This window comes from Thermoleptolyngbya sp. C42_A2020_037, assembly GCF_015272455.1.
GTDB lineage: Bacteria > Cyanobacteriota > Cyanobacteriia > Elainellales > Elainellaceae > Thermoleptolyngbya.
Genome location: NZ_JACYLP010000057.1, coordinates 57,672 through 288,357, shown reverse-complemented (window position 1 = coordinate 288,357; position 230,686 = coordinate 57,672). Strand labels below are relative to the sequence as shown.

Below are 230,686 nucleotides of genomic sequence, written 5' to 3'. Positions count from 1 at the left end.
GTGCCGCCCGCTGCCACTGCGCCAATGTCGATGCGGCCGCCAAAGGCGCTCAACCGTCCCCCTTCGACCTGCACGTCACCGCCTAGCAGCGTCAGGCTTTGCCCATTGGGAACCCGCAGCCCCACCAAAAACGAGTTGCCTGGAACAACAGGCGTGACGGAGCGGTTGACGATGGTTCCTGCGGCCACCTGGTTGAAGAACAGCGCCGAGGGATTGATCGTCAGCAACGCCGACGGAACTTCGGGGGCAGTGGCGCTGAAGCGTCCCAAATCGCCAAACTGGAAGCCGCTGGCGGTGGTGGCCAGGAAAGACCCCTGGAGATCGAGGCTGGCGGCTGGGCCAAACAGGATGCCGTTGGGGTTGAGGAAATACAGGTCGGCGCTGCCCAACACGCCCAGCCGTCCCAAAATGTTGGACGGGTCGCCCCCAGTGACGCGGCTAAAGATGGCTTCCACCCCGGCAGGATTGGCGAAATACGCACCCCGCCCCGCGTCGATATTGAATTGCTCAAAACTGTGGAACAGGTTTGCGCCGCGCCGCGCCCCGCCATCGATGCGATCGCTCAAAATGCCTCGAATCAGCACGTCCCGCGTCACTACCGAGCTTTCTGCTCCCAGCGTGCCATCTTCAAGAATTGCCTGCGCCTGGGCAGCGGATGGTAAAGCGGTCAGCAGTCCCAGGGCCGCCGTGAGCGCAATGGCTGTGACAGTTGCCTGGGGTGGCCCAGACCAATCAGAGCTTTGGGGCAGGGTGCAGGTTTGGGGACGCATAGACGCTTTCCAGAGAGCAAAAGTTGCCTGTAGTCTACCATCCTGCTTTTGGGTGAAACGCACCTAAAAAGTTCATTAAATTCAGCAGTTTTAGCGATTCCCTCCTTGAGCCATTGCAGAAAAGTGCAAGCAAGTTTTCAGGTTTCAGCAAATCCTTTGAGCAAAAACTTCAGCCCTGGGGCTGGGTCGCTCCGATATAGTTCGAGTGTGGTGCAGTTCCAGTTTGGGAAGTGTCCCACCCCAGCCCAACTTGAGCGGTTCAGTTCTTAAACCACTATTTCGCGTTTGCGATTCCGGGTTCCTTTGTGATTTCTGTGCTGTTGATCGGTGTCCTGGTTTGGCTGGCAGTGTTTCATTGGCAAACGCAGCGAGCCTTGCGGTGGTGGTTTGAGCAGCAGCACCACTGGCTTTGTCGCGAGGCGGAGCAGGTTCGCAACGGCCCTTTGCAAAGTACCTTCGTCATGCGGCGACAGTTGGAAATGAACTCGGATACGCTGAGCAAACCCCTCACCGAGCAGCCCGCCTGGATGGCACAGGTGACGCTACTCAACGGGCAACTGGTGCGGCTGAGTGATGACCTGTCGCCGCCGTATCTGGAAACTAGCCTGCCGCTGGCGCTTCAGGCGTGGGCGCAGGAGGCAGAGTTGTCAGGCTGTCCGAGGCTGCTGCTGTGTTTGCCCCCAAGCTGGCCCGTAGAGCCGACGCTGCGGGTGTCGCTGTTGCTGTCGATGTTGACGCATCTGCTGCGGGGAACCCAGTCGGCGAGTGACGGGCCAACGGCCATTGCCCTGGAACTGGCAGAGCGATCGCCCCTTGGCATCGGTCACATTGGCGTACTGACCATTCGGCTAGAGTATCCAACGGTGGCAGCGGCAGAGGCGGCAGGGCGATCGCCCCAGTGGGATTTGCTCAGTCGTGCGTTTGCGGTGCTGGCTCCGGGCCGCTGCACCCGACGGCGACAGGCGCAGCGCATCGTTTGGCAGTTTCGCTGGCGGCTCTCGCCAGACCCATCGGCCCCCCGATGTTAGCAGGGAGCTGAGCCTGGGCTGAAATGCTGATGAGTTTTGCGACCCTCGGTTTCTCTCGGATTCGCCCCCTATCCACAATATGCAAGAGCAAGGATGACGCATTATGACCAGAGCATTAGCCTTTAACCCAGGTGTCGCAGCGGACAGGAGCCAGAAGCGGCGATCGCAAATGACCGCAGCGCTTGCGCTTAAGCTAGAAAGGGAGAGACGACGGGAGGCGCAAATGGCGGAAACCGCTGCACTCAAGAAAATTGTTGTCGTGGATGACCACGAACTCGTGCTGAACAGCACCGTCGAAGCGCTGAAGCAGCGGTATGCCGATGCCCAGATCACCACCGCCCAAACCGCAGCCAGCGCCCTCGCCCAGATTGCCCAAACCCAGCCCGATCTGGCAGTAGTAGACCTGGCGCTGCCCGAACAGCCGGGCCAGCCCTCGCGCCCAGAAGTGGGGCTAAAGCTGTTGCGGACGCTGATGCAGCAATATCCCACGCTCAACATTGTGGTGCAAAGTGCCAATGCCAAGTCGCTGGTGCGGCTGAAGCCTGCGATCAATGCCCACGAGGGCGGTTTCATTATTGCCGACAAGAGCCTGTCGCTGAAGGAAATGTTAACCAAAGTGGAGTGGGCAATGCAGGGGCTGGTGTTTACGCCGAAGGAAATGCGAACTGGGCTGGAAATCAAACCAGAGTGGCTGGAGGTGCTGCGGCTGGCGTTTCACGAAGGCTTGCAGGATAAGGCGATCGCCGAACGGATGAGCGTCGCCGAGCGCACCGTCCGCCACTATTGGACGCAGGTGCAAGACGCGCTGGGTGTATACCCCGACAGCGGCAAAAATCAGCGCATCCAGACCGAAATCCGCGCCCGCGAAGAAGGACTGATTGACTAAATGAGCAAGCAGCACCCGCTCTGGGCCGCGCTGCGGCGCGAGTGGCGCATCTGGAAAGCAGGGGCGCTGCCGGGACTGGCGGTAATTGCGCTGGTGGCGCTGCTGCGGCTAACGGGCAGCCTGCAAGTGCTGGAGTTGCTGGCGCTAGATCTGCTGCTGCGGATTCGGCCGGCCGAACCCACCGACCCGCATCTCCTGATCGTCGGCATCGATGAAGACGACATTGAGGCGATCGGGCAATACCCCATTCCTGATGGACAATTGGCGGCGCTGATCCAGACCTTGCAACAATCGCAACCGACGGCGATCGCCCTTGACCTGTACCGCGATCTGCCCCAAGAGCCAGGCAGCGCCGAACTGCAAGCGCTATTTCGCAGCCAGCCCAACCTGTTTGGCATTGAAAAAGTGATTGGACGGGCGATCGCCCCACCCCCCGCCCTGCCCGATGAGCGAGTCGGTTTCGCAGACCTGCCCACTGACCTAGACGGCAAACTGCGCCGCAGCGCCCTCGGCAGCTACAACGCAGAAAAGACCGAGTTTCGCTTCTCTCTGGCGCAACGCCTGGCCGAACGGTTCCTGTCGGAGCGCGGCGTGTCGCTTGCAGGCGGCATTCGCGATCCTTACGCCATGCGGTTTGGCCCGGCAGAACTGCCCCGCACCCAACCCAACACAGGCAGCTATCACCAGATACCGCTCATGGAAGTGGAAACGCTGCTGTTTTTCCGCAGCGGTTCTCGATCGTTTGACTTGGTAACCCTGCGCGAGGTGCTGGCGGGGCAGGTGTCAGCAGACAAAGTGCGCGATCGCATCGTCCTCATCGGTGTCGTTGCGCCCAGCGTCAAAGATACCTTTAACGCTATGGCCGCCGTCACAGGGGTTCCAGAAATCCCAGCGGGAACCATCGCCGGAGTCGAAGCCCACGCCCACGCCACCAGCCAGATTATTCAAGCCGCGCTCTACGGGCGGCCGCTGCTGCGCGACTGGGCAGACCCCTGGGAATATGGCTGGCTGATTCTTTGGGGCATTTTGGGTATCGGGCTAGGGCGGTTTCTGATCAGTCCCCTGCGGATTCTGGCGGGGCTGGGGCTGGGGTTAATGATTTTGCTGGGGCTGTGCTTTGCGCTGCTGCTGGCGGGCTGGTGGGTGCCGCTGGTGCCCCCGCTGCTGGCGTTTTTCCTAAATGGCGTGGGGCTGACGGCGGCGCTGTTCTATCGCCATCAGCAAGATTTGAAGCTGCAACTGCGCGATCGCCAATACGTCATCGACCACACCTTCAACGCCATCCACAGCGGCCCGCTGCAAACCCTGTCGCGCTTGCTCAGCAAAACGCGATCTGGACACCTGCCCGAAAGCCAGTGGGAAACCGAGCTAGAGCATCTCAACCGGGAACTGCGCGTGGTCTACGATTCGGTTCGCAAAGAGATCCTGACGGAAGACGGCAGCCTCTACCTCTCCGAAGACCAGCCGCTCGATCTCAACGGCCCCTTCGAGGAAGCGCTGTATGAAGTCTATGACCACACGCTACGACGTGATTTTGACTGCTTTAAGACGCTGAAATTGCGCCTGACCACGTTTGAGCCGCTAGAAACTGCTGGGCTGACGCTAGAACACAAGCGAGAACTCTGTCGCTTCTTGGAAGAGACGCTTTGTAACGTGGGGAAATACGCGGTCGGAGTCACCCAGTTGAACGTCGTGTGCAAGCAGGAAAACGGCCAGAACCTCATCCGCGTGATTGATAATGGCAAAGGAATAGACTCCGAAAAATCCATCAAGCCGTCTGCCCTGGGAGGACGCGGCACACAGATCGCGGAAAGCATTGCGAATCAGCTTGGCGGCAAGTTTCGACGAGAACCGATCACGCCCCACGGAACGCTGTGTGAATTGATGTGGAACCCCAGCAAGATTCGATTTTGGATGTGAAGTTGAACCCTATTCTGATGTCATGTTGTTTTCTGCAAGGGGGATGACGGTTTTGGGCGATCGCCCCCTCCCAAACTCGCCAGGGATCTTTCCGAACTCTTCATAGGCAAAAGAAATTTTCTCCAGTAGCCTAATGCATAGGTGAATTAGCTCATTGAATAGAGTCTTATCGAAGGGATCGGGATCAGGGCAGATATCCAAAATCCAAAATCCCAAATCCAAATCCCTCCCCTTCCACCGCATTGACCTTTAACCTAGCCCTGAACGAGGAGGTTCCCCCATGACCCGGCGTTCGCGTTTTCATCGACTATCCAGGCGGCGTGTTCTGCCCCCGGCGATCGCCACTGGATGCGTGCTGGGGCTTACCCTCCTGGGTGTCTTATTCCCGGCAACCGTCGGGCAGGCAAAACCCTCGCAGCCCCCCGCTACGCTCAAGTCCTACATGCCGCCGCCGCCAAATTCGGACTATCAAGCACCCGCCCCCGGCGGCGGGGTCAGAACCTTTGTCGGTGCTGAGCAGCAGAGCAGTTGCACCAGCCGCACCAACCTACCACTGCTCGCCCTTGCGCCCCAGTTTCACCAGGGGCAGACCAGCACCCGCCGACCGACCCTCGCCTGGTATGTGCCTGGAGATGTGCCGGGAAGCCTGGCGATTCAGGTATTTCGGGGAACCCTGCGGGATTTTGAACGAGAAACTGAGCCGCCGCTGCTGGACGAAACCCTCACCAGCCGCGCGGGCATCATGACCTGGACGGTGCCGCAGGATCTCGCGGTGGGTGAAACCTACGTGTGGCGCGTGGTGCTGGTGTGCGATAGCAATCGTCCGTCGCTGAACCTGCGCGATGTGGCGGAGTTTGTGGTGGTTGCGCCGACTGCGGCGCGTTCGGCAGACCCCGTGCGCGATGCCCAGCAGATGGCCGAAAGCGGCATCTGGTACGATGCTCTGGCGCTGACGCTCAGTTCGCCAGCATCGCCCCAACTGCGATCGCTCCGCATTGGGATGCTACAAACCCTGGCAGACCTGGAATCCCGAAACGATAGCGTACAGGCTGCTATCCGCGTCCAGGCGCTACGCCGGATTGTGGAGGCAGAGCAATAGGATAGGACTTACGCAGTTGGACAATTTCTCGCGGGCTGCGTCCGCGAAAAGTTGTCCAAAATCCAAAGAGCTTATCGCAAGTGCGTAAGTCCTGTAGGATTTGGGATTTGGGATTTTGGGGCTGAATTTTAGGAGTGGGCGATCGCCCTTGTTCTCTGGACTTTATAAAAGCGCTAAGTTAAGAGCGCTAGTACACCATCGGGCGGGTGGGGTCACTGGCGAAGGCAATCCACAGCGGGAATTGCAGCAGCGACAGGTTGACCACGTCTTCCGACTCGTCCATGATGATCAGCGGTAGCTGCTTTTGCTTGAGCAGGCGATCGGCCCGCTGGGCCAGAGGCTCCGGCGCTTCAAACAGCACCACGCCCTGGTCTGCCCCAAAATCGGCGCGGGAAATGCCGAGGCAATCTTGCAGACCGCGCCGCCACTCGCCCAGCCGTTCTGGCGTGTCTGCCAGAATCAGCGTCCGCACCTTGGGGCCATACAGCTTCCGCAGGATGGAGATAATCGCCGAGGCCACCAGGATGTTTTGTAGGCGAGACCCCATCGTTCGGGTTGCGCCGCGGCCGCCCTGAGTAAAGAACCAGTTAGCAACGCGCTCGGCGTGGACAGGCTCGAAGGTGCGGCGCAGTTGCCAGGCGGGGCCATAATAGTCGGGCGAGGTGCGATATTGCTCCAGCAGTTTGCGGATCTGCCGGGTTTCTTCCTGAAACGCGGGTTCGCCGAACTTAGGCTTGGGGGCGGGTTCTTCGCGCTCTTTTTCCCGCTCTCGATCGCGCTCCCGCTCTCGCGGCTGCGGTGCAGAAAGTTTCAGGTCATCCGCCAGCGTCACCAAATCTTGCAGGCTGCCCACCAGGTAATCTTTGAAGCCCTGGATGCGGATGGCGATATCTTGCGAACTGCCCGCAAAGGTACTCCGCATTTCGGCGCGAATGCGCTCCTGGCGACGCTCTAACTGTTCTACAGACACTTGCAGAGCTTGTTTCCGCTGTTCCAACTCGCCCAGGCTTTCGCGGGCCAGGCGACCCAGCATTCGCTCGGTGGCGGCAAAATCGGCCTGGAGTTGGGCGATCGCCCGCTTCAGGTCTTGCTCTTGCGCTCTGAGGGCAGCAACCCGTGCGGCGATCGCCGCTGGAGAGTCATTATCGGAATCCATTGACCCATCCGCTTGAGCGGCCGTCGGCTCCGCACTGGGCTGCGATGCTGCGATCCAGTCGCCGGTCTCTCCCTCAGACAGGTCTAAGGGCGCAGGGTCAGACGCACCTTCTGGCGAAAACTCCGAATGGCTCGTCTCGTCTGAACTGGCGATCGCCCCGACGCTGCTCTCGTCATTACCGGGCTGCGGGGTTGGAGCCGCAAGGCTGAGCGGCGCAACGGCACCGTCGGGCATTTCGCTGGAGGAGGGGGTGAAATTCGCATCGGCGGACTGAGAAGGCTTCTCCTCGTCCGAGTCAAAAAAATCTTCGTTGGATTCGTCTGGGTTCATGAGGCAACTTACTCGGAAACGGTCGGACAGCGCTGCTCCAGGCAGGCTTGCAGGGCTTTGGGGTCAAATAGAATTGGCAAAAAATGGATACTGTTCACCTCTTTGAAATAGAAGAGAATCGGCACGGGCGTCCAGAAAATCGCCCAGTTTTGCCAGTCCTGATAGGGAAAACGGCGGATGAGCGTTTCGCCACGAAAGATGTCGAGGGCGGTGGCGGTAAAGTGGAGCCGCAGCGTTGCGGCTTGCACCAGCAGGAACACGCCAAACAGCCCAACCGCCGCACCGACCCAAACCTGGAGCCACACCAGCGGCAGCGCCAGCAGCAAGAGTCCGATGGGCAATCGATAGCTGGGCGCAAGCGTCACGGTATCCGTAGGGGCGATCGCAGAGGGTGAGTTCACGTTGGATTTTCGAGTTGATCTTTGACAGCGACGTTAAGAGATTCCCCTCTATTCTAAGTCGTGTTGCCGACAGCCCTCTCAGAATGCGGTTTGAGAACACCGAGTTGAATTGCCCGCCGTGGTCACCCGTGGAACCCGCTAAGCCGCCAGCATCAGAACGAAGCGCCAGTGTCGATGCTTCTGAACATGAGCCAAGACATGAAAAAGTTGCTGACAAAGATCGCTAGCAGCGCTGTCACCACGGCGGCAGTGGTGGATTGACCAACCCCTTTTGCGCCGCCCGTGGTGGTGAGTCCCCAGCTACAGCCGATGATGGCAATCAGCGCCCCAAACACCACCGACTTGATCAAGGCGCTGATCAAATCCCACTCTCGCAAGAGGTTTTGGGCAGAGTCGAGAAAAACCTGCGTCGAGATATTGTAAAGCGACTCCGCCAGAATTGCGCCGCCTGCCATTCCCGTGACGAAGGACAACACCGTCAGCAGCGGCAGCATGAGGCAGCAGGCAATGACGCGGGGAATAACCAGGTAGTCGATGGGGTCGGTTTTCAGCATGTAGAGCGCGTCGATTTGCTCCGTCACTTGCATGGTGCCGATTTCCGCCGCAAAGGCAGACCCGATGCGCCCTGTGACCACGATCGCCGTGACTAGAGGGGCCAGTTCCCGCGAGAGGGCGATCGCCAAAACGCCCCCCACCGCCGTTCCTGCCCCAAAGGCGATGAATTCTCGCGCCACGCCGATGGTAAACACCATCCCTACGGTCAGCGCAGTCAGCAGGTTGATGGGCAACGACTCTGGCCCAACGACGGCCATTTGCTCCGACGTATTGCGGACGTGAACCTTGCCCGTCAGCAGGTGGACCAGCACCTGCCCGCCCAGAAACACTGCTGCCACGAGCCGTCGCCACCAGCGCCCCAAACTCGAATTTCCCAACTCCGTACTCAAAGATGTTTCCGCCGACTCTCTAGGGTGTGCAATAGATTGATACTATGCGAACTTCGCCCCTCTAACATGACTCGATCGCGCTAGAAACTGAATCGGGTTGCTCTAGAAAGCAGGGGCTTGCTTCCGGGTGCCTTTCTTAACTCGGCGTTACAGAATTCAGAAAGGGCAGGACGGGCAATCGCCCCGACCCCGGTTTCTCGGCCGCGCTTTGGGGTTGGAGTGTGCTAGAAGCCGCGAATACTCATCGGTTTCAGGTTGTCTCAGTGATTTCTCTGGGGCGATCGCTCGCAGATTGCGTTTTCTGAGAGCGATTTAAGATTTCTGTCATATTCTGCGGGTCGCCCCAGATTCCGCCTATCTTGGATGCAACAGGCTGACTGGGGCGATCGCCAAAACGGGGTCGAGCTTGCGCTGGTTCAGTCTGCATCGTGAGCGATTGCACCGAATATAGGGCTTATCCATTGCACCTGTATTTTGCTGCACTTGCCTATCGCACTTTGCGTCCTAAACTCTGCCACCGTTCGTTTCCCTGGTTTTGTCACACGTTATGCGTATGTTTCCTAACCTGATGCGATCGCTCCTGATTACAGCCATTTTCAGCTTTTTGCTGCCTGTGGTGCTGGTGGGCTGTTTGCTAGTGCCGCTGCGGTTGCTGCAAGAAATTCCCAGCCTGGAAGTTATGAGTCAGGCCGGCATTGCTCCAGTGGTCGAGTTTTTGCGAGTCTTTGGCAGTGGCAACCCGCTGCATGGAATGCTGGTGATTGCGTCCGTGTCTAGCCTGGTGGGTATTTTGTTCGATTCCTACACGCTCTATCGCCACGAAAAGATCGGCTAGTCCGGGCTTTAGATTTTGGATTGGGGATTTTGGATTGGGGATTGGGGGTGAACGGTTTCCAGCTTTCAATTCCCCAATCTCCCTGTCATTCACCCCTAATCTCCTAGCCAGCGCACCAGGTTGCTGACATAGCAGTGAATATCGGCGATCGCCTGGGGGTTATCTTTCATCCCGGTTCCCGGTGGTTCTGCCACAAAGCTGGGGCAGCCTGTGCCCACATCCCAGTTGTAATCCGCCAGATGATGAAACGTGGACTGGGCCACGATGCGCCCGGTGAGGTGTCCATCCTGCTCAATGCCTTCTGCTGCAACCACCAGGTTAAACTCTCGCCCGGTGATTTTGCTGGTTCCGGTAGCGATGACGTGGGCATGAGTTGCGCCGTCGGGTACGCCAACGCCGCCTTCGTGGGGATGGGCAGGAAACAGGGCGATTGCGCTGCCGTCGGGTCGGCGCAGCAGGTCGTGCAGTGGCTCTAGCGGCGTGATGTGCTGATAGTCGCCATTGCTGCCGGAGTGATAGTTGGGAAAAGAGATCGTCTTCGTTTCACAGTCGTCGTTGCAGCAGCGCGACTCGTCGGGGTCGAGGTTCTGCGTATGAAAATAGTGGAACCCGCCCAGCGGTGGAATCGCTACCATCGACAGCCCCATGTCTTGGTGGTCGCGGGTGCTAAAGATGCCACCGCCTTGCTGATGGAAGCGCAAGATTCCGGCCTGATCATTGGGGCTGAGGCCGTCGCCGGTATCCAGCGCCAGCAGCCAGAGTTGGTCAAAGTCAGTGCGGCTGAGCTGGCTGAGAACGGGGTCGTCGCCGCTAGCATCGGGCTGGCGATCGCGGGCAGTTACTTCACACAAGGGCTTGCCGTTCTCATCGATCAGCGATTTGAGATAGGCCTCCAGCATTGAAAATCGATCAATCGTCCAGTCGTCGCCGCCCAATAGCAGCGTCGTTTGCAGCAAGATGCGAGTAGGCATTTGGGGTTTGGGGATTGGAGGTTAGAAGAAGCCTGGGCCAATGTCAATTATTGCTTATTCGCCTTCAAAGCTGAGGATGCCGCGATCGCCATCCAGCCAGACGGGTACGCCGACGGGCAGCGCTGCATTGCTGCCGTCGTGGCCAAAGGGCAGATCAGACACGACCGGAACGCCCAAATCACTGAGGCGATCGCTCAACACCCCCTCCACCGAAAAGCTGGGGATGTGCTGCGGCGCGTCGCACTGGCTAAAGCGGCCCAGCGCAACGCCGCGCACCTGCGACAGCAAGCCGCTCATGCGCCACTGGGTCAGCATTCGGTCGATGCGGTAGGGCGCTTCCATCACATCCTCCAGCGCCAGGATTACGCCATTCAGATCAGGCTGGAGCGGCGTGTGCAGCAAATGCGTCGCCACGGTCAGGTTTGCAGGCAGCAGCAGCCCCTTAGCCGTGCCGCCGCCCCAGCCATCGCCCTTGAGCGGGGCAAGGGGCTTGCCTTCTACGTAATGGATCAGCCGTTCCACCGACCAGTCTGGCTCGACGCACAGCGTCGTTAGCACGGGGCCATGCACGCCGGAGATGCCCCGCTGTGCCAGCCCCCAGAGCAGGCTAGTAATGTCCGAAAAGCCGATCAGCCACTTGGGTTCCGCTGTACCCCAGTCCCATTCCTCCAGCAGGCGAGTGCCGCCATAGCCGCCCCGCGCACAGAGAATGCCGCGACACTTTGGGTCATTCCAGGCATCGGCAAACTGCTCGCGCCGCTCCAGATCGGTTCCTGCCAGATAGCCCCAGCGCTTGTCGATGTGGGGCGGCACCTCGACTCGATAGCCGTGCGATCGCCAAATTTCCACGCCCAGATGAAAGGCCTCCATCTCTCGCAGGGCCCCACTGGGAGTAATCACACGCAGCAAATCGCCAGGTTTGAGCGGAGCAGGAGGGAGGCAGGGACGCATTGGGCTGACAGGAAGGCATCTCAACTATTCTTCCCTCCTATCATCGCATCATCTTCGGCTCTCCTGCCTACCCCCTTTACCCTACGGTTTGCTTTACAAACTGCACCACTGCTAGGGCGATCGCCTTTCCAAGCCGCTGGCGATAGTCGGGGTTGGTCAGATTGGCAACGTCTGTTTCGCCAGTTAAATAGCCCAACTCCAGATGCACGGCGGGAATGGGCGGCCGCAGGAGGGCAAAGGAGGCGGTGCGAATGCCGCGATCGCCCATTTCCAGGGTTTGCACGAGATTGGCGTGAATGCTCTGGGCCAGGCGGCGGCTCTCGGCTGCGTCGGGCGCGTGGTAGGTCTCCAGCCCGTTGATGGCGGGGCGCGGCGGACGGGTGGCATTGAGGTGCAGGCTGATCAGGGCGCTGGGTGCAGGTTGGGTTTGTTGCAGAATTGCAAGGCGATCGCCCAGCGACACCGTGCGGTCGTCCGTGCGGGTGAGGCGGGTTCGCACGCCATAGTCTTGGAGCAGTTTGGCCATGTCTAGGGCGATCGCCAGCGTCAGGTCTTTTTCCTGGACTTCGCCCACAACGACACCCGGATCAGCGCCGCCGTGCCCCGGATCGAGGATCACCATTGGCAGATCCTCCAATCGGCCGGCGGGATAGCTGCCCGGCGGAGACGATTGCCCCACCGACGGGGCCGCTGGAGCCATTGCAGACTGCGCCGCCACCTCTGGCTCAACGATGTAGGGAGAGAAAATCGCGGGCGATCGCCCAGCCCGCACCAACGCCTGGTAGACCATCGCGGTCACTTCGGCACGGGTGGCTTCGCGCACAGGTTCTAGGCGATTGAGGTCGGGATAGTTGACCACGAGGCGCTGGCCCGTGGCGCTAGCCACAGCGGGCTGGGCAAAGCTGGGCAGCGTGTCGCGGTCGGCATAGCGGTTCAGCAGCAGCGGATTTCCAGGCGGCAGTCCCAGCCCGTTCACCAGCGACAGCAGCACCTCGATGCGCCGCACGTTTTGGTCGGGGCGGAACTGGCTTTCGCCCACGCCCGACAGCAACTTGCCGCGATAGGCCTGCTGAATGGCGCGATAGGCCCAGTGCGTCGTGGGCACATCGGTAAACTCCAGGGCAGGCCGCCGGGGCAGCGGATTAAAGGTATTGACCAAAAGCGCAGCATACTGGGCGCGGCTCATGCCGGCCTCTGGCCGAAACGTGCCGTCAGAAAACCCGCTGACTGCGCCCTGGCTGACCAGGCCCTGAATAAAGTCTGCTGCCCAGTGGCGGGTGGTGTCTGAAAAGGCGACAGCGACTGTATCGGGAACCACGATGTAGGGCGAGGGAATGGCGCGAGCCTGGGCAGTAATCACGAGTACCTGGTACAGAATGGCCGACACCTCAGCGCGGGTGATGTCGTTCATCGGGCGCAGCAGATCCACCTGGGGATGGTTCACCACCAAGCGCTTTTGGGTGGCGGTGGCGATGGGAATCGTGGCGTAGGTGGGAATTTGGGCGCGATCGCGGTATACGCCCAGATGCCCTGGGTGCCCACCTGTCAGCCCTAGTCCATTAACCAGGGCTAAAATTGCCTGCACCCGCGTCAGGTTGACGTTCGGGCGAAAGGTGCCATCGGGAAAGCCTGCCAAAAAGCCCATCTCTACAGCGCGGGCGATCGCCGCTGTGGCCCAAAAGTCTGGCGCAACATCGACAAAACTGGAGGGTGAGCGCACGGCGGGCAGGTCGAAGGTGCGCGTCAAAATTGTGGCAAACTGGGCCCGCGTCAGCGGCAAATCGGGCTTGAAGGTGCGGTCGGGAAAACCGCCAATAATGCTGCGTTCTACCAGTGCCGCGATAAACGCCTCTGCCCAATGTCCCGATATGTCGGTCAGTCCGGTTTCGGGAATCGGGACGGGCGGCAGTGGGGGAGTTGGCGCTGGCGGTGGCTGCGGCTGTGGCTGCGAGATAGGCCGAATCTGCTCTGCCACCGTACTAGCAATGAACTCCAACCCTTTAGCCGATGGCAATGCGCCCAGGTTGACGCGGGTTGGATTAATCTGGTTGCCCACGGATGCCAGAAGAGCGCTGGTGCTATTTCGCACATCGGCCGCGCCGTTGTTTTGAAACACGTTGCCGCCGGGGTCCTGGGGCTTGCCGAGATCGGGTGCAGCGTTGCCCACGGTCACCAGACCGTCTTCGCCGTTGCGCTCCACTACATTATTCCGCAGCACTGGCCGGGCATTGCCCGAAATCACAATGCCCACCCGGTTTTGCACCAGCCGATTGCCCACCAGCAGGGGCGCGGTGTTGTCGCTGAGGGTGATGCCCGTTGCGGTCTGCTGGCAGAGGTTTTGCAACAGTTCGCCTTTGGCGTTGCGGCTGAGGGAAATGCCGCTGACGGTGTTTTGCTGAAACAGGCAGTCAACAATCTCCGGCAGGGCGCTGCCCGTGGCCACGATGCCCTGACCGCAGCGGGTGAAGGTGCATTGTGCCACGCGAGCGGCTGGGTTGGCCCCAGTCGCTCCTTCCAGCCAAACGCCTGTGCCCTGGGGTTGGGGATTGATCACCGTCACGCCGCGCAGTTCGGCCTTGTCCTCCAGCCGCAGCGTCACGTTCTGTCGGGCAAAGGTGGGGCTGAGGTAGTCGCCGCCGCCTTCGATAATCAGGCGATCGCCCTTCGAGGCCGGATCACCTACCACGGTAATCCCCGCACCAATCACCAGCGGAAAGGTTTCGCCCGTCTTGGTGCTGTAGGTTCCTGCCGCAAGCTGGATCACCGTGCCTGAGGTCGCCCGTCGCAGCGCCCGCGTGATGGTGCGATAGGGGGCTGACTGGCTGCCGCTAGCGTCGTCGCGACCCGTAGCAGGGTTGACATAGAGGACTGGGAGGGAAGAAGAGGAGGCCATGTTCCAAAAATCCCCCTTTGCGCGGGGGGCATGATTCAGGATGGAGTCGAGGGACGGTCGAGTTTGGGCATGATTTCAGCCTAAATCCGGCCAGTTGTGATTAGAATTTAGGGGTCGGGTGCGTCGGAGGGGGCTTGATGGGAGGTCTAAATCCAGCAAGCGTCTGGCGTGTAGCGGCGGCTTGTAGGCGACTCGTTTATGAGCGGCTTTATGAAGGAGACGCGGATTTGAGTGAGGGAAGCCCAAAACCATGCTGATGGCGGTGGTGGTGCTTAATTTTAGCCTGGCCCTGTTTGGGTTGTATGCAGCTTGGTGGGTGTGGCAACTGGGGCAGGGGCTGCGACAGGTAGCCGATACGCTGACCCATGCCGAGCGCCAAACCTCTCGAACGTTGCAAGGCGCACCCGTGGCGATCGCCCAGGGGCAGACCAATATTGAGCAACTGCGGCGGCAACTGCGGCAGGTTGGTCCCCAGGTGCAGCGGCTGCGACAGGCGATCGCCCTGGTCAGCTTAGCGCAATCCCTCTGGTTTGGCGGCAGGGGGTTTGGGTTCCGGAGACGCGCCAAAGCAAAGGCAACGCCTAAACAAGCGCGACAACTCCAAGCCTATCGCGGGCACAGCAAATCCAGGGATTGATGGGCGTTACCTGTTGCGCGTTTGGGTTGGATACAACTCTGGATTGCGAGGTCAGATCTAGAGTAGAGTAGCGAACTGAACCTCTCAAGCTAGAAACGATAAAGCTTGGGGAAAGGCAGGGCTTTAGCAGATTTTTAGGAGAACAGGCAGGAGGAGAGGGACATGGCAGACAATCGGTCGGGTTCGGCAGGAACCTTCTTGGCAGGGGCAATCGTGGGGGTGGCAATTGGCGCAGTGACGGGGCTGCTGCTGGCTCCGCGCACTGGGCGCGAGACGCGCCGCCTGCTGAAAAAATCCGCCGATGCGCTGCCCGAAATTGCCGAAGATATTTCCAGCAGCGTGCAAATTCAGGCCGACCGCCTGTCGGGGTCGGCGCTGAAAAACTGGGATGGCACGCTGTCTCGCCTGAAGGAGGCGATCGCCGTCGGCATCGAGGCCAGCCAGCGCGATCGCCAGGCTACCGCGCAACAAGAGACTCGTCCCGCCCCCGACCTGCGTCCCCCGGCCCGCGATTCTAGCTTGACGTGAGCAGAGGTTAATACAAGTCTGCCGTGTCTGATCCCCTGTTTTGGCTGGCATTGTCGCTGCTCCTGGTGGCCGTCTCGCTGACGGCTGTGCTAGTGGCGCTCCTGCCTGCGGTTCGAGAACTGTCGCGGGCCGCCCGCAGTGCCGAAAAACTATTTGACACGCTCAACCGAGATCTGCCGCCTACGCTGGACGCGATTCGCCGGACGGGGCTGGAGCTAACTGATCTGACCGATGACGTGAGCGAAGGCGTGCAGAGTGCGGGTCGCATGGTCAAGCAGGTCGATCAGAGCCTTTTGGGGGTGCAGCAGCAGGCAAAAAAAGCCCAGCGCGTGACGCGCAGCCTAGTAGTCGGGTTTCATGCGGCCTGGCAAACCCTGTTGAAGCCTGCGCCACCAGACAGACCAAGCCACAGCCGCCGCGCCGTGCCGCCGGACTGGGAGGGCGATCGCCCCGATCGATACCCCCACGCATCGCCGAAGCGGTACGATGCCCAAGACGATTGGGAGGATTCGGACGGCCCGCCTCGCGCCTATGGGGCTGAGAAGTACACTGAGAAGTATGCTGCCCACGGCCCAGAGACCCACAGCCCAGAGACCCACGGCCCAGAGACCGACTTTGACAGCGCCCACGATCCCGATAGCTATGCGCCCAAGGTCTATAGCTCGGAGCAGTATGACGAGCCGAACCGTTGGGAGGATGCCCCTGCATCTGAGCCTGCTAGACCCGATGCAGCAGCGCCATTGCTGAGTCGGCGATCGCCCACGTCCACTCGACCTCTGGAAGGCGAAGCCCGCGACGGTTTTGAACAGGATCTTTGGGAAGAAGACCCCCCACCGCTGGAAAATTGACCCTAAAGCCCCCCTCTCATCCTTCTCATAAACGCCACAGCGCTCGTTGACAGGCGTTCACCCCCTGCCTTGTGCTTGCTTACGATTCCCGCAATCGTCCGCGCCACTTCTCGACCGTTGGCGCGGCTGTTTCCGTGTCTACACTTGTTTACGCCACTTGTTTACACCTGCGGAATGCAGCGCTTCACGAAAAGCTGACGACAATCAGGAAGCCTGTCCGTGGGGTTGAGCGAACGTTCAGTCCTCACTCCTGCTATATTAGACTAAAGTAAAGAATCGTAAACAATTGCGGCTATCGCTTAAGCTTTGCCACAGGTTAGGATTCTAGTCATCTCTACACGCTGATGAAGCTGATAAGTTTGCCCATGCTGCGGTCATTGTTTTCTCGGTTGAGTCTTGGTTTGTTCGTAACGCTGCTGGTGGTTTCGAGTTGGGCGATCGCCCCGGCCGCCTATGCCTACGACAACCCAGACCTGCTGCCCGATCGGCCGACCAACATCATCGATCTGGCAAACGCCCTCACCGACACCCAGCAAGACCAGCTGGATCAGCATTTGCAAGATTTTGAAGCCGAAACGGGCTGGAAACTGCGCGTCCTCACCCAGTTCGATCGCACGCCCGGCCGCGCCGTCAAAGACTTTTGGGGACTCGACGACAAGAGCGTTATGCTCGTCGCTGACCCGCGCGGCGGCAACCTGCTGAACTTCAGCGTCGGCGACGCGCTGTACGATCTTCTCCCCCGTACCTTCTGGATCGAGCTACAAACCCGCTATGGAAACCAGTTCTTCGTCCGCGACAACGGTGAAGATAGTTCGATCATCCAGGCGCTTCAGTCGATTGAAACCTGCTTGCGCCAGGGCGGCTGTAACGTTGTGCCTGGTCTGCCCCGCGAACAGTGGATTTTGACGTTAATTACCTCAGTGCTCGGGGGCATCATTTGCGGTTTTGCGGCCCATCCGCGAAAGCCCGGTCAGGTGATTGCATGGCAGTGGGCGCTAATCTTCTCGCCGCTCTGGGGCATTTTGTTCATCGCGTTTGGCATTGCCCCAGTGATTACCCGCACTGCCGACTGGCTGCCCCTGCTGCGGAACGTGGCAGGCTTTGCAATGGGCGCTCTGGTGGCGTTTTTGTCGCCCATGTTCAACGGCTCCACACCGTCTGAAACTTAAGGTTCGGTCGGCTGGGGGCACTTCTGCGGGCGGCGGAATGAGCCTTCCCGACGCGAACCGACTCTGGTCAGAACCTTCCCTCTTTATCTCCTGGAAATCTCCCTGAAATGGCGAGGCGGCTTCGTGAAGGCGGCTTTTTCCCACAAGTTCTGCGAAGTGCAGGGCAATGGCGGGATGGAAATGTGCCACTATTGAATGTCAGTTAGCACCCTGGGGAATTGGGCGCATGGAGTGGCATATTACCGATGCTCAAAGCCTGAGAATCATTGATCGAGAAATAGGCAATCACGCCTTTTCGCCTGCGGAATATGAAATTGTGCGGCGAGTTATTTATGCAACTGCCGACTTTGAGTATCGGGATCTGCTCCGCTTTTCGGAGCAGGCGTTGCAAGCAGGAGCCGCAGCCCTCGCAGCCCGCAGCACGATTATTGTAGATGTGCCAATGGTGCAGGTCGGCATTGTGCCCATTATTCAGGCGACATTTGCCAATCCAGTTTATTGCAGCATGGACGCGCTGACTCGCCCGCAGCGCGAGAAAACCCGCGTGGCCTGGGGTATCGAAACGCTGGCTCGTCGCTATCCAGAGGGCATTTTTGTCGTTGGGCAAGCCCAAACCGCCCTCTCTGGATTAGTCGATCTGATTGAAAAAGAAGAAATTAAGCCTGCGCTGGTGATTGGCACGCCAGCCGGATTCATCGGCATGGAGTCGGCGGTGGAGCGACTAAAAGATTCTCTTGTCCCCCATATCCGCATTGAAGGGCGCAAGGGCAATGCGGTGGTTGCAGCGGCAATTGTCAGCGGGCTGGTGGATTTGTCGTGGCAGGCCTACGGCAAGGAAAACGAGTGAAGCTAGAGAGCCACAGAGCTATCCGGTCGAGCGGCGGCAGACTGATCCAAATCGCATCCGAAAAGAGTCTTAACAATCCGTTACGAGATTTTCGTTGATCTTTTTCTCCATCATTGATTCAACCCAAATCAAAAAAGAAAACTACATCCCAGATGGTTCAATCATTTGAATGCCATGCTTTTCAAGAATTGTAGGCATTTTGGCTAAATCGTCGGGTAAATCCCTAATTTTTTCTGACAGTTCAATGAAAAATTCGTCAATTCTACCTCCTACCGCCCATGCAAGAAACTTGACAGAGCGAGCGGAATTATTCTTATAGCCATGTGTTGTCCCAGCAGGAACGTGTACAAAGTCGCCAGGCTCGACCCTAAACTCTTTACTATCCAAGTACATAATCATTGAGCCTTCTAGCACATAGTAGCTTTCCTCTTCTTTCGTATGAGTATGTGGAGGAACGAAACCATTTGGAGGAACATCGACAGTCACAACAGTCATACTACTAAGAGAGTCTGCGGACTTTAATTTAATGCACAGCCTGTCGCTCAAAACTTTTAGGCTTTGACCTTCCTCGCGCTTCAATACCATCATATTTTTGTACCTCATTAGAGCTAACACACAGAGATACGTATAAACATTGCAATTGGATTTGGGTTTAAAGGCCGGCACTGGCTCCTAACTGGTTCCTAAAAGGAAGATAGACACCTGAAGCGTATACCATGCAAAGACTCCAGGCGATTCTGCCTCCGGACTACGAAATGTCTGTCTACAAGGACTTTGCGAGGATTGTTCTCCACTGGCAGTTCAGCACCTAAAAGTTAACCTAGCTGTATAACTGCGGGATAGGTGGCAGGGAACTTGCAGCGAACCGTGAGAGACTGGTTTACTCAGGTTGACCAGCTTTGGGATGGTTCCAACCGAGGCTTCCCTGACTGGATCGAGCGCCCGATCGGTTACTATCGGGGTTGCAAGGTTTCGGATTTTGCGCGGTTTCTCAATCTCTTCTAAGGCCTATGCTACAAAAGTCCTTTATCAGCCGTCTCCGCTGGAAGTCGCTGATTTATCCCTGGCAGGACGTGGATTGGATGCTGCTGCTGCTGACGGTGGCGCTGACTGTGTTGGGGGGGCTGGCGATCCGGAGTGCAGAGCTAACGCTGCAACTGACGGACTGGATTCAGCATTGGATTACAGGCGGGGTGGGACTGGTGCTGGCGCTGGCGATCGCCCGCTGGCGTTACGATAAGCTGGTGAACTGGCACTGGCTGATTTATGCCATTACCAACGTGTCGCTGGTGATTGTGATTCTGATTGGCACAACGGCAAACGGGGCCCAGAGTTGGGTAACGATTGGCAACTTCAACGTGCAGCCGTCAGAATTTGCCAAGGTCGGCGTGATTATTTCCCTGGCGGCGATTTTGCACGAGCGGACGGCTTCGACGATTCCAGCTATGCTTCAGGCGATCGCCATTACAGGGCTGCCCTGGCTGCTGATTATGCTGCAACCCGACCTAGGCACGGGTCTGGTGTTTGGGGCAATTACCCTGGGGATGCTGTACTGGGCGAACGCCAATCCTGGCTGGCTGCTGCTGCTGCTGTCGCCGCTGGTGTCGGCTATTTTGTTTAGCGTCTATTTGCCGGCCTGGTTAGCCTGGACGGCGCTGATGATTTTTTTGGGATGGCGCACCCTGCCTTGGCCGCTGCCGGGGGCGATTGGCGCAGCAACCATCAACTTGGTGGCCGGCGGCATGGGCAAAATTCTTTGGGGAATGCTGAAGCAATATCAGCGCGATCGCCTGACGCTGTTCCTTGATCCTGATAAAGACCCCCTCAACGGTGGCTATCACCTGATTCAGTCGCGTATTGCCATTGGCGCAGGGGGGCTGTTTGGTCGGGGGCTGAATCAGGGCACTCAGACGCAGTTGAATTTCATTCCTGAGCAGCACACCGATTTTATTTTTTCTGCGATTGGCGAAGAATTGGGCTTTGTTGGCTGTGTGGCAGTGCTAATTTGCTTTTGGCTGATTTGCTTTCGCCTGGTGATCATCGCGCAAAACGCCAAAGATAACTTTGGGTCGCTGCTGGCGATCGGCGTGCTGTCGATGATTGTGTTTCAGGTGTTGGTCAATATTGGTATGACAATCGGACTGGCCCCGATCACCGGGATTCCGTTGCCCTGGCTAAGCTATGGGCGGTCGGCCCTGATCACCAATTTCGTTGCCATTGGGCTGGTAGAGTCTGTCCACAACTTCCGGCAGCGATTGCGCTTTTAGACTGGGGTCGTTTCTGAGTTCTGCGGTCAAACGCACGTTCAAGCAGGCTGATGGCAAACTGCCTCAATGCGATACCCATCGGGATCTCGCACAAAGGCGGCGTAGTAGTTGGGGTGATAGTGGGGGCGGAGGCCAGGCGGGCCGTCGTCTGTGGCCCCGTGAGCGATCGCCGCTTTGTAGAACTCATCTACGGCCTGACGGCTCTCGGCCTGGAACGCGAGATGAAAACCAGGCGCAGGCTGAATCGGGTTGGGAAATTCTGCTTTGTGGGCAATCCAAAACATCGGGCGCGAACCAGGGCCGTAGGCCGCAATGTGGGGAAGGGCAAAGCAGCGCGTAACACTTAGTGGGGCAAGGATGGCATCGTAGAAAGCAAGGCTGCGAGCCAGGTCTGCAACGCCCAGCGAGAGATGATCGAACATGTATTTGTGAGTTGGGCGTGAATATCCAGCCCTAAAGTATCACAGACAGTTCATCCACAATCTGGACATGACCGCGGCACACCGCGCGAAGAACCCGGTTGATGGCGTGGCGTTCCTCTTCGCTCAATGAATCTTCTAGAATTGCGGCGAGAAGACCGTAGCGATCTGCCAGCGTCAACACGCCCGTTACACTAGCTTGGGCAAAGAGTTCAGCGATCGCACCGGGAAGCAGGCTCATAGACGGAAACATGGTTAGTGAGAGGCTCTAAGGAAAAGTGACGTTTTCAGGAACGTAAAGCGATTCAGGATGTCTTAAATATCGGGGATTTCTCGGATTTGGGAAGTGATAGAGCGGGGGGCGATCGCGTGATTCTACCCGTAAGATAAAGTGACCCATCCGGTTGTCAGACGTGACCAAACTGAGGCGATCGCGTGATAGAGATCACAGGAGGAACGGCAAGATGACCCGCATCCTTGCCCAAAAACTTGCCGGCGTGAAAACAGACATTACCCGCGACGTGGGCTGGGACGCAGTGACCTAGGCAGGGCTAAAAGGGGTTGCCCAGGTTGCCATTGACGAAACCTGGTCGGCGCTGCGGTTTCGCCCGGTGGAAGAGGTGGGGACTTGAGGAGAGAGTGACGGCGTAAAGGGGAGTAGAGTTTACGAGATTTCCTTAATTGCCCCAAGTTCTGGCCTGCTGAAACCGAATTGGTCCTTTGGCAGTCTGGGGGTCAACGGGCACGCCCTTTTGCGTTACCACGATCGCCCCAGATTTCGCCAGGTCTGCCCCCACCTCGCGCACCAGCGGCATCAGCGATCGCCAGGTTTCGCCACCGAGCGATCGCGCCACTTCCGACGGGCAAATGCTCTTGTCGGGCCCGCGCTGTTGCACTTGTTTCAGGATGCATTCGCGAATCATGTCAGAATTCATGCCATCCCCTGTAATTTCTAAACTAACCCTCTATGGAAATTGATCCAGAGTTGCTGGAACCGTCGCTGCGCTACAAGCTGCTGATCGGCAGCGTGGTGCCCCGTCCGATCGCCTTCGTCTCCAGCCTATCGCCCCAGGGCGTGGCCAATCTTGCGCCGTTTTCCTATTTCAACGCAGTGGGGCATATTCCCCTGGCGCTGATGTTTAGCGTCAGCCTGAAGCCCGACGGCAGCGAAAAAGACACGCTGCGGAACGTGCGCCCGCCTAGCGAAGGCGGCACCGGAGAATATGTCATCAACCTGGCGATCGAATCCTACGCGCATCAGGTGGCGGAGTGCGCCGAGCCGCTGCCCTACGGCGAGTCCGAGTTTGACTATGTGAACCTGTCGCCTGCGCCCAGCAAGGTCGTGAAGCCGCCCCGCGTGGCGGAGTCGCCCGTGGCGTTTGAATGCCGCACGCTGCAAATTGTCCCGGTGGGCCAGTTTCATGTGGTGATTGGGCAGGTGGTGCATCTGTTTGTGCGAGACGAGGTGCTGGGCGATCGCAACCGGATTGATTCTGACAAACTGGGCGCGATCGGCCGGATGGCAGGCTATGAATATTGCCGCACGGGCGATCGCTTCGAGATTCCCAACGGCTTTCCCAAACCACCCACAGGACAAAGCCAGACACCAGCGCAAGGGTGAAGTCGTGGGGTGAGATGATGAGGGACGTATCGATTGCGGTGTGACCGAGGAGTGACCGAAATGCAGAATGAAATGCAGAATATAAGTGAACAGGATCTAGTCATGTTGCGGCGGGCGATCGCCCTGTCTCATAGCGCCCGCGAGTCAGGCAACCGACCCTTTGGCGCGGTGCTGGCGAACCCGTCGGGGCAAATCCTGGCAGAAGCCGAAAACACCCAAATCACCGACCACGACTGCACCGGGCACGCCGAAACCAACCTGCTGCGGCAAATGGACAAAAGCCTCAGCCTGGAGGCGCTGGAGCAATGTACCCTCTACGCCAGCACCGAACCCTGCCCCATGTGCGCCGGAGCCGTGTTTTGGAGCGGCGTGGGGCGGCTGATGTATGCCCTCAGCAGCGATCGCCTCTACAAAACTCAGGGCGAGTCGCCCTACCAACTGCCGCTTAGCGCCGAAGAAGTGCTAAAACACGGTAAGCGCCCGGTCGAAGTCATCGGCCCCGTGCTAGAAGAAGAGGCACTGGAAGCGTTCTCGGATTTTTTCTAGCGGGCAAATCGGCTCAGGGCTAAATGCGAGTCATGGGCTTCAGGCGCTCGACGGCCTTTGCTCGATGCGTTATTTGTCAAGGGTCGCCAAAAGTCAAAGGTCGCCAAAGTATTCGGTCGCAAAGCTGCCGTGCAGCCCATAGGGAACGTGATGCCGCAACCGCAGCGTGGCGATCGCCCCCTTTGCTAAATCCTGCCCATCCAAAATCACCAGTTCCGACTTTTGCCGCTCGGCGTTGTAGATCAGCACCAGCACCCAGCCATCATCCTCAGCGGTGGCCCCAGGCCGCGGCACAAAGATGGGTTCGCTGCCATAGCCGTAGGGCGCAGCGCTCCAAAGCTGGCGATCGCCCGTCTGCAAATCCACCTTCAGCACGCCTTGCAGCGGCGCGTTGCCCGTCGGCTCATGGGCTGCGCCGACAAACAGATAGCGATAGTTGCGTCCCACCCGGTCGGGATGCACCACCGGAAACTCGACGCAGCGCTCGTCGAGCTTTTGCTGAGCCACAGAACCCGCCGCCAGGTCGAAGCGAAAGCGCCAGAGTTGTCCTGGAGCCAGCGCCTCAAAATCTACCTCACGATAGTCCTGCCCTGGTTCCAGCGTCGGCAACGAATCGTAGCTGATGGAGTCCACCACCAGCGTTTTGCCGTCCTCAAAGGCATTCACATGGTGAAACACGAAGCCTGAGTTGACCGAAATCACCTGCTTTTCATGGCTGCCCTGGCGAGAAATGATCACCGCCTGCGTGGGCTTTTCGGGATGAAACTCAACGCACTCGCCCGCGCCCTTTTGCCCCAACACAAACGGCAGCGGGTTAAACGACACCGCATTCTGGAAAAAGATGCAGTAGTGCGGCGTAATCACAAAATCGTGAATAAACGCGAAACCGGGCACCGAATGGCTGTAGCGGCGCACCACGTTGCCTGCCAGATTTAGCTCATAGACTGTAATTCGCGTCGAAAGTCCGGGGCTAATGGAAAAATTCACCAAGCAGGGTGCGCCGCCGTCGAGTTCGCTAGCGGGGTCAACCCAGGGATGCGCCGCGAACGCTTCACCCGGCTTCAGGCCGCCATTCAGGTCATCAGTGCCCAGCGTTTCCAGGGTGTGCGGGTCGAGGCGATAGGGTTCGGCCGCTTCCCACAATGCCAACAGCTTGCCGCCCCAATAAATCACGTTGGTATTGGCAATATTTTTGCGGCGCAGGTCAAAGGCGTTTGCCAGCACGCCACCCGGCTTTTGCGTGCCAAATACGCCGCGATAGAGAATTTTCTGCGCCTGCTGCTCTGCGACAAATCCCTCGGTGCGGACAAAGCGATTGCGAAAATGGGCGCGACCGTTGCGGAGGGCGATCGCACACACCATGCCATCTCCATCAAACGGATGCCGATAGCGCTGCCCGCCCAATTCCAGCCGCCCCGGCCCATTGCGAAACAGCGTTCCCTCCAGTGCTAGAGGAATTTCACCCTCTACGTCCGTAATGGCATAGTCAAACTCTTGCTCTAATGAGCGATAGCCTGTCTGCCAGTCTTTTCGATTGTACGGGCGAGGGATGGGTAGAGGCTGGGTTTGCATAAGTAGTTTTGGAAGTGGGAAGACGCTGGAGATCGGGGAGGGCTAGAGCAGGTGGATCAAGAAAAATTCAATCGTTGGGCCGCTGCTAAATCTCTATCGCCGCGTTGACCTGTCACTGGGGCAATCCATTACTCTGCCACTCCAACGCCTTCATTAACCTCTACAACGGGCTGCGTCACTCGCGGCGTGGGGGTGTGGATTTCCAGCGTTTCATCCTCTTGGCCGGGAAGCCAGCCCAGGAAGGGCAGCGGCAGCAGAGTGCTGAGGTTGGTGATGATGACCAGCAGCCACAGGTTCGAGAAGTTGTCTTCGGTGACACCGAGCCAGTGCATCAGCCCTGCGCCCAGTTCGTAAGACACCAGTGCAGCCAGGTTGGTGACGGACATCAGCAGGGCGAAGAGTGTTGCTTCTACACCGGGCGGGCAGAGGCGGGCGGCCAAAATTAGCACAGGCATATAGGCAATTTGTCCCATCACCGTCAGGATGAGGCTGTCGCCCAGGCTAAACCAGTGGTCGTCGATGCCGATCGCCCGGTTGGTGTGGGTTACGAGGATGAGCATTGTCATGCCCAGCAGCGTCGAGACGACAATCGTCCAGCCGAAAAAGGTGCGGAAAGGCACGGTGCGAAAGAACCGCTGAAACATCCAGATGCCCAGCAGCGAGGCGAGGCTGGTGACCAGGCGGACGCGACCGAGAAACTCTGGCGTAAAGCCGAGGTCGTTGGTGGTGAAAAAGAAAAAGGCGGATTCGGCGGTGGGTGTGGCCTGCCAGAGGAAGAGGAACGCCGTGGGCAGCCAGATGGACTTTTGCGAAATGGCAGCCCGCAAATCCTTGACCTGCGATCGCATCACTGACCAGTCGGTGGGCTGGGTGATGGGCGATTCAGCAATTAGCCCTGCCACCAGCGACACGATCAGCGGGAAGGTGGCAGTAATGGCAAACACGGTCTGCACCGAAAACCGCTCCAGCAAAAAGCCGCTGAGATAGGCCGTAATCAGCCCGCCCAGGGCCGACGCGCCCCAGCAAATCGATTGCAGCGAACCAGACGCTTTACTGGATTCCAGGCGGGCCCGCTCAACGACTAGCGAGTCCACAATCACATCGCTGACGGCGATCGCCAACGAACTGAGCGCGATCGCCAGTGTGGCCGCCCAGGCACTATGGACGACTGTAGACATAGCCACCCAGGCGATCGCCCCCAGCACGCCTGACAAGATCAGGTACGGACGGCGACGATAGCCAAAAATCGGCAGCCCGTCAGACATAAAGCCAAACAGCGGCTTAATCATCCAGGGGATGGCGGCCACGCCCAGCAGCGCCGACACCTGTGCCGGACTCAGCGCCAGGTCATCCTTCAGGAAAAAGCTGACCGCCAGCCGTGCCAGACCCAAAATGCCCTGCACAAAGTAGACCAGCAGAATCGCAACCAGTTCAGGCGTTGGGCGATTGCCAAATAGCACCTTCTCGGTGATGAATTCCGTGAGGTTTGCCTTGGCCTGCCCCAAGCCAGCGGAGGACTCAACCATCCAGTGTTAAGAAATATCAACAATGCCTTCTATGATAACCCCAATCTCTAGGCAGAGGTTGTCAGCCGGAGGGTAGATAGCAGACCAGGAGGGTTTAATCGGCAGGTCTAAACAATCAGGAAGCTGAGGGCACTGAGGTTAGTGTTGCTGCTAAACGTGATAAACGCACCGCTGCTGCTGGAGGAGCCAAAGCCGCTGCTGCTGCCGTTGGCGTTGAGAAACAGCGTGCGCGACCCGGTGCTGTAGACGATGCGGGCGCTGCTGCTGGCGGCCAGACGATTATTCGCCACTACGGCAAATTCGCTGTCTTGGCTAAACCCAAAGCCGCGACTGCTGCGGAGTCCGAAGGTGCGCCGCGATAGGACAATGCTGTCTGTGCCGCGAAAATCGGTAATGGTATCGCGCCCAAAGTCGCTGGTTCTAAAGCTGCGATCGCTCCGGTAGTAGAACAAATCGCGCCCTTCTCCCCCGGTTAGCGTGTCGTTGCCCCGGCCGCCCGTGAGGTCGTCGTCGCCCTGGCCGCCGCTGAGGGTGTCGTTGCCGTCGTTGCCCAGCAGCGTATCTGCGCCAGCGCCACCGACGAGGGTGTTGTCGTTGCGGTTGCCCGTCAGCGCGTTGTTGAGCCGATTGCCGACGCAGATCCGCGCATCGCCCCGCAGATTGCAGTTCTCCAGCCCCCGCACCAGCGCATAGTCTACTGAGGACTCAACCGTGTCAATACCGCGTCCTGCGCCCAAAATGCGATCGCCCGGACTGTCGATCACGAAGGTGTTGTTGCCTGCGTTGCCGACCAAAATATCGTTGCCCGCGCCGCCATCCAGCAGGTCGTTCCCGCCTGGCCCGCCAGAGATGCGGTCGTCTCCTGCCAGGCCCCGCAGCACGTTGCTGCCACGATTGCCTACCAGTACGTTGTCTCCATTGTTGCCAGTGCCGTTGATGTCGGCATTGCCCAACAGAACCAGGTTTTGAAAACCCGCCGACAGCCCTAGAGAACTGAGGTTAAAGGTGATGAACGATCGGACGGTGGTCACGGTTTGGTTGTTGCTCTGAACGATGCGATCGCCCGGTGCATCAATTACGTAAGTGTTGTTCCCGGCTCCCCCGGTGAGCGTGTCGTTCCCTGCACCGCCGTCCAGCGTATCGTCGCCCGCGCCGCCGTCTAGTTGATCGTTTCCTTCGCCGCCACTGAGGAAATCACTGCCAATTCCACCTTCTAATCGATCGTCTCCCGCTTCGCCAAACAGCCGATCATCGCCGCCCAAGCCCAACAAGGTATCGTTTCCCGCGCCGCCAAAAATGATGTCGTTACCAGAAGTGCCTTCTAAACGGTTGTTTTGAGAATCGCCTGTAATTGGTGTTGCCATTCAAACATCCTTGGGGTGCGTGAAAAATGGGCAGGAGCGCCCTTAAAAGTGCTGACCTGAGCAGCAGGGTAGAGGCTGATTAAAAGTCCATTGATTGTCAAAAAATGAGGCTGAAAGTCGCTTGAGAGCGTTTTCGCCTATTGACTATAGCGCCATTTTTCCAGGGCGGATCAACTTTTGCTCAGCCTGTCCTATCTGCATTTGGATAGCACTTTTTCTAGTAGTTTGAAGCGGGGCGATCGCCCTTTCCAAAACCTTTGGACTTTTGGCAACTGGGTACTGAGAAATTCTGGCGCTGAGAAATCCTAGTGCTAAAAAATTGATTAGAGCTATGGCTGTGACTTTGCGAAAAGTGTCTAGGGCTGGGATTTCCCCACTGCTGGGAGCGAACAAAATTAAAATATTGAAAGCGATAGCAACCGCTTGTATAAATTCCTGGATAGAACGCGCTATGACCCAATCTCTGCGATCGCCCTTCCCGCACAACCGTTCTGCAAGCCGCCCCTGGCAGCGTGTGGCGCTCCTGCTGGCCAGCCTGCCCATTCTGGCAATTAGCGGCTGCGAAACGCCTATCTCTACCCAGTATCAGGCTACCGCCACGACGACCTACACCTGGCTGGTGGAATACGAGGGCGCGAACCGACCGGGCGAACGGCCGCCCCGAATTGAAGAATTTGCCTCCACCTCGCTAGAAAATCGCAACGGTCAGAAACCAGAGGGCGCAGTCACCGGCCCCGACGACAAGGGACTCTGGTGGCCCGCCCTGCCCCCCAAGCCGACGATTGATGACATTGAAGCCCGCCAGCAGCGCCAAGAGCGTCCTGGCACACCGCGACTCAACAAAACCGTTAACTACACCATTACCTTCCGTCGTCCCGGCGAAGACAACCGCACGCTGCCCACGCGCTACGAGGTCTATCGCCAGGTTGTCAAAGCCTACGAAGACCGCATTCCGCTGGAATTCACCCTTGACCCTGCCGAGCGCACGGTGCTGAAGGCAACGCCTTAGTCAATTTTGGGTTTTAGATTGGCGATTTTGGATTAGCGATTTTGGGTAGCCAGGCCGGGAGTGCGTAGGGAGTCTAGCAGTTTCCTCTGCGGCTCTATTTCTGTTTCTGTAGCGCCCTTTAAGAGGGCAGATTAAGAGAGCAGACGGGACAGATATTAGGGCACAAACATTACAAAATCTCGATGCCGTCTAGTCGGCGCAGGTCGCGGTCAACCTCGAACCAGAGGGCGCGATTGCGCGGGTCGGTGCGGAGGGCCTTGTTGAGGTAGGTGCGGGCTTTTTCGGGCTGCTTCAGGTCTACCAAGTGGCGACCCCAGCGCTGATAGGCGATCGCCAGCCATTGGCGCACCTCTAGGTCGTTGGGCAACCGCTGGGCAAGCCCTTCGACCAGCGCGACAGCGCGGGGATAGCGCTGCTGCCGCAGCAACTGCTGGAGGCGGCTATAGACATGCTCTTTGAGCTGATGATCCGTCGGCGAGGCATCCGGGCTGCGCTGAATCGGCGGGCGCTTGCGAATGCCAGAGCCGGACTGTGCGGTGGGACTCCGCTGGGTCTGGGCTTTTTGGGCGGAGGAGGGCGATGTGGCTTTTGGCGAGGCTGTGGATGGGGAAGCATCGGCTGCGCTTGGTGCGGGTCGCGGCGGGGCAGGGGAAGGCAGAGGGCGATCGCCCATGCCCGCTGGTCGCACCAACTCCATCAGCCGCCGATAGGCCGCATTCACCTGGATAAACTGCTCTGCCTGCTGAGCGCTGCCCGGATTTAGGTCGGGATGATATCGCCGCGCCAGCCGCCGATAGGAAGATTTGATCTCCTCGTAGGTGGCGCTGCTTCTCAGTCCCAAAATCCGATAGCACTCAGCAAGGTTCATCAACAAGGCTCATCAACCGGGCGATCGCCTCAAGCGTTCCACGTTAGCGTTCCACACTCAGCGTTTCACACTTAGGGTTTCACACTAGGCGTTTCACACTAGGCGTTTCACACTTAGCGTTCCAAGTGTAATCGTTCGCTCCTAGAAATTTCAATTTGAATGATTCAAATCTCAACTTTGAGCGCTCGCATCCGTAATCACTCGGTCAATTAAGCCGTATTCCACCGCCTCTTGCGCCGACATAAAGTAGTCGCGATCGGTGTCTTTTTCAATCTGTTCCACCGTCTTGCCCGTGTGCAGCGCCATCATCTCATTGAGTTCCTGGCGCACCCGCAAAATCTGCCGCGCTTCGATGTCGATATCGGTGGCCTGACGACGACCCGTTCCGCCCAAGGGCTGGTGAATCATGATCCGCGCATGGGGCAGCGCCAGTCGCTTGCCTTTTGCGCCCGCCGTCAGCAAAAACGCGCCCATCGAGGCCGCCAGCCCCACGCAAATCGTCACCACTTCCGACTTGATGTGCTGCATGGTGTCGTAGATCGCCATGCCTGCTGTCACCGAGCCGCCCGGTGAATTGATATAAAGATAAATGGGCTTCGTGTTGTCGTCCGAATCGAGATAAAGCATATAGGCGACAATCGCATTTGCAATGCCGTCGTCTACCTCTTCTGCTAGAAAAATAATCCGCTCCCGAAACAGCCGCTCGTAGATGCTGATCCACTGCTCAAAAGAACTGCCAGGGAGGCGATAGGGGACGCTAGGAATTCCAATCGGCATAGGTCTTTGAAGGGATGAAAGGTGAGTAATAAGAACTTGGAGGATAAGGGCTTGGAGTGCCGGAGTGGGGAGTTCGAGGATTAGAGAGAATACTGTCTAACTCCCCTAACCCCTAGCGCCTACCTCTGCCAACTTCGGGCTTTCTAGTACGAGGTCGATTAGTCCGTACTCTTTCGCTTGAGTCGGCGTTAGATAAAACGTCCGATCCATGTCCTCATGAATGCGCTCAAAAGGCTGTCCGGTGGTTTCCGAGAGCAGTTCTACGACGATACGCTGCTTGTTCAGCACTTCCTTTGCATTAATCTCGATGTCGGTTGCCTGGCCACGAGAGCCGCTTTGGGGATGAGCGAGGGCAATCATAGTATGCGGCAGGCTGGCGCGTTTGCCCTTCGTGCCCGCCGACAGCAGCACCGTCGCCATGCCAAAACACTGACCCATACAAATGGTGAGAATGGGTGCCTTGATGTGCTGCATCGTGTCGTAGATGGCAAGTCCAGCATTAATCGACATCATGCCAATTGCCATCGACCCCATGCCTGCCATCAGCGGATCGCCCAGCGAGTTGATGTAGAAGTAAATCGGTTTGCTCTGATCCTGCGAGTCTAGATACAGCAGCGCTGAAATAATCGAGTTGGCAAACCCGTCGGTAATGGGCTGGTTGAGAAAGATAATCCGCTCCTGGCTCATGCGGGTGTAGATGTTGATCCACTGCCAGTAGGGACTACCAGGGATGTTGTAGGGAACGCGGAGGACGGGATCTACAGACATGGGAAAGACTGTGAGTTGGAGGGATGCAAGGATGTGTTAGACGGGGCGATGGGAGCAGGGAAGTCCTGGAATACCAGCGATTCCCATTCTCACCGCACGTCTCATCATCTTGCTTAATGCGACTTGTTGATACGGCTATGTCAGCGCCGGAATTTGCTTTGGCAATTCCTTGGCACTTTCGAGGACGCGATCAATTAGCCCGTATTCCTTGGCTTCGTAGGGGTTTAGGTAAAAGATGCGGTCGGTGTCCTTGGCAATTTTCTCGATGGGCTGACCCGTGTTGCGGGAAAGAATTTCCAGAGTGGCCTGCTTGTTGATTAGCACTTCGCGGGCGCGGATCTGGATGTCGGTTGCCTGGGCCTGGCCCATGCCCGTGCGGGGCTGATTTAGCACGATGGTGGCGTGGGGCAGGCTAGCGCGGAAGCCCTTCGTGCCTGCTGAGAGAATCATGGCAGCCGTGCCCATTGCCTGGCCAATGCAGATGGTGTGGACGGGGGGTTTGACGTAGGAAATGGTGTCGCAGATGGCAAAGGCTTCGGTTTCGTAGCCGATCGCATCGTTGGTATACCAGGAGGTGCCTGTCGAGTTGATGTAAAAGTAAATGGGCTTTTCGGGGTCGTCGAACTGGAGGTAGAGGAGTTGCGCGATGATCAGCTTGGTCACATCGACCCCTAACTGGCGCTTGAGGTCGTCTGACGAGACCAGCGGCAGCCCCAGGTAAATGATGCGCTCTTTGAGCAGCAGCGAGGGCAGATCGGGCGGGGGTGTGCGATAGGCAGCATCCCCGTAGTAATAGTTGGACTGAACGGCCTTAATCGATGAACTCATAGGATCAAACTCGCCTGGACGCTTGCCGAAACAGTTGGCGTGTGAACTTGCGGGAGGACTTACGCCTGAATTAGCGTATGAACTGCGCTGTTTCTACGAACGCCGCTAATACCATAGTAGCGTGAGGGGCATCGCAGCGGTCGAGATGACTGGCCCATCAGGGATTTGGAAAAAGCGTGAGAAGATTGGGGCAGTTTACGGAATTGGGAACTGGGGCCTTGGAGTATTGAAGAGGCAGAAAATAGAAATACAGCATTTTGGAACCGTGTCTTGGAAGCGAGTGAGGTTTGCAGGAGGGAGGTTCCAAGACCGTTGTCTGTTTAGGGCAGCGTGTCCTTCACCCCGTTAGAAAATGCCGCCTGTTTTTAATACATTCTCTACATTCTTTTTAGACTGGAGCCTAGGGCTATGAAAGTGGGTCTGCAAGCGTCGCTGAGTGATGCCAATCTGGATGTAGCGCAGGTGAGCAGCCAGCGGCAGTTGGCGATTTCGATGTCGGCGATCGCCGCTTCGGCAGGTCGCACGGCACCGCTGAACCTTTGCTTGATTTTGGATCACAGCGGCTCGATGAACGGTCGCCCAATGGAAACCGTCAAGCAGGCGGCGCTGAAAATCGTGGATAGCCTGTCGCCGGGCGATCGCCTTTCGGTGGTCGTGTTTGACCACAAGGCCAAGGTGCTGGTGCCCAACCAGGTGATCGAAAACCCAGTGGGCATCAAGAGCGAAATTAGCAAACTCAAAACCAGCGGCGGCACCTGCATCGACGAAGGAATGCGGCTGGGCATTGAGGAACTGGCCAAGGCGAAAAAAGACACGATTTCTCAGGCGTTTTTGCTGACGGATGGCGAAAACGAGCATGGCGACAACGATCGATGTCTGAAGCTGGCGCACCTGGCAGCGGAATATAACCTGACGCTGAATACGCTGGGCTTTGGCGACCACTGGAACCAGGACATTTTGGAACAGATTGCCGATGCAGGCGGCGGTGCGTTGACCTATATCCAGACTCCAGAAGACGCGCTGCTGGAGTTTACGCGCCTGTTTAGCCGGGTGCAGTCTGTTGGGCTGACGAACGCCTATCTGCTGCTGAGAATGATGCCCGGTGTGCGGCTGGCAGAGCTAAAGCCTGTGGCACAGGTAGTGCCCGAAACGGTAGAATTGCAGCCGATTCAGGAAGCAGGGCAGGTGTCGGTGCGCTTGGGCGACCTGATGGTAGACTCGCCGCGTGTGGTGCTGGCAAACCTGTATGCTTCGCAGCTTCCCGTGGGGCGGCATCCGCTGGTTCAGGTGCAGGTGCGCTACGACGACCCGGCGCAGAATCTGGAGAGCGTGCTGAGCGATCCGGTGATCGTTGAAGCGAACGTGGTGACCACATTCCAGCCAGCGCCCGACCCGCAGGTACAGCAGCATGTGCTGGCACTGGGCAAATATCGCCAGACTCAAATTGCCGAGCAGAAACTGCAACAGGGCGATCGCGCTGGGGCGGCTACCATGCTGCAATCTGCTGCCAAGACTGCGCTGCAAATGGGCGACCAGACGGCTGCCACCGTGCTGCAAGAAAACGCCACCCGCCTGCAAGAGGGCGAGGAACTGTCGGAGAGCGATCGCAAAAAGACTCGGATCGTCTCCAAAACGACGTTGCAGTAGCGATAATGGAGAGCAAGCTGGGCTAGGCCGAGAGGCTACTCCTGGCAAGTTTCAAGTGTTTCTACATGATGGAAAACCTGGAGGGCGATCGCCCTACGGCTGAACCCAACCCCGCTGCTGGCGCGACAGCAATCATGGCACCCTCGCCGAGCGCCACGGTTCAGATTCGCAACCTCAACTATTTTTTTGGCCAGGGTGAACTCCAGAAGCAGGTCCTCTACGACATCAACCTCGACCTGCTGCCGGGGCAAATTGTCATCATGACCGGCCCATCCGGCTCCGGCAAAACCACGCTGCTGACGCTGATCGGCGCACTGCGAACCGTGCAAGATGGCAGCCTCAAGGTGCTGGGGCGTGAGCTGGTGGGCATGGGTCGGGGGCAACTGGTGGAGGTGCGGCGCAACATCGGCTTTATCTTTCAGGCACACAACCTGTTTGATTCGCTCACTGCGTCTCAGAATGTAGAGATGGCAGTGGAACTAATGCCCAACTGGCGTACCAAGCGAGAGCAAGCCGTTGCCATGCTGACCCGGTTGGGTCTGGGAGAACGGGTCGATTACAAACCCCGCGCCCTCTCTGGTGGGCAAAAGCAGCGAGTGGCGATCGCCCGTGCCCTAGTCAACCGGCCAACCCTGATCCTGGCAGACGAACCCACCGCCGCCCTCGACAAGAAAAGCGGGCGGGAAGTTGTAGAACTGATGCAGCAGTTGGCTAAGGAACAAAACTGCACGATTTTGATGGTGACCCACGACAATCGCATCCTTGACATTGCCGATCGCATCGTCAGTTTGGTCGATGGGCGACTCGAAAGCGACGAAGACCTGACACACTTCATGGAAAGCCATGATCCTCGGTCGCTCGATCGGCGAATGTTCATGACGCTTTAGCGACTGGGATTCAGGAGTCTGGGGTAGAAATCGTCCAACTGCATAAGCCCTAACCATAGGCCCTAACCAACGATTTGGGCACGAAAAAGCCCCCCGATAGGAGGGCGCAGGTAATCTGGCTCAAAGCGTGCGTTGCAACGAAACTTGGAAGCTCGGAGCGTCTGGTCAAAGAGCGATCGCCCCATTCGACCTTAGCAGCACAGTGAGGAGAGACACTGCGACCAGCACAAAAGTCTGCTCCACCTTTCCAATCCTTATCTAACCTCTGATCCCCAAGTAACCGGGAACTCGCGTGTTGTAGTCTACTTCCGTCGCCGTGATAGAGGCGGCAAGCTGCTCAAAAGACTCAGAATTCCAGTTTCGTTCGTGGATTGGCTTGGACTGTTCGCCCCGGAAATAAGCTTGGGTTCCAATGACTGAAGCGGCGACCCAGGCGATCACAAATAGTGCAATTAGAAGCGTCATAACAGCCTCCCGTGTTGGCTTGTTTCAATCTGTAAATAAATATAACAAAATATTTCAAGGTATTGCAATTTCTCCGCGAGTGTGGATAGCCGTACTCGTGGGTTCGTCCTCGGAACCTGGCCCTAGCGGGCAAACCCAAAAACTTTCGGGTGTAAACCCGATTGGTATACCGCTTTGCAGTAAAATGACCTTCGGTCTGTGGAAAACTCTCTTCTGCTCCGGCGCACTGCGAACCGGCCCGGCGTTTTCCCGTCCAAAGATTCTGGGGTCCTTGGGGCGATCGCCCATGACGGGTTCAAAACCAGAGCAACTCGCCCGTTGAGGAGAGTAAACCTGCGTCTAAACTGCATCTGAACGCCTCATTCGGTTGCCTTCACCCCTCAGCGCTTCACAACCTTGTACGGGTTTCGGTTTCGCGTTTGCTTTTGGCTCGTCTTTCAAAGTGTCTACACTGTTCTCTCAACACTGTTCTCTCAACCTGTCAGCCCATCATCATGTCTAAGGTTCTTGTTTCCGACCCAATTGATCAAATCGGAATTGACATCCTCTCGCAGGTTGCTCAGGTCGATGTGAAAACTGGGCTGTCTCCTGACCAACTGGTACAGATCATTCCCGACTACGACGCGCTGATGATTCGTTCCGGCACGCGCGTCACTCAGGAAATCATCGAAGCAGGCACTCAGCTCAAAATCATTGGCCGTGCAGGCGTGGGTGTGGATAATGTCGATGTGCCTGCGGCGACCCGTCGCGGCATCCTCGTGGTCAACTCGCCCGAAGGCAACACCATCGCCGCAGCAGAACACGCCCTAGCGATGATGCTGGCCCTGTCGCGTCATATCCCCGCTGCTAATCAATCGGTGAAGGCGGGCGAGTGGGATCGCAAGAGCTTCACAGGGGTCGAGGTCTACAAAAAAACGCTGGGGATCGTTGGGCTGGGCAAGATCGGCTCCCATGTGGCGAAAGTGGCGCGGGCAATGGAGATGCGCCTGCTGGCCTACGACCCATTCCTCTCTAGCGAACGCGCCGAGCAGATGGGCTGCCACTTGGTGGATCTGGATCTGCTGCTGCGCGAGTCGGACTATGTTACGCTGCACCTGCCCAAAACGCCAGAAACCCAGCACATGATCAACGCTGAGTCGCTGGCCAAGATGAAGCCTACGGCTCGTATTATCAACTGCGCGCGGGGTGGGATCATTGATGAAGAGGCCTTGGCGATCGCCCTCAAGGAAGGCAAAATCGCCGGAGCCGCCCTGGATGTCTACGAATCAGAACCACTGGGCGAGTCAGCATTGCGATCCCTCGGCAAAGAAGTTATTCTCACGCCTCACCTCGGTGCGTCTACTGAAGAAGCCCAGGTCAACGTGGCGATTGACGTAGCCGAGCAAATCCGCGATGTGCTGCTGGGGCTGCCTGCCCGCTCGGCAGTCAATATTCCGGGTTTGCGGCCCGACCTGCTGGAAAAACTGCGCCCTTACCTGCAACTGGCGGAAATCTTGGGCAATCTGATCAGCCAGCTCACGGGCGGCCGCGTCGAGTCGCTAAATGTGCGGCTCCAAGGCGAACTCGCCAGCAACGAGAGCCAGCCCGTTGTGGTGGCCGCGCTGAAAGGGCTGCTGTCCACTGCCTTGCAAGAGCGGGTCAACTACGTCAACGCCAGCATCGAAGCCAAGGAGCGAGGCATTCGCGTGGTGGAAACCCGCGATGCAGCAGTGATTGACTACACGGGTTCTCTGCGTCTGTCGGCCAGCGGCCCCAACGGCGAGCACACCGTCACGGGTGCGCTCCTAGGCGACAACGAAATTCGCATCACCAATATTGACGACTTCCCAATCAACGTACCGCCCAGTCGCCATATGCTGTTCACGCTGCACCGCGACATGCCGGGGATCATTGGTAAGCTAGGTTCTCTCTTGGGAAGCCTGAACGTCAATATTGCCAGTATGCAGGTCGGCCGCAAGATTGTGCGGGGCGATGCGGTGATGGTGCTAAGCCTGGACGACCCCTTGCCAGACGGCATTCTCGACGAAATTACTCAGGTTCCCGGCATCCGCGATGCCTATACGGTGACGCTGCCTACGTCTTAGCGCTGGTTTGAGGCGTTAGTTTTGGCTGATTCTTCGGGCGCAATGGGCGCAATAAATCAGCCTTTCGGCCAGCTTCCACACCCTGACCCCTTATGTCCACCTGGTGGGAAATTCAAGCGCTGTGCGATCCGGCAGCCGAAGACCTGGTGTCTTGGCGGCTGGAGGAGTTTGGCTGCAAAGGCACGGCGAGTGAACGCAAGGAGTTTGGTGTGCTGGTGCGCGGCTACCTGCCGCAGACTCAAGCTGAGTTGCTGGATCTGTCGGCGCTGGCGCTGCGGCTGAAGCAGGATGCCCTCTGTGCTGGGGTGGCGGTGCCTGTAGTACAGTGGCAGATGATTGATGAAGAAGACTGGTCGAGTAGCTGGAAGCAGTATTGGCATCCGCAGGAAGTGGGCGATCGCCTCTTGATCAACCCTGCCTGGCTGCCTGTCCCCGCGCAGGGCGATCGCATTGTGCTGCAACTCGACCCTGGGGTTGCCTTTGGCACGGGGGCCCACGCCACAACGCAGCTTTGCCTAGAGGCTCTGGAAATGCGGATCGAGGGGCCATCGGATATCACCCTTGCCGACATTGGCTGCGGCTCTGGCATTCTCTCTATCGCAGCGCTGCTGCTGGGGGCAAAGCAAGCCTACGCGGTAGACACTGACCCGCTGACGATTGACTCCACCAACGCCAGCCGAGAGCTAAACGGCATTGCGCCAGAGCGCCTGATCGTCGAACTGGGCAGTCTGGATCACCTAACCCAAATGCTGCCCGCCCCCGTCGATGGGTTTGTGTGTAATATTCTGGCAGAGGTGATTCTTGACTTGATCCCTGGCTTTGGGGCGATCGCCAAACCTAGCACCTGGGGCGTTCTCAGCGGCATCTTGCTGGATCAGGTGAAGCCCATTGCCGACTCGCTCGAGGCCAACGGCTGGATCGTTGCCACGCTCTGGCGCAGGCAGGACTGGTGCTGCTTAAATATTCGGCGATCGTGAGGGCTGCGTGCGTTGCATGATGCAAGCAAGATAACGCGGCTGATATCAGTCCGCCTGTGGCACCACAGGGGAGATGGCTGGAAGCCCTGCGGACACCTTGCTGACCCAAAATCGCAAATCCAAAATCGCAAATCGACATGAGCCAGAATGGCTGAGCGGATTCAGAAAATTTTGTCTCAATATGGCATTGCTTCGCGCCGCCAGGCAGAGCAAATGATCCTGGCGGGGCGGGTGCGGCTGAATGGGCAGGTGGCGACATTGGGTCAGGTGGCGGATCTGACGGGCGATCGCCTCGAAGTAGACGGCAAGCTGCTAAACGCCCAAGCCCGTCCAGACCTGCTTTATCTGCTGCTGCATAAGCCGATGGGAGTAGTCTCCACTTGCCACGATCCGCAGCAACGGCGCACGGTGCTAGACCTGTTGCCAGTGCATCTGCGCCAGAGCCACGGGCTACATCCGGTTGGCCGCCTGGATACTAACTCTACTGGGGCGCTGCTGCTGACCAACGACGGTTCCCTGACCTTTCCCCTCACCCATCCGTCTCACCACATTCCCAAGGTGTACGAAGTGTGGGTTGCTGGCCGCCCCAGCGCGGAGACTTTGCAGCGATGGCGAGGCGGCGTGCTGCTAGACGATCGCCCAACCCTACCCGCCGAAATCACGCCCCTCGATGCTCGACCGAACAAAACCCTGCTGAACATCGTCTTGCATGAAGGGCGGAATCGACAGATTCGCCGTGTCGCTGAGCAGTTGGGGCATCCCGTAATCTCGCTCCACCGAGTGGCGATTGGGCCGATTGCGCTAGGAGATTTACCTCCTGGACGCTATCGAAGCCTGACTTCAGCGGAGCTAGATTTTCTCCGAGCGCAGGCTGGTAACTTCCCCAACCCCCCTTCAGCCCCGTAGGATTTTGAAGTAAGATGCTCTTATCCGTGTGGCCCTCTTTTGGGGGTTTAGAGTCTGGCTTTTTGAGGATGATGCTGAGCTTGTGCGGCCGACCAATCATCAAAATCATGTCTCATCAGGTCATGTCGTCTCAACAGGTCACGTCACAGTGAGGAGCGTAAGGTGCTGGATGCTATGAGCAAGGGTCTTTCTCCACTAGAGCAAGAGCAAATCCTGAAGCTAGAAGAGTTGGGCTATGAGTTGCACCAGCTTCGGGAGCAGCAGATGCTCTCGATCGACCAGATTTCTGCCCGGACGATGATTCAGCCGCGAGTGATTCGCGCGATCGAATCTGGCAATTTTAAGGAGCTTCCTGAAGGGGTCTATATCCGAGGCTTTTTGCGGCGTTATGCGGATGCGCTGGGGCTAGACGGGCACGCCCTGGCAAACGAGTTCCCGTTGGAGCCGCAAAATGCTGAAATTCAACCCTCCTGGCAAGAAACGCCGGAGGCACAATTGCGCCCGCTGCACCTGTATGTTGCTTATGTGGGGCTGATTGCAGCGGCGATCGCCGGCCTGTCCTACGTCTGGAGCCGCTCTACTACACCGATTACGGCGAATCAGCCCTCTCCTGTCCCCTCGCTCATCGCTTCGCCCTCGCCGACAGCTGCCAGTCCCGCTGCCCAGCCCGGACAGTCTCCTGCGGCTCAGGCGATCGCCGCCAGCCCTTCTCCCAGCCCGTCGCCTGCCGTACCCGCCAAGCCTGTTCGCGTAGAAATTACGCTGCGGGAGCAATCCTGGCTGCGGGTGATGGTGGACGGACGCACCGATTTTGAAGGCATGATGCAGGCAGGCACGCAGCGCAGTTGGGCAGCCGACCGCGAAGTTCGGATTCGCGCTGGCAACGCAGGTGGCGTGCTGGTGTCCTACAACGAGCAGGAAGCAAAGCCCATCGGTCAACCTGGAGCCGTGCAGTCTGTCGTCTTTCCGCCCCCACCAGGACAAGATAGTGCCCAAGCCTCTGCGAATGCACAGACCAACTAGCTCGGCCCAACCCTGATGCCTACATTGCGGGCGTACGTTGCGGGCGCGTGTTGCAGACGCTGCGGCTATGGCTTATTCGGCGCTAGAAATTTTGAACTTTGGTGGGCGATTTTAGTTGATAAGGTAGTTGATGAGGGTCATCGATTAGATTCGTGATGACCAGACTCCATATCGTGCGGGGCTTCTCGCTCCTGCTTTGAGGGAGGCTTGGGGGCGCGTCCATAGAGTTCGACCAGGGCCAAGAGGCGATCGCCCAGTTCTTCAGTCAAAACCTCGGCTCTGTAGCGCCAGTCCCAGTTGCCATCGGGCTTGCCAGGATAGTTCATGCGAGATTCGGTGCCCAGGCCCAGCAGGTCTTGCAGCGGAAAAATCGCCTGGTTGGCCACCGATGCCATGCCCAGACGAATCAGATCCCAGTGGATGCCCTCTTCCGACACACAGCCCAGATAGCGAATCAGGCGATCGCGCTCGTATTCGGGCAGTTCGCTGAACCAGCCCTGGGTGGTGTCGTTGTCATGAGTGCCTGTGTAAACGACGCAGTTGCGCTCAAAATTGAACGGCAGAAACGGATTATCTGCGCCGCCGCCAAAGGCAAATTGCAGGATTTTCATACCGGGAAACTCGAAGCGATCGCGCAGTTCTTCTACATCCGGCGTAATCACGCCCAGGTCTTCTGCCAAAATCGGCAAATGCCCCAGTTCCGTTTCCAGGGTTTCAAAGAATGCGGTGCCCGGTGCATCAATCCATTCCCCATTCATCGCAGTTTCTTCGCCCTGGGGCACGGCCCAGTAAGCGCAAAAGCCCCGAAAATGGTCGATGCGGACGATATCTACATAGTCCAGCGTGGCGCGAAACCGCTGGAGCCACCAGCCAAAGCCTGCTTTTTCTAGCGCTTCCCAGTGATAAATCGGGTTACCCCAGAGTTGCCCTGTTTCACTGAAATAATCGGGCGGCACGCCGGCCATCAGCGCGGGTTCGCCTGTTTCTGGGTCGAGATGGAAGAATTCGGGAAATGCCCACACGTCTACGCTATCGTGTGCCACGTAGATGGGGATGTCACCAATGATGCGGATGCCCAAATCATTGGCGTAGTCGCGCAGCGTAGACCACTGGCGGAAAAACTCGAACTGCAAATACTTGTGCTGAAAGATTTCTTCGCTGAGCTTGAGCCGCCACTCGGCCAGCGCTGCTGAATCGCGACGGGCGATCGCCTCATCCCACTGGTGCCAGCTCATGCCGCCCTGGGCTTGCTTCAGCGCAATGAACAGCGCATAGTCATTTAGCCAGAAGGCGCGGCTGGCGCAAAACGCATCGAACTCCATGCGCTGCTCCACCGTGGCGTGTTCCTTAAAGCGCTGGGCTGCCTTCAGCAACAGCGGCATCTTGGTTTCAATCACCCGGTCATACTCGACTCGCTCGGCGGAAAAATTGGGCAAATTTGCCAGGTCTTCATCCGTCAGCCAGCCCTCGTGATAGAGGCGATCGGGGCTGATCAGCAGCGGATTGCCCGCCATCGACGAAAAGCACATATAGGGCGAGTTGCCATGCCCCGTCGGCCCCAGCGGCAACACTTGCCAAAACTGCTGCCCGCTGCGCTGCAAAAACTCGACAAACCGATAGGCGCTGTCTCCAAGATCCCCAATTCCATAGCGGCTGGGAAACGACGTGGGGTGCAGCAAAATACCACTAGAACGGGGAAACGGCATGGTTGACCAAAAGCTCCCAAACCCAAGGGTTTCAAACCGCGCATCGTCAGCGCTTGTAATGCTTAGACTGTAGCACGGGCGATCGCCCAGAACTGTTCTCAATGCTCTGTCTCAGGGCTAAATTTTGGCGCTTTGCAAGACGGATTGAGGCCAGAGACTATATCAATTCTCGGTTTTGGATTGCCCGTCAATCAAGTCGTTAAATCAAGTCGTTAAATCAAGCTAAAAATCCGTCACCAGGGCTAGCGTTTTACTCCAATCCGATTTAGTATATTTGTACTAAATTTGGTGAGGCGACATGGCACGACGACCCCAATACCCGCCCGATTTTGCTCAGATGGACTTGCTGTGGAATTTAACGGCTGATTCAGAACGGGCTGACTCGAACCAATGGATCGAAACAGAAATCGACATGCCCGAAGACCCAGCACTGCTACAAAACCTGGAGCTAGAAGCGATGAAACTGGAAGAGATGGAACTAGACCTGATGGAAGAATGGACGACCGAAACGGCCGATGCTTGGGTCGAAGAAACGCGCCAGTTGTTTGAGCATGAAGGGTCTGATGAGGCGCTGTACGAGCGCGTGGTGCAGGCGATTTACGTGCTGTGCGATCGCATTCGGAGAGAAGATGCTGATCTTTAGCTGATCTTTAGTAGACCTCTTGCACAAATGCTTTTCTAAGAGCGTGAATCGTTGGGCAGCACCGCCGCCCAACGATTCACACAAGGGAATCGGCAAAGTTGCACATTGTGTTAATCAGGAAGTGTTAATCAGGAAACGCAAAGCCCTGTCTGGGGTCGCGGATAAACAACCCCAGCGTCAGCGTATTCATGACCACATCCCAAACGGGTGTGAGCCGCTTGGCATCGTCTACCCAATAGTCGAAGGTGATTAGGCACTGCACCCCTGACCCCAGCCCGATGCAGGTGCGCGAGTAGGCTTCGCGATTTTCCTGCGAATCGAGAAACTTGAACTCTGTCCAGACGACGCGGGCGGTTTGCCGCTTCAGGCTGACGATTTCGCCTTTTTCTAAAATATTACGCTCGTCTTTTTCGACTAGCTCTTTCAGCACGCTGACCAGCGGGAACAGCGTCCAGTCGCCCTCTGGGAGCAGGTTATAGGACACCTCCAGGCGGCAGTTGTCGTTGGGCGGCTTGCCGTCAAAAAACTTGAAGGATTTTTCATCTGGCTCGAAGATCCAATCTTCGGGAACGTCGAACCGCACGGCACCGCGTCCAGCTACGAAAATGTTGTAGCCATCTTGCGATTTCCAGTTGTGGTTTTCGGGCAGGCTGAGGGTTTCTTTCACCCATTTCAGATCGTGCTTTGGTTTCTTTGCCATGAAGACCTTTGGGAGCGTTTTTCTGAAGAGCGATATTTTCTAGGCATTTTCCAGGCTACTTCTTAGGCTGCGTTTGCAAGACGCGCCAGCACACCAGCAGCGCCAGGGAGATATAGCCAAGGACAGCGAGCCAATCTAGCCAGGTCGAGTCAAGCGAGGTCAAGCGAGGTCGAGGGGATCGAAAACGTGAGAATTTGGGGCGATCGCAGGATAGCGCAAAAAGCTCGAAAATATCACTAAAAAATATCACTAAGTTTTGCAATAGGTTTTGCTACTTAGGGCGATTGGGTTGAGGATGGAGGGCGATCGCCCGATTCGTGGCTTGCTCTGCGCCCAGCCGAACCCCTTGCACCCTAGCCCCCAAGCCCTTTTACACCCCGCACGGTCATATAGACTGCCAGGGCAATCAGGAAGGATTTGAACAGCCGATTCACAGTTTGATCGGACAGCTTAGGCAGAAGGCGCGTGCCGACCTGAGCGCCGACGATGCCGCCCAGCCCTAGACAGAACCCTGCAATCCACAGCACGTTGCCGTTATAGGCATGTTGCGCTAGTCCTGAAATGGCAATCGGTACGATCGCCCCCAGGCTGGTTCGCACCGCAGACTTGATTGTTTCGCCCAAAAACAGCGTTTGCAGCGGTACCATGACCACACCACCCCCCACCCCGAAGAGGCCAGAGAGAATTCCAGCGAGGAGGCCGATTCCAGCGATGGGCGGGAGAGCATTGGCAGAGGTCGAAACGGGTGCTGAAACTGTTTCGGGGGCTGGAATTTTTAGATGGCGCTCTTTTTGGGCGAGCTTGCGGCGGAGATCCATGAGGTAGATCGTGACCAGCAGCAGCACGGCGAAGGCAAGCGATAGGGAGGCATCAGGCAGGCGATCGCCCAGCCACGCCCCAACCTGCGCCGTCACCATGCCAAACACCGCCAGCAGCAGAGAAACGCGCCAGTTCAGCGTACCCGTCCGCAGGTTTTGGTAGCTCCCTGACAAAGCACTCAGCAGCACACCAACCAGACTCGTCGCTGTTGCTTGCACCAGCGGCAGCCCAAAAAACGTGAGAATCGGCACCATAATCAGCCCGCCGCCAATGCCCAGCAGCCCCGACAGGGTGCCCGTCATTGTGCCCACTAAAAACAAAACCAACCAGCCGACGGGAGTATCTAACATAGCGCTCGATGGATTGCAGCGGCGAATCAGCCCCAAGTAGCCGCAAATCGACAACTGATTCTGCGCCATTCTCCTATTTCGCGCGGCTAGACGCAAACGTTTTGGTTCAATCTTGGTTCAGTCTTGGTTCAATCGCCCCCTTGATTCTGCTAAACAAAAACGGCGACACTTGATGCCGCCGTCTTTCTTAAGCGATGCAAGGTAGGTTCACTTCAGCGTTCAGAGAAGGGCGATCGCCAATTTCATGCTGCCTATCTCTAATTCCCGGACTAAGCGCTGATGGTTGCCGCAGGCTTATAGGACATCTCCTCGCGCACCGCCACCATTGCAGCCACTAGGCGATCCATTTCCTCGCGGGTGTGCAGCGCGTTGGCCGTGATCCGCAGACGAGGCTTGGCAATGTACCAGATGGGCGAAACCCAGATACCGTGGTTGGTCACAAGCGATCGCGCAAAATCTTTCGGATTCAGATCCGGCGGCAGCAGCACAGGCAGCACATTGGTTTCACCAATCGCCAGAAAATCGTTTTCTGCCAGACGGTTCCGCAGATAGCGCGTGTTGTCATGCAGACGTTGCACCAGTTCGGGATGCTGGCGCACCTGGCGCACCGCTTCCAGAGCAGCCGCAGTCAGTGGGGGTGCCAGAGAGCAGGTGCCAATCGAAGAAGGCGACACATTCAGCAGCGGCTTTAGCTCTGCCACCGGGCTGCTGATGGCGGCACCCACTGACGCGCCAAACTTCGAGAAGGTGGTCATGATCAGCGGCGTTACGCCCTTATCCAGCGCATCTTGCGGCAAAATTCCAAAGTGTTCGTAGATGCCGCGACCCGTTGCGCCGATCGACCCGCTGGCGTGGGCTTCGTCCATCACCAGGGTCGTGTCCTCATAGTTCGACAGGATATCGATCATGTCGGGCAGGGGCGCGATGTCGCCATCCATCGAGAACACCGCGTCGGAGACGACCAGAATGCGATCGCCCGGCTTAGCATAGCGCTTCAGCTTGCGGGCAAAGTCTTCCATGTCGCAGTGGCGATAGGCTCGCACGCGCACCGCAGGGCTGTGGCCAAACAGCTTGCCTGACCGAGTGCCCGCATTGGCGATCGCCGACACGATGCAGCCGTGATTCAGCACATCGGTCATGATCAGCGTCTCGCGGGTGTTCTGGAACCCTGGCACCGGAATCGCCTGATGGCAAAACGCATCCATTAGCGCTTGCATGGCCATCCACGCATTCAAAAACAGTTGCGTATGACCCAGATGCTTAAAGGCAGAGATTTCATCTTCAAGCTGGCGGTGCAGATCGATTCGTCCGCTCAGCACCGAGGTCGAACTGTTCGACGTGCCAAATTGCAGAATCGCGTCGATGGCTGCCTGCTTGACCGCAGGGCTTTGCACCAGACCCAGCACATCGTTTGTGCAGAAGGTCAGCACCATGCGGCGACGGCCCGTATCGGCCTCTTCAATTTCTACCAGGTTGCCCTGTTTGCGATGGCAGATATATTCATCCGGGTCTAGCCCGCTCTCATACCAGCGCTGAACGTATTCCTTGATAACTTGCACAGTAAACTCCCCTCACCTAACTGAATTGAGTAGCGTATCTCTTCTAGCCCCTCGGATGATTAGACTTGGCTTAACTCATTGCTGCTGAATCCATGCTGCTAAGTTCATGCTGCTAAGTCCATTGGCGCTATATCGACACTCGTGAAACCTGGTTGAGCTTTTGGGTGAATTCTCGACCTCTGGCGCTGCTCCGGCGGCGCTTTTTGATAATTACAATAAGAGTTTTCCTTTACTCTGCCAGAAGGAGATTAATCCATGTCTTGAGATTGTTACAGTTCACCCCTCCCATTGGAAGTGTCCACCGAACGCCTTGCCGAGTCTGCCAAAACAGGCTCAGGCTGCGGCATTTCTCCTTCACTACTGGCTGCTACATCTGCTGGGGCGATCGCTCCAGAAAGTGCCTCAGAGAATCCCTGAGACCGTTGCAGAAACTGCTCATACTGCCGCAAAAAGACACGCTGGAGCGCAATGATCGCTGGATTGATTTCCACGTAGCGCCGCTTGGGATCTGACGTGAAAACCCGCTGCTCGCTCTCCATCATCTCCACATCTTGCAGGAGAAATTTCATAAACACAAACCGCCGCACAAACAGCATCAGCGGCTTGCGGATGGGACGCACCAACCACTGCGGCAGGGGCAGCTTGAGGAACAGGATCGAGAAGGAGCGAGTTTCCTTGGGCCCCACGGGCAACCGATTAAGGTAGAGCGAGGACACGCCCTCCAGCGAACTGGTGTAGTGCGGATATTGGTAATGAACCGAGACGATGCGAGTGGTTTTGCCGCCGTCTTCGCTCAGCCCCAGCACCTTCGTCATCCAGCCTTCGTAGTTCACCTCATACTCTGCCAAAACGGAATTGGGCGACTCCTTTAGCTTGAGCAATTTCGGGTCGTACCAGCCCTGGAGGTTTTCGTGCAGATAGCCGTGAAACACATCCATCGTGTTCTCGTTGCAAATCGAGAAATGGGCGTGGAAATGTCCCGGAATGGGGATTTGAAAATAGGCAGGGTCGTCGTATTCCGGCATATGGGGCATGGCGACCTGTTCCGCTAGGGACGGATCACCCGGAAACACCCAGAGAATGCCATAGCGCTCTCGCGTTGGGTAGCTGCGGGCTTGGGCGCAGGGCAGTTTTTGATTGGGTGGCAGATAGGGAATGTGGGCGCATTGTCCGTCTGAGTTGAATTCCCAGCCGTGATAGGGGCACACCAGGCGATCGCCCTTGACTTTGCCCTTGTGTAGCTCTACCCCTTTGTGCGGGCAGGCATCCTCCATCGCGTAGACCTGGCCATCGGGGGTGCGGTAGAGGGCGATCGCCTGCTGCCAGACCACCACCTGCGCCACCTGACCCGGCTGCAAATCTTCAGCCCAGTAAACGGGATACCAGTAGTTGGGGTTGATGCCGACCTCACGCACCGCGTTGTGGACGGTATGCCCCCTCAGTGTTGTTGCTAATTCCATCGAGCTTTCTGATACGTGAATCGAACTCGAACGCGCTTCCAAAGAGGTTGTTGTTTCTAGTAATCCAGCCATTGCTGCTGGAATTTCGGAAAGCCTCAGAACCCGGCGCCAGACTCTACGCACCGGAACTGTGAAACCCGCCACGCTGCCCAAAAAGATCTGAGCAGATCGTGGAATGTAAACATACTTACCTAAATGTAAACATACTTATTTATCCTTGGTTGGAATGTGTAAGTCAATCCATTTGGACAAGATTGACCCAACCGGGTGAACCGTTGACCAAGAAACTGCCCTAAAACTTGACCCAGACACACTGAGCGACGCTGAGCCGGGATGTAGAAGGTGAAGATAAAGCCCATGACGCGATCGCCCCAAATCAGGTTCCATCCAGCCTCCACTTAAGTCCCTCGCTGCTCTGCAAAAAACGAACCGCAAAAGCATACCTAAACGGCTCGAAACCTTTGTCTCGAGCCGCAGAAATGAATAAAACTGGCGGAAACTCAGCACAAACTGCACCAGCCGTGTAGCCTGCTGTGCAATACGCTCTACTCAGTTCGCTATCGATCCACCGAACCCATAATCACGTCAATGCTGCCCAAAATTGCCACAATGTCCGCCACCTTCACGCCCTTCAGCAAATGAGGCAGAATCTGCAAATTGTTGAAGTCGGCGGCGCGAATCTTGAAGCGCCAGGGAAACACGTTGTCATCGCCGATCACGTAGATGCCAATTTCGCCCTTGCCGCTTTCAATGCGGACGTAGTTTTCACCCTTGGGAATCTTAAAGGTCGGCGCAACTTTCTTGCCAATGAACTGATAGTCGAAGCTGTTCCACTCAGACTTCGGGCCGGCATTCATCCGCTGGGCTTCTAGGCTTTCGTAGGAACCACCCGGCAAGCCTGCAAGGGCCTGGCGAATGATCTTGACCGACTCGCGCATTTCGCGAATTCGTACTAGGTAACGCGCCAGACAGTCTCCCGCGGTTTCCCAATGAATTTCCCAGTCAAAGTCGTCGTAGGACTCGTAGTGATCGACCTTGCGGAGATCCCACTTGACCCCCGAAGCCCGCAGCATTGGGCCAGACAGCCCCCAGTTAATCGCATCTTCGCGGGTGATGGTGCCAACGCCCTCGACGCGGCGGCGGAAGATGGGGTTGTTGGTAATCAGCTTTTCGTATTCATCGACCTTGGGCAGGAAGTAGTCGCAGAAGTCCGCGCACTTATCAACCCAGCCATAGGGCAGGTCAGCCGCAACGCCGCCAATCCGCCAGTAGTTGTTGTTCACCATGCGGTAGCCCGTCGCAGCTTCCCACAGGTCGTAAATCATTTCCCGCTCACGGAAGATGTAGAAGAAGGGCGTTTGGGCCCCCACGTCTGCCAGGAAGGGGCCAAGCCACAGCAGATGGTTGGCAATGCGGTTTAGCTCCAGCATGATGACGCGGATATAGCTGGCGCGTTTGGGAACGGGCACGTCTGCCAGCTTTTCGATGGCATTGACGACGACCGCCTCGTTGAACATGCCTGCTGCATAGTCCCATCGGCTGACGTAGGGCACGTACATGACAGGCGTGCGGCTTTCTGCAATTTTTTCCATGCCGCGATGCAGATAGCCAATCACAGGTTCACAGTCCACCACGTCCTCCCCGTCCAGAGTGACGATGAGCCGCAACACCCCGTGCATCGAGGGGTGATGGGGACCCATGTTCAGCACCATGGGTTCGGTCTTGGTTTCGATCATGGCCATAGGTGAACCGTCTCCTGAACTCGGTATAGGGGCTGTTTGCGGCGATCGCAGCTGGGGATGCGAACACCATACTGTTGCGTTCTCTTAAGATTATGCGGGATTTTCTCAATTTCGGCGATACGGGTTTTTGATAGAAGGGCAAGCCGTAAGTAATCAAAACCCGTGCAGCCGTGAATTGGATGACCAGAACTTAATTGTCGCGCCTCGAAGCAATGTGGCATTGTTTGAGAGGAGCTTTGCGAGATACAAGATCTCCTTGCGTGGTAAGAGGCGCAACGGTCTGAAAAGATGAGGGTTTTGTGGCTATCTGCGTCCCTCATTCGCTTCAGAAACGCTGTGTGCGGAGTTATTGACGTTATCAATACAAGTTATCTATACAACAGTTGGGTAGAGGACTGGCTGATATACCTGGGGCTTGCTGGAGCTTGATTGTGCGATCGCGCTGTTCTGGGCATTGAAGCTGGCCCGAGCCTGGAAACTAGGGAAACGGGTGCAGATCGAAAACTTGGCGTGTTCCAAGCCGTTCTCAAATCCTTCCTGTGCTTGAGTTCGTACTTTTAAGGAGGGGCGGCGTACTGCTTGACACCTAGCTTGGCAAAGCTTGTGACGCGGTGGTACGTCAAGGTGCTGGATTGGAAGCAGCGATTTTGCTTGATTGCCGATGTCAGATTGAGGACTCATCTTTTATGACTACTTCTGAAATTCGTCGTCAGCAGGTGTCCCGATCCACACCTGCGCCGATGCGTCCGCAGTTGACGACGCTGATTTTGCTGAGCGTGGTGGCGATCGCCTTTGTGATTGTGGCGCTCTGGTTTGCAGGGCAGGGCACGATTAGCAAAATCTTCGCCCAGATCAACGCGATTCAGCAAAACCCGCCGCTCTGGCTAGAAGTGCCGATGGTGACGGGGCAATACCTGCTGGTGCCCACCGTGGCGCTGTTTCTGCTGGTGATGGGGGTGATGGCGCTGTCGCCCCGTCCGCGTCCCTGGTCGCGAACCGTGGTGGTGACGATTTTGCTGGTGCTGACGGTGCGCTATGTGCTGTGGCGAGTGGCCAGCACGCTAAACCTGAATACGCCGCTAAATGGGGTGTTTAGCCTGGGGCTGCTGTTTTTGGAACTATTAATGCTGAGCAGCGCGATTATCCAACTGGCGCTGATGCTGAAGGTGCGCGATCGCCGTTCCGAAGCCGATGCCCTCTCTCAGGACGTGCAAACCGGGCAATATGTACCAACCGTCGATATCTTCATCCCCACTTACAACGAACCCGCCTTTATCCTCAAGCGCACGGTCATTGGCTGTCAGGCGATTGACTATCCGGCTAAAACGGTTTATTTGCTGGACGACACACGCCGTCCCGAAATTCAGGCATTGGCAGCAGAACTGGGCTGCGAATACATCACCCGCCCCGACAATCGCCACGCCAAAGCAGGCAACCTCAACAACGCCCTGCCCCGCACCAATGGGGAACTGATTGTGGTCTTTGATGCGGACTTTGTGCCCACCCGCAATTTCCTGATCCGCACGGTCGGCTTTTTTCAAGACCCCCAGGTGGCGCTGGTGCAAACGCCGCAGACTTTTTACAACACCGACCCAATTGCCTACAACCTAGGACTGGAGGATGTCTTAACGCCAGAAGAAGAGGTATTTTATCGCCAGATCCAGCCGATTCGGGATGGGGCAGGCAGCGTCATCTGTTCCGGCACGTCCTTTGTGGTGCGGCGCAGCGTGCTGGATGAAATCGGCGGCTTTGTCACGGATTCCCTCAGCGAAGATTACTTCACGGGCATTCGCATTTCGGCTCAGGGCTATCGCCTGGTGTATCTGGACGAAAAGCTGAGCGCCGGGCTGGCGGCAGAGAACATCGCCTCCCACGCGCTCCAGCGGCTGCGCTGGGCCCAAGGCACGCTGCAAGCCTTTTTCATCCAGGCGAATCCGCTGACGATTCGGGGGTTGCGGCCGTTGCAGCGGCTGGCCCACCTGGAGGGATTGCTGCATTGGTTTACCAGCATTTCCCGCGTCGGTTATTTGCTAATGCCGCTGGCGTATTCGTTTTTGGGCGTGATTCCGCTGCGGGCGACGGCGGCGGAGCTGATGTATTTCTTTTTGCCCTATTATTTGGTGCAGCTTGCGGTGTTTTCCTGGCTGAACTATCGATCGCGCTCCGCCGTGCTGTCAGACATTTACTCGCTGGCACTGGCGGTGCCGTTAGCGATCACGGTGGTGAAGGTAATGCTGAATCCGTTTTCTAAAGGGTTCAAAGTTACTCCTAAGGGCACTGCGAGCGATCGCTTTATGTTTAACTGGAACCTGGCCGCACCCATCCTAATTTTCTTCGTGCTAACGGCCATTAGCCTATGGGTGAACCTGGGCATGTGCATGATCAAGGGCGCATGGCAGCAGACCGTCACGCCCGAAGAGGCGATGGTGGTGAAGGGCATCGGGCTGGGCTGGCTGTGGAGCCTGTATAACCTGATGATGCTGGGGATTGCGCTGCTGATTTTGCTGGATGCGCCGCGCCCCAGTCCCTATGAATGGTTTGACCTGCGCCGGACGGTGCGCCTGCAAGTGGGCGATCGCACGTTTTACGGCATCACCACTATGATTTCTGAAGTGGGCGTAGAGGTCGCCCTGACGCAGGCGGGCTTTCCGCCGCTGTCGGAAGACTTGCCGCCTGTGCAAATCGAGCTCCTGGAAGAAAATCTGTCGCTTCAGGGATTGGTCGAGCGGACAGGCATGAGCGACGAGTTTCCCACTGTGCGGATTCTGTTTGAAGAGATGAGCCTGGAACAACAGCGCCGCCTGGTGGAAGTCTTGTTTTGCCGTCCGGGGCAGTGGAAAACGCGGCAGTCTCCTGGCGAGTTTCAGTCGCTCTGGCTGCTGCTTCGTGCGTTGCTGAAGCCGAGGGTATTGTTTGGGCGAAATGTAGACGTGAGTCCGGTGCCTGTGGCGAAAGTCTGATGGATTTTGGATTGGGGATTTTGGATTGGGCGACCACTGGCTAAGGCCAACTAAAATCCACCAAAATCAAAAATCTACAGTTGCTTCTATAAGTTCCAAAATCGCTATGCTGCGGCCAGCACAAACCCTGCACACAGCAGCAGGCTACTCCAGAAATGCAGCGACACGGCGATGAATTTGCAGTTGCTGACGCGGGCGGGTTTGTCGTGGTTGGCGAGGACGTGGCGGCAAAGCTTGAGCGCGGGCGGCAGGCTGGCAAATAGGAGCAGCGTCCAGAGGGGAAATAGCCCGGTGACGACGAACAGCGCTGTCAGCCCGTAGAGGCTGCCGCAGAGCCAGGGGAGCAACTCTGCTGAACGGCGGGTGCCCAGACGGACAATGGGCGATCGCTTTCCGGCGGCGGCATCATCTGCCACCTGATGAAAGTGGGAGCAGAACAGGATCAGGCTAGTGCTGATGCCCAAAATGATGGATGCAGCCAGATTCGCCCATGACCCCGACTGGCTCTGGCTATAGTAGGCAGCCGATACACCCAGCGGCCCAAAGGCGAAGAAGCAGAGAATTTCGCCCAACCCTTGATAGCCCAGGCGGAAGGGCGGCCCTTGATACACGTAGCCCAATCCGCAGCAGAGCAAGACGAGAACCAGAACTGTAGGATCTTGCTGAATCCAGGAAATAGAAATGATGCCTGAAATTCCCAGAATTAAACAAACATTGGCGATCGCAAAAATCAGGGATTTGTTTCTCGTTAAATTCACCAAAGAATGATGTTTATTTTGATCGATTCCGGTTTCCGAATCAAACACGTCATTGCTCAGATTTTCCCAGATCAAAATCAAGATTGCGGCTGCCAAAAACGTACCCAAAATATCCCATCGAAGCGATCGCTTTTCAAAATAGGCGATCGCCGTTCCTAGCGCAATCGGCATAATCGCAACGCTATACATGGGTGGCTTCAGAGCTGCCATCCAGAGCTTTTTGGCAGGCGGCTTGGCGGGCTGCTCTGGGTGGGGGCCGACCACAGACCCAGCGCTGAGTGTCGGTTCCAGGGAGTGAAGGTTTGTGGAGGGAGTTTGTCGGGTCGGTTTGGTCGTCATTGCGGGCGGGTAACTGCTGGAAGCCTCATTATTCTACGATTTTCCGCCTCTCCGATTGGTCGTGGCGACCTGTTGGAACTGTAAAGAGTTGTGACTGATATTGCGGGCGATCGACCCTCGTCCAAACGCTTGATGGGCCTTGGCTTTGTCGGAGACAATCGTCAGCTTCATCAGATCTGATGGGCCGGTGGCTAGACTTTGCCCAAGTATGTTACCTGTAGTAGACAGGCTGCGCCCGCCATTGCTGTTTTACTGCTCACCTTTATCGAACCGTTTTACCATTGACTCATGCCAGTCGCACCCCGACCGATTGAACCTGTTCAAGATTGCAAAAGTTTATATAAACTCCTTTCCCAATGCCAGAAGCATATCAAACAAGTCCTAGATTCTGAGCATCAATCTGGTTGCAATTGGGTCAGCATTTCTCAGGAGATTGAGGCGGTTGATCCACTGCTGGCTCTACATCAATTTAATCTCTCTGATCAGCCCCATTTCTACTTTGAAAAACCCTACGAAGGCGAGGCTGTAGCGGCTTTTGGGAAAACTTTGTCGCTCAGCACAGGGGGCGATAGCCGCTTTTTAAGAACTCAGCAATTTCTCAAGCACAGCTTAATTGGGATGCCTCGTTTCATGGCAACTCATGGGGTGGAAACTGTGCCAACGGGCATCACCTCTCCGGCGGATCTTCGCTGTTTTTGTAGCTACACCTTTTTTGATGAACCTAGATCACTTCATTCACCATTTGCCTCTGCCATGATCTTGCTGCCAGAGTGGCAGATTTTGCGCCAGCCAGATCGCTGTTTGGCAACTGCAAATATAGCGCTGGGTGCTGATACTAATGTGACAATGCTAACCGATGCACTCTGGCGCAAGTTTCAAAAAATTCAGCAGGCAAACTATTCCTTATTAAACTTTGCGGGCAGTGAGGTGATCGCCCCCCAATCCTGGGAATTTTTAGAAATTAATGATTTCCAAAAAACGGTTGAAAAAGCACTCCGCTCGATTCATCAAAATCGTCTGCAAAAACTGGTGCTGTCTCATGCGGTTGACGTGATTTCTCGCCGTCCATTCGACTGGCTTTTTTCTTTGCATCATCTGCGGCAGCTTTATCCCGATTGCTATATCTTTTCGGTGAACCAGGGCGGCAGCAAGACTTTTATCGGAGCCAGCCCCGAACGACTGGTCAGCGTGCGGAATCAGCGCCTCACGACCGATGCGCTGGCGGGGTCTGCGCCGCGAGGCCGCACAGCAGACGAAGATGCGAAGCTGGGCTACACCCTGCTGAACACGCCCAAAGAGCGGCACGAACATCAGGTAGTGGTGGACTTTTTGCGCGATCGCCTGCTCTGTCTTGGGCTATCCCCCCAGATGCCCGCCGCCCCCGACCTGCTGCGCTTGTCGAATATTCAGCATTTGCACACGCCCATTCATGCCCACCTGCCCGCCCGACTGCACCCGCTGGAACTGGTGGACGCGCTGCACCCCACGCCCGCCGTGGCTGGACTGCCCCGCGATATCGCCTGCGAGGAAATTCGCCGCTCTGAGGGCTTTGGGCGATCGCTCTACGCTGCGCCCCTGGGCTGGGTCGATGCGGCGGGCAATGCAGAATTTATCGTCGGCATTCGCTCGGCTATGCTAGAGGGCGATCGCGCTCGGCTGTATGCAGGCGCGGGCATCGTCGCCGGATCAGACCCTGCCCGCGAACTGGCTGAAGTCAAGCTAAAGCTGCAAGCGCTGCTCAAGGCACTGGTTTAGGTTTTCTGGTTTGGAGTCGAAGATAAAAGTTCCTAAGTTCCTGCTGCAAGCCCCCAACCCGCCCTGAGAGAGTTCTTTAAATAACGAGAAGGCATCGCTGGGGTTGAGCCGGACACCTGTTTTTACACTCAGCACGCGCCGCAAATGCGGGGTCGGCGGCGGCTGCAACCGGGCGATCTGCCGCCCGATTTGGCAATTGAAACAGATGTAACTTCCGTGACGACGCTAACGGCTTATGAGGCGATCGCCGTTCCAGAACTGTGGGTTTATGCCAATGGAAACCTGACGTTTTACATCCTGCATGATGGGCATTATGTGGAATCTGACTATAGCCCAACGTTTCCTGAGCTTCCAGTCAAGCAGCTAATTCTAGAGGCTGTGGCGTAGGTGTGGACAGTCGGCACGCCTGCGGCACTCCAGGCGTTTCAGATGACGCTGGATCGCGAGCAGGGGTTGGATCAGGGATGATGAGGAGACGAGACTTCAGAAGTCTAGCTCTTCAAACAGTTCTGAGACAGCGAGGGAAAACCCAGGCACAACCGATTCGCCCTCCAGCGCATCCTGGAGCCGCAGCAGGCGATCGGGGCTGGGGCTGTGGTAGACCAGCACGTACTGCTCATCGGGGTGAATCACCCATACTAGGCGAGTTCCGTTTTCAGAATATTCGACGATTTTTTCGTGAATTTCTTCGACCGTGTTGCTGGGTGACAAGACTTCCACCGCCAAATCCGGCGCACCCTGAAAGAAGCCCTTGGGCAGCCGCCGCAGCCCTTGCAGCCGCTCTTTGGCCACGAAGGACACATCGGGCGATCGCCGATTGCCGTTTTTCATAGAAAAGGCGATGCTAGAGTCGCACATGACACCGAGCTTATGGGTTCGCACAAAGCCACCCAATACAATCATTAAGTTGCTGGCTATCCAGCCATGTTCCATTCCTGAGTTGCCCATATCAATGAGTTCTCCGTTCACCAGTTCGTAGCGGTGACCGTCCTGCGGCAGCGCCATAAATTCTGCATCTGTCCAGACTTTGGGTTCAGAGGCGGGCTGGGTCGATAGACCGGATTCTGCTTTGGGTTCGTTGGATGCGAGGGGCATCGGGGAATCCTCCATTCACGGTTGGGGTGGCGCTAGACTTCCTGGGGCGTTTCGCTCCAAAGCTGCGTGGTTTGGCGCAGGCTGATGAAGTCGCCATTGCCTAAGATTAGATGATCCAGCAGCGGGATGCCCAAGACCTGTGCGCCTTGCAGCAGTTGGCGGGTGAGGGCGATGTCTTCTGGGCTGGGTTCCAGGTTTCCCGATGGATGGTTGTGGGCGATGATGGCGCGGGTTGCGCCCCGGCGGATTACTTCGCGGAAGATTTCGCGGGGATGGGCAAGGGTTTCGGTGGCTGTGCCAATGCTGATCAGTTGGGTTCCCAGCAGGCGATGCTTGATATCTAGCAGCACGACGGCAAAGCGCTCCTGGGGTTGCCACATGAGGTCTTGGCTGAGGACGGCGGCGGCCACGGCAGGGTCGTCTACGATGGTGCGATCGCCCGGTCGAGACTGAAACACCCGCTTGCCCAATTCAATCGCTGCCAAAATGGTCGTCGCTTTTGCTTCGCCGACTCCATTAATCTGCATCAACTCCTGAGGCGCAACGTGCTGCAAGGCTGCCAGTCCGTTGCCGTGGCTCTCTTCCAGGGTTTTTAGAATCAGATTGCCTAGGCCCACGGCCGACAATTTGCCCGGCCCCTGCCCGGTTCCCAGCAGGATGGCGATTAGCTCTGGGGTGGAAAGTTGCTTTGCCCCGTAGGTCAGCAGCCGCTCGCGGGGACGTTCGCTTTGCGGCAGGTCGGCGATCCGTAGGCTGTAGGTCATGCAGGTGGGCGCGGGTAGATGCGGAGAGCGGAGGGGCGATCGCCTGCGGCAGGAGCGAACCCTCTCCGCAGGCGACCGATTTTCCTGATTCTCCTAGTCTTCCCTTAATTTCTTCGTCCTAGTCAAAGGGACGATGGCGTTAATTCAGGGGGCGATCGCGCTGGAGATAGCGCAACACATCCCCCGCATCGGGACGCAGGACGATGCCGCCGTCGGGAATCTGCACCACGCGGCTCCATTCAAAGCGCTCGGCATAGTGCAGCAGATGCAGGCGGTCGATCTCGTGCTGGGTGTCGGCGGGGGAACCGACCAGGTAGAGGCGCAGACGGCGGCGGCTCGGCCGTTGCGGCAGCAGCGGCGGCAGAAAAGCAGGCAGCGAAACCGAGGCCGCCTCCGGGTTGGAAGCCGCCGAAAAGTATTGAATTTGAAGCATTTGGGGTTTCCTCTTGAAATGGGAATGAAGGAAACCCCGAAAAACCGCCGCCCGAAAGACATAGAGCGAATTTCAAGGCGGCTAAAATAAGCAAAGCCCTGAGACAGCCTATTCTGTCAACGGGTCAGGTGCTGGTTGGTGCGGCTAACACCTGCCAGCGCCGTAAACGACTCGCGGCGAATTTTTCGGGGACGCTGCGTCGATAGGGTATCTTTCACAGCTTGATGGACGATTGTAGTGGATGCGATCTCCAATGGCAAGAAAATTTTAGATTTTGAGCTTGACGTTTGGCCTGCGATTTTGAAGCGGCAAAGGTTCAAATCTAAAATCCAAAACCCAAAATCCAAAACCTCACACTAGCTCCAGCTCATCTGCACGGAAGGCATAAATGGCCTGTAGCCCAGCCGAATCGACGTAAATTTGCCGTGTATCGAGATCGTATAGGTAAAGCACAATTTCTACGGGGGGCGACGGGGGCGATGCATCCTCCGACCAGACAATCCCGGCAATGATTCCATAGCTGTATGTGCGATCGCTGTCTGGTTCGGGCTGAAACGGCTGCTTCAGGCGCACGAGGTCGCCTATATCCATCGCTAATCTGTGAAAATCGGGCTTAAATGATCATTAACCTTACCTTAACCTGAACCGGCCCCCAATAACCTCGACTTTTCTGAGGGGCGATCGCCCTGATCCGGTTAAACGTTAAGATGAGGATTATTAAGAAATGTAATGAAGGTGTCACAGGGCTGGCGATCGCCAGTTGGAGTAGGGCGCATGGCTCCTCGTGTGGAATCTCCTCGTGTGGTGGTAATCGGGGCAGGCATTGGCGGGCTGACGGCGGCGGCGCTGCTGGCGCGGCGGGGCTATGGGGTGCGCGTGTTTGAGCAGGCGATCGCGCCGGGGGGCTGTGCGTCTACGTTTCGGCGGCGCGGCTTTACCTTCGACGTGGGCGCGACCCAGGTAGCGGGACTGGAACCGGGCGGCATTCACCACCGAATTTTTGCTGAATTGGGCATCGAACCACCCGCCGCCACCCCCTGCGACCCCGCCTGTGCCGTCTATCTGCCAGGGGAAACGGAGCCAATCCGCGTGTGGCGCGATCCGCAACGCTGGCAGCAGGAGCGACAGCGCCAGTTTCCCGGCAGCGAACCGTTTTGGCAATTGCTCAAGGACTTGTTTCAGGCAAGTTGGGCGTTTCAGGGGCGCGACCCGGTGCTGCCGCCGCGCAATGGGTGGGATGTTTGGCAACTGTTGCAGGCGGTGCGGCCGGGAACGCTGACTACGCTGCCGCATACGTTTTCTACGGTGGGGCAGGTGTTGCGCTGGTATGGGCTGGGGCAAGATCATCGACTGCGGCGGTTTCTAGACTTGCAACTGAAGCTCTATTCCCAGGTGGATGCGGAGGAAACGGCGCTGCTCTACGCGGCCACAGCGCTAGCGGTGTCGCAGTCGCCCCAGGGTTTGTTTCACCTCCAGGGCAGTATGCAGGCTTTGAGCGATCGCCTGGTGGAAGCCCTGGAACGCGACGGCGGTACGCTGCACCTTCGCCATTCGGTAGACAGCATCCTCACGGAACAGGGTCGCGCCGTCGGCGTGCGCGTCCGCAACCTCAAAACGGGCGAAACCTGGACAGAACCCGCCGATCACGTCGTCGCCAACGTAACGGTGCAAAATCTGGTGAAACTTCTGGGCGAGGCCGCGCCCACGGGTTATCGCCAGCGCGTAGACAAGCTGCCCGACGGCTCCGGCGCGTTTGTGGTGTATCTAGGGGTCAAGCAGGACGCGATTCCGGCTGACTGCCCGCCGCACCTGCAATTTCTCTACGACTTTGACGGGCCCATCGCCGAGAATAACTCCTTGTTTGTTTCCGTTAGCCATCCGGGCGATGGCCGCGCCCCAGACGGCTGCGCCACGGTGATTGCGTCGTCTTTTACTGACCCACGCATCTGGCAAGGCGACGACGACCGCTACGCCGCACTGAAGCAGCACTACACCGAAACGGCGATCGCCCGCTTAGGTCAATTTTTCCACCTAACTGCCGAAACGCTCCTGCATACCGAAGCCGCCACACCCCGCACCTTTGCGTACTACACCGCGCGCGATCGCGGCATGGTCGGCGGCATTGGGCAGCGTGTCTCCACCTTCGGCCCCTTCGGCTTTGCCAACCGCACGCCGATTCCTCGCCTGTGGCTGGTGGGCGACTCGACCCATCCCGGCGAGGGCACAGCGGGCGTGAGCTACAGCGCGTGGACGGTGGCGCGGCAGATCGAGGCAGTCGGGGAGGGACGGAAGAAATGAAGAACGAAAAATGAAGAACGAAGAACGAAAAACGGAACCTCTTTGTTCTTCGCTCTTCGTTCTTCGCTCTTCGTTCTTCCCTTTTCCTCCTTCCCTACGAGGTCAAGTATGTATACCGACTGAGCGATCGCTCGTAGTTTTGCAATAGCAGTTGCGCTTCTTGCAAGGTAATGCGTCGCTCTTGTAGGGCGGCTTCGCTCTGGCGGCGGATGCTCTCGATCAGGTCTTCCGAGTCGTATTGCACATAGCCCAGCACTTCGGTCATGGTGTCGCCTTTCACCACATGCTCGATTTGGTAGCCCTTGGGCGTGAGCTGGATATGTACTGTGTTCGTGTCGCCAAACAGGTTGTGCAGGTTGCCCATGATTTCCTGATACGCGCCCCCTAGAAATAGCCCCAGGTAATACGGCTCTGTGGTCTGGAGTTCAGAATTCGCGTCTGATCCCTGCCCCCTGACCAGGGGATGCAGTTCCAGCACCGACTTGACATCGCGCAGGTCGATGAATTGGTCAATCTTGCCGTCGCTGTCGCAGGTGAGGTCGGCCAGGGTGCCCCGGCAGGTGGGTTCCTCGTCCAGTCGATGGATCGGCATGATGGGGAACAACTGGTCGATGGCCCAGCTATCGGGGGCAGATTGGAAGACGGACAGGTTGACGTAGTAGATCGATGCCATGATCTTTTCCAGGTCTTCCAGATCGTCGGGCACATAGTCCTGCTGGCGGGCGATTTCTAGAATCTTGGCGCAGCAGGCCCAGTAGAGCCGCTCGGCCCGCGCCCGCTCTACCAGGCTGAGATAGCCAAACCCAAACAGGCTGATGGCCTCTTCTTTAAACTGCGTTGCGTCGTGATAAGCCTCTTGATAGGTGTCTGGCGTGATGGATTGCCAGGTTTCGTAGAGGTTTCGCAGAATCAGATGGTCGTCGTCGGTGGTGGGTTCGGGTTCTTCGGCAATGACATCGCTGGTGCCCAGCACATCGAACACGAGAACGGACTGATGGGAGGCGATCGCCCGGCCGCTTTCGCTAATCAGCGTGGGCATGGGCACGTCGCGTTCTTCGCAGGCTTCTTTTACCTCTGCCACCACGTCGTAGGCGTAGTTCTGCATGTTGTAGTTTTTGGAGGCGTAGAAGTTGGTCTTGGAGCCGTCGTAGTCTACGCCCAGTCCGCCGCCCACGTCCAGATAGCGCATATTCGCGCCCAGTTGCGCCAGTTCTACAAAAATCTGGCTGGCTTCTCGAATTGCGTCTTTGATCACATTGATGGCGGGAATTTGGGAGCCAATGTGATAGTGCAATAGCTGCAAACAGCTCAGCATGTCGGCGGCGCGGAGCTTTTCGACGGCCTGGATGATTTCAGGCACGGTGAGGCCGAATTTAGCGCGATCGCCCGCCGAGCCACCCCAGCGCCCGATGCCCTTGGCGCTCAGCTTGGCCCGCACACCCACGATCGGCATGATTCCCAGCTTGCGACTCTCGGCAATCACCAGATCTACTTCTTCCACCTGCTCTAGCACGACGATCACCGTCTTGCCCAACTGCTTTGCCAGGATTGCCGTTTCAATATATTCCTGATCTTTATAGCCGTTGCAGATCAGCAGCGACCCAGGCGTGTCTAGCAGCGCCAGGGCAATCATCAGTTCTGGCTTTGACCCCGCCTCTAGCCCAAACTGATAGGGCTTGCCGAAACGCACCAGGTCTTCGATCAGATGCCGCTGTTGGTTGCATTTCACCGGAAACACGCCGCGATAAACGCCTTGGTAGTTGTAGCGGGCGATCGCCTTGGCAAAGGCAGCATTGAGCCGCTGAATCCGGTCTTCCAAAATATCTGAAAAGCGAATCAGCAGCGGCAGTCCCAAATTTCGCTGCTTCAGCGCTCGCACTAATTCGTATAGATCTAGCGAACCGCCGCGATCGCCCTGCGGAGAGACGGTAACGTGTCCTGCCGCGTTGATCGAAAAATACGGATCGCCCCAGCCCTTGATGCGGTACAGTTCCTCGCTGTCTTCAATCGTCCAGCCCGACTTCACACGCCCCGTCTCTGGAGTGGGCAGCTTGGTGATGCGTCGGTCTCGCGGCGTTTCTGCGAGCTTTCCCCCTCCGGGTTCTTCCACATCGCTGGCAAAGAGTTTGGGTTTTACTTCCATCAAGTTTTTCCTCTAAAACATGGATGATGAGCCGCCGAGTAGACTTTAGAATTCCTCTCAACAGTTTGGGGTGTCGCACGACGCACGACACCCCCTCAGGTCTGCATTGCTTAAGCTCAGCTTAAGTCTAGCGTATTTCCTCAAAAAATCTCTGTATCCGTTGTCGCGCAAGGCTTTGATTAAGTTTCGATTAAGCTCTGACATGAAGCCCCGATGACCATCGCCGCTTACCCTTTACAAAGGGCCATCTTTTTCTGAGCATAGAGAAGGCTTGCAAGGGTTCCGCCTGGAGTCCCCCGGTTGGACTGTCCGGATCGGAACCCACCGCTCGGAATCCAGTTAGGAGTTATTTGGAGTATTTGGAGTAACTATTGTGGAACGCACCTTTATCGCAATCAAACCCGACGGCGTGCAGCGCGGGCTGGCGGGCGAAATTATCCGCCGCTTTGAGACGAAAGGCTTTACCTTGGTGGGGCTGAAGTTTTTGCAGCCCAGCCGCGAGCTGGCGGAGCAGCACTACGCGGTTCACAAGGAGCGCCCCTTTTTCGCAGGTCTGGTGGACTTTATCACCTCTGGCCCGGTGGTGGCGATGGTGTGGGAAGGTGACGGCGTGATTGCCTCGGCCCGCAAGCTGATCGGCGCGACCAACCCGCTGAATGCCGAACCGGGCACAATCCGCGGCGACCTGGGCGCAAACATTGGCCGCAATATCATCCACGGTTCCGACGCGCCAGAGACGGCGGAGTATGAAATCGGCCTGTGGTTTAAGCCGGAAGAACTGGTGAACTGGACGCCGACGATTATGCCCTGGGTGCATGAGTAGGGCGATCGCCCGTTTTTGCCCGTTTGGTTGATTGCCCGTTTGGTTGATTGCCCGTTTGGTTGATTGCCCGGTTGGTTGATTGTTGGATGGGTTGAAACGACTGGCGAACCAGCAATCCTTGGGGGAAGCCTTCCCCCAAACCCCCTGCTTGGGGGACGAAGCGCGTCCCCCAAACCCCCTCCGACCTCGGTATCGGCGGTGTCCGTCAACATTCTGTCCGTCTGCAATTCGGTCGGCATATTGCCAGACATCTCTGGGCGGAGTTGTTCTGGAAAAGCCTGCGGAAAGAACGCTGCGTGATTCTCCCAGGAGACACTGCGTGATTCTCTCAGGAAGACGCTGCGCGATCGCCCTTATTACCTCTGCAATGCGAAGCGACCTCTCACTCTCACCGACAAACCCTTAGGAGGGGGTGTGGGGGACGCTTCGTCCCCTGCAAAAGGGGGTGTGGGGGATAATCCCCCAAGGCTGTTTGGCTCGCCAGTCGCCTCAATCACACACCCGCGTCCAAAGGATCGCAGATCCTAACGTCGCCAGAGCTTAATCGTGCGATCGCGGCTTCCCGAAATCAAAATCTGACTATCGGTCGTAAAGGCGATCGCATTCACTTCGCGGGTATGCCCCGCCAGCGTGTGGCAGAGTTTGCCATCGGGCAAGCTCCACAGCTTTACGGTGTGGTCGCTGCTGCCGCTGGCGAGGAGGGTTCCGTCGGGGCTGAGGGCGATCGCCTTTACCCAGTCGTGGTGTCCATTGAGTACCTGCACCTTGCGCGTCTCAAAGTTCCAAAGGCGCACACTATGGTCGCTGCTGGCGCTCACCAGAATCGACCCATCTGCACTAAAGGCGATCGCATTCACATCGCGGCTGTGCCCTTCCAGCGTTTTCAAGAGTTCCCCCGTATAAAGGTTCCACAGGCGAATCGTATTGCCGCTGCTGCCGCTGGCCAGCAGGCGACCGTCGGGGCTAATGGCGACGCAGGTGACGGCGCGGGGTTCTTCCAGCGTGCGAACGAGCCGCCCTGTCGCCAAGTGCCACAGCCGAATCGTGTGCTGATCGCTGCCGCTGACCACCGTCTGCCCGTCGGGACTGACCGCCACCGCCAGCGACACGATCGAATCCGACGGATCGTTTAACGCTCGCAGCAGTTCGCCGTTCTCCGGATTCCACACCCGCAGCGTATCATCCAGGCTGCCGCTGATGAGCCGCTGCCCGTCGGGGCTAAACACCAGCGATACGACGGGTTCCGTATGTCCCAGCAGAATCCCTGTGGACTGGTCGGTTTTTACGTCCCACAGCCGAATCGAGCCGTCGAAGCTGGCGCTGGCAAACTGCTGATTGCGCGGGTTGAGGGCGATCGCCGCCACAGCCTGTTTATGCTCACACAGCGTCCGCATACAGCGCCAGGGCGATCGCTGGGGCGGAACCGTAGCGGCGGGAATCATCGGCGCAGACGGACGATAGGGCAGGGCGAAAGACACCTGCGCGGGTTCCAGATCGTGCAAGACGGCGCTAGCGGCGGCGTATCGGCGGCTGATGGCCGGCTCGATCATCCGGTCGATGACTAGGGCCAGGTCATCGCTGACGGATTGCATCAGGTGGTCGCGCCATAGCCAGCGCCCTTCGACAAAGCAATACAGGTCAATGGGCGGCACCTCGGTCATCAGATGGATGCAGGTAACCCCCAGGCTGTAGAGGTCGCTGGCGAAGGTGGCCTTGCCTGCCACTTGTTCCGGTGCAGAATAGCCCGCACTACCGATGACCGTGCCCGTTTTGCTGAGGCTGGAAGCCGTTGTCATCTTCGATGCGCCAAAGTCCACCAGGGTCAGCGTTTCCGTGTGGCGATCGCGAATAATATTGTCGGGCTTGATATCTCGGTGAATCACCTGATGGTCGTGGACAAACTGCACCACAGGCAGCAGACCCCGCAGCAGATGCCGGATTTGGTCTTCGTCAAACGCGCCCGCTTGCAGCAGTTCTCGCGTCAGGGGATGCCCGTCTACATAGGTCTGGATTAGGTATGGATAGCCGTTTTGAATAAAATGCGCCAGCAGTTTGGGAATCTGCGGATGCTGCCCCAGTTCGTCCAGCCGCTCGGCCTCCCGCTGAAACAATTCCTCTGCTTTGGCGGCGTGGCGGGTTCCCGGCTTCGGCGGAAACAGTTGCTTGATGACGCAGCGCGGCCGCGAGGGCAGGTATTCATCCACCGCCAAAAACGTCCGCCCAAACCCGCCCGCCCCCAGCGGCTCCAGCGCCCGATAGCGATCGCCCAGCACCAACTCCATCCCGCAACTCTGGCAAAAGCGGCGATCGCCCACATTGCGGGGATTGGCACAGTTGGGATTGAGACAATAGCTCACGGAGGGTTGCAGGGAGAGGTGAATGGAGTTGGGGAGGGGGTTTGGATTTTGGGTTTTGGGTTTTGGATTTGGGATGTTGGGGTGGGGTGGAGAGGCTGCGGGGGCCTTGCCCAGGATGAGCTAATGAGACTAGAAGGGGGACTGGAAAGTAATCAGCTAATCAACAAATTGTGAATGGCCTACGACAATTCTCCATCGGGTGGGATTAGAATCGCCACATCTCGCCATTGAATGTCACGTCACGTCTGCCCTACCCCACCCCAACCCGCTGCCGATGCTGGAATTCACCGACTGCGTTGTGCTGTATGGCCCAGAGCTAGGGCCGCACTGGTGCGATCGCCTCTCTGTCACCGCCGACACCATCACCCGCCTCGACCTAGGCGCACCCTGCCTCAGCCTGGAGCGGGGAACGCAGGTCATCGTGCCCGCTTTTTACAATAGCCACACCCACATGGGCGACGCTTGCCTGCCCGACGGCGCAACGGGTATGACGCTGGAGCAGGGCTTCTTTCGTCCCCACGGCTACAAATATCGAGAACTCGCGAAACAATCCGAAGCCGAACACCTCCGCCACATCACCGCCCACCTCCACTACATGGCCCGCACGGGCACCGTGGGACATATCGACTTTCGGGAGCAGGGCACGTATGGCAGCGAGCTACTGCGCCGCGCTTCCGCAGAAACGGGCGTGCGCTCGGTGGTGCTGGGCCAGTTCAACGAGTTGCCCTTTAGCGATGCCCAGCTTCGGGAAAACCAGGCTCCGCTATCGGATGCGGCGCTGGCGGAACTGGCGGCCGTGCTAGCAGTTGCCGATGGCTTTTCGGAAAGCACCATGAACGACCTCACCGACGCCGCCTGGGTGCAAATTCGCGAGATGACCGAGGCACAGGGAAAGCTGCGGGCAATCCACTGTCTGGAAAATGAAGGCTACCGGGACGTGAGTCTCGCCGTCACTGGGCGGGGCGACCTGGAGCGAGCGCTGGATCTGTATCAGCCGCATCTGGTGATTCATGCCACCGTCGCCAACGATGCCGAAATCGCCCTGATGAGCCAGCACCGCACCAACATTGCCCTCAATCCCCGCGCCAATGCCAACCTCGGGCTGCCGCTACCCCCCATCGCCAAATTACTGGAAAGCAATGCCAATCTGCTCCTAGGCACCGACAACGGCCTGCTCAACAGCCCCAACCTGTTTGCCGAACTGGATTTCACCTATAAAGTCGCTAAGAGCCAGTATGGCGACGCGATTCGCCCCGATCCCAGAGCGATTCTGAAAATGGTGACGACCAACGTGCGATCGCTCCTCGGCGGCGACACCTACGGCTATCTAGAACAGGGGCTTCCTGCGGATTTTGTCGTGCTGGACTTTACCCAACCGCATCTCCGCGCTAGTCGCCACATTCCTGCCAGTATCGTTACTCGCGTCACGCCGGCCGACGTGTTGGCTACGGTTCGTCAGGGTAAGGTGTTGTTTGGAGAACGGAGAACGAAGAACGAAGAACGAAGAACGAAGAACGAGGGAAGAGGGAAGAGGGGTTGGATTCTGGAGAAGTTTGCATGATGGGAGATGGGTATGGCGGAGTTTCCAGCGAAAGCTACGCTCTATGACCAAGATTTTTGCCTCTGGATAGACGAAACTGTGGCTAAGCTGCGGGCAGGCGAGTTTGGCACTGTGGACTGGGCGCATTTGATTGAGGAGGTTGAGGCCCTGGCCAAGCGCGATCGCCGCGAGCTAGAAAGCCGCCTGCGAGTGCTGTTGAGTCATTTGCTGAGGCGGGTTTATGTTAAATCTCCAGAGGATTATCGGGGTTGGGAAAACCCGATCAAAGAACAGCGCAGCGAAATCCAGCTACTGCTCAAAGATTCGCCCAGCCTCAAGGGGTATCTCGCCGAGATTTTTGAAGCGTCCTGGCGCTATGCTGCTGGACAGGTGAAGGACGACTATCCTGATGTTGCCCTGCCTGCCCATTGTCCGTTTCCCCCAGAGCTTGAACCCCTTCTGACGCAAAAGTTCTGGCTGGCTAATCCGCCTAGGCAAAACGCGGGAAACTAAAGATAAACCCTAGATAAACCCTGCATCTATCCTTGCAAAATGCTTTCTCCCGACCTGCTGCATGTTTTTGTCTACGGTACGCTGAAACCCGGCGAATATTTCTATCCGCGCTACTGTGAGGGCAAAGTGGTGGCCAGCGTAGAGGCGATCGCCCTGGGCACGCTCTATGACTTGCCGATGGGGTATCCGGCGCTCACGCCTGGGGAAGACCCCGTTTATGGCTATGTGCTGTCCTTTGCGGATTTTGGCGTGCTGGCGGCGCTGGATGAACTGGAGGGCTATGATCCCGACAGCTCGCCGCTGTTAAACGAATACGAGCGATCGCTGGCAACGGTGTATGACCTGAACCGGGAAGCGCTGGGCCAGGCCTGGCTCTATTGGATGGCGACGAAACAGGCAGAACAGCTTGGCGGCACGCGCCTAGCCCACGGCCGCTGGACGGGGCGGAATCTGCCGCAGGAAGTTTCGCAATAGCTGCTTACCCTGGTCGGTCAAAATGCTTTCGGGGTGAAATTGCACGCCCTGGAGGTGCGGAAATTCTCGATGGCGCACGCCCATAATCGTGCCGTCTTCTATCCAGGCGGTAATTTCTAGCACGTCGGGGCAGGTTTCCCGATCCACCACCAGGCTGTGGTAGCGCGTCGCCGTCATGGGGCTGGGGATGCCCTCAAACACGCCCACGCCCGTATGCTCGATGGCGGATGTTTTGCCGTGCATTAGCTCCGCCGCCGAAGTCACCCGACCGCCAAACACCTGCCCAATCCCCTGATGCCCCAGGCACACGCCCAGCAGCGGCAATTCTGGACCCAGTTCTGCAATCACCTGCGGCGAGATGCCTGCATCCTCCGGCCGTCCTGGGCCGGGCGAGATTACAATGCCGTCTGGCTGCAATTGCCGAATTTCTTCGACCGTAATCTCGTCGTTGCGATAGACCCGGATATCGGTCGCGACGGGCAGTTCTTCCCCCAGTTCCCCTAGATATTGCACCAGGTTATAAGTAAAGCTGTCGTAGTTGTCGATGACCAGGATCATGAGGAATGAAGGGTTGGAAAGTGGGGATCGTGTGGAGTTAGACTAGCCCTAGCACCGCCAGCAGCGGGGGCAGCAGCAGAGAACCCGCTACCAGCAGGGCGGCGATCGCCGAAATCAGCACGGCCCCAGCGGCGCAGTCTTTGGCGGTTTTGGCGAGTTCGTGATACGTCTGCTTGACGGTGAGATCAACGACGGACTCTAACGCGGTGTTCAGCAGTTCCATCGTCAGCACCAGTCCGCTCGTAAGACCGATAATCGCAATTTCGACCCGGCTCAGTTGGAGCCAGAGGCTCAGACCAATGGCAATCGTGCCCACCAAGAGATGAATCCGAAAATTTCGCTGCGTAAAAAAGGCATAGGTCAGCCCCGCCCAGGCGTATCGAAAGCTAACAAACAGGCTGGATGCAACCTTCCAGGACAACTCCCGATTGGGCTTGCTGGGAAAGGGAATCGGAGGCGGTGGTGGAACCGCTTGATAATTCTCAGTAGGGAGTGACTGGGGCATAGGAATCATTGCAATTGAGATGCGTATCGAAAGGACATTTAGGCTTGACCAGTAGCCAATCGCTTAAGAACTCACATAAAAACTCAAACTGGTATTCAGAACAGAGTTCAGGTAAAAGCAGAGACTCGATAGCTGACCATAGCCTCTCTGGTAATTTCAGCGTCTCGCTTTATCAATCATCAGAATGCCCAGTTCCAAATGGCAATGGACACGGCTGTAAAGATGTGACTCCCTGGTCAATCATACTGAACCTCCAGCGCAACAGTTTGTAGCAGATTAACTTGTTGCTGCAACATTTTTTGGAGGTGAGCCTCGTCGGGATGATCCCATCCCAGCAGGTGCAGCAGTCCGTGGGTCGCCAGCCAAGCTAGTTCTTCGGTCAGCGTGTGGTTGCGCTGTTGGGCCTGGGCAGCGGCGGTATCCATCGAGATGATGATGTCGCCTAGAGGAAAGGGTTCTTCGGCAAGCAGTCCGGCAGGCAGCGTCACGCCAGACTCCGTTGCGGAAAACGACAGCACATCTGTTGGGCGATCGACCTGGCGGTATTGAGCATTGAGCCTGTGAATCTCGACATCGGTGGTCAGCCGCAGACTCAGCTCATACGCGCCAATGGGAGAGAGATCGGGCGCGAGTGCCGTAAGCCAGGTTTGGAACCAGGTGATCCAGGTGTCCTGCGAAATGGGAGAGGCGATCGCCCCCTCCTCTTGCACGTCCACCTCAACTGAGATTTCCTGTGAGGTTTCCTGTGAGGTTTCCTGAACAGGCTGGGCTTCAGGGACTCCAGTCCATACTTCAGCAGCCAAACGCCCCACTCCGGAGGCTTCTGGGATATCGGCTCGACCCGGAAATTCTGGAATCATCGTCCCTTCACCGCGTTAGGTAGGCCAGCCCCACCAACAGCCCCAACAGTCCCACAGTGGTCAAAGCAAAATGCTTGAGCGACGTGCCCCGCTTGCGAACCATGTTCCGCATGGCCAGTTTCACATAGCTGGGCGGCGGCTCCGATGGCGCAGCCTGTGCAGGATTGGGAGTATCGACAACACCAGCAGGCGCTTCCTCCGACGAGGCGGGTTGCGAACGTTCACTCATAAACTAAAGCCCCTGGCTCAACGCATAGAATTCGCGTACCAGAATAACTCTAAACCATCCCCTAATGTAACGAACTGTGGACTTAATGTTAAATCTCTGTTAAACCTTTCAACGCTGAAGCCTTTCAGAAGCTTCCCATCATTTGCCACCCTCAGCGTTGACTCTCACGATTCCAGCTTTCTCGGCCTGGTGAACCGCGCACACGCTTTGGCCCTCTGCGCGCCCAGCGACTTATTCGCCCAGCGAAACAGGAACCCGGTCGGCTGCTCGATGCTGTTTTTAATCGCGCACCGGATCTTCAACATTCAAAGTCGCTGAACGCTGGATAGGCTTAGGCGCTTCTTCGATCGTTAGCACGCGGCACTGATCTGGCGGGAAGCTCAACTGCACCAGTTGCCCAGCGGCAAACGCTTCTGCCTGACCTGTCGGCACATCCACATTCAAATAAAACTCGCCCACCAGCACCGACAGTCGCACCGTTGAGCCAAGGAAGGTTCGACCTGTAATCAACCCGCTCAGCAGATTGGTATTGGGCGGGGCGGTTTGCTCTGGCGGCTGGGCGGTGATGCTCTCTGGACGCACCAGCACCACCACGCGGCTGCCATCGGGTAGGTTTGTCGGCTGCGTCTGCAAAAACTCGTCGGGCAGGCTGGTGTTGGGGTGGGTGTCGATGCGGACTTTGCCGTCTACCCAAAAGCCGGGGATCTGGTTCATTGCGCCAATGAAGGAGGCGGTAAACGCAGTGCTGGGGGTGAGGTAAATCTCCTCTGGCGTGCCTAGTTGCTCAATTTTTCCTTGGGACATGACCACGACGCGATCGCTCACACACAGCGCCTCTTCCTGGTCATGGGTGACAAACAGCGTGGTGATGCCCAACTGCTGCTGAATCCGGCGAATCTCGTTGCGGAGCTGCACGCGCACCTTGGCATCCAGCGCCGACAGGGGTTCGTCGAGCAGCAACACCTGCGGTGAAATCGCTAGCGCCCGTGCTAGGGCGACCCGCTGCTGCTGCCCGCCCGAAAGCTGATGCGGAAAGCGATCGCCCATACTGCTCAGTCCCACCAGTTCCAGCATTTCCTCCACGCGCCGCTGCTGCTCTCCCCGGTTCATTTTCCGCAGACCCAGCCCAAAGGCGACATTCTGCGCCGCCGTCATGTGGGGAAACAGACTGTAAGACTGAAACACCATGCCCATGTCTCGCCGACTCGCCGGAGTTCGCGTGATGTCTTGCCCGTTTAGCAAAATGGTGCCGCTGGTGGGCTTCTCAAACCCCGCAATCATCCGCAAAATCGTTGTCTTGCCGCAGCCCGACGGCCCCAGCAGCGAGACAAACTCGCCTGACTGGACTTGCAAATCGACTCCGCGAACTGCCAAAGTCTTGCCACCGTAGGATTTGGAAAGTTGGTTGAGGGAGAGGTGCATGGGAAAAGGGAAGAATGAAGAGGGAAGAGGGAGGATTGCGCGTTTCCAAAGGTTCCGTTACAACTTACCGTGGCCCGCCCAACTGGCCGCTGCTGCTGCGGCCCAGCAGTTGCACGATGCCGATTGCGCCCCAGGTGAGGGCAAAGCTAACGACGGCGAGGGCAGAGGGTTCGTAGACTTTGCTGCTGGCGAGCAGGTTCATGTAGGGGCCAAAGGCGGGCTGAGCCAACAGGGCGGCGATGGTGAATTCGCCCATGACGATGGCGAAGGTGATAAAGGCTCCGTTCAGCAGGGCGACGCGCAGGTTAGGGAAGATGACGCGCAGGATGACGGCGGGCCAGCTTGCGCCGAGACTCTGGGCGGCTTCAGTAAGGGTCTGCACGTTGATGGCGCGCATCCCAGTGTCTACGGCGCGATACATATAGGGAAAAGAGAGGACGACGTAGGCGACGGTGAGCAAGATCCAGCCGCCCGTGCGCGTGTTGAGCAGCGTGGTGCTGTAGGTGCGGATTAGACCAAAGACCAGCACCACGGCGGGAACGACAAAAGGCAGCAGCGTGATTAGCTCCATCACTGGGCGCATCCGGGGCAGCCGGAGCTGCACCCAGTAGGCCGTGGGAACGATCAGCAGCCAACTGAGGGCGATCGCTGCCAGCGCCGTCAGCGCTGAAAAGGTAAAGCTTTCAAAAAACTTGGGGTCGTTGAATATATTGCTGTAGGCGGCGAGGCTAAGGGTGTCTCTTTGTGCCCGCAGCGAAAAGTCAATGGTGGCGAGCAGCGGGATGGCAAAATATAGGGTGCCGATCACCATCCATAGCCACGCCCAGGAATTGCCCCGCTTGGTCGAATCCATCATTCCACGCTCCTCATCGCACCCACCTCGACGTGCGCCGCTGGAGCCAGGAATAGAGGGCGATCGACACAGCCATGATAAACACCATGCCCAGCGCCAGAGCATTGCCTAGACCCGGATTTTGCAGCGCGTCGCCCCGGATCTGCGCGTCGATTAGGATGGTGACCAGGTTAATCTGTCCGCCTGTGAGTGCGTAGGCCGTGGCGTGGGCCCCAAAGGCATTGCCAAACAGCAGAATCATTGTGCCCAGCAGCGACGGCATGAGAATCGGCAGCGCCACCTGCCGCCAATAGTCCCAGGAACTCGCGCCCAAGTTTTCCGCTGCCTCGCGCCACTCCCGCCGCAGCCCGTCGAAGGCTGGCACCAGGATCAGCACCGTCAGCGGAATCTGGAAATACAGATAGGTGAACATCAATCCCCAAAACGTGTAGAGGTTGAAGCCCTGGGCGTAGAGATCTAGCCCAAGATTTTTCAGCCAGCCAGTCACTAGGCCAAGTCGCCCCAGCGTTGCGATGAAGGCAAAGGCCAGGGGAACCCCTGCAAAGTTGGATGCTACACCAGAAAAGGTGACTAGGGGCGATCGCACTTTTTCGGGCAAGCCACCCGCCGTCACCGCATAGGCCATCAGCGCCCCCAGCAAGCCGCCAATCAGCGCCGTCACAATGCTGAGGCGAATGCTGACGGCATACGCGGACATAATGCTTGGCTGGCGCAAGTCTAGAATGTTTTGCAGCGTAAACTGTCCTGCATTGTCCTGAAAGCTGCGAATGGCGATCGACAGAGCCGGCAGGATCAAAAAGGCAAAGGCGAATGCAAAAAACGGGACTAGACCGAGCCAGTCCCAGCGGCGATCGCCCTTCGCAGCCGATTGAACTGATTCCAGCGGTTGAACAAGCGTCATGCTGATTTATGCCACAAAAGCCGCCATCCGATCAAACAGTCTGACCAGACGGTCTGACAAGGTAGTTCGATTGAACAGCCTGATCAGACCGCCAGCCAGATAGCAGCAGAACCTTACTTCACGTCAGCGCCAACCACGCTGTCCCACTCCTTGGTAATTTTGTCGTTGGCGGGGGTGATTTGCGCTGCTGTGGGGAATGCCGCCTTTTCATAAATTGCGGCATCGGGCAGTTTCGCCTTCAGGTCAGCCGGAATCACGTTGCGCGCGTTCAGGTCGTCAAAGCGCACCGGACGCGAGTAGCCCTTCAGCCAGATCAACTGCCCTTCGTCGGAATAGAGATGCTCCATCCACAGACGAGCCGCATAGGGACGCGGTGCGAAGGCGTTGATGGCCTGGGCGTAAACACCCGCCAACAGACCCGTTTTTGGCAAAATCACCTCAATCTTGGGGTTGCCGCCCGTTGCGTCGCGGTTGGCCAGCGCGTTGTAGTCCCACCGCAGAGCGATCGGGGTTTCACCCTTAGCAATTGTGGCGGGCTTGGCGATGACGGGCAGGAAGTTGCCCGCGGCATTCATTTTTTTGAAATACTCCAGACCCGGGCCTGGATCTTCCAGGGAACCCCCGTTGCCCAGCGCGGCTGCCCACACGGCGTTAATGGCTTGACCCGACTTGCGCGGATCGCCCGCTAGCGCCACCTGCCCCCGATATTCCGGTTTCAGCAGGTCGCTCCAGTCCTCTGGCAGCGTCTTCACCACGTCGGCATTCACCTCAAAGGACATCACCCCGTAATAATCGGCAAACCAGAATCCTTCAGGGTCTTTCAGCGCCGCTGGAATGGTGTCCCAGGTTGCTACCTTGTAGGGCTGGAGGAGTCCTTCTCGCTTTGCCTCTTCGCCAAACTTAAAGGCCACGTCGATCACATCGGGGTTCTGGGGCCCGCTGTTGCCCTTATTGGCCTTGATTGCTTCGATTTCGTCGGCAGAGCTTGCATCTGGGTTCAGGTCATTTAGCTTGATGAAGGGATACTTTTGCAAAAAGCTAGACTTCATCTCCTTGTAGTTCGCCCAGTCATCAGGCAGGGCGATGACCGAAAGCTCACCTTCGGCCTTGGCCCGCTCGATGATGGCTTCTAGTCCACCTGCTTCGGCGGCTGTCAGCGGCAATCCACTGGTCGCAGGGCTGGCTGCCGGAGAAGCACCCGCAGGGCTGGCTGCCGGAGAAGCCGTCGGAGTGGTCGTCGATTGGGTGCAGGATGCCAGAATTGCACTACCAAACCCAGCAGCGCTCCAGCCTAGAAACGAGCGGCGAGAAACGCGCAGGGGAGATTTGGATTGGGGGTCTTGACTCATGGGGAAGTTCTCTCAGTGCCGAAAGGTTCAGAATCATGCCAATGTTAAGTACATCACCAGGAGTTAAAGCAGCGATTACTGTCAGGCTAAGAACTGGTTAAAGCTGGCGTGTAGAATTATCAATGCCTGACAGCGACTTTGTTACAATCCGCTAATTTCCAGCCTGTGACCCACCTGTGACTATCCTGCGACCTCTGCTATAGCATGGGGAGGTTCTCGTTTCAGGTTCTATGGTGATGACCGAAAACCTTGCCCTCACGCCCCAAGCTGACCAGGAAGCCGAGCAGCTTGATCAGGAGGCGATCGCGCCCGGACTCACGGATGAGCAGTATCGTCGCAAGATGCAGCGCCGGAAAGAGGTTCAGGAACAGCGGCTAGCAGAGCGATCGCTCACAAAAGGCCTGATCATCGTCCACACGGGCAATGGCAAGGGCAAGACGACTGCGGCCCTGGGCATGGTGCTGCGATCGCTCGGCCATGGTCACCGGGTCGCCATTGTGCAGTTCATCAAGGGCGCATGGGAACCTGCTGAAAAGACCGTGCTGCAACCCTGGACGACAGGCGAGCCGCCGCAGTTGGTCTTTCACGCAATGGGCGAAGGCTTTACCTGGGAAACCCAAGACCGCGATCGCGACATTCAAAAAGCGCACGAAGCCTGGGAGACTGCCTTGACCTATATTCAAGATCCCGATGTCAAGCTGGTGTTGCTTGATGAGGTCAACGTTGCGCTAAAGCTGGGCTATCTGGCAGTGGATAGCGTACTGGCCGGACTAACGCAAAAGCCAGAGGAGTCTCATGTCATCCTCACCGGGCGCGGCGCACCGCAGGCGCTGATCGACCGGGCGGATTTGGTGACAGAGATGACGCTGGTGAAGCATCCGTTTCGGGAGCAGGGCGTGAAGGCACAGCCGGGAATTGAGTTTTAGGGCGATCGCCCACCAGCGCCCATGAATTCCTAATTTTTGTAGCAAAAGCTACCATTTGCTGTGGGCGATGCTATTCTGAGGAAAGTGTTTCTCTATTACCTTCATCAGAATTGCAAATGTTGGGACTTAACAGAAAAAATCGGGTTTCTCGCGAACAGGTTGCTCAGATGCACCACGACAACCTGCGCCAAAATATTCAGCGTCGTCTGGAAGCGGCTCGCGCCAAGGGCGACGAGACACTGGTGCGTCAGCTCGAAGCGGAAGCCGACTACATTGGCTAAGTCTGAGTGGGGCTAAGTCTAGGTAGGGCTAAGTCTGAGTAGGGCTAAGTCTCAGTAGCGTACAGGCTGGATCGGGGCCAGGTAAAAGGATTCATAGGATTTGCGCGGCTAGTTCCGGCTGCTGGTTCCGACAGATCCAACCGACCTCTGATCAACGTTTTCCTATTTGGCAGATTACATAAATGGCGATCGCCTCTATCCCCAGGGCGATCGCCATTTTTTGTGTCTTATCTCACTGATCGCATCGCCCCAGTGTTACAAACGCTCTCATAATTGCCCCAAAACCCTATTCAGGCTTTCTTTAAGCTTTTTTTGCGTATTCCACCAAAGCCATACTGATGAATCTTTATAAGAAGTTCAGAACGATGTGATTTTTGTCAAGTCCTCAGGATGTTCAATCCGAACTTTTTTACATTTCTTCACTTGCTAAAAGTAACTCCAACCTGGTTGCACTTCGGCCGCCAGGAATGATCCCTCAACCGGAGGATGACGATCGCCCAGCACTTTGCACAAGCCCTAAGGGGCAAGCTCAAGGAAACCTCAACCAAGAATCTGTCCACAGATCTTGCCTAAGATTTCAAAGACTCACCCACGGGGGGACTGTGCATTTTGTCAAACGATTGTTATCTTTTTTAATAGAAAGGTGGAAGCATGGAGCCTGTTTTAGGGAACCCTACGAGGAACCTATCCAGCTAGCTTCCCAAGGAAGCTCGAATCCAACCATGTTCGACTTCTGACGTTGTTTACCTCAGTCAAGGAGAATTCCAATGAACGAACGAATTGAACTCTCTCTAGAACAGCAGTTCAGCCTGCGGTCTTTTGAAACCCAGGTCGAAAACATGAGCCGAGAACAGGCCCAGCACTTCCTGGTCAAGCTCTACGAGCAGATGATGCTGAAGGATGCCACCTACAAGAGCTTGCTAAAGCACCAGTGGGGCATCGAAGGCGGGGCGCAGTTCTAGTCCGCTAGAGTCGCAGTCGGCGACCTCCCTCTCTTGCTCGATTCCTGTCCTGTTGGGAAAGGAGCTGGGGATGCTGGGGCGTCCGCTCGATCTCAAGTCATTTCAAAAGCCTGATTGCCTTCTCCGGTTTCTGCTGACTAGCACTAGATCGTTGCAAATTCTCTAAGCATTGCACTCCATACTTTTTCTCGGCCTTGGCTCCTGTCAATCGTTTCAGGTTGCGCGTTTGAGCGGCGCACCGACAGTTACCCTGTGCCAATCCTTTCATGACTTTGCTGAGTAGTTGACCAAGATTCTACAGCCTAGTAGCGTTCTATCCTGGTTTCACCCGCCAAATAACAGCCCTGATGCCTATTTAACGTTTCGATAGAGTAGTTTCAAGGGGAAAAGGGTTCGAGTTTTTCGCGTTGAGATGGTAGGGTTGGGTAGGGTTTCGCCGCGCCAATTTGCAGCCGTAACTCGCTAGGCAATTCTCACCATGCAGTTAATAGCGCCCCCTCATCGCGTATGTTCAAGCGTGCTTTGATTTGCACCGACTTTAAAGACGGTCTCTATCGCTTTGCCCGCTTCGTCCCCAGCCTCTCGGCATCCGGGCTACAGCAGATTACGTTTTTACACACGGTTCCCGTTCTGGAGGGGCAAATCCCTCGTGAATCTGACAAGCCGTTTGTGGAGGCGCGAGAGCGTTTTGCAAGGCTGCTGGGCGATGTGCCTGCTGGGGTTGACGTGCAAGTTGAGGTGGCCTGGGGTAAGCCCGTCGAGCATATCCTTTCAGCCCGTAAGAAATATCAAAGCGATATCGTCTTTATTGGGACTGCGGGAGATGGGCTGCTGAAGGAAAAGCTGTTTGGCAGCACGCCAGTTTCTCTCTGTCAGCAAGGAACGACGGCACTCTTGATTCTGCGTCCCCAGTTGATTTCGGCTTACACCGAAGAGGAGCTAGACCTGCGGGCCCGGCATCTGTTCCGCTACTTGCTCTTGCCCTATGACGGCAGCGAAGCCGGACAGGCAATGCTCCGCCAGGTTAAGCAACTGGCAGCCGATCGCCCCCCCGGAACCTTAGAGAAAGCCTTGCTGTTTACGTCTATTGAAGATGTGGCTCGTAGCTCTGTGCTGCGGGATGCAAAGCGCGAAGAGGCAGCGAAGAATTTGGAAGCGGCAAAGCGAGAGCTAGAGGCGCTAGGCGTGAAAACGGATACGGTGGTGGCGCATGGCAATGCGGTGACGCAGGCGCTGGAAACGGCGATTGATATTGACATTACGGCGATCGCCACGTCGTCCAAAAGCATCGGGCGATTGGTAGAACTGTCGGTTCCCAGCTTTACGGGCGATCTGCTGCGCCGAAGCTGGCACCCGATTCTGTTTTTCCCACCGTCCTAGCGACTCACCCCGAATTTCCCTTTTCCTGATTCATTCACCGATTCCTAACGCCTCGACCCAGGCCTCTATTCAGCCCCTGCCTGCTCCGCTATGCCGGACTTTTATCCGCCTAAGCTGTCGCCGCCGCTGGTGTGGGCGGTTCAGCGTGCGTCGCCGCTCGTAGCTCGCTATTACCACAAAATGCAACTGGAGGTGCAGCCGAGTTGCCTGGAGACGCTCCGCACGCTCCAGCCCCATCGCCTGCTGCTGCTGCCCAACCACCCCACCCACTATGACTGGATTGCGCTGTTTCTGCTGTCGGCGCGGTGGGGACAGGCGTTTCACTATCTGGCGGCGCACGAGCGGTTTGGCGGCGCGACAGGCTGGTTTCTTCAGCGGATGGGGGCGTATTCGCTGCGGCGGGGATTGGGCGATCGCCCCAGCATTGCAAAAACGATGGAGTTACTCTCTCAGCCTCGCTGTCGGCTGGTGGTGTTTCCGGAGGGCGGCTTTTCTTTTCAAAATGACACGGTGATGCCGTTTCGCACAGGCGCAGTGCAACTAGCGATGCAGGCGATGCAGCGGCAGGTGAAGCAGGGAAACCCCGTCGAAGCGCTGGAGGATTTGTACGCTGTGCCGATTGCGCTGAAGTATCGCTATCAGGGCGATATGGCTCCGGTGATTGAACAAACCCTAAAGCAGTTAGAAAAAGCGCTGTGGGTGTTTCCCAGCAGCACCGACTGGTATGAGCGACTGCTGGTAATTGGCGAGCAAGTATTGCTGGGGTTCGAGCGCGACTATGGGCTGCCGATTGCAGAAACCGTGCGGCGATCGCGCGACGACCGCATTCAGCAGGTCAAAGACCACATTTTGAACTATTGCGAATACACGCTGAAGATTGCGCCGAATCTCCACGAACCGCTGCGGGAGCGGGTCTATCGCATCCAGCGCAGCCTAGAGGCCCAGGCAGAAACCCTCGATCTGCGAACCCAAGAGGCGATCGCCCGCGCCGCCGCCCAGTTGCTCAATTTCAATGCCATTTCCGATGGCTATGTGGCCGCCAACCCCACGCCAGAGCGCTTTCTGGACACGCTCACTCGGCTAGAGCGGGCTGTGTTTGGCATCGACCAGCCGCCCCCCAAGGGCGATCGCACGGTCATTCTCCGCGTCGGCGAACCCGTAAACCTGACGCAACACCTGGACGACTATACCCAAGACCGAACGCAGACCGTCGAGCAGTTAACCGAAAAGCTCCGCAGCACCGTCCAGACCAACTTGGATCGCATTTAGGTCAAGCAACCCTGATTGCTCCAAGTCCTTAGTCTGCCCAAAGAGGGACAGTCCTCCTAAAGAGGGACTGACCCCCAAACCCACCCTGCGGTAGCATTGCGGAACAATCTCTGACAGAACTTACCCACCTGAAGTGTCTGAGCCTGATCCCCCTCGCCCCCCTTAAACAAAGGGGAGAACCGAGCCAGTTCAGAAGTACCCTTATTTTCAGCGCAGTAGTTTGTCAGCGCAGAAACTCAGAAGGATCTAACCGCAGCCCTCCCCAATTCCCTCTTCGTTCTTCTTTCTTCCCTCTTCGTTCTTCTTTCTTCCCTCTTCCCCCTTCCCCTCCATGCCTCGCTACCCGCTCATTCTCCAGCACAGCCGCGAAGACTGCGGCGTGGCCTGTCTAGCCTCGATTGCCAAACACTACGGACGCACGGTGTCTTTTACCCGCATTCGCGAAGCCATCGGCACGGGGCAATTGGGCACGACGATGCTAGGGCTGCGGCGAGGCGCGGAGTCGCTGGGGTTTCGTGCCCAGTCGGTGGTCGCGTCAGCCGAAGTGCTGGATGCGCTCGATCGGATGCCGCTGCCCGCGATTTTGCATTGGCAGGGGAATCACTGGGTGGTGCTGTATGGACAGAAGGGCGATTCGCGAAGCAATCCCTACGGGAATCGCCCCTTTGAGCGTCCCTCCGATCACCTTGTGATTGCCGATCCAGCAGTCGGTTTGCGCTTTTTGTCGCGAGTGGAACTGCTAGAGGGTTGGGCGAACGGCGTGATCCTGCTGCTGGAACCTGATCCAGAGCGCTTTTTTAGCCAGCCCGACGACCCGACCGTAACGATCGCCCAACTCTGGCAGCGAATTCGCCCCTATCGCTGGGTGCTGCTGCAAGCGGTGATTTGCGCCAGCCTGATTGGGCTGCTGTCGCTGGCATCGCCTGTGTTTCTACAAATTTTGACGGACGAGGTACTGCTGCCTGCTGAGGAAACGGGAGCCTTGCCCGCCCAGCGGCAGGTGCTCTTGGGCATCGTGGCAGCGGTAATGCTGCTGTATGTGTTTCGTAGCGGGCTATCGCTGGCAGCGGATTTGCTGATTGCGCGGTTTGCCCAGCGGTTAGAGTTGGGCTTTGTGCTGGAGTTTGGGCAGCAGGTGTTGCGGCTGCCGCTGACCTACTATGAAACGCGGCGCAGTGGCGAGGTGGTCAGCCGACTGCGCGACATCGAGGAAATTAACCGCCTGGTGTCGGATGCGGTGGTGAGCTTGCCGAGTACGGTGCTGGTGGCGGCGGTGTCCTTTGGGCTGATGCTGTTTTATAGCTGGCGGCTGACGCTGGTGGCGGTGCTGGTGGCGATCGCCATGACCCTCTCCACTGTTTGGTTTCAGCCTGTGCTGCGGCAAAAAACGCGGGCGGCAATGGTGCTGGAAACCGAAAACCAGGGTGTGCTGGTGGAAACTTTCAAGGGGGCGCTGACGCTGAAGGTGCTGGATGCGCGATCGCCCTTTTGGGAAGAGTTTCAGCAGCGATTTCGCAGACTGGCGGCGCTGCTGCTGGAAACCATGCAAATCGGCATCATCAACAGCAACTTCAGCGCGCTGGTGTCGGACTTGGGCAATGCGCTGCTGCTGGGCATCGGTGGACTGCTGGTGTTCAGCCAGGACTTATCAGTGGGGCAATTGCTGGCGTTTACCACGCTAAACCGCAACGTAGTGGCGCTGGTGGACTTGCTGGTGAACTATGTAGACGACGCGGCGCGAGTGCAGACCGCCAACGCCCGTCTGCATGAGGTGATCGCCGCCACGCCCGAAGCCGATCGCCTGGACAAACCCTGGAAGACGCTGGCCGACGATGCGGCGATCGCCTGCGACGGGGTGAGCTTCTTCTATCCGGGTCGAGTCGAGTTGCTAAAGGACTTTTCGCTGACAATGCCCGGTGGACAGGCGATCGCCCTGATTGGTCGCACGGGCTGTGGCAAAAGCACCCTCGCCAAGGTCATCGCCGGACTGCACTCACCCCAGTCGGGCACGGTTCGCATTGGCGATCATGCGCTCAAGGATCTGTCCCTTGCCTGCGTGCGACGGCAGGTTATCCTCGTGCCCCAGGATTCATTTTTCTGGAGCCGCTCGATTGTGGAAAACTTTCGCCTGACTCAGCCCCATATCCCCCAAGCAGACATTCAGACTGTCTGCCAGATGACGGGCGCAGACGACTTTATTCAAAGGCTACCAGATGGATATCAGACCATTCTGGGCGAATTTGGCTCTACCCTCTCCGGCGGCCAGCGCCAGCGGTTGGCGATCGCCCGCGCCCTGCTCGCCGACCCGCCGATCCTGATTCTCGACGAATCCACCAGCGGTCTCGATCCGGTCAGCGAATCTGAGCTATTGGACAAACTGCTATGGCAGCGTCGGGGCAAGACGACGATCCTGATCAGCCATCGCCCCAACGTCATTGCGCTGGCGGATTGGGTCGTGTTTCTGGAAGAGGGTCGCCTGCGGATCGCTGGGACGATGAAGGACGTGCGATCGCAGGCAGGCGACCACCTCAACTTCCTGACCGTTTAATTGCAACGGACTTACGCACTTACAACAAGCTTTCTGGTTTTGGACGATTTCGTCGCCAGCGCCGCAGCCAGTGCGCGTCACCCACAGGTCAAAATGCACAGCAAAAGCGCTACAGCACCTTCTCCAAAAACTGCTGCGCCCGGGCGCTCTTGGGCGTAGAGAAAAACACGTCCGGTGGCGCGTCTTCTGCAATCTTGCCACCTTCCAAAAACAGCACCCGATCCGCCACGTCCCGCGCAAAGCCCATTTCGTGGGTGACAATCGCCATCGTGATGCCCGTCTGCGCCAGAGATTTCATCACATCTAGCACTTCTTTCACCATTTCTGGGTCAAGCGCCGAGGTCGGCTCGTCAAACAGCATATACTCCGGCTCCATCGCCAGCGCCCGCACGATCGCCACTCGCTGCTTTTGTCCACCGGATAGCCGGGAGGGATAAACGCCAGCCTTTTCTGCTAGCCCCACGCGCTCCAGCAATTCCATTCCTTTCTCCTCTGCCTGTGCTTTGGATACGCCCTTCACCTTGCGTGGCGCGTAGGTGAGGTTTTCCAGCACCGTCATGTGGGGAAACAGATTGAAATGCTGAAACACCATGCCCACATTCTGCCGCACTTTTTGAATGTCACATTTTGGATCAGTGACCTCGACATTGTTGATGTAAATGCGGCCGCGAGTTGGCGTTTCTAGCAAATTCAAGCATCTTAAAAAAGTCGATTTTCCAGAACCAGAGGGGCCAATGACGGCCACTACTTCGCCATCTTTAATCTCAGTGGAAATGTCTTTCAACACATCCAGCTTGCCAAAGGATTTTGTCAAAAACTCAACTCTAATCACTTCTCCGCATCCTCCGTTCAAATCGTCGTGCAAACAGTGTCAGCCCCATCACCAAAACATAGTAAATAACACCCGCCAATAGCAATGGCTCAAAGTAGATAAACTTTTCTGCGGCCACTATCTGCGCTCGCCGCATCACGTCCAACGCCCCCACCGTAGACACCAGCGCCGAGTCCTTCAAAAGCGCAATACTGTCGTTTACCAGCGCAGGCAAAATATTCTTAAACGCCTGAGGCAAGATGATGTCTTTCATCATCATGGGATAGCCCACGCCCAGGGTTTGTGCTGCTTCTCGCTGCCCCTTGTCCACGGCCAAAATGCCGCCCCGAATGGTTTCCGAACTGTAGGCGGCCGAATTTAGCGCAAAGGTAATCACGCCGGCCTGTAGACCCGAAATCGGATACCCCGTCAGCTGCGGCGTTGCGAAGTAGATTAAAGCTAACTGCAAAATCAGCGGCGTGCCGCGAAAGATCGAAGTATAAACATCGGCAAACCAGCGCAGCGGCTTAAACGTGGAAACCTTGAAAAAAGAAAGGACAATGGCTAGCGCAAAGCCAAACAGAGCCGATAAAAGCGTGAATAAAAGTGTGACCTGAATGCCCCCTAGGATGTAGGGAATGTTGGGCACAATTTTGCCAAAGTCGAGGTTGAGTTGTCCCAGCAAGGGTGGGGATAATTCTAATATGAACGTACTGCAATCCATGCCGTTTGAATTCCTCAGGTTTTCTGATCGCGCCAGATCATGACAAGAACCTCAATCGTCTCGCAGATATCTGACTGAAACCACTAGGGCAGCTTGAGTTGGGTTTAACGATCTAGCCCAATGGGGGGTAACGCTAACACCAACTGCTGAAAAGAATGCTCTTCTCTAAAGTCTCGAAGAACTCTAAGAAACACAAGTTTCAGCTTTGCGATGCCACAGGTGGACAAGCTCCTGTGTAGGTTATACAGTTTGATGCTCGGAGCGCCAAAACTCAAAGCAATAGCATACTACGGCTTTTGCGCTGAAATAGTACGGAGGGAGACAGTCAAAAAAAGTTTGAAATGCTTATTTTGCGGTGATCTCTAACTTTCTCGTCGAAACGGCAAAATTCCGGCAGGGCTGGCCCTGTCGGCGTGATTTGGGCGATCGCCCTGCAAATTTCACAGCCCAAAGCATGGTCTTGCTGAAGCGTTTGGTGCGCTTCAGACCGTTCCAAAACTCATCTTTGTGTTCAGCATGACTTAAGATTTTGCAACCCGATTGAGCCATAAGTGAGCCATAAGATTGAGCGATTCGATTGGGATGCCGAATCTTGCAAGCCGATTCATCGGCAAGAGTTTGCCTACGAATGTCCTGGCTGCAACTGACGATTGGCTAAAAGCGTCGGATATGCGTTATCCCCAATAGCCGGTCGGCCCATCCGCAGGCAGATCCGCCAGCAGATCCCAAAGGTCATTCTGGTGCTGGAGTTGCCACCATTCGGCATCCAGCAGGCTCAGTTCTTCCGCGTCGATCCACGGATCAAACAAGGGCATGGATGCTTCTAACCCGATGGGTTCCTCAAACAGGGGTTCTGGCGGGGCGATTCCCGCACGGATCGCTTCCGCCAGACAGGGCGCAGATGGCGGTTGCCATCGCGGAAGAGCCTGGGGCGCTAGGGGCGCTAGGGGCGCGATCGCCCGGTCGAGGGTTTCTGGCGGGGCGATTCCCGCACGGATCGCTTCGCAAACTGCTAGAGGATCAGCAAATTCCACTGGCGCGACGGATAACGCCATCACTGCTCCTGCCGAGTCTGCCCATTCTTCCAGGCCCATCGCCGCAACCTCTGGCGGGGCAATCGTGGCGTAGACGGAGACCATCGCCTGCAATAAGTCTTGGGATGCGTCCAGCCCAACCAGCATCGGCGGCGCGTCGATTCGCAGCGATTGGGCGATTGCCGTCTGGGGTGCATCTTGGGCGGCCAGCGCCGCTAGCGTGTAAACCGCAACATGGGAAAGCGCCTTAGCCATGAGTCTCAGGGAGGGGGTGAGAAGAGAAACAGCAATCGGGTCGCCTGCCTGCATCATTGCCGCATTGTCCAAGCTGGCCTGCGCCAAAAGACTCCAAACGAAGGCAGCGTCCCTCACTTAATACATACGTGCCAACGGTGACGAATCAGGACAGGCAACCTGCTGACTGAGCAATTTTCTCAGGCGGTTGCTTGTCTTGATGTTTTGAGACTTCAGAGAGCGGGACGTGAGGACGGGCAATGGGGACGCTATCTCCCGTACCAGGCTTTGCGCCAGGCCTGCATTTGCTCGATTTCCTGCTTTTGGGAAGCGTAGATTTCTTCTGCCATCTGGCGGAGTTCAGGGCGATCGCTCTTTTCCAGCGCCTCCTGCGCCATCACCAGTGCCCCTTCGTGATGCGGAATCATCGCCTCGATAAACCGCAGATCGAACTGGTCATCCGCCGCGCCCAGATCGCCCGCCATCCTCATTGCGTCGCGCATTTCTGGGGTCATGGGCATCATGTGGTTCATGCTGTCGTGCCACATCACGGGCTGATCGCCTGCGTTGGGATACCACGCCTTGCGCCAGGCCTGAAGCTGGCTGATTTCCTGTTCCTGGGCGCGGAGGATGGCTTCGGCGAGGGTGCGAATTTCAGGACGACTGGACTTTTCCAGCGCTTCTTGCGCCATTAGCACCGCGCCTTCGTGATGAGGGATCATGCCGTCGATAAACCGCAGGTCAAAGGATTCATCCTTGGGCCCCAAGCTCATGCTGCTGTGATCCATGCCGTCCATATTGTGACCCATCGTTGCTGGGGCGGTGGACTGGCTGTTCTGGTGGCCAGAGTCGTGGCTACAGGCAGCTAAGCCCAGACTTCCAGCAAAAACAACCGCGAGGAGGACTTTTTGGACGTTTGCTTTGACGTTCGCTTTTTTGAGGTTCATCGGTCAATGTGGATTAAAGTCTACAAGTTGAGATCAAGAAGTTGAGATCAAGGACGTGATTCCACTCTAGATTCTCCAGTTTGCTGGAGAGTCAAGCCCGGTGTGAAAGGTGGGACTGAAATCTTGGGCGGGCGATCGCTCAAATCCCACGCCCCACCCCGTGGCTCTTCCAGGAAGAGGGCTTCGATCGGTCAAACCTCATCTGGGTCAACGCCCATAGCCCGCAGTCGCTCCGCCAGTCTATCTGCCCGCTGACGTTCGGCTTCTGCCCGCTGGCGTTCGGCTTCTGCCCGCTGGCGTTCGGCTTCTGCCCGCTGGCGTTCGGCGTTTTGTCCTTCTGCTCCAGTCCAAATCACCTGCCCTTGAGCATCGCACCAGCGTAGCCACTGTCCGCTTATCCCTTCAAATTCGCCCTCCCAGAGCGTCAACCCCAACCCCACCGCCTCTAACCAGACAGGCGGCTGCAAGAGGTGATATCGCCCCTCCCTCAACGCCCAGGTTCGCAGCAGCGATCCATCCATCTCTTCTGGAGCCTGAAGCTGTTCCAGTGGATCAAACACGACGTAGTAGGGCACCCCGATGCGGGCATAGAGATCCTTCTTACTCAGGGTTTTGCCCTTCTGCTGAGATTTACGGCTCAGCGCTAATTCATCTCCTTCTCGGTTGGAGACAATTTCAATGCACACGTCCGGCACTTTGCCAAACTCCCAGACAAAGTAGGAGCAGTTTTGCTTCTGACTCCAGTCCGTTGGCATTTCCAACCCTAAACTCAACATCGCATCGGGAACAATCGGGTCTTGTTTGAGCGCATAGAAGCCCCCCCACATTGGCAGCAGCAATAAACGGGATTCCGGGCGACCAGGAGCTATACAGCGGTTCCACCAGGAGTCGTTGCTGTTTTTCGGATTGAAAATTGTCCACTGGTGTGTCGTCCTCGGTAACCAGATGGCTGATGTCCAGTTCCGTCACGATTGCGTCGTCGTTTAGCAGGTTGTGTGCCATAGAATTATGATCCAACCCGATACAGCAATACCGTCTATTCTAGTCAAGCGAGTCTAGTCAAGCGAATCTAGTCAAGCGAGTCAGAACTTCCTTCTGCTCACGGACTTGAGCGACTGCTGATTCCTGGCAGTCTGCTGAACCCCGCTCTCCCCGCGATCGCCCAGACTGAGATCGCACATTGAAGCCTTTCGCTGGGGCTGCCTGTAATTGGCGATCGCCAGCATGTAGTCTTGAAACATAGCGGCTGGCCTGCTCCCAAATCCTCCTCCTTTCCCGGTCTGCCGTCTTCCATGCGCGGGAGCTTTCTACCATGATGCAGTCCGTCTTCAATCAGCCTGCCTACCTGCTTTGGCTGGTGGGAGGAATGTGTTGCCTGTTTTTGAATTTGCTGGTGTTTGAGCCAACCATCACAGCGCTGGGCATTGCGGCCATTATTACCTCAATCGCCGCCCTCAGCCTGCCCAGCGTGGGGCTTCAGATGATGCTGTGGGGCATTTTGTCAGTGGCGCTGGCGATCGTTATGCGCGGGCTAGTGCCCCAATCGTCCAAAGCTCTGGCGGCTCCGAGCGAGGCCCGGGTCTCTGTGACGATTCCACGCGGCGGGGTTGGGGAGGTGACCTATGAAGGCACGATCTGGTCAGCCCGCAGCCAGGTTTCGGACGTGGCGATCGCCGTTGGGCAGACGGTTCACGTCGTCGGTCGCCAGGGGAACACGCTAATCGTTCTCCCCGCAGGGTTTGTGCAAGATCGCCCAGTTTGAGTATTCGCCCAGTTTGAGTATTCATTGAGTATTAATTTGAGTGTTCGGGCGAACTCCCCCATCGTCCCACTGCCCCAATCCCCTGTCACCGCAAACCCTCCCCTAACCCGTGATTCGGATGTAGCATAGAGTCAGTGCAATTATTCAAACCCTGATGGCCTCATCTCCTGCGGAAACTCCTGAGTTGCAAATTCGACCGCTGCTTCGTCGCGACCTGGAAGTCGTGGAGCGGTTGATGCTGGATGCACTAGAAACGGACACCGAGAGCAACCGTCTAGAGGTAACGCAGCGAGTGCAGCAACTCCGACGCTGGTACGGGCTACTCAAAGGGTTAAGTTTATTCCCCAATCCCCTGCAACATCTGCTTTCAACCTACGTGGCTGAGCAAGACGATCAGGTGCGCGGGGTCATTCAGGTTTCGCCGTTCAACCGCACACGCAGCACTTGGCGGATTGAGCAAATTGCGGTTGGGCAATATTCCCCCGGCGAATTCAGACAAACCTCGCTGATGGACGTGGGTTCCCAACTCCTGCGCTACTGCCTGCAAGCCATTTGGGAAGCCCGTACCTGGCTGATTGAAGTGGATGTCAACGACAACTCAGTGATTGGGTTATGCCGCAAAACAGGCTTTCAACCGCTGGCGCAGATGACCTACTGGGCGATCGCCCCCGAGCTGTGGCAAGCTCTAGCAGAGCGACAGCCCGATTTGCCTAACCTGTTGCCTGTGGGCAACGCCGACGCGGGGTTACTGTGCCAACTGGACACAGCCTCGATGCCGCCCCATGTCCGTCAAGTGTTCGATCGCCACATCACCGACTTCAAGACCGGCCTGCTGGGCAGCGTCACAGACGGGGTGGGGAGTTGGCTCACTCCGGTGCAGGTGGTTAGCGGCTACGTGTTCGAGCCACAGCGCAAAGCAGCGATCGGCTATTTTCGGCTGCAACTTTGTAAAGACGGCAGCCACCCCCACGAAGCCAAGCTAACGGTTCACCCGGCCTACACCTGGCTCTATCCAGAGCTATTTTGCCAGATGGCGCAGGTGGTGCGGGGCTATCCGGAGCAGGTGCTCATGGTCGATTCGGCCGACTATCAGCCGGAGCGGGAAGACTTTTTGCAACAACTGGGTGCAGAGCAAACCCACCACACGCTGATGATGTCGCGCTCGGTGTGGCACAAGCTGCGGGAAGCCAAGCCGCTAGAGGGGCTGCAACTAACCGACGTGCTGCAAAATCTCCAGCCTGTGCGAAAGCCAGTGCCCAGCCGCTTCTCGCTGGAATCGGGCAACGGCAACGGCAAGCCCGACACCAAGCCACCGGGGCTGTCTAAAGATTCCAACTGAAGATTCCAACCGATCTCAACTAACTGATCTCAACTAACTTCTACGGCATGACGCGGATCTCGGCGCTGGGGCTGGATGTGGGTAGGAAGCGCATCGGCGTAGCGGGCTGCGACGGCACGGGGCTGATTGCCACGGGTCTAGAGACGATCGAGCGGCGATCCTTTGCCGAAGATGTGGCGCGGCTGCGGACGCTGGTCGAGGCGCGGCGGGCAACGGTGCTGGTGGTGGGAATGCCCTACAAGCTGGATGGCGAAGTGGGGGCACAGGCGCGGCAGGTGCAGCGATTTGCCGAGCGGCTGGGAGTGGCGCTGAATCTGCCAGTGGAGTATGTGGATGAACGGCTGACTTCTGTTGCGGCGGAAGAGCTAATTCACGCGGAGGGGCGATCGCCCTCCCAAAACAAGGCGCTGATCGACCGCAAAGCCGCCGCCCTTATCTTGCAACAGTGGCTAGACGGGCGATCGCCCACGCAGCCCTAGCCCCCTTGCCAGCTTCAAGTGTCTACAAATCTAAAACCCAAAATCCAAAACCCAAAATCCAAAGCTGCTTCTGTTTTCCATCCGCCGAAGAGTCCACTAGAATCCACCTTTTCATCAATTGCGGCGCAGCGATGCGGTAAAGTTTTCAGTAGCAATGCGCTTGTGAACTCTTGCTGGCGAAGTTTTTTTAAGGATATTGGCATGGCAAAGGTCGGGAAAAGTAATGATGACTTTGACACAAACCAGGACGACCTGGAAGAGGAATTGCCTACCGTCAGCCTGACGGACGAAGCTGGGCGATCGCTCGTTTGTTATGTGGAGCATTCGGTCGAAGTAGACGGACAAGCCTACCTGCTGCTGCTGCCAGTCGATTCGCCGATTGAAATCTTTGCTTGGGAAGAGGACGAAGACGAAGACGCAGAAACACTCGTTGACCTGGCAGATACGCAGATTGAAGAGATTTTTGAAACCGCCCGGGCTGTGCTAGCAGAACAAGATCTGACCCTCAAGCGCACCGCCTATACACTGACGGCAGTGGGCGACCTACCTGATGTTTCAGAAGAAGACGTAATCACGATTGACGTAGGGGAAGAAGGTGGTCTGGTGGATTCCGAACAGTTTCAGCGGCTCACCTCCTTCTATCACCAAGAGCAGGAATACGACGTTTGTACGCCCCTCGATCCGCTCATGTTTTTTGCCCGCCTTAACGCCAGCGGCGAACCTGAATTGCTCTCTCCAGAAGAGTTTCAGGCAATCCGCCCGCAGCTCGAGGAGCAGTTGTTTGACTCGTTTGAGTAATTTGGAATGCGTAATTTGGACGAGTCTTTGGGAGATACGTTAGTTGATTCAGTTAACCGGTTAAGCGTGCGATCGCCCGGCTAAAACGGCACAGGCGGAACCTGCTCCCTGCCTTATTGGTCAATTCGTCAATCAATCAGGAGGCAGATCGCAGGTCTGTCGTCGTTAGACTAAGGTTAGACTGCGTTCAGGTGTTTGATGCAGAAACCCGCAGGGCGATCGCCCTACCACTCTAGGTTCGGAAGCTCTGGGTTTGGAGAAGACAGCCATGTCGGTCAAACGATTTTCTGGATGGTCTAAGGGGTTAATCCTGCTGACGCTGGTGCTGCTGGCGTTGCTGCTGGGCGGCTGGCAAGGCTGGCGCTGGTGGCTGGGGGCGATCGCTCCAGTGTCTTCAACAACCGATAATGGCAACTCTCCAGAAGACGCAGCCGTGCAGGTCGAAATTCCCGTAGGCAGCACCGCCCAGCAAATTGGCGAAACCCTGAAAGCCGAAGGCATCATTCGTTCGACCGAGGCCTGGAACCTATGGACGCGCTGGCAAACGTTTCAAAAGCGGCCGGGCAGCTTTCAGGCAGGGACCTACGCCCTCTCACCCGCTGAGCCGCTGCCCGCGATTGCCGACCAGATCTGGCGGGGTGAAGTCGTGCAAAACAGCTTCACCATTCCCGAAGGCTGGACGATTCGCCAAATGGCGGAGTATTTCGAGGAGCGGGGCTACTTCCCCGCTGAGGAATTCATGGCTGCCGCCCAAGATATCCCGCGCGATCGCTTTCCGTGGCTGCCCGAAAATCTGCCCATTCTAGAAGGCTTTCTGTTTCCCGATACTTACCAGTTTGCGGGAGAGCTTACGCCTGAATTGGCAATCGACCAGATGCTCCGTCGATTTGAGCAAGTCGCCCTGCCAATTTATGACGAAGGGCGATCGCCCTACAGCTTTATGGAATGGGTAACGCTGGCCAGCATTGTCGAAAAAGAAGCCGTCGTTCAGGAAGAGCGTCCTACCATCGCCAGCGTATTTGCACGGCGACTGCGCGAGGGCATTCCTCTGGCTGCGGACCCCACAGTGGAATATGGGTTGGGTATCCGGCAAACTGTCGAGCAGCCGCTGACCTACGCCCAGGTGCGCCAGCCCTCGCCCTACAACACCTACATTAACCCTGGCCTCACCCCTACGCCCATCGCCGCGCCCGGTTTGGCCAGCCTGGAAGCCTCCCTCAATCCTGGCGATACAGAATACCTGTTTTTCATGGCACGCTACGACGGTACGCATATCTTTAGCCGGACGCTGGCCGAACACGAAGCCGCCAAGCGAGCGGTCGATGCGGAACTGTCTCGGCAAAACTAGAGCTTCGAGATTACAGAAAATCATCCAACGGCATCAGGTCTACCAGGTAGAATTTAGGCTGGGCTTCTGGCTGAGGAAGCGCAGCGCTACGCCTCAATTCGCCTTTACAAAAAAATGTCCTGGGGAAAACTCTTACAACCTGACCTGGTGTTGGGCAGCAGCATTTTGGCGCTGACTCCAGAGTTATTGCAGCAATATAACCTGCGGGGGCTGGTGCTGGATGTAGATGAAACGCTAGTGCCAATCCGGGTGGCCCAGACCTCCGGGGAACTGCGCGAGTGGGTAGCGCAACTGCGGCCGGCGATCGCCATCTGGCTGGTGAGCAACAATATCAGCAAGTCGCGCATCAGCAGCATTGCCAACTCACTGGAGTTGCCCTATCTGCTGGGCGCAGGCAAACCCTCACGGCGCAAACTGCGGCAGGCCGTGGAGGCAATGGGCATTCCGATTGAACAGGTGGCAATGGTGGGCGATCGCCTGTTTACCGATGTGCTAGCGGGCAATCGCCTGGGCATGTTCACCATCCTGGTGGAGCCAATGGCAGACCCCGCCGTGGAGGTGCGCCGCAGCCCGGTTCGCAACTTTGAAGTGTGGGTGTCGCAGGCCTTGGGGGCATCGCTCACGCCCCGGCGGTAGAAAGGCGGTGCCGATTTTGGATTTTGGATTGGCGATTTTGGATTGCCGCCCGCTGGATTGCCGCCCGCTGGATTGGCGATTTTGGATTGCCGAATCCATCAGCCTGTAAATTTATTGCGAAATGTTGCGCTGTCGGGGCGATAGTGTTACATTACTTTACAGAGATTTCTGCGAAGCGATCGCACTGACGACTTCAACTGTTCATCCAGGCAGTCTGCCAGTGACTTCGTTCTCCTAGCATCACATCTCTTTCCAACACAGCGAACCCGGCCAGCCTGCTGTAGGGCTGGCTATTTTTTGTTTTTGTGTTGCACTCTTGACGACTTATCTAGCAATTGTCGATGCTGCGAGTGATATTGCTAGCAGTCTTGCAGACGCTCGCCTAGCAAAAAATCGCAAATCCAAAATCACAAATCCAAAATCGCGATTACCAACCGTCAGGGCGATCGCCCCCCTGCCAGATTTCCAGATCCAAATCATTCAGGTCGATCAAAGCGCTCTGAATATTTTGGGCGGGGCCGCGCAGTTCCAGGTCAAACCAGCCGTCGTCGCGGGCATTTGCCCCTAGCAGCGCCGCCAAGATATTCACCGTCAGCCCGTGCTTGGAAATGAGCCGAGAAATCACAGGCTCTTCGTGATACTGCTTGGGAATGCGGATGCGGATGCGGGTCTGGGTGAGGCTATCGCCCCCGTGATCCAGGTCGTCTCCGGCGGAATGGGCGATCGAGGTCGTGGGCACAGTCATGACTAAATCTCCTATAGTTCGATGAGGTCTGACGAGCAGCGGATTCAAAACCACAGAGCGAGACTGTTCAGCGCTATTCCACAGCACAGGCGCTACTCTTCAACGTCTTTGATGCGCGTTTTGCGCTCCACAAGTTCCTTTAGCACCAGCGTAATTACGGCTAAAAACGCTAGCAAGACGGCTGCGGAGTAGGCTTCCGGCGTTTTGTACTGCTTATAGGCCTCTTCCACATAGAGCGGCAGGGTTTGGGTCTTGCCAATGATATTCCCCGACACCACCGACACTGCGCCAAACTCGCCCATTGCCCGCGCATTTGTGAGAATCAGGCCATACAGCAAGCCCCAGCGGATATTGGGCAGCGTCACCCGCCAAAAGGTTTGCCAGTCGCTTGCGCCTAGGGTTTTCGCAGCCTCTTCCTGGTCGGTGCCCGCTTCCTCCAGCACCGGAATCACCTCCCGTGCCACAAACGGCATCGTCACAAACATCGTCGCCAGCACCATCCCCGGCACGGCGAAGATAATCCGCAGATCGTTGGCTTGCAGCCACGGGCCAAACCAGCCGTTTCGCCCATACAGCAGCACAATCATCAACCCCGCCACCACGGGCGAGATGGCAAAGGGAATGTCGATGATGCTGAGCAGCAGCGTGCGACCGGGAAACTGGTGACGGGCGATCGCCCAGGCCGCGCAGAGTCCAAAAATTGTGTTGATGGGGAGGGCGATCGCCGCGATCAGCAGCGTCAGCTTGACTGCATTCAAAAACGGTTGCGACACCAGGTTGGAAAAGAACGGCCCCAGCCCATTGCGAAACGCCTGCACAAATACATTCAGCGCCGGAATAAACAAAATCAGCGTCAGATACAGCACCGCAATGCCGATCAGCACCCACTTCACCCACGCCCCCTGGCTGCGAGGGGCAACCCTGCGGCCCGATGAAGCGTCCGGTGTGTTAAAGAGTTCCGCATCAGTCCGCATAGCGCCTCCCCCAGGCTTGCAGCAAATTAATCACCAGCAGCATGAGCAGCGAAATCAGCAGCAGCACCGTGCCAATCACTGTTGCTCCGGCATAGTCATACTGTTCTAGCCGCTGAAACACCAGCACCGGCGCAATCAAGTCCTGAAACGGCACGTTGCCCGCCACAATCACCGTAGAACCGTATTCGCCCACTGCCCGCGAAAACCCCAGCGCCACCCCGGTCAAAATCGCCGGAATCAGCGGCGGCAACAGCACCCGCCAGAAGGTCTGCCAGGACGACGCGCCCAAACACCAGGCCGCCTCTTCCACTTCTTTTTCCATTTCTTGCAGCACAGGCTGGAGCGTCCGCACCACAAACGGCAGCGAAATGAATACCATCGCCACAAACACGCCCAGACGGGTAAAGGCAATTTTGATGCCAAAGGGGGCAAACAGGGAGCCGATCCAGCCTGCATCGCTGTAGACCGTAGCCAGTGTCAGTCCGGCGACTGCGGTCGGCAGGGCAAAGGGCAGATCCACCGCTGCATCGATGATCCGCTTGCCGGGAAAGTCATAGCGCACAAACACCCAGGCAATGATTGTGCCAAACACGCCGTTCAAGAGCGCCGCCGCCAGAGACGTGCCAAAGGTGACGTTATAAGTCGAAAGGGCAATGTCGCTGGTGGCAATTTGCCAGAACCGGGCGGGGCCGACCGTGCTGGCGCTGAGCAGCATGGCGATCGCTGGCAAAAACAGCATGATTGTCAGGTAGACCCAGGTGACGCGCCAGGGCCAGGACAGGTGCATCAAACGCTGCCAGAGCGGGCGATCGCCCTTTGCAGATCTATCACTTACAGGAGAAGCAGTCATAAAGCTATCGCAGGGGTTGCAGCTAAAGAAACATTCGGAATCAAAGCTACTTTGTCGGCGTGCGCCCGCCCATTTTCGCCTGAATCTGGTCAAACACCGCCCCATCGTCGAAAAACTGGGCTTGAACTTGCTTCCAACCGCCTAAATCTGCCACAGTGAACAGCGTATCGACCTCGCCAAATTGGTCAGCATATTCGGCTGCGACGGTTGGATCGACGGGGCGAAAGCCAACCTTCGCAAATTCTGCCTGGGCTGTGGGAGTAAACAGGAATTCCACAAAGGCTTCTACGACTTCCCGCGTGCCCCGCCTGTCCACCACCGCATCGACAATTGCCACGGGATTATCAATGGAGATATTGACGCGGGGCACGACGTAGGACAAGGATTCGCCCCGTTTTTTGGCCAGCAGCACCTCGTTTTCGTAGTTAATCAGCACGTCGCCCTGTCCCTGCCGCAAAAAGCCATCGGTCGCCTCTCGCGCATCGCGGGCCAGCACAGGTGCATTTTGATAGATTTGGGTGGTCAGCGCCAGCGCTTGCTCCGCCGTTCCGCCCGTCTGCGTCACTGCGCCCCAGGCTCCCAAAAAGTTCCAGCGAGCGCCGCCGGAAGTTTTGGGGTTTGCAGTCACGATTCGCACACCAGGTCGGGTTAAATCTTGCCAGGTTTGGAGGTTTTTGGGATTGCCGTCTCGCGTCACGAAAACGGGCACCGAGCGATGCACGATGGACTGATTCGGCAGTTCTTGTTCCCATCCCGGCTGGATCAAGCCAGCTTTTTCGATTTTTTGGATGTCGAGCGCCAGTGCCAGCGCCACCACGTCGGCCTCTAGCCCATCGATCACCGCTCGCGCCTGGGGGCCAGAGCCGCCGTAGCTCTGGAAGATAGACACCTCCTGCCCGGTTTCGGCTTTCCATTTGGCAGCAAACTGCGGGATGATTTTGTCGTAGGCGGGCTGGGTAACGGCGAAGGAAACCAGCGTGAAATTGATCTGCCGGGGGGCAGTGGCGGCAGACCCAAGGATCAGCGGGCCGTTTTGGCTGCAAGCGGCGATCGCCATACTCAACCCCAACCCCGCCAGGGCCAGCGCCAGAATTTTTTGGGGCGATCGCCGTCCACAACGAGCAAACATTGAGTTCTCCAGCGTCCAGTTCTCCAGCGTTTGGTGCAATAAAAGCATAGAGGCTTTCAAGCAGTCTGGAGAGACATCATACACCAGAAGCGCGATTTAATCTACGGTTTTCCAGTCAAGATACGAGAATTTCAAGATAGGGGTTCCGGCAGATTTTTATCGGTCTAGTCAGTGATTCTGGAGGGGCGATCGCTAGCCTTCGGGCTGCTCTGCGGCGATTCCTAAGGCAGGGATCTGTCCCAGTCTATTTGCCCAACTTGGACTGGATTTGGTCAAACACCGCGCCGTCGTCAAAGAACTTGGTCTGGATGGTGTCCCAGCCGCCAAAGTCTGCCACCGTAAACAGCTTATCAACTTTGCCAAACTGGTCTGCATACTTGGCTGCAACGGTTGGGTCAGAGGGACGGAACCCAACTTTTGCAAACTCTTCCTGCGCTTCGGGCGTAAACAAGAACTGCACAAAGGCTTCGGCCACTTCTCGCGTACCGCGCTGATCGACAATGGCATCCACCACCGTCACGGGGTTGTCGATCGAGATATTGGTCTTGGGCACCACATAGGGCAGCACGTCGCCTTTCAGCTTCGCCAGCAGCACCTCGTTTTCGTAGTTGATCAGCACGTCACCCTGCTTCTGGCTAAAGAAGATATCGGTCGATTCGCGAGCATCTTTCGCCAAAATCGGCGTATTTTGATAAAGCTTGGTAGCTAGTTCCAGCGCTTGCTCATCCGTGCCGCCGTTCTGCGTTACCGAACCCCACGCGCCAAGGAAGTTCCAGCGGGCCCCGCCAGAGGTCTTGGGGTTGGCGGTGACGATTCTTACGTCGTCTCTGGCCAGGTCGCTCCAGTCCTGAATGCTTTTGGGATTGCCTTCGCGGGTCACCAGTGCCACCACTGACTTGTGAACGATGGAGTCATTGGGCAACTCCTTTTCCCAGCCCGGTTCAATCAATCCGGCTTCCTCGATTTTCTTTGTGTCCAGGGCGAGGGCGAGGGCCACAACGTCTGCTTCCAGACCATCGATCACCGCACGAGTCTGGGAGCCGGAACCACCGTAGCTCTGGTTAATCACAACCTCTTGCCCCGTTTCGGCTTTCCATTTTTCAACGAACTGGGGAATGATTTTTTCGTAGGCGGCCTGGGTGACAGCGTAGGAGACGAGCGTTAGTTCAACCTTTGCAGGGGGACTGCCCGAACTGCTGGCGGTATCTGGGCTGCTGGGGCTGCAAGCGGCGATCGCCATGCTGAGGCTGAGTCCTGTTGCAGCCAGTGCAAGAAACCTTTGGGGCGATCGCAGTCCAACATTTTTAGCCATCGGATTCTCCTGGAAGACAAGTTCTGGGCAAACGGAAGGATGAGTAATGCCAAGCAATAAATCTACGGTTTGTCGATCGGAATATGAAATTATTCCTCATGAGAAGCCATCATATCCTGAATTCAGTTTTTAATCTACGGTTTTTCAATCGAAATACGAGGTTTTTTGAACCAGCTAGCAAAGATGCAAAAACGGACAAATGCGATAAGACTCGACATCTGTCCGCTTCATTGAGTTGAGTTAAAGTGATTTGCGATCGCCCGCTAGGTTTTGCTGCGGGTGTGGGATTGCTCAGCTAGGTTCGCCCACGCTGGTCAACGGCTTAGCCTACTTGCCAAAGCCGCGCCCGCGAGAGGCCGTCGGCATACAGACACAGGCCTGAATCTGCGCCAGCAGGGTTTCGCGATCCAGGTTTTGCCCGATCAGCACGAGCTGGTTTTTGGGCTGCCCTTTCCACTCGCTGTCGTCTAGCGTGAAGCGCTTGCCGCTGAGGTGAAAGATATGACGCTTGGGGCTTTCGTCAAACCAGAGGATGCCTTTGGCGCGGAACACGTTGGCAGGCATTTGGTTGTCGAGGAAATGCTGGAACCGCTTGATGGCAAAGGGGCGATCGCTCTGAAACGACACCGAGGTAAATCCATCAACCTCTAGATGATTGGAATGATGGTGATGATGGTCATGATCGTGGACACAGTGGCCATGATCGTGGTCGCAAGCGGAATGGTCGTGATCATGCCCGTGATCGGGATGTGCGTGATCATGATGGTCGTGATTGTGCGCGTGATCATGGTCATGATCGTGCGAATGCCCGTCACTCTCCGGCTTGAAATATTGGGCCGACTCGAATAGCCCCACGCTGAGGATCAGCGGCAGCGGCACCTGCGAATTGGTCGTCCGGAGAATCCGTGCGCCTTCTTTGACATCGCGAATCTTGACTTCCAGTAAGTCGAGATCAGCCTCTTCTACCAGGTCGCACTTATTAAGCAGGATGATGTCGCCGTAGGCAATTTGATTGTGGGCGGCATCGCTGTTGAACAGATCCAGGCTGTAGTTGGCCGCGTCTACCACGGTCACAATCGAGTCGAGCCGCGTCAGGTCGCGCAGTTCTGTTCCCAAAAAGGTGAGCGCGACGGGCAGTGGGTCAGCCAAGCCAGTGGTTTCCACGACTAGATAGTCTACTTTTTCGGGGCGTTCCAGAATTTTATAAACGGCTTCGAGCAGGTCGTTGTTAATCGTGCAGCAGATGCAGCCGTTGCTCAGTTCCACCATGCTGTCGTCGCCGTCGGTGGCAACAATCAGCTCGTTGTCGATGCCAATTTCGCCAAATTCGTTGACCAGCACAGCAGTTTTTAGCCCCTGCTGATTGGTCAGAATGTGGTTCAGAAGCGTGGTTTTGCCGCTACCCAAAAAGCCCGTGATGATGGTGACCGGAAGACCCTGCTTGGTGTCGTCCATGTGGGCGATCGCTTGCGGCGTGTCAGCAGTTTGCATAGCGTGATGGGGAGAGGGGGAACGAGGATGGGTCAGAAATGGAGAAAATGTCGCTCGAAAAATGTCGCTCGAAAGGAATATCGCTCTAACCCTGAAGCCTGCCGTATGCTGCTAGATTAAGCAGGATTTCAGCGAGAGACGGTTTTCCGTCTCACATATTCCAATCGTGGAGGCTAGTGCGCGGTATTTTAGGGCGCATTGCAAGTTCTATTATTGCCGATTTCTCCACAATTCGACTGCGCTATGGATAAGGAGGGTGGGACTGCCGTGAATCGGGACGATCAGCCAATGCAGCCGCTGTGGTCGCAGTTGAACAATGCTAAGCTGCTGCGCTATTTACTGCTGCTGCTGCTGGGCTGGGCGATCGCCCAGGTGCTTGCCTATTTTTCCTCGGTGATTGTCATCTTCACCTTTGCGGCAATCCTGGCATTTTTGCTCAGCTATCCCATGCGGTGGCTCCAGCGCTGGCTGCCTCGTCCAGCAGCAGCGGTGGCCGTGTTTTTGCTGAGTCTCTTGCTGCTGGCGGGGTTTGTGTTTACGATTGGCTCGGCCATGCTGTCGCAGGGGCAAGCGCTTCTGGCGCAGGCTCCCGGCATTGCGGCAGTGCTGCTGAACTCGTTGGAGCAGGTGGAAGAGTTTTTGCAACGGTTCAATCTCCAGGCAGACTTTTCAGCCCTGGAGGATTTGCTGCAATCCCAAACAATCGAGGCTGCGAAAACGTCCCTCATTGGGCTGCAAGTGCTGCTGCAACGGCTGCTGGATCTGCTGCTGATTGGCATCGTCAGCTTTTTTATGCTGCTGGATGGCGATCGCCTCTGGCAATGGGTGGTGTATCGATTTCCAGCCTCGCTCCGGCCCCGCCTGACGGATGCAGTGCAGCAAAACCTGCTGGGCTTTTTTTGGGGACGGTTTTTGCTGTCGCTGTTCTTTGCGCTGTCGTGTTTGGTAATTTTTCTGCTGGTGAATGCACCCTATGCGCTGCTGCTGGCGGCGATCGCCGGATTTTTTGATCTGATCCCTGGCATCGGCGCAACCCTGGGCATCAGCCTCATCTGCCTCATCCTCCTGCCCCAGGGCATCTGGCTCAGCTTGCTGATCCTGGTCTGCTGCGTGCTGCTACAACAGGTGGAGGAAAACGTGCTGATGCCCAAAATCATGCAGGGGTCGATCAACATGAACCCGGTGGTGATGTTTCTGGCGCTGCTGGTGGGGGTGCGCGTGGCGGGGCTGCTGGGGCTGTTTCTAGCGATTCCGGTGGCGGGTGTGCTAGTCAGCCTGTTCGACGTGGAGGCTCTACGGGCCAAGCACTAGAGGACTCTGAATAACTAAGCAGGCACTTCCACGCGCTCTGTACCCGCCAGCCCAAAGGCCGCGTGAACGGCTTGCAGGGCGCGGATGCCGTCTTCTTCGGACACCACGCAGCTAATCTTGATCTCCGAGGTGGCGATCATTTGAATATTAATCTGCTCCTGAGCCAGTGCCTCAAACATACGGGCAGCGATGCCGGGGCGGCCCACCATGCCCATGCCGACAATGCTGACTTTGGCGATCGCCTGGTTTACCACAATCTCGCCACAGCCCAAGTCGGGGGCGGCTGCTTCCAAGGCCGCTTTGGCTGCATCTACGTCGCCCTTCGCCACAGTAAAGGCGATATCCCGCGTCACCATGCCGTTGACTAGGCGACAGCGCTGGGACTGAATGATCATGTCTACGCTGATGTTGTGATCGGCCAGCAGGCGGAACAGGCGGGCGGCCATGCCGGGGCGATCGGGCACATGGCGGATGGCAAGCTGGGCCTGGTTGCGGTCGAGGGCGGCTCCGCGCACGGGTGGCGCATCGGCATAGGCAAGGGATTTTTGCGCCTGGTTGACGGGCGAAGACGTGACCTCGAAGGTGCTGCACAGAGCGGTTATGGCGCGATCGCAGTCTTCAGCCCGGATCGCACAGCTCACCTGCACCTCGGAGGTGGAAATCATTTCAATATTCACGCCTGCCGCTGCTAGCGTTTCAAACATTTGCGCTGCCACGCCAGGGCGACCAATCATGCCCGCGCCAGAAATGCTGACCTTAGCCATGTCGCGCTCTACCATCACTTCGGCTTCGCCAGAGGTGGGCGACGGGTCATAGCGCAGGGCGGGGGCGATCGCCGCTGCCACGGCTTCTGCCCGATTTAACGAGTTGCGGGTGACGGTGAAGGCAATGTCGTTGCTGTTGCCCTCGTGGATGGATTGGATAATCAAGTCCACATCCAGCGCTTGGGAGGCGATTTCGCCAAACAGGCGGGCGGCGATGCCGGGGCGATCGGGCACGCGCAGTAGGGCGACTTTAGCCTGATCCGTGTCAAACTCGACGGCATCGACAGGATGGGCGATTTCCAGCCCTTCGAGCGATCGCGGCTGGGGCAGGGGCGACATCACGCGAGTACCCGGATCATTCGTCCAGCTAGAGCGCACCACCAGCATCACGCCGTAGTTGCGGGCAATCTCTACTGAGCGGGGATGCAGCACCTTTGCACCCAGGCTGGCCAGTTCCAGCATTTCGTCACTGGTGATTTCGTCCATTAATTGGGCATCGGGTACAAGCCGCGGGTCGGCGGTCAAAATCCCCGGCACGTCGGTATAAATTTCGCAGGCATCGGCCCGCAGCGCTGCCGCTAGGGCCACGGCCGAAGTGTCGGAGCCGCCGCGCCCCAGCGTGGTGATTTCCAGATCTGCTGAATCAGTGATGCCCTGAAAGCCCGCGACGACGACGACTTCGCCCTTTTTCAAATGCCGCTCCAGGCGATCGGTTTCGATTCGCAAAATGCGGGCGCGGGAGTGGATTGACTCGGTAACGATGCCGACCTGTGCGCCTGTGAGGGAGATGGCGGGCTGGCCGAGTTCCTGAAGCGCCATGCTCAGGAGGGCGATGGACACTTGTTCACCCGTGGATAGCAGCATATCCATTTCGCGGCGGCTGGGGTTGCTGGAGATTTCCGATGCCAGCTTGACCAGTCCGTCAGTGGTTTTGCCCATTGCAGACACCACCACCACGACCGAGTTCCCCGCTTGGACAGTCTGCATGACGCGCTGGGCGACTGCCTGAATCCGCTCGACCGTGCCGACCGATGTCCCGCCGTATTTCTGAACAATTAACGCCATAGCCCTCGCTGCACCGCCCGCTTCGTGATCTCCGGCGCGGATGAAGCTGATCGTCCAGAAATCACAAGTGGCGCAAAATCATTTACCCCATCAAGGTATCAGACCAGAGGGACAACGGGTAAGGGGAAATTGGGGTTGAGGGGTGGGCTTGTTATCAAACTTTGGAATTTCTCTCAGGAATAGCGCTGGTTTTGCGGGGTTCTGAGTTCCGAGCCAACAGCCTTGGGGGATATCCCCCAAACCCCCTTTTGCAGGGGACGAAGCGTCCCCCACACCCCCTCCTAAGGACGTTTTGGGGAGTCCGAAGGCCGCTTCGCATGGCATGGGCTTCAGTTGGCAATTGCGTTGAGCGACGGTGCGGAAAGACCCTCTTGGCGCTGCTAGTTAACGCTATGTACAACTTTGCCGATCCCCCTTCACCTTTTCTGGTATGCCGAGAGCTTTAAGCTCTCTCCCAGTCTAGTAGAGGGACTTCAAGCCTCTCTTGCCCCCCCTTCTCCCGACCTGGGAGAAGGGGTTGGGGGATGAGGGCAGATTGAAAGTTACACATCCCGTCTAGTTAGGGAACGGGAATGCTGGCAGATTGGTCGAGGAGCCACCAGAGTTCGCCTGCGGGCTGAATCAGGCGGGCGGGGTAGGTGTCTGAATCGCCTTCGAGGGCGAAGATTTGGGTCAGGGCGGGGCGCTTGTTGGCTCCGGCGACGAGGAAGATGACGCAGCGGGCGTGGTTGATCAGCGGCGCAGTGAAGGTGATGCGGGGCTGCCCGTCTTTGTTGCCGACGGTGATCAGGCGATCGCCCACGGTCAGCGCCTTCGTGTGGGGAAACAGCGAGGCGGTATGGCCGTCGTCGCCGATGCCCAGCAGCACCACGTCTAACGTGGGAAAGTCTCCGGGTGCAAGCTGAAAGACCCGCTGCAAATGCTGTTCATAGAGGTCGGCAGCGACGGCTGGGTCGGCAGGCGTTGTGTCCATTGGGTGGATGTTTGCAGCGGGAATGGGCACCTGGTCGAGCCAGGCGCGGCGGGCCATGCCTTCGTTGCTGTCGGGATGGTCGGGCGGGACGTAGCGCTCGTCGCCCCAAAAGACCTGGATTTTGTCCCAGGGAAGGGGCTGCTGGGCGATCGCCTCGTATAGCGGCTTGGGCGTGCTGCCGCCCGACAGCGCAATCGAGAAGGTTCCCCGCTGGGCGATCGCCGCTTCAGCCCGCTCCAAAATCAGCGCCAGCGCCCGATTCACAATGCCTGCCACGTCTGGCAATACTTCAACCTGTCGAGTTACCTGTTGAGTCATGCGTCCCTCACTTACACCACAGCATGTCACCACTCCGACAAGCGTATCGGCACAAGTCGAAAAGCACGGCAGAACTGCTATTTTTTTTCAGACTTGCATCCTGTTTGGTGTTTAATTGTCCGATGGACACCTGTGCAAAAGCATCTCATTTTTCCCAAGGCTTCGCTTTCCCAAGCTTTGACGAAGTTCGATCCTCAAGCGCGATCGCGCTTGTCCAATGCCGTCTCTGAGATGCCGTCTCTTTAAGTAACTGCCGTCTCCAGCGGGTCGCTGTCTCTGAGCAATGGGATCAACCTTGTCTCTGTCTCTAAATGTCGCTGAAAGTCGCTGAATATCGCTATCCCTAAAGATTCCGAGAATGGCCAGTTTGAGAATGACAAGCGCGAAACTGCAACGGCTGATTTACCTGTGTCTTGTATGAACCGACCTGTATGAACCGACCTGTAAAATTCACCTGTGAGACTCACCTGTAAAACCAACCGATGAAACCGACCTGTGAACCCTCACGATAGGCTGATGCGGGCGGGTTTGTTTTTGTTCACCCCTAATCTTGTGAATCCCAACAAATCGAAATTACCGTTATGACATCGATTAAACCTGCTGGCCGCATCACTGCTCCGCTGGCTTCCCGCATTCTGAAAACAGTCGGAATCATTATCACGCTCTCCGCGCTGATCGACTTCTTTATTCTGCCGATTCCCTATCGACTGCTCGATCGCCAATGGCAGCTTGCTTTTACGACTCAGTTTGTCGATCGGGGCATCGTGCCGCTGGTGGGGTTGGCGCTGCTGTTTGCAGGATATTGGATTGACCATGCAACCGGAACGCTCGATGAGCGGCGACCGGGGCGGACGCGAGATCTGCGATTTTGGGCACTACTGTTAGCCAGCCTTTTGGGTCTCATTTATGTGCTGCTGTTCCCCCTACATCTCAACAACCTGCGGCTCAACAATGCGGCGGCCCAAGAACAAATCAACCAAGAAGCCGAGCAGGCCGAAGGACGGCTAGATCAAAGTCTGGCGACCGCATTGCAGCAGCAGCGGGCCCAGATTGCTCAACTGCTCAACGCCAGCGACGAGCAGATCGAGCAGGCGGTGCGGGCAAACCAGATTAACCAGGAGCAGGCGAACCAAATTCGGGAGTTTAAGCAAAATCCAGAGCGGCTGGAGCCGTTTTTGCAGGAGCGCGTGCAAGAACTCCGCTCGCGGGGACAGACTGAAATCCGCACCCGCAAGGAAGATGCCCAGGCGACGGCCCGCACAGAATCCATCAAGTCGGGTCTGCGAATTGGGCTGGGTAGCCTGGTGCTGGCCGTGGGCTACATCATTATTGGCTGGACGGGGCTAAAATCGCTGGATTAGCGGTTTTGCAGCGAAGCGTCTTGATGTTTTCGATTTACATCCTCACCTACAACGAAGAGATCGACATCGCGGACTGCCTGGAGTCGGCGCTGCTATCGGACGACGTGGTGGTGGTGGATTCCTGTAGTGGCGATCGCACGCTGGAGATTGCCGCTCAATTTGCCGAGCGCCATCCCGTCCGGATTGTGCAGCACGCCTTCGAGAGCCACGGCAAGCAGCGCACCTGGATGCTGGAGTCCATTCCGCCCAAGCATCCCTGGATTTATATCCTAGAGGCGGACGAGCGGATGACTCCGGAGCTGTTTCAAGAGTGCTGCCAAGTGATCCAGTCCGAGGAGCGGGTGGGCTACTACGTCGCCGAGCGGGTCATGTTTATGAACCGCTGGATTCGTCATAGCACGCAGTATCCCCGCTATCAGCTCCGGCTGCTGCGCCACGGCAAAGTTTGGTTTGAGGACTATGGCCACGCCGAGCGTGAGATCTGCAACGGGCCCACGGGCTTTTTGCAGGAAACCTATCCCCACTACACCTGTAGCAAGGGCTTTAGCCGCTGGATTGACAAGCACAACCGCTATTCCTCGGACGAAGCGGCGGAAACCATGCATCAGTTGCAGCAAGGAACCGTCAACTGGCGATCGCTCTTTTGGGGTGCTTCGGAGGTGGAGCGTCGCCGCGCCCTAAAAGACCTGTCTCACCGCCTGCCCGGCCGGCCGCTGCTGCGGTTTCTCTATATGTACGTTGGGTTGGGGGGCTGGCGGGATGGCGGGCCGGGGTTTACCTGGTGCGTTCTGCAAGCCTTTTACGAATACCTGATTTTGCTCAAGGTGTGGGAGTTGCAGCAGGCGACGACCCACCCGCAGACCGCCTCTCCGCAAGTTGAGTCGGGATTCGCCAAATCCCGCCTGGATACAACCGTGCAACAGGCAGAGGCCGCTGAGTCGGGCGATCGCTCTTCCCCAACCGCCTAAGCTGGAAAAACTCTCAAAACTCTCAAAACTCTCAAAAGTATCTGCTGAGAAACAGGGAATGTAGCCCTGAAACTTGAAATAATTCTTTACAAATCGTACAAATAAGGTAACGTGCTAACTGAGGATGGCAGTCCTCCCAAAACAGGCTCCTCTAAAGCAGCACTGATAACCCCGCCTTAACCTGCTAGATTGTAGATTCAGATACTTTTTTACAAACGCTTTTTACCGCCGCTTTCTCAAGCGCTCTGTCCACCTTCGGCTTATCTATCTCGACTTGTTGATCCTCGGCTTGTTTATCAGGGAGATACTGGTTTGTCCGTTCTTCAACGCTTCAAGCAGGATTTGAAAAACGACCTGATCGCAGGTCTGCTGGTGGTGATTCCGCTAGCTACGACGATCTGGCTGTCGTTTACGATCGCCAGCTGGGCGATCGCCTTTTTGACGCGCATTCCCAAGCAGATTAACCCGTTTAACGATTTTCCGCCGATTTTGGGCGATTTCCTCAATCTGGTGGTCGGCTTCACGGTGCCGCTGGCGCTGATTCTGCTAATCGGGCTGATGGCTCGCAACATCGCCGGACGCTGGCTGCTAGATGTGGGTGAGCGCCTGCTGCAAGCCATTCCGCTGGCAGGGGCAGTCTACAAAACCCTGAAACAACTCCTGGAAACGCTGCTGCGCGATACAAATGACCGTTTTCGGCGAGTCGTGCTGGTGGAATATCCCCGGCGCGGCGTGTGGGCGATCGCCTTCGTTACCAGTGCATTCACCGCCGATATCGCTGGCCCCCTGTCGGGCAAGATGCTGAGCCTGTTCATTCCCACTACCCCCAACCCCACGACGGGCTGGTATGCAGTCGTGCCAGAAACCGAAGTCATCAACCTGGCAATGTCGGTAGAAGATGCGTTTAAGGTGGTTGTCTCTGGCGGCATTGTCGGCCCCAACTTGGCCAGTGCGCTGCCCGCAGGCGGACTGCCACCCGGAAACCCGCCCACGGGAACCCTTGCGACGGGCGGGCTGAACCCTGCTAACGTAGGAACGAGCAGCTATGGCGATCGCCCTGCGGCGGCCAAGGACACCCGTCCCCTCGATCTGGTTTTGGATGAACCACTCATGGAGCCGCCGTTTGAAAACGCCTCCCCCGAAGCCAAGCGTCAGTCCATGCCACTGCCATCCGACCCAACTTGAGCCTTTCCGCCAGCCTGCCCTCTGTTTCCACTCGAATTTTTTAAGGATTGAGAACCCGAAATGCAAGCTCGACGCATCGCGCGAGAACTGGCGCTGCTGAGCATGAGCCAGCTTCCCTCCAAGCCCGAAAAACTGGAGGCTCAACAGCTTCAGTCCGTCGCCCTGGCCGCTGTGCGGACGCTGACAGGCGAAGTTCACGACCTGCTGGAAACCGCCGCCGCCGAGGTCGAGCGGGGGAGCGATCGCCTATTAGCCAGTGAAACCAAAGCCCAAGATCTGGACAGCGCCCGCGTCATGGTGAAAGAAGCGCTGGAACTAGCTCAGGCAGCCATCAACCGGATTGGCACCGCCGTCGAACTGCCGGAAATTTTGCAACTCGCTAACCATCAGGAGGTGCGCGACTACACCCTGGCGCTGCTGCAAACCGTCAGCATCCGCCGCGCCGAAATTGACCAGATTATTTCCGCCGCAATGATAGACTGGCAGCTTCATCGGCTTCCCCAGATCGACCGCGATATTCTGCGGCTGGCCGTGGCGGAGTTTCAGTACATGGGCATTCCTGACAAAGTGGCCATTAACGAAGCCGTTGAGCTAGCCAAGCGCTATAGCGACGACGACGGACATCGCTTTATCAATGGCGTGCTGCGGCGGGTGGTCGAAAAGCCCGAAGACAAGCCCGAAAACAAGCCCGAAAACAAGCTCGAAAAAGCCTGAAGACCCCTCAGATCATCCGCTGCCCAGGCTTTCCAGTTCTAAATGTTCTAGATAAGGCTCCGTATAAGGCGCTATCAGACTTTCCCAGCAGCCATTCTGATGGGCCGCACTTCCAGTCTTGCCCTGTCCCAGGCTGGCGGAAATCTCTTTACCAGGAAAGACGCAAGCACTATAAGCTAGATGAAGCGGAAATCTGGATGCAGCGGCTCCAGGCGCTCTTGGGCGTTTGCTCCTGATCCAGAGCAATATCCCTAACTCCCCGACCCTCCCTATGTCGTCGTTTAATTGGTTCAACCGTCAATACGAAAACCAGCCCGCCGAGGCAGAGCCAGAGCCACTGAAAGACGCTGCCCCAGCGCCAGAGTCGCAAGCGTCTGCCGATGCTGCTGCGGGTGAAGCGGCGATCGCCCAAGACTATCTCGCCTGGGCCAAGTCTGCCTACAAAAATATTCAAAAGCGCCAGCAAGAAGCCTCTGTGGTCACTGCGCCCGCAACTGCCATAGAGCCAGAAACAGAACCCGCTACAACAGCCGAAGCAGAGTCAGGGGCGGCCAAATCGGCTGCTGCCAGAGAAACCGCATTGAAACCCGCCGAAGCAGTAGCGCCCAGCGGACTATCGACGGCTGCCGCGCCAGAAACCCTGCCAGAAACCGCGCCAGAAACCGCGCCAGAGACGGCTGCGCCCCCGCTCCCCTTTTGGGCACAGGCTGAGGCCGAGCGTCAGGCCCGCTTGGAGCAACTCAAAGCAGAAGCGGCTGAAGCAGCAGCGGAAGCTGAAAAACTGGCTCCTGAAGCAGCTAGCCCAACGGACTCAGCCCCAGAGCCAGATTTACCCCTGGATGAAAGCTTTCTCTGGTCGGCGCAGGTGCTAGCCTCCCAGGGCCGCCGAGCCGACCAAGTAGACCTAGAGGAAATCACCTGGCTGAAGCGCCTGCGCCAGGGACTCGACAAGACGCGGCGCAGCCTGGTGAACCAACTGCGGGCGATCGTGGGTCAGGGACCGCTCAACCAGGACGCGGTGATGGAGATCGAGTCGCTGCTGCTCCAGGCAGACGTGGGCGTGGAGGCAACAGATCGGATCATCGAGCGCTTGCAGGACAAACTCCGCCAGGAATCTCTGCCCCCTGAAGCGGCGATCGCCTACCTCAAACAAATCCTGCGAGACATGCTCGACAACCCCGGCGGCAAGCCTATTAGCCCCACCTTTGCCCCAGAGAAGGATACCCTGAACATCTGGCTCATCACAGGGGTCAACGGCGCAGGCAAAACCACAACCATCGGCAAAATCGCCCACATCGCCCAAAAATCGGGCTACAAAACCCTGATTGGCGCAGCCGACACCTTCCGAGCCGCAGCCGTACAGCAGGTAAAAGTGTGGGGCGATCGCAGCAATGTAGAAGTCATCGCCAACCCTGGCAAAAACACCGACCCCGCAGCCGTTGTATTCGACGCAATCACGGCTGCCCAGGCACGGGGCACTGAACTGCTGCTCATTGACACAGCCGGCCGGCTGCAAAACAAGAAAAACCTGATGGATGAACTCGCCAAAGTTCGCCGCATCATCGACAAAAAAGCGCCAAATGCGCGTATCGAGTCGCTGCTGGTGCTGGACTCCACCCTGGGGCAAAATGGCTTGCGTCAGGCCGAGGTTTTCTCCGAAGCCGCCCAGCTAAGCGGGGTTGTGTTAACCAAGCTAGATGGCACAGCCAAAGGCGGCATCGCGCTGGCCGTCGTGCAGCAGTTGGGGTTGCCCATCCGCTTCATCGGCGCAGGCGAAGGGATTGAAGATTTGCGCCCCTTCTCCAGCTATGAATTTGTGGAAGCACTGTTGAGCGGCTAGTCTGGACTGTATGCTTTAACCTCGGCTATATGCTAGTCTAGTCCCCCCAAAATCCTGACTCATGCCCCCTCAACCCTCAACCTCCGAGGAAGCGCACCTGCTGGCCCGCATCGCCCAGCAGGACGAATCCGCTCTATCGACCCTGTACGACCGCTATGCGCGAGTGCTGTATTCCCTGGCGTTTCGGATTTTGGGATCAGTCGAAGAAGCAGAGGAAATTGTACTCGATGTGTTTAGTCAGGTATGGAAGCTAGCAGGGCGCTATGATCCCCAGCGTGGAAGGGTAGACGCATGGCTGTTCATGCTCACCCGCAGCCGCTCGCTTGACCGACTGCGATCGCTCCAGCGGGTCAGCAAAGTCGTCGAATCTTCCACCGACGCTATAAAAATAAATCCCCAGTCACAGATCTCAGATCCAACTGAAGACGTATTAATTAGTGAACGGCGTGAGCGTGTGCTGGCAGCAATGCAGCGATTGCCTGTAGAACAACGCGAGGTGATTGAACTGGCTTACTATCAAGGACTAACCCATGTAGAAATTGCAGCCAAGACAGAAAAATCTCTGGGAACGGTGAAAACACGCATCCGTCTAGGGCTGAATAAGTTACGACAGCTGCTTGACGCGCTCGACTGGCTTGAGTGACGGGCCTCTCTAGCGATACCTCCTTATTTCTGATTTATTTCTGAGAGGTAAGAGGTCTCTGAGGCAAGGAGGTGAGAAGTCTCTACATGCGAAACTGCTTCGATCAAAACTTGTGCGAAACCTACGGGGATTAAAACCTACGCGGATTAAAAACTGTGGGTTGACAACCATACCTAAAGCTTGCACCTGGAAAACTTGCTCTGAAGACTTGAGCTAACGAGCTTTCGGGCAGCGCCTTTCATGAAAGGTCAGGGATTCCCAACGATGTGTCAAGCAGTCAGGGTTCAGATTGCTACGCATGTCGTGCAGACAGCGCACAGACAGACTATAAAAGTACGGACTATAAAAACATGACGATACAACAAACAGGCAACAACACCTCAGCCAGGATGCGACTACAGTGCTGCTGTCATACAGTGTTGCCTTCATAAGGCTTGCGCCTGAAATGGGCAACTCAAAGCGGGCAGCTCAGAACGCAGTGTGGCTGAGAGCGTAATACGACCGAAAGCATCTATGCTTCGCAGTGATGTTAGGGATCTATCGAGAAGTATCAAGATAAACATGGATCAGTATAGAAAAACGCTTGGCGAACGGGTTCGGCACCGTTGGAATGCTTACCAAATCCACAAGCTAGGATGAAGAAATGATGATAGAAGTAGCTATGGATCACGACCCTTGCTTGTGTGACTTGACTGTCCTGTATGCCCTTGGGCTACTTGATGAGGACGGGCTTCAGCAAATTCACGATTCCATAAAAGAATGTCCAGAACTGGCTACTGAAATGGTCGAACTGGAAGAAACTGTGGCAACCCTGCCCTACAGTTTAGATTTGATGTCGCCTGCTGCTGACCTGAAAGATCGCCTGTTTCAACGCATTCATCAGGACTCGGTTCGACCTGCTAGCTCAGGTATCTCTTCTGAAGTCGTATCCCCGCCACCCGCAAAACCGGCAGCCTCCTTTTCGTTCCGTCAGATGCGCGAGGCGGTCGCAGCTGCACGGGTACTAATGCGCCAGTTTTCTAGCGGCAATCGACTGACGGTGCGCGGCCGCAACCTCGACTGGCAGCCTTATCGGGTTCCTGGCGTGTCTGTCGCGCCGCTCTATGTGGATTTGGCAAAGCGAGAAGTCACTGCGCTGCTCAAGGCGGAACCCGGTGCAGTCTATCCAATTCATCGCCATGCAACTGCCGAAGAGATTTACATGCTTGACGGCGATTTGAGAATTGACGGCGAGGTATACGGCGCGGGAGACTATATCCGCTCTCGTCAGGGAACTGTGCATGAGCCATCTGAAACGGTGGGGGGCTGCATGTTTTTGGTGCGGACTTCGCTAGACGATGAGTATTTTGAGCTTCAAACGCGCTAAGTGATCCATATTCGGCGCAGACCTTTTTGATTCTCTCCGGCTGCATCATCTGTGTCTCAGCTTCAGCGGCTTACCATTGCGCCTGCTCAGATCAGCGGATCTAATATCCGGCTAACGCCAGAGCAGCAGCACTATTTGTGGCGGGTGTTGCGGCTCCGGGCGGGCGATCGCCTTTTGGCAATGGACGGTCTAGGACACTGCTGGCTGGTTGCCGTCGAGCCGCCCGACCAGATGCAAATTCTGGAGGAACAGATCCCAATCGCACCCACAGAACTGCCATGCTCTGTCGCGCTGCTGATTGCCATGCCCAAAGGTCAGGGATTGGACGATATTGTTCGCCAGGCAACGGAACTGGGCGCATCGCAGATTGTGCCGATTTTGAGCGATCGCACGCTGCTTAACCCTAGTCCCCAAAAGCTCGACCGCTGGCGGCGCATTGCCCAAGAGGCCGCCGAGCAATCCGAACGGCAGTTTGTGCCAACGGTCTTTGATCCTCAGCCCTGGGGCAAAGCGCTGAACGACTGGAATGCGGGAACCTGTGACGCTTATCTGTGCGAAGCAAGGGGCGATCGCCCCCATTTGCTCAGCATCCTCTTGTCAGCCCGTAGAGCATCCCCTTCGACAAAACCGATTGCAATTGCCATTGGCCCAGAGGGCGGCTGGACGGATGCCGAAATCGACGGGGCGATCGCCGTAGGCTATCGAGTCGTGTCGCTGGGGCGGCGCGTGCTGCGAGCCACTACCGCACCAGCAGCCGCGCTGTCAATCCTTGCAGCGGCCCTAGAGCAAGACACGTCTTCCATCGGCTAATTTTTTTGATTGGTTGAGTTGATACAAAGTTGGGTGAATGAATCCTACGTTTCAGTCATGGCAATAATCTGGGCGATCGCCAACTGTAACTGCGGAAACGTCGGCGACACAATCGAGGTTTCGCCCTGGTATTGCTGCGCCTGGTATTCCCCATCAATCAGGGAATTAACTGTGATGGTTGGCTGCTTGGGAGAGCCGATATACTGCACACCGCCCAGCCCTGCATAATCCACAATCCAATACTCTAAAATTCCCAAGGTTTCGTACTCATTCAGTTTAATTCGATAGTCATCGCGCCAGTTGGTGCTAACCACTTCAATCACCAGAGGCGGTGGAATATACGCCGCAGCCGGGGCAGAACTTTCACGCATTCTGTCCCATTCTTCTTTGGCAAACACGACGATATCTGCCTTGCGGCTGGATTGAGGTTCACCGGACCCAGCGACAAGCCTTACTTGTTTGCCCTGGCGAGGTACGTAGGGCAGCTTGAGCGATTGGCAATGATCAACCAAAAGACGACATAATCCCTCCACGACATCCTCATGTTTCGCAGTTGGTTCGCTGAGGGGCATCGCAACTCCATTCACCAACTCAAAGGACCTGCCGGAGCCATCATCCCAGTTGAGAAATTCCTCAAAGGTAAGGGGCTTTTTGACAATTGCAACCATCGCGACTTATCTCTGGTTTCAGTGAGTTGGCTACCTCTAGCTTAAACAGGATTTACACAGAGAGAATAGAACTTACGCATCTGCATGATGGCTAGGAGCCGCGCCCGCGAGAATTCCAAAAACTTGGCACAAGATCAAATTTCAAGACAAAAAGCTAAACAAAAAGCTGCCGTTGAACCCTTCAACAGCAGCTTCCAATCCAGCCAAAAATTTAATCTAGCCTCAAAAAATCTAGCCAAGACCCAAGCAAAAGCCAGCCCTAGCCCTGGGGTCTGACCTGACGCGCCATGTCCAGGAACGGATTTAGGCTAGGACCAGGACGACGACGGCCGCTCCGGCTGCTGCTCAACACCACAAAATTCGGCGCAAAGGTTTGGTCAGCCGCAGGCGCAGCCTCAGGTGCAGGCTTGGCAGCCGGGGCCGCCGCAGGTGCCGGAGCCGCGGGAGCCTTGCCATTAGACGTGATATCCGTTGTAGGAGGCGCAACCGCAGCCACAGCCGCCGCAGGTGCAGGGGCAGCCGCAGGCGCTTCGGTCGTCGCAGGGGCAGCAGCCGCCACCGGAGCCGCAGGCGCAGCACTATTAGAAGGCTCAGCCTCTAGAAAATATTCTGAAGACTTGCCCAAGCCCAGCAGCTTGCCCAGTCCACCCAAAAACGAGAACAGTCCCCCAAGTAGTTTCTTAATTAAACCCATTGTTGCGATCGCTCCAAGAAATGCGTCTGTGTGTTCAATGCGTCTATGTGGTCGCAAAAGCTTTTGTCGTCAAGAAAACGCAGGAGAACCCCTAGATTTTCTCGCTCGTCATCTAATCTTTTGGCTGAACGTGCTGCTCCGGTCGCTTAGCATATCAGCTTTGAGTAAAAATACTTAGAGCCTTCTCTGGAAGCCAGACTGAGCAAGATTTCAGCTACTCCTATTATCCCTGTCAATGGACATCCAGAGATGCGTTGTTGACCAAGTTGATCAAAAAATTTTAGACACCGTGGATCAGTGGTAACGCCCCAGTTCCCCTCTAGGCCTGGAGTTGATCCGCCAGACTCACTCGCTGCCACCAGCGATTTAGTGGGTAATAAAGCGCTGGTGCCCAGAGGCTACTGAGAATGGCAGAGCAGAGGGCAATTTGCTGGTGATAGTTCCAAATTTCTGAAAGCGTGCGGGAGGAAAGGCGATCGGGCACCCGCAGATCTTGAAGCATGAATTGAAACGCCGTCACGGTTTCCGCAATCACCGCCATGCCAAACACAATTAGCGCCACCGAAATAAAGTCTTCCTGGATATAGCGCTGCTTTTGAATAAGTGCTGTGAGAATGCCGACCAGCGCGAGACTCAGCGTGTGGGTTGGGTTGGCCGCCGTCATGCCGTCTTGCAGCAGTCCCAGTGCAATTCCGGCGATCGCACCCTGCCAGGGCGATCGCTTGATACTCCAGGCCACAACCCAGATTAGCAGCCAGTTTGGCCCCACCCCCAGCAATTCCATCCCTACAAACCGGGTTGGCAAAACCAGCAAACAGGCCAAGACCGAGCCAGCCGTCACCAGTGCATTTAGCGCCTGCCTCAAATAAGGACTCAGAAGCAGCAAATCATTCATAGCACTTAGGCAGGATATCAGGGCAAGGTCGAGTCTGATGGCGGTGGGGGCGGCGGGGGCGGTTCAGTGGCAGCAGGTTTTGGATTGGGCGCAACCAGCACCCAGTCCAATGTGCTAATCGGGGCCGATAGTTCAACAATCGCCTCTGGGGCAGGGCTTTTGCTAAAGTCTACTGACTCAATGCGCCCCACAGGCAGCCCCGGCGGAAACAACTGGCTGAACGACGACGTAGACACGACATCCCCCGGTTTCACATCCGGCACCTTTTCAAAAAACTCCATCACTGCCCGATTGCCCGACTGCCCCCGCATATAGCCCATAAAGCGAGAGCGGCTAACCGTCACGCCGATACGACTGGTGGGGTCGCTCACCAACAGCACACGGCTCGTATTTGCCGTCACTTGTACCACTCGCCCCACCAGTCCGCCCGTTCCGGAGACAATAGAGCCAACTTCTACCCCGTCTCGCCGGCCCCGCCCCAGAGTCACCTGCTGCCACCAGTGGTCAGCGCTGCGCCCAATAATCGGAGCTGCAATCCCCGGTTGTGGCTGCGTTGTATTGTAGTTCAACAATTCTTGGAGTCGGCGGTTTTGGCTTTCTAGCTCAATCAAGCGCTGCTGCAACTCCTGCACCTGGGCGTTATCCAGGATTTCGGCGCGAGTCGGGCCTTTAGCCTGAAACGGGGCGCTGATCGCTCGATATAGCTCCAGCACAAATGCACCCTGGGTTTGCCTGAGCATCCATGCAGTGCTGAGAGCCAGCACTGCTAGCCCCAGCCGCAACCCATTCTTCCCCCACCATCGACGCAGTACGTACATTAGCCGCGCTCAATCCTCATCGCCAGCGCTTCACACAAGTCCTAACATGCCTAATATGAATCCTGAGAGGAGTTCCGACGAAAACTTGGAAATACTCGCTCAGAACACCAATTCGGAATACCTGTAAGGTATACAGCCTTACGCTACATATTGCGAGAGTGTCCGCTAAAGACCCGCTCAAGCTGCTTGAAGTTTTCTAGAACACGCCCAGTGCCCAGCACTACGCAGCTCAGCGGATCCGCTGCAACGTGAACCACAATTCCGGTCTCATGGCTGATCAGGGTATCTAGCCCGCGCAGCAAGGCTCCGCCCCCTGCCAGCATGATACCCCGATCGATGATGTCTGCCGCCAGTTCGGGAGGGGTGCGCTCCAGCGTGCGCTTAACGGCTTCGATGATGACCGACAGGGGTTCTGCCATCGCTTCACGGATCTCTGGCGCTTTCACCGAAACAGTGCGGGGCAGCCCCGACAGCAGGTGTAGCCCTCGAACATCCATGATGATGTCGTCATGGTTGTCCGTTGGATAGGCGGAGCCGACCGTGATTTTGATTTCCTCTGCGGTACGTTCCCCAATCACCAGGTTGTGAACCTTTTTCATGTATTGGGAAATGGCCTCGCTTAGCTCGTCACCAGCGACCCGCACCGATTCGCTCAGCACCGTGCCCTGCAAGCTCAGCACAGCGACCTCGGTGGTGCCACCGCCGATGTCGATAATCATGTTTCCAGTCGGCTCTGCCACGGGCAAGCCAGCCCCAATGGCGGCTGCCACGGGTTCGTCAATCAGATAAACATCTCGGGCCCCCGCCTGGGACGCAGCTTCCATCACAGCCCGGCGCTCAACGCCCGTCACGCCACTGGGAATGCCGATCACAATCCGAGGGGAAACGAGCGTCCGACCTTCATGGACGCGGCGGATGAAGTGCTTGAGCATTAGCTCAGCTGTGTCAAAATCTGCAATCACCCCATCCCGCAGGGGGCGTAGGGCCATCACGTTTCCGGGTGTCCGCCCCAGCATTTTTTTGGCATCTTCGCCAACGGCTAGGGGTACTTTCTCGTTTTGGTCAATGGCTACTACTGATGGTTCTTGAAGCACAATGCCCCGACCCGAAACGTAGACCAGGGTGTTTGCTGTGCCCAGGTCGATACCCATGTCGCGTGACAACGAGAAGCGGTTAAAAAGTCCCACTAGCCTAACAAGCTCCTAGTTACAAAAACACTACTGCGATCGCTCTAAATGCCCCGATAACTCAGGTAAAATCCTTGGCTGGCACCTGGTTAACGCTTCTGAGGTGATGACGATGCTCAGGGGTAAACTTGCAGATGCTGCTCGGTGAACCGGACTCCCCTTTTCAGAAAGCCACTTTGCTTTTGAAAAGCAGCTTTGCTATCAATGCTGACCGGATTCGTTATGCCTTAAGTTCACTCCATCTGCCCTATGCTGCTAAGCCTATGCCCTCAAAATTAATGTCTCCAAACAATATCTCAGAGTTCCAACCTGATTCCAAAGACCTATAAGCATGGAAGAGACTCAAGCACAGCATCCCAACTCCGTCGATGGGATTGTATTACGATTTTTGTCAACCGTCTAGTCGGAATATGCCTAAGATGCTGATCGAGTTTGGGCTGACTGAGTGAATGAGGGCGATCGCCCCTGCTTGAAGGTCAGCCGCCAACATCCTGTTGCTATCTCCCAGCTTGATCCGGTCATTGAACCCTGACAGATTGCACCCCGCTCACGATACCGCAAAACTGACCCCTGTGGCGCAAGATACCAGGAAGATTGCCGGAAGGTGGATAGATGGGGGCGATCGCCAACAGTGCGATCGCCTGTCGATGCTGATTTGAACGTCTTTCAAGCGCTTGCTGAAGCGAAAAAGTTTGGGCAGAATAGTGCGGCAATTAGGGGAGCAACCGCCTCAAAATCTGGCGAGATCCTGTTAGAATAGAACAGGTATACTATCTGAAGCGATATGCAATTCTAATCATTCCTCTCAATTTTTTAGGAATTAATTTTGAAAGGATTGATCGATTCAGTTTTCTGCGTATCTGGCTTTAATTTCTGTTTCCAAAGTTTTGATTTTAAGTTTGGGGAATGTCCTATGAGCTTAAACGTCGTTACCCTGGTGGGTCGAGCGGGTCGTGATCCGGATGTAAAGTATTTCGAGTCGGGCAGCGTGGTCTGCAAGTTTACGCTGGCAGTGAATCGTCGCACGCGCAACAGCGATGAGCCAGACTGGTTCAACCTGGAGATGTGGGGCAAGACGGCTGAGGTGGCTGCAAACTATGTCCGCAAAGGCAGCCTGATTGGAGTCAGCGGCTCTCTCAAGTTTGAACATTGGAAAGATCGAGCCACTGGAGCCGATCGCTCTGCGCCCGTGATTCGGGTTGACCGAATGGAATTGCTGGGGTCTAAGCGTGACAATGAGGCGGCGGCAGCCTCTGGTGGCTATGCCGATGATGAGTTCTAGACAGCGCGGCTTGAGTTTTAGCAAGGGGCGATCGCCTATTCGACAGAAGCTCACCTTTTGCGCGTGCCCCTGAGCATTCCCCCAAAGGTCTGGCATATTTTCACGGTCGCTTCAGTTTCCTCACAAAAGGGTTCTGGGGCACTCAGTGCTGTTTCAGGTTCCCCTCAGCCAGAGCCGCCAAGATGTGAGTTATCTCGGAAAGGACTCCCAAGCCTTGCCAATAGCGGGCCGGAACCTTCCACGGATTGACTAACATCAAGGAGGTTCTCGATGAAACGGATTGTTCTCATGGCGCTGTTTGCGCTGGTGCTGTCTACAGCCGTTGCTCCAGCGGCACTTGCTCGGAGAGGAACCAGCACCTGTCCTTTGGATGGAACCCGCTGCGTTGGATCAGGGGGCGGCGGTGACTAGGATTGGGCGATCGCACCGTTGTGGTGTAGATGATAAAAGACCCTGGCAGAATTTCAAATCTTCTGACAGGGTTCTTGATGAAGCTAGCAAGTCTTACCAACTTTTACGCCTAAAACTTTTATGCCTGAAGAATGCTGCAGGCAGCGATTTCAGCCGTCTCTACTGCGCCGTTCATATAGCCCTGGGATTCTAGAGAGCAGTGTTCCCCTGCAAACCAGAGATTGCCCACGCGCTCGATTTCGGCTCCGGCGATCGCCGTCCACTGCCCGGGCCGATAGCAGGAATAAGACCCCAGCGCGTGGGGTTCGGCCGCCCAAATTGCCCGGAGCGATCGCCCTTTTTGCACTTCAGCAATGCCTGGAAAGATCTGGTCTAGATCAGCGGCGAGCGCCTTGGCGTGGGTGGCGGGGCTATCGGCCGCCAGCAATACGCCCTGTCGTCCCGCCCGCAGGTCTGTCACCCAGGCGCTCGGCCCCGGCGAGTAGCGGGCGCTTTCCCAGGTATTTTGAAAATCCAGGTCGGTGTAGACGCTAATGGTGGAGCCGTAGCGGGTGCGCCAGATCCGCTCCTGGAAGGGGACGGCTAGCTTGCTGCTGGTGCCATAGCCCAACTCGGCGATCGCCTTTCGCTTCACAGGCGGCAGGTCTATCGCGAGTTCCACCTGTCGCAGCACCGAAAACGGAATGGTCAGCAGTACCTTTTCGTAGCTGCGCTCGATGCTCTTGCCGTCTTGTCGCAGGCTGACGCGATAGCGCCCATCGGGGGCGAGGCGAATCGATTCCAGAGCAGTGTTGAGGGCGATCGCCCCCGCAACTCGTTTTGCCAGCGCTTCAGGAATCGACTGGTTGCCGCCGACCACATGCCAACGCTCGTCGCTGTCGCCGTAGGTGCTCCACTGCCCCACCTCTGTCCCGATCAGATAGAGCATGTTCAAGCAGGACATGTCTTCTGCGTCTCGCCCAAATTCGGTGATGTAGGCCACCCGCACCAGTTGGTGAATCACCGGGTCAATCTCTGCCGCATCCAGATATTCTGCTAGCGACAGCCGATCGAGCTGGGCGGCGTGGTCATTATGCTGGCGATAGGTGATGCCTCGCCCCATCGCCAGCAAGTCCTGCGTGATTCGCTTGGCGAGGGGCGCAAACCGCTCCACCACTGCCTCATGGCTCACCTTTTGCCCCTGAAAATACAGCACCTCCGGCTCTAGCCCCGCATCGGCCGCCCTCAGGTCAGACAATTCCAGACCCAATTCTGCGGCTAGAGCGCGGATGTGGGTATGGCGCGTGTCGATAAATTCGCCACCCAGTTCCACGGTTCCTGGCAGTCCATCCGGGTTTCGCACAGTCCGCAGCCGACCGCCGATGCGGGCACTGGCTTCGACTAGCTCAAACGGCACACCCGCCTGCTGGAGGCGATAGGCAGCCGTTAATCCTGCCACGCCTGCGCCCACAATCAGCACAGGCGATGGGTTCGCGCTAGAGCGAGCAGACTGCCCAGACGCTTGAGGGCGATCGCCCCCTACCGAGTCTTCCATTCCCAAACTGCCCATCCCCAGCGTGCCACCCAGCACCGCGCCTGCCTGCAACACGCGCCGCCGCGACAAGTGTGCATCCAGCCATCCCGCCGCTTCGGGCAGAGACATTTGTGTTTGCTCAGACCATTGTGAAATTCGATAAGCTCGACGAAAAAGCGTAATTAATCGACTTCTAGACATACAAAACGAAAAACTAAGAAAGACTGGGAACAGGCCCCCGGCTCAAAAGCCAGCCGTTATCTAGAGTGACAGTAGCGGCTTCTCACGGGCGCTACACCTTGCCATCCTGCATCCCCAATCGTCACGCTAGCGCTTTTTTTAGCGAACGGGTGTAAACCTGATGGGCGATCGCCATCCACACGCGCCCCCGCATAGAAGCGCACGCCATACCTAAAAGCACCAACCTAACACCAACCTAATCAGACACAACCCCACCCTGGGGCGCAGCCTGACTATCAGGCTGGGTTTTGTTGAAATATGTTTCCAACACCTGCTTCACCATCGGCGCAGCCACCTTGCCGCCGCCGCCCTCCGGAGAGTTCTCGACAAACGCCACCACGACAATTTCTGGATTATCCAGCGGAGCATAGCCGCCATACCAGGCGTGGGATTTGCGCGGCGGGTCTTCGGCTGTGCCCGTTTTACCCGCATTGGGCGGCAGACTGGGCGTGTTCATCACCTTACCCGTGCCGCTACTAACCACCCGCCGCAGCCCGTCTTGCAAAATTCTCAGCGTGGTGGGACTTAGACCAATTGGTGTTCGCCAAGAGCGGCTCGCTTCCTGGTCTTTTAGCAAATGGGGACGCACCAAATCGCCGCCATTCGCGGGCACCGCAAACATCACCGCCACCTGGAGCGGCGAGGCCTGCATATAGCCCTGACCGATGGACATGTTGATGGTGTCGCCGATGAACCACTCTTCATCCAGGTTTTCGCGCTTCCAGTCCGGATCAGGCACTAGTCCCGCCGATTCTTCAGCGGCCAGCTCAATGCCCGTTTTCCGGCCAAAACCGTAGCGCCGCGTCCACTCAATCAGCGGCTCATGGCCCATGCCCATCGCAGTCTGATAGAAAAACGTGTCGCTGCTCCAGGCCATGGCTCCGCGAAAATCCAGCGGGCCAAAGCCTGCATTGTTCCAGTCCCAAAACTTGATGCCGCCGACTTCGATGTAGGGGCGCGTACGGAGAACGGTGCTGGGGGAATAGCGCCCCGACTCAATCGCTGCCGTAGTAGTGACAATCTTAAAGGTGCTGGCCGGCGGATAGCCCTGGAGCGCCCGGTTGACAAACGGATAGGACTTGCTCTGAAGCTCCTGCCACTGAGCATCGGTAATGTGGGTAGAAAACAGATTGGGGTCAAAGGCAGGACGGCTGACGAGCGCCAGCACGGCTCCGTTGCGCGGATCGAGGGCGACGATCGCCCCTCTGCGATCGCCCAGCACCGTTTCCGCCGCTTTTTGCAAATCCAGATCTAGCGTCAGCGTCACGGTATTGCCCGCCCGTGCCGACTTTTCGCCCAACACCCGCAGCACATGGCCCATCCCGTCCACCTCGACCTGCTGCCCGCCCCACTGTCCTCGGAGTTGCCGCTCGAAGGCGGCCTCCACGCCCATCTGCCCAACCACATCCCCCAAGCGATAGCCCTCTTCGCGCCGTCGCTCCAGGTCTTCGTCCGACATTTCGCCCGTATAGCCCAGCACATGGGCCGCCAGATCCCCGTGAGGATAGTAGCGCACCGCCTCTGCCTGCACTTGCACCCCCGGCATCTGCTGGCTAAACTCGGCCAGCGCCGTCACTTGGGCGGGGCTGATGCCACGAGCAATGCGGAGCAGTTCTGGCGAACTGTAGCCGGCCTGATCCAGCCGCTTCTGGATATTCTCTTCAGGAATGTTAAGGATTGTGGACAGTCGCTTCACAATCGGTCGCCAGTTGGACTGGCGATTGGCAATCGGCCAGAGAAACACCGCATAGGAAAGGCGGCTGCCTGCTAGTGTCCGCCCTTTGCGGTCGAGGATTCGCCCCCGCTCCGGCTGTCGGGGAATCAGCCGCACCCGGTTGTCGTCTGCCAGTTGCCGATTGTATTGCCCTTCGACCAGTTGCAGATAGGCCAGGCGAGTGCCGATGCCTCCCAGCAGAGCGACGGTGACGGTGAGCATCACCACCAGCGATTGGTAGGACTTGCCCACGGTGCGGCCCGTTGGTTGCCGCACGGTTGGCGGATTTTGCGTCAGCGTCATAAATGAAAACGCGCCCTCTGACAGAACCTCTGAAAACCAGTGCAGGTTGGAGAAACTTTGGATGCTTAGTAAATCATTAGTAAATCAATTCACATAGTTTACCGCCATTGATCCCGGTATTGATCCCTGGCGCTGTCGGACTCGGATTTGTCTATCTCTGGGTACAGGGCGATCGCCCCCACATCCCAAACCTGCCATAGCCGCTGCCGAAATGACTCAGTCCAAATCGCCAAACGGTATACCAAACAACCGTTGATTACCCTGGCTTCTTTGAAGATGAATGAAAAGTTAGCCGGATGAAATGTCTGTTATGCAACATCTGTCCTGCAATGTCTGTCCTGCAACGTCTGTTATGGCATGTTGGCGGCTATCTGCGTAGCTCCAGCTTGAAAAGCGCATAGCGATAGTCGTGACCCCGTTGCGGGCAAACTGACTTACAAGCTGAGTCGCTGTCCCTGAATTGGGAAACGCCCCGACATTCGAGCATTTCCATCTCGCGAATTTCCATCTTGCGAATTTCAAATCCAGCAATTTCAAATCCAAACAGTTTCAAATCCAGCAATTTCACGAGTCTACAGGCTTCATCCCTTAGGATATTTACAAGTCATCAAAGTACGAGTCATAAAATCATATAGAATCAGGCGCTTGTCTTCCCCCTCGTCGCCCATAGAGACACACATACTCACATAAGGACTCAACTGCTAAAATCTCAGACCTAAGCCTTGACCACTGCCCCGTTCTAGCAGAATCTCTACAGGGAATTTGCCACATGGCACAGACCATCACCCCAAATCAGTCCACGGTAGAAACCGAAACCCAATACGATGTCGAACTCCGCAAAGTCTTCAAGGTCTTTGATGGCTACACGGCAGTTCGCGGTATCGATCTGAACGTGCGGCAAGGGGAGTTTTTCAGCATTCTCGGCCCTTCCGGCTGCGGCAAAACCACGACGCTGCGGCTGGTGGCGGGGTTCGATGAGCCAACAGCAGGCGAGGTGCTGCTTCAGGGTCGGTCGATGGTGGGTGTGCCGCCCTATCGCCGCCCGGTGAATACAGTATTTCAAAGCTACGCGCTGTTTGGACACATGACCGTGTGGGACAACGTAGCGTTTGGGTTGCGGCTAAAAAATAAGAGCAAGGCAGAGGTTCAAAAAGCGGTTGGAGAGGCACTGCAACTGGTCAAGATGGAGTCTTTTTCCCGACGCTATCCGGCTCAGCTCTCTGGCGGACAGCAGCAGCGCGTCGCGCTGGCTAGGGCCCTGGCAAACCAGCCAACCGTCGTGCTGCTTGACGAGCCATTGGGAGCGCTAGATTTGAAGCTGCGGAAGGAAATGCAGGTGGAGCTTTCAACGTTGCATCGAGAACTGGGCGTAACATTCATCATGGTCACCCATGACCAGGAGGAAGCCCTCAGCCTGTCCGATCGGATTGCCGTGATGAATGAGGGGCGGGTGGAGCAGATCGGCACGCCTAGCGAGATTTACGAGTTTCCAGCTACGCCCTTTGTGGCAGATTTTATTGGCGAGACGAACCTATTCCAAGGGTACGTGGCGGCAGCAGATCCAACGCTGATGAAGGTGGAAACTGAGCGCGGACTCCAGATGGTCGTGAAGCCGACAGAGGCTTGCCCTGGTGTAGCAGCGGAGCCTGTGGTAGTTAGCATTCGCCCTGAAAAGGTGCGGCTGTCGCTGGAGCATCCTGGTAGCGAAATGAACTGTTTTGAAGGGCGACTCCGGCACACTATGTACCTGGGCACCCATGTCCACTATGTGGTCGATTTGCCGACGGGGGATATGGTGACGGTCATGCGCCCAAATCGCCCAGAATCGATGCCCCAGATTGATACGCCTGTGTACGTGTCCTGGTCGGCGGCAGATGCCTTGCCCCTTGCAACTCAGCCTGGAACCTAGAGCCTGGAACCTAAAGTCTGAAACCCAGGACTAAGCACGAAGGCGTTGGGAGTCAAGATTGGATGCACTCCTTAGAATTACTGCCCTCAAAGGGGGTGGTTATTCTTTGTATGGACACCGCAGTTTTAGGAGATTTGCTATGCCTCCCTATCGATTTTCTGGTCGTTCCAATTCTGAATCCTCGCTGAGGCGGAATCCTGGTGGTGGGCGATCGCCCTATCCCTTCGCCTCTCGCGCCAGCCGTCGTCGCTTTTTGCAGTTGTCGAGTGCAGCTTTCTCTGGCGTGCTGCTGAGTAATTGCGCCCGAAATATTGGTACGACGGGCAGTTCTGCCGCCACAGACTCCGCCGCCTCGCCGCCCAGCGGCGGAGACAGCACCCTCCACGTCTATACCTGGTCAGCCTATATCGATGAAGACCTGCTGAAGGGCTTTGAGCAAAACACCGGGATTAAGGTCATTGCCGATGTCTATGACTCCAACGAAACCATGCTGGCGCGAATGCAGGCCGGCGGCGGCAGCCAGTACAGCATCGTCTATCCTTCCGACTACATGGTAGAACTCATGATTGAGGAAGACATGCTGCTCGAAATTGACCAAGATCGGGTTCCTGGCTACGCTGATCTCCTGGATCAGTGGCGAGATCCCCCCTACGACCCCGGCAACCAATACAGCGTGCCCTATACCTGGGGCACAACAGGTCTGGTCTACAACAAAGAATTGGTGAAGAAGCCCATTACCGACTGGTCTGACCTGTGGGAACGAAAGTCTGAGCTATCTCGCAGAATGACCCTGCTCAACGACGTGCGTGAGGTCATGGGCATGGCGCTAAAGATGCTGGGCTTTTCCAACAGCACCCAAGATCCCAAAGAAATTGAAGCTGCCTACAAAAAGCTGCAAGAACTCAAGCCCGCCATCAATGCCTTTACAACCGACGGTTGGCGAGATCAGATGGCGGTGGGCGATCTGGCCGTGGCCCATGCCTACTCGGTGGATGGCATTGATATGGTGCTGGAAAATCCCCAGCTAGAATACGTAGTGCCGTCCAGTGGGGCAACGGTATGGACAGACACCATCGCCATTCCCAAAACGGCTCCTAACGTTGATGCCGCCTACCAATGGATTGAGTATTCAGTCGAGCCGCAGACGGCGGCAAAGAACCTGGGACGACTGAAACTGCCCACGCCCAACCAGAAAACGCTAACACTATTGCCAAAGGAGCTGGTCGAAAACCCAGATCTCTTCCCCCCCGAAGAAATTCTGGCGAAGTGTGAGGTTCTTGCCAATGTGGGCGAAGCGGTCGATATTTATGATCGGTACTGGACGCAGTTGACCAGCGCCTGACCCCGTTTTTGAGCGATCGCTCTCAATATTTTTCCACTATGGCAACCTCCGCTCCGCTCTCCCCGACTCCAGAAGTCGAACCCCAGCGCCCTGCCAGCAAGGGACTCAAGCAGCGGCTGATGGGTTTGATTCAGCCCTTTGTCTTGCTGGGGCCGCCAGGGCTTTGGCTGTTGCTGCTGCTGGTCGTGCCAACGCTGATGATTTTGGAACTGAGCCTGATTCCAGGATTTCGTCCCGGCAGCCAGCCTGCCCCCTACGGACTGGGCAACTATGCCAAAATCTTTGAGCTAATCGACGGTCAAGCGATTTATCTGTGGGTGATTGGGCGATCGGTGTTTTTTGCGATCGCCAGTACGCTCCTTTGCCTTGTGCTGGGCTTTCCCGTCGCCTACTGGATTGCGGTGATGGCTCCTGCCCGCTGGCGCAACCTGCTGCTGGTCAGCTTTGTGCTGCCCCTGTGGACATCCTCTCTGCTCCGCTCCTACGCCTGGATCACCATCCTCCGTCCAACGGGTGTGTTGAATTCGCTGCTGAGTACGCTGCGTTTACCAACGCTGGATATCCTGAATACCCAAACCGCTGTGATGATTGGATTGGCGTATAACTTTTTGCCCTACATGGTGCTAATCCTCTACGCTTCGCTGGAGCGGCTCGATAAGCGGCTACTAGAAGCGGCGGCCGACTTGGGTGCAACACCCCAGCAGGGCTTTTGGAAAGTGACCGTGCCCCAGACGCTCCCTGGCATTGCCGCTGCCTGCCTGCTAGTGTTTATTACCAGCCTGGGGGATTTTGTGGTACCTGAACTGCTGGGCGGCGCGTCTAGCATGACCATGGCCCGTCTGATTTACAACCAGTTTCTCGGCGCAACCCGCAACTGGGGCTTTGGCTCTGCCCTCAGCATGGTGCTGATTGGCGCGATGGGGCTGGGCATTGTGCTGCTGCTGAAATATGGCGATCGCAAGCTAGAGAATTACTAATACCCCTCCCGTTTCCCCACCATGACCGCAACCCTCGACCTACCCAAAACCACTGTCGCCAAGCGCCGCCTCTCCTGGCAGTTTCTCTTTACGCTGGTGATGTTTGCGTTCATGTACATCCCAGTGCTGGTGCTGGCGTTTTTTAGCTTCAACGCATCGCCCTTTAGTGCAGGCTGGAGCGGCTTTTCGTTGCAGTGGTATCAGCGCATGTTCAACGACACGCGAATCTTGTCGGCGCTGGCGGATAGCCTGTCGGTGGCGCTGCTGGCCGTGGGCATTGCGGCCGTGCTGGGCACGCTGATGGCCGTAGGGCTGGCTCGCTACACCTTTCCCGGCAAGCAGTTGTATCAAGGCGTTTCCTACCTGCCGCTGATTATTCCCGATATTGCGATCGCCGTTGCAACGCTAGTGTTTCTAGCTTCCCTGGCAATTCCCCTTAGCTTGTGGACGGTAGTCGCTGCACACATTGTCTTTTGCCTCGCCTATATCGCGGTCGTCGTCTCGACGCGACTCACAGGCATGAATCCTCACTTAGAAGAAGCAGCGCTGGATCTGGGCGCAACGCCGTTTCAAGCATTTATCAAGGTGCTGCTGCCCCAGCTTATGCCTGCGATTATCTCCGGCTGTCTGCTGGCGTTTGTGCTAAGCATGGATGACCTGCTGATTTCCAGCTTCACCGCAGGCGGCGGCACCACAACGTTGCCAATGGAAATTTTTAGCCGCGTCCGCACCGGTGTCAAGCCCGACATTAACGCACTGAGCGTCGTGCTGATTCTGGCATCTGGAACCTTGGCCTTTGCGGCAGAGTTTATTCGCTATCGCAGTGAGCAGCAGCGGCTAGACGGGTAGCCCAAGCAGACTGTTCCGAAACGCAAAAGCCCCACGAAAAGCCCAGCCTCGATTTGCTCTTGGCTGGGCTTGGGTTTTGAAAACGTTCTAGCAAAGCAACGGCTTAGCCAAGTAGCGCCTTAGCGCGGCTCAGCACATTGTCTACCGTGAAGCCAAACTTCTCCATGCAAACACCGCCAGGAGCCGATGCGCCAAAGGTGTCAATGCCAAGAATATCCCCTTCGCTACCCGCATACTTGTGCCAGCCAAAGGTCGTCCCCGCTTCCACGACCAGGCGCTTGGTCACTGCTTTGGGCAACACCGACTCTTTGTAAGCAGCGTCCTGCGCTTCAAACAATTCGGTAGACGGCATAGAAACCACGCGAACTTTCTTGCCTTCTGCGGCCAGTTGCTCTGCGGCCTTGACACAGAGATTCACTTCCGAACCCGTGCCAATCAGAATCAGGTCGGGTGTGCCATCGCACTCGATCACCGTGTAGCCGCCTTTACCCACGCCTTCGATCGAGCTACCTGCCAGGTTCGGCAGACCTTGGCGCGACAAGGCCAGCAGCGTCGGACGGTTCTTCCGAGCGTTTTCGATCGCCACTTTGTAAGCACCAGAGGTTTCCGTGCCGTCCGCAGGGCGAATCACCGTCAGGTCAGGTATAGCCCGCAGCGAGGCGATGGTTTCCACAGGCTGGTGGGTCGGGCCGTCTTCGCCCAGGGCCACGGAATCGTGCGTCATCACCCAGATCACACCACACTCCGCCAGCGCCGACAGGCGAATTGCGCCGCGCATGTAGTCGGTGAATACTAGGAAGGTTGCGCCGTAGGGAATTAGCCCGGAACCATGCAGCGCAATGCCGTTGCAAATTGCGCCCATACCGTGTTCGCGCACGCCAAAGTGGATGTTGCGGTTTTCGTAAGCGCCTTTCTGGAAGTTGCCGCTGATCTCCAGTTCCGTCAGGTTGGAGTGGGTTAGGTCGGCGGAACCACCGATCAGTTCCGGCAGTACGGGAGCCAGCGCGTTCAGGCAGATTTCCGAGTGCTTGCGGCTGGCTAGCGCCTTATCTTCAGGCTTGTAGGTGGGCAGCACTTTGTCCCAGCCATCGGGCAGTTTGCCGCTCAACAGGCGATCAAACTCCGCCGCTTCCTGAGGATACTTGGTCTTGTATTGTGCCCAGGTTTCCTGCCACTCAGCCTCGTAGCTGGCACCGCGCTCGATGGCTTTGCGAGTGTGGGCCAGGGCTTCGTCGGGCACCACAAAGGAATCGTAGGTCCAGCCCAGATTTTCGCGAGTCAGCTTGATTTCGGCTTCGCCCAGCGCTGCACCATGAACGCCTGCGGTGTTGGCTTTGTTGGGCGAGCCATAGCCGATGGTGGTGGTGACTTTAATGAGCGTCGGCTTGTCGGTGACGGACTTGGCTTCGGCGATCGCCCTCGCAATCCCCTCCAGATCTGTGTTGCCGTCCTGCACATGCAGCACATGCCAGCCGTAGGCTTCAAAGCGCTTGGACACGTCTTCGGTAAAGGCAATGTCGGTAGAGCCGTCGATGGAAATGTGGTTGTCGTCGTAGAGTGCGATCAGCTTGCCCAGCCCCAAGTGACCCGCCAAGGAGCAGGCTTCGCCCGAAATGCCTTCCATGTTGCAGCCGTCGCCCAGGATGACGTAGGTGTAGTGATCGACCAGCGTCAGGTCGGGCTTGTTGAACTTAGCAGCAAGGTGTGCTTCGGCGATCGCCAGACCAACGGCATTCGCGATGCCCTGGCCAAGCGGCCCGGTCGTTACCTCAATACCAGGGGTCTCAAAGTTTTCGGGGTGGCCGGGCGTTTTCGACCCCCACTGACGGAAGTTCTTGATTTCGTCCAGCGTGACGCTGTCGTACCCGGTCAAGTACATTAGGGCGTACTGCAACATGCAGCCGTGCCCAGCCGACAGCACAAAGCGATCGCGGTTAAACCACTTGGGGTTTTTGGGGTTAAACCGCATGAACTGATCCCACAGCACAAACGCCATCGGCGCAGCACCCATCGGCAAACCGGGGTGTCCAGACTTTGCCTTTTCAACAGCATCGATCGCCAAAAACCGGATGGAATTAATACAGAGTTGTTCGAGGGTTAGGGTCGCAACAGCCATTGTCTTCTTTCTACTCAACGACGGGTGACAGGCGCTCACAAACACGCCAAAATAGGCAGGCAAGGCGGATAGGCAAACAGAAGAATCCTGAATCACCAAAGGCATCTCCCCCATCATCCCACTACAGGGGATCACAGGTGAAAGATTTCCTGGGCGATCGCGCTAAGCAAATATACTCAATAAAATTAGCTTAACGGTTTATGGAAAACTGGACAAGGGTTAATCACAGCTTTCTGTAAAGCCGAATACTGTATAGGCAGCTTGGCAGCTGAGAGGTTGGTTTGGCTACTTTAGGGCACTGCTTCAGAGTTTTGACTGACCGACTTCCCATCGGATGCAAGGAAAATCGCAAGAGCTCCAGACTCTAGCCCTGGTACTTGCGGAAAGCCAGTGTCACGTTGTGGCCGCCAAAGCCAAAAGAGTTGGACAGCGCCGCATCGACCGTCTGGCTGCGGCTCTCGTTTGCCACATAGTCCAGATCGCAAGCGGGGTCTGGATTCTCCAGATTAATCGTGGGAGGCACACGATCGTTGGCCACAGCCATCACGGTCGCCACCGCCTCAATGCCGCCCGACCCACCCAGCAGGTGACCCGTCATCGACTTGGTGGAACTGACGGTGAGCTTGTACGCCTGATCACCCAGCGCAGTTTTAATCGCCGCCGTCTCCGTAGAGTCGTTGGCAGGCGTGCTGGTGCCGTGGGCATTGATGTAGTGAATCTCGTCGGGACGCAAGCCTGCGTCTTTCATCGCAAGCTGCATCGCACGGGCAGCCCCTGCGCCACCGGGAACAGGCGAGGTGATGTGATACGCATCGCAGGTCATGCCATAGCCAACAATCTCGGCATAGATCCGCGCCCCCCGGCTGAGGGCATGTTCCAACTCTTCTAGAATGAGAATGCCAGCGCCCTCGCCCATCACAAATCCATCGCGATCCTTGTCGAACGGGCGGCAGGCATGGAGTGGATCATCATTGCGGGTAGATAGGGCTTTGGCCGAAGCAAAGCCCGCTACAGACAAAGGCGTGACGGCCGCCTCTGTGCCGCCGCAAATCATTGCCTGAGCAAATCCCCGCTGCAAAATGCGAAATGCATCGCCAATGGCATTTGATCCAGCCGCACAGGCCGTCACTGTGCAGTTGTTGGGCCCCTTTGCCCCCACTTGAATCGCCGTCAGCCCGGCCGCCATGTTGGCAATCATCATCGGCACAGTGAACGGGCTACAGCGATCGGGGCCGCGCGTTAGAAACACTTCCTGCTGGTCTTCCATGACCTTAAGACCGCCGATGCCTGTGCCGATTAGCGTGCCGACCTGTTCAGCATTCAGATCGTTAATGACAAAATTGGCATCGGCGAGGGCTTGCTTGCTGGCAGACACCGCAAATTGGGCAAAGCGATCCATGCGCTTCGCTTCTTTGCGATCCATATAAAGCTGTGGGTCAAAGTTTTTGACCTCGCCCGCAATGCGGCAGTCGTGGCGAGACGCATCGAACAGCGTAATCGGGCCGATGCCGTTACGACCGCTCATCAAGCCGTCCCAGTATTCCGCCAGGTTGTTGCCAATGGGCGTAATGGCACCCAGACCCGTAACCACGACGCGCTTTAATCCAGAATCCAAAGTTGTCATGACAGCAAATTCGTGGGCTTTTGCCCAAACCACAGAATAGCCGAGGCCTATAAGTAGCCAGGGCAGAGAACAGCAGGAGGTTGGAGAAGGCGTGGAAACTTGCGTCCAGTCCTACGCAGCGACCTTTTGCTTGATGTAGTCCACAGCAGCTTGAACCGTAGCGATGCCTTCGGCGGCTTCGTCAGGAATTTCGATGTCGAATTCTTCCTCTAGCGCCATCACCAGTTCAACCGTGTCTAGAGAGTCTGCGCCCAAGTCATTGGCGAAGTTAGACTCAGGGCTGACTTCACTCTCTTCGACGCTCAGTTGCTCGGATACGATCTTTTTGACCTTTGTGAGAATCTCGTCGCTCATAGCTTTTATGTTCCTACCCAACGCGGATGCAAGTTGAGAAATTCAAAGAAATTCAATCTGTTGTGCAAGTCTAGCCGAATCCAAACTTGAAACTCGGCAGAACTGGACACTGCCTGTCTCTGTCCGCAAGGCTTGCGATGTGCCGGGAACCGACGATGCGCTTGGCCCAGTGGGAAATTAGGCATTCCTTCATATTATCTGAAAGCGTGACGAGCTAAAACGGAGGGCAGAAAAACTAGAAAACTAGGGATTAGGGGTGATTGCTCCACAACGCTAGCGCTGGGGAATTGGGTAAAGACATAAAAAGAGGGGCGATCGCCCCTCCATTCACAAAGCTCGTTTTTCTCAGAATTTCGGTCGAAATTAAACCAGGTTAACCCCTAGACCGACGTAGACGATAGCGCAGCTTCTGTCGCAGGGGTAGCGCTCCGAACCGCCTCGATTGCTCTCAACGTGGCTTCTGGCGTAGCGGGCGCGGCCAACTCTACCACGGCAGCATTGCCAAAGGCGGCCACGGCAGCCCGAATCGCCTCGCGGACGGACATCGCCAGCATAAACGGCGGCTCACCCACCGCTTTGCTGCCATAGATCGTACCGTCCTGACTACCCCGCTCCAGCAGGTGAACCTGGAAATGCTCTGGAATCTCGCTAATGGTGGGGATTTTGTAAGTGCTGGGGGCAAAGGTGCGGAGGCGGCCCTGCTCATCCCACACCAGTTCTTCCATTGTCAGCCAGCCCATGCCCTGCACAAAGCCGCCTTCGATTTGCCCTTGATCCACCAGCGGGTTCAGCGATTCGCCCACGTCATGCACAATATCCACCTGGCGTAATTTGAATGTGCCCGTGAAGCCGTCTACTTCCACCTCGCTCACCGCTGAGCCATAGGCAAAGTAATAGAAGGGGCGACCCGTCGCAGTCACCGGGTCCCAATGGATCATCGGCGTGCGGTAGTAACCCGTGGCAGAGAGACTAATGCGATCGCCATAGGCCTGCTGCACCACTGCATCAAACGACACCCGCGCCGTCGGATAGGTGCGGCAATAGACCTCGTTATTTTCAAACACCATCTCTTCGGCTGCGTCGAAATCCAGCAGCTTGGCGGCGACTGGAGCCAGCCGCGACTTGAGGATTTCGCAGGCGTTTTTCACGGCTTGCCCGTTCAGGTCAGCCCCGCTCGAAGCCGCTGTGGCCGAGGTGTTGGGCACTTTGTCGGTGCTGGTGGGCATCATGCGGATGCGGTCGAGCGTCACCCCCAGCGCCCGCGTCGCCACCTGCTGCATCTTGGTGTGTAGGCCCTGCCCCATCTCCGTGCCGCCGTGGTTGAGCTGGATACTGCCGTCGGTGTAGATATGCACCAGCGCGCCCGCCTGGTTGTACTGCACCTTGTTAAAGGAAATGCCGAACTTCACCGGGGTAATCGCCAGGCCTCGCTTTTTGTAGCGGTTTTGCTGGTTAAACTCGGCCACGGCGGCGGCCCGCTCGGCGTAGCTGGCGCGTTCTTTCGCTTCATCCCAAACGCGGGCGATGCGGTTGTCTACCAGCACCTGGCCGTAGTGCGTCGTATTGCTGTCGCCCTCGCCGTGGTAAAAGTTGCGATCGCGCACCAGATCCGGCGGCAGATCCAGGTGCCGCGCCACCCGATCCACCACGTCCTCGATCACCAGCATTCCCTGCGGCCCGCCAAAGCCACGATAGGCGGTGTTCGACACGCGATTGGTCTTCACGATCAGCCCGCGCACCAGCATGTTGGGAATGTAGTAGGCGTTATCGACATGCAGCATGGCCCGCATCAGCACCGGGGGCGACAGGTCCAGGCTCCAGCCACCCTCGGCATAGAGCGCCACATCCAGCGCCAGGATCTTGCCATTGGGATCAAAACCGACCTTGTATTGCCCCAAAAAACCGTGGCGCTTGCCCGTCAGGATCATGTCGTGGTGGCGCTCCAGCTTCACGCGCACCGGGCGACCCGTCTTGTGCGCTGCGACGGCCGCCGCTGCCGCCATCGGGTTTGCCTGGGACTCCTTGCCGCCAAAGCCGCCGCCCATCCGCAGACAGGTACAAACGACGCGATTCACAGGAATCCCCAACACCCGCGCCACAATGGTTTGGGTTTCGCTAGGGTGTTGCGTTGAAGAGTAAACTTGGTAATTGCCTTCAGGATCGGGAATGACCCAGCTTGTGTGGGTCTCTAGGTAAAAGTGATCTTGCCCGTTCATCTCTAGCTCGCCCTCGACGACGTAGGCGGCGGTAGACATGGCTTGATCCACCTCCCCTCGGCGGATGAACTGCGGATCGTTGTGGTAGCTGTTGGCGGCGATCGCCCCTTTGATCGTCAGCACCGCCTCCAGAGGTTCGTATTCCGCCGTGACCTGGGCCGCTCCCCGCCGCGCTGCGTCTTCTGTCTCGCCCACTACCCAGGCGATCGCCTGCCCCCAGTAGCTCACTTCATCGATGGGAAACAGCGGCTCATCCTGACGAATCACGCCCGTATCGTTGGTTCCGGGCACATCCGCCGCCGTCAGCACTGTCACCACGCCCTCCACCTCCAGCGCGGGAGCGGTGTCGATGCTGAGAATCTTGGCGTGGGCATGGGGCGACAGCACCGGATAGATCGACAGCATGCCGCTGGGCATCCGCTGGTCGTCGGTATAGACTGCCTTGCCGCTGACGTGGCCTTCGGCGCTTTCGTGGCTCTTGCGTTGACCGACCATGCTCATAGTTCCACCCCTGCTGCTGCTGCAAACTCGACAAAGAACTTCTCAAACAAATTGGCCACCAGCATCTTGCGATATTCGGCGCTGCCCCGCAGATCGGTTAACGGCGTAAAGGCGCTGTATAGCGCGGTTTTGGCTTGCTGCACCGTCGCCGCGTTCCAGGGCTGGCCGATGAGGGACTCCTCAACGGCGATCGCCCGTGCCGGAGTTGCTGCCACGCCGCCATAGCCCAGCCGCGCATGAACCACCCGCTTTTCGCTGTCTAGATCCACCACGTAGGCCGCCGCCACAATGCTGATGTCGTCCGTGCCGCGCTTGCCGATTTTGTAAGACTGGGTGAGGCGCTGCGTTGCGCCTGGCGTGATGCTCTTGGGAATCTTCACGGCGGCGATGACTTCACCGGGTTGCAAATCGGTCTGGCGGTAGCCCTTGAAGAACTGGGAGAGCGGCAACCAGCGATCGCCCGCCAGACTCACCAGCTTTAGCTCCGCATCCAGCGCCAGCAGCACGGGTGGCAAATCGCCAATCGGGGAAGCTGTGCCGATGTTGCCGCCCAGCGTTGCCCGGTTCCGCACCTGTCGCGCCGCAAACCAGTGAATCATCTCATCCATGCAGGGAAACACGCCGTGGAGATGGCTTTCGATGTGGCTGAGGGGAATCGCCGCGCCGATTTCTACAAACTCGTCGTTTTGCACCAGCGTCTTCAGTTCTGCCACCGCTTCTAGGGAAATCAGCACCGGAAACTCGCGCCGCTGAAGCTCCAGCCCCAGGTCGGTTGCGCCCGCCACCAGCGTCGCATCGGGATGGTCGCGCAGCAGTTCCAGCACCTCCTGAAGCCGCGTCGGGCGATAGAACTGACCCTGCCCCGTGTAGCTGTAGGGCAGCAGGTCGGCTTCGGCTTCCGTCAAATGCTCGCTGAAAGGGTCGCAGGGCGTTTCGGCAGCAGCAGCCTGGGCCGCCCGGCGAATCGGCAGATAGCCCGTGCAGCGACAGAGATTGCCCTCCACCGCCACATCATCCAGCTTGCCGTCGTAGTAGGCGGCGAACATACTCATGATGAACCCGGGCGTGCAGTAGCCGCACTGGGAGCCACCCAGCTTCACCATCGCGTCTTGAACAGGATGCAGCTTGCCGTTGGCCACGCCTTCCACCGTGATCACTTCGCGCCCTACCACCGAACCCAGCGGAATCAGGCAACTGTTTACCGCTTGGTAATGGGGCTTGCCATCTACGCCCGCGCCGACCACGGCCACGGTGCAGGCTCCGCAGTCCCCATCGCCACAGCCTTCCTTGGTGCCCACCCGCCCAGTCAGCCGGAGAAAATCCAGCAGCGTGGTGGTGAGGGGAACGTCTTTGATACGAACGCGATCGCCATTGATAGTAATCGCCAGTTGGGTTTCAAGTTGCTGTGTCACAGGATCGACAGGAGTAGAGTCTGAGGGATAGCGTTTGGTGGATAGATGACCCCGAATCTCGCTCAAGGGCGAAAGATTAGGGTGATTTTATGACGAGAAATTGGGCGATCGCCCAAAGCTTCCAAAATTTTGCAGAATGCGCCCTTCAAAGATTTGCTAAAAAGCTACTGAGTACTCCAGTCAAGGCTTTGCGCTGAATAATGTAAAACCATCTAGCCCAGAACTAACGCAAATCCAGCAGCAGGATTGTACAACCCGATACATCCCCCGGTTCTACCGCCTGTTCCACCGTCCTTTCCCTACCACGAGGTGTTTAGGGCAAAGGCTTCGTCCCTCTCCTTCCAGAAGTTGGGTTTTCCTCTATCGGCAGATAGAGTATCCGCGATCCCGCAACGCAGTATGCTTTCCTTTGCTGGAAACTAGAACTAGAAGCGAGAAGCAGTCGAAACCGGAACTGATCAACTGAATCAATTGATCAATCAACTGATCAATCAACTGAAATGATTAACTGAATCAATCGTTAAGATTCAGATCCTCAAAACAACTGGTTTGCTACCCCCATTTCCCTGCGCTTTATCCACTCAATCCCCAAACTCATGTTTAATCTGCAAACCGAGCAGCCCGTCCATGCCAGCTTGGTTGTTGAACATACCGTGCCGCGTGGCAAAGGAATTGCCTTTCGCCGATGGCACGCCAAACTCACCCGCACGGCCTGGCGTTTCAAGGGCTATATCCGCACCGACCTGCTGCCGCCTGTCAAAGGCAAAAGCCAGCTCAAGTGGTATTCCATCGTTCACTTTGACTCGCCAGAGAATCTTAACGCCTGGCTGAAGTCGGAAGACCGGGAAGCCGTGATCAATGCCGAAGACCACCCCGTCGAGTCCTACCAGTTTAAGTCGTTTACTACCGGGCTAGAGGGCTGGTTTTCGCCCAAGATCGGCGGTGAGCAACTGGGGTTGGGGCCGCCCGCCTGGAAGCAAAACCTAGCAGTCGTGCTGGGGCTATACCCGACGCTAATGATTCAGTCGGTGCTGCTGGGCGCATTGGGAATTATGAAAAACCTGCCCCACCCCAGCGCCATGCTGCTCGACAATTTCATTTCCTGTTCCATCCTGACCTGGCTGGTGATGCCGTGGGTCACACGCACGCTGTCCTTTTGGCTGCAACCCGCTGCCCAGCCGCTACCCCAAAAACTCAACGCGCTGGGAACGATTGCGGTAATCGGGGTGCTGGGTGGGCTGCTGATGCTGTTTAGCGAGTTGCGGATATGACCCGAAAACGCTTCATCATCGAAATGGGCATGGGGATTGACCAGCATGGACAAGACCCGACGGTTGCCGCAGCGCGGGCCGTGCGAAATGCGATCGCCCACAATGCCCTTCCCGGCATCTGGGAAGTCGCGGGTCTCAACCACCCCGATGAAATGCTCGTCGAAGTGCAGATCGGCGTGCCCTATCCAGATCAAGTGCGGCAGGCAGAAGTGCTGGCAGTTCTTCCCTTTGGACAAAAACGCCTGATCTTGGAATCCGGCGGCATGGTGGTTCAAGGACGAGCCATTCCAGAACTCGACGACAAAAACGACGAAATGCTAATTGCCGTGGCCGCCGTCACCGTTTGGGTGTAATCCCTAAAAACGCAGCCTAAGAGAGCCAGGTTCGGGCTGACCGGCTTTGCCTCATCCCCAAACCCTAAAGCGTCGTCGCCTCAAACGTATTGCACTGATTCACGTCGCCCGTCTTGATTCCTTGGGTAAACCAGCGGACGCGCTGTGCTGAGGTGCCGTGGGTGAAGGAATCGGGAACCGCGTAGCCCTGGGCTTGCTTCTGGAGGCGATCGTCACCAATGGCAGCAGCGGCATTGAGTGCTTCTTCCACATCGCCCTTCTCCAAAATCTGCTGAGCCTGGTGGGTTCGATTTGCCCACACGCCTGCGAAGCAATCCGCCTGAAGCTCCAGCCGAACCGAAAGCTGATTAGCTTGGGTTTTGCTGACACGGCGCTGTGCAGACTGCACCTGGTCGGAAATCCCCAGCAGGTTTTGTACATGGTGCCCGACTTCATGGGCGATCACATAGGCGTAGGCAAAATCGCCCCCCGCCCCCAGCCGACGCTGCATGTCGTTATAAAAGCTCATGTCCAAGTAGACTTTTTGATCCAGCGGGCAGTAGAAGGGGCCCATTGAGGCTTGTGCCGTACCGCAGCCCGAATTCACCACGCCTGAAAACAGCACCAGCTTTGGCTCAACATACTTTGAGCCTTTTTCGCGGAAGATCTGCGACCAGGTATCTTCGGTGTAGCCCAAAACCGTCGAAACGAAGGCGGCTGCTTTGTCGTCTTGCGGGGGAGTGGGGGCGACCTGGGCTGGGCCCTCGTACACAGGAGACTGGTTCAGCACCATTGACGGATCGCCCCCCAGCAGCGCCACCAGCAGAGCCAACAGCAAAGCTCCCAGCCCACCGCCAACCACGCCGCGAGAGGGTCTCATTCCACGCCGATCTTCAATATTGGTGCTTCGCCGACCAAACTCCCAGCGCATAGTGGGTCTCCTGCTCTCCAGTTCGTCTTTAAAAAGTGATGTCTTATGTAGTTCTACTTAGGGTAGCATCCAGGGCTAGGATTGTCTGGTTTGCCACGGTACAAGAGTGGCGAAATCTTTATCCGAAATGTTTTGCCATTTTATTCGCTCTTTTGCCAGATTGTTCGGCTTTAGGCAGGGTCAGAGCAATCGCCCCCAGCATCAACCAGCCCCAGCCCAAAGATCGGCGCGGGATCCAGTCCAGTAATGTGGTGAAACTGCTGGGGCGTGAGGGTGCTGAGTAGTGGCTCTGTCTCTCGTTGAGCTTCCCACTGGCGGAGGCGATCGCGCACTTGGCTGATAAATGGCAGTCCTTTGGGCAGGGGCACAGCAGCCCAGCAATCCACCAGCGTTTCCACTAGCGCCAGTTCGATCAGCGGCGGCGGATAGCGGCGAAACAAAGCGTCTAGGCAAGTATAAACGTCTTGCGTCTCTTCGCTATCGAGCGCGTAGAGCTTGATGATGTGTTTCACACGCTGCTGGTTGACCTGTTCCAGAAGTTGTTCCAAAGGTTGCATGGGGGATGGATTCAATGGGCGAGGGTAGCAAATCAGCACGAAGGGGCAAAGAACCGGGGCACGGCATTTTCAGCGAGGTTCAGATTCAGAGAGATTCAGAGAGGCTTCGATGCAGCCCCCAACCTGAAAGTAGGCAGATCTGGAGAGTTCTAGCGCGTTTTGGGGCAGTTGGCACAGTTTCTTGGCAACTTCTTTTTAGATGTTCATGAAATAAAACAGTTGGCGCAGCGGGCGGACGGAAGTTGTCGTAGAATTGGGGCGTTTGACGCATTCTCCACGGTCTCTTTCACGGGTTTTGTTATGCCACATTCTGCACTGCGATCGCCCCTTGCTCGTGTGTCTGCCCTGGTGCTGACGACGGCGGGATTACTTGTCCTGGCGTTGCCCACATCATCCGCGCTGGCCAGCTATCGCTATCGTCGCGTCAGAACGTCCGACTATGACGAATGTACTGCGGACTTGATCGGTCGAGGGGCAGCGGAGGCAGTTGCAGCGACGGCCTGCGCCAGCGCGTTTCACCCGCGAGAAGTGTCGCGCTGCGTGGCAGGCATTGGCGGCGGCGAGACGCTAGTGGTCAGCGATGTGCTAGAGGCTTGCCGCAGCGTGCGTCGTCCCGAAGACCTGGCGCAATGTTTCAACCAAATTGTGGGGGATGATGAGACAGCCAACCTGTCGAGCGTGCTGAGCCACTGTCGCCGCAGCCTGCTGCCCAACGAGTTTGCTAACTGCGTAGTGGGCATCAAAAACGGCAGCACCCTGACCACCGACCGGGCCCTGGCCACCTGCATCGACGCAGTAGACACGCCGGGGCGTGTGGTGCAGTGAGCCATTGGATGGAGGGCGGATAGATGGCTACTGGCCCACCGCCGGATGAGGCGGACGGGAAGGGTTTGCACAGCGATTCCCCAGCGGCAGACCGTTTAGCCGCAGACCCGACTAGCGGGGCGATCGCCCCGCCACACATCACGTCTGAACCCGCCTTTCACCATATTCCCGTGCTGGGCGCGGAGGTGCTGACGGGGCTGGCGGTCAAACCTGGCGGGCGCTATCTGGACGCAACAGTCGGCGGCGGCGGCCACAGTCGGCTGATCCTTGAAGCAGCGCCCGACACACAGATTGTGGCCTTGGATCAAGACGAGCAGGCGATCGCCGCGATTCGGGCTAACTTGGCAGAGTTTGGCGATCGCGTCTCGGTTTGCCATACCAACTTTTCGGCTTACGATCCGGGCGCGATCAGATTCGACGGCATCCTGGCAGATCTGGGCGTGAGTTCGGTGCAGTTCGACCAGGGCGATCGCGGCTTTAGCTTTCGCCACACGGCCCCCCTCGATATGCGGATGAACCGCCAGCAGTCCCTGACCGCCGCCGACATCATCAACACCTGGGATGAAGTTGATCTAGCCAACCTGTTTTATCGCTACGGCGAGGAGCGGCTGTCGCGCCGGATTGCCCGCCGTATTGTGGAACAGCGCCCGTTTGAGACGACGACAGAACTGGCAGAGGCGATCGCCCGCAGCGTTCCCCCCGCCTATCGACACGGGCGCATTCACCCCGCCACTCGCGTCTTCCAGTCCCTCCGCATCGCCGTTAATGACGAACTCAACGTATTAGAAACATTTCTAAACATCGCACCAGACTGGCTTGCGCCGAATGGTAGGTTGGTCATCATCAGCTTCCACAGCTTGGAAGATCGACTCGTAAAACACGCCCTCCGAGCCGTACCCGCCCTGCGCGTCGTCACCAAAAAGCCCGTCCAGCCTGCGGAGGCAGAGCTATCCGCCAACCCCCGGGCCCGCTCAGCCAAACTGAGGGTTGCAGAGCGAATTGCAGAAGCAACGCCAGCATTGCCGCCAAAACTCAACCGCTAAAACACCTAGAAAGCAGCTTTTAGAGACGCAAGCCCCACAACCTTGAATTTAGGTGGCACAATAGCTAACTGGCCAGCCTAATTGCAGGCGAGGCTATTTGGTTTGGTATTTCGAGATACCGACCCAACTCGGAAAATGCCACTATACCTGAATCGTCGTAAAAACGGTTCATCCCTCAAGCTCAAAAACGGTTGTGTAGCAGGCATTGCGCGAGCAGTGAAAAGATGACGAGTTTTAGACTGCAACCTTTAGACTGCAACGTTTGCACGAGTTGGTTTTAGTTCCTCTAGAGATTTTGATTATGAAGCGACTCAAGTTCTTGTTCACGGCCTTTTTGACGGCCCTGTTGACGATTACACTGGTGACTGCCTGTAACTCCAGCGCCCCCACAGCGGGCGGCGACGCTGGCAGAACATTGACTATGGCCACCTCTGCCGACTATCCCCCCTACGAGTTTATCGACACGTCGAGCGGCAGCCAGGAAATCGTTGGCTTTGATGTCGATATCGCCAAATACATCACCGGCAAGTTGGGTTATGGCCTCAAGATTGACAACATTGACTTCAATGCGCTGATTCCAACTCTGCAATCTAAGCGGGCTGATTTTGTGATGGCGGGTATGACCCCGACGGAAGAGCGGAAGCAAAACGTCGATTTTTCCCAGATTTATTACGAAGCCAAGAATGCGATCGTGTCGAAATCTGGCTCAGGTCTGACGAGTGCTGCAAGTCTGAGCGGCAAGACCTTAGGCGTGCAGTTGGGTTCGATTCAAGAGCAAGCCGCCAAGGAGTTTCAGGGCGCAAACGTCAAGGCGTTGAACCGAATCAATGAGATGATTCAGGAGCTAAAGGCCGGACGGATTGATGCCATTTTGATGGAAGACACGGTTGCCAAGGGCTACATGGCCGCCAACCCCGACCTGGAAATGAATGTCTTACCCAACGAGGGAGAAGCAGGTTCGGCGATCGCCTTCCCCAAAGGCTCTGAACTGCTCGGCCAGTTTGACCCCATCATTTCCGAAATGAAGTCCAACGGCGAGTTAGAGAAGCTAATCGTTAAGTGGTTTGGTAGCGACACACCCGCTTCCTAGTCACCTGGCAACCCCATCATGGCGACCCCAATCAGGGCAAAGAAATAGCCGTCGCTGGATTCAGACGCTGAACTCCAGCTTGGACACTTGTATCGGCTAAACTCATGGGCTGAACTCAAAAGAGTCAGGGAGAATCAAGTCTCTCTGTCTCTTTTGGTATCGATTCTCGATTTTGGGTCTGCGATTTTTGGATTTTCAAAGTAGGTGATTAGTCAAACGTCTACTGGGCTTCCAGCAAATTCATTTGTAGCGCTACCCAGACGAATGAACACCACAATCTCATCGTCCGCTTTAGCATTCTACGTTCAAAAAAAGTTCAACAAAAAACAAAAAAGGGCGTTCCAGCAGAACGCCCCTGTACCTATCAACCTGCGATGAACGCAGCCTTTAGAAGGTCATTTCAGCAGCTTGGACGCGCTCGACCTGCTTCTTCTTCAGCACCAGCAGAATTTGAGTCAGCGTAATTGCTGCCAAGAATGCAATCAGACCTTTAATGCGGTTCGGGCTTTGCAGCACGATTTCGGTGTCCTTTTGACCAAAACCGCCGACGTTGGGGTTATTGGTCAGTGCAGCTCCACTGGCGACTTCTTCGCCTTCAGAAACGATTAGCTCTGGGCCCGCAGGGATTTTGTCCACCACGGTCGTACCATCTTCGGTGCGGATCTTGACCTCAGCGCTACCGTCGTCTGCTTTGGCGATCGCCGTAATCACGCCCGCCGCCGAGGCATTGTAAACGGCATTGTTGCTCTTTTCACCCGTGGGATAGACCTGTCCGCGACCCCGGTTTGCGCCCAAGTGAACCGAGTATTTGCCAAAGGCAACGCTCTTATTCGTAGTGGGGTCAGGCGACAGCACCGGGAAAACGATTTCCTCGTACTGGTCACCCGGTAGCGGCCCCACCAGCACGATATTTTGCTTATCCTCGGCGTAGGGCTGGAACAGGTAGCTGGGGCCAACCTCGTCTTTCATCTCTTCAGGAATCCGGTCTTCCGGCGCAATGGTGAAGCCCTCCGGAAGGATTAGCACAGCCCCCACGTTCAGCGGGCCCTTAGACCCATCGGCCTGCACCTGCTGCACAGAATGATCGTAGGGAATTTTCACCACGGCCTTAAACACAGAGTCCGGAAGCACCGCCTGAGGCACCTCGATCTCGGCAGGCTTGGCGGCCAGGTGACAGTTGGCGCAGACGATGCGACCCGTGGCTTCGCGAGGATTGGCGTAGTTTTGCTGTGCCCAGAAGGGATAGGCAGCAGCGGACTGAGGCAGCAGGGCATCGCTCGACACCAGCACCGCTAGCGTTAGCACCGCCACCATCAGCCCTCGAATCAGAGCGGTCACGCTCCAACGACGAGAGGAAAATGAGCAAACCTTGAAGTTCATTTTTAGAGTGCGTGTTCGGTTTAGAAAAAGGCTCGGCAGAAATGGGCGATCGCCCAACGTTAAACCCAAAAATGGGGCAGGTCAGAATCAGACAAAGGCAGACCCTTAAGACCACCAAGGGGCATCGCCCGTGCGGAAGTCGGTTTCTGTCCAGGGGGTCATGGCAATCTTGCCGTCTTCAGTAATGTCGGTATGCACCAGCGCCAGCGAGAGCGGAGCCGGCCCACGCACCACCTTGCCCGTTGCATCGTATTGAGAACCGTGGCAGGGGCAAATAAATTTATTTTCGCTGGCATTCCAGGGAACGACGCAGCCCAGGTGAGTGCAAACGGCGTTGATGCCGTAGCTGGCGATCGCCCCAGCATCTTCTACCACCAAATAGGTCGGGTCGCCCTTTAGCCCTTGCGCCAGCACGCGCTCACCCACCGCATGGGTCGCCAAAAAATCTTTCAACACCACATCGTTGCCCAGGGCATCTTTGGCTATCACGCCGCCGCCTGCGCCGCCACTGGAGGGGGGAATAAAGTACCGCACGACGGGATACAACATGCCCAGCACCGTGCCCGTGGCTGCCCCAAAAGTAAGAAGATTCATAAACTGCCGCCGGCCCAAATCGGGCACATCAGGCGTTCCAGAAGCTTGAGTCATGATTATGAACGGTGAGTTTAGAGAAGTAACGTTGGGTAAAACCCTGTCCGGTGCAAGGCCTCCATCCTTGGCAGCAGTCCTTGTTCGGCAATGGTTTACAGTTTTCTATGAAGTATTCTATAGCGCTGACCGCACCAGAAACCGCAGATAGCCCCTCTGAACAGCGGTATCGTAACGAAACGTAAAACTTCAGATCTCCTAAAATAAATCGAGCAGCCCAACCTGATAGCCTAACCCGACAGCCCAGCCTGATCTGACCCCTGAATTCTTAAACCCTAATCCCCTAGCCCCTATGACTGGCGAGGAACTGCATCAGCTATTACTGACCAAATGGAGCCGCTCCTTTGATGTGCAGCTACGGAAGGTGCAGGGAAAGGTGTTGTTTCAGGTGATGTGGAAGTACCTGGAGCAGGTGTCGTTTCCCATGACGGAGGACGAGTACCTGGAGCATCTCGATGAAGTGGCGAATTACCTCACGGCACTGGGCAGCGCCGAACGAGTCCAGCAATTCATCGAGCAGACGACCGAAAAGCCTCGTCTGGGGAAGGCTGTAAGCTATCCGATTGATTTGGGCGATCGCGCTTCGGAGTGGATGATTTAGTCGCAGCAAGCAGCCAAACCGCCTTATCGACCCAGCAGCTTCACCATACCAGTGCCCCCAAAGTAGAGACTCAGCACGGCTCCGGCCAGCAAACTCTGCGTCACCGGATCGGTAGAAGGCGTGAGGACTGCACCCAACACCGCACCGCCCAGCACCACATAGCGCCAGCCCGACAGCATTTGTTTGGATGTGACCAGCCCCAAGATTCCCAACAAAACCTGAATCACCGGAATCTGAAACGCCAGCCCCGTGCTGAACAGCAGCAGCAGCACAAACTCGAAATAGCGGTCGATTGACCAGAGTTGCTCTACGACATCCGCGCCGTAGTGAATAAAAAAGTTCAGCGCTGCCGGAATCAGCGCCACATAGGCAAACACCAGCCCGCCAACGAATAGGAAACTGGAACCAAGCACAATGGGACCAATGATGCGTCGCTCTTTGCGAGTCAGCCCCGGCAGCACGAATTGAATAATCTGGTACAGCACAAACGGGCTGGCAACCAGCAAGCCGCTGTAGCCTGCGACTTTCAGCGACACGAAGAAATATTCCCCTGGCGAAAGCTGAAGAAACTTCACCCCCTGCGCGGGCACTTCCAAAAGCTGCACGATGGGATTGACAAAGAAGAAGCAGATGATGACACCCACCACGATCGCGATGAGGGCGTAGAAAATCCGCATCCGCAGTTCTTCCAAATGGTCGAACAGGGACATTTCTACATCCAGATCGGCAACGTCATCCGTCTGCACATCCACAGCGGGCGATCGCCTAGGGGCGGCAGCAGCGTTCAGTCCGTTCTGGGTAGCGAGGTCAGTTTCCGTCGGGGCAGTCATGGGCAAGCTTTGCGGCAACGGGATAGAGCAATCGTGTAGCCAATAGTCGTGTAGTCAATACTAGCCTAGCGCCTGTTTAAGCTCCGTTGCGGAATTGGCTATTGGGAAATTTCTCAGAACGATGTTCTACGGTTTTCTACAAGGGTTCTGAAAGGGTTCTATAGATTCTGTAGACGATGAGTCGGGAGCAAGAAGAGAGGAGTCAATCGGTCGGGCGGATGCTTTAAAGAATATTTATCGTTCGTATGGGTAGCTCAGTCGCAGACGATGCCTCAGCCAGGAAATTGACCCGCGAGGTTCCCCCAAAATCGCATCTTTCCAGTCTTTTTTATACCAGCCCAATCCCCGACTGGTTGAAAGCACGCACTTTTCGCTGAGGAGCGATCGCCCGCTCCTTGCAACAGCCTCCAGGGTTCTACGCAAACCTATCCCCCACAAATTGGGTTGAAAGCATTTCTCAGTCAGCGAATCCGTTGATTCATGGAAAATAGGCAAGCGCGGTTTTTGAGGATCTTGTGGAATATGCGATCGCCCAGGGGCAAAAACATAGTTTCCGTAAAAGAACCGAGTGATGTGATGACTTATACCTGATTTTGAGTCACACTGAATCCAGGTTCACTGACTGGTCACAACAACAGAACGGCAACGGGGCCGGCAAGCGCGAAGATCAAAAGCGCCTGCTGGTCCCGTTCCGCTTTGATTGTGTTCGATCGTGATTGTGGATTGTGAGCGTGAATTGTGATTGTGATTGTGGATTGTGAGCGTGAATTGTGAACGTGGGTTGCAATCTTGAATTGTGATTTGCGTTGCAGGGATAGGGATGGCTCACCATCAAAACGCCGACCCAGGTTATTCAGCCGCTTCGTCTGGGGCTGAGTCGTGCGATGCGACCAGCTCCTCCACCGCTTCGTCAGTCGGTTCGACGCTGCTATCTGCCTGTTCAGGGGCGATCGCGCTGGCCGCCGACTGCTGAAGCTTTTGGGCACGAGCCTCGGCCTCGGCCATCACCGCCGCCATGTTTTCCAGCATTTCACCCGGATAGTTTTCTAGCGGCTTGGTAGACAGCGAAATGCGCCGCTTGACTTCATCCACCTCGTTCACCAGCGCCCGGATAGGCTGCCCTAGCTGAAACAGGTCGCCAAGGGACGAAATGTAATTCTTGCTGATCTGATTAATGTGGAGCAGCCCCGTCGCGCCGTCAAAATCCACAAACACGCCAAAAGGCTTGATACCCGACACCTTACCGCTGATCAGTTGACCCTCCACAATCTGGCTAAAGCTGGCGGCTTGAGCGGCGAGTCGCTGCGATAGCACCAGTTTCTTGGTGGTGGGATTCACCTCGATAAAGGCCACCGTCATAGACTTGCCAATCAGAGACTCCAGGTTCTCTCGCTCGCTCAGGTGCGATCGCGGAATAAAGCCCCGCAGCCCCATCGCATCCACCGTCACGCCGCCTTTGTTAAACCCGTTGACTCGCACCTGGATCGTCTTGTTTTCCGCCTGCATTTCGGCGAACTGGCTCCAGATCTGGCGCAGTTCAAGCTGGCGCAGTGATAACGTCACCTGGCCATCAGCATCCTGCTCCCGCACAATGAGAAACTCGCGCTCCTCTTGCAGCGGCAGCACTTCCGACACATTGCTGATGCGCCGCAAAGATGCTTCTTCTAACGGCAAAAATGCAGCGGACTTGCCGCCGATATCGACGTAGGCTCCATCCGATTCATAGCTGTATGCCTTGCCCCGCACGATTTGTCCCTTCTGAAACGCATAGTCGTGCTGTTCTAGGGCTTTGGCAAAGTCATCACTGGAAAACGACAAACGACTGACCTCCTCAAGCAGGTATCTAGAGAACCCGCCGCTCTTGGGCTGCCCTGAGCGTAGATTGGCTCAGGTCTGGCGGATTTTGAAGTAGGCAATTGGCTTCAATTGAGCTTTTTTAATATAAGCGATTCTTTGGTTAATCAGCATCGTTAGCCAGGGGTGAAACGGCTGGGCGACGGGTCTGGGCTGCTACCGAGGCAGAACATTTCCAGAAATAGGCGGGAAATGCACCAGTGCGCTTGTAGAGTCATTAATGGGGCAAGCTATTTGTAGGCTGATTGTAGGCTGAAATTGCAGGTCGAACCGTGCCAGCTTAAGCCTCTCCCGGCTCAGACTTGCCCAGCCTGCCTCGCGCAGATGCCCTGTTCATTCACTGGAGCTAAGACCCACGGTAAGGGGAGCGGTCTATTTATGATTGTTTGTCCGAATTGCAACCATCAAAATCCCGATGGCGCAGTGCAGTGTGAAGCCTGCTACACGCCGCTGCCTACGATGATGAACTGTCCCAACTGTGGGGCTTCGGTTCAGTCCGATGCCAGCTTTTGTGGACAGTGTGGGTTTAACCTGCGGGCGGCGGCGGCAGAAGGGCCAGAGGTGTCCACGCCAACGGTCGCGCCCGACTTTGCAATTCCCGATTTGCCAGCGGTAGAACCCTTGGTTCCACCCGATCCATTGCCAATTACGCCGCCGATTGCAGCAACACCGGACTCGTCTGCAACTTCGGGCGTTTCGCCCATTTCTGAACTTCCGCCACCGCCGCCACCACCTGCCACGCCACCCGTTGCGCCGCCATCGCCTGTCACGCCGCCCGTCGCAGTGCCGCCAGTAGCTAGTCCGACCGCTTCCTTGGGGCCGACCCAACTCCAGACGCAGCGGGCCAGCTTGCTGCATGTGCAGACCAATCAGGTTGTAGAGCTACCCCAAGCGCTACCTGTCGTTCACATTGGCAAGCCCAACGACCGAATTCCGCCGGATATTGACGTGTCCGGTTTTCCCAGTTCAGAAATTGTGTCGCGGGTTCACGCTGATATCCGAGTAGAGGGCGATGCGTATTACCTGGAAGATGTGGGCAGTTCTAATGGAACCTATGTAAACAATATGCCACTGCCAATGGGCAATCGTCATCGCCTGCGGCCGGGCGATCGCATTTCGCTGGGTAAGGGCGATCGCATGACGTTTCTGTTCCAGCTTTCCTAAGCGGGCAATGACTTTGCTCAGGGTTCAGCGCTGGACCTGACGCTGAATCGAAGGCAAGGCTAATGCAACTCCTGGAGCAATTGCCGGAGCCGCTGCTTCAGGCTATCCTGCGTTTGCTCCTGGGCGGTGATAGTGTCTTGGAGGCGATCGCGCTCGTCTTCTAGGTGGCTCATTTTGGCTGCCAGCTTCTCGCGCAGGTCATTTTCGCTGCCGCTGTTTTTCAGGGGCTGCAACTTCTTGGCAATGCTCTCCTGCTCTTCAGAGAGGCGATCGCGCTTTTTGGCAAGCTTCTGGATTTCCTGCTGCATTTGGGCGATCTGCTGATGCAGGTCTAAAATGCCTCGCAACTCCTGAAACAGGCTGGCGTTGATAAATTTGTTGTGCAGGTACGCCTGGAGGGTCTGGTAATCGAGGTTAAGGATTTGTTCGTGGCGAGAAATTTTCTGGCGCTGCTGCACGCAAAATTCGCTCTGCTGCCGAGGGGCGATCGCCAGCTTCCAGCGCTGAAACTCAGCCGTCTGCTCCATTGGCTCCGCTGTGTCAAATAGCTCGTAGCCGCTGAGAATGCGCTGCTCAATCACCAAAACAACGGGATAGGTGTTGCGGTTGTCGATGCAGTAGACGGTCTGGCGGGTTTCCCACTGGTCATGAACGAGGTAGTCGCCTTTTCCAAGGGCGATCGCCGCCGTTTCCAGACGTGACTCGTCTTCCCGCGAAATCTGCACGCCCAAATCCACGGCATAGGGCACAAAAAACTCGCCCTCCGCAGGCGTAAAGTTCAGCACCGCCTCCCCCACGTAGTTCTCTGCCTCCAGTACCGTTGCCGGGCCGCGCTCCAAGGTCAGCCCAGTCGTGTTGGTTGCAACGATGGTCACCACTGGATGGTCTGGCAATTTTTCAGCGTTGAACCAGTGCTGTTTGCGGCTGGCCAGCGTTGCGCCCAAAATCGGCACCATTGCGCTCTGGCCCCGCTTGATCGTGACCGGAATGCCCACGTCGTACTGAAACAACTCGCCCCGCGCTACGCCCGTTGCCTGAACCTGAGTTGCCTGGGCCAGGTCGCGGCGGGCAGATTTGAACCGACTGCTGCCCATGCCTGGAGCCGCTAGCTCTTCGTCCAAAGCAGACTCGTAGTAGCGGTTGGCAACGTCAGAGAGTAATTCGCGCGACTCTAATTTCAAATTCTCGTATCGGCGACCTTCTTCAAAGCTGACGGGGCCCGCCACCGTTCGCGCTTCGTCTTCGACAGTGGGGCGATCGACCAAGCGGGGCGTGTAGAGGTCGTAGATAAAGCTGATGGGCTGTCCGGCGATCAGCGTCAGGGAGACATCTTCCAGATCTTCATCGAGCTGGTTGTCCACAATGCCCCAGCCCTGGATGAATAACTGCCCACTGTCGCTATTATCGGCAACATCACTACCCTCGGCAGGTGCATTGGGCGTATAGACGAGGCGATAGCTGACGCGCCAGGTAGGGCTGGGAGCAACATAGCTAACCAGCAGGTCTTGATTGGGGCGATCGAGAAAAATGGTGACGCTGCGCTGTTCCTCACGAGATTGGCTCAAGTCCAGCACATAGCGCAGATCATCGCCGCTGCGAGCGTCCAAAATATCTAGACCCCGCACCTGAGACAGCAAAAACGTCCGCAGGCTAGGCGTGCTGTCGGCTTCGCTGCCCGTGGTCATGATGGCGACTAGAGTTTGCTCTGGCTTTTTGGCAATTTGGTTTAGCCCCACCATGCAGCCGCTGACCACAAACTCGGAGCCAGATGCACTGATGATCCGCTCTTGCGCCCCGTCGGTTTCGCTGCCAGCGATATGGAGCCGCACCTGACAACCCCGCAGCGATCGCACTAGATCTAGCCAGGCCTGGCGATCGCTCAACACCAGCGGCGCTTTGCTCAGCGCGTCTTGCTTCTCTTCCGGCGTTTCGTAGGACACGTTCACCACCTGCCCATCGCCCTGCGGGAAGGCCGCCAAGCTTTTGAGGATATCGTTCATTTCCTCTTTTTTGAACGTCAAGGTGACGGAGGACTCTGGCCCCAAAGCCCCCAGGCGCTCAAAGAAACCGACCCCGTGCTTGTACAGCACCATGCGCTTTACCGGTAAGTTGGGCATGACAGACGTTTTCCTCCAGCATCAACAATGACCGAAATGACCGATCTATCAAGAACGCAGAAGAACACAGGACAGACCGGAAATCACCTCAAATACCTCGGTAGCTTCACACAGAACCTCAAAACATTGGCACTTCCTAGAGTTCCCAGCCTATTCTAGATTGAGGCAGTCTTGTCCAGATTTGCCCCCTACGCGAGAGCCAAGTTGACCAGACTTGGCCATAAAGTTTGCATTTGCTCTAAAGAAAGCGATATAGGATTGCAGCGTAGGATTTAGGATGAGTGGATGATGGATGCCAGCCGTTGTTTCACCCTACAGCCAGCAGCCCGTCGGATCAGTCACAATACTTGATCAGCCCCAAGATTCAGTTTCAAACTTCAGTCATAAAATTTCAGTCATAAAATTTCAGCCATAAAATTCAGTCACCCTGCCATTAGGCATCTCTTCCTGAAAATTTGCCACTCTGTTCTTTCGCCTTAGGTTTTGCGTCACGAGTGTGATTACCCTATCCCTTCTGCATCCGGTCAAGCAGATTCCAGCCCAGGTTTGGAAGTTTGAAAATGAGTCGGTGATTCGCATTGGGCGAGCGACCGATAACAACGTGATTCTCTACAGCGCTGTCGTGTCTCGCCATCATGTAGAGCTGCGTCGGGTTGGCGCAAATTGGGAAATTGTCAACTTGGGCACAAACGGCACCTACCTGGACGGCAAGCGAATTACGCAAGTTCCACTGACGGATGGTGCAGTGATTCGGCTGGCTCGCTCTGGGCCCAATATCAAGATTCGCTTGGGTAGTGAGAACAGTGATGATCCGCCCACGACGGGGCTGGTGAGCGATCGCACGGTTGGGCAACCTGCCTCTGATTTGCCCCAAGCCCCAACCGAAATCACCCGAGGTCGGCAGGACGGCGATCCGGACTCTCCCGATGCGGCGACTAAAATTCATCGCTCCCCTGCTCCTGGCGGGGTAATTCCAGTACCGCCCCATTTGCAGTTGCCCGATCCGCCGACTTGAGTGGGAGGCGTTGCCTCTAGTTGCCTTCTAGTACGTCCCTATCTCTCCTGGGATTTCGGGTGTTGCGAACTGCTGACTGAGCCACTGGCTGAACTGGCGAGTTTTTGAGCGGGCTACACCCAGTACCCCAGAGTTATACCTGGAATGATGCCTGGAGTCGCGCAGCAGGCAATCCAAGGGGGCAAGCGCTAGAGTTGAGTCATGGTTCTGCAAGACTCCTCTTTCAAGCCCTGCTATGACGAATCGCTGGAACAAAGACAATCCGTTTGATGACCCGCAACTGTGGGATGCTTCCAAGTCCAAGGCTGACCGGGTAGGGCTGACGTGGCTGGTTGCAGCGGCGATCGCCACCAGTCTGCTCTGGCAATTGCCCATCGGGAATTACATCCTGTATCCCTTCAGCATTTTGGCGACCTGGTTTCATGAAATGGGGCACGGACTCATGGCCATGCTGCTGGGCGGCAACTTTCAGCAGTTGCAGATGTTTCCCAATGGCTCTGGCTTTGCGGTTCACAGCGGCAGCTTGTTTCTGGGGCCCATAGGTCGGGCGCTGGTGGCGGCGGCCGGGCCGATGGGGCCGCCGATTGCTGGGGCGCTATTTATCCTGTCCTCGCGCAGCCGCCAGATGGCCCGCTATGCGCTGCTGTTTTTGGGGGCAATGCTGATTGGGTCGGCGCTCATCTGGGTGCGATCGCTCTTTGGGCTGGTGGCCGTGCCGCTGCTGGGGGCGGCAGTGTTGGCGATCGCCCTCTCCGGCTATCCCTGGCTCCAGGTCTTCGCGATCCAATTTCTGGGTGTGCAGGCGTGCGTCAGCACCTATCACCAGATGGATTATTTGTTCACCCGCCAAGCCAATATCGGCGGGCAAGTCCTCCTGTCGGACTCTGGGCAAATCGCTCAAAACCTGCTGTTGCCCTACTGGTTTTGGGGCGGGCTAATGGCGATCGCCTCGCTGCTGCTGCTGGTCAAGAGCCTCCAAATGGCTTATCGCAATTAAGGGATAGGACTTACGCAGTTGGACAATTTCTCTCGGATACAGCCCGCGAGAAATTGTCCAAAATCCAAAGAGCTTATCGCAAGTGCGTAAGTCTTGAAGGGATTTGGATTCGGGCGTGAGGTAGCAAACAGCGTTTTGCCAATCGCTTGCCTAAGATAAAATTTTGCAGCAGCTCATTCAGGGTGCTGAAACCAATAGGCACTTTGGCTGTGCAGGTGAAACTGGCCGTTAAACCTGATTCTCAACCTCGCTCCCAACGCTTTACCCCTTGAACATGGCCCGAGGCGACCAAATCTACGTCATGCGACCGCTCGCTGGCATGGACGGTGTGTATGAACACCACGGCATCGACTGCGGCGATGGCACTGTCATCCACTACAGCAAAGCCACCGAGCCGCCGACGATTCGCCAAACAGAGTTTTCGGCGTTTTCCTGGGGCAACCGGGTGTTCGTCAAGCAATACACCGTTTGCTATTTGCCCGATATCGTGATTGAACGGGCCGAGAGTCGGCTGGGCGAACAGCGCTATAGCTTGCTCGAAAATAATTGCGAACACTTTGCGACCTGGTGCAAAACGGGCCGCAGCGTCAGCGAACAGCTTGCAACCTTTGGACTCGATGCCGCCATGCTCAACCCGCGCAGTTCTCGCCGCATGATGGAAGACGCAGTGCTGGCGAGTGATCCTGCGATGGCGTTGCAACAATTTGACCAGGCGCGACGGAATATGGCGATCGCCCGCGACCAGCTCCAGCGACAAATGCAGGCAGCCCAGAAAGAGATGGACACCTGGCATCGGGTCGCAGAACTGGCTCTCAAGCAGGGCAAAGAACCCGCCGCCCGCGCCGCCCTAGAGCGAAAAGTCGCCGCCAAACGCGAACTCACCGACTATCAAACCCAGCTAGACCAACTCGACACCCTTGCAATCGACCTAGAGCGCAACGCGGCAGCTCTACATCAGCGAATTGCGCTCTCCACCGCGTCAGAGCATCAGGATTGGGGCTGAACCTGAGTTTTGCGCCGATTTCGGACTTTGGATCTTAGTTAGATTGACAATTTTGGATGAAAGCTTTTGGCAGCGCCCAAAATCCAAACTCTACAATCCAAAATCGCCGATCTTCTGGGGGACTGCCGAAAGCCTCCGCAAAACCCAACAAAGCTCCCAAAAAGCCCCCCAAAAGCCCCCCAAAAGCCCTAGTTAGCGCTGACCACTGTCGGGCGACTGCCGACCGAATGCTTGTCGATCACCTGATCAATCAAGCCGTAGTCCATCGCTTCTTTGGCAGACATGAAAAAGTCGCGCTCGGTATCGCGCTCAATGCGCTCTAGGGGCTGTCCCGTGTGCTTTGCCAGCCAGCGGTTGAGATTTTGCTTGTGGTAGAGGATTTCTTTTGCCTGAATCTCGATGTCCGTCGCCTGACCCTGGGCACCGCCGAGGGGTTGGTGAATCATAATCCGCGAGTGAGGCAGGCTCATCCGCTTGCCCTTAGCGCCAGCGCTCAGAAGAAACGCACCCATGCTGGCGGCTAGCCCGACGCAAATCGTGCAAACATCCGGGCGCACATGGTTCATCGTGTCAAAAATGCCCATGCCAGCGGTGACAGAGCCGCCCGGAGAGTTGATGTAGAGGTAGATGTCCTTTTCGGGATCTTCGGCTTCTAGAAACAGCATTTGCGCCACGATCAGGTTGGCAACGTCAGAATCGACAGGCTGGCCTAGAAAAATGATGCGCTCCCGCAGCAGACGCGAATAGATGTCAAAGGCGCGTTCGCCGCGACCCGATTGTTCAATAACGGTAGGAATCATGGAGCCTTTTCCCAAGTAGAACCTTTCTACTCATTTTAAGCCGTGTTTTGAAAGTCGTTGCTGAGGGTTTAAAGCTGGCCGCTCAGACCCGGAAAATCCTGCCCCTGCCGATCTTGCTCTATCGGCGCGGAAAGTCTTCTGGGTCGGCGATCGGGTTCAGCGGGTTGGGTGATTCGGTGGGCGGCTCATCGAGCAGGTGTCGCAAGAGCGATCGCAGCTTCATGCGACTGATATAGGGCCAGCCACCTTCGGCCTCCATATCGCGCAGCAGGGCATAGAGCGAATGGCGATTTTTAGGCAGCGTTTCTTGAAACATCGTGTCGCGGATTTCTTGATGCAGCTTTTCTAGCAGGCGCAATAGCCGCAACAGCGCAACGCCATCGCCTTCAGACGCTTTGGCGATTTCCTGCACCTGTTGGGCGATCGCCTCTAGATGGCGCTGAAGGGTCTCCTGAGGCTGGAGCGCTCGCTCCAAATTTGCCAGATCTGGATGAGATGGGCGATCGCCTCCATTATCCTGCTCACTCATGCCGCTCCACGCTCCACATAACTGAGAAACAACTGCTGAGAAACAACTGCTAAAGAACGATGCAACACCGATGAAACACTTGTTCCGTGCAATTTTCTATACATTTCTACACAATTCACGTCCCTTATCATTTGCGCTAAAGCTAGGGTTTACTCTCAAGTCTCGCCCTGAAGTCTCATGAAGTCGGTCTGTTCCACAAACAAGCGCACAAGGTCTTGTAAAATTCAACATTAGAGTATCAGACACAATCTGTTAGATTTGCTCGACTAATCTTGTTCGATCAAGCATTTGACCCAACAGACCTACGAATTCATCCACTAGAATTCATCCACCACCAAGCCATATCAAGATTGAGATATCGAGGTTGACCATGAGGTATCGCGCTCTAATTGTCGCGCTGATCGCGCTCTGTATGGGGTTTCTCACTGCCTGTAGCAGCGGCACCCCTACCGCCGCCAGCGGCCCGCTCACCTATGAGCAAATCCGAGGCACTGGTCTAGCTAACAAATGCCCCACCCTTGACACCATCAAGCGGGGTGCCATTCCGATCGACCCCAATGAGACTTACAAAATCGTCGATCTTTGCCTGGAACCGACCAACTACGCTGTGAAGACAGAGCCAGCAAACAAACGCCAAGAGGCAGAATTTGTAGCTGGCAGACCGCTGACCCGCAATACCTCTAGCCTCGACCAGGTGCGAGGCACGCTGAAGGTCAACCCCGATCGTAGCCTTACCTTCATCGAAGAAGAAGGCTTTGATTTCCAGGCCATCACTGTGCTGCTGCCCGGTGGAGAGGAAGTTCCTTTCCTGTTCACCATTAAGGACTTGGTTGCTACAACTCAGCCTGGCTTGGACAGCATCTCTGCCTCCACGGACTTCGAGGGCGAGTTTAAGGTGCCCTCCTACCGCACGTCTAACTTCCTCGATCCCAAAGGTCGCGGTCTGACAGCGGGCTATGATAATGCGGTTGCGCTGCCTGCCCAGGCCGACAGCGACGAGCTTCAGCGCGAAAATAAAAAGGCGTTTAAGACGGGTCGTGGCAATATCTCCTTCCAGATTGCCAAGATCAATGCCGCAACGGGCGAGATCGCTGGAACTTTCCTGAGCGAGCAGCCTTCAGACACTGATATGGGCGGTAAGGAACCTCTAGATGTTCGTATTCAGGGCCTGTTCTACGCTCGGATTGAACCCGCTGCGTAGTCCTCAAAGTCCTTAAGAATAACTGGCTACAGATTTTGATCCGTTAGCCTCTCTAGATTTTGAAACGAAAAGATCCGCTGGCAAGGCGCTGGCGGGTCTTTTCATGTTTGGGCTAAGTTTTTGGGCTAAATTTATGAGGTTTCCATAAAGCTGAACTTTACTAAAACTTTAAAGAGTGCAGTTTGGAATCACGCTTTTGTAAAGTCTGGATCTAGAGAGAATCATAGTTTTCACACCATGTAATCCTCAAAGTTAGAGGCTAAAAAGTTCACTGAGAACCAACTGTAGGCTCCGTATTGGGTCAGTTAAACGCTGTTTTTGAAGGGCGATCGCCCTCTTTGTCTTAAAGGCGATGTCCAGTTCACGGCTCCGCTGAGGGGCGATCGCGCTTAACGCTTTCTCATGATATTGCTCCATAATATTGCAAGCTTTCATCTTAAAATGTAAACTACTCATCAGTGAATTCCGCAGATTTGCGTTTTATCGTTTCCTCCTAATTCATTCATCAAGCCATCTCAAACTTTTAGAGGATCTATCCCGATCTTCATCTAGTGAGGCGATTCAGGTTTTTCGACGCTTCTTTCAGGTTCCGTAAAAATGCAGTTGTAGGCGTTGCCCTAAACCAAATACCTTGAATTCAGAAATTTTCTGGGGCCTCGTCAAGCGGCAGTTTTATTACTATCAAGCAACGTTACTGGGGCTTTAGTGATTAGAGTTTGTTGTCAGAAATTTAGGACGGTTGAAACCTCTGGCTTTATACGTTAGCTCACTTCTCTAAATTCGCTGCTCCAAATGTTTGCAAGTAGTAACCAGGCTCCAAGCAGCAGATAGGCTCCAGTTAACAACCAAGAGCGTTTCTGCGCTCACTAGCCTGGTTTCACAACCTGCAAGCGGCTGTTTAAGCCTCTGCTAACCTGCCGAATTTAAGTAAGCCATTGAGTCAAGTAAGCCAGGTAACTTGAGTTTCAACTTCTCAGTTTGATACCCTTGTGCCTTTCGTAGGGATGCATCTAGGTTACGGTCTCTCGGCTAACCCCATCTACCTGAATCTCGTCATGTCTACACCCATTTCTACAGAACTTAAGACCGAAAGTTTACAACTCCTGCGAGATTATCAAACCTCTCCAACTGCCGAAATCCGCAATCAATTGGTGCAACTCAATTTTGGTCTGGTTCGCAAAGAAGCGCATCACTGGGTCAATCAATGCACCGAAAGCTATGATGACCTCCTCCAGGTAGGAAGCTTGGGACTCATCCGCGCCATTGAGCGGTTTGACATGAGCAAAGGCCATGCCTTTAGCTCTTTCGCCATTCCCTACATTCGTGGCGAAATTCAGCACTATCTGCGTGATAAGGGGTCTTCAGTCAGGATTCCTCGCCGCTGGCAGGCGCTTCAGCACCAAGCTGCAACCATCACTCGCACCCTCCAGGCAGAGCTTCATCGGCCGCCAACCGATGCTGAACTTGCCTCTGCACTGCAAGTCTCGCTCAACGAGTGGCAAGAAATCAAACTCGCCTACCGCAATCGGCTGCCCCTCAGCCTCGATGCGCCCATGCGTGAAGAAGAGGAAGGCGCAACGCTGGGTGAAATGCTGCCCGATTCGCAATACCGCAGTTTCCAGCTTGCTCAGGAAGACCAGATTCGGCTTCAACAAGCCTTGTATCAGCTTGAAAAGCGAACCCGCGAGGTTCTAGAAGCCGTTTTCCTTTATGACCTGACGCAAAAGGAGACAGCCGAGCGCTTGGGCATTAGCGCGGTTACTGTATCCCGCCGCGTTAAGAAAGGACTGAAACTCCTGAAAGAGTCGATGCTGGGCGCAGAGCCAGCTAGTGCATCGCGAGAGATTGGGCGCTCTGCTTAGGGTTCAGCGTTTCTCGCTGAATTGCTCAGCTTACCTTTCAAGTTCATGGCTTTGTCAGTCCCCGATGCTGCTTCTCAGGATTAAGCAGTGTCGGGGTTTTTGCATTTTTTGATCACATCCTCAGCCAACTTCTTGCTTTCTGTAGAGCAGAAAGCGTTTAAACCGGCCCCTTAGGCACAGGCAGTAATCAACGCAAGTCTTGTAAATTGAGGTATCTCAGTCGGAAGCATTGCCCGAATGATTGGCTTATGCAGGCGGGAGAGGCTGACGCAGGTGCATAGCACGATACCCAGAGTCGATAGATTGCTGTGTGCGTCGCATATCCAGTTGTCTGAGCCAGCTTTCTACAGTTCGCATTTCTACAGTTCGCATTCTGTCAGCGATTAGGACTTGGGCTGAATTATTAAAAAACATTACGAACGAGCTACTTGCGGAGGTGACCGATGCTGACTCTGATCACACTGGTTTTGTTGTACAGGATGCATTCATATCGGAAAAATCTCGGTAATGTTGGGTCTAATGTTTCTGGATATGCTCCCAATTCGCTGATCTAAGGGCGTGACAGCATCTCTCATAAGTGTTACATTTTTTAATATTCAGATTGGGCGAAGGGTTTCTGGGTGGTGAGTATCGGAGCGTATTAGATGCTTCGTATGCTTGTTTCCCAGGCGTGTCTTCCAAAAGTTATTCACCTGATGAGTCTGCGATTAGGTTTCGGGTTCGATGCTGGGTCTGAGGTGCTTTTCTGAGAGGCGATCGCTCTGGTCGGGAGGCGGCATCTGTTGCCAAAGGGTAGCAGCCAAAGCTTAGCCATTGAGTGGTAGCTAAGGGTTCGCAATCAAATAGCAACTGAATAGCAATTGAATAGAGTCGTATCCAGCCCTCAGCGCTCTGGTCTTTGACGTTTTTGACTTCTCTCGGTTGGGTAGTTGCCCGGTAGCTGCCCTGTTTTGTGTTTTTCCAACTCCTCACGTGTCTTGTCATGAAAACGAGTCAAGCCTCCACTGATCTGGTTCGCACTTACCTTCGAGAAATTGGACGGGTTCCTCTGCTGACGCACGAGCAGGAAATTCTGTATGGAAAGCAGGTCCAGCGGCTGAGCCTGTTGCAGGACGTGAAGGCGGCGCTGTCGGAGCAGCTTGGGCGATCGCCCAGCCTGGAAGAATGGGCAGACCAGGCCGGCCTGTCGGTCGATGAGCTAGAGCAGGTGGTGGCCGAGGGCGAAAATGCCAAGCGCCGCATGGTAGAGGCCAACCTGCGCCTAGTAGTGTCTGTGGCCAAGAAATATATCAAGCGCAATGTGGATCTGCTGGATCTGATCCAGGAGGGCACAATTGGGATGCAGCGAGGCGTAGAGAAGTTTGACCCAACCAAAGGCTATCGCTTTAGCACCTACGCCTACTGGTGGATTCGGCAGGCAATTACGCGGGCGATCGCCGAGAAGGGTCGCACGATTCGCCTCCCAATTCACATCACTGAAAAACTAAACAAAATTAAGAAGGCGCAGCGACAGCTTGCCCAGCAGCTTGGCCGAGCAGCCACCGTTTCGGAACTGGCGACGGAGCTAGATATGTCGGTGAAGCAGGTGCGTGAATACCTGGAGCGGGCACGACAGCCCCTGTCGCTAGATTTGCGGGTGGGCGACAACCAGGACACAGAACTGGGCGAATTGCTGGAAGACACGGGGCCGTCCCCAGAGGATTATGCTGCAAACTCCTCGCTGCGAACCGAGCTGGAGCAGTTGATGGCGGAGCTGACACCGCAACAGCGTGAGGTTCTGTCGCTGCGGTTTGGGCTGGAAGATGGGCGATCGCTCACGCTGGCCAAAATTGGCGATCGCCTGAACATCAGCCGCGAGCGGGTGCGCCAGATCGAGCGGGAAGCCTTGACCAAACTGCGGAAACGCCGAGCCGATATTCGCGAGTATCTGGCTAGCTAGCACGAACTGAGCTTTGGGGTTCGGACTTTGAGGGGGAGTGGTGATTCGCCGCTTCCTCCTTCAGGTTCTCTAGCCGTTCTTGGCATCGCGCAATGCGCCCATTGTGGCAGCGGCGATCGCCTGGTCGGTGGCCTTGGGCAGGTGGTAGTATTTGCCCCCTGCCTGTTTTGCTAGCTCCTTAGCAAAACCCGTAGACACAAACTTATTCTCTGTGTCAATCACCAAAAGCTGAATATTTTGCGCCCGAATTTTGGTGGCAATGTCCAGCAGTTCCGCCTTAATGTCGGGCTTTTCTTCGCTGAGGATGGGTTCCCCCAGAGACTTGGCCAGCGGCACGTTGCCCCGTCCGTCGGTAATGGCCACAATCACCACCTGGCCAATATCCCCCGACGATCGGGCATTCACCCCCACGCGCACCGCCTGCGTGAGTCCATGCGCCAGGGGAGAACCGCCCCCACAGGGCATCCGCTCCAGTCGTCGCCGTGCCGAGGTGATGGAGCGAGTCGGGGGCAGCAGCACTTCTGCCTGGTCCCCCCGAAAGGGAATCAGCGCTACTTGGTCACGGTTCTGGTAAGCCTCCGTCAGCAGCCGCATCACTGCGCCCTTGGCAGAGTTCATCCGGTTCAGCGCCATTGATCCAGAGGCATCGACCACAAATATAATCAGCGCCCCCGCCTTGCGGGCCAGCCGCTTAGCGCGAATGTCCGACTCTTCCACAAACACCCGCTTGCGAGTCTGCCCATTTGTTCCCGAAAACTGTTCGTAGCGCGATCGCCGGGCCTTTTGATAGGGTGCAGCCGAGCGCAGCGTTGCATCCACGGCAATCCGCCGCGCCTTGCCCTTGGGCAACATTGGCTTGATATAGCGTCCCCGGTCTTCCGAAAAAATCAGACTGCGCGACCCAGACTTGCCGCGTCGATTCGCCATCTGAGCAAAATACAGCACCGACGGGTCGAGCAGCACGCCCTCTGGGTCAAAGATAAACTCCTCCGGGAGTTCCGGCGGATCTTGGGACTGGTCTTTGTCGTCCTCGTCTTCGTCTTCTTGCTCGTCTTCGTCCTGATCCTGGTCAGACGGCTGCTGATCCTGGGGCGGCGGGGGCGGTGGGGGCGGCTGCGGCGACTCATCTTCGGGCGGTGGCTGGAGATCCAGCGCCCGGGGCACAATCACCAGCTTCACAGCCACGCGCAGATCGTCGGCGCTGACCTCGGTACGCCCTTCCAGCGCTGCGTTTGCCTTGGCCACCCGCACAGCAAACAGTTCCGCCCGATGCCCCTGCACGCCGCCGCGCAGCGCTTCCTGAACCAGATACTCAATCTGGGTGCGGGAAATGGTGACATCCTGGAGCCACTCGCGGGCGAGGATGATCTGGGTTTTGAGATTGTCCAGTTCTTCGCGGTAGAGCCTCAGAAAATCTTCTGGCGACTGGGAATAGTCTGTGGCCCGCTCCACTGCTTGCACGCGCTGGTCTAGCCCCAGGATTTCGTCCGCCGAAAGGGCGATCGCAATTCGGTCAAGCAAATGATTTCGCAGGTCGCCCTCTTCGGGGTTATAGGTGGCAATCAGCAGTGGCGTGCAGGGATGCTGAAAGCTAATGCCTTCGCGCTCGATCTGGTTGCGTCCCTCCGTCAGCGTCGTCAGCAGCAGATTCGCAATCTGGTCATCCAGCAGATTGATTTCGTCCACATACAGCACGCCCCGGTGCGCCTCTGCCAGCAGCCCCGGCTGGAACACGGTTTCCCCCGCCTTGATGGACTGAGCCACATCCACCGAGCCGATCAGCCGATCTTCCGTTACGCCCAGCGGAATCTGGACAAAGGGAGCCGGGATGACGTGCGTGGGCAAAGAAGAATCCGCATCGGGGTCTGCATCGAAATCCGCTGCTGCTTTGACCTCTGCGTATTTTTTCAGCGTGTCATCATCCCAGGCTTCAGGTCGGAGCGGATCGGCATTGCAGCAGGAGCCTTCGATGACTTCGATGGGGGGCAACAGCGCATGAATAGCGCGGGCCATGACGGATTTGGCCGTGCCGCGACGACCCGCAATCACCACGCCACCTAGCCCCGGGTCAACGGCGCAGAGCAGCAGGGCCAGCTTGATAGCCTCCTGTCCGACCACGGCGGTAAGGGGAAAACTGAGGGGTTGATCGGTCAACGTGGCGGCAGGCATGGCGAAAATCCAGGCAGGTTCAGGCTCCCAGCATATTCAGCATATCAGGAAGCGGGGCAGGGGGTTGGGGCTAGAGGGCAGAAAAGCGATCGCTCGCCTCCAGCAGCGCCGTCCGAATTCCTGGTTCGTTCATCGAGTGGCCTGCATCTGGCACGAGAATTAGCTCCGCCTCGGGCCAGGCGCGGTGAAGCTCCCAGGCTGACACCGCCGGACACACCACGTCGTAGCGCCCCTGCACAATTACACCGGGAATGTGGCGAATGCGATCGACGTTCCGCAGAAGCTGGTCGTCTGGTTCAAAAAAGCCCTTGTTTACGAAATAATGGCACTCAATCCGGGCAAAGGCATCGGCAAACTCCGCCTCTGCAAAGCGCTCCTTCAGGTTGGCATCGGGCAGGAGCTTGCTGGTGCTGGCTTCCCAGACCGACCAAGCGCGGGCCGCCTCCAGCCGAATTGCCGGGTCATCGCTGGTCAGCCGTCTGTAGTAGGCGCTGATTAAATCATGCCGCTCCTCCGGCGGAATCGGCTTCAGGTAGTCTTCCCAGGCATCGGGATAGATGTAGCTGCATCCCTCCTGGTAGAACCACAGCAATTCCTTGCGCCGCAGCATAAAAATGCCCCGCAAAATTAGCCCCTTGCAGCGGTCGGGATGGGTCTGGCTGTAGGCGAGAGAGAGCGTGCTGCCCCAACTGCCGCCAAAGACTACCCAGCGGTCGATGCCCAGGTGCGTCCGAATTGTCTCAATGTCATTCACCAAGTCCCAGGTTGTGTTTTCGCGCAGTTCGGCGTGGGGGGTGCTGCGACCACAGCCCCGCTGGTCAAACAAAACCACGCGCCACTTTTCCGGGTCAAAAAACTGGCGATAGCTGGGCGTAGTGCCGCCGCCGGGACCACCATGCAGAAACACAACGGGTTTGCCTTGGGGGTTGCCCGCTTCTTCGTAGTAAATGGTGTGCAGGTCGGAAACCTGGAGGGTGCCAGAGTTGTAGGGTTCGATGGGGGGGTAGAGATCCCGCATGGGAGGGGGAAGGAGAGAGGGAAGAACGAAGAGAGAAAAAAGAAGAGGGAAGAACGAAGAGAGAAAAGAGAAGAGGGAAGAACGAAGAGAGAAGAAAGAAGAGGTCGGGGGGAGGGATTGGTGGTGCTAGTCTGTATCCTTATTCGGGAGTGTGGGGGGCGATGACGCGGGTGACTTGGGAGGTGCGATCGCACACAATCCAGCCATAGTCTGGGGTCACGTCGGCAGGGTTTTCGGTGACGCGAAAGAATACTTTGCCATCGGTGCGAGACTCAATGGCGAAATCCGCACGATCGGCGTAGAGAACTTTGTAGCCCCGGTCTTGCAGGCAATATTTTGCCCAGGCTTTGAGGGAGTGCTTTTGCGGCTCGTAGGGAATCGGAGGCTGGCGAAACACCTCCTGCATTGCGGCGATGAGTTGCATAGGGGCGTGGCAGCAGGATCTCAGCAAAGACAACAGATCCACCATACAAGCTTTTTCCTGTCCGGATGGTGACCGCTTGCAATGACGGCTTGTAGTCGCAGTGTGAAATTACAGAGATTACAGAAATTACTATTGAAATTACAACTCGTGGGGAATTTTGAGCGGTAGAGTTTCAGGCACGGTGTCAGGGACGTGAACCGTGTGATTCTCAGACTGTGGAGGCTGGTGCAGCAGGATGAGTTGCGCCAGAGTCTTTTTCAACTCAGTGCGGGGCACGATGGTATCTACGAAGCCATGATTCAGTAGATATTCTGAGGTCTGGAAGTCGTCGGGCAGCTTTTCGCGGAGGGTTTGCTCAACCACGCGCCGCCCTGCAAAGCCGATAGTGGCCTGGGGTTCCGCCAGGATCAGGTCGCCCAGCATAGCAAAGCTAGCCGTTACGCCGCCCGTTGTGGGATGGGTTAGCACGGGGATGTAGAGCAGGCGGGCTTCTCGGTGTCGCTCCAAGGCCCCGGAGATTTTCGCCATTTGCATAAGGCTGAGCATTCCCTCCTGCATCCGTGCGCCGCCAGAGGCACAGACGATAATCACTGGGAGGCGATCGCGCGTGCCTCGTTCAATCATGCGGGTCAGCTTTTCGCCCACGACAGACCCCATGCTGCCGCCCATAAAGCGAAAGTCCATCACGCCCAGCGCCACGGGCAAATCGTTCAGTCGTCCAACGCCTGTGGCAACAGCATCCCTGAGGCGCGTTTTTTCCTGCGTGTCGCGGATGCGATCGCTGTAGGACTTGCGATCGCGGAAACCCAAGGGATCGGTGGGCGACAGGTGTTCGTCCAGCGGGGTCCAGGTGCCTGGATCGATCAGCTGCTGAATGCGCTCGTCGCTAAAGATGCGGTTGTGATACTTACACTCTGGACAGACCATGAGGTTTGCCCGCAGGTCTTTGGTATAGGTCAAAACGCCGCAGTTGGGGCACTTGCTCCAGAGTCCGTCGGCGATTTCTCGCTCCTGCTGATTCTGGCTGATGGCACCAGCTTTGCGTCGATTTGCAAACCAGTCAAACAGAGACATGAAAAAAACAGGGGATAAAGGGTGGTGTTAAACTTCGCTGGGGCGGCGATTTATGGCATAGATCTATGGCAAAGATCTGTGGCAAAAGAGACTGGAAAGAGCGGATTGGGGAAGATTCTGTGAAAACGGGAGATTCTGACTAATCTGACTAAAGGGATAAATGGGGAGGCGTTTCTAGTGTGCAAGGAGAGGGCGATCGCCCCTCTGCGCTACTCCGGTTTTACGTCCTCTGCGTCATCAATGGGACTTAGAAGGAGCAGCGCCGTCCACCAGTCTCGCGGGTCAACCTGCACCGCCGCAGGCGTTCCCCCGCCGAAATGCGCCTGAACGCCCTGCGCCACCACCCGCGCCGGAATCTCATGGGCCGCCAGCATTTGCTGCATGAGTTCTGCTTCCAAATAAGTATTGGTGGTTCTCAACGTTGTCCAAGCCACATCCGTAGCGTATGTGATTCAAACTACGATGTTGATTCTATCAGAGGCGGGGGGAGATCAGGGGTTAGGGGTTGGGGGCCGGAGCGGTTCTGCATCCTGTCGCTTTGCCCTGAGATCTTGATTCTGGCTTTTAGATTAGCGATTTTAGATTGCCAGTTTTAGTTTAGATTGCCAGTTTTAGATTGCTAGTTTGTTGGGCTGTAAGGCTTCCAGCCATTTCTTCTGGGGCGCTGTTTGGGGAATTTAGGGAATTAGGGAATTTATTGAACAATGCCCCAAAAGAACCCCAGGTAGCCGCGAATCAGGCTCTCTCCAAAGAAGACGGCGAGAATCGCGCCAAGTGCCAGAAAAGGGCCGAAAGGGATGGGCTGGCGACGGCTGAGCAGGCCAAGGGCGATCGCCCCACCGCCCACAAACGCCCCCAGCACGCACGCCAAAAACCCCGCCAGCAGCAGCAATTTCCAGCCCAGCCACGCCCCCATCATCGCCGCCAGCTTTGCATCACCGCCGCCCATTGCGGTTTGCCCCAGGGCCACAGAGCCAACAACCGTTATCAGATCCAGCCCCCAGATGCCCAGCACTGCGCCCACTACGCCGCCCATCACCGCTGCGGCGCTGCCCATCAGTCCGCCCTGCCCAGTGGCGACCCCCTGCGACCAGCCCATCGCCGCCTGAAAGACCAACCCTGCTACTAGTCCCGATTGAGTCAGCACATTGGGCAGGGTGAGCGTATCCAGGTCGATCAGTGCCAGCGCCATCAGCCAGCTCACCAGCGCCCAGTAGCCCACCCCAGGCAGCGGTAGCGCAAAAGACTGAGCCACGGCGACAAACAGCAAGCCTGTAATCAGTTCCACCAGCGGATATCGGGGAGAAATCGACGCTTTGCACGTTCGACACTGGCCACCCAACCACAGCCAGCCCAGCACGGGCACGTTGTCGTAGGGACGGATGGGGGTGAGGCAAGAGGGGCAGCGAGACGGCGGACGCAGCAGCGACAGCCCCGCCGGAATCCGATACACCACCACGTTGAGAAAGCTGCCGACCGATGCGCCGATGAGGAACACGATCAGTGCCCTCAGTCCTTCAAGAATTAGCTCCATAGACCAAAATTAGACAAAAATTTAGACCAAAGTGACAGAAAGCCCTTGAATCCTAGTCTCTATAGGCGCTGCAATGTCAAGCTATGGCCAAAAGTCAGGGTGCTTTCCAGCAGTTTGCAATTCTTATCTTTCGGGGCGATTTTCCCCACAGTCTCCACAAGCTTTCCACAGCGATATCGAAGTTTTCCACAGGGGATCGGGCAGTTTTCCACAGGCTTCTACGGTGGCATTGGGGCTAGAGGAATTTTCTGGGGAATTCGCCAAAGGGCGATCGCCCCCTCAGAATCATCGGGCTTTAATGAAGTTGTGTAACAAAAACCGACCTCAAATCCTCATTGCGCCGTAAAACTTTTTTAAATCTAAAGCCCTCTGCAACAGTTCTTAAGGTTGACAACCCCACCCCCTCCTGGCGCAAAATGATGCGACCTGCTCAATTAAAGCGCTCCTTGGCAGAGGGGGCCGATTATCACCAGAGTTCGATTTTTCGATCTGGCGTGTCGTCGCTATCCGCCCTCTGGCGAGAGTTTGTGCTGCTTTTGTGTGCCTGAGCGTCGGGACAAAGCAGCAACTTGCTGCCTCTCCTCACCTCCACCATCAGGTGCGTGCCTTTTCAAAACCTGACCTCATTCTGGCTGGCCCCAGTCAAACGAGAAGGTTTATCGCGAGAGGGTTTATCGAGTTTGGTTCCTGCGTCCGAGCTTCTGTTTCACCATCCAAAGCTTCATCACTGAGGTTTCCCACATGAACGCAACTGTCAGCATCCTGGCCGAAATTCCTGAAGATTTGCACCTGTCCCTCAAGGGCTACCTGGAAACCCATCCCGATTGGGATCAAGACCGGGTGTTCTGTGCTGCACTGTCGCTATTTTTGCTGCAACACGTCAGCAGCAACAGCCCCACGACCGCTCACTGCTACCGTCGGGCGGCACGGGTCTACCTTGACACGCTGTTCAAACATGCCGTTTAACAAGTCGTTTAAAGGGTTTGGGGGATGCGGCTCAGCGATGCAGAGCGATATGAAGCAGCCCCCCAAATGGCTGGATTCGCTCGCGCCACACTCGACAGAATCTAGCCGTTTATTTCAAAAGCTCCCCGCCCCAACTTCAAACCTTGAGCGGGGAGTTTTTTCCTTAAATGAGCAGACGCACCCTGGTTCCACAGACAACTACGCTGATCTGTTGCTCACCTCTGCGACAGCCACGAGCAACTGTCACAGATCAGCTTTGCAGGTCAGCGCTGCGTTAAATAGTAATCAGAATTTTATGCGGCAAATTTCAAGAAATCTAAAGCCCGCCCGCCCTGGCCCCAAGTTGGCTTGATATGATCGGGCTTGCATGACTTTGACGCTGTGGAAAGAGATTTTAGATGAACTACTTTTGGTTTAAGGCCTTTCATATTGTGGGTATTGTGGCGTGGTTTGCAGGATTGTTTTACCTGCCGCGCCTATTTGTGTATCACGCTGAGGCGTATGAACAGCCCGAACCTGCCCAGAGCATTCTGAAAAACCAGTATCAGATCATGGAGAAGCGGCTCTACAGCATCATCATGACCCCGGCGATGTTGTTGACCGTGGCAATGGCGATCGCCCTTATCACCACAGAACCCGAAGTCCTCAAGGAACCCTGGCTGCACGCCAAACTTGCCCTTGTGGTCTTGCTCATCGGCTATCACCACTACTGCAAGCGGCTGATGAAAAAACTGGCGGCCGACGAGTGCAAAATGACCAGCCAGCAGTTCCGCTGGTTCAATGAAGTTCCCACGATTCTATTTATCTTGGTGGTGATGCTGGCAGTGTTTAAGAACAACTTGCCGACGGATATCGCTGCCTATGGCGTGGTGGGTCTGCTGATTGCCTTTGCCGCCGCAATCCAGCTTTACGCCCGCAAGCGACGGCTCGACCGCGAACGCGCCCTCAGTACAGAGTTGTCTGATGCCAGCGTGGGCAGTTCGACCTAGTGAGAGGATCGAGGACTGTAGCTGGGGGCGTTGCCTACGACTTGAATAGGAAAGTAGAAGGACGACTGAGTGGGGCTGGAGTTTCCAGTCCCTTTTTATTTTTTATTCGCTCTCCGAGAGCGGTAGGTTTATCGTGAAAAGTTTCTCATCAAGCGTCAGTGCGATCGCCCCTGATTGCCAGCAGTTGAGCAAATCCATCGAGCCAGTCTATCGAGAAAATTCGTTCACTAGGTATTTTGACTCCACCGTAAAGAAGCCAGCAACAAATTCATCTCAGCTTCAGTCAACTCTCAGGGAGCTTCTCAATTCCTTCATTGATCCCGCAGTTGCGCTTCCTAAGCTTGAGATAAGGGCAATTCCAACAGCAGAACTGCTCTCTCAGAACCGCTTTGGGCAATCGGATCAAGATTTCTCAGAAAAGTTCATCATTTCTTACCGAATGCTGCGTGAAATTGGCGGATGGAACTGAGTAGTAATCAGTAGAGAACTGCATCGAACCTGTGAGTCCTATGAACGCCACATCCTCTCTTCATCAAGGTAGTCATCAAGGTAGCGATCGCCCCTCCTTGCTCCAGCCCCTCTGCAACTGGCTGGATAACCTGCAAATCCGCGATCGCCAAACTGCCCACTTCATTTCTCGGCTCATTCCCGCCCAGTGCCCCTTCGAGCGCGACATCATCGTGCTAGGTCGCAAAGTCGGGCACATTCCGCCCCTGTGCAAGCTAAACCCGCTGTACGAACAGTTTGTCGGGCTGCGATTCCGCTCACTGTGCTATTTGGCCGATCAGTGTGGCGAAGACATCAGCGTCTACTGCTAGGTCGAACAGCGTCTAGACGTTAACTCTCCCCAATCTCCCAACACTTCACCCCGGAGTTTCACCATGCAACCCACCACCCCCCAAACCAAAGCCGAATTTCCCTTTTTCCTGGAATCTAGCCTGGGCATTCTGGGCTTCCTGCTGCTGATTTGCCTGTTCTAATTCGGTTTCTTGTAAGAGGCAATTCGAGCCATCCGAACAGCTATTCATTCCAATTTGGACGAGCCAGTGACTCTATTAATCTCTCACCTCTGCGCTCCGCTGCATTTCTTCCCGCATTTCCTCAAAGTGTAGCTGTCGCCGCTGCTCATATTGCTCCATCGCTTCGCCTACGGTGACGTTGATCTCGTCCCCCAGCAGCATGACCAGCGACGTGAGATATAGCCACAGCAGCAGAATAATCACCGCACCCACTGCTCCATAGACGCGGTTATAGTCGGCAAAATTTGCAACGTATAGCCGAAATAGATTGGACAACACAGCCCAGAAAATTGCCGCCAGCAGCGCCCCTGGCAGAATGGGCCGCCGCTTGTCCCAACGGCTGGGGCCAAAGCGATAGACCGCTGCAAATGTCAGGGAAATCAGCAGTAGGGCCACAGGCAGCGGCAGCAGTTGCCATAGCGTTAGCAGCCAGGGTCGCAGCGTAGGAGCCTGAATCGACACTTGGCGCACCAGCAGATCTCCGATAAACACAATCGCCAGCGCCAGCATCAGCAGCACCAATCCGCTAACGGTCAGCCCTAAAGAGACGAGCTTGGCTTTCCAAAAGGGACGGAGGCGATCGCGCGGAATTTGATGAATCTGATCCAGGGCGGTCATGGCCGCACTCGCCGCCCCCGATGCCGCCCAAATTGCCACCAAAAAGCTGAGAGAGAATAGCGTGCGATCGCGAGAGTTACTCAGTTCTTCCGTAAAAGACTGGATAATCCCCCACGCCTCTACCGGCACTACTTCGCTGACCTGATCCATCAGGCGCAGAAAGGTCGTGTTTAGCGGCTGGAACAAGCCAATCGCCGTTAAAATTGCCAGAATCGCTGGAAACAAAGCCAGCATGGCGTTGTAGGCCATCTCTGCGGATAAACCCGGCAGGCGATGAGTCGCGGCCCGCTGGGCAACTCGGCGCACCACAGCCGGACGCAGGTGCGTGAAAAACTGGAAAAATCGAGAGGGGGTGGGCATGAAATTTGTAATGACAGGCGCAATAGCAGGCGCAATAACAGGCACAGAAATTCCGTAAACGCTACGGCTCAAATCATAGCGAGTCTGCGCTCCACAGCCTCACATTTTGCAGCCTATCCTAGCAGACGGCTTTGTGGCGACGCTCCACGGACAGAAAAACGGGCCTCCACAAGCCTCCACTTCAGGAAACTCGGAAAGACCCGATTCGTAGAACTGCCCATGTCACAGTGCTCTAGTAGCGCAGCGGTCAGTCCATCAATGCATGGAAAAAACTCGCGGAAGAAATTAGAAAACCGCTAGAACGAGAACTGGAATCGCAGGTTGCCGACATACACAGGCGGGTTGCTGTCGAAGTTATTGGCGTTCCAGATGGCATAAAAGGCCGGAACCAGAGAGATGTTGTCGCTCACAGGATAGCGATAAGATACTTCAAGCTCTGCCTGGGTGCCCCCATCGCCGCCGCCCGACAGCAAAAACTGCTCACCCGCCAAATAGTCATGGGGAATCAGGAACGAAATCACGCCCAGCGCACCCCGCTTAAACAAATCAGGGAAGCCCAGACCGACCTGGAAGGACTGTACCCGCACCTGTCGGCCTTCCTCGCGGGCCACCGGGTTCACATCCACCCGCCCCCAAGAATAGCGGGCAAACAGACCAATCCAGTCGGCAATTTGCCAGTCAAAATTGGCCATCAGCGTGTCTGCGCCAGAGTCGTTCAAAAATCCACCAAAGCCATCGTCGATATAGCCGTAGGGCACTGGCTCGCCCACAGCCCCGCCAATGAAGCCGTTGTAGGGCTTTAGGCTAGAGCGGGCATAAAGCAAACGCAGGTTGAAGTTGCGGGAGGGGGAGAAGGCAAGCTGAGCCGTAATAATGTTGCTGCTGTTGAACAGACCATCGCCAGGGTTACTGGACGTATTGAACCCAAAGGCAGGATTTAAGAACTCAGCGTTTTCAGCCAGATAGCCCACGGTGAGTTGCAGTGGGTCAATAATTTTCCACCGAATGACAATGCCGCTGCCCCGGTCAATAGCGCTCAGCAGGGTGCTGCCCGACGAGTTGAAGGTAGACGCACCTGTCTGGAAGAAGGTGAAGCGATTGCCATCAAAATAGCGATAGTAGTTAAGGCGGGGGCCGATATCCACCTGTACTGCGTCACCAATCGGGAATGAGTAGAAGAGTTCCCGCACGACGACGTTGTTGGGTGTACCAGCGCCTTGGTCGGTAAAAGGGACCCCCCAGCTATTGAAAAAGCCAGACGAGACTAGCTCATTGGCAGGCGAGTTGCCGTTCCCAACCGCAAGCTGCGTGACGAGTGAATCGCGTCCTGTGAAGGAAGTATTCAGGTTCAGGTTGACGTAGTAGCTGAAGGTGAGTTGGGGCTGGTCGCGGAAAACGCGGCTGGGGCGACCGTTGGCATCTCGAATGGGCGGCGCAAAGGCGTTGGGCGCGAAGGGGTTGCGCTCTGTCAAAATGTCGCCATCGGGGAATGCCTGGGTCAGGTTCATCCAGGCATTGCCGCGCAGAACGGTGGTGGTTGAAAACTGGTTGGCTTCTAGTTCGGCTACGGCCGCCTCCAGCGCGTCTACCCGACCCCGCAGCACAGCCAATTCTGCGGCAAACTCTCGCTGGAGGGCTTCGATTCGCGCCAGGGCTTCTGGATCGAGGGAGTCGAGCCGACCCACGACCGCATCCAGGCAAGAGGCCAGACCCGCGGCAAATTCATAACGGGTCATGGCGCGGCCGCCTCGAAACGTGCCGTCGGGATAGCCTTCTAAACAATCTAATCCGCCTTCTGCCTCAGCGTTTGCCAGGTAGGCCAGGGCTTCGTAGGCCCAGTCGCTCGGCTGTACATCGGAAAACTGCTGAACCGAGGTGACCTGGGCCATCGCAGGGTTGACATCCACTGGCAGCGTGCCGCTCAGCAGCATGTCTACTGGGATGGCGATCGCCTCGCTGGTGATCTCCGAGGCCGACAGGTCTACGGCACTGGATGCGCCATCCATTTCGGGGGGCAGCGTCGAAGGAACCTCCAGCGGCTCTACCTCTGGAGATAGCTCTGGTGAAACTTCGAGTAGATCGGTCGTGGCAGGGGTAGGGTCTAGATCGGCGACTGGAGACGGCTCAGACAAGGCTGCGTCGGCCAATCTTACATGTCCCAGGTCTGACATGGGCAGGCTGGAATCGACTGCTGAACCTTCAGCTTGGGTATCCAGAGCGGGTTGCGTCTCAGCTTCGGAGGGCGCAACTGGGCTGGCGATCGCCCGGTGATCCATTCCAAATGCCCCCGCCACGACCAACGCCGCTAGCAGAGGTCTAAACACCTCAAATCTCATTTCAAAAGCTCCTCAAGCACCACGATGAACGGTCGAGAACGATCTGATACAGCATTTTCTTGCGGGGTGAGGCACATGCTGCCCTCATGAGGCAAGGGCTTATTGACCATCCCGTGTGCCTCACTAGCTTCAAAAACGCTGTAGCTTGCTAGAAATTAAGTACGTCTTAATGCATTTCTGTCGGGTCTTAAAGTATTTTATGCATCTTTGCAATGCATTTTTTCTAAATAGCCACACCCAATAGAAATCGAAACATGAAGACTTAGAGATATAACTTATCAAGCAAGCCAGAAACATTTCATATAGGCTAATCTCAGCCGAATCTCGAATTTGTATTCCGAGTCACATTTGCAAAAGAATATTCCAGTTTGCCAATCCAAATCTGAAAAGTTAAATTGCGTCGTGATTTCAGATCAAGGCATCGACAAAAGTAATTGGCAAAAAGCCCAATCCCAATATAGTTCAAGACACTTGCTGAAAGAGCCTTTCAGAGTTAAAGACGGATTGAAGAATCCTTAGAAAAGACCTCTTCCGAGGCTTTTCAATCAATTCGTAAGCTTCTTGACAAAGAAGGCATGGCGCGTGCTTACTTCACGACAACCATGCCCACTCTAGAAACACTTTTTGCAAGGCTAAATTGCTTCGCCAACTCAAATCAAACTCGAATCAAAACAGTGCATCAAGCCTATGATTCTTCAACGAAGCCCTGCGAAACTTCCTCTGCATCATCCTTTCGAGGGAGCAGCCAGCTTAGCAGGATTGCCGTCAAGCCGCCCGTGGAAATGCTGGAACCAAAGAGATTTCTGAAAAGAGGCGGCTTGCCATCAAAAATCTCTGGGGCATATAGCACGCCCAAGCCCAGTGCCAGAGAAACGGCAACAATGATCATCGACCGACGATCCAGATTTGCAGAAGACACGATGTTCAAGCCAGCAACAGCGATCGAGCCAAACATAATCAGCGTTGCACCGCCCAGCACAGGCTGAGGAATGGCCTGGAACACGCCCCCTACGATGGGCAGCAGACCCAGGATAGCGAAGATAGCAGCGACAAAGAAGCCCACATAGCGGCTGCCCACACCCGTCATTTGAATCACGCCGTTGTTTTGGCTGAAGGTGGTGTTGGGGAAGGTATTTAGCAAAGCGGCGATCGCCGAGTTGACCCCATCTCCCAAAACGCCGCCCTTGATCCGGCGAACATAGAGCGGTCCCTTCACGGGTTCGCCAGATACGGCCGAAGTCGCAGTCAAGTCGCCCACGGTTTCAATTGCCGTCAAAACGTACAGCAAAATAAAGGGAAGGAACGTCCCCAAGTCGAAGCGCATCCCATAGCGGAACGGAATGGGCAGGCTGAAGAATGACAGATTGCTCAGGGCGCTGAAATTGACCAGACCCATGAAAGCAGCGATGATGTAGCCCACCAGCAAACCAATGGCGATCGCCCCCATGCGTAGGAACCGATTCCCAGAGACGGTGAGAATCACAACAATCGCCATCACCAGCCCACCCAGCGCCAGATTTTGCCAGCTTCCAAAACTACCATCCGCCGCCCTCTGGGCCGCCGCACCGCCTGCCAGACTGATAATTCCAGTTCGGATCAGCCCCAAACCGATAATCATCACCACCGTACCCGAAACCACTGGCGTAATGATTTTGCTGAGCAGGTGCAGAAAGCGGCTCAGAATAATTTCCACCGCAGAGCCAAAAAAGCATACGCCAAAGATCAGCGCCAGCGCTTGCTCCGGGGTGCTTCCGCCCTGAATTGCGCCTGTGCCTGCGCCGATAATGGGGCCCAAAAAGGCGAAACTCGTTCCCTGCAAGCTGAGCAGCCCAGAGCCAACGGGACCGATTCTGCGGCACTGAATAAAAGTACAAAGACCGGACGCAAAGAGCGACATGCTCACGAGGTAGCTTGTATTGACGGGATCTAGTCCCAAAGCACCTGCAATAATCAGCGGCGGCGTAATGATTCCGACGAATGACGCTAGCACATGCTGAAGCGCCACGAACAGAGATTCCCCAACCGGAGGCTTGTCGTTTAGCCCGTAGAGCAGTTCCGACTTAATAATCGGTTCGCTTGATGCGGAGGTTTCCTCCAGCGTTAAATCATGATCTGCTTGTGCCATTCCCCTTCCACATCTCCTGAAATAAAAGCTAGAACAGAAATTTTATAAAACGAGGGTTTGCATCAAAGATTCGCAACCAATCAGAATTTTATTTGTGCCAAAAGATACGAAATTAATGTGTAAATCGCCTGAGATAGATGTAGATAAATGCAGTAGGAAACCAGCTTTTGAAAGGGCAGCGCAGAACCTTAAAAAAATTGGGGCAATCAGACCTTTGGCCAACAAAACTGCTGTCAGGACTGTTCCCCAAGACCTGCACCACAGAATCTTGCATTGCTGACCCTGCCCCTCTCGAAAAAAGCGCCATTCGAGCAAAGACTTGCCAATGATGCTCATCATCAAGGTGCCAGGGAATTGCATACAAAATACTGTATACAGCCCACAGCTATAACTGTAGTCGAGCGATCGCCCGGATGCTGTAGCTTCAGATACGAAAGCCTGCCTCGTTCTCATAAAGCCACGGTTGGCCGCTCATGAGGGACTGTTGGGAGATTGAACCTTGCCCGAAGTTGGGTCTCTCGCAATTACGGGGTATCTCGCAATACAAAAGATTGCTAAAACCTGCGGCTACGATACTGAGCTTGATGGCGCAAGCTCACAGATGTTTGGGAGGCGTAATGCACAGTGTTTTGGGCAGTCTAATCCGTCGATTGTGGGGAGGGTATTGGATTCGGAGTGTATTTGCGATCGGACTGGTGCTGTGGTTCGGGTTTGGTGGGGCGATCGCCGCCTATGCTGACAAAGCGCCCCAGGTACTCGTGTTTGACACGGAGCCAGAGGCAGTTAGCGTCCTGTCGGTCTACGAAACCACACCTGACACCCAGCTCAATGCCGTTTCTACCGTACTCAAGTCCAGTAAGGCGTTCTTCAAGGGTGCAGAAGGTTTTAAGGGGCTATCGGTGTTGCAGAGCGAAGACGGCTCTCGCGTGGTTGCCCTGACTCAGTGGACGGATGCCGCTAGCTATGAAGCATTTATGGCCCAGCCCGTTGAAGACTACACCAAATACCAGAAGGAGTATCAGAAAGAGTCTTCCAAAGGCGGTCAACCCCCGATGACGGTAACGCCCGCCAAAACAGAAGTATTTGAACTCGCGGATATGCAGATTCCGAGCGGCATGGTGCCTGTGATCCGCGGCCAGGGGGCGCTAGTGCAACTGGGCGAGGTCTCGGTAGCAGAAACAGAGGACTTGCCAGAGGTGCTGTCTGAGGTAGAGCAAGCGCTGCCAGCCGTCACCAAAATGTATCCGGCCCCGCGCTCAGTCATCCTGCTGAAGTCTGTCGATAATTCGGAAGCCTTGCTAATGGCCTATTGGGGCTATGCGGAGGAGTTTCAAGACCTGGCCCAGGTTCCAGCGGTGGATGTGCTGTCTGGACTGGGTGCGGTTGAAGCGGAAGATGGTGAGGAAGCAGGGGCGATCGCCCTTCCAGTCCCTCCCAAAGTCGATCAACACCTCTATAAAGTAGTGAACGTAATCGCGCCCAAGCCGCCCAAGCAGTACAGCAAGAAGTCTTATTAACCACAGAAACAAACCTGTCTGTTAAACAAGCCCGTCCTGAAAGTCCGTGCTGAAAAATTTTGTGATTAGGATTCGGGCTTGGACGAGAGCGCTGAGGGGGTGACTGTGGAATGGGCGATCGCCGGATTCATTGCCTCAAAAATCCACAAAATTCCCACACACAGCAGCGAGCTTGCCCCAACCACCAGCCAAAACACATGAGCCACCGAAGCTGATTGATCCATTGCCCATCCGCCCAGCACTGGCCCAATAAAATAGCCAATCGTCCAGCACTGAGAGCTAACGGCCATATAGGCCCCTCGCAGCGTATCGGGAGCCAGATCAGACACAATCGCCGAAAAGAAAGGCTTATAAGCCACCGAACCAATTGACAATAGACACAGCGCCACCACACCCCAGATAAACTGACCCTCCTCAAAGGAACCCGTCGCCCACAGCAGCGAAAACCCTGCCCCCCAGAGCAACATTGCCGCCATTAGCACTCGCACTCTGGGATAGGGCGTAAGCAATTGCGCCAGCGGCAGTTGCAGCAGCGCCCCCACGCCGATGTAGCACCAGGTAAACAGGCTGGCCGTACTCGACACCGACACTCCTGGTGTGGGGTCAGCCCCTGCCACAAAGTTCGTGAAGTAGAGCGGAATAGTGCTGGTGACCAGCGCCACATAGGTTGTAAAAAACACATTCGCCGCCATAAACACCAGCAGCAGCTTATCTTTCAACGCAACCAGAATGCCCTGTTCGGCCGCGCCCGGTTTTGCCTGGGGCTGCTGCCCTGGCTGCATGGTGAATTGCATCAGCAGCAGATAAGCCAGGAAAATCGCCGCGCAGCCTAGAAAAATGGTCTGCGGCACGTCCTGAATCACGCCCAGCAAAAGGCTGCCGCCAAACACCCCAGCCCCCACACCGACATATTCCGAAACGCCCATCAGCGCAAAGGCATGATGGCGCTCTTCTGGCGGCGCAGCATCCATAACCGCTGCATTAGAAGCCGTCCAATAAAACCCCAAACTAATGCCCAGCACCAAGCTCGCCACAATTAGCAGCGGCAAAGTCGTGGCCACACTCAGCATCAGCGACACCCCAATCCCCAGCGCCGCCGCCAAAACCAGCACTCGCTTGCGTCCCCAGCCAGACAAATCTGCTAGCGTGCCGCCGATGAAGTGACCGCTGACCTCGCTGACGGCACTCAGCCCCACCGCAAAACCCACAGAAGCCGCCGACAGACCAATATGGTTTACAAACAGGATCGGGATATAAAAGCTGATCAGTCCGTAGGCAATCTGGCAGAGTAGCCGACCAATTGCCTGAATCCAGACAAGTCGGTTGGCAGATTGGACAGAGGCAAACAGAAGGTTCATAGGCGGCTTCAGGGGCACGAGATTTCTTTAAGGGTAAAGGACTGGTGACTGTGTGGCTACTCCCTGGGTTCGAGCTGTCAAAACCCGCTGACACAGCTTGTGGGCAAACATCACGGTCTGCAATATCAATTTTTTAAGGGGTGCTACGACTGAAATTGCTGGAAGCTCCGCAAACGCTTGACTAGCAATCCAAAATCGCAAATCCAAAATCAAGAATCAATGTGAGCTAATGCTCTCAAACAAACGTAAAATGCCCGGAGCCAGGCCCCAGGCATTTGTCTTGAAGGTGTTTAAGCTGGAAGGTATTCGAGCGTTGTCAGAAGCGGTCAAACTGCTTTAGCAGTTCCTATTTCTTACACGACTTCCCGCTCGCGCACGTACTCTTCCGTCGTGACCGAAGGCTCAAACACGCTGTAGTAGAGCCACCCAGCCAGAACAGCACCACCAATGGGAGCTAGCCAGAACAGCCACAGTTGAGAAACGTGGGACAAACCTGCAAACAGCGCAACGCCCGTGCTACGAGCGGGGTTGACCGAAGTATTCGTCACGGGGATGCTGATCAGGTGAATCAGCGTCAGCGCTAGACCGATGGCAGCGGGGGCAAAGCCTTTGGGGGCGCGGCGATCGGTGGAACCCAGAATCACCAGCAGGAACACAAAGGTCAGCACGACTTCGATCAGCAGGGCCGACCAGAAGCCATAGCCACCAGGAGAATGCACACCCCAGCCATTCGTTGCCAGCGGGTTGGAACCGGATAGCGCAAAGCCGGGACGATCTTGGGCGATTAGGTAAATCACACCGCCAGCCAGAATTGCACCCAGCACTTGAGAAATGATGTAGGGTAGCAGGTCTGCACCAGAGAAGCGCTTGCCCGCCCACAGACCAAAGGACACGGCGGGATTGAAGTGTGCGCCAGAAATGTGGCCGAAGCCATAGGCCAGGGTGAACACCGTTAGACCGAAGGCCAGGGAAACACCCAGAAAGCCCAAGCCGAGCGGATTGCTGCCGTCACCATAGGGAAAGTTTGCTGCCAGCACGGCGCTGCCGCAACCGCCCAGCACCAGCCAAAAAGTGCCGATAAACTCGGCGATTAGCCGCTTTGTAAGGGGAATAGGAAGGGACATATTTACACAAGCTCCTCAAAAGAATGTGGCTAGGGATCTAGACACTCAATCTGTGAATTTAAACGGAATCACGCAAAGGCAGGATTGCGCTCAAAGTCAACCCCGATAAGACAGAAAACAGGTTGCTTTAGAGCAACAATATTCCATTTGGTAGCAGGATATACGTAACTGCACCGAAAGACAAGTTGTTGCGCGACACAAACGTCGCAATTTCGTCAGGAAATATTGATAGCTTAAGGAACTCATTGGAAAGCTTAATCCTGGCTGGCGACATGGATTGGAAGCCAAACCAAAAAGGCAGTGCCGGGTAAGGTGCTGGGTTCGATTAATCCACTCTCGTCGGCTGGGCTAAAGACCTGGATTTCGCCCTGCATCTGGGAAATGAGGTCGCGGGCGATCGCCAATCCTAGCCCCGTTCCAGGAATCTCGCCCTGGGACTGTACGCCGCGAAAGTGTCGTTCAAACAGATGCTCAAAGTCGGCTTTGGGAATGCCGGGGCCGGTGTCGAGAATGGCGATCGCCTGCTGGGTCTGTCCATCCAACTCGCGCTCGATGCCGCCGATCAATCGCACTATGCCACCCGACGGAGTATATTTCAGCGCATTGTCTAGCAGATTATTCAGGACTTCTTGCAGGGCGCGGCGATCGCCCCGCACAAAGGGCAGGTCGGGCGGCAGTTCGGTTTGCAACGTTAGGCCCCGTTCCTGGGCGATCGCACTGGCAGAACTGACCAACGGCGCGACCACAGCCGCCAAATCCAGTGCTTCGATCTGCATTTGTCCAGTAACGGAGCGAGGTTCTAATGAGGTTGGGACTGCCTGAGATGGCAATGCCAAGGGCGGCGATCCGCCAGAACGAACCTCTGCATCACGGGGTGGCGATGCAGGACTGGCTTCGGGCAGGGAAGCAGGGTCGAGATCGATGAGGGTATCAAACTGGCGCAGCAGATCTTGCAGGCGATCGCTCTCTCGCACGATGCCCTCTGCCACGGTGCGGTTTTCGTCCTCCGGCTGGACGCGACGTAGCAGCAGTTTGCCAAAGGTGCGAACCGCCGTCAGCGGATTGCGAAACTGATGCAGCAGGTCATCCATCTGGTCGCGCTGCTGGCTTTGCAACACCTGGCGCTGATGTAGCTCAAACTCAGCCCACTGCGATCGCTGATCCAGCAGACGGGCGATCGCCAGCGTTTGGGCGATATGCTCGACCTGGCTCTGCTCCTGTTCTCCCCAAAGACAATCCGAACAAGCGGTCACTAGCAGCCCCATCATCATGCCTTCATAGACGAGCGGCAGGACAATTTTCTGGGAGTATAGCCCCGGTTCGGCAGCGGGTTCAGCGGCACTCTGAGAGGTGGGGTCTGGTGTTTCTGGCGGGCGATCCGACTGCCGCGGGGTTGAGGCAGGGTTCGGAAGATAGGCGGGCGATCGCTCTGCATCTGCCAACAGCCGTCGGGGAGGCAGGGGGGTGCCAGACGGCCCGCCCGATAACAGCCGTAGAATCTGTTCCTGGCTCCAATCCACCGCTTCTTCAGGATAGGCAGCGACAGGCGTTAGATCAGCGTCACCGCCCGCCGTTGGGTCATCTGTTAAATACACCACGCTCAAAGCAGCCCCAAGCCCCTGCGTCAGCGCCGCAATCTGCGACTGACAAAGCAAAACAAACTCAGGGCTGGCTGGCATCAACATGTTGCAAGCTATTACAGCGTTTCTGAAGCTGAGGTACGTAGAGGGGCACAAAAACCTTTGCCTTTCCAGGGTGGCGCGTACCTCGCCCTGCAAGGAAATGCTGTATGCAGTTTCAAAAGGGATTGCAAATGCTCTATCCCCATTAGCCACTCATTATAGAAGCGATATGAGCGTCAGACGGATTAAAAACGGGGCGAAGCAAGCTCTAAGAGCGCCTTACCAACTTACTTGTCTGTTAAATAAATTGGCTTTGCTTACACGTTCGATCAAGAAAGCTGAATCAAGGAGGCATTTGCTCAGGGCCTGTGCCAAGCACCTGTACCATCAGACAAATGACAAACAGCCCAGCCTGAGCGGGGCTTCGGCAGGTTTACAGTGCCTTGGACAGGCGGCAGAGTATAACGAAATATTAAGCCTCGCCGCAGATAAATTAAGCAATTCTGCGAAATATCGGGGCTTCTAAGCCGACATCTCTAAGATTTTATGTCGGTAGGTTAAAAGAAGTTGAAATTTTGAGACTAGGACACTATACTGGCGACGGTTTAGTTTTTTGTAACTACAGTTACATCTATTCCTAGAGAGAGAGGAGGTCAGGAGGTTGGCAAGGAGACGTAAGCGTAAGAGTCGTCGCCGCCTGGAGGGGCGTAGAATCCTGGAGTTGGTGCCTCAGTACAGTATTGAAAGTGGCGAAGATAAACCCGTCACGGCTGCTAGAAAGTTCATTCAGGCTGAGGGCATTGCGCCACCGGCCTTGCTGCTCGTCAAGCGAAACGAACACACCACTGATCGCTATTTTTGGGCAGAGAAGGGGCTTTTTGGGGCGCAGTATGTCGAGGAAAACCATTTCCTGTTCCCCAGCTTGCGGCTGTCGGAAGATGAGTCCGATGAGCTTTCACTCGCTTCAAGTCGGTAATCTCGCTTCGGTTCTCAGCTAGCGCAAGTAGTTTGAATGGTTCATCCGCATCTTCAAGGCTCTTGTGACGTTCAGGTGTCGGGCGCTGTTCAATCAGTGTAAGCGGCGAATAGCTAGATAAATTCTAAATAGATAGTTAGAGCCTGCTAGTCCGATTGCAAGGATGCTCAGGGCAGTTTGGATCAGAACCTGTAAAGCTGCAAGCGCATGAATTGAGACAGCTTAGAGAAAATCAAAGCAAGCGGTTTTCAGATTTCATCAGAAATTGCTGGCTTTTTCAACTAGTGGGACGCGGGGCTATGCATTTAGCTCCGCTTTTTTTTGAGCTTTAGGGCTGAGGTTGGAGAGGTGGATTGTAGGCGATCGCCCAAGCATTGAACCAGGAGTTCACTGCGTTCGCGTTTTAAGTTGAATATTAGATTGGGTATTACAGCATTTTCTTGCGGGGTGAGGCACATGCTGCCCTCACGAGGCAAGGGCTTATTGACCATCCGTGTGCCTCACTAGCTTCAAAAATGCTGTAGTTGGATATTAAGTTGACACTAGGGATAACACCGTTGCCAGACCGTCGGTGTAGTTTATGTAACTAACACGCACCTTTTGCCCAAACACAACGAAAAACGTTGTAAAGCTTCATGATTTTGCGTCTCGCTCGTAGGCAAGCTGGCCGGCGATGTAGGTCGCGGCGATCGCCCGTTCATCTCCCAGGATCATTGTGGCAAAGACCGCGTCTGCCATTTCCTGAAAATCAGCGGGCACGGCCACTGGGTTCCGCTTTGCCAGGATCGGCGTGGATTGCAGATCTAGCGCCACTAGGTCGGCTTCTTTGCCCACCTGGAAGTTGCCAATTTTGTCGTCTAGCAAAAGCGATCGCGCTCCCCCCAGCGTCATCATGTAAAACGTCTGGAACGCAGACAGGCGATCGCCCCGCAGTTGGGTCACTTTATAGGCTTCGCTGGCCGTCCGCAGCATCGAGAGGCTCGTCCCGCCGCCCACGTCGGTCGCCAGTCCCACTCGCACGGGCGCTTCAGGCGATTTGGCCTTTTTCAGGTTGAACAGGCCACTGCCCAGAAACAGGTTCGACGTGGGGCAAAAGGCGATCGTCGCACCCGACCGCGACAGCCGCTCAAATTCGGAATCGCTGAGTTGGATGCCGTGGGCAAAAATCGAGCGATCGCGCACCAGCCCAAAGGATTCATACACATTCAGGTAATCGGTACACTCTGGAAATAGCTCCAGAGTAAACGCCACTTCTTTGAGATTTTCTGACAGGTGCGTGTGTAGATAGACATCGGGAAACTCTTCCAGCAGCTTGCCCGCCGCCCGCAGTTGCTCTGGCGTAGAGGTGATGGCGAAGCGCGGCGTGATGGCATAGAGGAGGCGATCGCACTTGTGCCACCGCTCAATTAGCGCCCGACTATCTGTGTAAGCACTCTCAGCCGTGTCTGTCAGATACTCCGGCGCGTGGCGATCCATCATCACCTTGCCTGCCACCATCCGCAGGTTGCGCCGCTGCGCCTCTTCAAAAAAGGCATCCACAGACTCCGGAAACACCGCCGCCAGCACCACCGCCGTCGTCGTGCCATTTTTCACCAGTTCCTCTAAGAAAAAAGCCGCCACCTGACGGGCGTAATTCTTGTCTTTGAACTTTGCCTCCGTGGGGAACGTGTACTTATTTAGCCATTCCAGCAGTTGTTCGCCGTAGGCCCCAATCATCTCTGTCTGGGGATAATGCACATGCGTATCGATGAATCCTGGAACCAGGAGGCGATCGCGCTGATGGGTCACGGGCACATTCGGATACTCCGCCCGCACCACTGCATATTCGCCCAGCGCCCGGATGCAGCCGTTTTCCAGCACCATTAGCCCGTCATGAATATAGCGGACGCTTTCCGATTCAGGCACGTAATAGGGATCATCTAGAAAATCGAGAAACGCACCTCGGATGGCATGAAGCGTCGAGTCGGTAGAGGGGTTGGCGTAGGCGAGGGTCATAGGATAGAAGGATTCAGAGGTCAGGAGTCGCAGGGCAAAGGCCCCGAAGGGAGCAAGCTCAGAGACTTCCGGGGCACGAGTCCTGAAGCCAAATCCCCACTACAAAAGCCTATGCCCAGATTAAGGGGTTTTGTCCAGGCTGCTGTAGCGTCGCTATCAGTCAAGTGCTGAAAACGGGTGCTGAGAAATTTTGCCCTTCAAAAACCAGGTAGCGATACGGATCGCTCTCGCAAGAATGACTGCAACTCTTCGCGGGTGGGCAAAGACGGCTGTGCGCCGGGCCGGGTGACGGATATAGCAGCAGCGGCGGCGGCCTGCGTAGTTGCCTGGCGCAGACTCAGCCCGGCGGCCAGTCCGGCAGCCAGCCCCCCATTAAAGCAGTCACCTGCGGCTACGGTGTCTACGGCCTGCACCGGAAAGCTAGGAATTTCAAAAGTTTCATCCGTCGTTATGCAGACCGCTCCGGCTTTGCCCAGCTTGCTAATGACAGTGCCCACCCCCCGCTCGTGCAGCACAGCCGCCGCTTTTTGAGCCGACTCCAGGTCGGTCACTGGGAACCCCACAAGCTGCCCCGTTTCCACCTGGTTGGGCGTGATGATGTCAATTAGGGGAAATAGCTCGTCGGGCAGATCCGTGCGGGCAGGGGCGGGGTCGAATAGCACCGTCACCCCGGCAGCTTTGGCGGCTTTGGCGGCGGCGACCACTATCGGCAAAGGAATTTCCAGTTGCAGCAGCAGCACCTTCGTCTGGGGCAAAATTTCTGCAAGCCGCGCCACGTCGGATTCATCCACCCGACCGTTTGTACCGGGCACTAGAATAATCGTGTTTTCGCTAGCATCATCCACTGCAATCATGGCGATGCCGGAGTGGGTGCTGGAGTCAATCAAGATGCGATCGCACGCCACGCCGCTCTCCTGCAACCCCCGCAGCAAGTCCTGTCCAAAACCGTCGCCGCCCACGCGCCCCACCATCGCCGTTGGCACACCCAGCCGCGCCACCGCCACTGCCTGATTTGCGCCCTTGCCCCCCGGCACCGTTTCAAACCTATGCCCCGTCAGCGTTTCGCCGGGCTTGGGCAGACGCGGCGTGCGGGCGACGAGATCCATATTGAGGCTGCCGAAGACGATGACGGACATGGGGAATTAAGAGGGAAGAGGGAAGAACGAAGAGGGAAGAAGGAAGAAGGAAGAACGAAGAGGGAAGAAGGAAGAGGGAAAGGGTTTCGTTTTTGGGTTTTCCCTTTCTGTGTCAAGCAACTCATCATCCTGACCCTTTATCACGGACTCGCCAGGCGCATCAGCGCACTCTTCACCGCTGGTGGCAGCACGCGCATGATCTTGCCCTTTTCGCGATCGACCGCGACAAGCGTAACCTGGGCGGTGGCGTAGAGGATTTCGCCATCGGGGGACTGGATGCGGTAGTCGCAGTTGAGGCGCACGCCGTCCATCTGCAACCGAGTGCGGACGATCGCCCCTTCGCCCATCTGGATGGCGCGGTGATAACGCAGCGAAAGTTCTACGACGGGCAGTTCGCAGCCAATCGCCACGAGGTCTTCATAGTTCACGCCGATGGAGCGCAGATACTCGACGCGGGCTTCTTCGAGCCAGGCAATGTAGGTGCCGTGCCAGGCTACGCCTGCATAGTCGGTGTGGTGGGGCTGGACGCGCACAGGATAGTCAAACCAGGTGTCGCTGACGGCGACGGCGGGCTGGATGGCATGGGTGGGAAGTTCGGTCATAGATGCGCTGCAAACAGGTCAAGAGTCCTCCTCAGGCGGCCGGACGCGAGGCGCGGCCTCCTCTATGCTATCAGCGCGATTGGGACAATTTGCCAGAGGGACGCAACTGAGGGAGGGGAGAGGCTAGGCGGGCGTGAGGGGCGATCGCCCGGTCATATCGCCCGGTCATGGGGACATGACTCCAGCAGGCTGATGCCAGCAGTGCGCCTATGCCACAAGCTGCGCTTCCGGCAGATAAAGCCGCTCCTCGTCTGCGTCATACTCAAATAGTTCTGCATAGCGTCCCCAATCTACAGCGGTCGCGAACTGGCGCTCTGCCTCGGCGTGGGGAAAATGTTCGTCCCACAGATCCAGGAAAAAGTCTGCCCGCATGGAGCCGTTTTGCTTTTCGCGTAGGGTGCTGCAAATACTGTCAAACACGGGCACATGGCGCAAAAGCTGCTGTCGGAACAGGTCTTTGCTTTGCAGGATGGTGGTGGTGGCAAAGTCTCGCCCCACTTCCGTCAGCCTCACATCTCCGCCAGCGACCGTTGCAAAACCCAACAGAACGGCCGCATCCAAAATGGGCAGCAGATCATCGACCGTTAGCCCCAGGCGCTCGGCCAGGCGGGGCAAATCTTCCTGTCCATCGGGCTTTTCCACCAGCAACTCCAGGAGGCCGCTGATGCCGCCGACGCGGGCGTGGGGTAAGTGCATTTCGTAGGGCGATCGCTGCACGCTGCTGGCCGCCGCACCCTCGAATCGGGTGGCAGGAACGGGGCTGGCGGCGACTTCTCCAGCCACTCCCAGTCCAGTCACCTCCAGGTCGGGGTTGGTCATGACGGTGTAGAGATAGTCCACCAATGCGGTGAACCGGGGATGCGTGCGATCGTGGGAGCGGGGCAGATCGACCGTGACAATGCCGCGAATGCAGCCGGGCCGCGCACCCAGCACCACAATCCGATCGGCCAGAAACACGGCTTCCTCGATGTTGTGGGTGACGATCAAAATACTTTGAGACGGGAACTGGCCTGCATTCCAGAGATCGTCAATTTCGCCCCGCAGGTTTTCTGCGGTCAGCACATCGAGGGCGCTAAACGGCTCATCCATAAACAGCACTTTGGGCTGTAGCACCAGGGCCCGCGCAAAGCCGACCCGCTGCTTCATGCCGCCCGATAGCTCCTTGGGATAGGCGCTTTCAAACCCATCCAGCCCCACGAGGTCAATGGCATCGAGCGATCGCCGTCGTCGTTCTGCCAGGTCTACACCCTGAGCATCCAGCCCCAGTTCAACGTTTTCCTGCACCGTCAGCCAGGGCAACAGTGCAAAGCTCTGAAACACCATCGCTACGTCGGTATTCGTTCCCTTGAGGGGCTGTCCGTTACTGTAGACCCTACCCTCGCTTGGCGAAAGCAACCCCGCCATGATTCGCAGCAGCGTACTCTTGCCACTCCCGCTGCGGCCGAGTAGCGCCACGACTTCCCCAGCATAGATGGCAAGATTGATGTTGCTGAGAACCGTGAAGCTTCCTTTCCCCTCAGGAGATGCAAAGCTTTTACTCACCTGCTCAACGGCAATCAGGGGGGTGTCTGGAAGAGTCTTGGGGGGCATGGGGCACTCCTGGAAGCGGATGTTTCAGAGGAATTTTTCTAGATTTCTAGAGATGATATTTTGTCTCAGCTAGTTCATAGAGTCGCCGCCAAAACAGGCGGTTGAAACCGACCACAAACAGGCTCATCATGGCAATGCCCAGCGTAATGCGGGGCCAATCACCCAGGGTAGTGGCTTCGGTAATATAAGTCCCCAGCCCCGTGGCGGTGAGGGTACTAGACCCCCAGGATACAATCTCAGACACGATGCTGGCGTTCCAAGCACCGCCGCTGGCTGTGACCCCGCCCGTTACCCAGGCCGAAAAGATGCCCGGAATAATCACTTTTCTCCAGCGCTGCCAGCCTCGCAGCCCCATGTTGTCTGCCATTTCCCGGAGGTCGGTGGGAATTGTCTGGGCCCCAGCGATGGAATTGAACAGGATGTACCACTGAGCGCCCAGGGCCATCAGCAGAATGCTGCCCCACTCGATGCTGATGTTGGTGCGGATAAAGAAAAGGGTGGCAAAGGGGAAAATAAAGTTTGCGGGGAAAGACGCGAGGAACTGCACGACGGGCTGCAAGAGTCGTGCCAGCTTGGGATTGAACCCGATCGCCACGCCGATGGGAGTCCAAATGATCGTGGCAATGACCATCAGCACCATCACCCGCAGCAGGGTCAAAAGCCCCAGCCAAAAGGTTTTTAGGACTTCGGCGGGGCCGACTGTTCTGAAGATAAAGTGCAGCATCCAGGCGATGATTGCGCCGATGATCAGCAGTAATAGCAGATTGAACAGGCGATCGCCCTTTTCGCCAGGCCCATCGCTCTCTGGATAGGTGCTGCGTGGTGGCGTGAGGGCCGACAAGACCCGCTTGGTTGATTCTCCAATCGGCCGCAGCAGCCGCCCCAGCGTGCGCGGGATACGGGCTGCTTGCAGCAGGTCGTACACCCAGGAAGTGGGCGACGCAGCCCCAGCGCTCTGCTCCAGGCGGAACTTGTCTGACCAGACGACAATCGGTCGCCAAAATAGCTGATCGACCAGCAAAATCACAATGGCAATGGTCAGGATGGCCCAACCCAAGGCAGAGAGGTTCTCCTGGGCGATCGCCTTTTCCACGTAGGAGCCAATCCCCGGCAGCGTGTATTCCTGATTCAGCACGCTGATGGCTTCGCTAGCCGCCACAAAGAACCAGCCCCCGCCGAAGCTCATCATGGCGTTCCACACCAGCCCAATCATGGCCGACGGAACTTCCAGCCGCGTAAACCGCTGCCAGCCCGATAGCCGATACAGCCGAGCGGCTTCCATGAGTTCCTGTGGCACAGTCCGCAGCGACTGGTAAAACGAAAAGGTCATGTTCCAGACTTGGCTGGTGAAGATGGCGAAAATCGACGCGGCCTCCAGCCCCAGCAGGCTCCCTGGAAATAGCGCAATAAACCCTGTCACCGTAATCGACAGAAACCCCAGCACAGGGACAGACTGCAAAATATCCAGCAGCGGGATCATAATCCGCTCGGCGCGGCGGCTTCGGGCAGCAATATACCCATAGATCAGCGTAAACAGGGTGGAGAACGCCAGCGCGATGAACATCCGCAGGGTCGAGCGCCCGGCATAGTAAGGCAAATTGCGCGGGTCGAGGTCGATTTCGGGTGAGACTTCGGGCGGCGCAAAGCGAACCATCATGTCTGCCCCCAGACGACCGATCAGGGCAAGCAGGGCGATCGTGCCCAGGATCACGGCGATATCGGCAAGGCCGAAGGGGAACCGTTTGAGGGCTTCAGGTGTGGGGAAGGTACGCATGGCGCGGATATACTCGCTGGGCGGACATTGAAGGACTTTAGAGGTACTTTAGAGCATCTCAGATTAGAGGAAGAGAATTTGGTTGGGCAAGATCAGTAGAACACGCAGTCTACGGCAGAATAGGCGATCGCCCTTGCTTGCTCTCCAGCTACGTCGATTACGTCTACGTCAATCTGACACATCAATCTGACACATCGATCTGACTCTTGTCTGAGGCACGTCAATTTTTACATCATTTCCGCCGCAGCCCAGACCGCCGTATTTTAAGCTGGAATACGGATATTGCAAGGGATTCGGGCATTGGGGCGATCGCCGGCCTATTCATCTGGATTGGCATCGTTGCGATGTTTCGGTGAACGTTCCAGCGCGTGTTTTGTGAATGTTCTAGTCATTTGAGCATTCTTTTTAAGACATCTGTTCTGACTTAACTTGTTCTGACTGAAAAGCTGTTAAGAGGCAAGCATGATCGAGAAAATTTTGCTAGCAAATTCTGGCACTGGGCATACCGAAGAAATGCTCAAAAGCCTGATGGAGATTCCGATTTTTCAGGCGGCAACGGTGACCGTGCTGCACGTCGTCCCGCCGCAGGTGACGGCCGATGACATGGTAGCCAAGTGGGAAGAGGGCGGCAGGATTTTGTCTCAAGCGATCCAAAACTTGAAGCTTGACCCGGCGCGGGTGACGGCAGTGCTGCGTGAGGGCGAACCCAAAGACGTGGTGCTAAAAGTAGCGGATGAAGTGGATGCCGACCTGATCATCATGGGATCTCGCGGGCTGAAGCGGATTCAGTCAATTCTGGAAAATTCCGTCAGCCAGTATGTGTTTCAGCTTGCCTCGCGGCCAATGCTGCTGGTGCGGGATGATCTCTATGTAAAGAAAATAAACCGCATCATGGTGGCGATGGACAAGTCCGACTCGGCAAAGGAAACGCTGAAGCTGGCTATTACCTTCCTGCGCGACATCAAGGGCGGGCAACTGGTGCTGGTGCATACTAACCCGGAGATGAAGCTCAAGCCGGGTGAAATTGCGGCGAACCCAGAGGAAGATCCGGTGCTGATTCCGGCGATCGCCGAAGCCAAAAAATACGGCATTTCCTACAAAACCGTCGCCCCCGAAGGCAAACCCGGCGAACGCATCTGCCAACTGGCAGAAGACCTGAACGTAGACCTGCTGATGCTCGGTTCGCCCGATCGCCGCCCCACCATTGCCAAGGGATTGCCCGACCTGGATCGGCTGCTGGGGCAATCGCTGTCGGATTATGTGCGGGTGTATGCGCCGTGCCCCGTGCTGCTGGTGCGAATTCCGAATCCGTAGCCAGGAGCGACCGTTCACAACAGGACGTACCTTAGCCGATCGCCCTCAGGTAGGCAGCGCTGAGCCGGTTCAGGTAGTTCTTTAGGCTGAAGTTCTGGGCCACCTGTTTCCCGGTTTCTGCGAGATGGTCGCGTAGGGGGCGATCGCCCAAGATTTGTTCTAGCTTGGCTTGAATATCCGCCACGTCGTAGGGATTCACGTACAGTGCCGCCGGGCCGCAGACCTCTGGCAAGCAGGACGCGCTCGACGTGACCACCGGACAGCCCATCGTCATCGCCTCGATCGGCGGCAGCCCAAACCCTTCGTAGAGCGACGGGAAGACAAAACAGTACGCACCCTGATACAGATAGCGCAGGGCATCACCGGGGACATATTCCAGCAGGCGCACGTCCTGCTTGGCACCGGGGTCAAACAGATAATCCAGCCGCCCCAGGTCGTCCTCAAAGGACCAGGCCTTTTTGCCCACGATCACCAGCGGCATCTCTGTTTCCAGCGCGGCGTAGGCCTCCAGCAAGCGCCCGACGTTCTTCTTGGGTTCGATCGCCCCCACAAACAGCAGATAGTTCTGATAGCCGAGCCGATAGCGCTTCAGGAAGTCGCCGATTTCCTCTGGCGTTGCGTCCAACGGCTTAATATTGACGGGCTGGTAGGTGACAACGATTTTGTCGGGGTCGGCATCAAAGTAGGACAGCACATCTTTTTTGGTGTGTTCCGACACGGCGATCGTGAGGGTGGAATCCTTGAGCGATCGCTTCACTTTGTTGTAGAAATCCTTCTTGTTGTCCAGCGTGGTATAGGGCAGGCGCAGCGGAATCAAATCATGAATCGTGGTGACTTTCTTTGCACCGGGAATGCTGACGGGCAGGGGAAACGTGGCGTGCCACAGGTCGATTTTTTCGGGAATTGTCACCTGAGTAGACCGTCCAAACAGGTTGAACGCCGCATTGGCGACGCTGTAGCACTTGGGCAAGTTGTACGACCGGGCAAGCTGAATGAAATCTTCGGTAAACTTGCCCTGCTTTAGCACCACCTCGCCCACGGCTTCCCGCCGCCACGCCCGATAGAGCGACGGCATGGAGGATTTCAGCAGGTCTTTGATCAGCATCAGGTTTTCGACTAGCTTGCGCCCGCCCACGTCCTGCTCGTCAAAAAACAGCACCTCGTCCAAAATCGGGTCTTTTTTGTTGCTGTTGCGGCTGAGCAGCACGTCCACATCCGCCCCCAGCACCGTCAGCGCCCGAATCAGGTTCACCGCGTAGGTGCGGATGCCCGTGCCCGTAGTCAGTTGCAGGTTGTAGCCATCAACGAGAACTTTCAGACCCGCCAAGACAGGTTCCGCCAAGGGCGGCTCTGGGGGGCGATCGCGCTCCACAGGTTCCACCGCATCCGCCTTGGACACCGCAGGCACCGCCAGTTCCTTCAGCGCTGCATCTACCATTGGCTGCCCGTCCTCTTGCCGCTCGCTGATGTTGCCCCAAGTCGAACCCTGCTCCGTAATCTGGAAGCTCCGCACCAGCCCCGGCACGCAGACCAAGTACTTGCCCCGCTTGGGAATGGCATGGGGCGACCAGGCAGTGATCCACCAGTCCTCATCGGCTCCCTGACCCGGCTTGCCGCCCGTCGGCTTGGGTGCGCCCAGGTACGGCGTAGGAATCGGCATCACCCCAGCCCAATAGTCCCGATGGGCGTGCAGGTGTTGCCCCGGCATAGAGCGCTTAAACAGCACTTCGTACCCGGCAATGCTGCCCTTGGCAAAGGTGGGATGCTCCAGCGCGTCGCGCCCTGCCAGAATCGGTCGCTCCAGGGGGTCTTGGATCTGCTCCAGAATCTTGAACAGGTCGGGATGCACGTCCACATCGTCCTGGAAGTAGGAAATCCAGTCGATGGCGGGGTCGGCTAGCCAGTAGCCGATGCCGACGTTCATGGCGTTGGGCAAGCCGCGATTTTCGGGAATGTGGATGAGGGGAACACCGTGTTCGTCGGCAATACGCTGATTCTCGGCGGCGTTTTCGGGACTGGAGGCATCGTCCACAATCACCACGGGCGCACCGAGCTGAAGGATCTGGGGGAGCGATCGCCCCAGGCTCTCTGGTCGGTTGTAGGTGGTAATCGTCACGCCATAGCGAATCGGCTTTACCTGGCCCCGCTGCTGCGCCTCCACCACCGCAAGCTGGTTCAGCAAGGGCTGGAGGTGTACCCCTGCTGCCTTCGGCGCGTTCTCCGGCGGCTGCTTGGCAAACACCACAAACACCGCATTGGCAAAAATCGGCTGAAACGTCCGCAGCACCTCCAGCGCAAAGGGTGGCTCGACCTCCGCTACCATGCCCTTGTGCATCACCACATAGTCGAAGTGAGACGGCGGCAGCAGGTAGGTGATGTTGTAGTGATAGTTGCCTGGAAAGAACTCCATGAACTCGTTTGGCGCAAGAATCGCGTCGAGTTCATGGGCATGTTGCTTCAGGAAATCGCGGGTTTCGATCCAGGCGGGGTCAGTGAGGGGAAACGGCATTTTAACCAGAGACAGGATGAACCAGAGACAGGATGAACCAGGGAAGAGAGGGCTTCTCAACCTCCCATCATCCCATCATCCTCGCGTTCCTACGCTCTTCCCCTGGCCCCTACCTCCGAGGGCACCGTGCGCCAGAGTTGTTCTAGATGGGTGGCGGGCATGGTCAGATAAAGCACGTCCCCGGCTTGCAGCGTCACGTCCAGCAGGTTCCAGCCGTGGGTGGTTTTGCGTTCGGCCTCTAGGTACAGCGGCACAAAATCGACATCCATTGCGGCTTCCTTGAGGGGGCGATCGCAGAAGGGATGACCCGGCGTGATTAGCGTTGCCAGGGCCACCCACAGGCTGTCGCCGGCCATACCATTGCCCAGGATGCGGCCGCCCAGTGCGGCCGCTGCAAAGGAGGGAGCCGCCAGATCCGCCGGACTCAGCACGGCTTCAAAATCAAATACCTGCTCTGCCAGCGGTGCAAACTGGGGGTCCTGGTTGCGAACGATGACGGAAATGCGGGGCGCAATCCCCTTGGCCGTCAGGGCAATTTCCAGATTGGCTACGTCATCGCTGGTGACAGCGATCAGGGCCCGTGCTGAAGCGATATGGGCATCCTGGAGCGTGCAGGCCAGACTGGCATCGCCAATAATCACAGGCACTCGCAGCGATCGCACGGCGCTCAAAAAGCGATTGCCTGGATCTTTTTCAATCACCACTACGCGGCCACCGCTGGCGTGGAGCTGGCGCACGGTTTGGATGCCCACGCCGCCCAGCCCGCAGACGATGTAGTGATTGCGGCGGGGAATGGGGGCCGACTGCCAAAGCTGCCGTAGCCGAGTTCCCAGCACCAAGTCGTTCAGCAGGGCGTAGCAGATGCCAACCACGCCCGTACCGATCAGCATCATCGACACCGTGAACAGTTTAATTTCGGGCTGCGCTCCTTCGGCCACGCCTTCGTTGCCGCCTGCCCCTGTGATCATCCCTACCGAAAAGTAGAGGGCATCGATGAAATCGGCGCGGACATGCTCGGTGTAGAGCAGCGTAGCCCCCAGGATAGCCGCGAGCAGGAGCAGGATGGCCATTACTGTCGGGCGGACATGCTGCTGAAATTGGCGCAGGTGGTTGCCCCAAACGAGCAGCGTTTCACTGAGCGATCGCCCGCTGACTTGGGCTTCGGGCTTGGTAGCCACAATCAGGCGATCGCCCCATTGCAGCAGTTGCCCATGCACCACCCCCGACACCAGATCCATGCGGCTGTTTTCTGGCAGGTAATAGATCAGCATCCGCGAACGGTCTTCCCAGAGCTCGCTTAGCGGTCGCCCCAGCCAGGGATGGGTTTCGTCGATAAATTCCTCCCGCATCGGCCAGACCTGATCAAACAGGCGCAGTTGCCCAATCGCCCGACTGCCCATCGCGGCAAAGGCAAACACCGGAGCCGCCAGCGCCGCCACGCTCATGCTGACGTGATCGGGCAGCGTGTGGTCGAGGCGATCGCCCAGGCTGGTGTTAAACAGGCGGTTGATAATGCGAATGCGAGGATTTAGCACTCGCGCCTGCGTCAGCACGGCCAGATTTTGCGCGTCGTCGCTGCTGGCCAGCACCAGCGTATGAGCCTCTTGCACGCCTGCTTCTAGCAGAATCGCTGCCGATCGCATGTCGCCTACGATGATGTCTGCCCCGCCCTGCTCTGCCTGAGCCAGCGGGCGACTGTTGATCCCCACCACCGCCGCACCCTGCTGCTTTAGCAGGCAAAAGATCTTGTATCCCGCTCGACCCAGACCACAAACGATAATTCTTGGTTTCATGAATTCCTGATTGTCAGCCATACGCTCTGTCAGCGGGACGCAAGGGTTGATGGTTTATGCCTGAACAGGCGATCGCCCGCTGCGCTCCAACGTCTCGAAAAACCAACATCTCGAAAAACAAACTCAACAAACAGTCTTGAAAAACCAGGCTCGAAAAAGCAGCTTCAAAAACAGCCCAGAACGGCCTTCAGGCACAAGTTCTGATCTACTGATCTACCAATTTTTTGGCAGGCGGTGCGGGCAAACTGTAGCCCCAGGCACGATGCTGCAAATGTTTACCCAATGTAAAGCTTTGGGACTTTGAGGTTTACAGTTCTCAGGGGGGGAGAGGGAAGAACGAAGAGGGAAGAACGAAGAGGGAAGAACGAAGAGGGAAGAGGGAGGGTTCTTGAGGTGTGTTGAGGGATGAGATGGGGCGATCGCTCTGTTGCTAGCGCCCGTCCCCTGATAGCGTTCCAGTAGACTGGGCACACTAAGCGTGGACTGTTGATAAGACACCCCACAAATCCCTTCACAACTCCTTCACAACTGGTGATTCCTATGCGTCCTCGCTCCACTCCTGGCGCAATTCGCCCCAAAATTAGCACCATGCCCCGCCCCAAGACGGAAGCCGCCGCGTTTCTGGATTTGTACAAGCTCTCTGTCGAAAAGAAGCGGCTCCAGCAAGAGCTTCAGTCGCTTGAGGTGCGCCGCCAGCAAATTGGCGATCGCCTCTCGGCGCTAGACAGCCAGATCGCCACCCTGGAAACCCGCGTTGAGTCCCTGCGCGAACAGGAGGAACCTGCCTCTCGCTCGCTGCCCGGTTTAGCTCACCCTATTCCTGAAAGTTTTGACATGGTGTTTTTGGAATATTAGGTCGCAGTTTTGTAGCAATACTTGCAGTTTCAAAGCAGCGCCTAGAGCGCGATCGCCCATGAGACAGTCCTCAGCCAGCAACCGGGTCGCTGCTTTTCTCTGCGCGTTTCTGGTTCTCGCGCTGTCGGGGATGATTTACCTCGAAGTGCAGGGGTTGGGCTTTCCAGATGGCTTTTTGACCGAGCTAGATCGCGCCAAAAAGCTGCTGGGTCTAATTTTTCTGTGGGTCAGTTTGCCAATCGCTCTGTGGCTCGGTTGGCTGGGCTGGGTTGCGGCGCGGCAACCGATTGGGAGGCTTCTCCGCAGCACGATCCTAGGCTACGGCGCGTTTCTGCTGATATTGCTGGGCATCTATGGCTATTTGCAGCAGACCCTCGATGCTGGCGGCGGCGGATAGCGATAGGCTTGGAAGTCGCGATGGCTTGGGAAGCTGATCTCGAAAGTGGTAGCAGAGGCGATCGCCCCGATTCCGCCCAGCCTCAGAACTGCGGCAGAACCTCGGTCAGCCAGCCTCGCGTGTAAGATAGAAAGCGTCCATTCCATTCCTGCTTTTTTACTCAAACCGTTAGCCAATCCATGTCGAACGCCGTTCCTTCTGCACAACCCGAAGACGAATCCGCCCAGAAGATTTATCTGCCGCGCACCAGCGAATCGGAAACGCTGAAGAAGATTCGGCACACAACTTCCCACGTCATGGCAATGGCTGTGCAGAAGCTCTTTCCCAAAGCCCAAGTCACCATTGGGCCCTGGATCGAGAACGGCTTTTACTACGACTTTGATAGCCCAGAACCCTTTACCGAAAAGGATCTGAAGGCGATCAAAAAAGAGATGACCAAAATCATCAATCGCAAGCTGCCCGTGATTCGCGAAGAGGTTTCGCGGGAAGAGGCCGAGCGCCGCATTAAAGCACTGGGCGAACCCTATAAGCTAGAAATTCTGGCGGATTTGAAGGAACCGATTACGATTTATCACCTGGGCGACCAGTGGTGGGATCTGTGCGCCGGGCCCCATGTGGAATCGACCGCTGAACTGAATCCAGATGCGATCGCCCTAGAAAGCGTGGCCGGAGCCTATTGGCGCGGCGATGAAACCAAAGCCCAACTCCAGCGCATCTACGGCACCGCCTGGGAAACGCCAGAACAACTCGCGGAATATCACCGCCGCAAAGAAGAAGCCCTGCGCCGCGACCACCGCAAGCTGGGCAAAGAACTGGGACTATTCATCTTCACCGACATCGTGGGGCCGGGGCTGCCCCTGTGGACCCCGAAGGGAACTCTGCTGCGATCGCTCCTCGAAGACTTCCTCAAGCAGGAGCAAATCAAGCGCGGCTACCTGCCCGTCGTCACGCCGCACATTGGCCGAGTTGATTTGTTCAAAACCTCCGGCCACTGGCAAAAATACCGCGAAGACCTGTTCCCGATGATGGCAGAAAGCGACGAAGCCCGACAGCATGAAGAGGGCTTTGTGCTGAAGGCCATGAACTGTCCGTTTCATGTGCAGATTTACAAAAGCCAGTTGCGTTCCTACCGAGAACTGCCCATGCGCCTGGCGGAATTTGGCACGGTCTATCGCTATGAACAGTCGGGCGAACTAGGCGGCCTGACTCGCGTGCGCGGCTTCACTCAGGATGATGCACACCTGTTTGTCACACCAGAGCAACTCGATGACGAGTTCATGAAAGTAGTGGACTTGATTCAGAGTGTATTTGGTGCGCTGCAACTAAAAAACTTTAAGGCGCGACTGAGCTTCCGTGATCCTGCTTCAGATAAATACATCGGTAGCGACGAAGCCTGGGAAAAAGCCCAAAACGCCATTCAAAGAGCCGCAGAAACGCTGAATCTGCCCCACTTTGTCGGTATTGGTGAAGCTGCCTTTTATGGTCCAAAGCTTGACTTTATGGTACGCGACGCTATCGAGCGGGAGTGGCAACTGGGCACGGTGCAGGTGGATTACAACCTGCCGGAGCGGTTTGATTTGGAATACGTCGCCGAAGACGGTTCCCGCAAGCGTCCGGTGATGATCCACCGCGCCCCCTTTGGCTCGCTGGAGCGGCTGATTGGGATTTTAATTGAAGAATACGCGGGCGACTTTCCGCTGTGGCTGGCTCCGGTGCAGGTGCGGCTGATGTGCGTGACGGAGGAGCAGATGCCCTTTGCCCAGTCGGTGGTGGAGCAGATGCGATCGCACGCCATCCGCGCCGAACTCGACACCAGCGGTGAACGCCTGGGCAAGATGATCCGCAATGCGGAGAAGGACAAGATCCCCGTGATGGCGGTGATCGGAGCCAAGGAGATGGAAACCCAATCCCTCAGCATCCGCACCCGCGCCTCTGGTGAGCTGGGTGCGTTACCTGTGGCGGAGGTGCTAGAACGGCTGACGGGGGCGATCGCCCACTACGGCAATTTTTAGCAGCAATTTCTAGCGGCAATTGTCAGCCAGTCGAGTTCCAAATGGACGAGATGCAGGGTCGCGTTTGCTCTCCTTTCGTTCCTGATTGCTGCCCCTTTTTTCGGATGTCACCCGGATTACCTACAGGGATGTAGCCCACAGCGGATATTAGGGGCTAGGGATTTGCCATGCGGATGCACTGCCGACCGCTGTCTCAAGCAGATGGTTGGTCAGGCTGACGGCAGAATGGCGATCGCCCCACATTCCAAACTCCCAATCTAATCGCCTTAAAAATGAAAGATAACGCTGTAACCGTAATCAAAGGCATTGACGACGCGGCCGCCAAAGCCCTGCAAGCAGCAGGCATCGAAACCACCGAAGCCCTGCTCGAAAAAGGCGCAACCCCAACCGGACGCAAGCAGTTGGCCCAGGCAACCGGATTGCCCGAAGCCAATCTGCTGCGCTGGCTCAACCTGGCCGACCTGTATCGCATCAAAGGCATCGGGCGAGAATATGCCGACCTGCTGGAACTGGCGGGCGTAGACACCGTGCCCGAACTGGCCCAGCGCAACCCCGACAACCTGCATCAGCAAATTGTTCGCTTAAACGAAGAAAAGAACATCGTCAAGCTGTTGCCCGAAGCCATACTCGTTGCCAATTGGGTCGCTCAGGCAAAGGAATTGCCCCGCGTAATTCAGTATTAATCCGTCTAAATCCGCCGCCTGAGGAAGCCACTGCGGGCTAGTGCAGGGGCATGATTTAGTTTTAGGGTGATGCCTTGGCTCGTCGTAAGCGCTTCAGCGCTAAAACGCTTACGACAAACCTAGGTTCTAGCTGTGACATAGCACTAGCGTGTAGTTTTAACGCTACACCTCTCTGAATCTTGGCCCTGCTTGACCTGTGGGATAAACACCTCTCCACGCTGAGCAGAGCCGAGCCATATTTGAGCCTTCCCAGATAGACTCGCCCGCTGATGGGGCATTCTAGATCACGTCAGGGAGCGTCCTCGGTTTTGTGGATCAAGGAATGTTTAGCCCAGGAGATTCATGGGGGGCGATCGCCCGCGCCATCCCAAAAACCAGACCCCGCCAGCCGCTCATTCGACAAACCCTGTTCGACAATCAAGGACTGGGATTTGACCACCAGGGCTACCTCCATCCAGATGCAGCTTATAAAACGTTCTGTCCCAACAGACAGCTTTCGACACTGTCGCTAGATTTAAGCTGTCATTAGACTTAAACTGGCACTCAGCAGCAGGGTGTAATTAGAATTTTGGGGTGCTATCCCAATCGGGATTTCAGTCGATACAAGCCAATACAAGTCGATAAAATAAGTCGATCCCGCACATCAGGTTGTCCAGCCCCGCCCCGAAGACTGCGTTTGAAAGCGTTTGAAATCGACAGTGGTCAGCGGGTGTTCTTAAACTTGCGCTAGGCTGTTCCACGCTCAGACGATTGACCTGACTCGTTCAGTCGCTCTGCCCGACAACAGTCTTGCGGTAGCTGCCTATCGACTGGCTTACCCAGGCTTTTCGCAGATTGTTCCCTGTCAATTTCCCTGTAAATTTCTCCGTAGACTTTTCCCAGGACTTTCCCAGATAGTTATACCCGCGCACGATTGTCACGCCAACATGGGTTCTTCCAAAAAGCCGTCAAACCCTGAGAAACAACTGGCGACTCTAAAACAGACTCTTCAGGCTTTGCGTGAGGAGGAAACTGAAGATGCGCTGGTAGAGACGGCGATCGCCTATGTCGAGGAAGAATGCGACTATTCGCTCATCTGGATCGCGTCCTACGACCGGGTGGGGCACTGTCTGCGCGGGCGGGGTGGGCGCGTGCCCAATGGCGACCCAGGGCCGCTACGGCAGCAGTTTGGGCTAAATCCGGGCGATTTGATGGAGCAGGTGGTGATTCAGCAGCGGCCGATGGGCGTGCCGGATCTGCGCGAAGAGATGCGGGCGGGCGACTGGCGCAAGCTGGCCCAAAAGTATGCCATTCAAGGAGCCTCTATCTTTCCCCTGCGGCATCGAGATCAATGCCTAGGCGTGGTGATTTTGGGGTCGTTTCTCTGGGGGGTGTCGCCCCATGCCGACGAGCGAACTCGACTGTCGATGGTGTTTGGAGCGCTGGCATCGTCGCTCTTTCAGCTTGAAGCAGAGCGACAGCGGCAACAGACCAAGCGCCCTGCCGAGCCGCTGCTGGCGCTGTTGGGCAAGCTGCGATCGCTCCCGGATCTCTCCGCTCGTCTGGCGGCGGTGGTAGACGAAACGCAGCGCTTTGTTGCCCCTACGCGCACCAACGTCTATTGGTTTGAGCCAGAGCGACGCTACTTTTGGCTGCGGGCCAGCAGTCGCGATGGCAGCGGCTATGGCAGTGGTTATGGCAGCGGGCAAGCCATCACGGGTTTCACTGCCCAAGAAGTCAACAGCTTCTATCAGGCCTTGGCGGCCGATCAACTGGTGTCGGTGGGCGAGGCCCATAGTTCGCTCAAGGCAGAGGTGACGGGGCGACTGATGCAGCAGATTCAGGCGCGATCGCTCCTGGTGGCTCCCATCCTGCTGCACAACGAGCTACACGGCTTTTTGGCCGTCGAGGGCAGCGAGCCGCGCATCTGGTCAGATGAGGAGAAGAGCTACGTGCGCGGCGCGGCCCAACTCATCGCTCTGACTGCGCCCCTAGAAGGCATGGAAGAAACCATTCAGCAGGTGAAGCTGGATCAGGCGCTTACGGCTGAACTGTCCACCGCCATCTTTAGCGACTATGACTGGAACCAAACCCTGAAGCGGGCCTCCGACTTGCTGAGCCAACGGCTGCGGGCCGAAACCTTTGCGGTGCTGCTCTACAGTTCTGAGCAGGAGGGCTTTGAGGTGGTGTATCAAAGCCACGGGTCGCAGCGGCGCAATTTGCCCCCTTGGCTAGACGCGCTCAACCAGGTCGATTGGCAAATGCTGGAACGCAGCACCGATCCCGTCGGCATTGAAAACCTGACCGAAGACCTGAAGCTGATGGCCTGGCGGCAGGCGTTTCTGGATGCGGGGCTGCAATCAGTCGTGGTGTGCCATACCGCGATTGGGCGATCGCTCGAAGGGCTGGTGGTGTTGGGTCACGACCTGCCCCGCACCTGGAACCGCGCCGAACGGGCCGTGCTGCGCGTCGCCAGCCAGCAAATCGGGGTTATCCTGCACCAGTGGCAGCTCCAGCGGCAGACCGAGCAGCAGCAAAAGATTAACCAGACGATTCAGTGGGGCATGACCACCCTCCAGCAAATCCACACGCTGGAAACGCTTGAGCGCTCAGCCATGCAGCAAATTGCTCAAATTTTGGAGGTTCCCCTGGCGGCGCTGATCACCTGGCAGCCCGGTCGCAATCTGGGCTACATTACCGCCGCTGTGGTGGGCAATGCTCGCTTTTCGATTCACCTGGATGCGGCGATCGCCCTCCATTCAGACTCCCTCGTGCAGTGGGCCAAGCACACCGACGGTCTCCTCCCGCTCACCATCGACGACATCGATGCCGAAACACGCCGCTGGCTCAACGGCAGCGACATTGGGCAAATTTTGGTCATGGCCCTGCGGACGACCCCAGAGCATGAACCGGGTGGCATGGTCATCGTGGCAGACCACCTAGATCGCTACTGGCACGAGCGCCAACTGAATGCCTTTGGAACCCTCGTTAGCCAGCTAGCCTGGTCGCGGCGCTACCTCATCCTGTCGGAAGCCCTCACCCTGCGACAGCGCGATTTGGAGCAAATCAACTGGTACAAACATCGGCAACTGGAAGAGATCTACCGGGCGCTGGGCATTGGGGTGAAACGGCTCAACGAACTCAGCAACCAAAAAGACCCCCTGGCCAACAACCGCTATCAGCAGGTCGTGCGGCAACTGGGCGGACTGCTGTCGGCGATCGCCCCGGTGCTGAAAAACGAGCAGTGGCAACTCCACAGCGAATATGAAACAACCCCCCTGGCCTCGCTGCTCAAGCGGGCCATGGAGCGCGTCGAGCCGCTGATTCGCCAGCGCCAGCTCTGGCACCAAGTTCACAACGAGGAAAGCAGCCTCGACATCGGCGGCGACCTGACCAAGCTGGAGCTCGTGCTGCACGAAGTGTTGACCAATGCCTGCTTGCGATCGCCCGCGGGCAGCCGCCTTGACGTGTGGTGTCGCCCGCTGGATGCCCGCTGGTTGGAACTGTCCATCACCGACAACGGCATCATCGAACCGCGCCTGCTCGAAGAACTGCAAACAGGCCGCCCCGAAGACCTGCTTGCGCCCTCCATCCTCGACACGCCACCAGGGCTGCACCTGGAAATCTGCCAGTCCCTCATGCAGCAGATGGGCAGCGAACTGAGCCTGTATCAGCTTGAAGACGGCCGCATTCTCAGCCGGATGCTGCTGCCGATTGCCCTAGGAATGCCGCCCGACAAACCAAAACGCTAGCAAGGTCAGAGCGCTGCGCCGAGCGGAGGCGACTTGATTAATCTTGGAAAACGCGCCCTGGAGGACTCGAACCCCCGACATCAGGTTTTGGAGACCTGCGTTCTACCAACTGAACTAAGGACGCAAAGCTAAAGCTTTCAAGCCATGTTGGATCCAGTCTATCAGGTTGCGATCGCCCAGCCTAGCCCAGTGTTGAAGATTGCTGAGCGATCGCCCCTGAGAAACCAGACCTACAGTGGGCGATCGAAGCGCTGCTTCAGACGGGTTGCCTTGCCCACGCGATCGCGCAGATAGTAGAGCTTGGCGCGACGGGCCTTGCCTCGGCGCAACACCTGAATGCTAGCCACACGGGGCGAATGGAGCAAAAACACCCGCTCTACCCCAACGCCCTGAAAAATTCGGCGAACCGTGATGGTTTCATTGATGCCGCCATTTCGCATGGCGATCACGGTGCCCTCATAGGGCTGAACCCGCTCTTTGCCACCTTCTTGAATCACAACTCCGACCTTGACCGTATCGCCGACGTGGATGACGGGCAGATCGGTCTTCAACTGTTCCGACTCAATGGAGCGGATGATCTCCTGGGCTTTCATGGCTCTCTGGCTCTTTGCAAAAACTCACAGTCTTCTATAGTAAACTGCTGGGTCGCTTTGCGTCTAGTGCGATCGCCCAAATCCAATATTTTTTCTCAGCAAGTGGGTGACTAGCCCCAGGCTTAGCCGTGACGACGGGGCTACGATAACCCAGATTGCTTGCATCAGGATTGCTTCAAGCTGGCAACCCCTTTGCGGAGGCGGTTGAGGTAGCGACCGACGTAGAGATGCCGGACATCGGGCGTGAAATAGGACAGCGAGGGCACGTCTGGACGGTGGCGGACAAAGACCACGTACACCTCATTGGCAAACACCGGACGAAAGCCGCAGCGGGCAAGTTGAAACAGCAGTGCCTCCACAGGTAGCGCCATGCCTTTGTGCAACACGAGCCAGTGATAGCGACCGGGCGATTGCAAAAAGTCTGCATATCCTTCTACTTGGCCCGGAAACGGTAGCCGAAACTGGGGCGGTGCGGCGATTTGCTCCTGCGGCTTGAGGCGATCGCGCACAAAGTCGATGGTTGCGGTGGTTAGGGCATCCCGCAAGAGCGATCGCAGCAGGCTGAATTCTGCTTCTCGCGCAGCAGGGAACAGTTGCACATAGCTCAGCGCCACGCCTACCAGCCGCTTATCTTTGGGGTCGGGATTCTTGTGGTTGATTGGCGCAACTCGGTCCACCTGAAGCGTCAGTTCTGCAAACAGTCGATCCGGCGGTAGCCAATCTGCCGGAATTTGTGCCTGATAGAGTCGCGTGGTGTCGCTGCTGTAGGCGATCGCCAGCTCACTTGGATGCCCATTGACCAGACATTTCAGGCTATCCAGCACCTCCGGCTCGGTGGCCCAGACTTGAGACACCTGAAACTCGACTCGATAATCGGTCGGCGTGGGGGCAATGGGCAGATCCAGCGTTGACGTGGTGACGGGGCCCATCCAGCGATGGGCGGCGTTGGGACGGTTCTGGGCACAGTCGCGCCGCTGCCACCCCAGCCCTCGTAGCGGCTGACAGAAGTTGTAAACCGACACCTCCGAAGGGGGCGGGTTTTGCGCCTGGTAGCGGTCTTGGGAGTGCCATTCCAGCAGTTGTTGCAGCGTGGCAAACTCCAGCACTTGACCCGGTGGCGGCGCATCCAGAGCGAGGCGATCGCCATAGCGCTGCACCAGGTCTTGCTGCATTTCGTCAAACCGCTGCTGAAAAATCTCGCAGCCATCGTCATACAGTGCCCGATCCAGCGACATGGCTTCCCGAATCCGCGCCAGCGTTTCCGGCGGAATCTCGCTCAGGGGCGTTTTGGACTTGGCAACGTTTTCGCGGCGGCTGTTGACAATGGGCTTCCAGCCAAAAATGTAGGACAGCAAAAACAGAGACTCTTGAAACCGCTCCAAAATTCCAGCATAGGCGCACAGGTGCAGGCTTTTTTGCGCCAGCGCTAGCGCCTCCTCTGGCTCCAGGCTGCCAATGTCGTATTGCAGCAGCCGCGCAATATGGTATACCTGCACATTCTTGCCGACGCGCCCGGGCCCTTCACCCGTGGCGAACTCCTCCAGCGTCATCTGGCTGACGGATTCGTAATAGGGGTCATCCGGCGTGCGGCGGATGTATTCGTAGTGCGAAATCACCCGCGACACGGGTTCACGCAGCACGGTTACCTTAATCAGGTTTTTGCCTGCTAGCAGCCCTGGAATGTTGACAAAGCCCAAATGCCCGCGAAATAGGCGATATTCGCGCAGTTGCTCGGGTGTGTAGTCGGCAATCTGGTTGGACAGCGTGGCTGGGCAAATCTCCTCGCAGGCGAAGTAATCTTCCAGAATCGTCCGAAACGTCATCCCTGCCGTTTTGGGAATGTGGCAGAAATAGAGCGTGTCGTCGGGCTGCAAGTCGTATTGAGCAGGAAAATGTCTCATTGTTCCCCAGAGCTTTCCAGAGCGATCGCCCGGCTGCCGCATTACGGTAAAACTATACCAGGCGAACCGTACCAGGCTAAAACGAGTCCAGCCGAAACCAGACCAGCCAAAACCAGGCCGGGCTAGAACAGCGGCCCGCTGACCTTTTCTGAAAGCTTGCGGCGATTGATGCGTTTCCCTGCGGCGGCGATGTCAAGCTGGGCGGCGGCGGTATAGGCTTCGGCGACCTCGGTGGCGCTGCCGATCATTTTCACATGGTGGTCTTGAATCCACAGAGCGCGATCGCAAATTTCCGAAACGCTCGTCATGGAGTGACTCACCAGCACAATCGTCACGCCGCTGTCGCGAAACTCCGCCATTTTGTTAACGCACTTTTGCTGAAACCGGATGTCGCCCACGCCCAGCACCTCGTCGATCAGCAAAATCTCTGGGTCGAGGTGTGCCACCACCGAAAAGCCCAGCCGCGCCATCATGCCGGTGGAGTAGGTGCGAATTGGCCGTTCAATAAATTCGCCCAGTTCTGAAAAGTCGATAATTTCCTCTAGTCTTGCTTTCACCTCGCGGCGGGTCAGCCCCAGCAGCACGCCGTTGAGCAAGATATTTTCGCGGCCCGTTAGCTCTGGATGAAAGCCCGTGCCCAGCGCCAGCAGCGGTGAAATGCGCCCGCGCACGACCACGCGCCCGCTGCTGGGCTTCAGCACGCCCGCAATCAGCCCCAGGGTGGTACTTTTCCCTGCGCCGTTATAGCCCACAATGCCAAACTTTTCGCCGCGATAGACCTCAAAGCTAATGTTGTTCAGCGCTTCAAACTGCTGCCTGCGGAGAGCCTTCAGGTTGTGGGGAAAGTTGAACATCAGGTTTTTTACCCCCCGGACGTGGTGATACATCGGGTAGGACTTGTAGACCTGATCAAAGCTGATAACCGGTTCTTCCATGACACATCCGCAGGCTGTAAACGAACGGCGCTCTCTTCTCTTTGTAAGATTGTCTCTTTGTAAGATTGCGCTTCCTGAATGCTATGTTGCCAGAGGGCGATCGCCCTATGCCTGGAGCATACTCTGTCGAAGCATTTGAGCGCTTTGAGACCGACCAATGGCTAAAATCTAAAGCCAATCTTAAAGACGTGGCTTTCCAAGGCTGATAATACTCTACTCTTGCCCGCTTCAGCATCCGGCAAGTTTGTGGCAGTTCAAGGCAGCGCAAATTGCACCTGGGATTAGGGCGATCGCCTGCTTGATCATTATTCACCGCCGCCCCAGTAGCTAGAGGTTATTAAAAGATTTGGTGAAATTTGGGGCGGCTGTGATCCCGCCGATAGGGTAAAGCTACACTCTGCATCCTCACTCCTCACGAGGTAAGTTCTGATGAAAGTCGAGCGTCCGAACGCAAAACCGCTGACCCGCGAAGATTTGGCAAATCTGGATCACCTCAAGGCCGTGATTGAAGGGGCGATCGCCGATGGCGTGCTAACCGCAGACGAACAAGACAGAATCCGCCAGCTCATCAATCACGACCACGTCGTCAGTCCAGAAGAAATGGAGCTAGTGCAAACCCTAATCTGGGACAAGCTAAGTAGCGGCGAGCTGGTGCGGGATTGGGGCTGATGGTGATTTTTGGATTGGGGATTTTCCAGCCCGACTCAGTTTAGGACTCGGCTCAGGCAAGCGGGAGCGAAAATCGGAACGTGCTGCCCTTGCCCACTTCGCTTTCCACCTCGATCTCGCCCCCCTGAAGCTGCACCAGCCGCTGGGAAATGGCCAGCCCCAGCCCTGTGCCGCCAGAGTGGCGATTGCGGGAGCGATCGGCCCGCCAAAACCGCTCAAAGACGTGGGGCAGGTCTTCGGGCGCGATGCCCTGGCCCGTGTCGCTCACAGCAATCCAGGCGTGGGTTTCGGTATGCCAGACCTGGAGCGTAATTTTGCCGACAGGCGTATAGCGCAATGCATTGCTCAGCAAGTTCACGAGGATCTGCTCGACCCGCCCCGCATCGGCCAGCACCAGCGGCGTTTCCGGCGGATATTCCAGGCTGATCAGCGGGCCGTCGCCGGTCAAAAGCTGATCTGAAAAGCGCTGCACCACCGAAGTCAGCAGCGGATACAGATCCATCTGCTGTGCATCGATGGGCAAATAGCCCGTTTCAATCTTGGACAGCTCTTGCAAATCGTTGACTAGGCGGCGCATTCGCACGGTTTCTTTGCCTAGCAGTTCGTAAACTTCTGGAGTTGGGGCAATCGTTCCATCCGCCAGCCCCTCCAGATAGCCCTCCAGCACCGTCAGTGGCGTTCGCAGTTCATGGGTCAGGTCGGTCACTAGGTCGCGGCGGCGCTGCTCGACCCCTTGGAGGTCAGCCGCCATTCGGTTAAAGCTGGCAGCAAGCTGGTTGAGTTCTGGGATTTCGCTGGCGGGAACCCGCTCGTCGAGTTCTCCGGCGGCAAATTTCTGCGTAATCTCTTCCATCTGGATTAGCGGCTGCACGATCCGCTTGGCCACCAGATAGCTGAGCGCTCCGGCAGCACTGGCTCCCAGCGCCATTGACCAGAGTGCGCCCCGGCTCCAGGCAAACTCAAAGCCGCGCACTAGCTCGGTTCGCAGGGTGCGAATGCTGATGACGCGCCCTTCGATGTGCTGGAGATAAACTACAAAAAAGCGGGGTGACGACACCTTGCCAATCACCGTCAGCGTCACCAAACCCACCAGCATCACGGCAAAGTGAGAGAGGAAGAGGCGCGATCGCAGATCAGGCTTGGCCATGCCGTGTGGGGATTTGGATGAGACGCGATCAGAGTAGGGCTGGAAGGCTTAGGGCTAGAGGCTTAGGGCTGGTAGACCTGAGCGGGAAGTCCCTGCTGTTGGAGCGAGGCGGCCAGGTCGCGGGCGCTAGCGGCATCGCCAAATACGCCAAGCTGGATTTTTGCCCCGTTGTCGAAGTTGCGAACCCAGGCATCGCCCACCACTTCGCGGGCTTGCTCTAGGCTGCGATCGCCGCTGAAGTCCACCACTACATAGTAGCGATTTGACGAGGGAGCCGCAGGACTGGGGGCGATCGCAGGTTGGCGGGGCGCAGTAGCCACGTCCTGAGGTGCAGCAGGCTCAGCACTGGGCACAGGACGCGGGGCTGGCTCGGCTGATCGGCTGACGGGATTGGAGGCACTAGCACGGGGCGCTGGTGCGGCAGCGGTGGCAGCAGGACGGCTCTCGCTGCGGGAACTGGCGGCAGGGCGGGAACTAGCGGCAGGTTGAGAACGGGCTGGGGCACTGGTGCGGCTGGCAGGGCGAGGTGGGGTTGGGCTAGAAGGTGCGCTTCTAGCAGCAGGTTGGGACGGTGCAACAGGCTCGGTTGTGGAAGCTTCGGCTGGAGCAGTTGGAGCCTCTGCGGGGAGCGGTGAACCCGATAGAACGGGCGGCTCGGCCGATGAATCAGCTTCAGCCGATGGTTCCAGAATGGCAGTGCGCCCGCTGGGAAGCGTACTCAGGGTATCCAGATTGACCTCAGGGAACTCTTGAGCAGACAAATCGGGAGAAATGCCGCTGTTCCCAGTCCCTGCGTCCGCTGCTAGGGAGCCGTCTGCGCCCACATTTGCCCCTGGCGTAGAGCCGTCTGCCGTCCTGCGAGCCGCTTCGCCCAGACCAATGACGCTCAATCCAGCCGGATTCATCACGAGATAGCCAAAGCTAAGGCTCGACAGTAGCAGCAAAATCATCGACCCGATGCCCAGTGGCGTGAGCAAGCTTTGCAGCATTCCTGGCTCTTGCTGGCTGGCCCGCAAGTCGCGCTCGTCTTCCGCCAGATTCCGCAGCAGATACTCAGAGGATTCCAGATAATCGTCTGGCTCGTCCGCTGGTTCGGCGGTGGGGTATAGGTCGTGGTCATGCTGAGGATGCAGCGGAACTGCACCATAATCCGCCGTAGGGGGAGCCATTTGAGGGGCGATCGCCCCACCCAGCAGCAGTTCTGGGCGAGCTTGTGGCTCAGGGGCATACCCCAGATCTGGCAATGGGCGATGCGAATCGGTATTCCTGGCTGCGTCTGGCGCAAGCTGGAGGTAGGGACGAGACTCAGCAGCACCCCTGGATGACTCGTTCCATCTTGCCGGGAGCGATCGCGCTTCAGCCTCAGTCGCCAGATAGTCTGCTCGTCGATTGCCCTGAAGCGTAGGTGCAACGCCCCGACGAGCTTGCTGACGACGATAGCGGGCTAGCTCATCTTCGAGTCGCAAATCCAGATTTTCAAAAATAGCTTGCAGCGCTGGATGCAGCGACGTAGAGGGGCTAGATTGGGACGGGGTAGCGGGTGAGCGACGCATCGCAGAACTCCTGCCAGGGCTAAGTTTAAGTAGCGATTATGTTAATGAAACGGTGGCTGTTCAGTACCGTTCAGTATCGTTATAAAGCAATCCTGTCCAAATCAATCTAAATCAATATCAATCTAAATCAGTTCTGCTCAAACATCTCCCGGCGATTAGGCTATCCTGGAGCCAGTCTTTCGACAAGGACAGGAGCCGCCCAATAACAGGCAACCGAGGAAATTCTAGCGAAGAATCTCGGATTCGATATAGGACTTCATGCATGGGGCTTTATGCATAGGGCCTTGTCATGGGGGCTTAGATGCAGGGCTTTGCATACACGGCTAAATCAGCTATTAGGGCTAAGTCAACACAGCGCCCAGCCGCTCCGTAGAGGTTGATCGAAGCTAAGTGTATCTTAATTAATCTCAATCACGCGCCAAATCACAGCGCACTCTGACTGTCTATAATTCTCGTTCAAAACAGCTATTTAGCATTGTGATTATTTGGAATTGTAATTAAGGAATCACCCTTTGTTGCACTCACTATCTACAAAACTCGTTGCTCATGACGTTTCAATCTCTCCAGCGTGTTTTAGGTGCCCTGGATCGGCAGCCATCCTGGCGATCGCACCGACAGATCCAGCAGATTCTCGCGGTCTGGCCAGAGCTGGTCGGCCCGGCGGTGGCAGCCCAGACTCGCCCGTGGGCCCTACAAGCGGGGGTGCTTCAGGTGGGCGTGTCTAGCTCCCCTTGGGTGCAAACGCTGATGTTTGAGCGACTCCGCATTTTAGAAAAGCTGAATGCCAGATTGCCCTACCGCATTACCGATATCCGCTTTTCTACGACCTGGTGGCATCGGCGATCGCTCCACAGCCGGGCCGAGTCGCAAACCGAATCAACGCGAATTTGGCACGAACACCCCAGCCGACTGGACAGGACAGCGGGCGATCGCCCTCCCCACGGCGCGGCTGCTCAACCCACAGACCCCGAATCAGCCTTTCGTGCTTGGGCCAACCAGATGCGATCGCGCACGGCTCAGATGCCGCTGTGTCCCCGCTGTCAGTGCCCCACCCCCCAGGGAGAACTTGAGCGCTGGTCTTGCTGTGGGCTGTGTGCGGTCAAGCGGTGGTAAACCCGCAATCGTAACACCGTAATTTCACGATCATTTCACAGTAGTTTCACCATAACGGTCTTTGCGGAGGGCTGCTAGCCTTTAAACGAGCAGGTATGCGCTGAAGTACGGGTTCAAGGCAGGTCAGTCCAGGCAGGTCAGTCCAGGCAGCCTGCCAATTGCAGCTTTGGGATGGTTGAGTCGATGCTTTCAAGGCTGCTTTGTGGCGATCGCCCATCGTCTATCTTCTTGTCGTTCTATAGTGAGAAGCAGTTTTATTAGCCTGCCACTTAAGCCTCAATAGTTTTCTATTTTTGCTTTTGCTTACAGTTCTAAAACTATTATTCTCAATTCTTAAAGGCATCCAAGAAAAATCATTTTTGTCTCATACATATCTCATTTCCTCGTGATCCCCGCTCAGTTTTAAGCAAAACTACGGGGTTTATTGGTGTGCTTGCTTGAATCAGGGGAATTCTAAATTTAGAGATCTCTCAGAATCTGAAGCTAAAAACAATCTAAATACTTACTTTTTATTTGGGATCGCTGAAAGGGTTGCCTGCTCTACAAAGCAACGTTTTTCTGATGATTTTTGACCAAATTTGTTGACTCAGAATAGTAGAGAAGATCCGGTCTTTGCCTCTCCTTTACCGCTCCTCTCGAAATGGATGATTTACATCACAGCATTTCTTCCTGCCGTCGTTGTGCCCATTACCACATTGAGGGGCGACGCGGCGGCCATTGCCAACTCTTGGGGGTTCCCGTGCAGGGCGCTTGGGACGCTTGCCCGATGGCGCAGCCACAGTTTTTGCCAGTGGCGATCGCCGCTGCGGTGGCGGATGTCGAGCAGGTGATTCATTGCCCGCCGCTCGTTCTTCCAGAACCTCAGCCCATTGCCCTACTGGTTGAGATGTTTGTAGACGAAGCCCCCCGGCCAGAACTGGAACCCGTGGCGGCGGCGGCTGGGGAAGCGCCATCGCTGCTGCCGAGATCCTTCTAGCGCTGGGTGTTGGGCTGCCGAACCCAGGCTGGCTTTTGGGTTATTGCTATCTGGGTTATTGCTATCTGGGTTATCTAAGTAGCAGCCACACCGGGATGGTAAACAGCAGCATGGCCGTTGTGAGGACAATGCTGCTGGCGATCAGCTCACGGTCGAGGTCGTATTCTTCAGCCAGGATGAGTCCGGCAAAGGCTGTCGGCATTCCCGACATCAGCACCAGCGCCAATCTTGGCTCGGCAGACAGGCCCAGCAGCGTGGCTAGTCCGGCCACCCCAACGGGCAGCACCATGACCTTGAGCAATGCTGGGGCGATCGCCCCCTTGAGGCTACGCCAGCCGTGAATTTGCCGCAGCCGCAGCCCCATCAGCAGCAGCGCCGCAGGAATAATCACCCACCATAGCGCTCCATGCAGCACTGCGTCCACGCCAGACGGCAGTGCAATCGTCCGCGTCAGCATTCCTAGCCCAAAGGCCCACAACGAGGGCACCGTCAGCACGTCGCGCAGGTGAACCCACCAGGCTTTGCCGCCGTGCGATCGCCCATAAATGCTCGCCAGCCACACGCCCAGTCCGTAGGTGCCGACCACGTTCTGCGTGACGCTGTAGAACACTAGCCAGCCCAGGTAAGGCTCGGAAATCAGACTGGGGGCGATCGCCAGTCCCACAAAGCCGGTGTTGCCCAGCACCGCAGACACGAGGAAGCTGCCGCGCCGCGTCGAATCTTCCCAACTTGGCTCGACCGGGCATGCTGCAACTGGCTCATCAAGCGCTGGAGTCGCCGTTGGCGTGGGCGCGCTCATGGAGAAATTAGAGGAATCATAGACACTGGGGATAACGGTTGGCGGATTTGCGGTGAGGGGGTTCCGGGGCGATCGCCCTAGCTCAAGCCAGTGAAGCCCTTGCAGCGTTCCCCAGGCAATACCCAGCCCGCCCAACAGTGCCAGGACGACCACCAGCGGAGCCAGCCCCACCTGAGACGAAAAATCCGTCTGCCGGGCCAGCGTAAAAATTTGCACGGGCACACCCACCCAATACAGACCGCGCCCCAGCACGCGCGGCAGCGAATCGGGCAAGAGCGAACAGGACAGCAGCCCCAGCCCCGTCCAAAAGATCAGCGGCCCATAGGCGTGGAGCAGCGTATCAGACATTTTCAGCACCAGAGTGTCAGCAATCAGCGCCTTCGACTACTGGGTACTTTACGGGAACAGCCGCCATTCGCCAAGCCAGCCCGCACTTAGTACCCCGGTCATTAGCCAGATTATGACTTGAATGCATCTCAATGCCTGACTGAAATGCCTGACCGAAATGCCTGACCGAAATGCCTTACGAACCCTAATTACTGGCATCTGCCGGATCGATTCTGCCAGAAGTCCCACTCCCCGCAGGAGCGGCATTGGGCGCACCGGGAACCGCGCTGCCTGGTGCAGGCAAGGAGCCTTCGGGGAGCGGGCTAGGGCCGGAGTTTTGGGGCAGCGTAGGGGAGGGCGCAGGCTGCAAGCCTGGAGAAGTCATGGGCAACGCAGCAGGGTTGCTGGGCGGGTCAGAGGATTCATTGGTGGTCATGCTCTCTAGCGGCCCATCGGGCAAAATTTCATTACTGCGAATCCGCCACTGTCCCCCTTGGCGCGTCAGGTAATAGCGGACATTTAGGGTTTCGCCGTTTTCCACCACCACCGCGTCAATCTGGGCTTCGTCGGTGCTGCTAGAAGCGGTCGGAGGCAACACATTGACCTGCTGCACCTGGTGGGTATAGGTCAGGGGTTCGCCCGCCAGTCGCGCTGCCTCGGAGTTGCTGCGCCACTGCGACAACATGGGATCTGCCAGGATTTGACCAAGCTGGCTGGTGTCGTAGCTGCTGCCCATTGCGGCAGATTTCGCCCGCAGCCAAGTTTCGACTAGTGTCTTCCCAGACTCAGCCGTGAGGGGGGCGCTGGGGTCAGCAGGGGAGGGCGACGGCTCCGTTTCTTCGGGAATTGGAACGACGGGTTCTGCAAGGCTGATGCTGAGCTGTTCGCCCTCCAGCACCGGGCCGCTGTTGAACGAACGGGCCACCCAGCTAAACAAGAGCCACAGGAGTCCCAAGCTCAGCACGCCCAGCGCCAGCAGCAGCATCAGCCGATCCAGCCGCAGCGTGATGCCCCCGCCGCCGGAACTGCTGGGCAGCGAGGTGGCAGTGCGGCGGCTGCTGTCGCTGAAGGAAGTCCGGGGCGATCGCCCGCTGCCGTCCCCCGTGGTCAGCCGTCCCGAAGGAGACATCTGGGACACACGCTCGGCCGTTGGAACGGCTGAAGTGCCGTTTGTGGCAGTGTAGGCGGCGGCCGCAGGCTCTAGCGTCGCCGTGCCACCCATGCCGAGTCCATTACCTGCCGTGCTGGACTGGTCATAGCGGCTTTGGGGCGCAGTCGCCCGACGGGCAAAGGGCGTGGTCGTGCTGCCCACTGGAGCCGGAGCCGACTCCCATTGAGCTGTGTCCGGTTCGCTGGGCAGTTCTTCTAGATATGCCTGCACTTGGTCGTCGGCAAAATAATCCTTCAGGGATGCCCGCTGCTGGGCCAAGTCGCGGAAATGGGGGAACACCTCGTTTTGCAGCCAGCGTTCGCCGTAGAGACACAGCCCCGGCAGCAGGTCGGGTGAGCCTTGGGAATGTTCGCGGATGAAGGTCAGGGAATCATGCTCCTGGCTGCGTTCTAGGGCGCGGGTGGCTTCTTCGGTTTGCCCCAGCAGCAGGGCGCACACTGCCTGCTCCAGATACACATCCTGGCGCGTGCCCAGACGCATCAGCATTTGCTTGGCCCGACGAATCAGGGCGGGCTGGCGATAGGCAAAGCCGCGGGCCAGCAGGGCATACACTGCCAGGTAGGTCGCCACAGCCGACGGGCGACGGGCTTCGACCTCAAACAGGGCGTGCTGCTCGGCGGCGGTGAGGTAGCCCCGGAGTTGCTGCATAAACCGCAGAAAATCTTCCACATTCAGCCCAGAGCGGTCGTCGCCGGTGCCGTCGATGCCGCCGCGATCTTGCAGCATATCGCGCAGCAGGTTCATGCCCTGGCCCCGCTCAATCTCGTGGGCTTCGGGCAGCGCCAGCAGTTCCAGAATGCGGTAGGGGCGTAGCTTGTAGAGGTCGGACTGCATTTCGCCGCGCACTCCGGCAAACATGCCCTCCCGCAGCAGCAGTTCCTGTCCCGCTTCTAGGGATTCGGCAGCGCTTTCGTACTGTCCTTGCTGCCACTGTTCGCGGCCCAGTTCCAGGTAGGCGAAGGCAAGCGTCAGCACGACATCTGACCGGGCAATATCGGCCTGAGCGCTGCGGCCCGCGCTGCCGCTGAAGGCGCTATTAGATAGGTAGGGATGCCCCAGCTTCAGCACCAGTTCGTACTCTCCCAACTCCAGCAGGATCAGCAGCGCCCCGACCAACTGGCTGTCGTCGATGTCGATGCTGGGGGCGTAGGGGTCTGCCTCGGTTTCCAGGGCGATCGCCCTCGATTCGGCACTGGCAAAGCGATCGCCCGTTGGGTCGTAGCTGCTGGCAAGGAAGGTGGCATCGTAGGCGCGGCGCTGCTCCGGATTCGAAAGGGCGGCGTAGGCTTCGTCTAGAAGTTGCTTGCGAGAGGCGATCGCCGCTTCGGAATATTCGCGTCGGGGAAGCTGCTGCGTGCGATCGCGGTGGGCCTGCTGAAGCTGGTCAGCCGTTGCCTGAATAGGTAGCCCCAAAATGCGGTAGTAATCAAGCGGAATTCTCACGGCCCACTTCCCCAAAACTCAACGTTATCAAGACATTTTCTAAATCGACCCATGCCAGCAGGCAGCATCACGCAGCCTTGTTAAGACTGGCTAGACTAACTTCCAACAGGCTTTAGCATCTGCCAAATCCAGGCTCCCAAAGCGGCTTCTAAAAGCAGCTCTAAGTTCAGCAAACTGACCTAAGAGGCTATCAAGCAACAATTCACCGACAAATCACCGACGAATCACCGACAAAGACTCAATCTATGCTCAACAAAACTCACTGCGGGTAGAAGCACATTTCGTAAACCCCTCGAACCCTGCACATTCCAGGCATTACTCCATTGAGCAGTCCTGTCAGGCGGACATTTGTTTACAAGCGGATGCTTACAGGCGGACACCTATTATCAGCATTAACTGCTGGATGAGCAACCTCAACGTGTCCTCCGAACACAAGTCCTGATTTGAGTTTTGCATTTGAGTTCCATGATGAGTCACGCCAGTCTATGCTGCGTCAATCTCTCTTATCCCAGTCATCTTCTCTTAGCAAACTGCGTCGAGTGAGGGACTCCTGCGACAAAATTTACTCATCAGCATACAAAAAACCTAGAAAAATGCCACAGGTTTTTAGCATTATGCGAATTTTGTGCAAACTTCTGTACAAACTTCATTGACGGCCCATGCACCCTGATACACCGATGCACCCAATCCAGTGCCAGTCCCTATAGTTTCACGTAAACCCCTGCATTTGTCAGTGAAGGAAAAGGTTAAGGTTCGCGACATTATATTTTGCTGTATCCGAATATTCCGCTTTATCCGAATACAGCATTTTTGAAGCTAGTGAGGCACACGGATGGTCAATAAGCCCTTGCCTCGTGAGGGCAGCGTGTGCCTCACCCCGCAAGAAAATGCTGCATTCCGCCGTATCTAAATATTCCGCCGTATCTAACAACGCGAACCTCCGGTGCAAACAAAACCAGCATACAGTTTAGTGCAGGCAACCGAATTCCTGTTACGATTTGTTACTGGGCAAGTCAAGCCATTGGCGGAGATCCAAGCCATTTGGCAAGTTGACGGCCCTTGGGTTTCTGGCGCTGGTTTCTGGCAGCGGCATTTGGCAGTGGCATTTGGCGAATAGGTCGCTCAGGTATTTTAATAGCCATAGCTGCTTTTCCCAGATTTACCCGCTGGCTTGTACGTGCCAGTTTGGGTTTGCCAAGCTTTTCAGTAGGGGCGATCGCCCTCGCCCCATCCTTCTCAACCCCATAGGACAGTCTCATGGTTCAGGAACGTGTATTGCCCGCCTTTTCCGCTAGCCCTTCCCAGATCAGCCGGGAAGATGGGCTGGTGGTCTACGAAGACATGGTGCTGGGACGCACCTTTGAAGACAAGTGCGCCGAGATGTATTACCGGGGCAAGATGTTTGGCTTCGTTCACCTCTACAACGGGCAAGAAGCAGTATCGTCTGGGGTGATCAAGTCCATGCGGAGTGATGACTACGTGTGCAGCACCTACCGCGACCACGTCCATGCGCTCAGTGCAGGCGTGCCTGCCCGCGAGGTGATGGCAGAGCTATTTGGCAAGGTGACGGGATGCAGCAAGGGGCGTGGCGGCTCGATGCACCTGTTTTCGGCAGAGCATAACCTGCTGGGTGGCTATGCGTTTGTGGCAGAGGGGATTCCCGTGGCGACGGGCGCAGCGTTTCAGACCAAATATCGCCGCGAAGCGCTAGGGGACGAATCGGCAGATCAGGTGACGGCCTGCTTCTTTGGGGATGGCGCAAGCAACAACGGTCAGTTTTTTGAATGCCTGAACATGGCGGCGCTATGGAAGTTGCCAATTCTGTTTGTGGTGGAAAACAACAAATGGGCGATCGGCATGGCCCACGACCGCGCGACATCGCAGCCAGAGATCTACAAAAAAGCCAGCGTGTTTGACATGGTGGGCGTAGAAGTGGACGGGATGGACGTGTTGGCCGTGCGGGCCGTGGCCCAAGAAGCCGTGGCCCGGGCCCGCGCAGGCGAAGGCCCTACGCTGATTGAAGCCCTCACCTACCGCTTCCGGGGGCACTCCCTCGCCGACCCCGACGAACTCCGCTCCAAGGCAGAGAAGGAGTTCTGGTTTGCCCGTGACCCGATCAAGCGCCTCGCCGCCCACTTGATTGAGCAAAACCTGGCGACGGACGAGGAATTGAAGGCGATCGACCGCAAGATTCAGGCAACGGTGGAAGACGCAGTACAGTTTGCGCTGGAAAGCCCTGAGCCAAATCCTGCTGATTTGTATAAGTACGTCTTTGCAGAAGACTAAAACCCAACTCTCCCATGCCCGACCCGATCATGTTTCGAGAGGATGCGTTCGTCGTGCTGGAAACCAACCAGCCAGAACAATTCCTCACCGCCGAGGAACTGTTGCAGAAGCTGGCATCGGTGCTAGAAACCATGCAGGATAGCCTGCCCCGCGAATTGCAAGACATTCCCACGTCGGCAGCGCAAGCGCGTCACTTGCTCGACACCGCCTGCGAACTAGACATCGGGCCGGGGCAGTTTTTGCAATGGTATGCAGTGCGGTTGGAGAAGTAACGAGTGAAGTTACTGGAAGCCCCGCAGACGCTCGACTAGCAGTCCAAAATCGCAAATCCAAAATCTAGGATCAATACAGTCCCGACTATCAGCCCGACAATACCCGACTATAGGAGATTTCGGGCTTTGAGTTGGAGATAGCGATCGACCAGTTGCGTGCTGATCTGATTGGCGGGTGCATCCAGGACTAGCACGCCGCGCTGTTTTAGCTTGGCCAGGGCAAGCTGACGTTGGGCGAGCAGATCGAGAGCAACGGCGCGGCTATAGGCGGACTGCACGTCTTCGGCGGGGCGGTTGGCTCGTTCGTCTACGCGGCGATCGCGCAGGGCCACGCAAAACGGCAGATAGCGCGGCGCAAGCTGAGCCATCGCGCCGAATAGCTCAGCCGAAGCGGTCTGGTCAATAATATCGGTCAGCAGCACCACCAAGGCGCGGCGGGTCTGGCGCTGGGCGACGGTGGTCACGGCGCTGAGATAGTCTGGCTCCTGGAATACAGGCTCGATGGGCGTGAGCTGAGCCAGCAGTTTTGGTAACTGGTGTGCGCCGCGCTCCGGCGGAATCCAGGCGTGCATTTGTCGATCGAAGACCCCAACCCCGACGCGATCGCCCCGATGCAGCCCCGCCAGCGCCAGCGCCAGTGCCGCATTCAGCGCCCAGTCAAATCGCGCCAGCCCCGCCACCTGCGCCGTCATCAGCCGCCCCCGATCCAGCAAAATCACCAGGGTTTGCTCCTGCTCTGGCTCCAACACGCGCACCAGCAGCCGACTTTTGCGGGCCGTCGCTTTCCAGTCCACGAACCGCAGGTCGTCGCCCGTGCTATAGTCCCGCAATTCGGTAAACTCTGTGCCCATCCCCATGCGCCGCGCCCTGCGAATGTTGCCGCTGGTTTGCAGCGTCAGCCGCAGCGACAGTTCCCGCAGCCCGATCAGGTCGGGATAGACCGCCACAGAAGCCGCCTGGGGAATGCGCCAGTCGTGCCATGCCAGCCCCCAGGGCCCGAGCTGCCGCAGATAGAGATCGCCCCAAGCATAGACTCCGCGCTGCTTTGGAAAAACAGTGTAGGTGATTTCCCGCGTTTCCTGGGGGGCGATTTCACATTGGATTGCTTCGCGGGTGGCTTCGCGAAACGCCAGCGTTTCCTCCACCTGTGGCCCACCAAAGTCCGCCGGATAGTCGTCTCGAATTTTCACCAGCGCCGGTGCTTTGCCCGCCGTCGCGGTCAGATGCACCGGATTTTCGCGCCCGATCGAGAGCTTGTCTAACGGCCGCCGCGCCACGGACACCCGCCGCGATCGCCCCCGTCGCGCATCCACCACACCCAGCCCTAGCACCACTCCGTCATACAGCAGCGTTAGCCCCAGTGCGATCGCCAGCCCAGAGGGACGAGTCTGGCTAGACAGCAGGAGGGCGATCGCCAGTCCCGCGCTCGTTCCAGCCAGAAGCAGTTGATACAGTCGCGCCGCAGGAAGCATACACTCAAATTTAAATCATGCCTCAGATCATGCCTCAAAGGCGGCTGAGCCAGCGCTCTCTGCTCACCGATTGAACCCGACGGCAAGCACCTCGCCCTATATTGCTCCCCTGCTTCCCAACCCCGCCATTTGCTAAGGTAAGCAATGTCGATTTGTTCCGCTTTTAAATCTGCCTATGGCTCGTCGCACAACTCCCTCTGCTGGTTCTGCTAATCACTGGCTCCAGCCGCTTGACCGGGTGGCCTGGGTGATAATGGCGGTGCTGCTGGTGCTGACAGGGCTGCTGCTGGTAGGGGGCGACCATGCTTCGCCACGGGTGCGTGACTTTAGCTGGGATGGGCGGCAGGTGGGTGCAGAAGATCGAGCATTTTTGATGACCTTTAGCCGTCCGATGGATCGCCAGAGCGTGGAGCAAAATCTGCGAATCGAGCCGCCGCTGTCGGGCAAAATCAGTTGGGCAGGGCGGCGCATGGCTTACACGCTCGACACGCCAGCCCCCTACGGAACAGAGTATCAGGTGCGGCTTCAGGGGGCCCGCGATCGCTTCAATCAGTCCACCGATACCAACCTGCTGCAACCCTTTGAAAGCAACTTCAAAACGCGCGATCGCGCCTTTGTGTATCTGGGTGCGGAGGGCGACGAGGCGGGGCGGCTGGTGCTGCAAAACCTGACCCGCGACGAAAAGACCATTCTCACCCCAGCGGATTTGGGTATTTTCGACTACGAGCCGTATCCAGAGGGCGATCGCATCCTGTTCTCAGCCGTCGATCGCAAACATCGCGCCGACGATATTAGCCCGTTCCTCTACACGGTCACCACGGGGCTGCTGCCGGAAGCGCCCGCCCCCACCATTAGCCAAATCAAAGCGGGAGAACGAGTGCAGGGCGATCGCGCCCCCCAGCCAGCGGGCATCGTGCAACTGGTGCTGGGCGACAATGAGTACCAGAATTTGAAATTTGACCTGTCGCCCGACGGGCAGCGCATTGCCGTGCAGCGGGTGAATCGGCAAAATCCGGCCGAGTTTGGGTTGTGGGTGATCGAGCCAGGTCAGCCTGCCAAGCCCGTGCCGACTGAACCAGGCGGCGACTTTGTGATTGCCCCCGACGGCAAAACGCTGGCCATGGCCCAGGGCGAAGGCATGGCAATCCTGTCGCTCACGCCAGAGGAAGATGCAGCCGAAGAGGGCAAGCCGCTGGACTTTTTGCCAAAGTATGGCCTAGCGCTGAGCTTTAGCAAAGATGGCGCAGCGGCAGCGATGGTGCGCTTTAACCGCGACCCGCAGAACCCGACGCGATCGCTCTTTCTCGTCACCAATCAGGGGCAAGAAAAGGAACTGTTGACCACCGACGGCTCTATTTTTACCGCCCAGTTTGATCCCACAAACTCGCTACTCTACTGTCTGGTTTCCACCCGCCTGCCAGGGGATATTTACGTCGAACAGCCCTATCTCGTGGCCATAAATCTGAAATCGGGAAAGCGAACTGACTTGCTGAAGCTACCCATCCAGCGGGATATCCAAATCGCGCTGGCCCCGGACGGATTGGGGCTGCTGTTTGACCAGGTGGTGTCTGCCTCGGATACCACTGAGGAGGGCATTGCCCAGGGCAGCGACGGACGGGCGATCGCCACCAGCCGCCTCTGGTTTTTGCCCCTACAACTCGACGACGAGGGCAATCCCCAAAAAGTCGCCCCCCAGCCATTGGCGGTGGCGGGGCTGCGGCCGCGATGGTTACCGTAGGCAAGCCTGTCGGGAATGGGGTCTGCGAGCAGTTGGCAGTTGGCTTATTTCATAGCCCGTTTGAGACCGTTCTCCTTTGCGAAACGCGGCTCGAATTCTGCCAATTAACTTCCTGGCAACTGCAACAATGGCACGTTTTTTGCCTGCACGAGGGTGCAAGCGTTCAAAGAACTGCCGCAAATCTGGGTCTTTGCGGATTGCCCGCCAAGCGATTTCCAACAGAATAGCGCGCAGGTAACGATTGCCTTGCTTGCTGATGTGCCCTCGTTGCGTTTGTTCTCCACTCGAATGCTCCGTCGGGGTCAGTCTGGTATAGCTGAACAACTGCCGCTCGTTCGCAAAGGCAGACAGATTGCCCAACTCATTGGACAGCACCCGTGTGCTGAACGCCCCCACGCCAGGAGCAGACCGATAGGTCGCTTCACACGGGTCGCTCTCCGCTTGCTGCTTCAACTGCACCGTCAACTGTTGAATTTGCTCGTCCAACGCTCGCCAAATCTGCCAATGCGCTTGGACGGCAATCTTGAATCCTTCAGGGCATGAGCGACTCAGCAGTTCTTTGACCATCTGATGACTCATCTCACGCTGATCCTCCGGGTCAATCAGTCCCAGTTGCTGGGCTTTCATCCGAATTTGATGCTTAATCGTTGTTCGTTCTTGCACCAGTTGGCTGCGTGTTCGGCTCAGCATTCGTCGTTCTTCCTGGGCTGGAGTCGGGACTCGCAGACCTCGCAACCGTTCAGCCTCCAATTGGGTCGAGAGTTTCTCCGCATCCCGTTTGTCCGTCTTGACCCGGTTGTGAACCGCCACCTCCACGGCTGCGGGATGGACAACCCGATTATCGATGCCCCGACGATTCAATTCTCGATGCAGAACAAACCCTGAAAACCCTGCTTCGTATACCGTATGGATGTTTCCTCCTGGAAAATACTTCAACAACTGCGCTGCCAAATCGGCGGGTTTAGCGGTCGTACTCCACTTTTTGACAATGACTTGGTTAACACGAGCAACAACTACATAAGTTTTCTTATGCACATCAATGCCGACGTAAATCTGCTCGCCGTCATAAGATTGGACTGGTGTGGTGTTTTTCATCCGATTCTCCTGTGCTTGAGCTTGGTAACTTCAAGGTATCTGGAGAGCGGCATTTTTGATCAAACACCACACTAGCCACCATAGGAACACTCCCAGAGCGGGAGAGGGACTGCCAATCCGGCTCCCCTTCTCCCTCTTTTGGGAGAAGGGGCTGGGGGATGAGGGCAAACTCGCAGAACTGGGATGCGCCCAATTGAGACTATTGTTCTGAGGCGGAAGTTCTGCCTCCAGTTTGTAGTGCAGACTTTAGTCTGCCTCCGAGGGACTAGCTGTGAATCGGGCGGCTGAAGTGACTACTACGGACGTTCAGGGCGACTCAAGTCACCACTACGGACGTTCAGGGCGGCTGAACTCACCACTACGGACGTTCAGGGCGACTGAACTCACCACTACGAACAATCAATCATTGGGGCAATATCAAATGTCGGAGTGCCAGCCCCAGGTAGCTAATCTGGCCGTAGGCATAGACCAGATTATCGAACCGCAGGGCGGGGTCATTGCCATATCGCAGCGCGTGATATAGCCCGCGCAGCAGGCGATCGCCCCCCCGCTGCACCTGCCCCAGTCCGGCTTTTCCAGTCAGGCGTTCCCGCTGATATTCGCTTACGCCCTGCCACCAGCTTCGTTCTAGAAACCACCCCTGGTGGCGGCGTTCGGGCGCGACCCGATGGGTGACTTCGGCATCGGGCAAGTAACGAACCGTTTTGCCCTGACGCAGCGCCAGTTCCGTTAGGTGCAGTTCTTCGTGGGACAGGAGCGTGTTGCCAATGCGCCCAAGCTGCACCGAAAAGCCGCCGACCGATTCCCAAAAGTCGCGCCGCAGGGCATAGTTCACGCCGCGTGGCGTTTGCCCCGGCTGCTGAATCTTCACTGGCGCATTGCCCAGGTCGTATGCGCCGAGGCTGCTGGCCAGGTTAGTCGAAAGCCAGCGGGGGGGCAGCCGCCCTTCCCAATCCAGCAAGACGCGCCCGCCTGCGATCGCCAAATTCTCGTCTGCCTGAAACGCTTCGGATAGCACCCGCAGCCATTGCGGAGAGGCGATCGCATCGTCATCTAGATAGGCCAGCAGGGGCGCGGCAGCGTTGACGGCTCCGGTGTTGCGAGCGACGGATAGCCCCAGCGTCGGCTCTGGCAGATAGCGCAGCCGAGAATCCTGCAAAAACGGCTCCACCACAGTCCGCGTGGCATCGGTGGAGGCGTTGTCTACCACCAAAACCTCGTAGGGTTCCGTCAGGTCTTGACGCAGCAGACTGGCGATCGCCCCAGCTAGATAGCCAGCCCGATTATGCGTACAGACAATGGCAGAAATACGCGGCGACATCTGGCAACCCTCAAAAGCAGGTTCCAAGGTTCCAAGACAAGTTTCGTTCTATTCTGCGTTTGACCATGCATCTAAAATACTTAAAGCTATGGCTCACCTAAGCTATGGCTGCGGACAGCCCTTCCGAACGGCTCCCAGCAATGTAGATACCGTAACGCATCGTTTTACCTGGAGGTTGTTCTGCCGGATCAGGGTTACCCGTCCTAGTTGCCCAAGGACGCGACCTTGATGATTAAACTGAACGCGATATAGCCCACCTGTTTGATACAGCGTCATTTCTGTTGGATGAAGCTGAATCCTGGGGTCGAGGTCGCGCCACAAAATCTGTTCAATGGGTGTGTTGATCGGGTGGGCAGCAACTTGCACAAAGCCGTAGGAGTCTGTCCGAAGGCTGACCTGCCAGGTAGAACGGGTTTGCTCTGCCCGAAACTGGGCCAGCCGCATGGTTTGAAAGACTTCATCCTGGGCTACGTTGAGACTGCGGGCGCTAAAGAAAGTAATCCAGCTAGGGGCGGCGATCGCCATCAGAACCGCAATAATCGCCACGACCGCAATTTTCTCGATCAGCGTAAACCCCATCGCCACGTCACGCTCGAACCGGAGGGGCAAAGACCCTGCCCCCAAACGAGTCAAAGCTTTCATAGAGATTAATCAGAGTGTGAGAGATGCACCAGCCAACCTGTCCTTAAAATAAAATTCCCTACGGTGGCGATCGCCTATCGAGAAATTTCCTCTCATGCGCCCTCCCAGGAGAAAACCATCAGCGCCGACCCGTTGGGGCATAATAATCAGCGGTGGTTTTGAGGAAACATGCTCAACATGCCTGACGTAATCGACGCGCTGCCGGATAACCTGCGCCCCGCGATAGCAGACGTGCTGGGGCTGCCGATTCACCTGCTGCCGGACTATAGCGACTGGCTGCTGGCGCAACTCGCGCAGGGCGATCGCGGCGTGCATGTGGTCACGCTAAATGCCGAAATGGCCATGCAGGCAGAGCAAAACGACGCGCTGGCAGCGGTGATCCGGCAGGCAGAATTGGTGATTCCCGATGGCGCGGGCGTGGTGCTGTATCTGCGCTTGCGGGGATATCGCGTCAACCGCTGTCCGGGCATTGAGCTATCGGAGCGAGTGATTCGAGCGTCTGCCGACCCAGCCTTGCCCGGTGCGCCCTACTCGCTATTTTTCTTTGGCGGTGCGCCTGGGGTCGCAGATGAAGCGGCGCGGGTGTGGCAAAAACAAGTGCCAGGACTGGCGATCGCCGGAGTGCAGCACGGCTACCTCCCACCCGAAGAGCAAGCCCCGCTGCTGGAACGGCTCCGAGAACTCCAGCCGCGCCTGATTTTGGTGGGGCTGGGGGTTCCTCGACAAGAATTTTGGATTGCCCAACACCGCCATCTTTGCCCCAACGCAATTTGGATCGGCGTGGGCGGCAGCTTCGATATCTGGTCGGGCACCAAAACCCGCGCCCCCAGCTGGCTCCGCAACAACAACCTAGAGTGGGTCTATCGGCTCTATCAAGAACCGTGGCGCTGGCGGCGAATGCTGGCACTGCCGCAGTTTGCATGGCGGGCAGTGGTGTATAGAGGGTGACGGGGAAAGGGGGAAATCGGCAGAGCGCTGCGGGTTTGTTGCTGGTTAGCGATCACCGCTAAACGGTTGCCTTTTAGTTAGCAAGGATAAGCAATGGCGGCAACAACCTGCGAATCCAAAAGTTTGCGATTTCCGCATCTTTGTATACAGTATGCATATAGAAGCCAATTTATGCTGGGTAGCTTGAGGGCGTGTGCTGATTCGCCGATCTTCCAGGACGCAACGCCACCGACAGGATCAAACCTGGGATGGGAATCGCCTCAGTGACCCGTGTTGACGCTGAAATCACAGAAAATCAATATTTGGGGGATGGAATGGTCGTTCTTTCTAAACAGCTTGCAGTCAATGGCGATCGCCTCATGCAGTCCATTGAGCGGCTGGCCAAAATCGGGAGACAGCCCAACGGGGACATCTGCCGCCTGGCCTTTTCGCCAGAAGACTTGCAGGCCCGCTATCTGGTGCAGCAGTGGATGATCGAGGCTGGCATGACCGTGCGGACAGACGCTGCCGGAAACCTAATCGGCCGCTACGAGGGCACCGACCCCGACGCACCCGCCCTGGCCACAGGTTCCCATATCGACACCGTGCCCTCTGGCGGCCCCTTCGACGGGACACTGGGCGTGCTGGGCGGCATCGAAGTCGTGCGGACGCTGAAGGAAAACAACCTGCGGCTGCGGCATCCCATTGAGGTCATCGTGTTTACCGATGAGGAGAGCAGCATGATCGGCGGACAGGCGATCGCCGGGACGGTGCTGCTGGAGCAGCCAGAGCGCTATTTGCCCAAGATCGACCAGCCGATTGAGTCGTGCCTGGAGAAAATTGGCGGCGACTGGAGCCAACTGCCCAGCGCCCGCCGCACCCGCGCCGACATTGCCGCCTTTGTGGAACTGCATGTGGAGCAGGGCTGCGTGCTGGAGCGCAAAGCTCAGGCGATTGGCGTGGTGCAGGGCGTAGTGGGGATGCAGCGGCATCTGATCACGATTCATGGCCAGCCCAACCACGCAGGCACCACCCCGATGGACATGCGCCAGGACGCGCTGATTGCCGCTGCAAAGGTAATTCTGTCAGTGCAGGCGATCGCCCTAGAGCAGCCCAGCCAGCCCGTCGCCACTGTCGGCTATCTCACCGTCGCTCCCAACGCCATGAACATCGTGCCAGGAACCGTAGAACTGTCGGTTGATATGCGCGACCTGTCGCAGGTGGTGCTAGAACAAATGCTGGAGAAGCTGAAGCAAGCCCTGCGCGAGATTGCGATCGCCACCCACACCCGCATCGACATCGCGCCCGTCCTCACCGTCGAGCCGACTCTGGCCTCTCTCAATGTCCAGGCAGCGATTGAAGCTGTTTCCCAAGACCTGAACCTGAGCTACCTCTACATGCCCAGCCGCGCCGGCCACGACGCGATGGAGATGGGCCGCTTTACCGACATGGGCATGATCTTCGTACCCAGCCAGGAGGGACTCAGCCACTCCGGCATGGAATACACCTCGCCAGAGCAATGCACCCAGGGCGCAGACGTGCTGCTGCACACGCTGATCAAGCTCGACTCGATCTATGCTTAAAAGGCCTTAAAAAGGCCTATAGGGAGCCTTATAGAACCCGTTCAGCGGCCGTGGAAAGTCTTTCACGGCCATTTTTGCCAGCCAAATTGGGATAAAGAGTCGTAAACCGCCGGAAAATTCAATGAAATTCCAGGAGTCGACATTTTTCTAAAATTTTCCATGACTTGCGCCTAAAAGCTCTAGAGTTTGCGGAGGGTTATGAATGTAGCGTCAGATACAGCTTGTAGATCTTTAAAGCCTTTTGATAGATGACATTCCTTCGGCATTAAGATGTCTGGCATCTGAATTGCAAATCTGAAGCACGAAGCCGCCAAGTGCGACTTTAATCCCGTAGAACCTTTCAGATAAATCCTTTCAGAATCGCTTGCTGAATCCGGGGGATCACCCGACTCACGTCGCTGCTGTCCAGGCTGCAAGGCTCTTTCAAGGCTTTTTGGGGATGTTTTAATGACTCAATCATCTGTCTCAGCTTCAGCTTCGCCGACCGTCGATGGGGGAGGAGTCGCGCCAATTCCCCATGACATTCCATCCACGACCGTAGGCGTATCGCTCCGCTCGGTTACCAAAAAATATGGCCCCGTGACGGCAGTTGAGAACATCACCCTAGACATCCCGCCCGGTTCCTATTGCTGTCTGCTGGGACCAAGCGGCTGCGGCAAAACCACCACCATGCGGATGATTGCAGGGCATGAGGACATTACTCAGGGCGACGTATACATTGGCGACCTGCGGGTGAACGACCTACCCCCTGCCCAGCGCAGCACCGCCATGATGTTCCAAAACTACGCCCTGTTTCCCCACAAGACGGTCTGGCAGAATGTCGAGTTTGGGCTGCGGATGCGCGATATTCCCAAACCCGAACGTGACCAGCGCGTGGGCGAAATTCTGGAAATCGTCGGGCTGAGCCAGTTTGCCAGCCGCAAACCCACCCAGTTGAGCGGTGGACAGCAGCAGCGGGTGGCCCTAGCGCGATCGCTCGTCACCCGTCCCCAAGTGCTGATGCTCGACGAACCCCTCAGCGCCCTCGACGAAAACCTGCGGGTAAAAACGCGGGGTGAGCTGCGCCGCCTGCAAAAGCAGTTTGGCATGACCTTCATCCAGGTGACGCACAACCAGGACGAAGCCTATTCGCTATCGGACATGATTGTGGTCATGGATCATGGACGGATCGACCAGGTGGGCACGCCTCAGGACATCTTCGTCAAGCCAATTTCCCAGTTCGTCGCAAAATTCACAGGCGACAACAACATCTTCAAAGGAACCGTCAGCCGCGCCGACCAGGATGCCGAGGGCTACCTGGTGCAGATGGAGGTGCCAAAGCTGGGAACGCTCCTCTGCCGGGGTGACTATGCCCAAGTTGGCGCAGCGGCCGCCTGCTCGGTGCGGGCAGACCGGGTGAAGGTGGAGCCGCTGTCGGCGGCGGACACATCACCCCGCGCTCTGGTGAATCAGGTGACAGCGCGAATTGTAGCCGTCGAATTCACGGGCTATGTGACTCGTGTCACCCTGGCGCTGGAAAAGACGGGCCAGGAAGTGCTGTACAAAGTCCGCAGCACCGATTGGGTGAGCCAGGCGCTCCAGGAAGGGCAGGTCGTGGCGCTAAGCTGGCTGGCTGATGACTGTGTGTTCTTGTCGCATTAACGTCGCACCAGCCCTGACGCGCTCTCAGAGCCGAGTAGCTTGGCGACTGGTGGGTCTGCGGCAGATTATGGGTGACTGGTGATCTGGCGTGAGGCGATCGCCCTCTCTCTTGTCCATCACCCACAGCACCCACTCCGCAGGAATCGCAAAATTGCAAAATGAACGCCAGCAGGGCGACTCAAACAGCACCGCAACGTTTACCCCTCATTATTCTCTACACATCTAGGCACTATGGCTAAAATCTCTCGTCGTCAAGTCATTCGTACTGGACTCGCTGCCGGAGCCGCGCTGGCTGCGACCCGTTGCGCCCGCAGCGAAGCCCCTGTCGGCACCCCCAACAATCCGGCTACGGGCCCGGAGGTGAACACCAACCAGACCAAGGACGTGACCCTGCGGCTGATTGGCACCGGTGTATCGCAAATCAATGAAATCCGCGACAAAGCGCAGCAAGATCTCGGCTTTAAGCTGGACATGCGGGCCCTTAGCACCGAAGAAAACAACCAGATCGCCATTACCCAGCCCAAGCAGTACGACATCTTTGACGGGGAATATTTCAGCCTGCCGCTCGTGGTGCCATCGGGCAATCTCCAGCCCATCGATGTCAGCAAGATCAAGGACTACGACAAGATCGTGCCATTCTTTACCCAGGGCAAGTTTGAGGGGATGCCGGTAGAGCAGTCCCAGGGAACTGCGCCCTACCGAGTGCAATACGTCACAGGGCCCGACTCTAAGGAGTTTTCATCGACCCCCACTGACTACGCCACGCTGATTCCGTTCCAGTACAACGCAGACACGCTGGGCTACCGTCCCGACCTAGTGGGCCGCAAGATCGAAACCTGGGGCGAACTGTTCAATCCCGAATTCAAAGGCAAGACCTCGATTCTGGACATCCCCCAAATCGGCATCATGGACGCGGCGATGGTGGCCGAATCGCTGGGGCTGATGAAATTTGCCGACAAGGGCAACATGACCCGCGAAGAAATCGACCAGATTACCAACATTCTCAAAGAACAGAAGCGGGCGGGTCAGTTCCGCGCCTTTTGGAAGACCTTTGATGAATCGGTGAACCTGATGAATGCGGGCGAGGTGGTGCTGCAATCTATGTGGTCGCCTGCGGTGACGGCGGTGAAGTCTAAGGGAACGCAGTGCATCTATGCGCCGCTGAAGGAGGGCTATCGCGGCTGGGGCGGCGGCATCGGTCTGTCCAAGAATCTGTCGGGCATTCAGCTTGACGCAGCCTACGAATACATCAACTGGATGCTGGAGGGCTGGGTCGGTTCCTTCCTGGGTCGCCAGGGCTACTACAGCGCCGCACCAGAAAACGCTAAGAAGTACATGTCTCAGGCAGAGTGGGACTTTTGGTATGAAGGCAAGCCCGCCGCCGAAGACATGGTAGACCCCTTCGGCAAGACGCTAGAGAAGAAGGGCGCAGTGCGGGATGGCGGCTCCTTCAAGGATCGCTTCGGCAACATCGTGTGTTGGAACTCCACGATGAAGGAGAACGTATACCTGGTGCAAAAGTGGAATGAGTTTATCGCATCGTAGCGATCGCACCCTAATCTCGTCCAGTTCCCATTCATTCTCTAACCATTGCGGCTTTTTGAGCGACCAACCCCCTCAAAGAGCCGCGCCTATTCAGGTAACTTGCAATGCTGAAATCCTGGAAAAGCATTCAGCCCTACGCACTGGTGACCCCCCAAACGCTCGTGCTGCTGCTATTTTTGGTGCTGCCAATTCTCATGATCTTTATGGTCAGCTTTTGGCAGTTCGACGGCATTCAGATGATTCCCGGCTTTACGCTGGATAACTACAAAAGTATCTTCACGTCCGACGTGACGCTGAGAACCTACCTGAATACATTCAAGTATGTGTTCCTGGTGTGGTTCTTTTGTCTCGCGATCGCCTTTCCCGTTGCATACTTTCTGGCATTCTTCATCGAAGACCAAAAGTGGCAAATCATCCTCTTTTTAGTGTGTACAGTACCATTCTGGACTTCAAATATCATCCGGATGATTTCCTGGGTGCCCGTGCTGGGGCGGGAAGGTCTGGTAAACAGCACGCTGCTGCGTCTGGGGCTAATCAATCAACCGCTGGAGTGGCTGCTGTTTTCGGATTTTGCCATCGTGCTGGGCATGGTGCATTTGTATAACTTTTTTATGATTGCGCCTATTTTCAATAGCCTCATGCGGATCGATCGCAGCCTGATCACCGCCGCACGAGACATGGGCGCATCCGGGTTTCAAATTCTCAAAGAAATCATCCTGCCGCTGGCGGCTCCGGGGATTGCCATCGGCTCCATTTTTGTGGTGACGTTGGTGATGGGCGAATTCGTCACGGTGCGGATGATGGGCGGCGGGCAGGCGGCCTCCGTCGGCAAGATGATTCAGACCCAAATCGGCAGCTTGCAGTATCCGCTGGCGGCGGCAAACGCGGTGATTTTGCTGCTGGTGACGCTGCTGCTGGTCATGGCAATTTTGCGCGTGGTCGATATTCGCAAGGAGTTGTGATGCAACAGAAACGCTCCCTGACTTACTACCTGCTGGCGGGCTTCTTTGGGCTATTTGTCCTGTTTCTCTACGGCCCCATGCTGGCGATCTTTATCCTGTCGCTGCAAGGCGAAGAGGGCACGCTGACGTTTCCGATGAAAGGCTTTAGCTTCTACTGGCTGGGGCAGGTCTTCCAGGAACAGCGCGTGGGCAACTTTACAGATGCCTTCTGGCGATCGCTCCTGTTGGGGCTGCTGGTGACCCTGCTGTCGGTGATTGTCACGGTCATGTCTGCCTTGGCCTTCCGGCAGCGGTTCAAAGGGGCTGGGACCCTCTTCTATCTGACGATTGCCAGCCTGATCGTGCCCAGCGTGCTGATTTCTCTGGGCATCGGCATCGTGTTTCAGGTGCTGGATCTGGAAACGAACTGGTTCTCGTCGGGTCTGGGCGCACACCTAACCTGGACGGTTCCCTTTGCCTTTCTAATCATGCTGGGCATTTTCAACCGATTTAACCCGTCCTACGAAGAGGCTTCCCGCGACCTGGGCGCAAACGACACGAAAACCTTCTGGGAGATTGTGTTTCCGTTGATTCTGCCGGCGCTGATCGGCATTGGGCTATTGGGCTTTACGCTGTCCTACGACGAATTTACGCGCACGTCGCTGGTGTCGGGGCAAAAGAACACGCTGCCGCTGGAAATCTTCGGCATGACCACCAACGTTACCTCGCCTGCGCTCTATGCCTTGGGTACGCTGACGACGCTGTTTTCCTTTGCCATGATTCTGCTGGCGATCGCTGCCTACAACTACACCTCGCGCCGCCAGTCGCAGTGAGGCGCTAACCAATTACCCGTCTCAGGAACGGGATGAGTTCATTCCAGGCAGCATCAGTGGCGGCGGGGTCGTAGCGGGGACCATCGTCGCGCATGAAGGTGTGGTCAGCCTCGTAGATCAAGATTTGATGCCTTACGCCAGTCTTTTCCAGGGTTTGGGCGAGGGTGTGGCGATCGGGTTCTTTGATATGCGGATCGAGCGTACCAAAGACGAGCAGCAGCTCGCCGCGGATTTCGCCCGTGCGCTGGAGCGTGTCGGCCACGCCTTTGCCCAGTTTGCCGATGGGGATGCCCGTGGGATAGCAACTGACGGTGGCTTTCACCTCTGGCTGGAAGGCGGCGCGATAGGCCAGGTGTCCGCCGATGCAAAAGCCCATGCTGCCCAGTTTGTCGGGCAACACGCCGCTTTCAGACTTGAGAAAATCGAGGACGGCGCGGGTGTCGGCATCGTAGTGGGCGATCGCCGTTCGTCGAGCGTCATCATTGCCTTGCATCCGTCCCAGGTCGCTGGGTTCAATCACCGTGCCCACGGGTTCCAGCCGATGGAAGATTTCCGGCGCGGCGACCACATATCCATAGCCCGCTAGCCGATCCGCCAGCCGCGTAATCGGGCCGCCCAGTTGGTAAATATCCGAAAAGAAGACGATGCCGGGATATCGGCCCTCTGGCTTGGGCGCAGCCACATATACCCGCATCAAACTGTCATCCACCCGCAGTTCCACGTTCCGCTTGACGATTTGCATCTGCCCATCCTGCCACGCTGTTTGCCCTTAGCGTAGCCATCCCGCCAGAGGGATTCAAGCTTGCTGAGACACCTCGCCGGGCCGTAATCTTGGACGATAAGACCGAACGCCGAACCTGAGTTTCAGCCCTGAGAGTCTATGGAACAGCCCAGCCCAACCGCGACCCGTGCTGTTAAACGAGGGCGATCGCCCTGGAAAGCGCCCTGGCAAGCCGCCAGTATCGCGGGCACGGTTCTGGCAGCAGTTCTAGCAGCATCGTCCACGCTGATTCCGGCGGTCAGTGGCTGGCTCTCGCACACGCTGCTGGTGCTGGCGGCCACCCTCAGCATTACCAAAGACCTGCTGCTGGTGGGCGGCATTGCAGTCCTGATCGCCAGCCTGCTGGCCCCGCTGGAGGCCCTGGGCTGGTGGGCGGGCTGGTATGGTGAGGATCTGCAAACCCTGGAAGCACCGGGAATCTTGGCAGAACCGCTGCCCGAACCCAGCACCATCACTCGCTACGTCGTTTACCTGGATGGCATTGCCCAGGGAAAGTATACTTACCTGCCCGATGTGGAAGAATTCCTGGCGACGCTGGCGGCCGACATGCCCGATGACATCGTGCTAATCCAGGGCATCATGTCTTACTCCGTGATGAATCGCTCCCTCACCGAGCGACGAATGCTGGCGTTCTTTTGGCGCATCGTCGATCGGCTGCAAATGTCGCCCTCCAGCGGCATCTTTGGGCTATTGCTCTCGTTTTTGATTAACATCCGCAACGTGCTGGTCGTCGCCGTGACCGCTGATCAGCGCTACGGCCCGATTTACGGCCAGGGCACGGCGCAGGTCATCTTCAACAGCCTGACCCACTACGGGTATCAGCCCAATAGCGGGGTTCCGGTGACGCTGCTGGGCTATAGCGGCGGGGCGCAGGTGGCGCTGCGGGCAGCGCTGACGCTGAAGCAACTGCTGAAAGCGCCCATCGACGTGATTTCGCTGGCGGGCGTGGTCAGCGGCAATCATAACCTGCTAGAGCTAGAGCATCTTTATCATCTGGTGGGCGATCGCGACTGGGTAGAAAAACAAGGCGCAGTGCTGTTTCCCCAGCGCTGGCGGCTGTTTCCGCTGTCGCCGTGGAATCGCGCCCGCCAGCGCCGCAAGATTACCATTTCTTCCCTTGGCTCGATGGGGCACAACGGAGCCGACGGCCCCTACAGCGTCACCGAGCGCCTGCCCGACGGCCGCACGCACCTAGAGGCAACCGTCCGCGCTGTGTCCGATATTTTGCAGGGCAAGTCGGCGCTGGTGAGCAAGACGCAGGTCGCCAAACCCAGCAACTACGAGCGCTATTGGCAAGCCGAGTTTAACCGACCCGACTATTATCCGCTGGATCAAACCCCAGACCCAGACCTGTATCGGGCGATTCCCGCAGGGAT

The 230,686-nt window shown here is 56.8% G+C and carries 202 protein-coding genes, 1 tRNA gene and 3 pseudogenes (2 of these 206 only partly in view); 97 read left to right on the top strand and 109 right to left on the bottom strand.

What is annotated here, in order from left to right; genetic code table 11:
• Window positions 1-770, bottom strand: partial view of a filamentous hemagglutinin N-terminal domain-containing protein gene (locus IGS16_RS22155; RefSeq protein WP_297089247.1) — the 5' portion only. 4,702 nt of this gene lie to the left of the window's left edge; 770 of the gene's 5,472 nt are visible here — the first part of the coding sequence; its start codon is at window positions 768-770; its stop codon lies off the left edge, out of view.
• 305 nt (window positions 771-1,075) lie between these two features.
• Here IGS16_RS22155 and IGS16_RS22150 point away from each other — a divergent pair, with 305 nt between their 5' ends.
• From IGS16_RS22150 to IGS16_RS22135, 4 genes are all read left to right on the top strand, one after another.
• Window positions 1,076-1,798, top strand: coding sequence for a hypothetical protein (locus IGS16_RS22150; RefSeq protein ID WP_297089246.1), 723 nt, complete (start codon window positions 1,076-1,078; stop codon window positions 1,796-1,798).
• Between the two features lie 223 nt (window positions 1,799-2,021).
• Window positions 2,022-2,684, top strand: a complete 663-nt coding sequence (locus tag IGS16_RS22145) for a response regulator (RefSeq protein WP_297089278.1) — start codon at window positions 2,022-2,024, stop codon at window positions 2,682-2,684.
• Window positions 2,685-4,604, top strand: a complete 1,920-nt coding sequence (locus IGS16_RS22140) for a CHASE2 domain-containing protein (RefSeq protein WP_297089244.1) — start codon at window positions 2,685-2,687, stop codon at window positions 4,602-4,604. It begins immediately after the preceding gene.
• Window positions 4,605-4,884: 280 nt separating this feature from the next.
• Complete coding sequence (locus tag IGS16_RS22135) at window positions 4,885-5,703, top strand: DUF928 domain-containing protein (protein WP_297089242.1); 819 nt, start codon at window positions 4,885-4,887, stop codon at window positions 5,701-5,703.
• 187 nt (window positions 5,704-5,890) lie between these two features.
• Here the strand turns inward: IGS16_RS22135 and IGS16_RS22130 are convergent, their stop codons facing one another.
• The 3 genes from IGS16_RS22130 to IGS16_RS22120 form a co-directional block, all read right to left on the bottom strand.
• The gene (locus tag IGS16_RS22130; protein ID WP_297089240.1) at window positions 5,891-7,189 is read right to left on the bottom strand and encodes a DUF3086 domain-containing protein; all 1,299 of its coding nucleotides are present in this window, start codon (window positions 7,187-7,189) and stop codon (window positions 5,891-5,893) included.
• A gap of 8 nt (window positions 7,190-7,197) precedes the next feature.
• A complete protein-coding gene (locus tag IGS16_RS22125; protein WP_297089238.1) occupies window positions 7,198-7,590 on the bottom strand; it encodes a DUF3119 family protein in 393 nt (130 codons plus the stop codon).
• 152 nt (window positions 7,591-7,742) lie between these two features.
• The gene (locus IGS16_RS22120) at window positions 7,743-8,534 is read right to left on the bottom strand and encodes an MlaE family lipid ABC transporter permease subunit (protein ID WP_297089236.1); all 792 of its coding nucleotides are present in this window, start codon (window positions 8,532-8,534) and stop codon (window positions 7,743-7,745) included.
• Between the two features lie 547 nt (window positions 8,535-9,081).
• Between IGS16_RS22120 and IGS16_RS22115 the strand changes: the two genes are divergently transcribed.
• Window positions 9,082-9,369, top strand: a complete 288-nt coding sequence (locus tag IGS16_RS22115; protein WP_156435308.1) for a hypothetical protein — start codon at window positions 9,082-9,084, stop codon at window positions 9,367-9,369.
• Between the two features lie 95 nt (window positions 9,370-9,464).
• Here the strand turns inward: IGS16_RS22115 and IGS16_RS22110 are convergent, their stop codons facing one another.
• The 3 genes from IGS16_RS22110 to IGS16_RS22100 form a co-directional block, all read right to left on the bottom strand.
• A complete protein-coding gene (locus IGS16_RS22110; protein WP_297089234.1) occupies window positions 9,465-10,340 on the bottom strand; it encodes a hypothetical protein in 876 nt (291 codons plus the stop codon).
• A 54-nt stretch (window positions 10,341-10,394) separates the two neighbouring features.
• Entirely contained in the window at window positions 10,395-11,291 is an 897-nt protein-coding gene (locus tag IGS16_RS22105) for an LD-carboxypeptidase (protein WP_297089232.1), read from the bottom strand.
• Between the two features lie 76 nt (window positions 11,292-11,367).
• The gene (locus IGS16_RS22100; protein ID WP_297089230.1) at window positions 11,368-14,184 is read right to left on the bottom strand and encodes an S-layer homology domain-containing protein; all 2,817 of its coding nucleotides are present in this window, start codon (window positions 14,182-14,184) and stop codon (window positions 11,368-11,370) included.
• A 250-nt stretch (window positions 14,185-14,434) separates the two neighbouring features.
• Between IGS16_RS22100 and IGS16_RS22095 the strand changes: the two genes are divergently transcribed.
• From IGS16_RS22095 to IGS16_RS22075, 5 genes and pseudogenes are all read left to right on the top strand, one after another.
• Window positions 14,435-14,821, top strand: a complete 387-nt coding sequence (locus IGS16_RS22095; protein WP_297089228.1) for a hypothetical protein — start codon at window positions 14,435-14,437, stop codon at window positions 14,819-14,821.
• Between the two features lie 162 nt (window positions 14,822-14,983).
• Complete coding sequence (locus IGS16_RS22090) at window positions 14,984-15,349, top strand: YtxH domain-containing protein (protein ID WP_068512110.1); 366 nt, start codon at window positions 14,984-14,986, stop codon at window positions 15,347-15,349.
• A 23-nt stretch (window positions 15,350-15,372) separates the two neighbouring features.
• Window positions 15,373-15,735 (top strand): annotated as a pseudogene (locus IGS16_RS22415) (DUF948 domain-containing protein); the annotation flags it as partial.
• 827 nt (window positions 15,736-16,562) lie between these two features.
• Entirely contained in the window at window positions 16,563-17,366 is an 804-nt protein-coding gene (locus IGS16_RS22080; RefSeq protein ID WP_297089223.1) for a TPM domain-containing protein, read from the top strand.
• 226 nt (window positions 17,367-17,592) lie between these two features.
• Window positions 17,593-18,213, top strand: a complete 621-nt coding sequence (locus tag IGS16_RS22075; RefSeq protein WP_068512116.1) for a precorrin-8X methylmutase — start codon at window positions 17,593-17,595, stop codon at window positions 18,211-18,213.
• Window positions 18,214-18,354: 141 nt separating this feature from the next.
• Here the strand turns inward: IGS16_RS22075 and IGS16_RS22070 are convergent, their stop codons facing one another.
• Window positions 18,355-18,708: a cupin domain-containing protein gene (locus tag IGS16_RS22070; protein ID WP_297089220.1), complete on the bottom strand. Its 354-nt coding sequence runs from the start codon at window positions 18,706-18,708 to the stop codon at window positions 18,355-18,357.
• 515 nt (window positions 18,709-19,223) lie between these two features.
• Between IGS16_RS22070 and rodA the strand changes: the two genes are divergently transcribed.
• Window positions 19,224-20,480: a rod shape-determining protein RodA gene (rodA, locus tag IGS16_RS22065; protein ID WP_297089218.1), complete on the top strand. Its 1,257-nt coding sequence runs from the start codon at window positions 19,224-19,226 to the stop codon at window positions 20,478-20,480.
• A 38-nt stretch (window positions 20,481-20,518) separates the two neighbouring features.
• Here rodA and IGS16_RS22060 read toward each other — a convergent pair whose 3' ends face one another.
• Both IGS16_RS22060 and IGS16_RS22055 read right to left on the bottom strand, forming a co-directional pair.
• Entirely contained in the window at window positions 20,519-20,902 is a 384-nt protein-coding gene (locus IGS16_RS22060) for a VOC family protein (RefSeq protein ID WP_068512119.1), read from the bottom strand.
• Window positions 20,903-20,933: 31 nt separating this feature from the next.
• Window positions 20,934-21,152 (bottom strand): hypothetical protein, encoded by a 219-nt coding sequence (locus IGS16_RS22055; protein WP_068512122.1) that lies wholly within the window; start codon window positions 21,150-21,152, stop codon window positions 20,934-20,936.
• A 160-nt stretch (window positions 21,153-21,312) separates the two neighbouring features.
• Here IGS16_RS22055 and IGS16_RS22050 point away from each other — a divergent pair, with 160 nt between their 5' ends.
• Complete coding sequence (locus tag IGS16_RS22050; protein ID WP_297089214.1) at window positions 21,313-21,444, top strand: hypothetical protein; 132 nt, start codon at window positions 21,313-21,315, stop codon at window positions 21,442-21,444.
• Between the two features lie 132 nt (window positions 21,445-21,576).
• Here IGS16_RS22050 and IGS16_RS22045 read toward each other — a convergent pair whose 3' ends face one another.
• Window positions 21,577-21,834 (bottom strand): DUF3253 domain-containing protein, encoded by a 258-nt coding sequence (locus IGS16_RS22045; protein WP_297089212.1) that lies wholly within the window; start codon window positions 21,832-21,834, stop codon window positions 21,577-21,579.
• Window positions 21,835-21,866: 32 nt separating this feature from the next.
• Here IGS16_RS22045 and IGS16_RS22040 point away from each other — a divergent pair, with 32 nt between their 5' ends.
• Together IGS16_RS22040 and IGS16_RS22035 are read left to right on the top strand one after the other, a co-directional pair.
• A complete protein-coding gene (locus IGS16_RS22040; RefSeq protein WP_297089210.1) occupies window positions 21,867-22,520 on the top strand; it encodes a flavin reductase family protein in 654 nt (217 codons plus the stop codon).
• Between the two features lie 72 nt (window positions 22,521-22,592).
• Window positions 22,593-23,066: a nucleoside deaminase gene (locus IGS16_RS22035; RefSeq protein ID WP_297089208.1), complete on the top strand. Its 474-nt coding sequence runs from the start codon at window positions 22,593-22,595 to the stop codon at window positions 23,064-23,066.
• 93 nt (window positions 23,067-23,159) lie between these two features.
• Here IGS16_RS22035 and IGS16_RS22030 read toward each other — a convergent pair whose 3' ends face one another.
• From IGS16_RS22030 to IGS16_RS22020, 3 genes are all read right to left on the bottom strand, one after another.
• A complete protein-coding gene (locus IGS16_RS22030) occupies window positions 23,160-24,638 on the bottom strand; it encodes a carotenoid oxygenase family protein (RefSeq protein WP_297089206.1) in 1,479 nt (492 codons plus the stop codon).
• A gap of 128 nt (window positions 24,639-24,766) precedes the next feature.
• Window positions 24,767-26,164 carry a folate/biopterin family MFS transporter gene (locus tag IGS16_RS22025; RefSeq protein ID WP_297089204.1) on the bottom strand — a complete coding sequence of 466 codons (1,398 nt, stop codon included), beginning with the start codon at window positions 26,162-26,164 and terminating at the stop codon, window positions 24,767-24,769.
• A gap of 107 nt (window positions 26,165-26,271) precedes the next feature.
• Window positions 26,272-27,528, bottom strand: a complete 1,257-nt coding sequence (locus tag IGS16_RS22020) for a calcium-binding protein (RefSeq protein WP_297089201.1) — start codon at window positions 27,526-27,528, stop codon at window positions 26,272-26,274.
• Between the two features lie 451 nt (window positions 27,529-27,979).
• Here IGS16_RS22020 and IGS16_RS22015 point away from each other — a divergent pair, with 451 nt between their 5' ends.
• Window positions 27,980-28,537: a hypothetical protein gene (locus IGS16_RS22015; protein ID WP_297089199.1), complete on the top strand. Its 558-nt coding sequence runs from the start codon at window positions 27,980-27,982 to the stop codon at window positions 28,535-28,537.
• Window positions 28,538-28,706: 169 nt separating this feature from the next.
• Here the strand turns inward: IGS16_RS22015 and IGS16_RS22010 are convergent, their stop codons facing one another.
• From IGS16_RS22010 to IGS16_RS21995, 4 genes are all read right to left on the bottom strand, one after another.
• Window positions 28,707-29,405 carry a DnaJ domain-containing protein gene (locus IGS16_RS22010; RefSeq protein WP_297089197.1) on the bottom strand — a complete coding sequence of 233 codons (699 nt, stop codon included), beginning with the start codon at window positions 29,403-29,405 and terminating at the stop codon, window positions 28,707-28,709.
• Window positions 29,406-29,576: 171 nt separating this feature from the next.
• On the bottom strand, window positions 29,577-30,182 hold the full coding sequence (locus tag IGS16_RS22005; protein WP_297089195.1) for an ATP-dependent Clp protease proteolytic subunit: 606 nt from the start codon (window positions 30,180-30,182) through the stop codon (window positions 29,577-29,579).
• 105 nt (window positions 30,183-30,287) lie between these two features.
• Window positions 30,288-30,950, bottom strand: a complete 663-nt coding sequence (locus tag IGS16_RS22000; RefSeq protein ID WP_297089193.1) for an ATP-dependent Clp protease proteolytic subunit — start codon at window positions 30,948-30,950, stop codon at window positions 30,288-30,290.
• Between the two features lie 135 nt (window positions 30,951-31,085).
• The gene (locus IGS16_RS21995) at window positions 31,086-31,778 is read right to left on the bottom strand and encodes an ATP-dependent Clp protease proteolytic subunit (RefSeq protein WP_297080083.1); all 693 of its coding nucleotides are present in this window, start codon (window positions 31,776-31,778) and stop codon (window positions 31,086-31,088) included.
• Window positions 31,779-32,186: 408 nt separating this feature from the next.
• Between IGS16_RS21995 and IGS16_RS21990 the strand changes: the two genes are divergently transcribed.
• Together IGS16_RS21990 and IGS16_RS21985 are read left to right on the top strand one after the other, a co-directional pair.
• The gene (locus IGS16_RS21990) at window positions 32,187-33,425 is read left to right on the top strand and encodes a VWA domain-containing protein (protein WP_297089191.1); all 1,239 of its coding nucleotides are present in this window, start codon (window positions 32,187-32,189) and stop codon (window positions 33,423-33,425) included.
• A 134-nt stretch (window positions 33,426-33,559) separates the two neighbouring features.
• Window positions 33,560-34,312: a DevA family ABC transporter ATP-binding protein gene (locus IGS16_RS21985; protein ID WP_297089276.1), complete on the top strand. Its 753-nt coding sequence runs from the start codon at window positions 33,560-33,562 to the stop codon at window positions 34,310-34,312.
• Window positions 34,313-34,570: 258 nt separating this feature from the next.
• Here the strand turns inward: IGS16_RS21985 and IGS16_RS21980 are convergent, their stop codons facing one another.
• Complete coding sequence (locus IGS16_RS21980; protein ID WP_297089189.1) at window positions 34,571-34,777, bottom strand: hypothetical protein; 207 nt, start codon at window positions 34,775-34,777, stop codon at window positions 34,571-34,573.
• Between the two features lie 184 nt (window positions 34,778-34,961).
• Between IGS16_RS21980 and IGS16_RS21975 the strand changes: the two genes are divergently transcribed.
• From IGS16_RS21975 to IGS16_RS21955, 5 genes are all read left to right on the top strand, one after another.
• The gene (locus IGS16_RS21975) at window positions 34,962-35,099 is read left to right on the top strand and encodes a hypothetical protein (RefSeq protein ID WP_156435393.1); all 138 of its coding nucleotides are present in this window, start codon (window positions 34,962-34,964) and stop codon (window positions 35,097-35,099) included.
• 172 nt (window positions 35,100-35,271) lie between these two features.
• On the top strand, window positions 35,272-36,861 hold the full coding sequence (gene serA / locus IGS16_RS21970) for a phosphoglycerate dehydrogenase (RefSeq protein ID WP_297089187.1): 1,590 nt from the start codon (window positions 35,272-35,274) through the stop codon (window positions 36,859-36,861).
• A 92-nt stretch (window positions 36,862-36,953) separates the two neighbouring features.
• Entirely contained in the window at window positions 36,954-37,838 is an 885-nt protein-coding gene (prmA, locus tag IGS16_RS21965; RefSeq protein ID WP_297089185.1) for a 50S ribosomal protein L11 methyltransferase, read from the top strand.
• 147 nt (window positions 37,839-37,985) lie between these two features.
• Window positions 37,986-38,744: a pseudouridine synthase gene (locus IGS16_RS21960; RefSeq protein WP_297089183.1), complete on the top strand. Its 759-nt coding sequence runs from the start codon at window positions 37,986-37,988 to the stop codon at window positions 38,742-38,744.
• 174 nt (window positions 38,745-38,918) lie between these two features.
• The gene (locus tag IGS16_RS21955; protein WP_297089181.1) at window positions 38,919-39,767 is read left to right on the top strand and encodes a helix-turn-helix domain-containing protein; all 849 of its coding nucleotides are present in this window, start codon (window positions 38,919-38,921) and stop codon (window positions 39,765-39,767) included.
• Window positions 39,768-39,904: 137 nt separating this feature from the next.
• On the opposite strand, the gene malQ is transcribed toward IGS16_RS21955, so the two are convergent.
• A complete protein-coding gene (malQ, locus tag IGS16_RS21950; protein ID WP_297089273.1) occupies window positions 39,905-41,473 on the bottom strand; it encodes a 4-alpha-glucanotransferase in 1,569 nt (522 codons plus the stop codon).
• Between the two features lie 298 nt (window positions 41,474-41,771).
• On the opposite strand from malQ, the gene IGS16_RS21945 reads away from it, so the two are divergent.
• On the top strand, window positions 41,772-42,116 hold the full coding sequence (locus IGS16_RS21945) for a hypothetical protein (protein ID WP_297089179.1): 345 nt from the start codon (window positions 41,772-41,774) through the stop codon (window positions 42,114-42,116).
• Between the two features lie 124 nt (window positions 42,117-42,240).
• Here IGS16_RS21945 and IGS16_RS21940 read toward each other — a convergent pair whose 3' ends face one another.
• The 5 genes from IGS16_RS21940 to IGS16_RS21920 all read right to left on the bottom strand — a co-directional run bounded on the left by IGS16_RS21940 (window position 42,241) and on the right by IGS16_RS21920 (window position 48,746).
• Window positions 42,241-42,816 carry a hypothetical protein gene (locus tag IGS16_RS21940; RefSeq protein ID WP_297089177.1) on the bottom strand — a complete coding sequence of 192 codons (576 nt, stop codon included), beginning with the start codon at window positions 42,814-42,816 and terminating at the stop codon, window positions 42,241-42,243.
• A gap of 353 nt (window positions 42,817-43,169) precedes the next feature.
• Window positions 43,170-44,054 (bottom strand): sulfite exporter TauE/SafE family protein, encoded by an 885-nt coding sequence (locus IGS16_RS21935; RefSeq protein ID WP_297089175.1) that lies wholly within the window; start codon window positions 44,052-44,054, stop codon window positions 43,170-43,172.
• Between the two features lie 200 nt (window positions 44,055-44,254).
• On the bottom strand, window positions 44,255-45,544 hold the full coding sequence (locus tag IGS16_RS21930; RefSeq protein WP_297089173.1) for an aminotransferase class I/II-fold pyridoxal phosphate-dependent enzyme: 1,290 nt from the start codon (window positions 45,542-45,544) through the stop codon (window positions 44,255-44,257).
• A 269-nt stretch (window positions 45,545-45,813) separates the two neighbouring features.
• A complete protein-coding gene (locus tag IGS16_RS21925; RefSeq protein WP_297089171.1) occupies window positions 45,814-47,004 on the bottom strand; it encodes an aromatic ring-hydroxylating dioxygenase subunit alpha in 1,191 nt (396 codons plus the stop codon).
• A gap of 557 nt (window positions 47,005-47,561) precedes the next feature.
• Window positions 47,562-48,746 (bottom strand): NAD(P)H-quinone oxidoreductase subunit H, encoded by a 1,185-nt coding sequence (locus IGS16_RS21920; RefSeq protein ID WP_068512840.1) that lies wholly within the window; start codon window positions 48,744-48,746, stop codon window positions 47,562-47,564.
• Window positions 48,747-49,432: 686 nt separating this feature from the next.
• Here IGS16_RS21920 and IGS16_RS21915 point away from each other — a divergent pair.
• Window positions 49,433-51,706, top strand: a complete 2,274-nt coding sequence (locus IGS16_RS21915; RefSeq protein WP_297089168.1) for a glycosyltransferase — start codon at window positions 49,433-49,435, stop codon at window positions 51,704-51,706.
• Window positions 51,707-51,810: 104 nt separating this feature from the next.
• Here the strand turns inward: IGS16_RS21915 and menA are convergent, their stop codons facing one another.
• Window positions 51,811-52,674, bottom strand: a complete 864-nt coding sequence (menA, locus tag IGS16_RS21910) for a 2-carboxy-1,4-naphthoquinone phytyltransferase (protein ID WP_297089271.1) — start codon at window positions 52,672-52,674, stop codon at window positions 51,811-51,813.
• Window positions 52,675-53,091: 417 nt separating this feature from the next.
• Here menA and IGS16_RS21905 point away from each other — a divergent pair, with 417 nt between their 5' ends.
• Together IGS16_RS21905 and IGS16_RS21900 are read left to right on the top strand one after the other, a co-directional pair.
• Window positions 53,092-54,558: an isochorismate synthase MenF gene (locus tag IGS16_RS21905; protein WP_367185853.1), complete on the top strand. Its 1,467-nt coding sequence runs from the start codon at window positions 53,092-53,094 to the stop codon at window positions 54,556-54,558.
• 93 nt (window positions 54,559-54,651) lie between these two features.
• On the top strand, window positions 54,652-54,945 hold the full coding sequence (locus IGS16_RS21900) for a Uma2 family endonuclease (protein WP_297089269.1): 294 nt from the start codon (window positions 54,652-54,654) through the stop codon (window positions 54,943-54,945).
• Window positions 54,946-55,041: 96 nt separating this feature from the next.
• On the opposite strand, the gene IGS16_RS21895 is transcribed toward IGS16_RS21900, so the two are convergent.
• The 4 genes from IGS16_RS21895 to IGS16_RS21880 form a co-directional block, all read right to left on the bottom strand.
• Window positions 55,042-55,653: a Uma2 family endonuclease gene (locus tag IGS16_RS21895; RefSeq protein ID WP_297089165.1), complete on the bottom strand. Its 612-nt coding sequence runs from the start codon at window positions 55,651-55,653 to the stop codon at window positions 55,042-55,044.
• A gap of 32 nt (window positions 55,654-55,685) precedes the next feature.
• Complete coding sequence (gene radC, locus IGS16_RS21890) at window positions 55,686-56,417, bottom strand: DNA repair protein RadC (protein WP_297089163.1); 732 nt, start codon at window positions 56,415-56,417, stop codon at window positions 55,686-55,688.
• Window positions 56,418-56,556: 139 nt separating this feature from the next.
• A complete protein-coding gene (locus tag IGS16_RS21885; RefSeq protein WP_297089161.1) occupies window positions 56,557-56,850 on the bottom strand; it encodes a hypothetical protein in 294 nt (97 codons plus the stop codon).
• 351 nt (window positions 56,851-57,201) lie between these two features.
• Window positions 57,202-57,441, bottom strand: a complete 240-nt coding sequence (locus IGS16_RS21880) for a hypothetical protein (protein WP_297089160.1) — start codon at window positions 57,439-57,441, stop codon at window positions 57,202-57,204.
• A gap of 183 nt (window positions 57,442-57,624) precedes the next feature.
• Here IGS16_RS21880 and crtD point away from each other — a divergent pair, with 183 nt between their 5' ends.
• Window positions 57,625-59,148: a C-3',4' desaturase CrtD gene (crtD, locus tag IGS16_RS21875; RefSeq protein ID WP_297089268.1), complete on the top strand. Its 1,524-nt coding sequence runs from the start codon at window positions 57,625-57,627 to the stop codon at window positions 59,146-59,148.
• A 94-nt stretch (window positions 59,149-59,242) separates the two neighbouring features.
• On the opposite strand, the gene speA is transcribed toward crtD, so the two are convergent.
• Complete coding sequence (speA, locus tag IGS16_RS21870; RefSeq protein ID WP_297089158.1) at window positions 59,243-61,291, bottom strand: biosynthetic arginine decarboxylase; 2,049 nt, start codon at window positions 61,289-61,291, stop codon at window positions 59,243-59,245.
• A gap of 373 nt (window positions 61,292-61,664) precedes the next feature.
• Here speA and ndk point away from each other — a divergent pair, with 373 nt between their 5' ends.
• Complete coding sequence (gene ndk / locus IGS16_RS21865; RefSeq protein ID WP_172354111.1) at window positions 61,665-62,114, top strand: nucleoside-diphosphate kinase; 450 nt, start codon at window positions 61,665-61,667, stop codon at window positions 62,112-62,114.
• A gap of 524 nt (window positions 62,115-62,638) precedes the next feature.
• On the opposite strand, the gene IGS16_RS21860 is transcribed toward ndk, so the two are convergent.
• The gene (locus tag IGS16_RS21860; RefSeq protein WP_297089153.1) at window positions 62,639-64,471 is read right to left on the bottom strand and encodes a serine/threonine-protein kinase; all 1,833 of its coding nucleotides are present in this window, start codon (window positions 64,469-64,471) and stop codon (window positions 62,639-62,641) included.
• A gap of 199 nt (window positions 64,472-64,670) precedes the next feature.
• On the opposite strand from IGS16_RS21860, the gene IGS16_RS21855 reads away from it, so the two are divergent.
• Genes IGS16_RS21855 through IGS16_RS21845 form a run of 3 tightly spaced genes read left to right on the top strand, consistent with a single transcriptional unit; the run spans window position 64,671 to window position 66,998 of the window.
• Window positions 64,671-66,032: an amidohydrolase family protein gene (locus IGS16_RS21855; RefSeq protein WP_297089151.1), complete on the top strand. Its 1,362-nt coding sequence runs from the start codon at window positions 64,671-64,673 to the stop codon at window positions 66,030-66,032.
• A gap of 12 nt (window positions 66,033-66,044) precedes the next feature.
• Complete coding sequence (locus IGS16_RS21850; protein WP_297089149.1) at window positions 66,045-66,524, top strand: DUF29 domain-containing protein; 480 nt, start codon at window positions 66,045-66,047, stop codon at window positions 66,522-66,524.
• Window positions 66,525-66,563: 39 nt separating this feature from the next.
• The gene (locus IGS16_RS21845) at window positions 66,564-66,998 is read left to right on the top strand and encodes a gamma-glutamylcyclotransferase (protein ID WP_297089147.1); all 435 of its coding nucleotides are present in this window, start codon (window positions 66,564-66,566) and stop codon (window positions 66,996-66,998) included.
• Here the strand turns inward: IGS16_RS21845 and IGS16_RS21840 are convergent.
• From IGS16_RS21840 to IGS16_RS21805, 8 genes are all read right to left on the bottom strand, one after another.
• Window positions 66,945-67,556, bottom strand: coding sequence for an aminodeoxychorismate/anthranilate synthase component II (locus IGS16_RS21840; protein ID WP_297089145.1), 612 nt, complete (start codon window positions 67,554-67,556; stop codon window positions 66,945-66,947). The two genes, IGS16_RS21845 and IGS16_RS21840, sit on opposite strands and share 54 nt — an antisense overlap.
• A gap of 37 nt (window positions 67,557-67,593) precedes the next feature.
• The gene (locus IGS16_RS21835; protein WP_297089143.1) at window positions 67,594-68,061 is read right to left on the bottom strand and encodes a diacylglycerol kinase family protein; all 468 of its coding nucleotides are present in this window, start codon (window positions 68,059-68,061) and stop codon (window positions 67,594-67,596) included.
• A gap of 236 nt (window positions 68,062-68,297) precedes the next feature.
• Window positions 68,298-68,921: an rRNA maturation RNase YbeY gene (ybeY, locus tag IGS16_RS21830; RefSeq protein WP_297089141.1), complete on the bottom strand. Its 624-nt coding sequence runs from the start codon at window positions 68,919-68,921 to the stop codon at window positions 68,298-68,300.
• Between the two features lie 7 nt (window positions 68,922-68,928).
• Window positions 68,929-69,150 carry a DUF3285 domain-containing protein gene (locus tag IGS16_RS21825; protein WP_297089139.1) on the bottom strand — a complete coding sequence of 74 codons (222 nt, stop codon included), beginning with the start codon at window positions 69,148-69,150 and terminating at the stop codon, window positions 68,929-68,931.
• Window positions 69,151-69,429: 279 nt separating this feature from the next.
• Window positions 69,430-70,572 (bottom strand): ABC transporter ATP-binding protein, encoded by a 1,143-nt coding sequence (locus IGS16_RS21820; RefSeq protein WP_297089136.1) that lies wholly within the window; start codon window positions 70,570-70,572, stop codon window positions 69,430-69,432.
• 64 nt (window positions 70,573-70,636) lie between these two features.
• Window positions 70,637-71,428: an ABC transporter permease gene (locus tag IGS16_RS21815; RefSeq protein WP_297089135.1), complete on the bottom strand. Its 792-nt coding sequence runs from the start codon at window positions 71,426-71,428 to the stop codon at window positions 70,637-70,639.
• Between the two features lie 10 nt (window positions 71,429-71,438).
• Window positions 71,439-72,326 (bottom strand): ABC transporter permease subunit, encoded by an 888-nt coding sequence (locus tag IGS16_RS21810; protein ID WP_297089133.1) that lies wholly within the window; start codon window positions 72,324-72,326, stop codon window positions 71,439-71,441.
• Between the two features lie 113 nt (window positions 72,327-72,439).
• Window positions 72,440-73,675 (bottom strand): extracellular solute-binding protein, encoded by a 1,236-nt coding sequence (locus IGS16_RS21805; RefSeq protein ID WP_297089131.1) that lies wholly within the window; start codon window positions 73,673-73,675, stop codon window positions 72,440-72,442.
• A gap of 230 nt (window positions 73,676-73,905) precedes the next feature.
• Between IGS16_RS21805 and cobO the strand changes: the two genes are divergently transcribed.
• The 6 genes from cobO (at window position 73,906) to IGS16_RS21775 (ending at window position 81,041) form a co-directional block, all read left to right on the top strand.
• Complete coding sequence (gene cobO / locus IGS16_RS21800) at window positions 73,906-74,601, top strand: cob(I)yrinic acid a,c-diamide adenosyltransferase (protein WP_297089129.1); 696 nt, start codon at window positions 73,906-73,908, stop codon at window positions 74,599-74,601.
• Window positions 74,602-74,717: 116 nt separating this feature from the next.
• On the top strand, window positions 74,718-74,882 hold the full coding sequence (locus IGS16_RS21795; protein WP_297089127.1) for a hypothetical protein: 165 nt from the start codon (window positions 74,718-74,720) through the stop codon (window positions 74,880-74,882).
• 767 nt (window positions 74,883-75,649) lie between these two features.
• On the top strand, window positions 75,650-75,844 hold the full coding sequence (locus tag IGS16_RS21790; protein ID WP_068512792.1) for an NblA/ycf18 family protein: 195 nt from the start codon (window positions 75,650-75,652) through the stop codon (window positions 75,842-75,844).
• A 507-nt stretch (window positions 75,845-76,351) separates the two neighbouring features.
• Window positions 76,352-77,224 carry a universal stress protein gene (locus IGS16_RS21785; protein WP_297089125.1) on the top strand — a complete coding sequence of 291 codons (873 nt, stop codon included), beginning with the start codon at window positions 76,352-76,354 and terminating at the stop codon, window positions 77,222-77,224.
• A gap of 90 nt (window positions 77,225-77,314) precedes the next feature.
• The gene (locus IGS16_RS21780) at window positions 77,315-78,493 is read left to right on the top strand and encodes a 1-acyl-sn-glycerol-3-phosphate acyltransferase (protein WP_297089123.1); all 1,179 of its coding nucleotides are present in this window, start codon (window positions 77,315-77,317) and stop codon (window positions 78,491-78,493) included.
• A gap of 331 nt (window positions 78,494-78,824) precedes the next feature.
• Window positions 78,825-81,041, top strand: a complete 2,217-nt coding sequence (locus IGS16_RS21775) for a peptidase domain-containing ABC transporter (RefSeq protein WP_297089120.1) — start codon at window positions 78,825-78,827, stop codon at window positions 81,039-81,041.
• 109 nt (window positions 81,042-81,150) lie between these two features.
• On the opposite strand, the gene IGS16_RS21770 is transcribed toward IGS16_RS21775, so the two are convergent.
• The 6 genes and pseudogenes from IGS16_RS21770 to IGS16_RS21745 form a co-directional block, all read right to left on the bottom strand.
• The gene (locus IGS16_RS21770) at window positions 81,151-81,873 is read right to left on the bottom strand and encodes an amino acid ABC transporter ATP-binding protein (protein WP_367185852.1); all 723 of its coding nucleotides are present in this window, start codon (window positions 81,871-81,873) and stop codon (window positions 81,151-81,153) included.
• Window positions 81,866-82,537, bottom strand: coding sequence for an amino acid ABC transporter permease (locus tag IGS16_RS21765; RefSeq protein WP_297089116.1), 672 nt, complete (start codon window positions 82,535-82,537; stop codon window positions 81,866-81,868). The genes IGS16_RS21770 and IGS16_RS21765 overlap by 8 nt, the downstream gene beginning before the upstream one ends.
• Window positions 82,538-83,250: 713 nt before the next feature.
• Complete coding sequence (locus IGS16_RS21760) at window positions 83,251-83,865, bottom strand: hypothetical protein (protein ID WP_297089114.1); 615 nt, start codon at window positions 83,863-83,865, stop codon at window positions 83,251-83,253.
• A gap of 248 nt (window positions 83,866-84,113) precedes the next feature.
• The gene (locus IGS16_RS21755; RefSeq protein WP_297089111.1) at window positions 84,114-84,791 is read right to left on the bottom strand and encodes a DUF305 domain-containing protein; all 678 of its coding nucleotides are present in this window, start codon (window positions 84,789-84,791) and stop codon (window positions 84,114-84,116) included.
• Between the two features lie 191 nt (window positions 84,792-84,982).
• Window positions 84,983-85,793: pseudogene (locus tag IGS16_RS21750) on the bottom strand (Uma2 family endonuclease).
• 80 nt (window positions 85,794-85,873) lie between these two features.
• Window positions 85,874-86,032 carry a hypothetical protein gene (locus tag IGS16_RS21745; RefSeq protein WP_297089107.1) on the bottom strand — a complete coding sequence of 53 codons (159 nt, stop codon included), beginning with the start codon at window positions 86,030-86,032 and terminating at the stop codon, window positions 85,874-85,876.
• Between the two features lie 71 nt (window positions 86,033-86,103).
• Here IGS16_RS21745 and IGS16_RS21740 point away from each other — a divergent pair, with 71 nt between their 5' ends.
• The 3 genes from IGS16_RS21740 to ruvX all read left to right on the top strand — a co-directional run bounded on the left by IGS16_RS21740 (window position 86,104) and on the right by ruvX (window position 88,371).
• Window positions 86,104-86,553 (top strand): NfeD family protein, encoded by a 450-nt coding sequence (locus IGS16_RS21740; RefSeq protein WP_297089105.1) that lies wholly within the window; start codon window positions 86,104-86,106, stop codon window positions 86,551-86,553.
• A 154-nt stretch (window positions 86,554-86,707) separates the two neighbouring features.
• A complete protein-coding gene (locus tag IGS16_RS21735; protein WP_297089103.1) occupies window positions 86,708-87,892 on the top strand; it encodes a GNAT family N-acetyltransferase in 1,185 nt (394 codons plus the stop codon).
• 47 nt (window positions 87,893-87,939) lie between these two features.
• Window positions 87,940-88,371 carry a Holliday junction resolvase RuvX gene (ruvX, locus tag IGS16_RS21730; RefSeq protein ID WP_297089101.1) on the top strand — a complete coding sequence of 144 codons (432 nt, stop codon included), beginning with the start codon at window positions 87,940-87,942 and terminating at the stop codon, window positions 88,369-88,371.
• Window positions 88,372-88,385: 14 nt separating this feature from the next.
• On the opposite strand, the gene IGS16_RS21725 is transcribed toward ruvX, so the two are convergent.
• Window positions 88,386-88,574: a hypothetical protein gene (locus tag IGS16_RS21725; RefSeq protein WP_297089099.1), complete on the bottom strand. Its 189-nt coding sequence runs from the start codon at window positions 88,572-88,574 to the stop codon at window positions 88,386-88,388.
• Between IGS16_RS21725 and IGS16_RS21720 the strand changes: the two genes are divergently transcribed.
• The 3 genes from IGS16_RS21720 (at window position 88,573) to IGS16_RS21710 (ending at window position 91,153) form a co-directional block, all read left to right on the top strand.
• Complete coding sequence (locus IGS16_RS21720) at window positions 88,573-89,169, top strand: DUF3727 domain-containing protein (protein WP_297089097.1); 597 nt, start codon at window positions 88,573-88,575, stop codon at window positions 89,167-89,169. The genes IGS16_RS21725 and IGS16_RS21720 overlap by 2 nt on opposite strands.
• A gap of 268 nt (window positions 89,170-89,437) precedes the next feature.
• The gene (mltG, locus tag IGS16_RS21715; RefSeq protein ID WP_297089095.1) at window positions 89,438-90,517 is read left to right on the top strand and encodes an endolytic transglycosylase MltG; all 1,080 of its coding nucleotides are present in this window, start codon (window positions 89,438-89,440) and stop codon (window positions 90,515-90,517) included.
• A gap of 114 nt (window positions 90,518-90,631) precedes the next feature.
• The gene (locus tag IGS16_RS21710) at window positions 90,632-91,153 is read left to right on the top strand and encodes a YqeG family HAD IIIA-type phosphatase (protein ID WP_297089093.1); all 522 of its coding nucleotides are present in this window, start codon (window positions 90,632-90,634) and stop codon (window positions 91,151-91,153) included.
• A 427-nt stretch (window positions 91,154-91,580) separates the two neighbouring features.
• On the opposite strand, the gene IGS16_RS21705 is transcribed toward IGS16_RS21710, so the two are convergent.
• The 6 genes from IGS16_RS21705 to IGS16_RS21680 all read right to left on the bottom strand — a co-directional run bounded on the left by IGS16_RS21705 (window position 91,581) and on the right by IGS16_RS21680 (window position 97,654).
• Window positions 91,581-91,898, bottom strand: coding sequence for an NIL domain-containing protein (locus IGS16_RS21705; RefSeq protein WP_297089092.1), 318 nt, complete (start codon window positions 91,896-91,898; stop codon window positions 91,581-91,583).
• 92 nt (window positions 91,899-91,990) lie between these two features.
• Entirely contained in the window at window positions 91,991-92,872 is an 882-nt protein-coding gene (cysW, locus tag IGS16_RS21700) for a sulfate ABC transporter permease subunit CysW (RefSeq protein WP_297089090.1), read from the bottom strand.
• On the bottom strand, window positions 92,862-93,722 hold the full coding sequence (gene cysT / locus IGS16_RS21695) for a sulfate ABC transporter permease subunit CysT (RefSeq protein ID WP_367185851.1): 861 nt from the start codon (window positions 93,720-93,722) through the stop codon (window positions 92,862-92,864). Before cysT ends, cysW begins: the two co-directional genes overlap by 11 nt.
• A 46-nt stretch (window positions 93,723-93,768) precedes the next feature.
• Window positions 93,769-94,851 carry a sulfate ABC transporter substrate-binding protein gene (locus IGS16_RS21690; RefSeq protein WP_367185859.1) on the bottom strand — a complete coding sequence of 361 codons (1,083 nt, stop codon included), beginning with the start codon at window positions 94,849-94,851 and terminating at the stop codon, window positions 93,769-93,771.
• A gap of 244 nt (window positions 94,852-95,095) precedes the next feature.
• Window positions 95,096-96,163, bottom strand: a complete 1,068-nt coding sequence (locus IGS16_RS21685; protein ID WP_297089086.1) for a sulfate ABC transporter substrate-binding protein — start codon at window positions 96,161-96,163, stop codon at window positions 95,096-95,098.
• Between the two features lie 327 nt (window positions 96,164-96,490).
• Window positions 96,491-97,654 carry a GTP-binding protein gene (locus IGS16_RS21680; protein ID WP_297089084.1) on the bottom strand — a complete coding sequence of 388 codons (1,164 nt, stop codon included), beginning with the start codon at window positions 97,652-97,654 and terminating at the stop codon, window positions 96,491-96,493.
• A 288-nt stretch (window positions 97,655-97,942) separates the two neighbouring features.
• Here IGS16_RS21680 and IGS16_RS21675 point away from each other — a divergent pair, with 288 nt between their 5' ends.
• A complete protein-coding gene (locus IGS16_RS21675) occupies window positions 97,943-98,965 on the top strand; it encodes an AI-2E family transporter (protein ID WP_367185858.1) in 1,023 nt (340 codons plus the stop codon).
• 14 nt (window positions 98,966-98,979) lie between these two features.
• On the opposite strand, the gene IGS16_RS21670 is transcribed toward IGS16_RS21675, so the two are convergent.
• The gene (locus IGS16_RS21670) at window positions 98,980-100,794 is read right to left on the bottom strand and encodes an aspartate kinase (RefSeq protein ID WP_297089080.1); all 1,815 of its coding nucleotides are present in this window, start codon (window positions 100,792-100,794) and stop codon (window positions 98,980-98,982) included.
• Window positions 100,795-101,353: 559 nt separating this feature from the next.
• Complete coding sequence (gene pgl, locus IGS16_RS21665) at window positions 101,354-102,085, bottom strand: 6-phosphogluconolactonase (RefSeq protein WP_297089078.1); 732 nt, start codon at window positions 102,083-102,085, stop codon at window positions 101,354-101,356.
• A gap of 581 nt (window positions 102,086-102,666) precedes the next feature.
• Here pgl and IGS16_RS21660 point away from each other — a divergent pair.
• From IGS16_RS21660 to IGS16_RS21625, 8 genes and pseudogenes are all read left to right on the top strand, one after another.
• Entirely contained in the window at window positions 102,667-103,446 is a 780-nt protein-coding gene (locus IGS16_RS21660) for an HpsJ family protein (RefSeq protein ID WP_297089077.1), read from the top strand.
• A gap of 23 nt (window positions 103,447-103,469) precedes the next feature.
• Complete coding sequence (locus IGS16_RS21655) at window positions 103,470-104,414, top strand: glycosyltransferase family 2 protein (RefSeq protein ID WP_297089075.1); 945 nt, start codon at window positions 103,470-103,472, stop codon at window positions 104,412-104,414.
• 312 nt (window positions 104,415-104,726) lie between these two features.
• Window positions 104,727-105,356 (top strand): annotated as a pseudogene (locus IGS16_RS21650) (DUF502 domain-containing protein); the annotation flags it as partial.
• 303 nt (window positions 105,357-105,659) lie between these two features.
• Complete coding sequence (gene nusB, locus IGS16_RS21645) at window positions 105,660-106,313, top strand: transcription antitermination factor NusB (RefSeq protein ID WP_297089071.1); 654 nt, start codon at window positions 105,660-105,662, stop codon at window positions 106,311-106,313.
• A gap of 271 nt (window positions 106,314-106,584) precedes the next feature.
• A complete protein-coding gene (gene ftsY, locus IGS16_RS21640; RefSeq protein ID WP_297089069.1) occupies window positions 106,585-108,153 on the top strand; it encodes a signal recognition particle-docking protein FtsY in 1,569 nt (522 codons plus the stop codon).
• A gap of 61 nt (window positions 108,154-108,214) precedes the next feature.
• Window positions 108,215-108,796 carry a sigma-70 family RNA polymerase sigma factor gene (locus IGS16_RS21635; RefSeq protein ID WP_297089067.1) on the top strand — a complete coding sequence of 194 codons (582 nt, stop codon included), beginning with the start codon at window positions 108,215-108,217 and terminating at the stop codon, window positions 108,794-108,796.
• A 661-nt stretch (window positions 108,797-109,457) separates the two neighbouring features.
• Window positions 109,458-110,162 (top strand): cupin domain-containing protein, encoded by a 705-nt coding sequence (locus IGS16_RS21630; RefSeq protein WP_297089065.1) that lies wholly within the window; start codon window positions 109,458-109,460, stop codon window positions 110,160-110,162.
• Between the two features lie 51 nt (window positions 110,163-110,213).
• Complete coding sequence (locus IGS16_RS21625) at window positions 110,214-110,972, top strand: 16S rRNA (uracil(1498)-N(3))-methyltransferase (RefSeq protein WP_297089064.1); 759 nt, start codon at window positions 110,214-110,216, stop codon at window positions 110,970-110,972.
• A 44-nt stretch (window positions 110,973-111,016) separates the two neighbouring features.
• On the opposite strand, the gene IGS16_RS21620 is transcribed toward IGS16_RS21625, so the two are convergent.
• The 5 genes from IGS16_RS21620 to IGS16_RS21600 form a co-directional block, all read right to left on the bottom strand.
• Window positions 111,017-111,640, bottom strand: a complete 624-nt coding sequence (locus tag IGS16_RS21620) for a Uma2 family endonuclease (RefSeq protein ID WP_297089062.1) — start codon at window positions 111,638-111,640, stop codon at window positions 111,017-111,019.
• Between the two features lie 259 nt (window positions 111,641-111,899).
• Window positions 111,900-112,334 carry a hypothetical protein gene (locus tag IGS16_RS21615; RefSeq protein ID WP_297089060.1) on the bottom strand — a complete coding sequence of 145 codons (435 nt, stop codon included), beginning with the start codon at window positions 112,332-112,334 and terminating at the stop codon, window positions 111,900-111,902.
• Window positions 112,335-112,653: 319 nt separating this feature from the next.
• The gene (gene mreD, locus IGS16_RS21610) at window positions 112,654-113,229 is read right to left on the bottom strand and encodes a rod shape-determining protein MreD (protein WP_297089058.1); all 576 of its coding nucleotides are present in this window, start codon (window positions 113,227-113,229) and stop codon (window positions 112,654-112,656) included.
• Between the two features lie 17 nt (window positions 113,230-113,246).
• Window positions 113,247-114,047 carry a rod shape-determining protein MreC gene (gene mreC / locus IGS16_RS21605; RefSeq protein ID WP_297089056.1) on the bottom strand — a complete coding sequence of 267 codons (801 nt, stop codon included), beginning with the start codon at window positions 114,045-114,047 and terminating at the stop codon, window positions 113,247-113,249.
• Between the two features lie 143 nt (window positions 114,048-114,190).
• Window positions 114,191-115,198, bottom strand: coding sequence for a rod shape-determining protein (locus IGS16_RS21600; RefSeq protein ID WP_172358799.1), 1,008 nt, complete (start codon window positions 115,196-115,198; stop codon window positions 114,191-114,193).
• Window positions 115,199-116,147: 949 nt separating this feature from the next.
• On the opposite strand from IGS16_RS21600, the gene IGS16_RS21595 reads away from it, so the two are divergent.
• Window positions 116,148-116,516 (top strand): single-stranded DNA-binding protein, encoded by a 369-nt coding sequence (locus IGS16_RS21595; RefSeq protein WP_297089052.1) that lies wholly within the window; start codon window positions 116,148-116,150, stop codon window positions 116,514-116,516.
• A 270-nt stretch (window positions 116,517-116,786) separates the two neighbouring features.
• Window positions 116,787-116,927, top strand: coding sequence for a hypothetical protein (locus IGS16_RS21590; RefSeq protein WP_297089050.1), 141 nt, complete (start codon window positions 116,787-116,789; stop codon window positions 116,925-116,927).
• Window positions 116,928-117,045: 118 nt separating this feature from the next.
• Here IGS16_RS21590 and IGS16_RS21585 read toward each other — a convergent pair whose 3' ends face one another.
• The 3 genes from IGS16_RS21585 to IGS16_RS21575 form a co-directional block, all read right to left on the bottom strand.
• Window positions 117,046-118,569, bottom strand: a complete 1,524-nt coding sequence (locus IGS16_RS21585) for an NAD(P)/FAD-dependent oxidoreductase (RefSeq protein ID WP_297089049.1) — start codon at window positions 118,567-118,569, stop codon at window positions 117,046-117,048.
• A gap of 307 nt (window positions 118,570-118,876) precedes the next feature.
• Complete coding sequence (gene mrdA / locus IGS16_RS21580) at window positions 118,877-120,697, bottom strand: penicillin-binding protein 2 (RefSeq protein WP_297089046.1); 1,821 nt, start codon at window positions 120,695-120,697, stop codon at window positions 118,877-118,879.
• A gap of 98 nt (window positions 120,698-120,795) precedes the next feature.
• The gene (locus IGS16_RS21575; RefSeq protein ID WP_297089044.1) at window positions 120,796-120,930 is read right to left on the bottom strand and encodes a hypothetical protein; all 135 of its coding nucleotides are present in this window, start codon (window positions 120,928-120,930) and stop codon (window positions 120,796-120,798) included.
• A 536-nt stretch (window positions 120,931-121,466) separates the two neighbouring features.
• On the opposite strand from IGS16_RS21575, the gene IGS16_RS21570 reads away from it, so the two are divergent.
• The 4 genes from IGS16_RS21570 to IGS16_RS21555 all read left to right on the top strand — a co-directional run bounded on the left by IGS16_RS21570 (window position 121,467) and on the right by IGS16_RS21555 (window position 125,774).
• Complete coding sequence (locus IGS16_RS21570; protein WP_297089042.1) at window positions 121,467-122,606, top strand: ABC transporter ATP-binding protein; 1,140 nt, start codon at window positions 121,467-121,469, stop codon at window positions 122,604-122,606.
• A gap of 139 nt (window positions 122,607-122,745) precedes the next feature.
• Window positions 122,746-123,948 (top strand): spermidine/putrescine ABC transporter substrate-binding protein, encoded by a 1,203-nt coding sequence (locus IGS16_RS21565; RefSeq protein ID WP_297089040.1) that lies wholly within the window; start codon window positions 122,746-122,748, stop codon window positions 123,946-123,948.
• A 119-nt stretch (window positions 123,949-124,067) separates the two neighbouring features.
• Complete coding sequence (locus IGS16_RS21560) at window positions 124,068-124,925, top strand: ABC transporter permease (RefSeq protein ID WP_367185857.1); 858 nt, start codon at window positions 124,068-124,070, stop codon at window positions 124,923-124,925.
• Window positions 124,926-124,946: 21 nt separating this feature from the next.
• Entirely contained in the window at window positions 124,947-125,774 is an 828-nt protein-coding gene (locus IGS16_RS21555) for an ABC transporter permease (protein WP_297089036.1), read from the top strand.
• Between the two features lie 103 nt (window positions 125,775-125,877).
• Here the strand turns inward: IGS16_RS21555 and tkt are convergent, their stop codons facing one another.
• From tkt to xdhA, 5 genes are all read right to left on the bottom strand, one after another.
• On the bottom strand, window positions 125,878-127,890 hold the full coding sequence (gene tkt, locus IGS16_RS21550) for a transketolase (protein ID WP_297089034.1): 2,013 nt from the start codon (window positions 127,888-127,890) through the stop codon (window positions 125,878-125,880).
• A gap of 364 nt (window positions 127,891-128,254) precedes the next feature.
• Entirely contained in the window at window positions 128,255-129,514 is a 1,260-nt protein-coding gene (gene fabF, locus IGS16_RS21545; RefSeq protein WP_297089032.1) for a beta-ketoacyl-ACP synthase II, read from the bottom strand.
• Between the two features lie 111 nt (window positions 129,515-129,625).
• Window positions 129,626-129,868 (bottom strand): acyl carrier protein, encoded by a 243-nt coding sequence (gene acpP, locus IGS16_RS21540; protein WP_297089030.1) that lies wholly within the window; start codon window positions 129,866-129,868, stop codon window positions 129,626-129,628.
• 380 nt (window positions 129,869-130,248) lie between these two features.
• Window positions 130,249-132,585, bottom strand: coding sequence for a xanthine dehydrogenase molybdopterin binding subunit (gene xdhB / locus IGS16_RS21535; RefSeq protein ID WP_367185849.1), 2,337 nt, complete (start codon window positions 132,583-132,585; stop codon window positions 130,249-130,251).
• The gene (gene xdhA / locus IGS16_RS21530) at window positions 132,582-133,997 is read right to left on the bottom strand and encodes a xanthine dehydrogenase small subunit (RefSeq protein ID WP_297089026.1); all 1,416 of its coding nucleotides are present in this window, start codon (window positions 133,995-133,997) and stop codon (window positions 132,582-132,584) included. The genes xdhB and xdhA overlap by 4 nt, the downstream gene beginning before the upstream one ends.
• A 596-nt stretch (window positions 133,998-134,593) precedes the next feature.
• Here xdhA and IGS16_RS21525 point away from each other — a divergent pair.
• On the top strand, window positions 134,594-135,268 hold the full coding sequence (locus tag IGS16_RS21525) for a hypothetical protein (RefSeq protein ID WP_297089024.1): 675 nt from the start codon (window positions 134,594-134,596) through the stop codon (window positions 135,266-135,268).
• On the top strand, window positions 135,265-135,621 hold the full coding sequence (locus IGS16_RS21520; protein ID WP_068512693.1) for a Lin0512 family protein: 357 nt from the start codon (window positions 135,265-135,267) through the stop codon (window positions 135,619-135,621). Before IGS16_RS21525 ends, IGS16_RS21520 begins: the two co-directional genes overlap by 4 nt.
• A 64-nt stretch (window positions 135,622-135,685) precedes the next feature.
• Here the strand turns inward: IGS16_RS21520 and IGS16_RS21515 are convergent, their stop codons facing one another.
• Both IGS16_RS21515 and IGS16_RS21510 read right to left on the bottom strand, forming a co-directional pair.
• Window positions 135,686-136,531, bottom strand: coding sequence for a neutral zinc metallopeptidase (locus IGS16_RS21515; RefSeq protein ID WP_068512692.1), 846 nt, complete (start codon window positions 136,529-136,531; stop codon window positions 135,686-135,688).
• 170 nt (window positions 136,532-136,701) lie between these two features.
• Window positions 136,702-137,088 (bottom strand): hypothetical protein, encoded by a 387-nt coding sequence (locus tag IGS16_RS21510; protein ID WP_297089021.1) that lies wholly within the window; start codon window positions 137,086-137,088, stop codon window positions 136,702-136,704.
• A 300-nt stretch (window positions 137,089-137,388) separates the two neighbouring features.
• Here IGS16_RS21510 and IGS16_RS21505 point away from each other — a divergent pair, with 300 nt between their 5' ends.
• The 3 genes from IGS16_RS21505 (at window position 137,389) to IGS16_RS21495 (ending at window position 140,046) form a co-directional block, all read left to right on the top strand.
• Window positions 137,389-137,913 carry a hypothetical protein gene (locus tag IGS16_RS21505; protein WP_297089019.1) on the top strand — a complete coding sequence of 175 codons (525 nt, stop codon included), beginning with the start codon at window positions 137,389-137,391 and terminating at the stop codon, window positions 137,911-137,913.
• A 23-nt stretch (window positions 137,914-137,936) separates the two neighbouring features.
• Complete coding sequence (gene rsmH, locus IGS16_RS21500; RefSeq protein WP_367185848.1) at window positions 137,937-138,956, top strand: 16S rRNA (cytosine(1402)-N(4))-methyltransferase RsmH; 1,020 nt, start codon at window positions 137,937-137,939, stop codon at window positions 138,954-138,956.
• Between the two features lie 301 nt (window positions 138,957-139,257).
• Window positions 139,258-140,046, top strand: coding sequence for a transporter substrate-binding domain-containing protein (locus tag IGS16_RS21495; protein WP_297089017.1), 789 nt, complete (start codon window positions 139,258-139,260; stop codon window positions 140,044-140,046).
• 387 nt (window positions 140,047-140,433) lie between these two features.
• Here the strand turns inward: IGS16_RS21495 and petA are convergent, their stop codons facing one another.
• The gene (gene petA, locus IGS16_RS21490) at window positions 140,434-141,426 is read right to left on the bottom strand and encodes a cytochrome f (protein WP_367185847.1); all 993 of its coding nucleotides are present in this window, start codon (window positions 141,424-141,426) and stop codon (window positions 140,434-140,436) included.
• Between the two features lie 105 nt (window positions 141,427-141,531).
• Entirely contained in the window at window positions 141,532-142,074 is a 543-nt protein-coding gene (petC, locus tag IGS16_RS21485; protein ID WP_068512683.1) for a cytochrome b6-f complex iron-sulfur subunit, read from the bottom strand.
• Between the two features lie 292 nt (window positions 142,075-142,366).
• Here petC and IGS16_RS21480 point away from each other — a divergent pair, with 292 nt between their 5' ends.
• Entirely contained in the window at window positions 142,367-142,675 is a 309-nt protein-coding gene (locus tag IGS16_RS21480) for a DUF3067 family protein (protein WP_068512681.1), read from the top strand.
• Window positions 142,676-142,698: 23 nt separating this feature from the next.
• Here the strand turns inward: IGS16_RS21480 and tatC are convergent, their stop codons facing one another.
• Both tatC and IGS16_RS21470 read right to left on the bottom strand, forming a co-directional pair.
• Window positions 142,699-143,505 (bottom strand): twin-arginine translocase subunit TatC, encoded by an 807-nt coding sequence (gene tatC, locus IGS16_RS21475; protein ID WP_297089012.1) that lies wholly within the window; start codon window positions 143,503-143,505, stop codon window positions 142,699-142,701.
• 849 nt (window positions 143,506-144,354) lie between these two features.
• Window positions 144,355-145,323 (bottom strand): S1 RNA-binding domain-containing protein, encoded by a 969-nt coding sequence (locus IGS16_RS21470; protein ID WP_297089010.1) that lies wholly within the window; start codon window positions 145,321-145,323, stop codon window positions 144,355-144,357.
• Window positions 145,324-145,737: 414 nt separating this feature from the next.
• On the opposite strand from IGS16_RS21470, the gene IGS16_RS21465 reads away from it, so the two are divergent.
• The gene (locus IGS16_RS21465; RefSeq protein ID WP_297089008.1) at window positions 145,738-146,523 is read left to right on the top strand and encodes an FHA domain-containing protein; all 786 of its coding nucleotides are present in this window, start codon (window positions 145,738-145,740) and stop codon (window positions 146,521-146,523) included.
• A gap of 59 nt (window positions 146,524-146,582) precedes the next feature.
• Here the strand turns inward: IGS16_RS21465 and IGS16_RS21460 are convergent, their stop codons facing one another.
• A complete protein-coding gene (locus tag IGS16_RS21460) occupies window positions 146,583-148,640 on the bottom strand; it encodes a hypothetical protein (RefSeq protein WP_297089006.1) in 2,058 nt (685 codons plus the stop codon).
• 496 nt (window positions 148,641-149,136) lie between these two features.
• Between IGS16_RS21460 and IGS16_RS21455 the strand changes: the two genes are divergently transcribed.
• The 3 genes from IGS16_RS21455 to IGS16_RS21445 all read left to right on the top strand — a co-directional run bounded on the left by IGS16_RS21455 (window position 149,137) and on the right by IGS16_RS21445 (window position 151,655).
• Entirely contained in the window at window positions 149,137-149,655 is a 519-nt protein-coding gene (locus IGS16_RS21455) for an FHA domain-containing protein (RefSeq protein ID WP_297089004.1), read from the top strand.
• Between the two features lie 235 nt (window positions 149,656-149,890).
• Entirely contained in the window at window positions 149,891-150,652 is a 762-nt protein-coding gene (locus IGS16_RS21450; protein WP_297089002.1) for a M50 family metallopeptidase, read from the top strand.
• 274 nt (window positions 150,653-150,926) lie between these two features.
• Window positions 150,927-151,655: a lecithin retinol acyltransferase family protein gene (locus tag IGS16_RS21445; protein ID WP_297089000.1), complete on the top strand. Its 729-nt coding sequence runs from the start codon at window positions 150,927-150,929 to the stop codon at window positions 151,653-151,655.
• A gap of 188 nt (window positions 151,656-151,843) precedes the next feature.
• Here the strand turns inward: IGS16_RS21445 and clpP are convergent, their stop codons facing one another.
• Entirely contained in the window at window positions 151,844-152,455 is a 612-nt protein-coding gene (clpP, locus tag IGS16_RS21440) for an ATP-dependent Clp endopeptidase proteolytic subunit ClpP (protein ID WP_172354183.1), read from the bottom strand.
• A 118-nt stretch (window positions 152,456-152,573) separates the two neighbouring features.
• Entirely contained in the window at window positions 152,574-152,984 is a 411-nt protein-coding gene (locus IGS16_RS21435) for a hypothetical protein (RefSeq protein ID WP_297088998.1), read from the bottom strand.
• Between the two features lie 370 nt (window positions 152,985-153,354).
• Here IGS16_RS21435 and IGS16_RS21430 point away from each other — a divergent pair, with 370 nt between their 5' ends.
• The 3 genes from IGS16_RS21430 to IGS16_RS21420 all read left to right on the top strand — a co-directional run bounded on the left by IGS16_RS21430 (window position 153,355) and on the right by IGS16_RS21420 (window position 157,986).
• Complete coding sequence (locus tag IGS16_RS21430) at window positions 153,355-154,185, top strand: photosystem II manganese-stabilizing polypeptide (protein WP_297088996.1); 831 nt, start codon at window positions 153,355-153,357, stop codon at window positions 154,183-154,185.
• Window positions 154,186-155,240: 1,055 nt separating this feature from the next.
• Complete coding sequence (locus tag IGS16_RS21425; protein ID WP_297088994.1) at window positions 155,241-156,047, top strand: RNA polymerase sigma factor SigF; 807 nt, start codon at window positions 155,241-155,243, stop codon at window positions 156,045-156,047.
• 982 nt (window positions 156,048-157,029) lie between these two features.
• Entirely contained in the window at window positions 157,030-157,986 is a 957-nt protein-coding gene (locus IGS16_RS21420; RefSeq protein ID WP_297088992.1) for an RNA polymerase sigma factor, RpoD/SigA family, read from the top strand.
• A gap of 69 nt (window positions 157,987-158,055) precedes the next feature.
• Here the strand turns inward: IGS16_RS21420 and bchD are convergent, their stop codons facing one another.
• The 6 genes from bchD to IGS16_RS21390 all read right to left on the bottom strand — a co-directional run bounded on the left by bchD (window position 158,056) and on the right by IGS16_RS21390 (window position 164,205).
• Window positions 158,056-160,155 (bottom strand): magnesium chelatase ATPase subunit D, encoded by a 2,100-nt coding sequence (gene bchD, locus IGS16_RS21415; RefSeq protein WP_297088990.1) that lies wholly within the window; start codon window positions 160,153-160,155, stop codon window positions 158,056-158,058.
• A gap of 70 nt (window positions 160,156-160,225) precedes the next feature.
• Window positions 160,226-161,173: a prolyl aminopeptidase gene (gene pip / locus IGS16_RS21410; RefSeq protein ID WP_297088988.1), complete on the bottom strand. Its 948-nt coding sequence runs from the start codon at window positions 161,171-161,173 to the stop codon at window positions 160,226-160,228.
• 139 nt (window positions 161,174-161,312) lie between these two features.
• Window positions 161,313-161,597: a hypothetical protein gene (locus IGS16_RS21405; RefSeq protein ID WP_297088986.1), complete on the bottom strand. Its 285-nt coding sequence runs from the start codon at window positions 161,595-161,597 to the stop codon at window positions 161,313-161,315.
• A 138-nt stretch (window positions 161,598-161,735) separates the two neighbouring features.
• Window positions 161,736-162,671, bottom strand: coding sequence for an acetyl-CoA carboxylase, carboxyltransferase subunit beta (accD, locus tag IGS16_RS21400; protein ID WP_297088984.1), 936 nt, complete (start codon window positions 162,669-162,671; stop codon window positions 161,736-161,738).
• A gap of 209 nt (window positions 162,672-162,880) precedes the next feature.
• Window positions 162,881-163,105, bottom strand: coding sequence for a hypothetical protein (locus tag IGS16_RS21395; RefSeq protein WP_156435370.1), 225 nt, complete (start codon window positions 163,103-163,105; stop codon window positions 162,881-162,883).
• A gap of 260 nt (window positions 163,106-163,365) precedes the next feature.
• Window positions 163,366-164,205: an A24 family peptidase gene (locus IGS16_RS21390; RefSeq protein ID WP_297088980.1), complete on the bottom strand. Its 840-nt coding sequence runs from the start codon at window positions 164,203-164,205 to the stop codon at window positions 163,366-163,368.
• A 741-nt stretch (window positions 164,206-164,946) separates the two neighbouring features.
• Here IGS16_RS21390 and IGS16_RS21385 point away from each other — a divergent pair.
• The 4 genes from IGS16_RS21385 to IGS16_RS21370 all read left to right on the top strand — a co-directional run bounded on the left by IGS16_RS21385 (window position 164,947) and on the right by IGS16_RS21370 (window position 166,978).
• Window positions 164,947-165,171: a DUF2811 domain-containing protein gene (locus IGS16_RS21385; protein WP_277772323.1), complete on the top strand. Its 225-nt coding sequence runs from the start codon at window positions 164,947-164,949 to the stop codon at window positions 165,169-165,171.
• Between the two features lie 398 nt (window positions 165,172-165,569).
• Complete coding sequence (gene hemJ, locus IGS16_RS21380; protein WP_297088978.1) at window positions 165,570-166,160, top strand: protoporphyrinogen oxidase HemJ; 591 nt, start codon at window positions 165,570-165,572, stop codon at window positions 166,158-166,160.
• 133 nt (window positions 166,161-166,293) lie between these two features.
• Complete coding sequence (locus IGS16_RS21375; protein ID WP_297088976.1) at window positions 166,294-166,629, top strand: hypothetical protein; 336 nt, start codon at window positions 166,294-166,296, stop codon at window positions 166,627-166,629.
• 40 nt (window positions 166,630-166,669) lie between these two features.
• Window positions 166,670-166,978: a Mo-dependent nitrogenase C-terminal domain-containing protein gene (locus IGS16_RS21370; RefSeq protein ID WP_297088974.1), complete on the top strand. Its 309-nt coding sequence runs from the start codon at window positions 166,670-166,672 to the stop codon at window positions 166,976-166,978.
• Between the two features lie 237 nt (window positions 166,979-167,215).
• Here IGS16_RS21370 and IGS16_RS21365 read toward each other — a convergent pair whose 3' ends face one another.
• The 3 genes from IGS16_RS21365 to IGS16_RS21355 all read right to left on the bottom strand — a co-directional run bounded on the left by IGS16_RS21365 (window position 167,216) and on the right by IGS16_RS21355 (window position 172,618).
• The gene (locus tag IGS16_RS21365) at window positions 167,216-168,157 is read right to left on the bottom strand and encodes a YihY/virulence factor BrkB family protein (RefSeq protein WP_297088972.1); all 942 of its coding nucleotides are present in this window, start codon (window positions 168,155-168,157) and stop codon (window positions 167,216-167,218) included.
• 296 nt (window positions 168,158-168,453) lie between these two features.
• Window positions 168,454-170,481 carry an iron uptake porin gene (locus tag IGS16_RS21360; protein ID WP_297088970.1) on the bottom strand — a complete coding sequence of 676 codons (2,028 nt, stop codon included), beginning with the start codon at window positions 170,479-170,481 and terminating at the stop codon, window positions 168,454-168,456.
• Between the two features lie 697 nt (window positions 170,482-171,178).
• Window positions 171,179-172,618: a nucleobase:cation symporter-2 family protein gene (locus IGS16_RS21355; RefSeq protein WP_297088968.1), complete on the bottom strand. Its 1,440-nt coding sequence runs from the start codon at window positions 172,616-172,618 to the stop codon at window positions 171,179-171,181.
• Window positions 172,619-173,235: 617 nt separating this feature from the next.
• On the opposite strand from IGS16_RS21355, the gene IGS16_RS21350 reads away from it, so the two are divergent.
• The gene (locus IGS16_RS21350) at window positions 173,236-174,135 is read left to right on the top strand and encodes an antibiotic biosynthesis monooxygenase (protein ID WP_297088966.1); all 900 of its coding nucleotides are present in this window, start codon (window positions 173,236-173,238) and stop codon (window positions 174,133-174,135) included.
• A 65-nt stretch (window positions 174,136-174,200) separates the two neighbouring features.
• On the opposite strand, the gene IGS16_RS21345 is transcribed toward IGS16_RS21350, so the two are convergent.
• From IGS16_RS21345 to IGS16_RS21335, 3 genes are all read right to left on the bottom strand, one after another.
• Complete coding sequence (locus tag IGS16_RS21345) at window positions 174,201-175,493, bottom strand: MFS transporter (protein ID WP_297088964.1); 1,293 nt, start codon at window positions 175,491-175,493, stop codon at window positions 174,201-174,203.
• Window positions 175,494-175,846: 353 nt separating this feature from the next.
• Window positions 175,847-176,605, bottom strand: coding sequence for an aquaporin Z (aqpZ, locus tag IGS16_RS21340; protein WP_367185856.1), 759 nt, complete (start codon window positions 176,603-176,605; stop codon window positions 175,847-175,849).
• 266 nt (window positions 176,606-176,871) lie between these two features.
• The gene (locus IGS16_RS21335) at window positions 176,872-178,296 is read right to left on the bottom strand and encodes a HAMP domain-containing sensor histidine kinase (protein WP_297088960.1); all 1,425 of its coding nucleotides are present in this window, start codon (window positions 178,294-178,296) and stop codon (window positions 176,872-176,874) included.
• A gap of 604 nt (window positions 178,297-178,900) precedes the next feature.
• Between IGS16_RS21335 and IGS16_RS21330 the strand changes: the two genes are divergently transcribed.
• Window positions 178,901-179,215, top strand: a complete 315-nt coding sequence (locus tag IGS16_RS21330; RefSeq protein ID WP_068512609.1) for a DUF3155 domain-containing protein — start codon at window positions 178,901-178,903, stop codon at window positions 179,213-179,215.
• Between the two features lie 633 nt (window positions 179,216-179,848).
• Here IGS16_RS21330 and guaD read toward each other — a convergent pair.
• The 5 genes from guaD to IGS16_RS21305 all read right to left on the bottom strand — a co-directional run bounded on the left by guaD (window position 179,849) and on the right by IGS16_RS21305 (window position 186,312).
• A complete protein-coding gene (gene guaD, locus IGS16_RS21325; RefSeq protein ID WP_297088958.1) occupies window positions 179,849-181,210 on the bottom strand; it encodes a guanine deaminase in 1,362 nt (453 codons plus the stop codon).
• Between the two features lie 197 nt (window positions 181,211-181,407).
• Window positions 181,408-182,346: a ribokinase gene (gene rbsK / locus IGS16_RS21320; protein WP_297088956.1), complete on the bottom strand. Its 939-nt coding sequence runs from the start codon at window positions 182,344-182,346 to the stop codon at window positions 181,408-181,410.
• A 140-nt stretch (window positions 182,347-182,486) separates the two neighbouring features.
• Window positions 182,487-182,948, bottom strand: coding sequence for a thioesterase family protein (locus IGS16_RS21315; RefSeq protein ID WP_297088954.1), 462 nt, complete (start codon window positions 182,946-182,948; stop codon window positions 182,487-182,489).
• A 207-nt stretch (window positions 182,949-183,155) separates the two neighbouring features.
• Window positions 183,156-184,538 (bottom strand): nitrate/sulfonate/bicarbonate ABC transporter ATP-binding protein, encoded by a 1,383-nt coding sequence (locus IGS16_RS21310; protein WP_297088953.1) that lies wholly within the window; start codon window positions 184,536-184,538, stop codon window positions 183,156-183,158.
• Window positions 184,539-184,584: 46 nt separating this feature from the next.
• Window positions 184,585-186,312, bottom strand: a complete 1,728-nt coding sequence (locus IGS16_RS21305) for an ABC transporter permease subunit (RefSeq protein WP_297088951.1) — start codon at window positions 186,310-186,312, stop codon at window positions 184,585-184,587.
• A gap of 206 nt (window positions 186,313-186,518) precedes the next feature.
• On the opposite strand from IGS16_RS21305, the gene IGS16_RS21300 reads away from it, so the two are divergent.
• Together IGS16_RS21300 and IGS16_RS21295 are read left to right on the top strand one after the other, a co-directional pair.
• Window positions 186,519-186,668 carry a hypothetical protein gene (locus IGS16_RS21300; RefSeq protein WP_297088949.1) on the top strand — a complete coding sequence of 50 codons (150 nt, stop codon included), beginning with the start codon at window positions 186,519-186,521 and terminating at the stop codon, window positions 186,666-186,668.
• A gap of 106 nt (window positions 186,669-186,774) precedes the next feature.
• The gene (locus IGS16_RS21295; RefSeq protein WP_297088947.1) at window positions 186,775-187,626 is read left to right on the top strand and encodes a universal stress protein; all 852 of its coding nucleotides are present in this window, start codon (window positions 186,775-186,777) and stop codon (window positions 187,624-187,626) included.
• A 31-nt stretch (window positions 187,627-187,657) separates the two neighbouring features.
• On the opposite strand, the gene IGS16_RS21290 is transcribed toward IGS16_RS21295, so the two are convergent.
• A complete protein-coding gene (locus IGS16_RS21290; protein ID WP_297088945.1) occupies window positions 187,658-190,135 on the bottom strand; it encodes a glycosyltransferase in 2,478 nt (825 codons plus the stop codon).
• Window positions 190,136-190,224: 89 nt separating this feature from the next.
• The gene (locus tag IGS16_RS21285) at window positions 190,225-191,928 is read right to left on the bottom strand and encodes an NAD-binding protein (RefSeq protein ID WP_297088943.1); all 1,704 of its coding nucleotides are present in this window, start codon (window positions 191,926-191,928) and stop codon (window positions 190,225-190,227) included.
• Between the two features lie 540 nt (window positions 191,929-192,468).
• Between IGS16_RS21285 and IGS16_RS21280 the strand changes: the two genes are divergently transcribed.
• The 5 genes from IGS16_RS21280 (at window position 192,469) to IGS16_RS21260 (ending at window position 199,606) form a co-directional block, all read left to right on the top strand.
• Complete coding sequence (locus IGS16_RS21280; protein ID WP_297088941.1) at window positions 192,469-192,783, top strand: hypothetical protein; 315 nt, start codon at window positions 192,469-192,471, stop codon at window positions 192,781-192,783.
• Between the two features lie 58 nt (window positions 192,784-192,841).
• Window positions 192,842-193,180 (top strand): hypothetical protein, encoded by a 339-nt coding sequence (locus tag IGS16_RS21275; protein ID WP_297088939.1) that lies wholly within the window; start codon window positions 192,842-192,844, stop codon window positions 193,178-193,180.
• 179 nt (window positions 193,181-193,359) lie between these two features.
• Complete coding sequence (thrS, locus tag IGS16_RS21270) at window positions 193,360-195,192, top strand: threonine--tRNA ligase (RefSeq protein ID WP_297088937.1); 1,833 nt, start codon at window positions 193,360-193,362, stop codon at window positions 195,190-195,192.
• Between the two features lie 272 nt (window positions 195,193-195,464).
• Window positions 195,465-195,875 carry a DUF4332 domain-containing protein gene (locus IGS16_RS21265; RefSeq protein ID WP_297088935.1) on the top strand — a complete coding sequence of 137 codons (411 nt, stop codon included), beginning with the start codon at window positions 195,465-195,467 and terminating at the stop codon, window positions 195,873-195,875.
• Between the two features lie 926 nt (window positions 195,876-196,801).
• Window positions 196,802-199,606 carry a GAF domain-containing protein gene (locus IGS16_RS21260; protein WP_297088933.1) on the top strand — a complete coding sequence of 935 codons (2,805 nt, stop codon included), beginning with the start codon at window positions 196,802-196,804 and terminating at the stop codon, window positions 199,604-199,606.
• A 51-nt stretch (window positions 199,607-199,657) separates the two neighbouring features.
• Here IGS16_RS21260 and IGS16_RS21255 read toward each other — a convergent pair.
• The 4 genes from IGS16_RS21255 to IGS16_RS21240 form a co-directional block, all read right to left on the bottom strand.
• Window positions 199,658-199,730, bottom strand: a tRNA-Trp gene (locus IGS16_RS21255).
• 106 nt (window positions 199,731-199,836) lie between these two features.
• The gene (rplS, locus tag IGS16_RS21250) at window positions 199,837-200,199 is read right to left on the bottom strand and encodes a 50S ribosomal protein L19 (protein ID WP_297088930.1); all 363 of its coding nucleotides are present in this window, start codon (window positions 200,197-200,199) and stop codon (window positions 199,837-199,839) included.
• Between the two features lie 164 nt (window positions 200,200-200,363).
• The gene (locus IGS16_RS21245; protein WP_297088928.1) at window positions 200,364-202,100 is read right to left on the bottom strand and encodes a sulfotransferase family 2 domain-containing protein; all 1,737 of its coding nucleotides are present in this window, start codon (window positions 202,098-202,100) and stop codon (window positions 200,364-200,366) included.
• Window positions 202,101-202,222: 122 nt separating this feature from the next.
• Window positions 202,223-203,035, bottom strand: coding sequence for an ABC transporter ATP-binding protein (locus IGS16_RS21240; RefSeq protein WP_297088927.1), 813 nt, complete (start codon window positions 203,033-203,035; stop codon window positions 202,223-202,225).
• Window positions 203,036-203,464: 429 nt separating this feature from the next.
• Between IGS16_RS21240 and IGS16_RS21235 the strand changes: the two genes are divergently transcribed.
• A complete protein-coding gene (locus IGS16_RS21235; RefSeq protein ID WP_297088924.1) occupies window positions 203,465-203,704 on the top strand; it encodes a hypothetical protein in 240 nt (79 codons plus the stop codon).
• Window positions 203,705-203,756: 52 nt separating this feature from the next.
• Here the strand turns inward: IGS16_RS21235 and IGS16_RS21230 are convergent, their stop codons facing one another.
• Both IGS16_RS21230 and IGS16_RS21225 read right to left on the bottom strand, forming a co-directional pair.
• Window positions 203,757-204,851 (bottom strand): HAMP domain-containing sensor histidine kinase, encoded by a 1,095-nt coding sequence (locus IGS16_RS21230; protein ID WP_277773149.1) that lies wholly within the window; start codon window positions 204,849-204,851, stop codon window positions 203,757-203,759.
• Between the two features lie 62 nt (window positions 204,852-204,913).
• Window positions 204,914-206,404, bottom strand: coding sequence for a hypothetical protein (locus IGS16_RS21225; protein ID WP_297088921.1), 1,491 nt, complete (start codon window positions 206,402-206,404; stop codon window positions 204,914-204,916).
• Window positions 206,405-206,950: 546 nt separating this feature from the next.
• On the opposite strand from IGS16_RS21225, the gene IGS16_RS21220 reads away from it, so the two are divergent.
• Together IGS16_RS21220 and IGS16_RS21215 are read left to right on the top strand one after the other, a co-directional pair.
• Window positions 206,951-207,517 carry a DUF721 domain-containing protein gene (locus tag IGS16_RS21220; protein ID WP_297088920.1) on the top strand — a complete coding sequence of 189 codons (567 nt, stop codon included), beginning with the start codon at window positions 206,951-206,953 and terminating at the stop codon, window positions 207,515-207,517.
• Between the two features lie 640 nt (window positions 207,518-208,157).
• Window positions 208,158-208,493, top strand: coding sequence for a hypothetical protein (locus IGS16_RS21215; protein ID WP_297088917.1), 336 nt, complete (start codon window positions 208,158-208,160; stop codon window positions 208,491-208,493).
• Between the two features lie 70 nt (window positions 208,494-208,563).
• Here the strand turns inward: IGS16_RS21215 and IGS16_RS21210 are convergent, their stop codons facing one another.
• Window positions 208,564-209,640: an AEC family transporter gene (locus IGS16_RS21210; RefSeq protein ID WP_297088916.1), complete on the bottom strand. Its 1,077-nt coding sequence runs from the start codon at window positions 209,638-209,640 to the stop codon at window positions 208,564-208,566.
• Window positions 209,641-209,824: 184 nt separating this feature from the next.
• Window positions 209,825-212,233: an IMS domain-containing protein gene (locus IGS16_RS21205; RefSeq protein ID WP_297088914.1), complete on the bottom strand. Its 2,409-nt coding sequence runs from the start codon at window positions 212,231-212,233 to the stop codon at window positions 209,825-209,827.
• Window positions 212,234-213,490: 1,257 nt separating this feature from the next.
• On the opposite strand from IGS16_RS21205, the gene pdhA reads away from it, so the two are divergent.
• Together pdhA and IGS16_RS21195 are read left to right on the top strand one after the other, a co-directional pair.
• The gene (gene pdhA / locus IGS16_RS21200) at window positions 213,491-214,519 is read left to right on the top strand and encodes a pyruvate dehydrogenase (acetyl-transferring) E1 component subunit alpha (protein ID WP_297088912.1); all 1,029 of its coding nucleotides are present in this window, start codon (window positions 213,491-213,493) and stop codon (window positions 214,517-214,519) included.
• Window positions 214,520-214,533: 14 nt separating this feature from the next.
• Window positions 214,534-214,791, top strand: a complete 258-nt coding sequence (locus tag IGS16_RS21195) for a chlororespiratory reduction protein 7 (RefSeq protein ID WP_297080669.1) — start codon at window positions 214,534-214,536, stop codon at window positions 214,789-214,791.
• A 107-nt stretch (window positions 214,792-214,898) separates the two neighbouring features.
• On the opposite strand, the gene IGS16_RS21190 is transcribed toward IGS16_RS21195, so the two are convergent.
• Window positions 214,899-216,263 carry a DUF58 domain-containing protein gene (locus IGS16_RS21190; RefSeq protein WP_297088910.1) on the bottom strand — a complete coding sequence of 455 codons (1,365 nt, stop codon included), beginning with the start codon at window positions 216,261-216,263 and terminating at the stop codon, window positions 214,899-214,901.
• Window positions 216,264-216,438: 175 nt separating this feature from the next.
• Between IGS16_RS21190 and IGS16_RS21185 the strand changes: the two genes are divergently transcribed.
• Window positions 216,439-218,001, top strand: coding sequence for a hypothetical protein (locus tag IGS16_RS21185; RefSeq protein WP_297088909.1), 1,563 nt, complete (start codon window positions 216,439-216,441; stop codon window positions 217,999-218,001).
• Here the strand turns inward: IGS16_RS21185 and IGS16_RS21180 are convergent.
• The 3 genes from IGS16_RS21180 to IGS16_RS21170 all read right to left on the bottom strand — a co-directional run bounded on the left by IGS16_RS21180 (window position 217,993) and on the right by IGS16_RS21170 (window position 221,059).
• Window positions 217,993-219,096, bottom strand: a complete 1,104-nt coding sequence (locus tag IGS16_RS21180) for an IS110 family transposase (protein WP_297088907.1) — start codon at window positions 219,094-219,096, stop codon at window positions 217,993-217,995. The two genes, IGS16_RS21185 and IGS16_RS21180, sit on opposite strands and share 9 nt — an antisense overlap.
• A gap of 403 nt (window positions 219,097-219,499) precedes the next feature.
• Window positions 219,500-220,417: a glycosyltransferase family 2 protein gene (locus tag IGS16_RS21175; protein WP_297088905.1), complete on the bottom strand. Its 918-nt coding sequence runs from the start codon at window positions 220,415-220,417 to the stop codon at window positions 219,500-219,502.
• A gap of 102 nt (window positions 220,418-220,519) precedes the next feature.
• Window positions 220,520-221,059, bottom strand: a complete 540-nt coding sequence (locus IGS16_RS21170) for a Tfp pilus assembly protein FimT/FimU (RefSeq protein WP_297088903.1) — start codon at window positions 221,057-221,059, stop codon at window positions 220,520-220,522.
• A 177-nt stretch (window positions 221,060-221,236) separates the two neighbouring features.
• Here IGS16_RS21170 and IGS16_RS21165 point away from each other — a divergent pair, with 177 nt between their 5' ends.
• From IGS16_RS21165 to IGS16_RS21140, 6 genes are all read left to right on the top strand, one after another.
• The gene (locus tag IGS16_RS21165; RefSeq protein WP_297089262.1) at window positions 221,237-222,007 is read left to right on the top strand and encodes a WecB/TagA/CpsF family glycosyltransferase; all 771 of its coding nucleotides are present in this window, start codon (window positions 221,237-221,239) and stop codon (window positions 222,005-222,007) included.
• A 314-nt stretch (window positions 222,008-222,321) separates the two neighbouring features.
• Window positions 222,322-223,569 (top strand): Zn-dependent hydrolase, encoded by a 1,248-nt coding sequence (locus IGS16_RS21160; protein WP_297088901.1) that lies wholly within the window; start codon window positions 222,322-222,324, stop codon window positions 223,567-223,569.
• Between the two features lie 447 nt (window positions 223,570-224,016).
• The gene (locus tag IGS16_RS21155; protein ID WP_297088899.1) at window positions 224,017-225,210 is read left to right on the top strand and encodes an ABC transporter ATP-binding protein; all 1,194 of its coding nucleotides are present in this window, start codon (window positions 224,017-224,019) and stop codon (window positions 225,208-225,210) included.
• Between the two features lie 231 nt (window positions 225,211-225,441).
• The gene (locus IGS16_RS21150; RefSeq protein WP_297088896.1) at window positions 225,442-226,755 is read left to right on the top strand and encodes an extracellular solute-binding protein; all 1,314 of its coding nucleotides are present in this window, start codon (window positions 225,442-225,444) and stop codon (window positions 226,753-226,755) included.
• A 104-nt stretch (window positions 226,756-226,859) separates the two neighbouring features.
• The gene (locus tag IGS16_RS21145) at window positions 226,860-227,717 is read left to right on the top strand and encodes an ABC transporter permease (RefSeq protein WP_297088894.1); all 858 of its coding nucleotides are present in this window, start codon (window positions 226,860-226,862) and stop codon (window positions 227,715-227,717) included.
• Window positions 227,717-228,529 (top strand): ABC transporter permease, encoded by an 813-nt coding sequence (locus IGS16_RS21140; protein ID WP_172358621.1) that lies wholly within the window; start codon window positions 227,717-227,719, stop codon window positions 228,527-228,529. Before IGS16_RS21145 ends, IGS16_RS21140 begins: the two co-directional genes overlap by 1 nt.
• 4 nt (window positions 228,530-228,533) lie before the next feature.
• Here the strand turns inward: IGS16_RS21140 and IGS16_RS21135 are convergent, their stop codons facing one another.
• Window positions 228,534-229,271 carry a dienelactone hydrolase family protein gene (locus IGS16_RS21135; protein WP_297088891.1) on the bottom strand — a complete coding sequence of 246 codons (738 nt, stop codon included), beginning with the start codon at window positions 229,269-229,271 and terminating at the stop codon, window positions 228,534-228,536.
• Between the two features lie 138 nt (window positions 229,272-229,409).
• Here IGS16_RS21135 and IGS16_RS21130 point away from each other — a divergent pair, with 138 nt between their 5' ends.
• Window positions 229,410-230,686: the 5' end (the start) of a CAAX protease gene (locus IGS16_RS21130; RefSeq protein WP_297088889.1), read on the top strand. It continues 1,768 nt past the right edge of the window; 1,277 of the gene's 3,045 nt are visible here — the first part of the coding sequence; it begins with the start codon at window positions 229,410-229,412; the stop codon falls past the right edge of the window.

Coding starts and splice junctions, on each gene's coding strand:
- petC (WP_068512683.1), bottom strand. CDS start 142,074: ATGACTCAAGCTTCTGGAACGCCTGATGTGCCCGATTTGGGCCGGCGG.
- IGS16_RS21590 (WP_297089050.1), top strand. CDS start 116,787: ATGAAACGGATTGTTCTCATGGCGCTGTTTGCGCTGGTGCTGTCTACA.
- tkt (WP_297089034.1), bottom strand. CDS start 127,890: ATGGCTGTTGCGACCCTAACCCTCGAACAACTCTGTATTAATTCCATC.
- IGS16_RS22015 (WP_297089199.1), top strand. CDS start 27,980: ATGACCCAATCTCTGCGATCGCCCTTCCCGCACAACCGTTCTGCAAGC.
- IGS16_RS22060 (WP_068512119.1), bottom strand. CDS start 20,902: ATGTTCGATCATCTCTCGCTGGGCGTTGCAGACCTGGCTCGCAGCCTT.
- IGS16_RS21265 (WP_297088935.1), top strand. CDS start 195,465: ATGAAAGATAACGCTGTAACCGTAATCAAAGGCATTGACGACGCGGCC.
- IGS16_RS22070 (WP_297089220.1), bottom strand. CDS start 18,708: ATGACTGTTGTGACTGTCGATGTTCCTCCAAATGGTTTCGTTCCTCCA.
- IGS16_RS21940 (WP_297089177.1), bottom strand. CDS start 42,816: ATGGCAAAGAAACCAAAGCACGATCTGAAATGGGTGAAAGAAACCCTC.
- acpP (WP_297089030.1), bottom strand. CDS start 129,868: ATGAGCGACGAGATTCTCACAAAGGTCAAAAAGATCGTATCCGAGCAA.
- IGS16_RS21150 (WP_297088896.1), top strand. CDS start 225,442: ATGGCTAAAATCTCTCGTCGTCAAGTCATTCGTACTGGACTCGCTGCC.
- IGS16_RS21880 (WP_297089160.1), bottom strand. CDS start 57,441: ATGGATATAGGCGACCTCGTGCGCCTGAAGCAGCCGTTTCAGCCCGAA.
- IGS16_RS21510 (WP_297089021.1), bottom strand. CDS start 137,088: ATGCAACCTTTGGAACAACTTCTGGAACAGGTCAACCAGCAGCGTGTG.
- IGS16_RS21310 (WP_297088953.1), bottom strand. CDS start 184,538: ATGCCCCCCAAGACTCTTCCAGACACCCCCCTGATTGCCGTTGAGCAG.
- IGS16_RS21165 (WP_297089262.1), top strand. CDS start 221,237: ATGCCTGACGTAATCGACGCGCTGCCGGATAACCTGCGCCCCGCGATA.
- ftsY (WP_297089069.1), top strand. CDS start 106,585: ATGTCGTCGTTTAATTGGTTCAACCGTCAATACGAAAACCAGCCCGCC.
- IGS16_RS22010 (WP_297089197.1), bottom strand. CDS start 29,405: ATGAACCTTGCTGAGTGCTATCGGATTTTGGGACTGAGAAGCAGCGCC.
- crtD (WP_297089268.1), top strand. CDS start 57,625: ATGGCTCCTCGTGTGGAATCTCCTCGTGTGGTGGTAATCGGGGCAGGC.
- ruvX (WP_297089101.1), top strand. CDS start 87,940: ATGACGCGGATCTCGGCGCTGGGGCTGGATGTGGGTAGGAAGCGCATC.
- IGS16_RS21570 (WP_297089042.1), top strand. CDS start 121,467: ATGGCACAGACCATCACCCCAAATCAGTCCACGGTAGAAACCGAAACC.
- IGS16_RS22110 (WP_297089234.1), bottom strand. CDS start 10,340: ATGCCTACTCGCATCTTGCTGCAAACGACGCTGCTATTGGGCGGCGAC.
- mltG (WP_297089095.1), top strand. CDS start 89,438: ATGTCGGTCAAACGATTTTCTGGATGGTCTAAGGGGTTAATCCTGCTG.
- IGS16_RS21565 (WP_297089040.1), top strand. CDS start 122,746: ATGCCTCCCTATCGATTTTCTGGTCGTTCCAATTCTGAATCCTCGCTG.
- IGS16_RS21385 (WP_277772323.1), top strand. CDS start 164,947: ATGAACGCAACTGTCAGCATCCTGGCCGAAATTCCTGAAGATTTGCAC.
- IGS16_RS21335 (WP_297088960.1), bottom strand. CDS start 178,296: ATGCCAGCCAGCCCTGAGTTTGTTTTGCTTTGTCAGTCGCAGATTGCG.
- IGS16_RS21595 (WP_297089052.1), top strand. CDS start 116,148: ATGAGCTTAAACGTCGTTACCCTGGTGGGTCGAGCGGGTCGTGATCCG.
- IGS16_RS21990 (WP_297089191.1), top strand. CDS start 32,187: ATGAAAGTGGGTCTGCAAGCGTCGCTGAGTGATGCCAATCTGGATGTA.
- menA (WP_297089271.1), bottom strand. CDS start 52,674: ATGGCAGCTCTGAAGCCACCCATGTATAGCGTTGCGATTATGCCGATT.
- IGS16_RS22035 (WP_297089208.1), top strand. CDS start 22,593: ATGCAGAATATAAGTGAACAGGATCTAGTCATGTTGCGGCGGGCGATC.
- IGS16_RS22020 (WP_297089201.1), bottom strand. CDS start 27,528: ATGGCAACACCAATTACAGGCGATTCTCAAAACAACCGTTTAGAAGGC.
- IGS16_RS21190 (WP_297088910.1), bottom strand. CDS start 216,263: ATGCTTCCTGCGGCGCGACTGTATCAACTGCTTCTGGCTGGAACGAGC.
- IGS16_RS21920 (WP_068512840.1), bottom strand. CDS start 48,746: ATGGCCATGATCGAAACCAAGACCGAACCCATGGTGCTGAACATGGGT.
- fabF (WP_297089032.1), bottom strand. CDS start 129,514: ATGACAACTTTGGATTCTGGATTAAAGCGCGTCGTGGTTACGGGTCTG.
- IGS16_RS21660 (WP_297089077.1), top strand. CDS start 102,667: ATGACATCGATTAAACCTGCTGGCCGCATCACTGCTCCGCTGGCTTCC.
- IGS16_RS22100 (WP_297089230.1), bottom strand. CDS start 14,184: ATGGCCTCCTCTTCTTCCCTCCCAGTCCTCTATGTCAACCCTGCTACG.
- IGS16_RS21975 (WP_156435393.1), top strand. CDS start 34,962: ATGACCTTCGGTCTGTGGAAAACTCTCTTCTGCTCCGGCGCACTGCGA.
- IGS16_RS22030 (WP_297089206.1), bottom strand. CDS start 24,638: ATGCAAACCCAGCCTCTACCCATCCCTCGCCCGTACAATCGAAAAGAC.
- IGS16_RS21260 (WP_297088933.1), top strand. CDS start 196,802: ATGGGTTCTTCCAAAAAGCCGTCAAACCCTGAGAAACAACTGGCGACT.
- IGS16_RS21780 (WP_297089123.1), top strand. CDS start 77,315: ATGCCGGACTTTTATCCGCCTAAGCTGTCGCCGCCGCTGGTGTGGGCG.
- IGS16_RS21600 (WP_172358799.1), bottom strand. CDS start 115,198: ATGGGTATCGACCTGGGCACAGCAAACACCCTGGTCTACGTTTCGGGT.
- IGS16_RS21285 (WP_297088943.1), bottom strand. CDS start 191,928: ATGAAACCAAGAATTATCGTTTGTGGTCTGGGTCGAGCGGGATACAAG.
- IGS16_RS21740 (WP_297089105.1), top strand. CDS start 86,104: ATGATGCAGTCCGTCTTCAATCAGCCTGCCTACCTGCTTTGGCTGGTG.
- IGS16_RS21635 (WP_297089067.1), top strand. CDS start 108,215: ATGCCCCCTCAACCCTCAACCTCCGAGGAAGCGCACCTGCTGGCCCGC.
- pip (WP_297088988.1), bottom strand. CDS start 161,173: ATGCGGGATCTCTACCCCCCCATCGAACCCTACAACTCTGGCACCCTC.
- IGS16_RS21215 (WP_297088917.1), top strand. CDS start 208,158: ATGGATGATTTACATCACAGCATTTCTTCCTGCCGTCGTTGTGCCCAT.
- IGS16_RS22135 (WP_297089242.1), top strand. CDS start 4,885: ATGACCCGGCGTTCGCGTTTTCATCGACTATCCAGGCGGCGTGTTCTG.
- IGS16_RS21210 (WP_297088916.1), bottom strand. CDS start 209,640: ATGTCTGATACGCTGCTCCACGCCTATGGGCCGCTGATCTTTTGGACG.
- IGS16_RS22145 (WP_297089278.1), top strand. CDS start 2,022: ATGGCGGAAACCGCTGCACTCAAGAAAATTGTTGTCGTGGATGACCAC.
- IGS16_RS21495 (WP_297089017.1), top strand. CDS start 139,258: ATGAAGCGACTCAAGTTCTTGTTCACGGCCTTTTTGACGGCCCTGTTG.
- IGS16_RS21435 (WP_297088998.1), bottom strand. CDS start 152,984: ATGAGTGAGCAGGATAATGGAGGCGATCGCCCATCTCATCCAGATCTG.
- IGS16_RS21620 (WP_297089062.1), bottom strand. CDS start 111,640: ATGGTTGCAATTGTCAAAAAGCCCCTTACCTTTGAGGAATTTCTCAAC.
- IGS16_RS21555 (WP_297089036.1), top strand. CDS start 124,947: ATGACCGCAACCCTCGACCTACCCAAAACCACTGTCGCCAAGCGCCGC.
- IGS16_RS21450 (WP_297089002.1), top strand. CDS start 149,891: ATGACGAATCGCTGGAACAAAGACAATCCGTTTGATGACCCGCAACTG.
- IGS16_RS21445 (WP_297089000.1), top strand. CDS start 150,927: ATGGCCCGAGGCGACCAAATCTACGTCATGCGACCGCTCGCTGGCATG.
- IGS16_RS21760 (WP_297089114.1), bottom strand. CDS start 83,865: ATGGCTAAGGCGCTTTCCCATGTTGCGGTTTACACGCTAGCGGCGCTG.
- mreC (WP_297089056.1), bottom strand. CDS start 114,047: ATGTACGTACTGCGTCGATGGTGGGGGAAGAATGGGTTGCGGCTGGGG.
- ybeY (WP_297089141.1), bottom strand. CDS start 68,921: ATGATTCCAGAATTTCCGGGTCGAGCCGATATCCCAGAAGCCTCCGGA.
- IGS16_RS21720 (WP_297089097.1), top strand. CDS start 88,573: ATGGCAAAGGTCGGGAAAAGTAATGATGACTTTGACACAAACCAGGAC.
- IGS16_RS21895 (WP_297089165.1), bottom strand. CDS start 55,653: ATGCCCCTCGCATCCAACGAACCCAAAGCAGAATCCGGTCTATCGACC.
- IGS16_RS21185 (WP_297088909.1), top strand. CDS start 216,439: ATGGCTCGTCGCACAACTCCCTCTGCTGGTTCTGCTAATCACTGGCTC.
- IGS16_RS21835 (WP_297089143.1), bottom strand. CDS start 68,061: ATGCCCCAGTCACTCCCTACTGAGAATTATCAAGCGGTTCCACCACCG.
- IGS16_RS21290 (WP_297088945.1), bottom strand. CDS start 190,135: ATGCCGTTTCCCCTCACTGACCCCGCCTGGATCGAAACCCGCGATTTC.
- IGS16_RS21945 (WP_297089179.1), top strand. CDS start 41,772: ATGGCACGACGACCCCAATACCCGCCCGATTTTGCTCAGATGGACTTG.
- IGS16_RS21850 (WP_297089149.1), top strand. CDS start 66,045: ATGGCGGAGTTTCCAGCGAAAGCTACGCTCTATGACCAAGATTTTTGC.
- IGS16_RS21995 (WP_297080083.1), bottom strand. CDS start 31,778: ATGAGTTCATCGATTAAGGCCGTTCAGTCCAACTATTACTACGGGGAT.
- IGS16_RS21235 (WP_297088924.1), top strand. CDS start 203,465: ATGAAAGTCGAGCGTCCGAACGCAAAACCGCTGACCCGCGAAGATTTG.
- IGS16_RS21680 (WP_297089084.1), bottom strand. CDS start 97,654: ATGCAAACTGCTGACACGCCGCAAGCGATCGCCCACATGGACGACACC.
- IGS16_RS21405 (WP_297088986.1), bottom strand. CDS start 161,597: ATGCAACTCATCGCCGCAATGCAGGAGGTGTTTCGCCAGCCTCCGATT.
- IGS16_RS21885 (WP_297089161.1), bottom strand. CDS start 56,850: ATGCTTCAAATTCAATACTTTTCGGCGGCTTCCAACCCGGAGGCGGCC.
- IGS16_RS21315 (WP_297088954.1), bottom strand. CDS start 182,948: ATGACCGAACTTCCCACCCATGCCATCCAGCCCGCCGTCGCCGTCAGC.
- IGS16_RS21275 (WP_297088939.1), top strand. CDS start 192,842: ATGAGACAGTCCTCAGCCAGCAACCGGGTCGCTGCTTTTCTCTGCGCG.
- IGS16_RS21670 (WP_297089080.1), bottom strand. CDS start 100,794: ATGGCGTTAATTGTTCAGAAATACGGCGGGACATCGGTCGGCACGGTC.
- IGS16_RS21180 (WP_297088907.1), bottom strand. CDS start 219,096: ATGAAAAACACCACACCAGTCCAATCTTATGACGGCGAGCAGATTTAC.
- guaD (WP_297088958.1), bottom strand. CDS start 181,210: ATGACCCTCGCCTACGCCAACCCCTCTACCGACTCGACGCTTCATGCC.
- hemJ (WP_297088978.1), top strand. CDS start 165,570: ATGAACTACTTTTGGTTTAAGGCCTTTCATATTGTGGGTATTGTGGCG.
- mreD (WP_297089058.1), bottom strand. CDS start 113,229: ATGAATGATTTGCTGCTTCTGAGTCCTTATTTGAGGCAGGCGCTAAAT.
- IGS16_RS21775 (WP_297089120.1), top strand. CDS start 78,825: ATGCCTCGCTACCCGCTCATTCTCCAGCACAGCCGCGAAGACTGCGGC.
- IGS16_RS21305 (WP_297088951.1), bottom strand. CDS start 186,312: ATGCGTACCTTCCCCACACCTGAAGCCCTCAAACGGTTCCCCTTCGGC.
- IGS16_RS22130 (WP_297089240.1), bottom strand. CDS start 7,189: ATGAACCCAGACGAATCCAACGAAGATTTTTTTGACTCGGACGAGGAG.
- IGS16_RS21480 (WP_068512681.1), top strand. CDS start 142,367: ATGACTGGCGAGGAACTGCATCAGCTATTACTGACCAAATGGAGCCGC.
- IGS16_RS21520 (WP_068512693.1), top strand. CDS start 135,265: ATGACCCGAAAACGCTTCATCATCGAAATGGGCATGGGGATTGACCAG.
- IGS16_RS21245 (WP_297088928.1), bottom strand. CDS start 202,100: ATGAGACATTTTCCTGCTCAATACGACTTGCAGCCCGACGACACGCTC.
- IGS16_RS21615 (WP_297089060.1), bottom strand. CDS start 112,334: ATGGGTTTAATTAAGAAACTACTTGGGGGACTGTTCTCGTTTTTGGGT.
- IGS16_RS21345 (WP_297088964.1), bottom strand. CDS start 175,493: ATGAACCTTCTGTTTGCCTCTGTCCAATCTGCCAACCGACTTGTCTGG.
- IGS16_RS21365 (WP_297088972.1), bottom strand. CDS start 168,157: ATGCCCACCCCCTCTCGATTTTTCCAGTTTTTCACGCACCTGCGTCCG.
- IGS16_RS21925 (WP_297089171.1), bottom strand. CDS start 47,004: ATGGAATTAGCAACAACACTGAGGGGGCATACCGTCCACAACGCGGTG.
- IGS16_RS21195 (WP_297080669.1), top strand. CDS start 214,534: ATGCCCGACCCGATCATGTTTCGAGAGGATGCGTTCGTCGTGCTGGAA.
- bchD (WP_297088990.1), bottom strand. CDS start 160,155: ATGCCTGCCGCCACGTTGACCGATCAACCCCTCAGTTTTCCCCTTACC.
- tatC (WP_297089012.1), bottom strand. CDS start 143,505: ATGACTGCCCCGACGGAAACTGACCTCGCTACCCAGAACGGACTGAAC.
- IGS16_RS21915 (WP_297089168.1), top strand. CDS start 49,433: ATGACTACTTCTGAAATTCGTCGTCAGCAGGTGTCCCGATCCACACCT.
- IGS16_RS21980 (WP_297089189.1), bottom strand. CDS start 34,777: ATGACGCTTCTAATTGCACTATTTGTGATCGCCTGGGTCGCCGCTTCA.
- IGS16_RS21220 (WP_297088920.1), top strand. CDS start 206,951: ATGACGTTTCAATCTCTCCAGCGTGTTTTAGGTGCCCTGGATCGGCAG.
- IGS16_RS21840 (WP_297089145.1), bottom strand. CDS start 67,556: ATGATCCTGGTCATCGACAACTACGACAGCTTTACTTATAACCTGGTG.
- IGS16_RS21225 (WP_297088921.1), bottom strand. CDS start 206,404: ATGCGTCGCTCACCCGCTACCCCGTCCCAATCTAGCCCCTCTACGTCG.
- IGS16_RS21585 (WP_297089049.1), bottom strand. CDS start 118,569: ATGTCTCTGCCCGAAGCGGCGGGATGGCTGGATGCACACTTGTCGCGG.
- IGS16_RS21155 (WP_297088899.1), top strand. CDS start 224,017: ATGACTCAATCATCTGTCTCAGCTTCAGCTTCGCCGACCGTCGATGGG.
- IGS16_RS21280 (WP_297088941.1), top strand. CDS start 192,469: ATGCGTCCTCGCTCCACTCCTGGCGCAATTCGCCCCAAAATTAGCACC.
- IGS16_RS21170 (WP_297088903.1), bottom strand. CDS start 221,059: ATGAAAGCTTTGACTCGTTTGGGGGCAGGGTCTTTGCCCCTCCGGTTC.
- IGS16_RS22115 (WP_156435308.1), top strand. CDS start 9,082: ATGCGTATGTTTCCTAACCTGATGCGATCGCTCCTGATTACAGCCATT.
- IGS16_RS21725 (WP_297089099.1), bottom strand. CDS start 88,574: ATGCCAATATCCTTAAAAAAACTTCGCCAGCAAGAGTTCACAAGCGCA.
- IGS16_RS22140 (WP_297089244.1), top strand. CDS start 2,685: ATGAGCAAGCAGCACCCGCTCTGGGCCGCGCTGCGGCGCGAGTGGCGC.
- thrS (WP_297088937.1), top strand. CDS start 193,360: ATGTCGAACGCCGTTCCTTCTGCACAACCCGAAGACGAATCCGCCCAG.
- IGS16_RS21465 (WP_297089008.1), top strand. CDS start 145,738: ATGATTGTTTGTCCGAATTGCAACCATCAAAATCCCGATGGCGCAGTG.
- IGS16_RS21630 (WP_297089065.1), top strand. CDS start 109,458: ATGGATCACGACCCTTGCTTGTGTGACTTGACTGTCCTGTATGCCCTT.
- rplS (WP_297088930.1), bottom strand. CDS start 200,199: ATGAAAGCCCAGGAGATCATCCGCTCCATTGAGTCGGAACAGTTGAAG.
- IGS16_RS21525 (WP_297089024.1), top strand. CDS start 134,594: ATGTTTAATCTGCAAACCGAGCAGCCCGTCCATGCCAGCTTGGTTGTT.
- IGS16_RS22055 (WP_068512122.1), bottom strand. CDS start 21,152: ATGTTTCCGTCTATGAGCCTGCTTCCCGGTGCGATCGCTGAACTCTTT.
- IGS16_RS21145 (WP_297088894.1), top strand. CDS start 226,860: ATGCTGAAATCCTGGAAAAGCATTCAGCCCTACGCACTGGTGACCCCC.
- IGS16_RS21785 (WP_297089125.1), top strand. CDS start 76,352: ATGTTCAAGCGTGCTTTGATTTGCACCGACTTTAAAGACGGTCTCTAT.
- IGS16_RS21810 (WP_297089133.1), bottom strand. CDS start 72,326: ATGACGCTTGTTCAACCGCTGGAATCAGTTCAATCGGCTGCGAAGGGC.
- IGS16_RS21985 (WP_297089276.1), top strand. CDS start 33,560: ATGGCACCCTCGCCGAGCGCCACGGTTCAGATTCGCAACCTCAACTAT.
- IGS16_RS21655 (WP_297089075.1), top strand. CDS start 103,470: ATGTTTTCGATTTACATCCTCACCTACAACGAAGAGATCGACATCGCG.
- clpP (WP_172354183.1), bottom strand. CDS start 152,455: ATGATTCCTACCGTTATTGAACAATCGGGTCGCGGCGAACGCGCCTTT.
- IGS16_RS22045 (WP_297089212.1), bottom strand. CDS start 21,834: ATGAATTCTGACATGATTCGCGAATGCATCCTGAAACAAGTGCAACAG.
- IGS16_RS21370 (WP_297088974.1), top strand. CDS start 166,670: ATGAACGCCACATCCTCTCTTCATCAAGGTAGTCATCAAGGTAGCGAT.
- pdhA (WP_297088912.1), top strand. CDS start 213,491: ATGGTTCAGGAACGTGTATTGCCCGCCTTTTCCGCTAGCCCTTCCCAG.
- IGS16_RS21705 (WP_297089092.1), bottom strand. CDS start 91,898: ATGACTGTGCCCACGACCTCGATCGCCCATTCCGCCGGAGACGACCTG.
- IGS16_RS21240 (WP_297088927.1), bottom strand. CDS start 203,035: ATGGAAGAACCGGTTATCAGCTTTGATCAGGTCTACAAGTCCTACCCG.
- mrdA (WP_297089046.1), bottom strand. CDS start 120,697: ATGACGCTGACGCAAAATCCGCCAACCGTGCGGCAACCAACGGGCCGC.
- IGS16_RS21160 (WP_297088901.1), top strand. CDS start 222,322: ATGGTCGTTCTTTCTAAACAGCTTGCAGTCAATGGCGATCGCCTCATG.
- IGS16_RS21710 (WP_297089093.1), top strand. CDS start 90,632: ATGTCCTGGGGAAAACTCTTACAACCTGACCTGGTGTTGGGCAGCAGC.
- IGS16_RS21815 (WP_297089135.1), bottom strand. CDS start 71,428: ATGATGGATTCGACCAAGCGGGGCAATTCCTGGGCGTGGCTATGGATG.
- IGS16_RS22005 (WP_297089195.1), bottom strand. CDS start 30,182: ATGCCGATTGGAATTCCTAGCGTCCCCTATCGCCTCCCTGGCAGTTCT.
- IGS16_RS21960 (WP_297089183.1), top strand. CDS start 37,986: ATGGCTGAGCGGATTCAGAAAATTTTGTCTCAATATGGCATTGCTTCG.
- IGS16_RS21140 (WP_172358621.1), top strand. CDS start 227,717: ATGCAACAGAAACGCTCCCTGACTTACTACCTGCTGGCGGGCTTCTTT.
- IGS16_RS21460 (WP_297089006.1), bottom strand. CDS start 148,640: ATGCCCAACTTACCGGTAAAGCGCATGGTGCTGTACAAGCACGGGGTC.
- IGS16_RS22105 (WP_297089232.1), bottom strand. CDS start 11,291: ATGCGTCCCTGCCTCCCTCCTGCTCCGCTCAAACCTGGCGATTTGCTG.
- IGS16_RS22090 (WP_068512110.1), top strand. CDS start 14,984: ATGGCAGACAATCGGTCGGGTTCGGCAGGAACCTTCTTGGCAGGGGCA.
- IGS16_RS21390 (WP_297088980.1), bottom strand. CDS start 164,205: ATGGAGCTAATTCTTGAAGGACTGAGGGCACTGATCGTGTTCCTCATC.
- IGS16_RS22025 (WP_297089204.1), bottom strand. CDS start 26,164: ATGGTTGAGTCCTCCGCTGGCTTGGGGCAGGCCAAGGCAAACCTCACG.
- cysW (WP_297089090.1), bottom strand. CDS start 92,872: ATGCGGACTGATGCGGAACTCTTTAACACACCGGACGCTTCATCGGGC.
- IGS16_RS21690 (WP_367185859.1), bottom strand. CDS start 94,851: ATGTTTGCTCGTTGTGGACGGCGATCGCCCCAAAAAATTCTGGCGCTG.
- IGS16_RS21425 (WP_297088994.1), top strand. CDS start 155,241: ATGTCTACACCCATTTCTACAGAACTTAAGACCGAAAGTTTACAACTC.
- IGS16_RS21820 (WP_297089136.1), bottom strand. CDS start 70,572: ATGCACCTCTCCCTCAACCAACTTTCCAAATCCTACGGTGGCAAGACT.
- xdhB (WP_367185849.1), bottom strand. CDS start 132,585: ATGAGCATGGTCGGTCAACGCAAGAGCCACGAAAGCGCCGAAGGCCAC.
- IGS16_RS21135 (WP_297088891.1), bottom strand. CDS start 229,271: ATGCAAATCGTCAAGCGGAACGTGGAACTGCGGGTGGATGACAGTTTG.
- prmA (WP_297089185.1), top strand. CDS start 36,954: ATGTCCACCTGGTGGGAAATTCAAGCGCTGTGCGATCCGGCAGCCGAA.
- IGS16_RS21825 (WP_297089139.1), bottom strand. CDS start 69,150: ATGAGTGAACGTTCGCAACCCGCCTCGTCGGAGGAAGCGCCTGCTGGT.
- speA (WP_297089158.1), bottom strand. CDS start 61,291: ATGGAAGTAAAACCCAAACTCTTTGCCAGCGATGTGGAAGAACCCGGA.
- IGS16_RS21355 (WP_297088968.1), bottom strand. CDS start 172,618: ATGGCACAAGCAGATCATGATTTAACGCTGGAGGAAACCTCCGCATCA.
- IGS16_RS21735 (WP_297089103.1), top strand. CDS start 86,708: ATGGCCTCATCTCCTGCGGAAACTCCTGAGTTGCAAATTCGACCGCTG.
- IGS16_RS21685 (WP_297089086.1), bottom strand. CDS start 96,163: ATGGCTAAAAATGTTGGACTGCGATCGCCCCAAAGGTTTCTTGCACTG.
- IGS16_RS21745 (WP_297089107.1), bottom strand. CDS start 86,032: ATGTTTCAAGACTACATGCTGGCGATCGCCAATTACAGGCAGCCCCAG.
- IGS16_RS21230 (WP_277773149.1), bottom strand. CDS start 204,851: ATGGCCAAGCCTGATCTGCGATCGCGCCTCTTCCTCTCTCACTTTGCC.
- accD (WP_297088984.1), bottom strand. CDS start 162,671: ATGTCTCTGTTTGACTGGTTTGCAAATCGACGCAAAGCTGGTGCCATC.
- radC (WP_297089163.1), bottom strand. CDS start 56,417: ATGACCTACAGCCTACGGATCGCCGACCTGCCGCAAAGCGAACGTCCC.
- IGS16_RS21805 (WP_297089131.1), bottom strand. CDS start 73,675: ATGAGTCAAGACCCCCAATCCAAATCTCCCCTGCGCGTTTCTCGCCGC.
- IGS16_RS21420 (WP_297088992.1), top strand. CDS start 157,030: ATGAAAACGAGTCAAGCCTCCACTGATCTGGTTCGCACTTACCTTCGA.
- IGS16_RS22000 (WP_297089193.1), bottom strand. CDS start 30,950: ATGTCTGTAGATCCCGTCCTCCGCGTTCCCTACAACATCCCTGGTAGT.
- IGS16_RS21505 (WP_297089019.1), top strand. CDS start 137,389: ATGCCACATTCTGCACTGCGATCGCCCCTTGCTCGTGTGTCTGCCCTG.
- IGS16_RS21935 (WP_297089175.1), bottom strand. CDS start 44,054: ATGGCGCAGAATCAGTTGTCGATTTGCGGCTACTTGGGGCTGATTCGC.
- IGS16_RS21790 (WP_068512792.1), top strand. CDS start 75,650: ATGAACGAACGAATTGAACTCTCTCTAGAACAGCAGTTCAGCCTGCGG.
- serA (WP_297089187.1), top strand. CDS start 35,272: ATGTCTAAGGTTCTTGTTTCCGACCCAATTGATCAAATCGGAATTGAC.
- IGS16_RS21795 (WP_297089127.1), top strand. CDS start 74,718: ATGTTGGGACTTAACAGAAAAAATCGGGTTTCTCGCGAACAGGTTGCT.
- IGS16_RS21175 (WP_297088905.1), bottom strand. CDS start 220,417: ATGTCGCCGCGTATTTCTGCCATTGTCTGTACGCATAATCGGGCTGGC.
- IGS16_RS21430 (WP_297088996.1), top strand. CDS start 153,355: ATGAGGTATCGCGCTCTAATTGTCGCGCTGATCGCGCTCTGTATGGGG.
- rsmH (WP_367185848.1), top strand. CDS start 137,937: ATGGCTACTGGCCCACCGCCGGATGAGGCGGACGGGAAGGGTTTGCAC.
- IGS16_RS21755 (WP_297089111.1), bottom strand. CDS start 84,791: ATGAACCTCAAAAAAGCGAACGTCAAAGCAAACGTCCAAAAAGTCCTC.
- IGS16_RS22040 (WP_297089210.1), top strand. CDS start 21,867: ATGGAAATTGATCCAGAGTTGCTGGAACCGTCGCTGCGCTACAAGCTG.
- IGS16_RS21295 (WP_297088947.1), top strand. CDS start 186,775: ATGATCGAGAAAATTTTGCTAGCAAATTCTGGCACTGGGCATACCGAA.
- IGS16_RS22095 (WP_297089228.1), top strand. CDS start 14,435: ATGCTGATGGCGGTGGTGGTGCTTAATTTTAGCCTGGCCCTGTTTGGG.
- petA (WP_367185847.1), bottom strand. CDS start 141,426: ATGAACTTCAAGGTTTGCTCATTTTCCTCTCGTCGTTGGAGCGTGACC.
- nusB (WP_297089071.1), top strand. CDS start 105,660: ATGCAAGCTCGACGCATCGCGCGAGAACTGGCGCTGCTGAGCATGAGC.
- IGS16_RS21515 (WP_068512692.1), bottom strand. CDS start 136,531: ATGCGCTGGGAGTTTGGTCGGCGAAGCACCAATATTGAAGATCGGCGT.
- rodA (WP_297089218.1), top strand. CDS start 19,224: ATGCTACAAAAGTCCTTTATCAGCCGTCTCCGCTGGAAGTCGCTGATT.
- malQ (WP_297089273.1), bottom strand. CDS start 41,473: ATGCCGTTTCCCCGTTCTAGTGGTATTTTGCTGCACCCCACGTCGTTT.
- rbsK (WP_297088956.1), bottom strand. CDS start 182,346: ATGTCCGTCATCGTCTTCGGCAGCCTCAATATGGATCTCGTCGCCCGC.
- IGS16_RS22075 (WP_068512116.1), top strand. CDS start 17,593: ATGGAGTGGCATATTACCGATGCTCAAAGCCTGAGAATCATTGATCGA.
- IGS16_RS21845 (WP_297089147.1), top strand. CDS start 66,564: ATGCTTTCTCCCGACCTGCTGCATGTTTTTGTCTACGGTACGCTGAAA.
- IGS16_RS21905 (WP_367185853.1), top strand. CDS start 53,092: ATGCCAGTCGCACCCCGACCGATTGAACCTGTTCAAGATTGCAAAAGT.
- IGS16_RS21350 (WP_297088966.1), top strand. CDS start 173,236: ATGCACAGTGTTTTGGGCAGTCTAATCCGTCGATTGTGGGGAGGGTAT.
- pgl (WP_297089078.1), bottom strand. CDS start 102,085: ATGACTCAACAGGTAACTCGACAGGTTGAAGTATTGCCAGACGTGGCA.
- IGS16_RS21675 (WP_367185858.1), top strand. CDS start 97,943: ATGCAGCCGCTGTGGTCGCAGTTGAACAATGCTAAGCTGCTGCGCTAT.
- IGS16_RS21955 (WP_297089181.1), top strand. CDS start 38,919: ATGAGCAAGGGTCTTTCTCCACTAGAGCAAGAGCAAATCCTGAAGCTA.
- IGS16_RS22080 (WP_297089223.1), top strand. CDS start 16,563: ATGCTGCGGTCATTGTTTTCTCGGTTGAGTCTTGGTTTGTTCGTAACG.
- cobO (WP_297089129.1), top strand. CDS start 73,906: ATGGTGATGACCGAAAACCTTGCCCTCACGCCCCAAGCTGACCAGGAA.
- IGS16_RS21560 (WP_367185857.1), top strand. CDS start 124,068: ATGGGTTTGATTCAGCCCTTTGTCTTGCTGGGGCCGCCAGGGCTTTGG.
- cysT (WP_367185851.1), bottom strand. CDS start 93,722: ATGACTGCTTCTCCTGTAAGTGATAGATCTGCAAAGGGCGATCGCCCG.